The sequence below is a fragment of the Microbacterium sp. STF-2 genome, from assembly GCF_034650155.1.
Taxonomy (GTDB): Bacteria; Actinomycetota; Actinomycetes; order Actinomycetales; family Microbacteriaceae; genus Microbacterium; species Microbacterium maritypicum_A.
The window spans coordinates 511,917-737,643 of record NZ_JARKMW010000001.1 but is presented as its reverse complement, the minus strand read 5'-3'; the positions used below and the strand labels follow the sequence as shown (position 1 = coordinate 737,643).

213 protein-coding genes, 7 tRNA genes and 2 pseudogenes (2 of these 222 only partly in view) are annotated in these 225,727 nt (G+C 67.2%); 132 read left to right on the top strand and 90 right to left on the bottom strand.

The window, feature by feature from the left end; all coding sequences use genetic code 11:
• The 6 genes from MicroSTF_RS03560 to MicroSTF_RS03535 form a co-directional block, all read left to right on the top strand.
• On the top strand, positions 1-1,089 hold the 3' portion of the coding sequence (locus tag MicroSTF_RS03560; protein WP_322953634.1) for a branched-chain amino acid aminotransferase. Its footprint begins 12 nt before the window's first position; only the last 1,089 of its 1,101 coding nucleotides appear in the window; its start codon lies off the left edge, out of view; it ends in the stop codon at positions 1,087-1,089.
• A 119-nt stretch (positions 1,090-1,208) separates the two neighbouring features.
• A complete protein-coding gene (locus MicroSTF_RS03555; protein WP_322953631.1) occupies positions 1,209-1,985 on the top strand; it encodes a fumarylacetoacetate hydrolase family protein in 777 nt (258 codons plus the stop codon).
• A complete protein-coding gene (locus tag MicroSTF_RS03550) occupies positions 1,982-3,241 on the top strand; it encodes an MFS transporter (RefSeq protein WP_322953629.1) in 1,260 nt (419 codons plus the stop codon). The genes MicroSTF_RS03555 and MicroSTF_RS03550 overlap by 4 nt, the downstream gene beginning before the upstream one ends.
• Positions 3,238-4,002, top strand: coding sequence for a class I SAM-dependent methyltransferase (locus MicroSTF_RS03545; protein ID WP_322953627.1), 765 nt, complete (start codon positions 3,238-3,240; stop codon positions 4,000-4,002). Before MicroSTF_RS03550 ends, MicroSTF_RS03545 begins: the two co-directional genes overlap by 4 nt.
• 53 nt (positions 4,003-4,055) lie before the next feature.
• Positions 4,056-5,561, top strand: a complete 1,506-nt coding sequence (gene gltX, locus MicroSTF_RS03540; RefSeq protein WP_029259059.1) for a glutamate--tRNA ligase — start codon at positions 4,056-4,058, stop codon at positions 5,559-5,561.
• Between the two features lie 99 nt (positions 5,562-5,660).
• Positions 5,661-5,732, top strand: a tRNA-Gln gene (locus tag MicroSTF_RS03535).
• Between the two features lie 141 nt (positions 5,733-5,873).
• Here MicroSTF_RS03535 and MicroSTF_RS03530 read toward each other — a convergent pair.
• Positions 5,874-8,960 carry a LamG-like jellyroll fold domain-containing protein gene (locus tag MicroSTF_RS03530; RefSeq protein WP_322953624.1) on the bottom strand — a complete coding sequence of 1,029 codons (3,087 nt, stop codon included), beginning with the start codon at positions 8,958-8,960 and terminating at the stop codon, positions 5,874-5,876.
• Positions 8,961-9,016: 56 nt separating this feature from the next.
• On the bottom strand, positions 9,017-9,778 hold the full coding sequence (locus MicroSTF_RS03525) for an HAD family phosphatase (RefSeq protein WP_322953621.1): 762 nt from the start codon (positions 9,776-9,778) through the stop codon (positions 9,017-9,019).
• A 154-nt stretch (positions 9,779-9,932) separates the two neighbouring features.
• On the opposite strand from MicroSTF_RS03525, the gene MicroSTF_RS03520 reads away from it, so the two are divergent.
• From MicroSTF_RS03520 to MicroSTF_RS03505, 4 genes are all read left to right on the top strand, one after another.
• Positions 9,933-10,688 (top strand): GntR family transcriptional regulator, encoded by a 756-nt coding sequence (locus tag MicroSTF_RS03520; protein ID WP_322953618.1) that lies wholly within the window; start codon positions 9,933-9,935, stop codon positions 10,686-10,688.
• A gap of 68 nt (positions 10,689-10,756) precedes the next feature.
• Positions 10,757-12,220 (top strand): DUF3375 domain-containing protein, encoded by a 1,464-nt coding sequence (locus tag MicroSTF_RS03515; protein ID WP_322953615.1) that lies wholly within the window; start codon positions 10,757-10,759, stop codon positions 12,218-12,220.
• The gene (locus MicroSTF_RS03510) at positions 12,213-12,875 is read left to right on the top strand and encodes a DUF4194 domain-containing protein (RefSeq protein ID WP_021200404.1); all 663 of its coding nucleotides are present in this window, start codon (positions 12,213-12,215) and stop codon (positions 12,873-12,875) included. The genes MicroSTF_RS03515 and MicroSTF_RS03510 overlap by 8 nt, the downstream gene beginning before the upstream one ends.
• Positions 12,872-16,231, top strand: a complete 3,360-nt coding sequence (locus tag MicroSTF_RS03505) for an ATP-binding protein (protein WP_322953612.1) — start codon at positions 12,872-12,874, stop codon at positions 16,229-16,231. The genes MicroSTF_RS03510 and MicroSTF_RS03505 overlap by 4 nt, the downstream gene beginning before the upstream one ends.
• A gap of 33 nt (positions 16,232-16,264) precedes the next feature.
• On the opposite strand, the gene MicroSTF_RS03500 is transcribed toward MicroSTF_RS03505, so the two are convergent.
• On the bottom strand, positions 16,265-17,101 hold the full coding sequence (locus MicroSTF_RS03500; RefSeq protein ID WP_322953610.1) for a hypothetical protein: 837 nt from the start codon (positions 17,099-17,101) through the stop codon (positions 16,265-16,267).
• On the opposite strand from MicroSTF_RS03500, the gene MicroSTF_RS03495 reads away from it, so the two are divergent.
• The 3 genes from MicroSTF_RS03495 to MicroSTF_RS03485 all read left to right on the top strand — a co-directional run bounded on the left by MicroSTF_RS03495 (position 17,100) and on the right by MicroSTF_RS03485 (position 20,077).
• Complete coding sequence (locus tag MicroSTF_RS03495; RefSeq protein WP_322953608.1) at positions 17,100-18,467, top strand: MFS transporter; 1,368 nt, start codon at positions 17,100-17,102, stop codon at positions 18,465-18,467. The genes MicroSTF_RS03500 and MicroSTF_RS03495 overlap by 2 nt on opposite strands.
• 9 nt (positions 18,468-18,476) lie before the next feature.
• On the top strand, positions 18,477-18,977 hold the full coding sequence (locus MicroSTF_RS03490) for a hypothetical protein (protein ID WP_322953606.1): 501 nt from the start codon (positions 18,477-18,479) through the stop codon (positions 18,975-18,977).
• 86 nt (positions 18,978-19,063) lie between these two features.
• Positions 19,064-20,077, top strand: coding sequence for a DNA topoisomerase IB (locus MicroSTF_RS03485; RefSeq protein WP_021200409.1), 1,014 nt, complete (start codon positions 19,064-19,066; stop codon positions 20,075-20,077).
• Here MicroSTF_RS03485 and MicroSTF_RS03480 read toward each other — a convergent pair.
• Positions 20,043-21,050: a hypothetical protein gene (locus tag MicroSTF_RS03480; RefSeq protein WP_322953604.1), complete on the bottom strand. Its 1,008-nt coding sequence runs from the start codon at positions 21,048-21,050 to the stop codon at positions 20,043-20,045. The genes MicroSTF_RS03485 and MicroSTF_RS03480 overlap by 35 nt on opposite strands.
• A gap of 2 nt (positions 21,051-21,052) precedes the next feature.
• Positions 21,053-21,550, bottom strand: a complete 498-nt coding sequence (locus MicroSTF_RS03475; protein WP_322953602.1) for a hypothetical protein — start codon at positions 21,548-21,550, stop codon at positions 21,053-21,055.
• 143 nt (positions 21,551-21,693) lie between these two features.
• Between MicroSTF_RS03475 and MicroSTF_RS03470 the strand changes: the two genes are divergently transcribed.
• Positions 21,694-24,162, top strand: coding sequence for a tetratricopeptide repeat protein (locus MicroSTF_RS03470; RefSeq protein WP_322953600.1), 2,469 nt, complete (start codon positions 21,694-21,696; stop codon positions 24,160-24,162).
• A gap of 51 nt (positions 24,163-24,213) precedes the next feature.
• Positions 24,214-26,697 (top strand): aminopeptidase N, encoded by a 2,484-nt coding sequence (gene pepN / locus MicroSTF_RS03465; RefSeq protein ID WP_322953599.1) that lies wholly within the window; start codon positions 24,214-24,216, stop codon positions 26,695-26,697.
• A 20-nt stretch (positions 26,698-26,717) separates the two neighbouring features.
• On the opposite strand, the gene MicroSTF_RS03460 is transcribed toward pepN (MicroSTF_RS03465), so the two are convergent.
• The 3 genes from MicroSTF_RS03460 to MicroSTF_RS03450 form a co-directional block, all read right to left on the bottom strand.
• Positions 26,718-27,644, bottom strand: a complete 927-nt coding sequence (locus tag MicroSTF_RS03460) for a S1 family peptidase (RefSeq protein WP_208323568.1) — start codon at positions 27,642-27,644, stop codon at positions 26,718-26,720.
• 115 nt (positions 27,645-27,759) lie between these two features.
• Positions 27,760-28,656, bottom strand: a complete 897-nt coding sequence (locus MicroSTF_RS03455; RefSeq protein WP_322953597.1) for an aminoglycoside phosphotransferase family protein — start codon at positions 28,654-28,656, stop codon at positions 27,760-27,762.
• 2 nt (positions 28,657-28,658) lie between these two features.
• Entirely contained in the window at positions 28,659-29,297 is a 639-nt protein-coding gene (locus MicroSTF_RS03450; protein ID WP_322953595.1) for an MBL fold metallo-hydrolase, read from the bottom strand.
• Positions 29,298-29,447: 150 nt separating this feature from the next.
• Here MicroSTF_RS03450 and MicroSTF_RS03445 point away from each other — a divergent pair.
• Positions 29,448-29,520: transfer RNA gene (locus MicroSTF_RS03445), tRNA-Glu, on the top strand.
• Between the two features lie 65 nt (positions 29,521-29,585).
• Here the strand turns inward: MicroSTF_RS03445 and MicroSTF_RS03440 are convergent.
• From MicroSTF_RS03440 to MicroSTF_RS03425, 4 genes are all read right to left on the bottom strand, one after another.
• Complete coding sequence (locus MicroSTF_RS03440; RefSeq protein ID WP_021200417.1) at positions 29,586-30,827, bottom strand: MFS transporter; 1,242 nt, start codon at positions 30,825-30,827, stop codon at positions 29,586-29,588.
• On the bottom strand, positions 30,827-31,375 hold the full coding sequence (locus MicroSTF_RS03435) for a helix-turn-helix domain-containing protein (protein ID WP_322953592.1): 549 nt from the start codon (positions 31,373-31,375) through the stop codon (positions 30,827-30,829). Before MicroSTF_RS03435 ends, MicroSTF_RS03440 begins: the two co-directional genes overlap by 1 nt.
• Positions 31,376-31,492: 117 nt before the next feature.
• The gene (locus MicroSTF_RS03430) at positions 31,493-32,641 is read right to left on the bottom strand and encodes a DUF4349 domain-containing protein (RefSeq protein WP_322953591.1); all 1,149 of its coding nucleotides are present in this window, start codon (positions 32,639-32,641) and stop codon (positions 31,493-31,495) included.
• The gene (locus MicroSTF_RS03425; RefSeq protein ID WP_029265475.1) at positions 32,638-33,198 is read right to left on the bottom strand and encodes an RNA polymerase sigma factor; all 561 of its coding nucleotides are present in this window, start codon (positions 33,196-33,198) and stop codon (positions 32,638-32,640) included. The genes MicroSTF_RS03430 and MicroSTF_RS03425 overlap by 4 nt, the downstream gene beginning before the upstream one ends.
• Positions 33,199-33,487: 289 nt before the next feature.
• On the opposite strand from MicroSTF_RS03425, the gene MicroSTF_RS03420 reads away from it, so the two are divergent.
• Entirely contained in the window at positions 33,488-34,492 is a 1,005-nt protein-coding gene (locus MicroSTF_RS03420; RefSeq protein WP_021200421.1) for a TerC/Alx family metal homeostasis membrane protein, read from the top strand.
• A 39-nt stretch (positions 34,493-34,531) separates the two neighbouring features.
• On the opposite strand, the gene MicroSTF_RS03415 is transcribed toward MicroSTF_RS03420, so the two are convergent.
• Positions 34,532-35,128, bottom strand: a complete 597-nt coding sequence (locus tag MicroSTF_RS03415; protein ID WP_136024828.1) for an LON peptidase substrate-binding domain-containing protein — start codon at positions 35,126-35,128, stop codon at positions 34,532-34,534.
• A 36-nt stretch (positions 35,129-35,164) separates the two neighbouring features.
• On the opposite strand from MicroSTF_RS03415, the gene MicroSTF_RS03410 reads away from it, so the two are divergent.
• On the top strand, positions 35,165-35,662 hold the full coding sequence (locus MicroSTF_RS03410) for a DUF427 domain-containing protein (RefSeq protein WP_322953588.1): 498 nt from the start codon (positions 35,165-35,167) through the stop codon (positions 35,660-35,662).
• A 19-nt stretch (positions 35,663-35,681) separates the two neighbouring features.
• Here MicroSTF_RS03410 and MicroSTF_RS03405 read toward each other — a convergent pair whose 3' ends face one another.
• Positions 35,682-36,995, bottom strand: a complete 1,314-nt coding sequence (locus MicroSTF_RS03405) for an LLM class flavin-dependent oxidoreductase (protein WP_322953587.1) — start codon at positions 36,993-36,995, stop codon at positions 35,682-35,684.
• Positions 36,992-38,287, bottom strand: a complete 1,296-nt coding sequence (locus MicroSTF_RS03400) for an O-acetylhomoserine aminocarboxypropyltransferase/cysteine synthase family protein (protein ID WP_029259082.1) — start codon at positions 38,285-38,287, stop codon at positions 36,992-36,994. The genes MicroSTF_RS03405 and MicroSTF_RS03400 overlap by 4 nt, the downstream gene beginning before the upstream one ends.
• Before the next feature lie 191 nt (positions 38,288-38,478).
• Here MicroSTF_RS03400 and leuC point away from each other — a divergent pair, with 191 nt between their 5' ends.
• The 6 genes from leuC to MicroSTF_RS03370 all read left to right on the top strand — a co-directional run bounded on the left by leuC (position 38,479) and on the right by MicroSTF_RS03370 (position 44,830).
• Positions 38,479-39,924: a 3-isopropylmalate dehydratase large subunit gene (gene leuC / locus MicroSTF_RS03395; protein WP_322953585.1), complete on the top strand. Its 1,446-nt coding sequence runs from the start codon at positions 38,479-38,481 to the stop codon at positions 39,922-39,924.
• 3 nt (positions 39,925-39,927) lie between these two features.
• Positions 39,928-40,524 (top strand): 3-isopropylmalate dehydratase small subunit, encoded by a 597-nt coding sequence (gene leuD / locus MicroSTF_RS03390; RefSeq protein WP_021200427.1) that lies wholly within the window; start codon positions 39,928-39,930, stop codon positions 40,522-40,524.
• 66 nt (positions 40,525-40,590) lie between these two features.
• A complete protein-coding gene (gene murA, locus MicroSTF_RS03385) occupies positions 40,591-41,958 on the top strand; it encodes a UDP-N-acetylglucosamine 1-carboxyvinyltransferase (RefSeq protein WP_021200428.1) in 1,368 nt (455 codons plus the stop codon).
• On the top strand, positions 41,955-42,719 hold the full coding sequence (locus tag MicroSTF_RS03380) for a lysophospholipid acyltransferase family protein (protein WP_322953582.1): 765 nt from the start codon (positions 41,955-41,957) through the stop codon (positions 42,717-42,719). The genes murA and MicroSTF_RS03380 overlap by 4 nt, the downstream gene beginning before the upstream one ends.
• Positions 42,685-43,842 carry an NAD(P)H-dependent glycerol-3-phosphate dehydrogenase gene (locus MicroSTF_RS03375; RefSeq protein WP_373695502.1) on the top strand — a complete coding sequence of 386 codons (1,158 nt, stop codon included), beginning with the start codon at positions 42,685-42,687 and terminating at the stop codon, positions 43,840-43,842. Before MicroSTF_RS03380 ends, MicroSTF_RS03375 begins: the two co-directional genes overlap by 35 nt.
• Positions 43,748-44,830, top strand: coding sequence for a D-alanine--D-alanine ligase family protein (locus MicroSTF_RS03370; protein WP_036271561.1), 1,083 nt, complete (start codon positions 43,748-43,750; stop codon positions 44,828-44,830). Before MicroSTF_RS03375 ends, MicroSTF_RS03370 begins: the two co-directional genes overlap by 95 nt.
• A 22-nt stretch (positions 44,831-44,852) precedes the next feature.
• On the opposite strand, the gene MicroSTF_RS03365 is transcribed toward MicroSTF_RS03370, so the two are convergent.
• Entirely contained in the window at positions 44,853-45,335 is a 483-nt protein-coding gene (locus tag MicroSTF_RS03365; RefSeq protein ID WP_021200432.1) for a DUF3515 domain-containing protein, read from the bottom strand.
• A gap of 23 nt (positions 45,336-45,358) precedes the next feature.
• Here MicroSTF_RS03365 and thiL point away from each other — a divergent pair, with 23 nt between their 5' ends.
• Positions 45,359-46,354: a thiamine-phosphate kinase gene (thiL, locus tag MicroSTF_RS03360; RefSeq protein WP_021200433.1), complete on the top strand. Its 996-nt coding sequence runs from the start codon at positions 45,359-45,361 to the stop codon at positions 46,352-46,354.
• On the opposite strand, the gene rsmD is transcribed toward thiL, so the two are convergent.
• Positions 46,324-46,938, bottom strand: a complete 615-nt coding sequence (rsmD, locus tag MicroSTF_RS03355; RefSeq protein WP_322953577.1) for a 16S rRNA (guanine(966)-N(2))-methyltransferase RsmD — start codon at positions 46,936-46,938, stop codon at positions 46,324-46,326. The genes thiL and rsmD overlap by 31 nt on opposite strands.
• Before the next feature lie 61 nt (positions 46,939-46,999).
• On the opposite strand from rsmD, the gene MicroSTF_RS03350 reads away from it, so the two are divergent.
• The 6 genes from MicroSTF_RS03350 to mutM all read left to right on the top strand — a co-directional run bounded on the left by MicroSTF_RS03350 (position 47,000) and on the right by mutM (position 52,096).
• Positions 47,000-49,174, top strand: a complete 2,175-nt coding sequence (locus MicroSTF_RS03350; RefSeq protein ID WP_322953574.1) for an ATP-dependent DNA helicase RecG — start codon at positions 47,000-47,002, stop codon at positions 49,172-49,174.
• A 30-nt stretch (positions 49,175-49,204) separates the two neighbouring features.
• Positions 49,205-49,702, top strand: coding sequence for a pantetheine-phosphate adenylyltransferase (gene coaD / locus MicroSTF_RS03345; RefSeq protein ID WP_021200436.1), 498 nt, complete (start codon positions 49,205-49,207; stop codon positions 49,700-49,702).
• 71 nt (positions 49,703-49,773) lie between these two features.
• A complete protein-coding gene (locus MicroSTF_RS03340; protein ID WP_021200437.1) occupies positions 49,774-50,322 on the top strand; it encodes a YceD family protein in 549 nt (182 codons plus the stop codon).
• Between the two features lie 2 nt (positions 50,323-50,324).
• A complete protein-coding gene (rpmF, locus tag MicroSTF_RS03335) occupies positions 50,325-50,534 on the top strand; it encodes a 50S ribosomal protein L32 (protein ID WP_017830754.1) in 210 nt (69 codons plus the stop codon).
• A 10-nt stretch (positions 50,535-50,544) separates the two neighbouring features.
• The gene (gene rnc / locus MicroSTF_RS03330) at positions 50,545-51,237 is read left to right on the top strand and encodes a ribonuclease III (RefSeq protein WP_322953566.1); all 693 of its coding nucleotides are present in this window, start codon (positions 50,545-50,547) and stop codon (positions 51,235-51,237) included.
• Positions 51,230-52,096, top strand: a complete 867-nt coding sequence (gene mutM, locus MicroSTF_RS03325) for a bifunctional DNA-formamidopyrimidine glycosylase/DNA-(apurinic or apyrimidinic site) lyase (RefSeq protein ID WP_021200439.1) — start codon at positions 51,230-51,232, stop codon at positions 52,094-52,096. Before rnc ends, mutM begins: the two co-directional genes overlap by 8 nt.
• A gap of 81 nt (positions 52,097-52,177) precedes the next feature.
• Here mutM and MicroSTF_RS03320 read toward each other — a convergent pair whose 3' ends face one another.
• The 4 genes from MicroSTF_RS03320 to MicroSTF_RS03305 all read right to left on the bottom strand — a co-directional run bounded on the left by MicroSTF_RS03320 (position 52,178) and on the right by MicroSTF_RS03305 (position 55,831).
• On the bottom strand, positions 52,178-53,488 hold the full coding sequence (locus MicroSTF_RS03320; RefSeq protein WP_322953564.1) for an FtsX-like permease family protein: 1,311 nt from the start codon (positions 53,486-53,488) through the stop codon (positions 52,178-52,180).
• Between the two features lie 8 nt (positions 53,489-53,496).
• Positions 53,497-54,192: an ABC transporter ATP-binding protein gene (locus tag MicroSTF_RS03315; RefSeq protein WP_029259093.1), complete on the bottom strand. Its 696-nt coding sequence runs from the start codon at positions 54,190-54,192 to the stop codon at positions 53,497-53,499.
• 101 nt (positions 54,193-54,293) lie between these two features.
• Positions 54,294-55,373, bottom strand: a complete 1,080-nt coding sequence (locus MicroSTF_RS03310; RefSeq protein ID WP_322953562.1) for a GNAT family N-acetyltransferase — start codon at positions 55,371-55,373, stop codon at positions 54,294-54,296.
• A 173-nt stretch (positions 55,374-55,546) separates the two neighbouring features.
• Positions 55,547-55,831: a hypothetical protein gene (locus MicroSTF_RS03305; protein ID WP_136024832.1), complete on the bottom strand. Its 285-nt coding sequence runs from the start codon at positions 55,829-55,831 to the stop codon at positions 55,547-55,549.
• A gap of 531 nt (positions 55,832-56,362) precedes the next feature.
• On the opposite strand from MicroSTF_RS03305, the gene smc reads away from it, so the two are divergent.
• The 3 genes from smc to MicroSTF_RS03290 are packed head-to-tail and all read left to right on the top strand — an operon-like array spanning position 56,363 to position 61,377.
• Positions 56,363-59,902 (top strand): chromosome segregation protein SMC, encoded by a 3,540-nt coding sequence (gene smc / locus MicroSTF_RS03300; RefSeq protein WP_136024833.1) that lies wholly within the window; start codon positions 56,363-56,365, stop codon positions 59,900-59,902.
• A gap of 57 nt (positions 59,903-59,959) precedes the next feature.
• A complete protein-coding gene (gene ftsY, locus MicroSTF_RS03295; protein ID WP_029259096.1) occupies positions 59,960-60,832 on the top strand; it encodes a signal recognition particle-docking protein FtsY in 873 nt (290 codons plus the stop codon).
• Between the two features lie 44 nt (positions 60,833-60,876).
• The gene (locus MicroSTF_RS03290) at positions 60,877-61,377 is read left to right on the top strand and encodes a DUF2004 domain-containing protein (protein ID WP_017830742.1); all 501 of its coding nucleotides are present in this window, start codon (positions 60,877-60,879) and stop codon (positions 61,375-61,377) included.
• Between the two features lie 35 nt (positions 61,378-61,412).
• Here the strand turns inward: MicroSTF_RS03290 and lipA are convergent, their stop codons facing one another.
• Both lipA and lipB read right to left on the bottom strand, forming a co-directional pair.
• The gene (gene lipA, locus MicroSTF_RS03285; RefSeq protein ID WP_136024834.1) at positions 61,413-62,402 is read right to left on the bottom strand and encodes a lipoyl synthase; all 990 of its coding nucleotides are present in this window, start codon (positions 62,400-62,402) and stop codon (positions 61,413-61,415) included.
• The gene (gene lipB / locus MicroSTF_RS03280; RefSeq protein WP_322953554.1) at positions 62,399-63,052 is read right to left on the bottom strand and encodes a lipoyl(octanoyl) transferase LipB; all 654 of its coding nucleotides are present in this window, start codon (positions 63,050-63,052) and stop codon (positions 62,399-62,401) included. The genes lipA and lipB overlap by 4 nt, the downstream gene beginning before the upstream one ends.
• Positions 63,053-63,150: 98 nt before the next feature.
• Here lipB and MicroSTF_RS03275 point away from each other — a divergent pair, with 98 nt between their 5' ends.
• Positions 63,151-63,735, top strand: coding sequence for a TetR/AcrR family transcriptional regulator (locus tag MicroSTF_RS03275; protein ID WP_029259099.1), 585 nt, complete (start codon positions 63,151-63,153; stop codon positions 63,733-63,735).
• A gap of 52 nt (positions 63,736-63,787) precedes the next feature.
• Complete coding sequence (gene ffh / locus MicroSTF_RS03270; RefSeq protein ID WP_021200451.1) at positions 63,788-65,347, top strand: signal recognition particle protein; 1,560 nt, start codon at positions 63,788-63,790, stop codon at positions 65,345-65,347.
• 6 nt (positions 65,348-65,353) lie between these two features.
• Here the strand turns inward: ffh and MicroSTF_RS03265 are convergent, their stop codons facing one another.
• Positions 65,354-66,271, bottom strand: a complete 918-nt coding sequence (locus MicroSTF_RS03265) for an EamA family transporter (RefSeq protein ID WP_297554095.1) — start codon at positions 66,269-66,271, stop codon at positions 65,354-65,356.
• A 78-nt stretch (positions 66,272-66,349) separates the two neighbouring features.
• On the opposite strand from MicroSTF_RS03265, the gene MicroSTF_RS03260 reads away from it, so the two are divergent.
• Both MicroSTF_RS03260 and MicroSTF_RS03255 read left to right on the top strand, forming a co-directional pair.
• Positions 66,350-67,231, top strand: a complete 882-nt coding sequence (locus MicroSTF_RS03260; RefSeq protein WP_029259102.1) for a LysR family transcriptional regulator — start codon at positions 66,350-66,352, stop codon at positions 67,229-67,231.
• A 107-nt stretch (positions 67,232-67,338) separates the two neighbouring features.
• Positions 67,339-68,256, top strand: coding sequence for a hypothetical protein (locus MicroSTF_RS03255; protein WP_322953549.1), 918 nt, complete (start codon positions 67,339-67,341; stop codon positions 68,254-68,256).
• 80 nt (positions 68,257-68,336) lie between these two features.
• Here the strand turns inward: MicroSTF_RS03255 and glpK are convergent, their stop codons facing one another.
• The 3 genes from glpK to MicroSTF_RS03240 all read right to left on the bottom strand — a co-directional run bounded on the left by glpK (position 68,337) and on the right by MicroSTF_RS03240 (position 72,432).
• The gene (gene glpK / locus MicroSTF_RS03250) at positions 68,337-69,851 is read right to left on the bottom strand and encodes a glycerol kinase GlpK (RefSeq protein WP_021200455.1); all 1,515 of its coding nucleotides are present in this window, start codon (positions 69,849-69,851) and stop codon (positions 68,337-68,339) included.
• 26 nt (positions 69,852-69,877) lie between these two features.
• Positions 69,878-70,630: an MIP/aquaporin family protein gene (locus tag MicroSTF_RS03245; protein WP_021200456.1), complete on the bottom strand. Its 753-nt coding sequence runs from the start codon at positions 70,628-70,630 to the stop codon at positions 69,878-69,880.
• Positions 70,631-70,722: 92 nt separating this feature from the next.
• On the bottom strand, positions 70,723-72,432 hold the full coding sequence (locus MicroSTF_RS03240) for a glycerol-3-phosphate dehydrogenase/oxidase (RefSeq protein WP_021200457.1): 1,710 nt from the start codon (positions 72,430-72,432) through the stop codon (positions 70,723-70,725).
• A gap of 103 nt (positions 72,433-72,535) precedes the next feature.
• Between MicroSTF_RS03240 and MicroSTF_RS03235 the strand changes: the two genes are divergently transcribed.
• Complete coding sequence (locus MicroSTF_RS03235; protein WP_021200458.1) at positions 72,536-73,507, top strand: sugar-binding transcriptional regulator; 972 nt, start codon at positions 72,536-72,538, stop codon at positions 73,505-73,507.
• An 18-nt stretch (positions 73,508-73,525) separates the two neighbouring features.
• On the opposite strand, the gene MicroSTF_RS03230 is transcribed toward MicroSTF_RS03235, so the two are convergent.
• Complete coding sequence (locus MicroSTF_RS03230; RefSeq protein ID WP_029265454.1) at positions 73,526-74,677, bottom strand: glutamate--cysteine ligase; 1,152 nt, start codon at positions 74,675-74,677, stop codon at positions 73,526-73,528.
• Positions 74,678-74,887: 210 nt separating this feature from the next.
• Here MicroSTF_RS03230 and rpsP point away from each other — a divergent pair, with 210 nt between their 5' ends.
• From rpsP to trmD, 4 genes are read left to right on the top strand one after another with little or no spacing between them, the layout of a single operon-like run.
• Positions 74,888-75,322, top strand: coding sequence for a 30S ribosomal protein S16 (gene rpsP, locus MicroSTF_RS03225; RefSeq protein ID WP_021200460.1), 435 nt, complete (start codon positions 74,888-74,890; stop codon positions 75,320-75,322).
• A 6-nt stretch (positions 75,323-75,328) separates the two neighbouring features.
• A complete protein-coding gene (locus tag MicroSTF_RS03220; protein WP_017830729.1) occupies positions 75,329-75,559 on the top strand; it encodes an RNA-binding protein in 231 nt (76 codons plus the stop codon).
• Positions 75,543-76,160, top strand: coding sequence for a ribosome maturation factor RimM (gene rimM, locus MicroSTF_RS03215; RefSeq protein WP_136024839.1), 618 nt, complete (start codon positions 75,543-75,545; stop codon positions 76,158-76,160). Before MicroSTF_RS03220 ends, rimM begins: the two co-directional genes overlap by 17 nt.
• 19 nt (positions 76,161-76,179) lie before the next feature.
• Positions 76,180-76,899 (top strand): tRNA (guanosine(37)-N1)-methyltransferase TrmD, encoded by a 720-nt coding sequence (gene trmD / locus MicroSTF_RS03210; protein ID WP_322953538.1) that lies wholly within the window; start codon positions 76,180-76,182, stop codon positions 76,897-76,899.
• 47 nt (positions 76,900-76,946) lie between these two features.
• On the opposite strand, the gene MicroSTF_RS03205 is transcribed toward trmD, so the two are convergent.
• Positions 76,947-77,540, bottom strand: a complete 594-nt coding sequence (locus tag MicroSTF_RS03205; RefSeq protein WP_322953536.1) for a histidine phosphatase family protein — start codon at positions 77,538-77,540, stop codon at positions 76,947-76,949.
• A 71-nt stretch (positions 77,541-77,611) separates the two neighbouring features.
• Here MicroSTF_RS03205 and MicroSTF_RS03200 point away from each other — a divergent pair, with 71 nt between their 5' ends.
• The gene (locus tag MicroSTF_RS03200) at positions 77,612-78,349 is read left to right on the top strand and encodes a class I SAM-dependent methyltransferase (RefSeq protein WP_315068041.1); all 738 of its coding nucleotides are present in this window, start codon (positions 77,612-77,614) and stop codon (positions 78,347-78,349) included.
• 18 nt (positions 78,350-78,367) lie between these two features.
• Here the strand turns inward: MicroSTF_RS03200 and map are convergent, their stop codons facing one another.
• On the bottom strand, positions 78,368-79,150 hold the full coding sequence (gene map / locus MicroSTF_RS03195; RefSeq protein ID WP_322956324.1) for a type I methionyl aminopeptidase: 783 nt from the start codon (positions 79,148-79,150) through the stop codon (positions 78,368-78,370).
• A gap of 109 nt (positions 79,151-79,259) precedes the next feature.
• On the opposite strand from map, the gene MicroSTF_RS03190 reads away from it, so the two are divergent.
• From MicroSTF_RS03190 to MicroSTF_RS03155, 8 genes and pseudogenes are all read left to right on the top strand, one after another.
• A complete protein-coding gene (locus MicroSTF_RS03190; RefSeq protein ID WP_031207612.1) occupies positions 79,260-79,748 on the top strand; it encodes a hypothetical protein in 489 nt (162 codons plus the stop codon).
• Positions 79,749-79,917: 169 nt separating this feature from the next.
• Positions 79,918-80,265: a 50S ribosomal protein L19 gene (gene rplS, locus MicroSTF_RS03185; RefSeq protein ID WP_017830722.1), complete on the top strand. Its 348-nt coding sequence runs from the start codon at positions 79,918-79,920 to the stop codon at positions 80,263-80,265.
• 117 nt (positions 80,266-80,382) lie between these two features.
• Positions 80,383-81,108, top strand: a complete 726-nt coding sequence (gene lepB, locus MicroSTF_RS03180) for a signal peptidase I (RefSeq protein WP_021200473.1) — start codon at positions 80,383-80,385, stop codon at positions 81,106-81,108.
• Positions 81,105-81,764 (top strand): ribonuclease HII, encoded by a 660-nt coding sequence (locus MicroSTF_RS03175; RefSeq protein ID WP_322953529.1) that lies wholly within the window; start codon positions 81,105-81,107, stop codon positions 81,762-81,764. Before lepB ends, MicroSTF_RS03175 begins: the two co-directional genes overlap by 4 nt.
• Positions 81,765-81,836: 72 nt before the next feature.
• Positions 81,837-82,163 (top strand): DUF2469 family protein, encoded by a 327-nt coding sequence (locus MicroSTF_RS03170; protein WP_017830719.1) that lies wholly within the window; start codon positions 81,837-81,839, stop codon positions 82,161-82,163.
• Between the two features lie 157 nt (positions 82,164-82,320).
• Positions 82,321-82,683 carry a YraN family protein gene (locus MicroSTF_RS03165; RefSeq protein WP_021200475.1) on the top strand — a complete coding sequence of 121 codons (363 nt, stop codon included), beginning with the start codon at positions 82,321-82,323 and terminating at the stop codon, positions 82,681-82,683.
• A pseudogene (locus MicroSTF_RS03160) lies at positions 82,680-83,354 on the top strand (magnesium chelatase domain-containing protein); the annotation flags it as partial. The gene MicroSTF_RS03165 and the pseudogene MicroSTF_RS03160, both read left to right, overlap by 4 nt.
• Before the next feature lie 520 nt (positions 83,355-83,874).
• A complete protein-coding gene (locus MicroSTF_RS03155) occupies positions 83,875-85,254 on the top strand; it encodes an MFS transporter (RefSeq protein ID WP_254590240.1) in 1,380 nt (459 codons plus the stop codon).
• 84 nt (positions 85,255-85,338) lie between these two features.
• Here the strand turns inward: MicroSTF_RS03155 and MicroSTF_RS03150 are convergent, their stop codons facing one another.
• Together MicroSTF_RS03150 and MicroSTF_RS03145 are read right to left on the bottom strand one after the other, a co-directional pair.
• Complete coding sequence (locus tag MicroSTF_RS03150; protein WP_192477086.1) at positions 85,339-87,171, bottom strand: sigma-54-dependent Fis family transcriptional regulator; 1,833 nt, start codon at positions 87,169-87,171, stop codon at positions 85,339-85,341.
• Positions 87,172-87,184: 13 nt separating this feature from the next.
• The gene (locus MicroSTF_RS03145; RefSeq protein WP_192477088.1) at positions 87,185-88,243 is read right to left on the bottom strand and encodes an alcohol dehydrogenase; all 1,059 of its coding nucleotides are present in this window, start codon (positions 88,241-88,243) and stop codon (positions 87,185-87,187) included.
• A gap of 245 nt (positions 88,244-88,488) precedes the next feature.
• On the opposite strand from MicroSTF_RS03145, the gene MicroSTF_RS03140 reads away from it, so the two are divergent.
• The 3 genes from MicroSTF_RS03140 to MicroSTF_RS03130 all read left to right on the top strand — a co-directional run bounded on the left by MicroSTF_RS03140 (position 88,489) and on the right by MicroSTF_RS03130 (position 92,598).
• Positions 88,489-89,424: an alpha/beta hydrolase gene (locus MicroSTF_RS03140; protein ID WP_192477090.1), complete on the top strand. Its 936-nt coding sequence runs from the start codon at positions 88,489-88,491 to the stop codon at positions 89,422-89,424.
• Between the two features lie 70 nt (positions 89,425-89,494).
• A complete protein-coding gene (locus MicroSTF_RS03135; RefSeq protein ID WP_192477092.1) occupies positions 89,495-91,120 on the top strand; it encodes a flavin-containing monooxygenase in 1,626 nt (541 codons plus the stop codon).
• Between the two features lie 98 nt (positions 91,121-91,218).
• Positions 91,219-92,598, top strand: a complete 1,380-nt coding sequence (locus MicroSTF_RS03130; RefSeq protein ID WP_192477095.1) for an NAD-dependent succinate-semialdehyde dehydrogenase — start codon at positions 91,219-91,221, stop codon at positions 92,596-92,598.
• Positions 92,599-92,651: 53 nt separating this feature from the next.
• On the opposite strand, the gene MicroSTF_RS03125 is transcribed toward MicroSTF_RS03130, so the two are convergent.
• Positions 92,652-93,194, bottom strand: coding sequence for a TetR/AcrR family transcriptional regulator (locus MicroSTF_RS03125; RefSeq protein ID WP_225668760.1), 543 nt, complete (start codon positions 93,192-93,194; stop codon positions 92,652-92,654).
• Positions 93,195-93,398: 204 nt separating this feature from the next.
• Between MicroSTF_RS03125 and MicroSTF_RS03120 the strand changes: the two genes are divergently transcribed.
• Positions 93,399-93,812, top strand: coding sequence for a carboxymuconolactone decarboxylase family protein (locus MicroSTF_RS03120; RefSeq protein WP_192477099.1), 414 nt, complete (start codon positions 93,399-93,401; stop codon positions 93,810-93,812).
• A 61-nt stretch (positions 93,813-93,873) separates the two neighbouring features.
• Positions 93,874-94,710 carry an NAD(P)-dependent oxidoreductase gene (locus MicroSTF_RS03115; protein ID WP_237428431.1) on the top strand — a complete coding sequence of 279 codons (837 nt, stop codon included), beginning with the start codon at positions 93,874-93,876 and terminating at the stop codon, positions 94,708-94,710.
• A 180-nt stretch (positions 94,711-94,890) separates the two neighbouring features.
• Here MicroSTF_RS03115 and MicroSTF_RS03110 read toward each other — a convergent pair whose 3' ends face one another.
• The 5 genes from MicroSTF_RS03110 to MicroSTF_RS03090 all read right to left on the bottom strand — a co-directional run bounded on the left by MicroSTF_RS03110 (position 94,891) and on the right by MicroSTF_RS03090 (position 100,385).
• Entirely contained in the window at positions 94,891-95,772 is an 882-nt protein-coding gene (locus MicroSTF_RS03110) for a 3-hydroxyacyl-CoA dehydrogenase family protein (RefSeq protein WP_192477103.1), read from the bottom strand.
• Positions 95,773-96,579 (bottom strand): enoyl-CoA hydratase/isomerase family protein, encoded by an 807-nt coding sequence (locus MicroSTF_RS03105; protein ID WP_192477105.1) that lies wholly within the window; start codon positions 96,577-96,579, stop codon positions 95,773-95,775. It abuts the gene before it with no gap.
• Complete coding sequence (locus MicroSTF_RS03100; RefSeq protein WP_192477107.1) at positions 96,579-97,802, bottom strand: thiolase family protein; 1,224 nt, start codon at positions 97,800-97,802, stop codon at positions 96,579-96,581. Before MicroSTF_RS03100 ends, MicroSTF_RS03105 begins: the two co-directional genes overlap by 1 nt.
• A gap of 66 nt (positions 97,803-97,868) precedes the next feature.
• Positions 97,869-99,074, bottom strand: a complete 1,206-nt coding sequence (locus MicroSTF_RS03095) for an acyl-CoA dehydrogenase family protein (protein ID WP_192477108.1) — start codon at positions 99,072-99,074, stop codon at positions 97,869-97,871.
• A 66-nt stretch (positions 99,075-99,140) separates the two neighbouring features.
• Positions 99,141-100,385: a CaiB/BaiF CoA transferase family protein gene (locus MicroSTF_RS03090; RefSeq protein WP_192477110.1), complete on the bottom strand. Its 1,245-nt coding sequence runs from the start codon at positions 100,383-100,385 to the stop codon at positions 99,141-99,143.
• A gap of 106 nt (positions 100,386-100,491) precedes the next feature.
• On the opposite strand from MicroSTF_RS03090, the gene MicroSTF_RS03085 reads away from it, so the two are divergent.
• Positions 100,492-101,412 (top strand): LysR substrate-binding domain-containing protein, encoded by a 921-nt coding sequence (locus tag MicroSTF_RS03085; protein WP_192477111.1) that lies wholly within the window; start codon positions 100,492-100,494, stop codon positions 101,410-101,412.
• 91 nt (positions 101,413-101,503) lie between these two features.
• Positions 101,504-101,935, top strand: a complete 432-nt coding sequence (locus MicroSTF_RS03080; RefSeq protein ID WP_192477112.1) for an acyl-CoA thioesterase — start codon at positions 101,504-101,506, stop codon at positions 101,933-101,935.
• Between the two features lie 127 nt (positions 101,936-102,062).
• Here MicroSTF_RS03080 and MicroSTF_RS03075 read toward each other — a convergent pair whose 3' ends face one another.
• Complete coding sequence (locus MicroSTF_RS03075; RefSeq protein ID WP_237428430.1) at positions 102,063-102,500, bottom strand: helicase associated domain-containing protein; 438 nt, start codon at positions 102,498-102,500, stop codon at positions 102,063-102,065.
• A gap of 457 nt (positions 102,501-102,957) precedes the next feature.
• On the opposite strand from MicroSTF_RS03075, the gene MicroSTF_RS03070 reads away from it, so the two are divergent.
• From MicroSTF_RS03070 to MicroSTF_RS03050, 5 genes and pseudogenes are all read left to right on the top strand, one after another.
• Positions 102,958-103,209, top strand: coding sequence for a helix-turn-helix domain-containing protein (locus MicroSTF_RS03070; protein WP_234752110.1), 252 nt, complete (start codon positions 102,958-102,960; stop codon positions 103,207-103,209).
• 237 nt (positions 103,210-103,446) lie between these two features.
• A pseudogene (locus MicroSTF_RS03065) lies at positions 103,447-104,325 on the top strand (ATP-binding protein); the annotation flags it as partial.
• A complete protein-coding gene (dprA, locus tag MicroSTF_RS03060) occupies positions 104,322-105,386 on the top strand; it encodes a DNA-processing protein DprA (protein ID WP_322953501.1) in 1,065 nt (354 codons plus the stop codon). The pseudogene MicroSTF_RS03065 and the gene dprA, both read left to right, overlap by 4 nt.
• A complete protein-coding gene (locus tag MicroSTF_RS03055; RefSeq protein WP_322953499.1) occupies positions 105,347-105,532 on the top strand; it encodes a hypothetical protein in 186 nt (61 codons plus the stop codon). The genes dprA and MicroSTF_RS03055 overlap by 40 nt, the downstream gene beginning before the upstream one ends.
• Positions 105,533-105,579: 47 nt before the next feature.
• Positions 105,580-106,482 (top strand): tyrosine recombinase XerC, encoded by a 903-nt coding sequence (locus MicroSTF_RS03050; RefSeq protein ID WP_322953497.1) that lies wholly within the window; start codon positions 105,580-105,582, stop codon positions 106,480-106,482.
• A 22-nt stretch (positions 106,483-106,504) separates the two neighbouring features.
• On the opposite strand, the gene MicroSTF_RS03045 is transcribed toward MicroSTF_RS03050, so the two are convergent.
• Positions 106,505-107,029, bottom strand: a complete 525-nt coding sequence (locus MicroSTF_RS03045) for a murein hydrolase activator EnvC family protein (protein WP_021200479.1) — start codon at positions 107,027-107,029, stop codon at positions 106,505-106,507.
• A gap of 304 nt (positions 107,030-107,333) precedes the next feature.
• On the opposite strand from MicroSTF_RS03045, the gene rpsB reads away from it, so the two are divergent.
• The 9 genes from rpsB (at position 107,334) to MicroSTF_RS03000 (ending at position 114,071) form a co-directional block, all read left to right on the top strand.
• Positions 107,334-108,284, top strand: coding sequence for a 30S ribosomal protein S2 (gene rpsB / locus MicroSTF_RS03040; RefSeq protein WP_029265446.1), 951 nt, complete (start codon positions 107,334-107,336; stop codon positions 108,282-108,284).
• A gap of 41 nt (positions 108,285-108,325) precedes the next feature.
• Positions 108,326-109,153 (top strand): translation elongation factor Ts, encoded by an 828-nt coding sequence (tsf, locus tag MicroSTF_RS03035; protein WP_029259163.1) that lies wholly within the window; start codon positions 108,326-108,328, stop codon positions 109,151-109,153.
• Positions 109,154-109,245: 92 nt separating this feature from the next.
• A complete protein-coding gene (gene pyrH / locus MicroSTF_RS03030) occupies positions 109,246-109,962 on the top strand; it encodes a UMP kinase (RefSeq protein ID WP_017830711.1) in 717 nt (238 codons plus the stop codon).
• A gap of 68 nt (positions 109,963-110,030) precedes the next feature.
• Complete coding sequence (gene frr / locus MicroSTF_RS03025) at positions 110,031-110,585, top strand: ribosome recycling factor (protein ID WP_021200482.1); 555 nt, start codon at positions 110,031-110,033, stop codon at positions 110,583-110,585.
• A 5-nt stretch (positions 110,586-110,590) separates the two neighbouring features.
• On the top strand, positions 110,591-111,736 hold the full coding sequence (locus MicroSTF_RS03020) for a phosphatidate cytidylyltransferase (protein WP_029259164.1): 1,146 nt from the start codon (positions 110,591-110,593) through the stop codon (positions 111,734-111,736).
• On the top strand, positions 111,736-112,314 hold the full coding sequence (locus tag MicroSTF_RS03015) for a DivIVA domain-containing protein (protein ID WP_021200484.1): 579 nt from the start codon (positions 111,736-111,738) through the stop codon (positions 112,312-112,314). Before MicroSTF_RS03020 ends, MicroSTF_RS03015 begins: the two co-directional genes overlap by 1 nt.
• A gap of 66 nt (positions 112,315-112,380) precedes the next feature.
• Positions 112,381-113,055 (top strand): transglycosylase SLT domain-containing protein, encoded by a 675-nt coding sequence (locus MicroSTF_RS03010; RefSeq protein ID WP_021200485.1) that lies wholly within the window; start codon positions 112,381-112,383, stop codon positions 113,053-113,055.
• Positions 113,056-113,064: 9 nt separating this feature from the next.
• Positions 113,065-113,352 carry a hypothetical protein gene (locus MicroSTF_RS03005; protein ID WP_084487375.1) on the top strand — a complete coding sequence of 96 codons (288 nt, stop codon included), beginning with the start codon at positions 113,065-113,067 and terminating at the stop codon, positions 113,350-113,352.
• Positions 113,349-114,071 (top strand): alpha/beta hydrolase, encoded by a 723-nt coding sequence (locus MicroSTF_RS03000; RefSeq protein WP_029259167.1) that lies wholly within the window; start codon positions 113,349-113,351, stop codon positions 114,069-114,071. Before MicroSTF_RS03005 ends, MicroSTF_RS03000 begins: the two co-directional genes overlap by 4 nt.
• A gap of 12 nt (positions 114,072-114,083) precedes the next feature.
• On the opposite strand, the gene MicroSTF_RS02995 is transcribed toward MicroSTF_RS03000, so the two are convergent.
• A complete protein-coding gene (locus tag MicroSTF_RS02995; RefSeq protein WP_021200487.1) occupies positions 114,084-115,145 on the bottom strand; it encodes an AI-2E family transporter in 1,062 nt (353 codons plus the stop codon).
• A 181-nt stretch (positions 115,146-115,326) separates the two neighbouring features.
• On the opposite strand from MicroSTF_RS02995, the gene MicroSTF_RS02990 reads away from it, so the two are divergent.
• Together MicroSTF_RS02990 and MicroSTF_RS02985 are read left to right on the top strand one after the other, a co-directional pair.
• Positions 115,327-117,273: a hypothetical protein gene (locus tag MicroSTF_RS02990; protein ID WP_051671023.1), complete on the top strand. Its 1,947-nt coding sequence runs from the start codon at positions 115,327-115,329 to the stop codon at positions 117,271-117,273.
• Positions 117,270-118,193 carry a tetratricopeptide repeat protein gene (locus tag MicroSTF_RS02985; protein WP_297554056.1) on the top strand — a complete coding sequence of 308 codons (924 nt, stop codon included), beginning with the start codon at positions 117,270-117,272 and terminating at the stop codon, positions 118,191-118,193. Before MicroSTF_RS02990 ends, MicroSTF_RS02985 begins: the two co-directional genes overlap by 4 nt.
• Positions 118,194-118,221: 28 nt before the next feature.
• On the opposite strand, the gene glgB is transcribed toward MicroSTF_RS02985, so the two are convergent.
• Genes glgB through glgX form a run of 3 tightly spaced genes read right to left on the bottom strand, consistent with a single transcriptional unit; the run spans position 118,222 to position 124,633 of the window.
• On the bottom strand, positions 118,222-120,426 hold the full coding sequence (gene glgB / locus MicroSTF_RS02980) for a 1,4-alpha-glucan branching protein GlgB (protein WP_322953475.1): 2,205 nt from the start codon (positions 120,424-120,426) through the stop codon (positions 118,222-118,224).
• Positions 120,423-122,564 (bottom strand): alpha-1,4-glucan--maltose-1-phosphate maltosyltransferase, encoded by a 2,142-nt coding sequence (locus MicroSTF_RS02975; RefSeq protein ID WP_401121569.1) that lies wholly within the window; start codon positions 122,562-122,564, stop codon positions 120,423-120,425. The genes glgB and MicroSTF_RS02975 overlap by 4 nt, the downstream gene beginning before the upstream one ends.
• Positions 122,561-124,633, bottom strand: coding sequence for a glycogen debranching protein GlgX (gene glgX / locus MicroSTF_RS02970; protein ID WP_322953473.1), 2,073 nt, complete (start codon positions 124,631-124,633; stop codon positions 122,561-122,563). Before glgX ends, MicroSTF_RS02975 begins: the two co-directional genes overlap by 4 nt.
• A 100-nt stretch (positions 124,634-124,733) precedes the next feature.
• Here glgX and MicroSTF_RS02965 point away from each other — a divergent pair, with 100 nt between their 5' ends.
• The 4 genes from MicroSTF_RS02965 to MicroSTF_RS02950 are packed head-to-tail and all read left to right on the top strand — an operon-like array spanning position 124,734 to position 129,852.
• Positions 124,734-125,909: a cysteine desulfurase family protein gene (locus tag MicroSTF_RS02965; RefSeq protein ID WP_322953471.1), complete on the top strand. Its 1,176-nt coding sequence runs from the start codon at positions 124,734-124,736 to the stop codon at positions 125,907-125,909.
• Positions 125,910-125,918: 9 nt separating this feature from the next.
• The gene (mnmA, locus tag MicroSTF_RS02960; RefSeq protein WP_322953469.1) at positions 125,919-127,016 is read left to right on the top strand and encodes a tRNA 2-thiouridine(34) synthase MnmA; all 1,098 of its coding nucleotides are present in this window, start codon (positions 125,919-125,921) and stop codon (positions 127,014-127,016) included.
• 38 nt (positions 127,017-127,054) lie between these two features.
• Positions 127,055-129,388 (top strand): NAD-dependent DNA ligase LigA, encoded by a 2,334-nt coding sequence (ligA, locus tag MicroSTF_RS02955; protein ID WP_322953467.1) that lies wholly within the window; start codon positions 127,055-127,057, stop codon positions 129,386-129,388.
• Complete coding sequence (locus MicroSTF_RS02950; protein WP_322953465.1) at positions 129,385-129,852, top strand: hypothetical protein; 468 nt, start codon at positions 129,385-129,387, stop codon at positions 129,850-129,852. Before ligA ends, MicroSTF_RS02950 begins: the two co-directional genes overlap by 4 nt.
• Positions 129,853-129,875: 23 nt before the next feature.
• Here MicroSTF_RS02950 and MicroSTF_RS02945 read toward each other — a convergent pair whose 3' ends face one another.
• Both MicroSTF_RS02945 and MicroSTF_RS02940 read right to left on the bottom strand, forming a co-directional pair.
• Positions 129,876-131,714: a DEAD/DEAH box helicase gene (locus MicroSTF_RS02945; RefSeq protein ID WP_416338460.1), complete on the bottom strand. Its 1,839-nt coding sequence runs from the start codon at positions 131,712-131,714 to the stop codon at positions 129,876-129,878.
• A gap of 47 nt (positions 131,715-131,761) precedes the next feature.
• Complete coding sequence (locus tag MicroSTF_RS02940; protein WP_322953463.1) at positions 131,762-133,462, bottom strand: long-chain-fatty-acid--CoA ligase; 1,701 nt, start codon at positions 133,460-133,462, stop codon at positions 131,762-131,764.
• A gap of 67 nt (positions 133,463-133,529) precedes the next feature.
• Between MicroSTF_RS02940 and gatC the strand changes: the two genes are divergently transcribed.
• From gatC to MicroSTF_RS02910, 6 genes are read left to right on the top strand one after another with little or no spacing between them, the layout of a single operon-like run.
• Positions 133,530-133,829 (top strand): Asp-tRNA(Asn)/Glu-tRNA(Gln) amidotransferase subunit GatC, encoded by a 300-nt coding sequence (gene gatC, locus MicroSTF_RS02935; protein WP_029265429.1) that lies wholly within the window; start codon positions 133,530-133,532, stop codon positions 133,827-133,829.
• Entirely contained in the window at positions 133,826-135,343 is a 1,518-nt protein-coding gene (gene gatA / locus MicroSTF_RS02930; RefSeq protein ID WP_322953460.1) for an Asp-tRNA(Asn)/Glu-tRNA(Gln) amidotransferase subunit GatA, read from the top strand. The genes gatC and gatA overlap by 4 nt, the downstream gene beginning before the upstream one ends.
• Positions 135,343-136,857 (top strand): Asp-tRNA(Asn)/Glu-tRNA(Gln) amidotransferase subunit GatB, encoded by a 1,515-nt coding sequence (gatB, locus tag MicroSTF_RS02925; protein ID WP_322953458.1) that lies wholly within the window; start codon positions 135,343-135,345, stop codon positions 136,855-136,857. The genes gatA and gatB overlap by 1 nt, the downstream gene beginning before the upstream one ends.
• A 47-nt stretch (positions 136,858-136,904) precedes the next feature.
• On the top strand, positions 136,905-138,161 hold the full coding sequence (gene dinB, locus MicroSTF_RS02920) for a DNA polymerase IV (protein ID WP_322953456.1): 1,257 nt from the start codon (positions 136,905-136,907) through the stop codon (positions 138,159-138,161).
• 37 nt (positions 138,162-138,198) lie between these two features.
• Positions 138,199-138,516, top strand: coding sequence for a hypothetical protein (locus tag MicroSTF_RS02915; protein WP_021200504.1), 318 nt, complete (start codon positions 138,199-138,201; stop codon positions 138,514-138,516).
• The gene (locus tag MicroSTF_RS02910; RefSeq protein ID WP_315067961.1) at positions 138,500-139,081 is read left to right on the top strand and encodes a hypothetical protein; all 582 of its coding nucleotides are present in this window, start codon (positions 138,500-138,502) and stop codon (positions 139,079-139,081) included. The genes MicroSTF_RS02915 and MicroSTF_RS02910 overlap by 17 nt, the downstream gene beginning before the upstream one ends.
• Here the strand turns inward: MicroSTF_RS02910 and MicroSTF_RS02905 are convergent.
• The 6 genes from MicroSTF_RS02905 to orn all read right to left on the bottom strand — a co-directional run bounded on the left by MicroSTF_RS02905 (position 139,078) and on the right by orn (position 141,695).
• Complete coding sequence (locus tag MicroSTF_RS02905) at positions 139,078-139,575, bottom strand: DUF2017 family protein (RefSeq protein ID WP_297554034.1); 498 nt, start codon at positions 139,573-139,575, stop codon at positions 139,078-139,080. The two genes, MicroSTF_RS02910 and MicroSTF_RS02905, sit on opposite strands and share 4 nt — an antisense overlap.
• Positions 139,572-139,868 (bottom strand): ATP-dependent Clp protease adapter ClpS, encoded by a 297-nt coding sequence (gene clpS, locus MicroSTF_RS02900; protein WP_021200507.1) that lies wholly within the window; start codon positions 139,866-139,868, stop codon positions 139,572-139,574. The genes MicroSTF_RS02905 and clpS overlap by 4 nt, the downstream gene beginning before the upstream one ends.
• On the bottom strand, positions 139,865-140,212 hold the full coding sequence (locus tag MicroSTF_RS02895) for a metallopeptidase family protein (RefSeq protein ID WP_029265421.1): 348 nt from the start codon (positions 140,210-140,212) through the stop codon (positions 139,865-139,867). Before MicroSTF_RS02895 ends, clpS begins: the two co-directional genes overlap by 4 nt.
• Positions 140,213-140,239: 27 nt before the next feature.
• Entirely contained in the window at positions 140,240-140,869 is a 630-nt protein-coding gene (locus tag MicroSTF_RS02890) for a LysE family transporter (RefSeq protein ID WP_322953450.1), read from the bottom strand.
• Between the two features lie 87 nt (positions 140,870-140,956).
• Positions 140,957-141,032, bottom strand: a tRNA-His gene (locus tag MicroSTF_RS02885).
• A 36-nt stretch (positions 141,033-141,068) separates the two neighbouring features.
• Positions 141,069-141,695 carry an oligoribonuclease gene (gene orn / locus MicroSTF_RS02880; RefSeq protein ID WP_021200510.1) on the bottom strand — a complete coding sequence of 209 codons (627 nt, stop codon included), beginning with the start codon at positions 141,693-141,695 and terminating at the stop codon, positions 141,069-141,071.
• An 87-nt stretch (positions 141,696-141,782) separates the two neighbouring features.
• Here orn and MicroSTF_RS02875 point away from each other — a divergent pair.
• From MicroSTF_RS02875 to MicroSTF_RS02855, 5 genes are all read left to right on the top strand, one after another.
• Positions 141,783-141,855 (top strand) — tRNA-Arg (locus MicroSTF_RS02875).
• 631 nt (positions 141,856-142,486) lie between these two features.
• Positions 142,487-142,993: a single-stranded DNA-binding protein gene (locus MicroSTF_RS02870; RefSeq protein ID WP_021200512.1), complete on the top strand. Its 507-nt coding sequence runs from the start codon at positions 142,487-142,489 to the stop codon at positions 142,991-142,993.
• An 84-nt stretch (positions 142,994-143,077) separates the two neighbouring features.
• Positions 143,078-143,575, top strand: a complete 498-nt coding sequence (locus tag MicroSTF_RS02865) for a DUF6993 domain-containing protein (protein ID WP_031207630.1) — start codon at positions 143,078-143,080, stop codon at positions 143,573-143,575.
• 63 nt (positions 143,576-143,638) lie between these two features.
• On the top strand, positions 143,639-145,318 hold the full coding sequence (gene ettA, locus MicroSTF_RS02860; RefSeq protein ID WP_017830677.1) for an energy-dependent translational throttle protein EttA: 1,680 nt from the start codon (positions 143,639-143,641) through the stop codon (positions 145,316-145,318).
• A 7-nt stretch (positions 145,319-145,325) separates the two neighbouring features.
• Positions 145,326-145,811: an acyl-CoA thioesterase gene (locus tag MicroSTF_RS02855; RefSeq protein WP_029265414.1), complete on the top strand. Its 486-nt coding sequence runs from the start codon at positions 145,326-145,328 to the stop codon at positions 145,809-145,811.
• 81 nt (positions 145,812-145,892) lie between these two features.
• Here the strand turns inward: MicroSTF_RS02855 and MicroSTF_RS02850 are convergent, their stop codons facing one another.
• Positions 145,893-146,783: an acyl-CoA thioesterase gene (locus MicroSTF_RS02850; protein WP_021200515.1), complete on the bottom strand. Its 891-nt coding sequence runs from the start codon at positions 146,781-146,783 to the stop codon at positions 145,893-145,895.
• Between the two features lie 50 nt (positions 146,784-146,833).
• Between MicroSTF_RS02850 and MicroSTF_RS02845 the strand changes: the two genes are divergently transcribed.
• A complete protein-coding gene (locus MicroSTF_RS02845; RefSeq protein ID WP_029259189.1) occupies positions 146,834-147,499 on the top strand; it encodes a hypothetical protein in 666 nt (221 codons plus the stop codon).
• Here the strand turns inward: MicroSTF_RS02845 and MicroSTF_RS02840 are convergent.
• The 5 genes from MicroSTF_RS02840 to pepN (MicroSTF_RS02820) all read right to left on the bottom strand — a co-directional run bounded on the left by MicroSTF_RS02840 (position 147,478) and on the right by pepN (MicroSTF_RS02820) (position 154,968).
• Positions 147,478-148,950, bottom strand: coding sequence for a serine hydrolase domain-containing protein (locus tag MicroSTF_RS02840; RefSeq protein WP_322953442.1), 1,473 nt, complete (start codon positions 148,948-148,950; stop codon positions 147,478-147,480). The genes MicroSTF_RS02845 and MicroSTF_RS02840 overlap by 22 nt on opposite strands.
• A 133-nt stretch (positions 148,951-149,083) precedes the next feature.
• Positions 149,084-150,748, bottom strand: a complete 1,665-nt coding sequence (locus MicroSTF_RS02835; RefSeq protein WP_029265412.1) for an FAD-binding dehydrogenase — start codon at positions 150,746-150,748, stop codon at positions 149,084-149,086.
• A complete protein-coding gene (locus MicroSTF_RS02830; protein WP_021200519.1) occupies positions 150,745-151,194 on the bottom strand; it encodes a globin in 450 nt (149 codons plus the stop codon). Before MicroSTF_RS02830 ends, MicroSTF_RS02835 begins: the two co-directional genes overlap by 4 nt.
• Positions 151,191-152,261, bottom strand: a complete 1,071-nt coding sequence (locus MicroSTF_RS02825) for a mechanosensitive ion channel family protein (RefSeq protein ID WP_416338484.1) — start codon at positions 152,259-152,261, stop codon at positions 151,191-151,193. The genes MicroSTF_RS02830 and MicroSTF_RS02825 overlap by 4 nt, the downstream gene beginning before the upstream one ends.
• A gap of 154 nt (positions 152,262-152,415) precedes the next feature.
• Positions 152,416-154,968 carry an aminopeptidase N gene (gene pepN, locus MicroSTF_RS02820; RefSeq protein WP_322953439.1) on the bottom strand — a complete coding sequence of 851 codons (2,553 nt, stop codon included), beginning with the start codon at positions 154,966-154,968 and terminating at the stop codon, positions 152,416-152,418.
• Between the two features lie 179 nt (positions 154,969-155,147).
• Here pepN (MicroSTF_RS02820) and MicroSTF_RS02815 point away from each other — a divergent pair, with 179 nt between their 5' ends.
• Genes MicroSTF_RS02815 through MicroSTF_RS02795 form a run of 5 tightly spaced genes read left to right on the top strand, consistent with a single transcriptional unit; the run spans position 155,148 to position 160,033 of the window.
• Positions 155,148-156,332: a ferrochelatase gene (locus tag MicroSTF_RS02815; RefSeq protein WP_021200522.1), complete on the top strand. Its 1,185-nt coding sequence runs from the start codon at positions 155,148-155,150 to the stop codon at positions 156,330-156,332.
• Positions 156,333-156,370: 38 nt separating this feature from the next.
• Positions 156,371-156,856 carry a ribose-5-phosphate isomerase gene (locus MicroSTF_RS02810; RefSeq protein WP_021200523.1) on the top strand — a complete coding sequence of 162 codons (486 nt, stop codon included), beginning with the start codon at positions 156,371-156,373 and terminating at the stop codon, positions 156,854-156,856.
• Between the two features lies 1 nt (position 156,857).
• Entirely contained in the window at positions 156,858-157,856 is a 999-nt protein-coding gene (locus MicroSTF_RS02805) for an Fpg/Nei family DNA glycosylase (RefSeq protein WP_315067933.1), read from the top strand.
• Between the two features lie 39 nt (positions 157,857-157,895).
• On the top strand, positions 157,896-158,540 hold the full coding sequence (locus MicroSTF_RS02800) for an FMN-binding negative transcriptional regulator (protein ID WP_029259196.1): 645 nt from the start codon (positions 157,896-157,898) through the stop codon (positions 158,538-158,540).
• Positions 158,537-160,033 carry an amidohydrolase gene (locus MicroSTF_RS02795; RefSeq protein WP_315067931.1) on the top strand — a complete coding sequence of 499 codons (1,497 nt, stop codon included), beginning with the start codon at positions 158,537-158,539 and terminating at the stop codon, positions 160,031-160,033. The genes MicroSTF_RS02800 and MicroSTF_RS02795 overlap by 4 nt, the downstream gene beginning before the upstream one ends.
• An 80-nt stretch (positions 160,034-160,113) precedes the next feature.
• On the opposite strand, the gene MicroSTF_RS02790 is transcribed toward MicroSTF_RS02795, so the two are convergent.
• A complete protein-coding gene (locus MicroSTF_RS02790; RefSeq protein ID WP_021200527.1) occupies positions 160,114-160,599 on the bottom strand; it encodes a Dps family protein in 486 nt (161 codons plus the stop codon).
• A gap of 130 nt (positions 160,600-160,729) precedes the next feature.
• Between MicroSTF_RS02790 and MicroSTF_RS02785 the strand changes: the two genes are divergently transcribed.
• Positions 160,730-161,266: a gamma carbonic anhydrase family protein gene (locus tag MicroSTF_RS02785; protein WP_029259199.1), complete on the top strand. Its 537-nt coding sequence runs from the start codon at positions 160,730-160,732 to the stop codon at positions 161,264-161,266.
• Between the two features lie 30 nt (positions 161,267-161,296).
• Positions 161,297-161,370, top strand: a tRNA-Ile gene (locus MicroSTF_RS02780).
• 4 nt (positions 161,371-161,374) lie between these two features.
• On the opposite strand, the gene MicroSTF_RS02775 is transcribed toward MicroSTF_RS02780, so the two are convergent.
• Entirely contained in the window at positions 161,375-162,001 is a 627-nt protein-coding gene (locus tag MicroSTF_RS02775; protein WP_029259200.1) for a helix-turn-helix domain-containing protein, read from the bottom strand.
• Positions 162,002-162,107: 106 nt separating this feature from the next.
• Here MicroSTF_RS02775 and MicroSTF_RS02770 point away from each other — a divergent pair, with 106 nt between their 5' ends.
• Positions 162,108-163,352, top strand: a complete 1,245-nt coding sequence (locus MicroSTF_RS02770; RefSeq protein ID WP_315067927.1) for a globin domain-containing protein — start codon at positions 162,108-162,110, stop codon at positions 163,350-163,352.
• A gap of 117 nt (positions 163,353-163,469) precedes the next feature.
• Positions 163,470-163,730, top strand: a complete 261-nt coding sequence (locus tag MicroSTF_RS02765) for a DUF6458 family protein (RefSeq protein ID WP_021200531.1) — start codon at positions 163,470-163,472, stop codon at positions 163,728-163,730.
• A gap of 44 nt (positions 163,731-163,774) precedes the next feature.
• On the opposite strand, the gene MicroSTF_RS02760 is transcribed toward MicroSTF_RS02765, so the two are convergent.
• The 3 genes from MicroSTF_RS02760 to MicroSTF_RS02750 all read right to left on the bottom strand — a co-directional run bounded on the left by MicroSTF_RS02760 (position 163,775) and on the right by MicroSTF_RS02750 (position 166,002).
• A complete protein-coding gene (locus MicroSTF_RS02760) occupies positions 163,775-164,092 on the bottom strand; it encodes a hypothetical protein (RefSeq protein WP_021200532.1) in 318 nt (105 codons plus the stop codon).
• Positions 164,093-164,260: 168 nt separating this feature from the next.
• The gene (locus tag MicroSTF_RS02755; protein ID WP_029259202.1) at positions 164,261-165,175 is read right to left on the bottom strand and encodes a helix-turn-helix transcriptional regulator; all 915 of its coding nucleotides are present in this window, start codon (positions 165,173-165,175) and stop codon (positions 164,261-164,263) included.
• A gap of 101 nt (positions 165,176-165,276) precedes the next feature.
• Positions 165,277-166,002, bottom strand: coding sequence for a 3'-5' exonuclease (locus tag MicroSTF_RS02750; RefSeq protein ID WP_136024872.1), 726 nt, complete (start codon positions 166,000-166,002; stop codon positions 165,277-165,279).
• A 66-nt stretch (positions 166,003-166,068) separates the two neighbouring features.
• On the opposite strand from MicroSTF_RS02750, the gene MicroSTF_RS02745 reads away from it, so the two are divergent.
• Positions 166,069-166,968 (top strand): alpha/beta hydrolase, encoded by a 900-nt coding sequence (locus tag MicroSTF_RS02745; RefSeq protein ID WP_315067919.1) that lies wholly within the window; start codon positions 166,069-166,071, stop codon positions 166,966-166,968.
• Here the strand turns inward: MicroSTF_RS02745 and MicroSTF_RS02740 are convergent.
• Positions 166,940-167,413: an Lrp/AsnC family transcriptional regulator gene (locus MicroSTF_RS02740; RefSeq protein ID WP_021200536.1), complete on the bottom strand. Its 474-nt coding sequence runs from the start codon at positions 167,411-167,413 to the stop codon at positions 166,940-166,942. The genes MicroSTF_RS02745 and MicroSTF_RS02740 overlap by 29 nt on opposite strands.
• 171 nt (positions 167,414-167,584) lie before the next feature.
• Here MicroSTF_RS02740 and pdhA point away from each other — a divergent pair, with 171 nt between their 5' ends.
• Genes pdhA through MicroSTF_RS02725 form a run of 3 tightly spaced genes read left to right on the top strand, consistent with a single transcriptional unit; the run spans position 167,585 to position 171,065 of the window.
• Positions 167,585-168,706 (top strand): pyruvate dehydrogenase (acetyl-transferring) E1 component subunit alpha, encoded by a 1,122-nt coding sequence (pdhA, locus tag MicroSTF_RS02735; RefSeq protein ID WP_029265400.1) that lies wholly within the window; start codon positions 167,585-167,587, stop codon positions 168,704-168,706.
• Entirely contained in the window at positions 168,703-169,713 is a 1,011-nt protein-coding gene (locus tag MicroSTF_RS02730; RefSeq protein WP_021200538.1) for an alpha-ketoacid dehydrogenase subunit beta, read from the top strand. The genes pdhA and MicroSTF_RS02730 overlap by 4 nt, the downstream gene beginning before the upstream one ends.
• Entirely contained in the window at positions 169,710-171,065 is a 1,356-nt protein-coding gene (locus MicroSTF_RS02725; RefSeq protein WP_029265399.1) for a dihydrolipoamide acetyltransferase family protein, read from the top strand. The genes MicroSTF_RS02730 and MicroSTF_RS02725 overlap by 4 nt, the downstream gene beginning before the upstream one ends.
• Here the strand turns inward: MicroSTF_RS02725 and MicroSTF_RS02720 are convergent.
• The gene (locus MicroSTF_RS02720) at positions 171,058-171,666 is read right to left on the bottom strand and encodes a TetR/AcrR family transcriptional regulator (RefSeq protein WP_029265398.1); all 609 of its coding nucleotides are present in this window, start codon (positions 171,664-171,666) and stop codon (positions 171,058-171,060) included. The two genes, MicroSTF_RS02725 and MicroSTF_RS02720, sit on opposite strands and share 8 nt — an antisense overlap.
• A 110-nt stretch (positions 171,667-171,776) precedes the next feature.
• Here MicroSTF_RS02720 and MicroSTF_RS02715 point away from each other — a divergent pair, with 110 nt between their 5' ends.
• The 5 genes from MicroSTF_RS02715 to MicroSTF_RS02695 are packed head-to-tail and all read left to right on the top strand — an operon-like array spanning position 171,777 to position 177,725.
• A complete protein-coding gene (locus MicroSTF_RS02715; RefSeq protein WP_051667856.1) occupies positions 171,777-173,330 on the top strand; it encodes a carboxyl transferase domain-containing protein in 1,554 nt (517 codons plus the stop codon).
• 11 nt (positions 173,331-173,341) lie between these two features.
• The gene (locus MicroSTF_RS02710; RefSeq protein WP_322953421.1) at positions 173,342-175,273 is read left to right on the top strand and encodes an acetyl/propionyl/methylcrotonyl-CoA carboxylase subunit alpha; all 1,932 of its coding nucleotides are present in this window, start codon (positions 173,342-173,344) and stop codon (positions 175,271-175,273) included.
• 2 nt (positions 175,274-175,275) lie between these two features.
• Positions 175,276-176,424 carry an acyl-CoA dehydrogenase family protein gene (locus MicroSTF_RS02705; RefSeq protein WP_029259209.1) on the top strand — a complete coding sequence of 383 codons (1,149 nt, stop codon included), beginning with the start codon at positions 175,276-175,278 and terminating at the stop codon, positions 176,422-176,424.
• Positions 176,425-176,433: 9 nt separating this feature from the next.
• Entirely contained in the window at positions 176,434-176,922 is a 489-nt protein-coding gene (locus tag MicroSTF_RS02700) for a MaoC family dehydratase (RefSeq protein ID WP_029259210.1), read from the top strand.
• A complete protein-coding gene (locus MicroSTF_RS02695) occupies positions 176,919-177,725 on the top strand; it encodes an HpcH/HpaI aldolase/citrate lyase family protein (protein ID WP_029259211.1) in 807 nt (268 codons plus the stop codon). Before MicroSTF_RS02700 ends, MicroSTF_RS02695 begins: the two co-directional genes overlap by 4 nt.
• A 96-nt stretch (positions 177,726-177,821) precedes the next feature.
• On the opposite strand, the gene MicroSTF_RS02690 is transcribed toward MicroSTF_RS02695, so the two are convergent.
• Together MicroSTF_RS02690 and MicroSTF_RS02685 are read right to left on the bottom strand one after the other, a co-directional pair.
• Positions 177,822-178,409, bottom strand: a complete 588-nt coding sequence (locus MicroSTF_RS02690) for a histidine phosphatase family protein (protein WP_021200546.1) — start codon at positions 178,407-178,409, stop codon at positions 177,822-177,824.
• Positions 178,406-179,245 carry a Sir2 family NAD-dependent protein deacetylase gene (locus MicroSTF_RS02685; protein ID WP_021200547.1) on the bottom strand — a complete coding sequence of 280 codons (840 nt, stop codon included), beginning with the start codon at positions 179,243-179,245 and terminating at the stop codon, positions 178,406-178,408. Before MicroSTF_RS02685 ends, MicroSTF_RS02690 begins: the two co-directional genes overlap by 4 nt.
• Before the next feature lie 115 nt (positions 179,246-179,360).
• Here MicroSTF_RS02685 and MicroSTF_RS02680 point away from each other — a divergent pair, with 115 nt between their 5' ends.
• On the top strand, positions 179,361-180,161 hold the full coding sequence (locus MicroSTF_RS02680; protein ID WP_029259212.1) for a TrmH family RNA methyltransferase: 801 nt from the start codon (positions 179,361-179,363) through the stop codon (positions 180,159-180,161).
• A 4-nt stretch (positions 180,162-180,165) separates the two neighbouring features.
• On the opposite strand, the gene MicroSTF_RS02675 is transcribed toward MicroSTF_RS02680, so the two are convergent.
• Positions 180,166-181,008 carry an SGNH/GDSL hydrolase family protein gene (locus tag MicroSTF_RS02675; RefSeq protein ID WP_021200549.1) on the bottom strand — a complete coding sequence of 281 codons (843 nt, stop codon included), beginning with the start codon at positions 181,006-181,008 and terminating at the stop codon, positions 180,166-180,168.
• Between the two features lie 147 nt (positions 181,009-181,155).
• Here MicroSTF_RS02675 and MicroSTF_RS02670 point away from each other — a divergent pair, with 147 nt between their 5' ends.
• Together MicroSTF_RS02670 and MicroSTF_RS02665 are read left to right on the top strand one after the other, a co-directional pair.
• Complete coding sequence (locus MicroSTF_RS02670) at positions 181,156-182,898, top strand: DEAD/DEAH box helicase (RefSeq protein ID WP_021200550.1); 1,743 nt, start codon at positions 181,156-181,158, stop codon at positions 182,896-182,898.
• A 145-nt stretch (positions 182,899-183,043) separates the two neighbouring features.
• Entirely contained in the window at positions 183,044-184,141 is a 1,098-nt protein-coding gene (locus MicroSTF_RS02665) for a VIT1/CCC1 transporter family protein (protein ID WP_021200551.1), read from the top strand.
• A 267-nt stretch (positions 184,142-184,408) separates the two neighbouring features.
• Here MicroSTF_RS02665 and MicroSTF_RS02660 read toward each other — a convergent pair.
• Positions 184,409-184,491 (bottom strand) — tRNA-Leu (locus MicroSTF_RS02660).
• Between the two features lie 111 nt (positions 184,492-184,602).
• Here MicroSTF_RS02660 and MicroSTF_RS02655 point away from each other — a divergent pair.
• Together MicroSTF_RS02655 and MicroSTF_RS02650 are read left to right on the top strand one after the other, a co-directional pair.
• On the top strand, positions 184,603-185,898 hold the full coding sequence (locus MicroSTF_RS02655; RefSeq protein WP_029259215.1) for a M20/M25/M40 family metallo-hydrolase: 1,296 nt from the start codon (positions 184,603-184,605) through the stop codon (positions 185,896-185,898).
• Between the two features lie 40 nt (positions 185,899-185,938).
• The gene (locus MicroSTF_RS02650; protein ID WP_021200554.1) at positions 185,939-186,763 is read left to right on the top strand and encodes an undecaprenyl-diphosphate phosphatase; all 825 of its coding nucleotides are present in this window, start codon (positions 185,939-185,941) and stop codon (positions 186,761-186,763) included.
• Between the two features lie 7 nt (positions 186,764-186,770).
• Here MicroSTF_RS02650 and MicroSTF_RS02645 read toward each other — a convergent pair whose 3' ends face one another.
• Complete coding sequence (locus MicroSTF_RS02645; protein ID WP_029259216.1) at positions 186,771-187,619, bottom strand: PAC2 family protein; 849 nt, start codon at positions 187,617-187,619, stop codon at positions 186,771-186,773.
• 81 nt (positions 187,620-187,700) lie between these two features.
• On the opposite strand from MicroSTF_RS02645, the gene MicroSTF_RS02640 reads away from it, so the two are divergent.
• Genes MicroSTF_RS02640 through lnt form a run of 9 tightly spaced genes read left to right on the top strand, consistent with a single transcriptional unit; the run spans position 187,701 to position 197,405 of the window.
• Complete coding sequence (locus MicroSTF_RS02640) at positions 187,701-188,393, top strand: HAD family hydrolase (RefSeq protein WP_029259217.1); 693 nt, start codon at positions 187,701-187,703, stop codon at positions 188,391-188,393.
• Positions 188,390-189,409, top strand: coding sequence for a tRNA (adenine-N1)-methyltransferase (locus MicroSTF_RS02635; protein ID WP_029259218.1), 1,020 nt, complete (start codon positions 188,390-188,392; stop codon positions 189,407-189,409). The genes MicroSTF_RS02640 and MicroSTF_RS02635 overlap by 4 nt, the downstream gene beginning before the upstream one ends.
• A gap of 10 nt (positions 189,410-189,419) precedes the next feature.
• Positions 189,420-190,331: a hypothetical protein gene (locus tag MicroSTF_RS02630; RefSeq protein ID WP_136024885.1), complete on the top strand. Its 912-nt coding sequence runs from the start codon at positions 189,420-189,422 to the stop codon at positions 190,329-190,331.
• Positions 190,331-191,323 (top strand): helix-turn-helix transcriptional regulator, encoded by a 993-nt coding sequence (locus MicroSTF_RS02625; protein ID WP_021200559.1) that lies wholly within the window; start codon positions 190,331-190,333, stop codon positions 191,321-191,323. The genes MicroSTF_RS02630 and MicroSTF_RS02625 overlap by 1 nt, the downstream gene beginning before the upstream one ends.
• Positions 191,320-192,303, top strand: coding sequence for a helix-turn-helix transcriptional regulator (locus MicroSTF_RS02620; protein WP_029259221.1), 984 nt, complete (start codon positions 191,320-191,322; stop codon positions 192,301-192,303). The genes MicroSTF_RS02625 and MicroSTF_RS02620 overlap by 4 nt, the downstream gene beginning before the upstream one ends.
• 44 nt (positions 192,304-192,347) lie before the next feature.
• On the top strand, positions 192,348-192,584 hold the full coding sequence (tatA, locus tag MicroSTF_RS02615; protein WP_021200561.1) for a Sec-independent protein translocase subunit TatA: 237 nt from the start codon (positions 192,348-192,350) through the stop codon (positions 192,582-192,584).
• Positions 192,585-192,641: 57 nt separating this feature from the next.
• Positions 192,642-193,400 (top strand): twin-arginine translocase subunit TatC, encoded by a 759-nt coding sequence (tatC, locus tag MicroSTF_RS02610; protein ID WP_029259222.1) that lies wholly within the window; start codon positions 192,642-192,644, stop codon positions 193,398-193,400.
• A complete protein-coding gene (locus MicroSTF_RS02605; protein WP_322953398.1) occupies positions 193,397-195,871 on the top strand; it encodes a DEAD/DEAH box helicase in 2,475 nt (824 codons plus the stop codon). The genes tatC and MicroSTF_RS02605 overlap by 4 nt, the downstream gene beginning before the upstream one ends.
• A gap of 1 nt (position 195,872) precedes the next feature.
• Positions 195,873-197,405: an apolipoprotein N-acyltransferase gene (gene lnt, locus MicroSTF_RS02600; RefSeq protein ID WP_416338459.1), complete on the top strand. Its 1,533-nt coding sequence runs from the start codon at positions 195,873-195,875 to the stop codon at positions 197,403-197,405.
• Here the strand turns inward: lnt and MicroSTF_RS02595 are convergent.
• The 4 genes from MicroSTF_RS02595 to MicroSTF_RS02580 all read right to left on the bottom strand — a co-directional run bounded on the left by MicroSTF_RS02595 (position 197,402) and on the right by MicroSTF_RS02580 (position 200,094).
• Positions 197,402-197,785: an RNA polymerase-binding protein RbpA gene (locus tag MicroSTF_RS02595; protein WP_021200565.1), complete on the bottom strand. Its 384-nt coding sequence runs from the start codon at positions 197,783-197,785 to the stop codon at positions 197,402-197,404. The genes lnt and MicroSTF_RS02595 overlap by 4 nt on opposite strands.
• A gap of 124 nt (positions 197,786-197,909) precedes the next feature.
• The gene (locus MicroSTF_RS02590) at positions 197,910-198,686 is read right to left on the bottom strand and encodes a glycerophosphodiester phosphodiesterase family protein (protein WP_029259225.1); all 777 of its coding nucleotides are present in this window, start codon (positions 198,684-198,686) and stop codon (positions 197,910-197,912) included.
• Positions 198,683-199,612 carry an SPFH domain-containing protein gene (locus MicroSTF_RS02585; RefSeq protein ID WP_021200567.1) on the bottom strand — a complete coding sequence of 310 codons (930 nt, stop codon included), beginning with the start codon at positions 199,610-199,612 and terminating at the stop codon, positions 198,683-198,685. The genes MicroSTF_RS02590 and MicroSTF_RS02585 overlap by 4 nt, the downstream gene beginning before the upstream one ends.
• A gap of 8 nt (positions 199,613-199,620) precedes the next feature.
• Positions 199,621-200,094, bottom strand: a complete 474-nt coding sequence (locus MicroSTF_RS02580; protein WP_021200568.1) for an NfeD family protein — start codon at positions 200,092-200,094, stop codon at positions 199,621-199,623.
• 122 nt (positions 200,095-200,216) lie between these two features.
• Here MicroSTF_RS02580 and MicroSTF_RS02575 point away from each other — a divergent pair, with 122 nt between their 5' ends.
• Complete coding sequence (locus MicroSTF_RS02575) at positions 200,217-200,981, top strand: SDR family oxidoreductase (protein ID WP_021200569.1); 765 nt, start codon at positions 200,217-200,219, stop codon at positions 200,979-200,981.
• 70 nt (positions 200,982-201,051) lie between these two features.
• On the opposite strand, the gene MicroSTF_RS02570 is transcribed toward MicroSTF_RS02575, so the two are convergent.
• Complete coding sequence (locus MicroSTF_RS02570) at positions 201,052-201,648, bottom strand: HdeD family acid-resistance protein (protein ID WP_021200570.1); 597 nt, start codon at positions 201,646-201,648, stop codon at positions 201,052-201,054.
• 182 nt (positions 201,649-201,830) lie between these two features.
• On the opposite strand from MicroSTF_RS02570, the gene MicroSTF_RS02565 reads away from it, so the two are divergent.
• Genes MicroSTF_RS02565 through MicroSTF_RS02555 form a run of 3 tightly spaced genes read left to right on the top strand, consistent with a single transcriptional unit; the run spans position 201,831 to position 205,033 of the window.
• Positions 201,831-202,229 (top strand): helix-turn-helix transcriptional regulator, encoded by a 399-nt coding sequence (locus tag MicroSTF_RS02565; RefSeq protein ID WP_231479834.1) that lies wholly within the window; start codon positions 201,831-201,833, stop codon positions 202,227-202,229.
• Positions 202,230-202,234: 5 nt separating this feature from the next.
• Positions 202,235-202,645: a VOC family protein gene (locus tag MicroSTF_RS02560; RefSeq protein ID WP_029259226.1), complete on the top strand. Its 411-nt coding sequence runs from the start codon at positions 202,235-202,237 to the stop codon at positions 202,643-202,645.
• A gap of 30 nt (positions 202,646-202,675) precedes the next feature.
• Positions 202,676-205,033, top strand: coding sequence for an excinuclease ABC subunit UvrA (locus tag MicroSTF_RS02555; protein ID WP_322953386.1), 2,358 nt, complete (start codon positions 202,676-202,678; stop codon positions 205,031-205,033).
• Between the two features lie 38 nt (positions 205,034-205,071).
• On the opposite strand, the gene MicroSTF_RS02550 is transcribed toward MicroSTF_RS02555, so the two are convergent.
• Positions 205,072-205,941 carry a class I SAM-dependent methyltransferase gene (locus tag MicroSTF_RS02550; protein ID WP_322953384.1) on the bottom strand — a complete coding sequence of 290 codons (870 nt, stop codon included), beginning with the start codon at positions 205,939-205,941 and terminating at the stop codon, positions 205,072-205,074.
• Between the two features lie 221 nt (positions 205,942-206,162).
• Here MicroSTF_RS02550 and MicroSTF_RS02545 point away from each other — a divergent pair, with 221 nt between their 5' ends.
• On the top strand, positions 206,163-206,564 hold the full coding sequence (locus MicroSTF_RS02545) for an HIT family protein (RefSeq protein ID WP_322953382.1): 402 nt from the start codon (positions 206,163-206,165) through the stop codon (positions 206,562-206,564).
• Positions 206,565-206,608: 44 nt separating this feature from the next.
• Entirely contained in the window at positions 206,609-207,142 is a 534-nt protein-coding gene (locus MicroSTF_RS02540; RefSeq protein ID WP_322953378.1) for an AAA family ATPase, read from the top strand.
• Here the strand turns inward: MicroSTF_RS02540 and MicroSTF_RS02535 are convergent.
• Positions 207,139-208,197 carry a GNAT family N-acetyltransferase gene (locus tag MicroSTF_RS02535; RefSeq protein WP_322953376.1) on the bottom strand — a complete coding sequence of 353 codons (1,059 nt, stop codon included), beginning with the start codon at positions 208,195-208,197 and terminating at the stop codon, positions 207,139-207,141. The two genes, MicroSTF_RS02540 and MicroSTF_RS02535, sit on opposite strands and share 4 nt — an antisense overlap.
• Positions 208,198-208,244: 47 nt before the next feature.
• A complete protein-coding gene (locus tag MicroSTF_RS02530; RefSeq protein WP_322953373.1) occupies positions 208,245-208,613 on the bottom strand; it encodes a VOC family protein in 369 nt (122 codons plus the stop codon).
• A gap of 89 nt (positions 208,614-208,702) precedes the next feature.
• On the opposite strand from MicroSTF_RS02530, the gene MicroSTF_RS02525 reads away from it, so the two are divergent.
• The gene (locus MicroSTF_RS02525; RefSeq protein WP_322953371.1) at positions 208,703-210,028 is read left to right on the top strand and encodes an MFS transporter; all 1,326 of its coding nucleotides are present in this window, start codon (positions 208,703-208,705) and stop codon (positions 210,026-210,028) included.
• Between the two features lie 7 nt (positions 210,029-210,035).
• Here the strand turns inward: MicroSTF_RS02525 and MicroSTF_RS02520 are convergent, their stop codons facing one another.
• From MicroSTF_RS02520 to polA, 7 genes are all read right to left on the bottom strand, one after another.
• The gene (locus MicroSTF_RS02520) at positions 210,036-210,848 is read right to left on the bottom strand and encodes an arginase family protein (protein ID WP_322953369.1); all 813 of its coding nucleotides are present in this window, start codon (positions 210,846-210,848) and stop codon (positions 210,036-210,038) included.
• Between the two features lie 79 nt (positions 210,849-210,927).
• Positions 210,928-211,674 (bottom strand): formylglycine-generating enzyme family protein, encoded by a 747-nt coding sequence (locus tag MicroSTF_RS02515; RefSeq protein WP_322953368.1) that lies wholly within the window; start codon positions 211,672-211,674, stop codon positions 210,928-210,930.
• Between the two features lie 31 nt (positions 211,675-211,705).
• Positions 211,706-212,461, bottom strand: a complete 756-nt coding sequence (locus MicroSTF_RS02510) for an SGNH/GDSL hydrolase family protein (RefSeq protein ID WP_322953366.1) — start codon at positions 212,459-212,461, stop codon at positions 211,706-211,708.
• 34 nt (positions 212,462-212,495) lie between these two features.
• Positions 212,496-213,848, bottom strand: coding sequence for an MFS transporter (locus MicroSTF_RS02505; RefSeq protein ID WP_322953364.1), 1,353 nt, complete (start codon positions 213,846-213,848; stop codon positions 212,496-212,498).
• Between the two features lie 47 nt (positions 213,849-213,895).
• A complete protein-coding gene (locus MicroSTF_RS02500; RefSeq protein ID WP_322953362.1) occupies positions 213,896-214,930 on the bottom strand; it encodes an LLM class flavin-dependent oxidoreductase in 1,035 nt (344 codons plus the stop codon).
• Positions 214,931-214,984: 54 nt separating this feature from the next.
• Positions 214,985-216,661 carry a DUF885 domain-containing protein gene (locus MicroSTF_RS02495; protein WP_322953360.1) on the bottom strand — a complete coding sequence of 559 codons (1,677 nt, stop codon included), beginning with the start codon at positions 216,659-216,661 and terminating at the stop codon, positions 214,985-214,987.
• A 41-nt stretch (positions 216,662-216,702) separates the two neighbouring features.
• Positions 216,703-219,336, bottom strand: a complete 2,634-nt coding sequence (gene polA / locus MicroSTF_RS02490; RefSeq protein ID WP_322953358.1) for a DNA polymerase I — start codon at positions 219,334-219,336, stop codon at positions 216,703-216,705.
• A gap of 45 nt (positions 219,337-219,381) precedes the next feature.
• On the opposite strand from polA, the gene MicroSTF_RS02485 reads away from it, so the two are divergent.
• Positions 219,382-219,810, top strand: a complete 429-nt coding sequence (locus MicroSTF_RS02485) for a hotdog fold thioesterase (RefSeq protein WP_021200587.1) — start codon at positions 219,382-219,384, stop codon at positions 219,808-219,810.
• Here the strand turns inward: MicroSTF_RS02485 and MicroSTF_RS02480 are convergent.
• The gene (locus MicroSTF_RS02480) at positions 219,785-220,360 is read right to left on the bottom strand and encodes a GNAT family N-acetyltransferase (RefSeq protein WP_322953354.1); all 576 of its coding nucleotides are present in this window, start codon (positions 220,358-220,360) and stop codon (positions 219,785-219,787) included. The genes MicroSTF_RS02485 and MicroSTF_RS02480 overlap by 26 nt on opposite strands.
• 2 nt (positions 220,361-220,362) lie before the next feature.
• The gene (locus MicroSTF_RS02475; protein WP_017830602.1) at positions 220,363-220,983 is read right to left on the bottom strand and encodes an ANTAR domain-containing response regulator; all 621 of its coding nucleotides are present in this window, start codon (positions 220,981-220,983) and stop codon (positions 220,363-220,365) included.
• 101 nt (positions 220,984-221,084) lie between these two features.
• Here MicroSTF_RS02475 and MicroSTF_RS02470 point away from each other — a divergent pair.
• Positions 221,085-221,167, top strand: a tRNA-Leu gene (locus MicroSTF_RS02470).
• Between the two features lie 48 nt (positions 221,168-221,215).
• Here MicroSTF_RS02470 and MicroSTF_RS02465 read toward each other — a convergent pair.
• The 3 genes from MicroSTF_RS02465 to MicroSTF_RS02455 all read right to left on the bottom strand — a co-directional run.
• The gene (locus MicroSTF_RS02465; protein ID WP_322953348.1) at positions 221,216-222,274 is read right to left on the bottom strand and encodes a zinc-dependent alcohol dehydrogenase; all 1,059 of its coding nucleotides are present in this window, start codon (positions 222,272-222,274) and stop codon (positions 221,216-221,218) included.
• An 89-nt stretch (positions 222,275-222,363) separates the two neighbouring features.
• The gene (locus MicroSTF_RS02460; RefSeq protein WP_322953346.1) at positions 222,364-223,203 is read right to left on the bottom strand and encodes a universal stress protein; all 840 of its coding nucleotides are present in this window, start codon (positions 223,201-223,203) and stop codon (positions 222,364-222,366) included.
• 13 nt (positions 223,204-223,216) lie between these two features.
• A protein-coding gene (locus MicroSTF_RS02455) for an MBL fold metallo-hydrolase RNA specificity domain-containing protein (protein WP_322953344.1) crosses the window boundary here: on the bottom strand, positions 223,217-225,727 show its 3' portion. The gene runs 459 nt beyond the window's last position; only the last 2,511 of its 2,970 coding nucleotides appear in the window; the start codon falls outside the window, past its right edge; the stop codon is at positions 223,217-223,219.

The window sequence follows — 225,727 nt, the reverse complement described above, 5'->3', positions numbered from 1 at the left end:
GATGCCGAGGCGACCGTGGCTCCCCTGGAGTTCGCCGTCACGAAGAACCTGACCGCTGCGTCTCCCGCACGGCTCGCCGAGGTGCTGGAGAATCCGGGCTTCGGTGTGGTCTTCACCGATCATATGGTCGACATCTGCTGGTCCGCCAAGGGTGGCTGGCACCGTCCTCGCGTGCAGCCGTACGGTCCGATCCCGCTCGACCCCGCGGCGTCGGTGCTGCACTACGCGCAGGAGATCTTCGAGGGCATCAAGGCCTACCGCCATGCGGACGGCTCGATCCACACGTTCCGACCCGACCGTAATGCTGCGCGTCTGCAGGCCAGCGCTCGTCGTCTCGCTCTGCCGGAGCTGCCGACCGAGTACTTCATCCAGTCGCTGCGCGAGCTCATCGCCGTGGATGGCCGCTGGGTTCCGGACGGCGCCGACCAGAGCCTGTACCTGCGCCCGTTCATGTTCGCGAAGGAGGCGTTCCTCGGCGTGCGCGCCGCGCAGAAGGTCGCCTACTACGTGATCGCGAGCCCCGCAGGCGCCTACTTCTCCGGCGGGGTGAAGCCGGTGCGCATCTGGCTCTCCGAGGAGTACGCCCGCGCCGGCAAGGGCGGAACCGGCAAGGCCAAGACCGGAGGCAACTATGCCTCGAGCCTGCTCGCACAGAGCGAGGCGAGCGCGAAGGGGTGCGACCAGGTCGTGTTCCTCAACGAGAAGCGCGATGTCGAGGAGCTCGGCGGCATGAACGTCGTCTTCGTCTTCAAGGACGGACGTGTGGTCACCCCCGAGTCGGACAGCATCCTCGAGGGCATCACGCGTGACTCGCTCCTGCAGCTGGCGGAAGACCGCGGCTACACGGTCGAGAAGCGCCCGATCTCGATCGACGAGTGGCGCGAAGGCGTGGTCTCCGGCGACATCGTCGAGGTGTTCGCGTGCGGCACCGCCGCGGTCGTCACCCCGATCGGCGCACTCGTCGGAGACGGGTTCGACGAACCGCAGCCGCTGGGCGAGCTCGCACTCTCGCTGCGTGAGGAGCTCACGGACATCCAGTACGGCCGCCGCGAGGACAAGCACGGCTGGCTTCTGCGCCTCGACGCCTGACCGCGCGGACGATACCCGCGCCCACCACCGAGACCCACGCCTGCCGCCTGCGCACGTGTGGGTATCGGTGTCTGCGGTGCGTCTCGGCGGGGTGGAACGCCCTCGCTAGGCTGGATCCCATGAAGATCGCCCGGTTCAGCCACGACGAAGCCATCATGTACGGGATCATCGACGAGCGTGAGCTCGTCGTGCTCGCCGGAGACCCGATGTTCACCGGGTACGAGACCACCGGCGCCCGTGTGCCGCTCGCGGACGCCGCGCTGCTCGCTCCGGTGATCCCGCGGTCGAAGGTCGTCTGCGTGGGCAAGAACTATCACGACCACGCGGCCGAGATGGGGGGAGAGGCTCCCGAGGAACCGCTGCTGTTCCTCAAACCGAACACCGCGGTGATCGGACCTGGTGACGCGATCGTGCGTCCGCCCCTCTCCGATCGCACCGAGTACGAGGGTGAGCTCGTCGTGGTCATCGGCAAGATCGCCAAGAACGTGAAGGCCGAGAACGCGCTCGACTACGTGCTGGGCTACACGATCGGCAACGACGTGACCGCGCGCGATCTGCAGCGCAAGGACGGACAGTGGGCGCGCGCGAAGGGCTTCGACACGTTCTGCCCGCTCGGACCCGTGATCGAGACCGACTTCGATCCCGCGACCGCCACGATCGAGACGCGGGTGAACGGCGAGGTGCGCCAGCACGCTCCGCTCACCGACATGATCCACTCGGTACCGGCGATCATCGAGTACGCCTCGGCCGTGTTCACCCTGCTCCCGGGTGATGTCATCATGACGGGCACGCCGGCGGGCGTCGGAACCTTCGGCGCAGGAGACGTCGTCGAGGTCGAGATCACGGGGCTGGGCATCCTGCGCAATACCGCGCGTGACGCCGCACCCACGTCATGACCGATGCGGCCCTGACGGCGGCGCAGCAGACGGCGGTCCAGCGACGCACCGTGCTGGTGCTGTCGCTCGGGCAGGTGCTCGGCGGCATCGCCTTCGGCGCCACGGTGTCGCTCGGAGCGCTCCTGGCGGCGGACATCTCGGGGAACGACGCGCTCTCCGGTCTGGCGACCGCCTCGGTCACGCTCGGAGCGGCGGCGTGCGCGATCCCGCTGGCCCGCCTCGCCGCTCGTGTCGGCCGGCGTCGTGCGCTCACGCTCGGCAACCTGTTCGCACTGGTCGGCATCGCGGTCGTCATCCTCGCCGCCTCCCTGCGCCTCTTCCCGCTGCTGCTCGCCGGCATCCTCATGATCGGCGCGGGCAACGCGGGAAACCTGCAGTCTCGCTTTGCCGCGACGGATCTCGCCGCCCCGCAGCACCGTGGCCGGGATCTGTCGATCGTCGTCTGGTCGACGACGATCGGCGGGGTTGCCGGGCCCCTTCTGCTGGGGCCGGGAGAGATCGTCGGGCAGGCGGTCGGGATGCCTCCGCAGACGGGTTCTTATCTGTTCTCGTTCGTTGCGCAGTGCGCGGCACTCCTGCTCTACATCGTCGCGCTGCGCCCTGATCCGCTTCTCGCGGCGCAGCGGCTCGCCACGGCGTCGGCGGCTGCCGCCGGAGCGGTGGCAGTGGACCGGCCACGGGTGGCACGCTATGCGATCTTCGCGATCGCGGGGTCTCACGTGGTGATGGCGTCGGTCATGGCCATGACCCCGGTGCACCTGTCGCACATGGCGCACGGCGCCGGAGGCATGGCGGCGACCCCGGCGGATGTCTCGGCTCTGGTGGGGATCACGATCGCCCTGCACGTGGGCGGGATGTACGCCCTGTCGCCGGTCTTCGGTGTGCTCGCCGACAGGTGGGGCCGACTCAAGGTCGTGCTGCTCGGCCAGGTGCTGCTCGCCGGTGCTCTGGCGTTCGCCGTGTTCAGGGGTACCGAGGCGTGGGGTGTCATGGTCGCGCTCATCCTGCTGGGGCTGGGGTGGAGCGCGGCGACGGTCGCCGGGGCGGCGCTGCTCACCGAGGCCTCCGCGCCCGAGCTCCGCACGCGCAGACAGGGTCGCAGCGATTCGCTCATGAGCCTCTCGGCTGCGGCCGGCTCGGTGCTGGCCGGAGTAGTGCTGTCGAACTTCCAGTACTCCGGACTCGGGATCGCAGCCTTCATCCTGGTCGTCGCGATCGTGGCGCTGTCTCCGCTGGCTCGCGCGGGAGCACGGTGAAGGACTGGTCCGGGGTCGGCGAAGCGTACTCCGCCTCCTACTCGGCGCTGTGCGCCGGGACCTTCGTCGCGATGCGGGAGGCTCTGGGCGAGCCGCACGGCCGCAGCCTGGTCGACGTGGGCGCCGGAGACGGCACCCTGGCTGCGATGTGGACCGCCGAGGGATGGACGGTGACCGCGTGCGAGCCGGAGTCGACCATGCGCGCGGTCTCGCGTCGCCGGCATCCTCGGATCGACACCATCGACGGCACCTTGCCGGCGCTTCCGTTCGCAGACGGCGCGTTCGACGTCGCCATCGCGAACTTCGTGTTGAATCACGTCCCGTCACCGCGTTCGGCCGCCGCAGAGCTGCGACGGGTCAGCCGGGGTGCGGTCGTGGCGACGACCTGGACGCTCTCTCCCTCGTGGTTCTGGGCCGAGATCACCGAGCGTGCCGGTATCGCGCCCTTCGCGGGGCCGAGGCTCCCGGATGACGAGGACTTCGAGCGCACGGCCGACGGGTTCGGGCGGATGCTGCAGGAGGCAGGTCTGCAACGCGTAGAGGTCACCGAGCTCGACTGGACCTGGAGCGCGGATCCGCGAGCCCTCTGGCGGTCTGTCGAAGGGGGAGTGGCCGGTGCCGGTGCGCTCTACGCCGGTCTCGACCAGGTCGACCGGCAGCGGTTTCGGACCGCTTTCGACTATGTGGTCGAAGAGCGGAGTGCGAACGGTTTCCTGCCGCTGGCGCATCGTGCCGCGGTCGCCGTGAGCGCCGCTCGCTGAGCGCTTCGATCCTCCAGCGGTGCGGTCACCCGTCCCCGTAGAATCGAAGAGCTATGGCTACCCCTCACCCCCTCACCACGACTGTCAGTGGTGCCGACGTCCGCGTCCGCTTCTGCCCCTCACCGACCGGTCTGCCGCACGTCGGCATGGTCCGCACGGCTCTCTACAACTGGGCCTACGCCCGACACAACGGCGGGAAGATGGTGTTCCGCATCGAGGACACCGACGCCGCCCGTGACAGCGAGGAGAGCTTCCGCCAACTGGTCGACGCGCTCACCTGGCTCAAGATCGACTGGGACGAGGGCGTCGAGGTCGGCGGACCGCATGCGCCCTACCGGCAGTCGGAGCGTCACGACATCTATCGCGAGGTGATCGACAAGCTCATCGCGACGGGCGCCCTCTACGAGAGCTACTCGACGGCCGAGGAGATCGACGCGCGCAACGAGGCCGCAGGCCGCGCCAAGCAGCTCGGCTACGACAACTTCGACCGCGACCTTACCGACGAGCAGAAGGCGGCCTTCCGCGCCGAGGGTCGACAGCCCGCTCTGCGCCTGCGCGTGCCGGACGAGGACGTCACGTACGTCGACCTGATCCGTGGCGAGGTCACCTTCCCCGCCGGTTCATTCCCCGACTTCGTGGTCGTGCGTCCGAACGGCGTGCCCCTGTACACGTTCGTGAACCCGGTCGACGACGCACTGATGGGCATCACGCACGTCCTGCGCGGTGAGGATCTGATGCCGTCGACCGCGCGCCAGCTCTCGCTGTACGCGGCTCTCATCGATGCGGGCGTCACGACGTTCGTGCCGCGATTCGCCCACATGCCGCTGGTGCTGGGGGAGACGGGCAACAAGAAGCTCTCCAAGCGCGACCCGCAGGCCGATCTGTTCCTGCACCGCGACCGCGGCTTCATCCCTGAGGGACTGCTGAACTATCTCGCGCTCCTCGGCTGGTCGATCGGCCCCGACCGCGACGTGTTCTCGCTCGACGAGTTCACCGCGGCATTCGACATCGTCAACGTCAACCCGAACCCGGCCCGCTTCGACCAGAAGAAGGCCGAATCGATCAACGGCGACCACATCCGGATGCTGGGGGAGAAGGACTTCGCCGAGCGGACGATCCCGTACCTCGCCGCGGCCGGGCTCTTCGATGAGCCCACACATGAGCAGTTGGTGACGGCGTTCCGCGTGGCGCCTCTCGTGCAGGAGCGCGTGCAGCTGTTGGGCGAGGTCCCCGGGATGGTGGGCTTCCTCTTCACCGACGAGGTCTCATACGCCGAGGACGCGCTCAAGGGACTGCCGGCGAATGCTGCCGAGGTGCTCGATGCCTGCGTCGTCGCTCTCGAGCCGCTGGAGGAGTTCACGCCCGAGAAGATCCAGGAGGCTCTGGCCGCGGAGCTGGTGGAGAAGCTCGAGCTCAAGCCGCGCATCGCCTACGGCCCTCCGCGTGTGGCGATCACCGGCCGCCGGATCTCGCCGCCGCTGTTCGAGTCGATGGAGCTGCTGGGTAAGGACGAGTCGCTGCGTCGTCTGCGTTCCCTGTCGGCGTTCCTCGCGAACTGAGTCGCGACGCGCCCGGGCGGCGGCGCACGGCACCGGTTTTGGTGTTCCGCCGCCGCTCGGGTAGGCTTGATTCTCGGTGCGAGGCTCCGGTTTCGCCCTTGGGGTATGGTGTAATTGGCAACACGACGGTTTCTGGTTCCGTTATTCTTGGTTCGAGTCCAGGTACCCCAGCAAGATGAAAACCCCCGCTCAGGCGGGGGTTTCTTCGTTAGGTGATGCGTCGGAGTCGTCCGCCGCGAGAATGACGCGTTCGGCGGCGGCCCCCGGCCATCCGTGTCAGCACGGAAAGCAGGGGGCCTTCGCCATCGGTCGTCAGGCCGCGCGGCGGCGCAGGCGGGCCAGCCACGCGCCAGCCCCCAGCAGGGTGGCAGCCAATCCCGCCCACACCCAGAGGATCGCCACGTCTGCTCCGGTCGTCGCGAGCGGAGCAGCGGAGCCGTCGGTTCCAGGTTTCGCCACGGTGCCGTCTCCGCGTCCCGTGCCGCCGTTCCCGTTGCCGCCCTCGCCGGGGGTGCCGCCCTCGCCGGGCGTGCCGCCCTCGCCGGGGGTGCCGGTGTCGGCCGTGGCGAAGTCGATCGAGGCGAGCACGCGGCTCTCGACGCCTGTCAGCACCAGTTCCGCACCTTCGATGGCGAAGCTGTCGACGCCGCTGACCGTGACCGTTGAACCCGCGATCCCGAAACCGGCAGCCGGCGTGAGCGTCAGGCGCACCTGGCCGCCGCGATCCGCAACGCCCTCTGCGGGCGAAACGGTGCCGCCGCGCACCTCGGTGCGATAGCTGAAGCGCACGGCCTGGGCCTCCACCGCGTCGACGGCGGCCTTCAGCGACTCGAAGCTCGTCCGCAGCTGTGCCTTCGTCGGTGCGACGGCGGCGACTGTGGCGACCGTACCATCGGTCGAGCCATCCCGCGCTCCCGGAGATCCCGCGAGCAGAGCCGCACTGTGGGCTGTCGCCGCGGCGAGAGCATCGCCGAGCGTCTCATCGAAGACGCGTCCGTTCGCCGCCTCGACCTCGTTGACGTTCATCAGCTCGGTCGCGTATTCGACGGCCTGGGCGAGTGCGGCAGTCTCTGTGGTCGAATCATCGGCGGCGAAGAGGGCGGCGACCTCGGTCGTGGACAGAGCCGTGTCCCACATCCGCAGGTCGTCCATGTCGAGACCGATGCCGTAGCTCTTGCTCCCGTCGACGCCCACGAGCATGTTCAGGCCGCTGGTCATGCTCCCGATCCCCGCGATGCTCGTCTCCCTCGCCAGCATGCCGTCCATGTAGGTGCTCGCGATGTTGCGCGTGCGGTCGACGGTCACGGTCATGTGGTGCCAGGAGCCGCGGTACTCGCCGACGTCGCCGGTCGCATAGACGCCGTCGGTGCCGTCGCCGAGCGTGAACTCGAGCTTGCCGGTGTTCGTGCCCTCCGGGGCGAGGTTGATGCCGGAGCGGTACCAGTTCGCCCAGTTCTTGTTGCTGATGATCGCACCGTACCCGTCGACGCCGGTGACCTTGGTCCAGAAGCTGATCGTGAGGTCCTTATCCGTGCCGAGGTCGAATTCGGGGCGGGAGCCGAGATCGACGTAGCTGCCCTCGCCTCCGCCGATCCGCACCGCTGTTCCGGAGGCCCCCGGGCGATCGGTCGCGATGTAGGAGACCGAGCCGATCGGCTTCGCCGTGGGCCCGGATGCCGCATGCGTTCCGGTGTCACCGAGGTCGCCCTCGAAGGCGAGATGCAGGAACTCGCCGTCCGGTGCGGGTGCCGGGGTCTCGGGGAAATCGGGGAAGACGAGCTCGCCGGCCGTGCGCACGAGGCCGGTGAGCGGCTCCGACGCGTTCTGGAAGTCGTCGTACGCGGTGACCGTGACGGTGTAGTTCTTCGCCGGTTTCAGACCGCGGACGTCGAAGCCCATCGTGTTCGGGGTCATGTAGAACCGCGAGTACGCCTTGAACGATCCGGTGACAGACTTTGACGCGTTCTTGCCGAAGTCCGGCACCTGGTTCGCCGTGTACGCGACCGGGTTGCCGGCCTGATCACGGATCTCGACTTCGTAGTAGTTCACGAGCTCGTCGTCCTTGGCCTGGTCGAAGCGCAGCGTGAGGGACTCCTCGGCGACGTCCGTCGCGGTGATTGCCGCGGCATCCCACCAGGGTGCGATCTTGCTGCGCTGTGCGGCCGTGTAGGTGAACCCGCTCTTGCCCTTGGTCGTGTCGACCACCCAGGGCATGCCGACCCAGCGCTGATGGGTGACGTCGAATCGACGGATGACGGTGGAGCCGTCGGCGAGCACGGAGATGAAGTTCGCGTACTTCTGCGACACCCCGGCGGCAGGGTCTCCCTGGTTGCCCCCGAAGTAGCCGCCGCCGAGGAAGTCGCTCGGCACGTCCTGGTAGATGTAGTTCATCGAGGCGTTCTCGTAGACCGTGAAGTCCTTCTGGAAGATGCTCGTCTCCGGATTCGAGGAGAAGTGGGTGTGCGCCGAGCCCAGCATCACCTGCGGATAGGACGCGAGGATCCGCTGCAGGTCGGGACCCGCCATGTCGTAGTCGGCGTGGAAGGGCCCTCCGAGCGACGTGCCCGCGTAGCCGCTGTGGATCGAGACGAAGATCGGCTTCGCGGGGTCGTAGTCGGGCTTCGCGGCGATGTCCTGCAGCGTGGAGGTGAGGAAGGCCTGGTAGCCGGTGCGCTGCCCGCCGTACCCGAATGTGCTGGTGCCGTTGTAGTCGAGGCCGATGAAGTCGATGCCCTCGATCGTCGTGTGGAAGTTGCTCACGTAACCGGTGGCGGCGTTCGGATAGTGCCACGCGGGCGCGTCGGCCGGTGCGTTCTTCCGCGCGGATTCGAAGGTCGTGCCCATCAGATCGGCGATGTCGTGGTTGCCCTGGGTGAGCAGGACCTGCGACTCGGGGAAACTCTCGCGCATGACCCGTTCGACCGCGCGATACCAGCCGGCGACCTTCTCGCTGTCGCCGGCGAGGTGGGCGGAGTACTCCGGGTCGTTCGCACCGACGACATCGCCGTTGTCGACCACGACGCGCGGGTCGAAGCCCTTGGCGTCCGCCCAGGAGCGGAGGGCCTGGAAGTGCGGCTTCGCGCCCTCGTAGGCCACCTGCTCGGATGTCTTGTCCGCCGTGGCGGCGCCCCCGAGCTCGGTATCGGACATCGTGATGAACTCGAGTGTGGCATCGGCGCCGTTGTAGGCGTCGTTCGCGGCGTCGATGCGCTGTTGCGTCATCGGTTCCACGGCAGACGACGAGGTCGGGACGGCCGTCGGCGCGACCGCCGCCGCCGGGAGAACGGGGACCAGGAGCGTGAGGGCCGTCGCGGCCGCGATCATCCCTCCACCGAGTGCGCGGCGTAGGGCCGCCTCCGGACGGGGGCGTGTCGTCTTCGGGCGATCAGGGGTCGGCATGGGGTTCCTCGCAGGTGTCGTCGGGGTTCGGAAGGCGGTCGAGAAGTGTGGGGAAATCAGGGAAGCGCGGGCACGGAGGACATCAGTGAAGCGGCCCAGGGTGCCGTCACGGCGAGGAGGTCGGGGATGCAGGCCGTCGTGCCGCTCGCCTCCCTCCGGTCGGCCCGGACCTGCACGACGCGGCATCCGGCAGCGACGGCAGCACGCACGCCGACCTCGGAGTCCTCGAACACCAGGCACGCGGCCGGATCGACGTCGAGCAGGCGGGTCGCCCGCAGATAGGGTTCTGGGCTCGGCTTCGTGCGTCGCACATCGTCCGCGGTCACGACGACGTCGAATACGCCGAGGCTCACGTTCTCGGCGACCGCATCGACCCATGCCCTGGTCGAGCTGGTCACGAGACCGATTCGGATTCCCTCGCGCCGCAGGTGCGCGAGTGCTTCCTCGGCACCGGCGACCCATTCCAGACGCCCCGCGAAGGAATCGATCGTGACGAGCTCCAGCTCCGCCGCGAGGGCGCTCGCACTCGCACGCGTACTCCCGAGCCCGATCAGAGCGCGGGCGGCATCGATGCCGGACAGCCCTTCGAACCCGGCGAGCTGCGCCGACGACACCGTTGTGCCGAGGTGTGCGAGGTGGGCGCTGATCACGTCGAGCCACGCCCGTTCACTGTCGACGAGTGTGCCGTCGAGGTCGAAGAGCACGGCGGCGGGTCGAGCCGCGGCGGGCCGCGCGGGGGTGGAACGAGGGGAGGCGGAGCGATCAGAGGCGGAGCGATCAGAAGCGGAGCGATCGGAAGCGGGCGTCGACGAGGTCACGGGACGATTACCCCGCTCCGTGGTGTGCACGGGGCGGCGTGCAGATGAACGACGTCTGAACGATAGCCGCCGGCGGGCGCGCAGCGGGGGACAACTGTGAACTGCTGTCCTGATCGCGCGATCGACGGTATCGCGGCTCACCTAGTCTGAGACGGTGTTACCGGCGACCCCGCGCTCCCATCGCGAGATCATGAGCGATCTGATGACCAGGATCATCGATGGGGAGTTCTCTCCGGGCTCCCGTCTTCCGTCGGAGACGAAGTTGAGTCTGCATTACGGCTCGACCCGTGGCACGATCCGACGGGCTCTCGCGGGTCTCGAGGACCGAGGGCTGGTATCCCCTGTTCAAGGCGCGGGCTGGACCGTTCGTTCGGGCCGACAGAGTCAGTCGTTCGAAGAGCTGCGTTCGTTCGCGCAGTGGGCGCGGTCCAAGGGTCTGGCGCCGGGCGGGCGGGTGCGTCGCAAGGAGTTCGGGGAGGCGACCGCGGCGGAGGCGCGTCGCCTGTGGGTGAGCCCGCGGACGCGTGTGCTGCGCGTGACCAGGACGCGTAGCATCGACGGCCGCGACGTGATGCTGGAGCGCACCAGCTACCCGGACTGGATCGCCGATCGGCTGGCCTCGATCGCCGATGACGAGGCCTCCGTCGTCGAGGCGCTCTCGCGTGACTTCGGGATCGTGACCGCGTTCGCCGAGCACGCCATCGATGCCGTCCCCGTGTCCAGCGCCGACGCCGAGCTGCTCGGCGTGCGTCGGGCGAGCGCGCTGCTGCGGGTGCGCCGCGTGAGCTACACCGCGGCAGGCGAGCCGATCGAGTACGGCGAGGACCGCTACCTGCCCGACACCGTCACGTTCCTCGTCACGGCATCGCGGGAGAGCACACCCCTCACGCGCACCGAGTTCTCGCGGTAGCGGATCAGCTCGCGTCGTCACCCCGCGTCGCGTCCGGCGATGTCGAGGGCGCCGAGTAATGTGAATACGTGACAGGAACACGAGCAGAAGCGGCATTCTCGCGCGCTGTCACCGCATTCAGCACGCCGACTCTCGACCTCCTTCACGGACGTTTCGCGCCCTTCGTCGTCGCGTCCCTCTCGCTGCTGTTCACGGCAGACCGGGCGTCCATCCCGATCGCCGACGCCCAGGCCGAGCTCGCCGAGATCCTCGATGAGCTGAGGGGAGCGGGCTACGACGATGACGACCGCCGGGTTCCCGCAGGGACCGGCCGCGACGTCGCGCGGAACTGGGTGCGACTGGGCTGGCTGGTGCAGCAGATCGACGAGGACATCGAGGTGTACCGACTCTCCGCGCACGCCGTCGAGGCGCTGGAGATCGCCGGACGCACGGGCGGGGGGCGCACACGTGTATCCAACTCCCGTGTGCGAACGCTCCTCGACGCCGTGGAGCACCTCTCCGACAGCGCCGAGGCCGATCCCGAGCGTCGCCTGGCTCGTCTTCGGAAGGAGCGGGCGGCACTCGACGCCGAGATAGATCGGATCGAGGAATCGGGCAGGGCGGATCCGCTCGACGATGAAGAGCTGTTCGAAGAAGCGGAGAACGTGCTGCACCTGGCACGGGAGCTCCCCGCCGACTTCACCCGCGTCGCCGAGTCGCTCAAGCTCATGCAGCGCGACGTCGTCGCCCATCTGCGGCGTGACGAGCGCCCGACCGGCGAGGTGCTCCGCGAGTATCTGCGACGCGCGCAGGACGTGATGAACTCGACCCCGGAGGGGCGCGCGTTCTCCGGCGCCCTGCGGCTGATCGGCGATCCGGATCGCATCGACGCGCTCACCGAACAGCTGCACGGCCTGCTCCGGCAGCCGTTCGCCCGCATGCTCGACAGCACGCAGCGTGCCGAACTCGACGCCATCGGACGTCGGGTCGAGCTCGGCGTCGAAGAGGTCCTCGCCGCACAGCGTCGAGCGTCGCACGTCATCACCGGCCAGGTGAAGACCCACGATCCGCTGCGGGACCGTCAGATCGACGATCTGCTGCGCGACGTCATCGCCGCTCTCCACATCTGGGACGGTGCGGGGGCGAGCGACTCGCCGGTGCGCAGTCTCCCGCTCGCAGATCTGGGGCACCTCAGGCAGACGGTGAGCAGCATCCGCCCGCCGGCCGTCCCCGCACCTCTCGCGGACGCCGACGACGTCGAGTTCGCCGACGTCGACTCCCGCGCGTGGGGCGGTCCGCGGTATACGGAGCTCGAGGAGTACGTGTCGGGTCTCGGCCCGGAGTTCGACCTCGCCGCGGCCTTCACCCAGGGAGCCGACGATACCCGTCGTCCTGTCGACCTCGTCGGACTGCTCGAGATCGCGCACCGCAACGGCATGACCGAGGGCGAGGAGGTCTCGGTGGTCGAAGCGCGGCGTCCGGACGGATCGACGCGACGTTTCGCTTTCGGCGCCGTCACGGCGCGCAACCCGAAGGAAGAATCACATGCCTGAAGAGAGCCTCGTGACGGAGACGCCGGTCGAGGATCCGTTCATCGCCCCGGTCCCGATGGAAGACGACATCGAGGAGCACTTCGCGGGTGACCGCGGCACGCTGGACCCCGAGATCCGGCGCCTGCTCGCGCACATCCTCCAGCGCCGTTTCATCGCCGCGGAGCGCAACCGCCGGGAATGGGCCCTGCTGCTCGACCATCAGCACGTGATCGAGTCGCGCCTGAACGACCTCTACCTCCGCCTGGTCGTCGACCACGGCCGCGGGTTCGCATACAAGCAGCAGCTGCGCTCCGACGAGATCGACATGCCGGTGTTGCTGAAGGACGCGCCGTACACACGCGCCGAGACCCTGGTTCTCGTGCATCTGCGCACGGTCTATCAGCGCGAGTCCGCCGCCGGCGAGGCATCCGTGCGCATCGACATCGAGGATCTCGAGCAGACCGTGCTGAGCTACTTCAGTGACGTCGACGGCGGCACAGCCCGGCAGCAGAAGGCGATCCGGAACGCGATGGATCGCCTGGATCGAGAGGGCATCGTGCAGGAGGAGACCAGCGGGCGCTATCGCATCAGCGCGCTCGTCGAGGTCGTCCTGAGCGCCGAGACCCTGAAAGAACTCCGCGACTGGCTGCGGTCGCAGGAAGCGGTGGAACGATGACCATGGTCGACACGCTCTTCGGCCTCATCCCGGCGGGTTCGCGCGGGCAGCAGTGGGTGGCGGAGCAGCTGCAGCTGATCAACTGGGGCGGGTACGACGGCGGACCCCATCGGGTGCGCTTCTCGCCGCACGCGACCCTGCTCTGCGGAGGCTCGGGCTCCGGCAAGTCGACGTTGATGGATGCGTACATCGCCTTGATGATGCCGCACACGACGCCGTTCAACGGAGCGTCGAACGGTGGTGTGACGGGTCGCCCGCGCGGCGAGGAGCAGCGGAACATCCTCTCCTACGGGCGAGGGAAGATCGACGAATCCCGCACCGAGGAGGGCACGAAGCTGCGTGTGCTCCGCGGAGACGGGGAGGACACGTGGAGTGCGATCGCGACGACGTGGATCGACCACGACGGGTCGCGGTTCACGGCCGTGCGTGCGTGGTACATCCCCGCGGATGCGCGCGTCCTCGAGGACACGACGCGGGTCAGGGCCACCGTGAACGGGGCGTTCGATCTGGGACTGCTGGAGCGCGCGGCGACGCAGCGGCTCTCGGATGCGTCGGTGCGGGCGACGGGGCTGGAGACCCTCGCGACGGACCGTGAGTTCTCGGCGCGCCTGCAGGCGGTGCTCGGGATCGGTGCGGCCGGCTCCGGCGCCAAGGCCATCAGTCTTCTGGCGAGGATCCAGGCCGGGCAGCAGATCACGACGGTCGACGATCTGTACAAGAAGCTCGTCCTCGAAGAGCCCGAGACCATGGCCACCGCAGATGCCGTCGTGGCGCATTTCGACGAGCTCGAGAGCACGCGGATGAGGATGCTCACGGCGAAGCAGCAGGTGAACGCGCTCGAGCCGATCCGGAGCATCAAAGACCGCATCGTCTCGGCGTCCGAGCGTGTGCGCGTGATCGACGAGGTCGGCGTGTTCACGGATCCGACCTCTCTGGCCGCCCTCTGGAACGCGCAGCGACGCCTCGATCTCCTGCGCGACGTGGAGGTCGAGCTGGGGGATCGTTCCCGCGCGCTGAGTCTTGCCGTGCGCGAGAAACGTGCTCTCGTCGATGCCGCGGATGTCGAGCGCGAGGGGCTTCTCGACGTGCTGCGCCAGTCCGGCGGCGACCGTCTCGAGACAGCTCAGCGCGAACTCCGCGTCGCCGAGCGCAGAGTGGACGACGTCCGGCGGGAGCGGGCGAAGTTCGACATCATCGTCCGGGAGCTGGGAGCGGAGGTGGAGACCGCCGCGCAGTTCGACGCCTTCGCCGCCGACGCTCGGGGGTCGGCTCCGAAGTCCGAGATCCGTGCTGCCCGTGCCGCTTTCGCCGATGCCGAGAGCACACGCCGGACGACGGAGGCCGAGATCCGCCGCCTGCGCGAGGAGCGTGAGAAGACGAGTCGCGTACGCGGGAGCATCCCCGCGCATCTCGACGAGTCGCGCAGCCTGCTCGCAGAGGCGGTCGGGCTCGACCCGGCCGATCTTCCGTTCGTCGGCGAGCTCATCGAGCTGCGGACCGAGTTCGAGCCGTGGCGGGAGGCATTCAACCTCGCGCTCGGAGGCTTCGCCAGGACGCTTCTGATCGACGTCGAGCACCTCGCTTCGTTCCGCACGGCCATCAACTCCGTGCGCACCCCGGAACGTCTGAACTACGAAGGCGTCCATACCGGCATCCCCGAGGTGCGGAACGCCGACCCGAAGACGCTTCCCGGGCGGCTCGAGTACCTCCCGACGCCCTTCACCGGTTGGCTTCAGCAGCGACTTCAGGATCGCTTCGGATACGTCTGTGTCGACTCGTCGTCGCAGTTGGGCGCACACCAGAAGGCCCTCACGATCAGCGGCCAGGTGTCGCAGGGGAGTCGGGGTGCCCACGGAGGGCAGGGGCGCAGCAACGTCCTGGGCTTCACCAACGACCGTCGCCTGCGCGAGATCGACGAACAGCTGCTGCGGCTGACGGCGCAGCACGAGGAGTGCGCGTCCGCTGCGCACGAGGCCGAGGCCGCCCTCGACCGCATCGAGGCGCGGTCGACATCCTTCGCGAAGATCGAGGACCTCACGTGGGAGCAGATCGATGTGGTCACGGTGGAGGCCGAGCGGGAGCGCTGGCTCGCGGTCGAGGCGGAGGTCACCACGGCCAGCCCCGAGATCGCGCAACTCAAGCGCCAGGCCGAAGAACTGCGGGCGCGGGCGGGGCGGCTCCGCGATGAAGAGGCGCGTCTCGGCAACGAGCTCGCTCAGACCCAGGAGCAGTGGGGTCGGGTCACCGACGACGTCGACAGCTGTCAGTCGGTCATCGACTCTGCCGCGGCATCCGGACTCGTGCTCGGGGACGGGCACGCCTCGTTCCTCGACAGCCGATTCCTGCACGCCGAGACCGGAGGATCCGCGACGGCGGCGCAGCGCCTGACCCATCTGGACACCGCCCTCAGGACGGCAGCGCAGCGCCTTCTCGATGACCGCCGCGAGGCGGCCGAGGCGCACGAGCAGCAGCGCGAGAGCATGCGCCGACTCATGACGGGGTTCCTCGAGCGCTGGGACACCCTCACGATCCTTCCGGATCCCGACGCTTCGGTCGGGGAGTTCGAGAGCATCCTGGAGGCTCTCCAGACCAACGGGCTCCACGAGCTGGAGACCGAGTGGCGCGACAGCCTGCTCAAACTGTCGGGAAACGACCTGACGAGTCTCGACTCGACGCTCAGCCGGTCGCTCCGTGAGATCAAGGACCGGATCGATCCGATCAACCGGATCATGGAGGAGCTGCCGTTCTACGACGACGATCATCGTCTGCAGATCACCCCCCGCGAGAACCAGACGGAGGCTCGCAAGCGTTTCCGCCGTGAGCTCCGTGAGGTGCGCGGACTCATCGATGCGGCGGCGACGGATGCGGAGCGGGAGACCGTGTACCGCAAGATGAGTCGCCTCATCGCGCGCATGCGCCGCACCGCCCCCGACTTCGCGGAGCTCATCGATGTGCGAAACCATGTGCGGGTGAGCGCGGAGCGCGTCACAGCCGCCACGCGAGAGCACGTCGCCCTCTACGATCACATCGGTGAGAAGTCCGGAGGCGAGTCGCAGGAACTCGTCGCGTTCATCGTCGGGGCCGCCCTCCGGTACCAGCTCGGAGACGCGGGCGCCGCTCGACCTCGCTATGCGCCGGTGTTCATGGACGAGGCGCTGATCAAGGCCGACGCCCACTTCACCAAGCGCGCGATCGGTGCGTGGCGCGGGCTCGGCTTCCAGCTCGTCATCGGTGCGCCGAACGACAAGTACAGCGCGATCGAGCCGCATGTGGACGTCGAGTACGACATCCTCAAGGACACGCGCGGTCGGTCCTGGGCCAAGGCGAAGGTGGGTCTGCCGGAAGCGGGGGTCTGACCGTCGGTCGTCGACGGGCGAGCAGCCGTATCGTCAGTCGCACTCCCCGAGGAACCCGAGGTAGCAGACGGCCTCGTGAGTGACTGCTGCTTCGTAGTCGTTGTTCGAGACCTGTCGCGTCGCGACCTCCGGCGTGCGGGTGAGGTGGCCGAAGTCTCCGAGCGAGGCGACGACCGATCCTTCGGAGTCCTCCGCGCGCATGCGATCGATCTCGGCGCGATGCTGTTCGCAGAGCATCGCCGCGGCGGGAACGAGCTCGACGCCGGCGCAGGCTCCCGCATACTGGGCCTCCATCGCGTCGATGCAGTCGGTCCAGTCCTGATCGACGGCGCACGGGCTCACGCCGTCGTCCGCCACCAGGTACAGACCGGTCTCGTACTCCTCGCTGTGGAAGGTCTCGGGCTTCTCGGGCGCATCGACCTTCGTCCAGTGCCGGGCGGTGGTGAACGCCACCACCACGACGATGATCGCGAGCAGCAGCAGGGCACCGACGATGGACAGCGCGACCCAGAGACCGACCCGGCTCTTCTTCTCAGGTCCGCCGGGCACCGGGGCACCGGGAGAAGGGATCGCTGTGGTCGGCGTACCGGCGTACGCCGGCGGAGCGGATGCGAACGCCGCGGTCTGGGCGAAGTCGTGTCCGCCGAGCGGCACCGTCTCGGCGGCCGGGGGCGTCTCGGGTGCGGGGTACGCGGGAGCGGCAGGCTCCGTCTGCGGGTTCATGGACTGCCAGTACGCGTACCAGCTCCGGGCGGCGTGCGGGTCGGCCGCGACCTGCTGGGCTTCGGTGTCCGAGAGCCGGATGCCCAGCCCCTGCCGGGAACCGGCGTCCACCAGTGCGGAACAGAACTCCTCGAGTGACAGCGCCATGTTCGTGATGATGGCAGAAAGCCGCCTCGTCCGACAATCCGCTCGCGAACGCGATGTCTCCGGCATCCGCAAGAATATCGAGGTGATCGGTATGAGGAGCTTCTGGAACGCCCTTCCCACGGAGGGGCGGTGGTTGCTGTCGACGGTCGCGATCCAGACGCTCGGTCGCGGTATGACCCTGCCGTTCACGATCATCTATTTCCATGAGGTGCGCGGCTTCGACCTCGGCATCTCCGGAGCGCTGATGAGTCTCATCGCGATCACCGGGCTGATCGTCACAGGCCCCGGAGGGACGCTCATCGATCGCTTCGGCGCACGGCGGGTGCTGATCGTCGGGCTGCTGTCGATGATCGCGGGATGCGCGCTGCTGGCCTACGCCACCCATCCGGTTGTCGCCGCCGTCGCGGTCATGCTGATCGGGGTGAACTTCGGCGTCTCCTGGCCCGGCTTCAACGCCCTCATCGCCACGGTGGTCGAGGGAGAGGTACGTCAGCAGTACTTCGGTGTGAACTTCGCGCTCGTCAACCTGGGGATCGGCGTCGGAGGCGTGATCGGCGGCTTCTTCGTGGACGTGACCGATCCCGCCACCTTCACGACGATCTTCCTCGTCGACGCCGCGAGCAGCCTCATCCCGCTCGCGCTCCTCCTCGGACCGCTCCGCCGTGTGCGCACGCAGCACGACGCCGAGGCCGACGCCCCTCCGGTGGGCGGGTATCGAGAGATCCTGCGGCGGCCGGCCGTGCTCTGGCTGACTCTTCTGACGTTCCTTTCGGTCTTCATCGGATACGGCCAGATGGAGGCGGGCTTCCCGGCGTTCGCCCGCCAGGTGTCACAGGTGTCGACGCAGGTCGTCGGCATCTCGTTCGCCGTCAACACCGCGGTGATCGTGCTTCTGCAGTTCGCCGTGCTCCGGCTCATCTCCGGCAAGAGGCGCACGCGGGTGATGCAGGTGATGGCCCTCATCTGGGCCCTGTCGTGGGTGGTGCTCGGGGCGACGGGCTTCCTGCCGGACACAGTCGCCGCCGCCATCGGCGTCATCGCCTACATGGGAGTCTTCGCGTTCGGAGAGACGATGCTGCAGCCCACCGTTCCCGCGATCTACAACGATCTCGCGTCCGACCGCACGCGGGGCCGGTACAACGCGATCAATTCCGCGGCGTTCCAGGGCGGTGCGATCACGGGCCCGCTCGTGGCGGGTGTGATGCTCGGTGCGGGACTGGACATGGGGTTCATCGGCGTCATGATCGCGGGAAGCCTGGCGGTCGGTGTGCTGGCGCTCGTGCTGGAGCGGGTGGTACCACCGGCTGCGAACGGCGCACCCGACATCCATCGAACGGTCGACGTCGACGACGCACGGACGCAATAGGCTCCCCTCATGGCTCTGGAGTCCCTCTTCCTCCGTTTGGACCGGATCGCCGGTGGACGAAAGGCCGGCGTCGCGATCAGCGAGGCGGACCGCACGCATCCCAAGACCGTCCGGGCATTCACCTGGATTCTCTGGCTCCTGGTGGTCGAACTCGTCATCGGCGTCGGTGCGGTCATCGTCTCATTGGTGCTGGCGGTCGATGGCGAGTCGGTGTCGTTCGCGGTCTGGATGCGCACCCTCGTCGTGCTCGCGATGACCGCGACGTTGTTCTACTTCGCGTGGCGAGCGCAGCGCGGGTGGCGGTGGGCGTACCAGCGCCTGCGCCTGTTCGCCCAGATCTTCCCCGTGATCACGCTGGTCATGGCGGCGATCCCCGGCCTCTATCCGCTCTGGATGGTGTCGGAGCAGATCGTCTTCAGCCTGATCATGATCGGTATCGCCGACTTCCTGACGAGCGATCACATGCGCAGCACGTTCGCGGCACCGGACGTCGAGCCGACCGCGGAATAGCACGGTAGTCGCCGCGACGCCACTCCCTTCCGCGTATCCCACGGCGCCGCCATCCTCGATCGAAGGCATTCGAGGGAGGCAGCAGCATGGCGAGACTGATCCGTGTGGTTCCGGGGGAGGACCCGGGCTTCCGACGTGTGCGATCCGGATCCGGATTCCGCTACGTCGACCCGGCCGGTGAGACGGCGCCCGAGGCCGATCGGGAGCGGATCCACGACCTCGTGATCCCACCCGCGTGGCATGACGTGTGGATCGCGGCCGACCCGCTCGCGCACATCCAGGCGGTCGGCGTCGATGGCGCGGGACGCAAGCAGTACCTCTACCACCCCCTGTGGCGAGTCACCCGGGATCGCCGGAAGTTCGTGCGGGCGCTGGATCTCGCGGCCGCGCTTCCTCGAGCGAGGGCCCAGGTCACCCGTGCGCTCGCGCAGGAGGGGCAGACGAAGGAGCGCGCCCTCGCCGTCGCCTTCCGGCTTCTCGACGATGCGGCCCTCCGCATCGGGTCGGAACGGTATCTCGTCCGCCACGGGAGCCGCGGTCTCACCACACTGCGGAGGCGGGATGTGCGGGTGGAGGGGAGCGAACTGGCGCTCTCCTTCCCTGCCAAGAGCGGCCGTACGGCGTCGATCGAGATCACCGACGAGACGCTCGCCGAGGCGTTGACCGACTTCGCCGCGGGGAAGTCTGCGGCCTTCCTGCTTGCGTACCGCCGAGGGCGTCGGCGGGTACGCATCACACCCGCCGAGGTCAATGCGTACCTCCGAGATGTCACGGGTGCCGCTTTCACGGCGAAGGACTTCCGCACTCTTCACGGCACGATCATCGCGGCCGACGCCCTCGCTCGGATCGGTGAGCTCGACAGCCGCAACCACCGGAGCCAGGCGGAGCGCCTCGCCGTGCAGGCGGCGGCGACGGCGCTGGGCAACACGACCGCCGTCGCACGCGGAAGCTACATCGATCCACGGGTGTTCAGTCAGTACGCGCGCGGACGGACACTCGATCTCTCGGTGACCCCTGAGACGGCCATCCGGCGTCTTCTCGGCGGACCGCAGATCTCACGTAAGGTCACCCGACGAAGTGCAGCCAGACGACGGCGATGAGCATCGGCACCAGGGGCGTGGCCACTGCCAGGAGAACGGGCCACCATCGCACGCGCGTGTCGACCCCGCGTGCCCGATCGGCGAGAGTGTCGCCGTCGCGGCGGTAGGACGCCGGGTCCAGCGGTTCGGCGGCCTCGTCGTGATAGAGCATGGTGCGGCGTCCGAAGCGGTCGTACAAGGCAGCGATCACGGCGAGGAAGGCGCGCAGCTCTTCATCGTCGGTCAGGTCGACGGCGGGGAAGTACACGTGGAGCGTGCTGTCAATGATCTCCAGATCGAGGTCGGCGCTCTGGTCGAGGAGCACGACCATCAGGTCGGGTGTGAGCACGTAGAGCGCATCCGTCTCGTAGCCCGCCGGCACCGAAACCTCGAAGACGTCGCTGAAGTCGCCCTCGAGTCGAATCCGGGACGCGCCCGTCGGACGTCGGGGGAGCACGCTGAGTGCGCCGCCGCCGCGCCGTGATCGGAGCGTGATACGCGGCGCTTCGGAAGGAAGGGGGATCCGCACCGCCCGCACCGTGTGCATCGTCGCCCCCTCGCGGTCGCCGACGACGAACGTGCGCTCGATGCTGTCGAAGGGGAGGGCCGCGTGTCGCGCGTCCAGATGATCCCGTGCGGTTCGGGCGCCGCGATCGATCTGCTCATCGATGGAGCCACCCCACACGCGGTCGCCGATATCCGTGCGGAACTCCCAGCCGAGTGTCTCTGCGACGGCGGCGAGAGCGGCCCGATGTCGATGATGCCGACGAACGGCGATCGTCGACGAGGCGACGATCGCCGCGCAGAGAAGCATCGCGGCGACCTGCGCGAGCACGAGCGTCGCGCCGGTCAGGCCGAAGCCCACGGGCAGCAGGTAGAACGCGATCACGGCGGCGATGCCGACCGTTGCCAGCGACGACCCGATGAGGGCGAGGCCGCCCGGCACGCGCTCGTCGGCGTGCGGGGCGGACTCGCCTTCCAGGAGCGTCGGCACCGTCAGGGCTTGTACACGATGGCGATGTTCAGCTGATCGCCCTCACGTGCCCACGCGAGCCAACGCGGCTCGACCGTGCCGGTGAGTCGCTGGATCGGGATCACGTAGATCCCCTGGTCCAGCCGGCTCAGAGCGCGGAACTCGGGCTTCTTCGAGATCCAGATGGTGCTGCCCCCGTCCCAGGGCTCGAGGCAGGTGTACACATAGCCGTGTGCGCGCAGGTTGACCTGGTCGGCGAGGGCATCCGCTTGCTGCCGGAGTTCGGAGACGACCTCCGCGGGCACGGTTCCGTCGAGGGTGAAGGCCGCGACGTCGTACACGTTCCCCTCGCCGTAGTCCCGTGTGGTGAGCAGCGTCAGCTCCGTGACGCCCTTGTCGGCGGTGCGGGTCCACAGTGCGTGCGAGTTCTTGGCCCGCTTGTTCATCAGGAACCCGCCGAAGTTCATCTTCTGAAAGGAGAAGTCGTCGAGTTTCGCTGCGATCGCTGCACGTGTCGTCATGGGGTTTGTCTCCTCGTCCGGGAGGTCGCGGTCGGCCTCTCCGTCGAGCGAGCATAGGGGTGATGAGCACAGGGCAGTCCGACTCCGAACGAGCCCGAACGGCAGCCGTCTGTCGCCGCGACGGCGTGCCATAGGCTCGACCCATGCCCGCGCCGCGCACCCTCGACGAGCTCTGTCTGGGGCTCGGACGGATGCGCGCGAACGCGGGATCACCGTCGTATGCCGAGATCGCCCGTCGCATCGGCGGCCTGCGCGACGGCGCAGAGCCGCCCAAGGTGACCGTGTACGACTGCTTCCGCCCGGGGCGGAGGCGACTCGATGAACGCCTGGTCGGCGACATCGTGCTCGCCCTCGGCGGTGACGATGCCGAAGCCGGCATCTGGCGGGAGAACGCGCGTCTCCTCAACGGTGAGAGAGCGGGTGTGCACGTCGAGGTGACGCTCGATGTTCGGGACGCGGCGGGAGCGGACGTCGGACGGGAAGAGCTGCTGGCCTCGGTCCCCGAGGCCGAAATCCTCCTCCTCACCGGTCTGCCGGGAGCGGGGAAGACCACTCTCGCGACGGCGCTGGCCGGTCCGTCACCCGTGCTCACCGTGCATCTGCGCGAATCGGACGTGGATCGTCCCCGAGCCGACCCGATCGATGTCCTCCGGCGGATGCTGGGAGCCCTCGGCGTCCGCTCTCTTCCTTACGAGCTGTTGCGGCTGCGCGAAGGGCTGCAGTCCGCGGCGCGAGGCATGACCGTGATCATCGAGGACGCGGGCGATGCCAGGCGTCTCGCCGCGCTGCTCGTCCCCGGTGTGCGATTCATCGTGACGACGCGAGTCGACCTTGCCGACCTGGAGGAGCGGATCTCGGCGATGGGTGCACGCGTGGCGCGGGTCGTCGTCCCACCGATGACGAGCGCCGAAGCCCTCCGACTCCTCACCCATCTCCTCCGGGGGGATGATGCGTCGTCCGGGGCCGACGCCGATGCCGACGCCGACGTGAACGTCCACGCGGACGCGCTGCGCCGCATCGTCGCCGTCAGCGGGGGTCTCCCTCTCGATCTCGCGATGCTGGCGGGGATCGTGCGGGAGCACGAGGGCTGGTCGTTCCAGGATCTCGCATCGCGGTTCGAGCACGAGCCTCGTGATCTGCGCATCCGCTCCGTCCTGGAGGCGGCGACCCGGTCGCTGTCCCCCTCCGAGGAAGCCCTGCTCGCGGACGCCGCGCTGTTGGACAGGGACATCGACGAAGGAGTGCTCCTGGCCGCGGGCGGGGCGTCGTCCGCCCTCGATCTGCACCGGCTGCACGCCCGCCATCTGGTCGAACTGCGCGACGGCCGAGTGCACATGCACGACACGGTCTTCGCCTTCGCTGCGTCTCGGTCACGATCACTGCGCCCGTCGTCCACCCGCAGAGGGTTCGTGGAGAGGTCCGCGTCTGCGGTGCTCGCGCGGATCCACGAAGATCCAGACTTCGCCGCACGTGCGGTCACGACGGTGCTCGCGGTCGCGGCGGCGGCCCGCGAGCACGGCCTCGACTCCTCGGTGGAGCGGCTGGCGATCGAGGCGCATCCCGCGCTCTCACGCTGGTCGTTCTGGAACGAGTCGCTGCGGCTGCACGACCTCGCGTCGCGAGGAGAGGGGCTCGACCTGGTCCCGGACATCGCCCTCGGCATCGCGCACTGCGCCGAAAAGCTCGGGCGCCTCGACGAAGCGTTGGTGACCCTCAATCGCGTGCGCCGCATCGCCTCGGGTGCGGCGCTGGCGCGCACGTGGAATCAGATCGGCAACGTACAGCGCTGGATGAGTCACCTCGATGAGGCTGTGGAATCGTACGAACGAGCGATCGCGCACGCACGGGACGCGGGGGACCGGATCGTCGAGGGCCGTGCCACCGGGAATCACGCCGACACCCTTCGTATCCTCGCCCGCTATCCGGAGGCGCTGGAGCGCTACGCGAGTGCCCTGTCCATGGCGCAGGCCGAAGGCGATGAGCTCAACATCGCCGTCGTCCGTGGCAACCGCCCGCTCCTGCTCCTCGCCATCGGTCGACTCGATGACGCGGAGGTGGAGCTGCACGGGCTGTTGGACGAGTCGAATGGCGAGCCGCTGCCCTTCGTCCGGCGCACTCTGGCCCTCGTCGCGGAGGCACGAGGCGATGATGTGCGCGCCCGCGAGCTCTGTGCGACTGCGATGCAGACGCTGGCGACCGCGGGCGAGTATGCGACCTCTGCCGACCTCGTGCTCCTGCACGCGCGTATCGACGGACGAGCGGGAGATGTCCGGAAGGCGAAGGCTGCCGCGGAACAGATCCTCCGTGAGGCGGAGCGCGCGGGCTCGCCGTTGATCGCGACAGAGGCTGCGAACTCCCTCGCCGAGATCCTGCTGTCTGCGAACACGGAAGACGCGGCGGATGCGGGCGCGGTCCTGCACGAGGCCGAACGACACGCGCAGGAGGCCCGGAGCATCGCAGAGGCGACCGGTGATCGTGCCGAAGTGGCACGAAGCGATGCGATCCTCTCGTCCATCGCGCGGGTGCGAGAAGACGAGGAGTCTGCCGAGGCACGCGCTCACGCGTCGGCGCAGGTCTACGCCGAGATCGGGCATCGTCTCCAGAACGCCTGATCCGTCGCACGAGGGTCTGTCCGCCTCGCCTCCGGATGCCAGGATGGAAGCATGGACACAGCCAACCTCACCCGCGAGGAGACCGCAGCGCGATCCGCTGCCGTCACCGTGCACCGCATCCGCGTCGAGCTCGATCTGACCGGAGCGCCGGAGCGTGCTCGGACCGGGTTCCCCAGCGTGACGACGCTCGAGTTCGACGCGACCACCGACACGACGTGGCTCGACTTCATCGGCGAGGGCGTTCAGCGGGTCTCCGTGAACGGGGTCGACCAGGAGATCGTCTACGACGGGGCACGCATCTCGCTCTCCGGGCTCGCCGCGTTCAACCTCGTGCGGGTCGAAGCGGTCGGAACGTACAGCCGTTCCGGTGAGGGACTGCATCGCTTCCACGACCCCGTCGACGATGAGACCTATCTGTACACGCAGTACGAGCCGGCGGATTCGCGACGCGTCATGGCATGCTTCGAGCAGCCCGACATGAAGGCCGAGTACACCTTCGTGGTGGACGCGCCGACCGGATGGGAGGTGCTCTCCAACCAGTCTCCGACGCATACCGACCTCGGCGTCGGGGTGCAACGTGTGGAGTTCGCCCCCACGCTGCCGATCTCGAGCTACATCACCGCCGTCGCTGCGGGACCGTACTCCCGCGTGGATGGGGAGTGGCAGCGCGGCGAGCAGAGCGTCACGCTCGGGGTGTTTGTCCGGAGGTCGCTCGCTCCGCACCTCGAGGCCGAGGAGATCCTCGAGGTCACACGCCAGGGTCTCGACTTCTTCACCGACGCCTTCGCCTCCCCGTATCCGTGGGGCAAGTACGACCAGATCTTCGTGCCGGAATACAACCTCGGTGCCATGGAGAACCCCGGTCTGGTCACGTTCACGGAGTCGTACCTCTCCCGCGGCGCGGCGACCGATGCGCAGCGCGCGGCTCGCGCCAACACGATCCTGCACGAGATGGCCCACATGTGGTTCGGCGATCTCGTCACGATGACGTGGTGGGACGATCTGTGGCTCAAGGAGTCTTTCGCCGACTACATGGGAGCGCACGCCTCAGCGGTCGCGACGCGCTATCACGATGCGTGGGTCAAGTTCGCCGCGAGTCGCAAGGCATGGGCGTACCAGCAGGACCAGCTGCCGACGACGCACCCCATCGTGGCGGACATCACCGATCTCGAGGCCGCCAAGCTGAACTTCGACGGGATCACCTACGCCAAGGGCGCCGCCGTGCTCAAGCAGCTCGTCGCATTCGTCGGGGACGAGGCCTTCTTCGAGGGGGCGCGGCGCTACTTCGCCGTCAACGCGTTCGGCAACACCACCCTCGAGGACTTCCTGGTGCAGCTGAGCGCGGTGTCGGGGCGCGATATGAGCGACTGGTCCACGGCATGGCTGCAGACGTCCGGCGTGTCGACGCTCTGGACGGAGACCGACCCAGAGGGACGACAGATCCTCGTGCAGACCGACCCACGGCCGCATCGACTCCGGATCGGACTGTACGAGCGCGCGGACGGTCGTATCGTCCGCCGTGAGCAGCGCGAGCTCGACGTGGTCGGAGAACGCACGGAGCTCGACCTGCCCGAGGCCGATCTCGTTTTGCTCAATGACGATGACCTCACATACGTCAAGGCGCGTCTCGACGAGGGCTCTCTCGTCACCGTCGAGGAATCCCTCTCGGCGATCGACGATCCGCTGGCCCGTGCACTCGTCTGGTCGTCGTTGTGGAATGCGACGCGCGACGGCGAACTCGCCGCGCAGCGCTATCTCGCGATCGTCCGCTCCCATGCGCCTCACGAGTCCAATATCGGGCTGCTGACGGGAGTCCTCGCGAACGCGATCTACACGATCCGCCATTATGTCTCCGCGACCAGCCGCGAAGAGGAGCAGCGGAGGTGGACCGACGGCGTGTGGAGCGCGCTGGTATCCGCCGAGGCCGGCAGTGACGCGCAGCTCTCCTGGGCGCGGGCGTTCGCGACCGCATCCGCTTTCGACGACGAGCATCATGCACAGGTGCGAGCACTGCTCGAGGGTGATGCCCCGGAGGGACTCGTCATCGATCCCGACCTGCGCTGGCAGCTGCTCGGTGCGCTCGTCACCACCGGACATGCCGACCTGGCCGATGTGGCGGTCGAAGAGCAGCGGGATGACACGGGCGACGGTCGAACAGCCGCGCGCCGGGCTCGGGCATCGCGCCCGGATGCGGCGGTACGTCGCGACGCGTGGCAGTCCGCCTGGGAGGATCTCACGCTCAGCAACGATCACCTCGATGCCGAGATCAGCGGCTTCCGGGCCGGCGGGCGGCGCGACCTGATCGCCGGGTTCGACGCGGAGTACTTCGCCAGGATCGTCCAAGCCTGGGACGAGCGCAGCATCGAGATCGCACGACGGCTGGTCATCGGTCTGTTCCCTGCCGGGGACTCCCTGGACGCCGTCGACGCGTGGTTGGCTGCCAACACAGCGGCGCCTGCGGCGTTGCGGCGTCTCGTGGTCGAGCAGCGCGACCACCTCGCGCGGGACCTCCGGGTCAGGGCCGCACAGGACTGAGCCTGCGCGGCCCCGACTGCTCAGCGTCCGAGGGCCTCCTTGAGGGCCTTGCCTTCGCTACTCTCCGCCATCGTGTCCCACAGGTCGGCAGAGCTCAACGAGACGTACACCCCGGGCGCTCCTTGTCCGCCGCATCCGTCCCCGTAGGAGACGACACCGATCTGATAGGCGGTCTCGCGAGCGGGCGGCTGGCGGAAGAGGGGGCCGCCGCTGTCGCCCTGACAGGAGTCCTTGCCGACGACCCCGGCGCACAGGTTGACGTCGGGCCGGAAAGCACCGTAGCTGAGCTCGCACTCGGCAGTCGCGAGCATCGGCACCTGTACCTGACGAAGCCGGTCGGGGAAGTTGGCGAGAGCGGTGTCCGTGTTCCCCCAGCCGATGACGGTCGCACTCTGACCGGGGCGCAGCAGGGCGTCCGTCCCCTTGGTCGGCAGCTTCACCGGGACGATGCCCTGGACGGGCGCGTCCAGCACGAGGAAGGCGACGTCATAGGCACTGTCGCCGGCGAGGTAGCGAGGATGGACGATGGGCTCGGCGCCGGGGGACTCGGACAGCCCGCGTTCCTGTCCCTGCGTACCGTCGGACAGCACCGTACGCCCCACGACCACCGAGACGCCGTCGACGTCGATCGTCGGCAGACCGGTGAGGGAGTCCGTGCCGGTGACGCAGTGCGCTGCGGTCATCACCAGCGTCGGGCCCAGGAGCGAGCCCCCGCAGAAGGATTCGCCGCCGGCCTGGAGAGAAGCCATGAACGGGTAGGCGTCGTTCGGGACCGCCTGGCCCCCGATGATGCGCGACAGCGCGCGCTCGTCCTGGTCCGGTGGGGTCGTGCCGTCATTCGTCGTGGCGCCTGCTGCGGGCCCGATCAGCAGGCTGGCGCAGATGACGGCGGCGCCGGTAATCCCGGCGCCGAGAATCTTCTTCGTTCTGGATCGTACGGTCGTCATGGTGATCTCCGTTCAGATGAGTGATGGGTAACACGCTACTGCGCAGTCAGTACACCATGTCCGAAAACCTGTGGCAAGGATGAGCCCCGAACGTCGGGCGCCCGCCCGCGCGGCATCAGCAGGAGGAGGAAACTCCGGACAGCTCCAGAGCGGTGTCGTGGCCGAGCGCGCGCAGGTCCTCGCGATCGTCGCTCGAATGGCAGAGGATGGTCGCGACGGCTGCTGCCCAGGCGCGAGCGCGCATCCAGGTGGCGTCGTCGTATCTCGATGCCGTCGCGCGCCGGAACACGTGTCGGCCTTCGGTGTCGAAGGCGAGCCACCCCGCGGCGAGATCGTAGGCGGGATCGCCCGAGGTCACATCACCGAAATCGATCAGTGCGGAGAGGCGGTCGCCGTCGACGAGGATGTTGCCGGGGTGCAGATCACCGTGGATCCAGGTGCTCTCGGCTGCTGGTGCGGCGTCCAGGCCCGTCTGCCAGAGGGCGTCGAGAGGCTCCGCGAGCGCTGGGGCGAGGTCGGCGAGGCGCGAGCGGATGCTCTCATCGCGAGCACTCAACGGGACGCCGCGCACGGGGTTCCGGGGCGCATCGACGGGCGCGTCATGGTGCAGGGCGACGAGCACCGCGGCGAGGTCTGCCGCCCAGGAGGTGTTGTCGCGACGGGCGCGACCGAGCGCGTGGCTTCCTGGAAGCCACGGCACGATCGACCACGGCCAGGGGAACATCGGCGTGGGTGCGCCGGCGAACACCGGAAGAGGGGTGCGGACGTTCGTGGGGGCGAGGCGGAGGGCGATCGCAGGAAGGGCGCGCTGTTCGTGCCTGATCAGAGGCGCCGCGCGTTCGCGGCGGGGGATGCGCACCGCGAGGTCGGGCCCGAGGCGCCACGTGACGTTGTCCCATCCCTCAGCGACGCGCGTCAGGGGAAGCGCTGCCCATTGTGGCGCGACACCATGGAGGAGCTCTCGCACCTCACGCTCGGCGAGGGTGAGCTCGGCGGCGGGGGAGTCCGCCATGTTCAGAGATCGAGGGATTCGCCGGGCTCGAGGACGAAGAACTCGCCGCCGCCCTGCTCCGTGGCCCACTGCAGTCGCTGTCGGTGCATATTCCTGCCGATCACGGACAGCGTCATGTCGTGGGTGCCGAACGCGCGGCGCGGGGCGACAGCGAGCACGTAGTCCATCGCGTCACCGATCTTCAGCCAGGGGGCGCCGAGCGGCGCGGCCAAAGTGCCGACGGCGACGCCCTCGGGAACCGCGTAGGAGTCGCCGGGGTAGTAGAGCTCGTCGTTCACGAGGACCCCGACGTTCTCGACCGTCGGGAGAGAGGCGTGGATGACCTCGTGCGTTCCGCCGAAGAATCGCAGAGTGAATCCGCCGATCTCCACGGTGTCTCCGGGGGAGACCACCGTGATGTCGTATCCCTCGGCCGCGCGGGCGACACCCGCGGGCGCGAAGATCGGCGTTCCGGGCGCTGCGCGGAGGAGGTGGTCGAAGTGATCGGTCGTCCAGTGGTCCGGATGCTCATGGGTGATCACGATTCCCACCAGATCGGTGAGGTCGTTCAGGGGTGCCGTGAACGATCCGGGATCGATCAGAAGGGTCTTCTCGTTCGCATCGAGACGGAGGGCGGCATGTTCGAACTTGGTGACGCGCATGGCATGAGTCAACTCCTTCAGGTCGCCCACGGCAAACGGAATCGGTGCGCCACGCCCGGGATTCGTCTCAGGGCGGCGCCGATTTGGCGCAGTGAGAATCGCCGTGGCATACTTGAACGGTTGTCGCGCGACGGAAACGTTTCGCCAGACGGCCCCATCGTATAGCGGCCTAGTACGCTGCCCTCTCACGGCGGTAACGCGGGTTCGAATCCCGCTGGGGTCACACAACAGAGAAAGCCTCCGGTTCGCCGGGGGCTTTCTTGTTTCCGCCGCCCCGTGCCCGTGCGCTCAGACCGCGGGTTTCAACGACATCGCCCGGAAAGTCCGATTGCTCAAGGGCAGGATCATCAGCGCCATCATCGCGCCGCCGAAAATGGTGAACGGCACCCAGAGTGCGGTCGCGGAGGCGAGTGCGCCGAATCCGGCCATCGCGAGCGGCATGAGGCAATCGTCGCCGAGACGGGTGAGGGATCCCATGCGACCGAGATATGCGGTGTCGACGGTCGCCGAGAACGTCGCACTCAGCAGCACCGATGCGTACCCCGCGGTGGCGCCGATGACGAAGGCGGCGGTACCGACGGTCCATGCCGGCCCGAAGCCGAGCGCCACGATTCCGGCGCCCTGCACGACCAGCGCCCAGAAACCTGCCCGTGCTTCGTGCCGCGGGCGCCACTTCGCCACCGACACAGCCCCGAGTGCGGCGCCGAGGCCGAGCAGTGCCTCGAACAGGCCGACAGCCTGGGCGCCCCACCCCTCGTCATGCGCCCTGAGGGCGAGCCCGATCCCGACGGCGGGTCCGACGGCCAGGTTCAGCCCCGAGAGGGCGATCACGAGCGTGCGGGTCGTGGGGTTCGCGGAGAGATGGGCGAACCCGCGCGCGATGCCGCGCAGAGCGGTCTCCTTCTCCGCACGGGCGAGACGGAAGCGGGGGCGCAGCCAGATGGCGATGAAAGCGACCACCAGCGTGAAGGTCAGGGCGTTCACGGATGCGCTTCCGGCGAGACCGGCGTGCGCGACGACGAATCCACCGATCGCCGCGCCGCCCATGGTGCCGAGCCGAGACGCCGTCTGCGCCGCGGCGCCGTAGCTGGGGAGGTCGACGGCTCTGACCAGCTGGCGGGCGATCGTGCCCGCCGACGGCTCGTAGAACGCATCGCAGACGCCGAACGCGATCGCGGCGAAGAGCAGCACGGCGACAGAGGGAGGAGTCGTGAGCACCCAGACCGCGACGGCGACCAGGACGCCGACCCGGAGCACGTTGAACACGAGCATGATGCGACGGGCGTCTGCGCGGTCGGCGATCACGCCTCCGAACAGCAGGATCACCGCCCGGGGCACGGTTCCCGCGGCGACGATCAGTCCTGCGACGGCGGGAGAGGCGACCTGCACGGCCGTCCAGGCGAGGGCGATGGTCCAGAGTGCGTCGCCGGCATCCGAGAGCGCCTTCACGCCGATCCACGCGTGCACCAGGCGATCGCGGCGGAAGGCGGGGGGTGCGACGATCTCGACAGGGTCGCTGACGGTCGACATCACGGCGCCGCCGGGAAGGCGTGCGCGAACACGAAGACGGGAGCGCGGTCCTGGCCATCGTCGAGGTCGATGTCGTCCTGCCACTCCCGGATCGTCGTGAGGATCCGCGCGGAGAGGTCCCGCAGTTCCTCGGGTGACGCCCAGGCTGTGGTCTCGGTGTTCGAGCCGTCGTACCCGGCGAAGGCCGGATCGTGGCGACTGCGATGCCAGCGCTGGAGCCGATCGATCTGCATCCGGATGCCCTGTCGCTGGGCCTCTCTGGCGAGCAGGGCATCGGCGGGCGAATCGGCGTAGTCGTCGGTCGACCAGGTGAGGCCCCGACGCGCGACCTTCCACCAGCTGGTGCGTCTGTCGCCCGCAGGATCCGGGGCGCGTTCCACGACGCCGGCGCGCTCGAGCATGCGCAGGTGATGGCTGATGCTGCCGACCTGGCTGTCGAGTGCGCGGGCGATCGCGGTGACCTGCGCCGTGCCGTACAGGAGCAGGTAGTCGTAGATGCGACGGCGCAGCGGGTGATGCACGGCGGTGATCACGGAGATGTCTTCCACGGGAGACGACGCTAATCGCGGTGCACAAGATGCACAAGTGTTCTTGTATAAGCCGGAAAATCAGGAAAAGGCCGGCTCCCGCCACAGGGAGACGGCCTCTTCCTGACACCGGCCGCGTCAGGCTTCGACGATCGTCTCGTCTGATGTCGTCGCGCCGGCGAGGCGTCGGTTCCGTCGTGCGCGGCGGAGGGACCAGACGACGAGCACGACGGCGCCCGCGATCACGAGCCAGGGGAGGAGGAAGCCCAGGGCGATGACCAGCGCGTTCAGCGACACGACGAGCCCGTTCCATCCCGCCGTCAGCCCGTCGACGAAGCCGGCAGGGTCGGCGGTGGTCGGCGTGCTCGCCTTGGTCAGCTGCACCTGCAGCGATGACGTGGCGACCTGATCGTCGAGGGCGGCGAGCTGCTGCTCATACGATTCGAGCTGTGCCTGGCGGTCTGTCAGCGCCACCTCGGCTTCGATCAGCTCGGCGACGGTTCCCGACTGCGCCATCAGCTGCGTGAGCCGCTCGACCGACGCTCGGGTGGAGTCGACGCGCGCCTGGAGGTCGATCGCGACCGATGTCACGTCCTGCTTCGACGTCGACGACGAGAGCACGTCGCCGGTGTCATCGAGAGCGGCGATCACGTCGGGCAGATCAGCCGACGGCACCCGGATGCTGATCCAGCCGTACGCCGAATCGGCGGGAACGGGGGCCGGCTCGGAGGAGCCGTCGGCGGCGATCGACTTCCCGATCTCCGTGCTCTCGACGTAACCGCCGTGCTCCTCCGCCAGGGCGGCGATCGCCGTCGCGGCATCGGGAATGCTCTTCACCTGGACCGTCGCCTGCGCCGTGGCGATGATCTGGCGTCCGGTGTCGGCCTCCGCGGTGCCGGACTCCACCGTGCCGGGGAGAGTTCCGTCCGTGCCGGAGCTGAGTGCGCCGTCGGGCAGCGATTCGGGTGTGATCCCTGTGATCCGCTCGGGGGAGGAGGGAGCGGAATCGGCGACGGAGCCGCCGGAAGTGCTCATACCGTCGGCCGTGACGGAGGTGCCCCCGCCGACGGCACCGAGGATCGGCGGAGTCACGAGCACACCCACGACGAAAGCCGCAGCGATGCCTGCGCCGGTGAGCCAACGCCGCTGGCGCGTCCGCGATCGCGCTTTCCCGACGTGCGCGGGGGCCCGCTCGGTGGCGATCTCGGCGAAGACCGCGTCTTCGATGCGGGCGATCGTCTCGTCCGAGAGGTCGGGCAGGTCGCCGCTGGTGGTCTTTTCGTTCATGCGTCTCTCGCTTCCGTGACGGCGCCCCGCAACTGCGTGCGCACTCGGGAGAGACGATTCCGAACGACCGCGTGGGTCACCCCGAGCTCTTCGGCAGCCGTCTGATAGGCGTAGCCCTCCGACGCGCACAGGCGGAAGATCTCGCGGTCCAGCTCGCTCAACGTGCCCACCTCCTGCGCGATCCGCGCAGCCAGCTCCGCCGTGATGACCTGTTCCTCGACGCTCACCGTGTCCGGCAACAGGGTCTCATCGACCGCCTCCGCGGTGTGCGCCTGATCCCTCCGACGTTGGCGAACTCGATTCGCTGCCTGGAAGCGACAGATCGTGGCCAACCAGGGCAGGATCGACTCACCTTGGAGCTCCAGACGGGGGAGTTTGCGCCAGGCGACGACGAACGTCTCCTGCGTCACATCCTCCGCGTCGGCCGGCGAGGCGAGGATGCCGTGCGCGATCCAGTACACAGGTCGCACGTGTGTGCGGTACAGCTCGCGGAAGGCGCTCTCGTCGCCCGCCGCGGCCTGCGCCGCCCATCTCTGGTCATCTGTCTGCAGGGGCATCCCGGTTCCGTTCGGTGTCTCTCACAGGGAGAGTGTCGATCGACGCCCCATCGTCTCAGATTCGATGCGGGAGCCGGGGGTCGGGTGGCGCGCGAAGATTCGGGCGTCATCCGACCCCGCTGATGCCGAGGCTCCGGTAGCATTGCCCGGGCGAGAGGGAGTATCCCGAATCCGCGCGTAACGTCATCACGAGCACCGTCATCGCTGCTCCGGGCGCGCGCCGCACGTCAGTGCGGGGGAGAGACTTTCGACTCATTCCCGACCCCTCCGCGAAAGGTGCAGTGCGCCCTTGGACATTCCCGTCTGGTTCGAGATCACCTCGATGATCGTCCTCACGATCATCCTGATCGGCGACCTGCTCCTCATCCGGCTCCGGCCGCACATCCCGTCGACGAAGGAATCCACACTCTGGGTGGTCTTCTACGTGGGCCTCGCGCTGTTGTTCGCCGTGCTCCTCGGAAACGTCGGGGGCTGGCAGAACGCCGGCGACTTCATCACCGGATGGGCGTTGGAGTACAGCCTCTCCATCGACAATCTGTTCGTCTTCGTGTTGATCATGGCCCAGTTCGCCGTTCCGCGACGGCTGCAGCAGCAGGTCTTGATGATCGGCATCATCATCGCGCTCGTCCTGCGGGGGCTCTTCATCCTCGCCGGCGTCGCGATCGTCGAGAACTTCTCGCCGATCTTCTACATCTTCGGCGCCTTCCTCATCTGGACCGCGATCCGCCAGGCCATGCCGGACGGCGACCACGAGGGCGAGGTGCAGCGTGAGAACTTCATCGTGCGGCTGCTGCGTCGCCGGGTGGATATCAGCGAGACCTACGACGGCTCGAAGATCCGCACCACGGTGGACGGCAAGCGCATGTGGACGCCGATGGTCATCGTCTTCATCACCATCGGTGTGACCGACCTGATCTTCGCGATCGACTCCATCCCCGCGATCTTCGAGATCACCACGAACGGCTTCCTCGTCTTCGCCGCCAACATCTTCGCGCTGATGGGGCTCCGCCAGCTCTACTTCCTGCTCGGCGACCTGCTCGACCGGTTGCGCTACCTGCACTACGGCATCGCCGTCATCCTCGGTTTCATCGGCATCAAACTGATCCTGCACGCCCTGCACGTCAACGAACTGCCGTTCATCAACGGCGGCGAGCACGTCGAGTGGGTGCCCGACATCAGCAACATGGTCTCGCTCGGCGTGATCCTGGCCTCGATGACCATCGCGACGGTCGCAAGCCTGATCGCGTCGTCCCGTGAGAAGCGCGTGGCGAGGCGATCCACCACCGTGGAGTGACGCCGGCGGCGGCACGCTCGCCAGCGGACGCCTCTCCTCTCATCCGCGTGACCACAGAAGCTCGGCGTCCAGGGTGAGGTCGATGATCTGACGAAGCAGCCCACCCATCGTGGTGGAGTTCAGCAGTGCATATCTGTCGTACTCGCCCAGGGGAGCGATCGCCGCGAGCTGCCAGGCCGCGGCGACCGGCTCGTCCGAGATCTCGGTGTCGGCGTCCCACTGCGCTCCGGGGGCGCGTGCGAGAGTGCGGCGCACGATCGCCTCGGCTTCAGTGCGGAGCGGAGTGAGCTCGTCGTTCCATTCGAGCGCGGACAGCGACGTCACCTCGGCGCGGGGGAAGGGGTCGTCATCGAGCCACTCCTCGACCGTGAAGCGGTCGGTGCCGACGGCTACGGCGAGCAACGCATCCGCACCGGCGGATACGTTCACCAGCCGGGCCATCGTCCCGATAGGACTGCGCCGATCACCCCCGCCGACCTCGTGACCGCGTTCGATGAGAACGACCCCGAATCGAGGGTCCTCCTCATCCAGGAGCCGGCCGATCATCGTGAGGTAGCGCGGCTCGAACACGCGGAGGGGAAGCGGCGTATGCGGGAAATGCACGGAGCCGAGGGGGAACATCGGGATGACGGTCACGGCACCAGTCAACACCGAGAGACGTAAAGTGAACAGATGCGTCGACCTCGTCCCATCGCCCCGGCCGCCGGACAGGAATCCGTCTGGGACTACCCGAGGCCCCCGCGCGTCGAGCCGGTCACGGAGCGCGTCACGATCCGCCTCGGCGGAGACCTGATCGCCGATACCCGTCGTGCGGTGCGCGTGCTGGAGACGAGCCACCCTCCCGTGTATTACCTTCCGATCGCCGACTTCGTCCGCGGTGCACTGGTCGAGGCCGATGGCGCATCGTTCTGCGAGTTCAAGGGCGCGGCCCGCTACTTCGACGTGCGCAACGGCGGCACCGTGCGCCGGGGCGCCGCCTGGAACTATCCGAATCCGACACCGGGATTCGAGGCGCTGACCGATCGGATCGCCGTGTACGCGGCCTCGATGGACGAGTGCACGGTGGGCGACGAGATCGCGACGCCACAGCCGGGTGGGTTCTACGGCGGCTGGGTCACCTCGTCCGTCGTCGGCCCTTTCAAGGGCGATCCCGGTTCCCTGGGCTGGTGACCGTCGGTCCGACCGCCGATCAGAACGCGCGCAGGTTCGCCTGCAGGCCACCCTCTGCGTATTCGCGTCGGAGGATCCCGCGGCGGCGCAGAACGGGTACGAGCTCATCGAGCGTCCGGTGCAGCGTCACGGGGTGGAAGTCGCCCCACAGCAGCACGCCGTCGTTGCCCCAGTCGCCGAGCTCGTCGATCAGGTCTGCGAACTCCTCGGCGGTGCCGACGAATCCGGTGCGATCCTTGAGGCGACCGGCGCGGGCGAGCGCGCTCAGATGCGCACGCAGCGGGGCGTCCTCCCCGCGGTCGCCGATCAGGCGCTGGATGCTGCCCCGCGAGACATGGGCGCCGAAGATCGAGAGGTCGAGCGGCCGGTCGAGGTCGAGTGACGTCAGGTCGGTCTCGAGATCACTCGACTGCTTGCGGGCGATCTGCACGAGCGCGGCGTCGTCGGGGTGCGTAGAGGCCGCGACGATGCGATCGGCTTCGTCGCTCGACGACGTGATCACGGGCTGGATGGCGAAGAGGATCTTGATGTCGTCCGGACGTCGGCCTCTCGCGACCGCCGCCTCGTGCACCTTGGCGCGGTAGTCGCGCACGGACTTCTCGTGCAGGGGGGCGAGCGCCAGCTGTACGTCGGAGTTCGCACCGGCGAAGCCGAGTCCTCGGCCCGAGCCGCCGGGCGAGACGACCGCGGGTTCCCCCTCGGTGAACGGCACGGCGTTCAGCGGTCCGTCGAACGCGAAGTATTCGCCCCGGTGCGTGACGGCCCGCAACCGCGTGCCATCGGCGAAGACATCGGTCTCGCGGTCGGCGACGAGGGCCCCGTCATCCCAGCTGCGCCAGAGCGAGCGGATGCCGGTGAGCCATTCCTCGGCGCGGTCGTACGCTTCGTCGTGTCCCAGCTGCGTCGCGTCGGAGAAGTGGCGGGCGCTGCCGGTGTCGGTGACGACGTTGAGTCCGAGCCGGTGACCGCTGAGGTGCTGCAAGGTCGCGAACTGCCGCGCCGCCGTGTAGGGGAGGGAGGCGGCGGGATTCACCGTCGGGACCACGCCGAGATGCCTGGTCGCCTGGAAGAGGTACGGCGCGAGGAGGAGCGGATCATGCTTCGGCCCGCCGAAAGCGTGCCGCACCCGCAGGTCGATCGTCGAAGGCGATCCCAGAGATGGTGCGTCCTCGATGATGACCAGATCGAACCCGGCCTGTTCGAGCGTCCGCGCGGCCTCCTGATAGATCTCGGGACGCGTCCAGTCGTAGTCCCAGTCGAGCGACGGATATCCCCAACCCTGCGGGCCGAAGCCACGGGCGAGGAACCAGCCGAAGTGCTGAGGGCGGGTCATGCCACCGTCTCCCGCACACCCTGGAGCACGCGAGACAGGTCGGAGAGAAGATCGTCGACGTCCTCGATGCCGATCGACAGGCGGAGGGTGCCCGGTCCGACGCCGAGGATCTCGCGTTCTTCGTCGGTGCGCTGCGCATGACTCGTTGTCCCCGGATGCAGCACCAGGGAACGGACGTCTCCGATGTGGGTCATGTGGGTGAAGACCTGGACATCCTCGACGAAGCGGCGCGCCGCCGGGAGTCCGCCCCGAAGGGTGAAGGTGAAGATCGAGCCGGAACCGCCGTCGAGGTAGCGCTTCCCGAGCGCGTGGTCGGGGTGGGAGGGGAGTCCGACGTAGTCCACGCTCTCGACGGCCTCGTGCTGCTCCAGCCACCGGGCGATCTGCAGAGCATTGCGGGACTGACGCTCGACCCGGAGTCCGAGCGTCTCCACGCCCTGTCCGATCAGGAAGGCGTTGAGCGGCGAGGGAGAGGCGCCGAAGCGCGGAGCCACCGACTCCCTGGCGTACGCGATGCGGGCACGACCGCCGTGTCGCGCGAAGACACTGGGCGTCTCGCCCCGACCGGGAAGTACGAGGTGGGGGGCGTTGTGGCCCGCCAGCTCGGCGTCGAAGCGTCCGTCGTCGACGAGCACGCCACCGAGCACGGAACCGTGTCCGGCGAGGAACTTCGACGCGGAGTGGACCACGATCGCAGCTCCGTGCTCGAGAGGGCGCAGCAACGCAGGCGTGGCCAGCGTGTTGTCCACGATGAGCGGGATGGCGTGCTCGTCGCCGATGCCGCTGACGGTGCGGATGTCGAGCACGTCGTTGCGCGCGTTGGCGAGCGATTCGGCGAACAGCGCACGGGTGTTCGGGCGTATCGCCGAGCGCCAGGCCTCCGGATCGGCGATGTCGTCGACGAACGTCGTCTCGATGTCGAGCCGCGCCAGGTTGTCGAGGAACAGGCCTCTGGTGCCTTCGTAGATGTGCGTGGACGACACGATGTGATCGCCGGCGCCCGCGACGGTCAGCAGGGCTGTGGCGACCGCCGCCTGGCCGCTGGCGACGAGCACGGCGTCCGCTCCCGATTCGAGGGCGGCCAGTTGCCGTTCCACCGCGCGCACCGTGGGGTTCCCGGTGCGCGTGTATCCGAAGCCTGTCCCTGTGCGGAAATGATCGGCTGCGTGATCGAAGTCGTCGAACTCGAAGCCCGCCGTCAGATAGATCGGCGTCGCGCGCGACGCCGCAGTCTCGCGGGTTCTCGCCGCATGGACCGCGCGTGTGGCGAAGCGGGCGGAGTCGACGGTCATGCGGTGCCTCTCGGTCGGTCGGGGTGCTCAACAGAGTGTCATGACGGGGAGGAGCATGTCCGAGCGGTGGTAATCTGACGTCATGCGGGCCGTCCTCCTTCTTCTTAGGCGCCGCGACGAGACCTCGTTCTGAGCCCCTCCTCGTCGCGGAGTCCATCGTGGGCCGAACCGCCAGCCACAGGAGACACGCAATGACCACCCCCGCAAACGGTGCCGATTCCGCACGCCGCAGAACTCTCGCAGAGAAGGTCTGGGACGACCATCTCGTCGTGAAGGGTGAGAACGACGAGCCGGATCTCATCTACATCGACCTGCATCTGGTGCACGAGGTCACCAGCCCGCAGGCCTTCGACGGACTGCGCAGCGAAGACCGCCCGCTGCGCCGTCTCGATCTCACGATCGCCACCGAGGATCACAACACCCCGACGTGGGAGATCGACAAGCCGATCGCCGATCTCACCAGCCGTACGCAGATCGAGACGCTGCGCCGCAACGCCGCCGAGTTCGGGGTGCGTCTGCACTCGCTGGGCGACGCCGAACAGGGCATCGTGCACGTGGTGGGTCCTCAGCTCGGGCTGACGATGCCCGGCATCACGGTGGTGTGCGGCGATTCGCACACGTCGACCCACGGCGCATTCGGCGCGATGGCGTTCGGCATCGGCACGAGCGAGGTCGAGCATGTCATGGCGACCCAGACGCTCCCGCTCAAGCCGTTCATGACGATGGCGATCAACGTCGAGGGGACGCTCCGCCCCGGTGTCACGGCCAAGGACATCATCCTCGCGGTCATCGCGAAGATCGGCACCGGCGGAGGTCAGGGATACGTGCTCGAGTACCGCGGCAGCGCCATCCGCGCCCTGTCGATGGAGGGCCGGATGACCATCTGCAACATGTCCATCGAGGCCGGGGCCCGCGCCGGCATGGTCGCTCCCGACGAGACGACGTTCGCATACCTCGAAGGCCGCCCGCATGCGCCGAAGGGACAGGACTGGGAAGAGGCCGTCGCGTACTGGCGCACGCTGCCGACCGACGACGGCGCGACGTTCGACGCCGAGGTGTTCATCGATGCCGACCAGCTCGAGCCCTTCGTGACGTGGGGCACGAACCCCGGTCAGGGCAGCTCGCTCTCGGCCTCGGTGCCCGACCCGGCCGAGATCGACGATCCGAACGAGCGCGCCGCCGCCGAGCGTGCGCTGGAGTACATGGATCTGACTCCGGGGACACCGCTCAAGGAGGTGCCGGTCGACGCGGTCTTCATGGGGTCGTGCACCAACAGTCGTATCGAGGACCTGCGTGCGTTCGCCTCGATCATCGAGGGCAAGAAGAAGGCCGACGGGGTGCGGGTCATGGTCGTCCCCGGATCCGCCAGGGTGCGGCTGGAGGCCGAGGCGGAGGGCCTCGACAAGGTCATCAAGGACTTCGGGGCGGAGTGGCGCTTCGCCGGATGCTCGATGTGCCTCGGGATGAACCCCGATCAGCTGGCTCCGGGGGAGCGCTGTGCGTCCACCTCCAACCGGAACTTCGAGGGCCGGCAGGGCAAGGGAGGGCGCACGCACCTCGTCTCGCCGCTCGTCGCCGCAGCCACCGCGATCCGTGGCACCCTGTCCAGCCCGAGCGACCTCACGGAAGGGTTCTGAATCATGGAGAAGTTCACCACTCACACGGGTATCGCGGCGCCCCTGAAGCGCTCGAACGTCGACACCGATCAGATCATCCCCGCCGTCTTCCTCAAGCGGGTCACGAAGACCGGTTTCGAGGACGCTCTGTTCCACGGATGGCGTCAGGATCCCGATTTCGTTCTCAACCAGGCGCCTTTCCAGGGGGCATCGGTGCTTCTCGCCGGACCCGACTTCGGCACCGGATCCAGCCGCGAGCACGCGGTCTGGGCGCTCCGGGACTTCGGCTTCAAAGTCGTGCTCAGCCCGCGCTTCGCCGACATCTTCCGGGGCAATTCGGGCAAGCAGGGTCTGCTCGCCGCGACGATCTCGGAAGAGGATCTCGAGCGGTTCTGGGCTGAGATCGACCGGAATCCCGGGGTCCAGATGACCGTCGACCTCGAGGCGCGCACCGCGTCCATCGGCGACGTCCAGGCCGACATCGGTATCGACGATTACACTAGATGGCGGCTCCTCGAAGGGCTCGATGACATCGGGCTCACGCTGCGCAACGAAGACAAGATCGCGCAGTTCGAGGCCCGTCGCGAGTCGTGGCGGCCCCGAACCCTTCCCGTTCAGTAAGACGGTGGGGGCGGGGGAGCCAGGGGCAACCCGCCCCCGAAATCCGTGAATGAAGTGAGGCTCCGAATGACGACACCTGTGCGCGACGCTCTTCCGGACGGAGTCCCTGCCCTCACCGGAGACGTCCTCGCCATCCGAGGCGGACGTCCGCTTCGCGGCCGTGTCGATGTCAAGGGCGCGAAGAACCTGGCGACGAAGGCCATGGTCGCCTCGCTCCTGGGCGAGACCGTGAGCACTCTGCGCGACGTGCCGGCGATCAGTGACGTCGCCGTCGTGCGGTCGCTGCTCGAGGTGCACGGCGTTCGCGTATCCGAGGGCGATGAGCCCGGTTCGCTCGTGTTCGACCCGAGCGATGTGGAGTCGGCGCACTTCGAGGAGATCGACGCCCACGCGGGAGCCTCGCGTATCCCGATCCTGTTCTGCGGACCGCTGCTGCACCGTCTCGGTCAGGCGTTCATCCCCGACCTCGGTGGATGTCGCATCGGGGATCGTCCCATCGACTTCCATCTGGACGCTCTGCGCAAGTTCGGCGCGATCGTCGAGAAGCTGCCCAGCGGCATCCGCCTCTCGACGGGGGGAAGCCGTCTGCACGGCGCCAACATCCACCTTCCGTACCCGAGCGTCGGTGCCACGGAGCAGGTGCTGCTCACCGCCGTCCGCGCCGAAGGCGTGACGGAGCTGCGCAACGCGGCCATCGAGCCCGAGATCATGGACCTGATCGCCGTGCTGCAGAAGATGGGCGCCATCATCTCGTACGAGCCGAACCGCGTCATCGTGATCGAGGGCGTCGAGAAGCTCCGCGGATACGACCACAGGTCGATCTTCGACCGCAACGAGGCGGCATCGTGGGCATCCGCGGCGCTGGCTACCGACGGCGAGATCTTCGTCGGCGGCGCCAAGCAGCAGGAGATGCTCACGTTCCTCAACGTCTTCCGCAAGGCGGGCGGCTGGTTCGACATCCAGGAAGACGGCATCCTCTTCCGTCGCGACGGCGACATCAAGCCCGTCGTGATCGAGACCGACGTGCACCCCGGCTTCATGACCGACTGGCAGCAGCCGCTCGTCGTCGCTCTCACGCAGGCACACGGCCGCTCCGTCGTGCACGAGACCGTGTACGAGAATCGGATGGGGTTCACCGATGCCCTGGTCAAGATGGGGGCCGACATCGTCGTGCACCCCCGTGGTCTCCAGGACGGCCCGCGCCGCGTTCCGCGGCGGGACCTGGAGCAGGCGGCAGTCATCACCGGCCCGACGCCTCTGCATGGCGCGGACATCGTGGTTCCCGATCTCCGCGGCGGCTACAGCCATGTGATCGCGGCACTGACGGCCACCGGCGAATCGAAGGTGTCGGGTGTCGACATCCTCAGCCGCGGCTACGAGAAGTTCCTCGCCAAGCTCGACGCGCTCGGCGCCGACTTCGACGTCATCCGGTGACCGCGGTGACGTCCCGATCACCGGAGACGAAGCGTCCGAGCATCTTCTGGCCGCTCGCGGCGCTGATCATCCCGCCGGTCTCTCTGATCGCGAAGATCCGTGTCCGCGGGGCCGAGAAGCTGCCCCAGGAGGGGTCGTACGTCCTGGCGCCGAACCACTACTCCGAGTTCGATCCGCTCATCGTCGCCGTCGCCGTGTGGCGCTCCGGTCGCGCGCCGCGGTTCATGGCGAAGGAGAGCCTCTTCTCGGTCCCGGTGCTGGGCTGGTTCCTGCACCGCACCGGGATGATCCCGGTCGCGCGCACCTCGTCCGCTGCCTCCGCACGGCAGACGATGAAGCAGTCGGAGGAGCTCGTCGAGCACGGCCGCGGCGTGATCGTCTACCCTGAGGGCACGCTCACGCGTGATCCCGCCCTGTGGCCTATGCGCGGCAAGTCGGGTGCGGTACGCCTGGCCCTCGCCGATGGCATCCCGCTGATCCCGATGGCCCAGTGGGGCACCCAGGCGATCATGGGGCGCTACCAGAAGGGTCTGAGCCTCTGGCCGCTGCGCAAGCCGGTCCAGGTGCTCATCGGCGATCCGGTCGACGTCTCCGATCTGCGCGAGCGTGCCGGAGAGCCGGCGGCCCTCACCGAGGCCACCAATCGACTCATGAACGCGATCACCGCGCTCCTCGAGGAGCTGCGGGACGAGAAGGCACCGGCGGAGCGGTGGAACCCCGCGAGCCATGGGCAGAAGGAGACCGGGCGCCTTGACTCCTAAGAGAACCGTTGCAGCAGGCCCACGGGCCGCCGTCATCGGCTCGGGCAGCTGGGGGACCACCTTCGGCAAGATCCTCGCCGACGGGGGCGCCCAGGTGACGATGTGGGCGCGTCGTGCCGAACTCGCCCAGGAGATCAACGAGGCCAAGCGCAATTCGCGCTACCTGCCAGGGATCAACCTTCCCCGCACGATGGCGGCGACCCACGAGCTCGCGACCGCGCTGGAGGGGGTGGACCAGGTCTATCTCTCCGTACCGAGTCAGTCGCTGCGCGAGAACCTGAAAGCTCTGCGGCCGCTGATCGCGGACAGCGACGCGAAGATCATCAGCCTCATGAAGGGTGTCGAACGCGGCACCGGATTGCGCATGAGCCAGGTGATCCAGCAGGAGCTGCGGTGTGACCCCGATCGCATCGCGGTGGCTTCGGGGCCGAACCTCGCCCTCGAGATCGCCCGGGAGCAGCCGACCGCCGCCGTCATCTCCTCACGCAGCCAGGAGACGGCGGAGATCGTCGCACGCGCGGCCCGCAACAGCTACTTCCGTACCTTCGTGAACACCGATGTGATCGGTACCGAGTTCGGTGGCGTCCTCAAGAACCTGATCGCCGTGGCCATCGGCATCGTGGACGGTGTCGGCTACGGCGAGAACACCAAGGCGTCGATCATCACCCGTGGACTGGTCGAGATGACCGACTTCGCGGTCGCGAACGGCGCGCACCCGGAGACGCTTCAGGGCCTCGCCGGACTGGGCGACCTCATCGCCACGTGCCAGTCGCCACTGAGCCGCAACAATACCGCCGGGCGACTGCTCGGTCAGGGATACAGCTTCCAGGACGTCGTGAAGCAGATGCAGCAGACAGCCGAGGGACTCGCCTCCGTCGCGCCCATCCTGCAGCTCGCTCGCGAAGCCGAGGTCGACATGCCCATCGTCGAGCAGGTGAAGATGGTGCTCGACGGCAAGATGGATCCGCGAGACATCGCACCCCATCTGACGACGGACGACGACACCCCGCAGGGTGAGAGGACCAACCATGGACAAGCAGACGGTGGTGGTGCTCTTCGGCGGGCGCTCCAGCGAGCATTCGATCAGCTCCGCAACGGCGGGGGGCGTGCTGGGCGCGATTGACCGCGACCGCTACGCCGTGATCCCCGTCGGGATCACCCGTGAAGGAGCGTTCGTCCTCGAGGACGACGATCCGGCGAAGTTCCCGCTCGATGCCGCGCACCTCCCCGAAGTCGTCGACAACGGCACTCGGGTGCTGTGGCCGGAGCCCGGTGGCGACCGCACGTTGCGGGTCGTGCACGCCGATGGCACCGTCGAGGGGCTGGGGGAGATCGACGTCGTCCTGCCCATCCTGCACGGACCCCACGGGGAGGATGGCACGATCCAGGGCTACTTCGACACCCTCGAGGTCCCCTACGCCGGAGGCGGTGTCCTCGATTCCGCTCTGTGCATGGACAAGCACTTCATGAAGATCGCGCTCGAGGCATCCGGCATCGCGGTCGCGCCGTGGGTGACGGTGCGCCGAAAGGACTGGGACCGCAGTGCCGCAGACGTTCGTGCGCGTGCTGCGGAACTCGGCCTCCCGGTGTTCGTGAAGCCCGCCCGCGCGGGCTCGAGCGTCGGAGTGTCCAAGGTCGAGACCGCCGACGAGCTCGACGCGGCTCTGGCGGTGGCTTTCGCCGAAGACGACAAGGTCCTGATCGAAACCGGGGTGAGCGGGCGCGAGATCGAGGTGGCGGTGCTCGAGACCGCTGACGGAGTCAAGGCTTCGCTGCCCGGCGAGATCGTCTTGACGTCGCGGGGCTTCTACGATTTCGAGGGCAAGTACCTGGGCGGTGACGGCGTGGACGTCGTGTGTCCGGCCGAGGTGACGGATGCGGAGTGCGCGGCGATCCAGGAGATCGGCGTCCGCGCGTTCGAGGCTGTCGACGGACGAGGCCTCGCTCGTGTCGACATGTTCCTGACGCCGTCGGGTGAACTCGTGGTCAACGAGCTCAACACGATGCCGGGATTCACCCCGATCTCGATGTTCCCCAAGTGCTGGGTCGCATCGGGCCTGAGCTACGGCGATCTCATCACCGAGCTCATCGAAGCGGGCCTGCGCCGCTGAGATCGGAGTTCCCCGGGGGCGGTCAGCCCGCGGGGAACTCGACGCGGTCCGTGCACTGTCCGGTCGCCGGCTGGAGCCCGGACTGGATGCTCGCCGAGATCTTGTCGACGATCGCCTGGAAGTCGATCTGTTCGCCACGGCGGATCGTCACTTCCACCGCGGGGTCGCGACCGAAGGTGACGAGGCGCTGACGGTCCTCTTCCTGGTCGAGCACGAGCCAGTCGACGCCGCCGAGGGTCGTGCACACCAGGGCCGACGGCGCAGGGGGTTCGACACCGCACCGCAGCACGACTGTGGGGTCGCCCCAGGCACCGGTCGCCTGCGCGTCGGTGAAGACACGATCGAGTCCGCCGACGGACTCCGGCAGCAGCACCGAGACGTTCGCACACGCCGGATTGTTCGCATCGGCTGCGGGCTCGAGGTGCACGGTGGTCGAGCAGCCGGCGAGCACCGCGGTGAGGGTCACTGCCCCGGCGAGGACAGCGAGGCGACGGGAACGGGGCATGCTTCCAGGCTACCTTTGACAGCATGCCCTCCCGACACGAAGCCGACGATCCGCGCCTGGGAGATCTCTCCGAAGGGCGCATCCTGCAGGCGATCCTGACACGGACGCCGACGGGGGCCCACACGCTCATCGGGCCGGGAGACGATGCGGCGGTGATCGCCACGCCGTCGGGTTCCGTGGTCGCGACGACGGACACGCTCGTGCACGGCCCGGACTTCCGGCTCGCATGGTCGAGCGGGTACGACCTCGGCTGGAAGGCCGCAGCGGTGAACCTCGCGGATGTCGCGGCGATGGGGGCGCGCCCGACCGCGCTGCTGGTCGCTCTCGCGGTGCCGCGCGACCTGCGGCTCTCTTTCGTGGAGCGGCTCGCCGACGGCTTTCGCGATGCGTGTGCCGCGCTCGCCCCCGGCTGCGCCGTGGTCGGCGGCGACCTGACGGTGTCGGATGTGCTGACCGTGGCGGTGACGGCGCTGGGCGACCTCGAGGGACGCACTGCCGTGACCAGGAGCGGTGCGCGCCCCGGAGATGTCGTCGCGGTCGCCGGTGAACTCGGTCATGCCGCACGTGGACTCGCGGTGCTGTTCGGTCGATTCCGAGACGGCGACGTGCCGGTGGCTGTCGATGCCGCGAAGCTCGCCGCCGGAGAGCGCGCGGCGGTGACGGCGCAGCTGCGGCCCGCGCCCCCGATCGGCCTCGGCGCAGTCGCCGCGACGGCGGGGGCGACGGCGATGATGGACGTGTCCGACGGACTCGCCCTCGATGCGCGACGGATGGCCGCGGCTTCCGGCGTCACGATCGCGCTGGAACGAGACCTTCTCGGGGACGATCCTGAGCGTGCGATCGCCGGAGGGGAGGATCACGCCCTGCTCGCCGCGTTCCCCGAGGGCGTGCTCCCGCCCGGGTTCCGCGTCATCGGCGCCGTTCGTGCTGCCGGACCGGAAGATCTGCTCTGCGATGACCTTCCGGTCGACCTCAGCGGGTGGGACCCCTATCGGGACTGGGACTCGGTCGCAGGCTGATCGACCGGCTCGTCGTCCTCGCCGGCAGCGGGCTCGGCCCACCAGATGGTGGTGTCGCCGTAGGTCTTCTCGCGGAACTGCGCGAGGTTCGCCGCGCCGAAGTCCGGGGTCGTGGAGCGGCGAGCCCGTTCCACGACGACGACGGCGTCCGACGACAGGAGCGGTGCGAGGGCGACGAGATCGGCGGTCATGGCGACGTCGTCGAGGTCGTACGGCGGATCGGTGAAGACGAGGTCGAAGGGTCCCGTCGCGCGCTGCAGGAACGCATGCACCGTGCTCTCGTGCACACGACCGAGCGGGAGGCTGCCGGCCTTCGCGACCACGCCGGCGTTTCGTCGGACGATGGCGGCGGCCGGGCGCCCGCGCTCCACGAAGTCGGCACTCGCGGCTCCGCGGCTGAGCGACTCCAAGCCCAGGGCTCCCGATCCGGCGTAGAGATCGAGGACCCGCGCCCCGGCGATCGCGCTCAGTGATTCCAGCGCGCCGAACAACGACTCGCGCACCCGATCGCTCGTGGGCCGTGTGCCCGAGCCCGGCACCTCGAGTCGGGCTCCTCTGGCGCTGCCTGCGATGATCCTCGTCACCCGTTCACGATACGACAGGCGGGATGTCTGCCGTGTCCGTCGCGTTCCCTAGACTCGGAACATGTCGCTCACGCTCGATTCCTCGTTGGAGGATGCGCTCGGTGCGGCGTCTGCCAAGACGCTCGGTCGCGCCTTCGGCATGAAGAGCGTCGGTGACCTTATCGCGCACTATCCTCGGCGCTACGCCGATCCGGGCGAGCTGACTCCGATCCGCGACCTCCCCCTCGGCGAGACGGTGACCATCGTCGCGGAGGTGCTGTCGTCCAGCTTCCGTCGCATGCGCAATCGTCCGGGAGCCATGGTCGATGTCGTGATCGGTGACGGCATCGGACGCATGTCGTTGACGTTCTTCGCGAAGAACGTCGGTGCTGCCGAGTGGCGATCGAAGGATCTGGCGGTGGGACGAAGGGGTGTGTTCTCGGGAAAGGTCGGCGAGTTCAACGGTGTGACGCAGTTCGCGCACCCCGAATACGAGCTGTTCGACGACGAGGACTCGGCCCGACGCAGTGCGGATGCGCGGGCCGCCGTCCCGATCCCGATCTACCCGGCTACCTCGGCGATCCAGACCTGGCAGATCGCTCGACTCATCGGACGCGTGCTGGATGATCTCTCCGACGCGCCGGACCCGTTGACGGCGGAGATCCGGGAACGAGAAGAGCTGCTCACCGCCCGCGAGGCCCTGGAGCTTGTGCACCGTCCCCGTACTCGCAACGACATCGATCCCGCCGTGCGAACCCTGCGCATGCACGAGGCGCTCACCTTGCAGACCGCGCTGCTCCAGCAGCGCGATGCGATCCGTGCCCTCTCCGCCACGTCACGGCCTGCGCGTGCCGGCGGACTGCTCGAACGCTTCGACGCGAGCCTCCCGTACACGCTCACGCCCGATCAGGAGACGGTGGGACACCAGATCGCCGAGGATCTCGTGGGTGCCTGGCCGATGAACCGGCTCGTCCAGGGAGAGGTCGGTTCGGGTAAGACCCTCGTGGCTCTCCGCGCGATGCTGCAGGTCGCCGAGAGCGGCGGGCAGGCGGCGCTGATCGCTCCGACAGAGGTGCTGGCGGGTCAGCACCTGCGTTCCATCGCGAAGATGCTGGGTCCCGATCTCGCGCCCCAGCTGATGCCGACGCTGTTGACCGGTCAGATGCCGGCGGCGGAGCGTCGCAAGGCTGCTCTGCGGGTTGCTTCCGGTCAGGCGCTGATCGTCGTCGGAACCCACGCGCTGCTGGGGGAGAAGACCACGTTCGCCGACCTCGGCCTGGTCGTGGTCGACGAGCAGCACCGGTTCGGTGTCGAGCAGCGCGAGGCTCTACGGGCGAAGGGGTCGAGCCCGCATGCCCTCGTGCTGACCGCGACGCCGATTCCGCGGACGGTCGCGATGACGGTCTTCGGCGACCTCGACACCTCGGTCATCCGCACCATGCCGGCCGGGCGCGCGGGTATCGAGTCGTTCGTGGCGCCGCTCGCTGAGCACCCGGGGTGGTTCAACCGTGTCTGGGAGCGCGCTGCGGAGGAGATCGCTCAGGGACGACAGGTCTTCGCCGTCTGTGCAGCGATCGACACCACCAAGAAGACCACGGAGGCGGGGGAGCAGCCGTCGCTCGCTCCAGAAGGGGCCTCCGGGCCGCGGTGGGGCGTCGTACAGCTCGACGAAGCCCTCGCCACCCATCCCACTCTGGGCGGATTGCGCCGCGCCGTTCTGCACGGTCGTATGCCGTCGGACGAGAAGGACGCGGTGATGCAGTCGTTCGCCCGGGGAGACATCGATCTGCTGCTCGCCACCACGGTGATCGAGGTCGGCGTCGACGTGCCCAACGCCTCCACGATGATCGTTCTCGATGCCGATCGTTTCGGCGTCTCGCAGCTGCACCAGCTTCGAGGGCGCGTCGGTCGAGGGGGTGTTCCCGGGCTCTGCCTGCTCGTGACCGAGGCCGAGGCCGGGTCGCTCGCCCGTGACCGCGTCGACGCGGTCGCCGCCACGCTGGACGGGTTCGCCCTGGCGGAGGTCGATCTGGAGCTGCGCGGGGAGGGCGATGTGCTCGGCGCCGCACAGGCGGGTGTGCGCTCTTCTCTGAAACTCCTCCGCGTCGTCAAGGATGCCGGCCTCATCACGCGTGCGCGCGAGGTGGCGGAGGGCATCCTCTCCGTCGATCCGGATCTGGCCGACCACCCGGGCCTGCGCGAGGCGATCGGACGACGTGTGAGCGACGAGGATCGAGCGGCGCTGGCGAAGAACTGAACCGGAACCGGCGTGCCCTAGGCTGGAAACATGAGCAGCCGGATCGCCGTCGTCCCGGGTTCCTTCGATCCGCCGACCCTGGGTCACCTCGATGTGATCCGGCGCGCGGCCGCCCTTTACGACGAACTGCATGTGCTCGTCGTGCACAACCCGGGCAAAGAGGCGATGCTGCCGATCGCGCAGCGGCTCTCCCTGCTGGAGAAGTCGATCGCGGATGACGGCATGCAGGGCAACATCGTGATCGGTTCGTGGAGCATGGGCCTCCTGGTCGACTACGCCCGCGATGTCGATGCCGGGGTGCTGGTGAAGGGTATCCGCTCGCAGATCGATGTCGCGTACGAGTCTCCGATGGCGATCGTCAACAGGCACCTCGCCGGTATCGAGACGGTGTTCCTTCTGCCCGACCCGTCGCACGCGATGGTGTCGAGTTCGCTCGTGCGCCAGGTGGCTTCCCTCGGCGGCGACGTGACCCCGTTCGTTCCCGCAGCTGTGGCAGATTTCCTCGACACCGGTTCCCGCGGTATCTGAGTCCCTTCCCTGAGCGCGCGGTCAGGGCGACCGCTCGCATCGGCCGGTAGCATGGAACGGTGCGCTCTCGAATGAACGGCCCTTTTGTCCTCCCCGTCCGCGATATCGTCCGGCGCCCGGGAGAGATGCGCGAGCACGAGTTCACCGTCGCTCTCTCCGAAGCCTGGGGTGAGGGGATCGTGTCCTACGAGGCGGGATCCGAACTCGATCTCGACGTCCGGCTGGAGTCCGTCCACGAGGGCATCCTCGTGTCGGGAACCGCTGACGCCGAGTACGTCGGTGTGTGCGGAAGATGCCTCATCGACATCACTCGGCCCGTCGAAGTCGAGTTCCAGGAGCTTTTCGCGTATCCTGGTGAGGAAGAAACTGACTTCGAGGTTCAAGACGACCACGTGGATCTTGAAACTCTCGTCAGGGATGCGGCCGTACTGGCACTTCCTTTTCAGCCGGTGTGTCAGCCGGATTGCCCGGGTCTTGACCCGAAAACGGGTGAACGACTGACCGTGAGCACCGGAACGGAGCAGGCCGCTCCCATCGATCCTCGGTGGAGTGCGCTCCAGAACATCACAGACCAAGACGGCACGGAAGAATCTCGTGCCGCCGAGAAAGAAGAGAGCTAGTCATGGCTGGTAACCCCCCGAAGCGCAAGGTATCCCGTTCGAACACCCGCTCGCGCCGCGCGCAGTGGAAGGCGGCGCCTGTCGCGCTCGTCAAGACGATCGAGAACGGCCAGGTCGTCTACAGCCGTCCCCACCAGGCGAAGGTCGTCACCGACTCGCAGGGCACGGAGCTCTTCCTGGAGTACAAGGGCCGCAAGGTCGCTGACGTCTGAGTCGCGTACCGTGACGGAGGTCCCCGGGGGGACGAGGCCTCTCCCAGATAAGCTCCGCGTCGATATCGACGCGGAGCTTCTGGAGTTGGCCCTGACCCACCGCTCCTACGCGTACGAACACGGCGGCATCCCGCACAACGAGCGACTGGAGTTCCTCGGAGACTCTGTCCTCGGGCAGGCGGTGACCGTCATGCTCTTCACCACGCACCCCGACCTCGATGAGGGCGAACTGGCGAAGCGGCGTGCGAGCGTCGTGTCGACGGTCGCTCTCGCCGAGGTCGCTCGAGGGATCGACCTCGGCAGTCATCTGCTGCTCGGTCGCGGCGAAGAGCAGACGGGTGGCCGAGACAAGGACTCGATCCTCGCCGACACGATGGAAGCCGTCATCGGAGCCACCTACCTTTCCGCAGGTCCCGAGGCCGCCACGGAACTCGTGTTGCGTCTGACGAAACCGCTGCTGGCCGACCCGGAACGCTACGGCGCGGCGATGGACCCGAAGACCAGCCTGCAGGAACTCGCGGCCCGCGTCGGTGCGACGCCTCCGCAGTACTCGGTGGAGGCGAGCGGTCCGGATCACGACCGTCGTTTCGTGGCGACCGTCGTCGTCGGCGACGTGAGCATGACCGGTGCCGGCAGCAGCAAGAAGACAGCCGAGATGGCCGCGGCTCTCAGTGCCTGGCGCACCCTCAGCGAGCGTGCCTGAGCTTCCCGAGGTCGAGGTGGTCCGGGCGGGCCTCGCCCCGGCCGCGGTCGGATCTCTGATCACCGCGGTGAGCGTGTTCGACGAGCGAGCGCTCACGCGGCACGTCGCCGGCGCCGCCGATTTCGTCGCTCGTCTCGAGGGACGGACCTTCACCGCAGCCTCTCGCCGGGGGAAGTTCCTCTGGCTTCCGCTCGACGATGAGGATTCCGCGCTCATCGCGCACCTCGGGATGAGCGGACAGATGCTGTTGCGCGCACCGGACGCCGGTGCCGAGCGGCATGAGCGGGTGCGCATCGGCATCGAACATCCCGTCCACGGCGAACTCGCGATCGTTTTCGCCGACCAGCGCACCTTCGGGTCGCTCGCGGTCGATGCCCTGGTGGATGACGACGGTTCGTCGATTCCGACGCAGGTCGCGCACATCGCCCGCGATCCGCTGGATCCGGCTTTCGACGACCGGGCGTTCCGTGCCGCTCTGGCACGGCGGGGGAGCGCGATCAAGCGCGTGCTCCTCGACCAGGGCGTCGTGAGCGGGATCGGCAACATCTATGCCGATGAGTCGCTGTGGGCGGCGCGCATCCACCCGGAGACCCCATCCGACCGACTCTCCACACAGGCGGTGCGCCGACTGCTGAACGAGGTGCGGCTCGTGCTGGCGAAGGCGCTCGCGGAGGGCGGCACCAGCTTCGATGCGCAGTACGTGAATGTGAACGGCCAGGCCGGGTACTTCGCGCACTCGCTCAATGCCTACGGGCAGCAGGGAAAGCCCTGCCCACGATGTGGCACACCGATCATCCGGGAGAGCTTCATGAATCGCGGTTCGCACTTCTGCCCGCGGTGTCAGCGGCTCCCGAAGTAGGTCGCGTGCTCGGGCCGGGAGCCTGAACGCTGTGTGCGTCAGGCTCCCGGCCCGTCGGCCGCCGCGGGCGCGGAGTGGCGGTCACGCCGTCTGGAAGGAACGCTGGAGCAGCGGGCGGGTGGCCCATGTGGTCGCCCACACCACACCGATCCCGACGGTGACCACGAGCGCGATGGTCATCAGAGAGACCGGAGCCGTGATCAGCGCGATGCCGACCAGCGGGAACACCAGGAGCGCAGCCACCAGCGCCGACCCGATCGCCGTCACCAGCAGAGGCGACATGATCGCGCGTCGGCGTGCCCGGTCCACGGTGTCGAGCGGCATTCCGAGGTGGTGCAGGCTGCGGTGCAGCTCGCTCTGGTCGAGAACGTCCGAGGCCTGATTGACGCCGACGGACGCCGCGACCATCAGGAAGGAGCCGATGAGCGTGATGATGAGTCCCGTGCGGATGTCGTCGGCGAGCGCGATGTCGGCAGCGGCGGCGTCGGAATCGCTCATCATGCTCATCAGCGCCACTCCGGTGCCGGCGAAGACGGCCATGAAGCTCGCCATGGCGATTCCACCCACCTGGCGCCAGGCTGCCTTGGGCGAGTCCAGCACGATACGTGCGGCCAGCAGCCGCTCGGGTCGCTCGGCGCGACGCAGCTGACGCGATGCCGCGACCTTGAGCACCCACGGTCCCACGAGATTCAACACACCGAGTGCGGCACCGAACAGTCCCGCGAGGACGACGATCGTCATCACGACTCCACCCACCGAGGGGAACACCTTGATGAGTGCGAACGCGATGGCGATCGCGCCGGCTGCCAGTACTGCTCGAATCCAGTGCACCTTCGGCACATCAGTGCGCGTACGGACGCCCAGCGGCGAGATGACGACACGACGAAGGCCGATGACGGCGCTGGTGGCTGCGAGCGCGAGCACGGCGACCACGACGATGACGGTCTGCATCGGAGGCAGGACCACGGCCGCGAACCCGAGCGGCTCCCCGCGGAACGGGATGAGCCCGATGAGCGGACTGATAGCGACATGCGCGATGACGCCGGCGAGGGCGCCGACCGCCGCGACGAGGACGGACTCCGTGACCGTCGCGATCGTCACCCCGCCAGGTGACACACCGAGCAGACGGAGGGTGGAGAGCCGTTCATCGCGTCGACGCGCGGAGAGACGAGCCGCTGCCCCGCCGAGGGACATCAGCGGCACGACCAGGAGAACGAGAGCGATCGCTGCAAGCGCCTGGTACAAGGGTGCGAACTCATCGGTCCATCCCCAGAAGGACTGTGCGCCCCCGATGACCGTGAGCACCAATGTGGTCACGACCCCGAACGCGACGACGGGCAATGCGAGGACGCTGCCCTGTCCGGGCGCCGGACGCAGGAGGAGCGTCAGCACGTTGCGATTCACGCGGCCACCGCCGAGGAGATGATGCGTCCGTCGCGCACGGCGATCGTACGGGAGCAGCGGGCGGCCACCTCCGGGTCGTGTGTGACCACGACGAGTGTCCGCCCCTGCCCGGTCGTCGACCACAGCAGGGCGTCCATCACCTCGGAGGAGGTGGTCGAATCGAGCGCACCGGTCGGTTCGTCGGCGAAGACGAGCTCTGCGCCGGTGGCCTGTGCTCGGGCGATCGCGACGCGTTGCGCCTGACCGCCGGAGAGCTCGCCGATGCGGCGTTCCTCCATACCGGCGAGTCCGAGGGCCGCGAGCCAGGATGCTGCGTGCTGCACCGCATCCTGACGACGGACGCCGTTGATCATGGATGCGAGAGCCACGTTCTCGACGGCGGTCAGCTCGGGAATGAGAAGCCCCTGCTGGAAGACGAAGCCGAACCTCTCGCGACGCAGACGCGACCGCGTGGACTCGCCGAGTGCGGTGACCTCGATGGGGGCGCCCTCGGCGGGGCGGAACAGTACGCTGCCGGAATCGGGGGCGGTGATCCCGGCCAGCACGTGGAGGAGCGTGGTCTTTCCCGATCCGGAGGCGCCCATGATCGCGACGGCCTCGCCACGATGGATCGCGAGGTCGACGCCGGCGAGAGCGCGGGTCGTCCCGAAGTTCTTGATGAGGGCGTGGGCTTCGATCACGGGGATGTTCATGGTTCCAGCCTCGCCGAGCGTTCATCCGCCGTCGTCGCCCCGGCGGATGACCGCGCGGGCCCGACGTCATCCCGAAGAATGAGATCGGGTCCGCGCGTACCTCAGATCTTCTTCTGCCACGCGCCCGCGTACGACACGGGCACGAAGCCGATCGCCTCGTTGATGCTCAGCATCGGTCGGTTCTCCTCGGCGTTGAAGGTGGAGACGACGGTCGAGAGAGGCATGAGCTCGCGCCATCGGAGCAGGTTCGCGCACTTCACGATCGTGCCGAGGCGGTGCCCTCGGTGCTCCTTGCTGACCAACGTTCCGAACTGATGGGTGACACCGGTGCGATCCGCGGCGATGAGCAACTCGTTGTAGGCGACGAGCTGGCCGCTCGGCACATGTTGCACGGCGGCCACGGACACCGTCTGACCCGCACCGAGAAGTCGCGTTTCGCGGCGGATGACGCGGTCGGCGTCCCAGTGTTCCTCGGCGAAGTCCATGTCGCCGCTCGGGGCATCCGTGGAAAGACGTGCGAGCACGGCGGCGAAGCCGTCCCGCCACTCCGGAGGCGTCGGCATGTTCCACTCGACGATGCGGTAGTCCGGCCCGGCGAACGCGCTCGCGTCCGCCAGAGCATCGCGGAGCGGGCCGACGTCGCTGTGCAGGTCATACTCACTGTTGCGCTCGACCTGTTCCAGCGAGTAACCGTGGTCCTCGGCGAGCTCGGAGAGCGGGGTGGCGGGGATGCGTCCCCATCCCGTTCGAGGCACGAGCATCCGGTCGGCTTCCACGGGACGGTGGAGACTCCAGATCTGCAGGACGGTTCGCCCGTGAGCGCGTGCTTCTTCCTCGGCGCGGTCGAGCAGAGCGGCCTCGACGCCGAGCCCCCAGTGCGCTTGCGGAACCAACAGGTCGATCTCGGCCGCATGAGCTTCGGCCTCCTGAGCGAGTGTGACCGTCACCATGCCGACGATCTCGTCATCGATCCGTGCCACGAACCCACGGTCGAGCGCGTCGCTGTCGTCCTGCCAGTTCGGCAGCATCTGCGCGGCGTCCGGGGCGAGATCGGGGAGTCCCACCTGCTCGTCGCACACGAGTCGGTTGAGGTCTCCGTACGCGCGGAACTCCGCGGCGTCGTCGGCATCCAGGGATACCGGCACGATCAGCGGTGTGATGGTCGGTTCGGTGGTCTTCATGTCAGTTTCTTTCGTGCAGGTGCTCAGGGTGATGATCGAGGCCGGGTGTCTACGGGATTCGACGTTCGCGCCACGAGGAGACGGAACCTCTGTGCGCGCCCGCCCGCGGACAACACGGGCGGGCGCACGCAGAGGGGGACGGTGCTGCGGAGGGCGACCGCCGGATCGCGGCGTCAACGCATTCCGCGCTGCATGTCATACGTCAGCAGTGCGTAAGATTCCGCTGCCGAACGATGACGCTGCTCACCGAGCAGGAACATGTCTGCCGGATCGATGCGCAGGCCGCGACGCGGACGTCGGGGGCGCTGCGCCCTCTGGAAGAGCCAGAGGCCGATCCGGAGCGAGAGACGATCGGCGAGCGACAAGCGGCGCAGTTCGTCGGGGCGGGGGACCTGGAGGACCTCGCGGTCCTCGGTATCGGGCGGGTGGATGTCGCTGCGATGCAACGTGGTGTTCACGATGGTTCCTTCGAAAGGGATGGTGGTGATGGATGCGGAAGCACCGCACGCCGACAGCGGAGCGGTCGGGAACGATGCGGAGGAAGCGTGGGTCGGCGGATGCCACGGAGCGTGGACGCCATACGCGGAGAGGAAGTCGTGATCTGCGGTGCAGATCAGCAGACGGGGCGCGGAAGAGCCGGCCGGAGAGGGCCCACTACGGGCCCGAAATCTCGGGGTGCGGTTCTACGAGAGAGCGCTGATGCGGACGCCGGCGGTTACCGAGAACGCGAAGCGCGGCGCAAAATGCGCGGGCGCGGCGAGGCCAGTGGCCTGTGCGTTGAGCTGAGTCGTAATCATCGGTAACCTCCTTTCGTCTGGCGATCCGGAGGACACGGTAGCGAATCCGCGCGGCGGACGTCAAGCACCTGCGGTTCTCCTCGGCGTGTCGCGCGGTTCCCGAGTTCTCCCACCGTCCGCGCGGGATGAGGCTCCAGGCCCGGAATTCCGGTAGCGTAGCCGCGTGATTCTCCCCGGACGAGCGGTGCCCCCATGCATCTGAAGAGCCTGACGCTCAAAGGGTTCAAGTCGTTCGCGCAGCCGACCAGCTTCGTGTTCGAACCCGGCGTCACCTGCATCGTCGGACCGAACGGCTCGGGCAAGTCGAACGTCGTGGACGCGCTGGCCTGGGTGATGGGTGAGCAGGGTGCGAAGACACTGCGCGGCGGCAAGATGGAAGACGTCATCTTCGCGGGTACCTCGACGCGCGGCCCGCTCGGTCGTGCTGAGGTGCAGCTCACGATCGACAATGCCGACGGCGCCCTGCCGATCGAGTACGCGGAAGTGACGATCAGCCGCACGCTGTTCCGCAACGGCTCCAGCGAGTACGCGATCAACGGCGAGGGATGCCGACTCCTCGACGTGCAGGAGCTGCTGAGCGATTCCGGACTGGGCCGGGAGATGCACGTCATCGTCGGTCAGGGTCGCCTCGACACGGTTCTGCAGGCGTCGCCCGAGGATCGTCGAGGGTTCATCGAGGAAGCCGCGGGAATCCTCAAGCACCGCCGCCGCAAGGAGAAGACCCTCCGCAAACTCGACGCGATGGAGACCAACCTCACTCGGTTGAGCGATCTCGCCGGAGAGATCCGCCGGCAGCTCAAGCCGTTGGGGCGTCAGGCAGAGATCGCCCGCGAGGCGCAGACGATCGCCGCCGTCGTGCGCGACGCGAAAGCCCGTATCTTCGCCGATGACGTGGTCGCACTGCGCGCCGCGCTCGCGGACCACACACGCACCGAACAGGAGCGTCACACCGAGCGTCTGGTGCTCTCGGATCAAGCCGAGACGGTGCGCGCGAACATCGCGCGGCTCGAACAGGATCAGAACTCGGTCGCGGTCGATCAGGCGCGCAGCGTGGCGTTCGGGCTCGAGCAGGTTCAGGAGCGGATGCGCGGGCTCTACACCCTGGCGAATCAGCGTCTCGCTCTCCTCGGCACCGACGATGACGACGCCGCGGTCACTGCCGTCACCGTGACACAGGCCACGATCGACGAGGCGAAGGACGAGATCGACGCGATCTCCGCCGGGCTCGGGGATGCTCAGGACGCCGCGGCGGCTGCCAGCCGTGAGGTGGTGCACGCCCGAGCGGAACTCGACGCGCTCGACGTCGACATCGCCGAGCAGAGCGCCCTGGTCTCCGAGTACGACATGCGCCTCTCCACCTTGCGCGGGACCGCAGATGCCGCATCCTCAGCCCTCGCCGCAGTGCGTGGCGCCGTGCTCCGCCAGGAGAACGCGCTCGAGGCCGCGAACGCACGCAGGCGCGAAGCCGCCGACGCACTCGACGCGATCGACGACGCGGAAGCTCCTGAGGGCACGGCCGTCGAACATGCCGCCGCGTACGACAGTGCGCAACGGGCAGCGACCGCCGCGGAAGCGGAGCGTGAGACCCTGCGCGAACGTCTGCACGCCGCAGAGCGCGAGGTCGATGCGCTCACGGCCAAGGCTTCGGCGCTGAGCAGTGCTCTGGCGTTGTCCGGTGGGGCGGCGGAGATCGTCGAAGCGGGTGGAAAGGGTGTGCGGGGACTCGTCGGAGACGCTGTGCAGGTCCGAGCGGGTTTCGAGGCGGCCATCGCCGCGGTCCTCGGTCCGCTCGCGGAGGGCGTGTTGATCGACTCCGTGGACGACGCCTTCGCGTCGGCGAAGGAAGCGGCGGAGCAACGCAGGGGAGTGGTGGACTTCGTCATCGCGAATGCGGTCCGTGGCGACGTCGTGACTCCGACGATCGCCGGAGTCACGCCCGCCGTCGATACCGTGACAGCGCCCGACGGCATCCTCGGCGTGCTCTCGCATGTCCTGATCGCGGACGACCTGGATTCGGCGCGATCGGCGCGGACAGCGCTCGATGTCGCGGGTGACACGGCGACGACGATCGTCACGGTGGCCGGTGACGTCCTCACCGCGCATACCCTGCGCACCGGTTCCGGCGGAGAGCGATCCCGTCTGGAACTCGCCGCCGAGCGGGATGCCGCTGCCGAACGTCTCGCGGAGATTCAGATCGTGGTCGACTCGCTTCGTGAGGCCCGCCGCGACGCCGAGGACGCCGTCGAGACGACCAGGCGTCACGCGAAGGACGCCCTGCGCGCACTCCGTGAACACGATGCTGCTCTCGCCACGCACGCCGAGCAGCTCAACCGGGTCACGGTGCGCCATGAGTCCGCCGTCGCCGAGTGCGAACGCCTCGAGACCGGGTTGGCACAGGCGCAATCCGCCGTCGCCGAGGCCGAGGCGAAGTCCGAAGCAGCGAGGACGGCGCTGGACGATGCCATCGCGACGCCGAGGCCGGTGCTCGACGCTTCCGCGCGCGACAGCCTGCTCGAGGCGCTCGAGGTCGCTCGCGAGGGCGAGGTGCGGGCGCGGCTCGAGATCGAGACGCTGCGTGAGCGTGTGCGTGCAGCGCAGTCCAGGGTGGTGTCTCTGGAGCGCCAGCGTGAGCATGAACGCGATGCCGCGGCCGAGGCGGCACGGCGAGCAGTCATCCGTCGCGCGCAGCGCGAGGCGGCCTCGGGGGTGGTCGAGGAACTGCCGCGCATCCTCGACTCGCTGGATCGATCGGTGACGGAGGCACGTCTCGCCCTGGGCGAGGCCGAGACCGCGCGCTCGGCGCAAAATCAGGAACTGGTCGGCCTGCGCGCGCAGGAGAGTTCCCTGCGAGAGCGCCTCGCCGGGCTCACCGAGAGCGTGCACGGACTCGAGCTGCAGATCCACGAGAAGAAGCTGCATCTGAACAGCCTGCTCGAGCGCGTCTCCTCCGAGCTCGCTCTCGATGAAGATATTCTCATTGCGGAATATGGCCCTGATCAGCTTGTTCCACGGGATCCCGGTGCTGAACCCGCCGAAGGGGGGCACGACGACACGGCGATACCCTTCGACCGCCGGATTCAACAGCGACGACTCGCGGAGGCGGAGCGCAAGCTCGCACAGCTCGGCCGCGTCAACCCGCTGGCGCTCGAGGAGTTCGCCGCGCTGGAGCAGCGGCACGCCTTCCTCACCGAGCAGCTGGCAGACCTGACCCAGACGCGCCAGGACCTCCTGACGATCATCACCGATCTCGATGACCGGATGCAGACGATCTTCGCGAGTGCTTTCGAGGACACCAAGGAGGCATTCGGTCAGGTGTTCCCTCTGCTGTTCCCCGGTGGAACCGGCAGTATCTCCCTGACGGATCCCGACAACATGCTGACGACAGGCATCGAAGTGTCCGTCCGCCCTGTGGGGAAGAAGATCGAGCGTCTGTCACTGCTCTCGGGCGGCGAACGATCCCTGGCGGCCGTGGCGCTGCTCGTCGCGATCTTCAAGGCGCGCCCGAGTCCGTTCTACATCCTGGACGAGGTCGAGGCGGCGCTCGACGATGCGAACCTGGGGCGATTGCTGACGGTGTTCGAACAACTGAGGGAGAGTTCCCAGCTGCTGGTGATCACGCACCAGAAGCGCACGATGGAGATCGCCGATGCCCTCTACGGCGTCTCGATGCGGCAGGACGGCGTATCCGCTGTCGTGGGTCAGCGTGTCGGCGACCGGGCAGCGGCGGTATAGGGGCGCGCACGGGCTTGCGCGCGGAGCATCCACCCGCGCAACCCGTAGGCTGGAGTGATGGCGGAGAAGTCCTGGTCTCTTGGTCGCGCACTGCGCGGCATGTTCGTCAAGCCCACCATCGATGAGACGACCTGGGAGGACCTGGAGACCGCTCTCCTGACGGCCGACTTCGGCCCGGACATCAGCGAGCGCGTCGTGGATGAGCTGCGTGCGAAGGTCGACCGGTACCGCACCACCGACCCCAAGGATCTCCAGCGGATGCTGCGGGAGACGTTGGAGGAGCACTTCGCGAAGTTCGACACGACGCTGAAGCTCACCGAGCGTCCAGCTGTCGTCCTCGTCGTGGGCGTCAACGGCGTCGGGAAGACGACGACCATCGGCAAGTTCACGAAGTTCCTCCGTGGCTATCAGCGCAGTGTCGTGGTCGGCGCGGCCGACACCTTCCGCGCGGCCGCGGTCGACCAGCTCGCCACCTGGGCGCAGCGCGGTGGAGCCGCGATCGTGCGGCCTCAGCAGGAAGGTCAGGATCCGGCATCCGTCGCGTTCCAGACGGTCGAGTATGCCAAGCGCGAGGGCATCGAGATCGCCATCATCGACACGGCCGGGCGTCTGCACACCAAGGGCGGCCTCATGGACGAGCTCTCGAAGGTCCGGCGCGTGATCGAGAAGCAGGCGCCGATCAGCGAGGTGCTGCTCGTGCTGGACGCCACCACGGGCCAGAACGGTGTCATGCAGGCCGAGGCCTTCCTCGAGCACGCCGGCGTCACCGGACTCGTCCTCACCAAGCTCGACGGGTCGGCCAAGGGCGGGTTCGTGCTGGCGGTGCAGGAGCGCACCGGTATCCCGGTGAAGCTGCTCGGACAGGGCGAGGGGATCGACGATCTGACCGGTTTCACCCCCCATGTGTTCGTCCAGTCGTTGGTCGGTTGATGACGGGACTACCGCAGTGAGCACGAGGCTGGTTTCATAGCGTTATGGCGATCGAACACGACTACTTCGGACTCCTGTCCTCAGGCCCGGACGGCTCGATCTTCTGGTCGGAGACCGTGGAGCTCGGCGACCAGAGTGTCACCGTCGATCTGACCGCTCCGGATCAGGACGACGTTTCCGCGGATGCGCTCGACATCGCCGCCTCGCTCATCGCAGGCCTCGAGAGCGTCGACGACACCGCCCGGCGTGGCATGCTCGCCGAAGTCGATGACCGCACGAGCGAGGTGACCGAGTACATCCTCCAGCAGCAGGAGACGTACGGCGACGATCTGCCGGATGTCCTCGTCGATGTCTCGGGCGACGCCGCCGTCGACATCATCCGATCGCTCCGGTTGATGAGCATGACGATCCTCGCCGATGAGCACGGAGGCTCCGAACCGTTCGCGGTGCTCGAGTATGCGCTCGACGACAGCTCGACGGACGACGTGCTGCTCGTGAATCTCGGCTCGGACGGCAGCGTTCAGTCCGTCATGAGCGCGGACTGATCCGCCGCCCGAACGGGGGCCGGGCAGCACTCAGGTCAGACGGCCTGCGCGAAACCGAGATCTGCGCTCTCGGCGATATGCGCGAGGTGTGCGGGGATCTCGCGTCCCTTCGACGTCATGGACTGCGCCCAGAGTCGACCGGCCCGATACGACGACCGCACGAGGGGACCCGCCAGAACACCGAGGAATCCGATGCGCTCGGCTTCCTCCTTGAACTCGACGAACTCGGCCGGCTTCACCCAGCGTGAGACCGGGTGGTGGCGGGGTGTCGGTCGCAGGTACTGCGTGATCGTGATGATGTCGCAGCCGGCGTCGTGCAGATCGTTGAGCGCCTGCACGACCTCTTCGGGTTCCTCACCCATCCCGAGGATGAGGTTGGACTTCGTGATCAGTCCGGCGTCCCGGGCCTGGGTCAGGACGTCGAGCGATCGCTCGTAGCGGAACGCCGGCCGGATACGCTTGAAGATGCGGGGCACCGTCTCGACATTGTGCGCGAACACCTCGGGGCGCGCGTCGAAGATCTGCCCCAGGAAGTCCGGGTCGGCGTTGTGCTCGTTGGCGAGCAGCTCCACACCGGTGTTCGGGTTCAGCTCATGGATCTTGCGCACCGTCTCGGCGTTGAGCCAGGCGCCGGTGTCCGGGAGGTCGTCGCGGGCCACGCTCGTGACGGTGGCGTACCGAAGGTTCATCCGGACGACGCTCTCCGCCACCCGGCGAGGCTCGTCGGTGTCGTAGTCGGCGGGCTTGCCCGTGTCGATCTGGCAGAAGTCGCAGCGGCGGGTGCACTGGGAGCCACCGATGAGGAAGGTCGCCTCTCGGTCTTCCCAGCACTCGTAGATGTTCGGGCAGCCCGCCTCCTGGCAGACCGTGTGCAGGTCCTCGCTCTTCACGAGCGAATGCAGCGCCGTGTACTCCGGGCCCATCTTCGCCTTCGTCTTGATCCACTCCGGCTTGCGCTCGATCGGTGTCTCGGCATTGCGGATCTCGAGGCGGAGGAGCTTGCGACCCTCGGGTGCGGCGGTCATGCGAAGGCTCCTGTCAGTTCGGTGGTCGTGTACTCGGCGAGGAAGGCGCGGGTGACGGCGTCGACGAGGTCGAGGGGCGGGACGGCGGACCCCACGACCTCGCTCACCGTAGTGACGCCGGCATCGGTGATGCCGCACGGGATGATGCCGCGGAAGCCGGCCAGCGAGTTGTCGCAGTTGACGGCGAAGCCGTGCATCGTGACCCCCTGCTGCACGCGCACTCCGATCGCCGCCACCTTGTCCTCCGAGAGTGGCCGGCGTACCCAGACCCCGCTGCGGCCCTCGACCTGATAGCCGTCGACGCCGAAGGGGCGCAGCACGTCGATCAGGAGGCGCTCGAGACGGCGCACGTGCGCGACGACATCGATCGGCTCGCGGAGTCGCACGATCGGATAGCCCACGAGCTGCCCCGGCCCGTGCCAGGTGATCTTCCCGCCCCGATCGACGTCGATCACGGGGGTGCCGTCCTGCGGCCGCTCCTGGGACTCCGTGCGCTTGCCCGCGGTGTAGACGGCCTCGTGCTCGAGGAGGATCAGCGTGTCGGGACGGGTGCCGTCGACGACATCGGCGTGGACGCGACGCTGAAGTTCCCACCCGTCGATGTACGGCACGAACGTCGGAGCGAACCCGGGCGTGAGGATCTCGAGCATCACAGAACCGCCTTCATTGCGTAAATGGACTGAGGACAACAATACCCCTCGGCGAGCGGGGCGGCGCTCTCGACCCGCCCCCGCGATAACGTGAGGACATGAGTTCCACTGGCAGAGCCGGGCGACCCAAGGCGTCGTCGCGGGAGACCCTCGCAGAAGCAGCATGCGAGCTCTTCCTGGAGCGCGGGTACGACGCGACATCTGTGGCGGACATCACGCAGCGCGCGGGCGTCAGCCGGTCCAGCTTCTTCAACTACTTCGCGTCCAAGAGCGACGTGCTGTGGTCGGGCGTCGACGAACGGATCGGACAGGCCATCGCCTCGCTGGAACAGCTCGGCAGGGCGGCGACGGGCGACGCGGTTCACGACATACTGCTGTCGATCGTGCACGATTTCGCACCGGACCCCCTGGCCTTGGCGCTGCGCAATGCCGCAGCGATGGGGGTGGAAGGCGAGCTCATCCGTGACACCGGGCTCCGCCTCGCCCGTCTGTCCGCGGCGGTGTCACGCGCGGCGTCCGCCTCGGGAGTCGACGTCATCCGTGCCGACATCCTCGGGGCGGCACACGCGGCCGCCGTGCTCTCCTCGCTGCGCGTGTGGGCGGAACAGGGAGCCGGACGGGGGACGCCGGAGACGGTCCTGAGGGAAGCCCTGGGAACGATCCACGACCTTCCCTGGTCCTGACTCCCGCGCGGGGCTGAGCGACCGGCCTCGGCTCGCGTAGAATCGGAGCACCATGGCTACATTTGGCACGCTCTCCGATCGGCTCACCGAGACCTTCCGCAATCTGCGCACGAAGGGAAAGCTGACCGCGGCCGACGTCGACGGCACCGTCCGCGAGATCCGACGCGCCCTGCTCGATGCCGACGTCGCGCTCGTCGTCGTCAAGGAGTTCACCGCGAAGGTCCGCGAACGCGCACTCGGCGATGAGGTCAACAAGGCGCTGAACCCCGCGCAGCAGGTCGTCCAGATCGTCAATGAAGAGCTCGTGCAGATCCTCGGCGGAGAGCAGCGCCGTCTGCAGTTCGCGAAGACGGCACCGACGGTGATCATGCTCGCCGGCCTGCAGGGCTCCGGTAAGACCACCTTCGCCGGCAAGCTCGCGAAGCAGCTCGAGGGCGAAGGGCACACGCCTCTGCTCGTCGCCGCCGACCTTCAGCGTCCGAACGCGGTCAACCAGCTTCAGGTCGTCGCGGAGCAGGCCGGTGCGTCGATCTACGCCCCCGAGCCCGGCAACGGCGTCGGAGATCCCGTGAAGGTCTCTCGAGACGGTGTCGACTACGCACGTCGTCAGCAGCACGATGTCGTGATCATCGACACCGCCGGCCGCCTCGGCGTGGACGCCGAGCTCATGAAGCAGGCGGCGGACATCCGCAAGGCTGTCAACCCCGACGAGGTCCTGTTCGTCATCGATGCGATGATCGGTCAGGACGCCGTGAACACCGCCAAGGCGTTCCAGGACGGCGTCGACTTCACCGGAGTCGTGCTCTCCAAGCTCGACGGCGACGCCCGCGGTGGCGCCGCGCTCTCGGTGGCCTCCGTGACCGGCCGGCCGATCATCTTCGCCTCGACCGGTGAGCGACTCGAGGACCTCGAGCCCTTCCACCCCGACCGCATGGCGAGCCGCATCCTCGACCTCGGCGACATCCTCACCCTCATCGAGCAGGCCCAGCAGGCCTTCGATGAGGAAGAGGCCATGAAGATGGCCGAGAAGCTCGCGACCGAGGCCTTCACCCTCGAGGACTTCCTCGACCAGCTTCAGCAGATGAAGAAGATGGGCTCGATGAAGAAGATGCTCGGGATGCTCCCGGGCATGGGCCAGATGAAGCAGCAGCTCGACGACTTCGATGAGCGGGAGATCGACCGCACGGAGGCCATCATCCGCTCGATGACGCCGGGGGAGCGCCGCAACCCCAAGGTACTGAACGGATCGCGCCGTCTGCGCATCGCCAAGGGTTCCGGCATGACCGTCACCGACGTGAACCAGCTCGTGCAGCGCTTCGAGCAGGCCGCGAAGATGATGAAGACGGTGGCGCGCGGCGGCACCCCGAACATCCCCGGTATGGGGCCGGTGCCCGGGATGGGGCGTCCCGGCGCTTCTTCCAAGCGCGGCAAAAAGGGCAAGTCCTCCGGTGGATCGCGTTCAGGCAACCCGGCCAAGCGCGCGGCCGAGAACGCGGGGATCGCATCGTCCGCGACGCCGACCGGCTCCGGATTCGGTTTGGGCGGCGGAGCGGCTCAAGCTCCGAGCGAAGCCGACCTCGCCGAGATCCAGAAGCTCTTCGGCAAGGGCTGACTCCCCTCAGCGCGGCGCCGTGAGAGCATCCGCGGCCGTTGCATGCGGGGCGGGCGCGGCAGTGAGCCGATTGGGCCGCGAGGCCAGCTGCCCCAGCACGAGTGCGCCCAGAGTCAGGACGAGGCCGATGGCCTGGAGGGGGCTGAATCGCTCCCCGGCGACCACGACGCCGAGCGTCGTCGCGACGATGGGGGAGAGCAGCGCGAGGAGCCCCGGCGCGATGACCGGGAGCTGCTGGACGCCGCGGAACCAGAGCGTGTAGGCGACGATCCCGCCCGCCGTCCCGAGCCAGAGATATCCGAGCACGGCGCTCCCGTCGATGGTCTGGGGCACGCCTTCGACGATCAGTGTCAACGGCAGCAGCAGAACCCCTCCCGCGCTGAGCTGCCACCCGGCGTAGGCGACGGGCCCGACGCCAACCGGCCGGCCCCATCGCTTCGTCAGGATCATCCCCGCTCCCGTGGCGGTGACGCCTCCGACAGCGGCGAGGATCCCCCAGAGATCCAGCTCGGCGGCGGGACCCAGGACCACCAGGGCCACTCCGCCAGCGCCGACGACGGCAGCGGCGGCGGCGAGCGGCCGGATCCGTTCCTGCAGCACGAGTGCTCCGAGGACGAGGACGATAAGCGGCTGCGCACCCGCGACCGCGGCTGAGACGCCGCCAGGGAGCCGCTCCGCGGCCAGGAACAGCAGCGGGAAGAAGGCGCCGATGTTGAGCGCTCCCAGGATGAACGACTTTCCCCACCACCCGCCGCGGGGGAGACACCTGCTGATGAGGACTGCCAGGAGCCCCGCGGGGAGGGAGCGGAGGAGCCCGGCGAACAGCGGGTGCCCGGGCGGGAGCAGTTCTGTCGTGACGAGGTAGGTCGTGCCCCATGCGATGGGGGCGAGGGCGGTCAGTAGCACCAGGGGCAGGCGGTTCATGCTTCCAGCCTGCGAGGAACACAGTGATGATTCCAACGCATGGTTGTCACCGCATACATGAACCGAGATCATGGAAGCATGGAACTTCAACAGCTCCGCTATGTCGTCGAAGTCGCCGAGACGCTGAGCTTCACCCGTGCCGCCGAACGGTGTTTCGTCACCCAATCGGCGTTGAGCCACCAGATCGCGTCACTCGAGCGTGAACTCGGCCGCCGACTGTTCGCACGGTCGAGTCGCCATGTGCGCCTGACAGAGTCAGGTCAGGCGTTCGTCGCACACGCGCGGCGCGCGCTTCGGTCAGCAGACCAGGCGAAGGAGGACGCCGCCGCCGTCGACGGCGTCGTGGAAGGCACGCTGCGAATCGGCGTCATCCCGACGGTGACCGCCATCGACCTCCCCGCGGTGCTCGTCGCCTACCGTGGGGCCTACCCGCTCGTCAGGGTGGAACTGCAGGTCGGGAACAGCGATGTCCTCGCCCGCAGGCTCCGAAACGACGAGCTCGACATCGCGCTGCTCGGACTGCGAGAGGGTGTCGATCCAGAGGGGGTGGAGTCGCGTGTCCTCTCTCGCGATCCCCTCGTCGCCGTCTTCCCTCGCGGGCACGAACTCGCGGATGCGGAGAGCATCGCGCTCGACGATGTCGCGGGGATGACGTTCGCGGACTTCCCGACGGCGACCTCCGGTCGTGCGCAGAGCGACGGGGCGTTCGCCGCTGCGGGCCTGACGCGTGACGTCGCCTTCGAAGCCGACTCCGCGACCCTCATCCTGGGACTCGTGGAGGCAGGGCTGGCAGTGACCCTGCTGGCGCCGGGGACCGTCGATCGCTCCGGTTTCGATGTCGTCACGGTGGAGGTGCGCGGTGGCCCTGTGCGTCTCGAATACCTCGCCTGGGACGCTGCCGCGCCACGGAACGTCGCACGCGCGTTCATCGCCGTGACCGAAGTCGCGCACTCGGCGTGACCACCTCCCGGCGGAATCGACCGTCGGCCAGCCTGCGTTAGTCTGAGTCCGTTTGAGTCCGCGCCGAAGAAGTCCTTCGGCCGGTGATCGCCGGGGGAGAGTACCGCATGGGGTTCCTGAATTTCGGTAAGAAGTCGAACGCAGCACAGCCTGATGCGGATCTCGAAGACCTCACGGTCCCGCAGGCCACCCTGCTGCGCACTCTGTTCGCGGAGAAGTGGCCTACGACAGCAGGGGCGATCACCGTGCACGGCGACTACGCCGAGGGGGACTCCGACGCGCAGTACGGGCTGTACAACCTCGCGCGCGCCGTGAAGCTCGAACCGGAGTCGAACTGGCCGGAGGCTGTCGAGCGTCACATCTCCGGTCTGCTGAGCCGTCAGGCCGCCCCTCGCGACGAAGATCTCTCCGATGATCAGGTCCTGTCCCTCGTGAAAGCACGTCTCATCCCGTCGTCGTATCTCCCGGAGAGCCACCGTGCGGCGTACACGTACCGGCGCACGATCGTGAGCGGCCTCGAAGCGATCCTCATGCTCGATCACCCCGAGACCACGACCGCCGTCCCTGACGCGATCGTCGGCCGGTTCGATGCCGGACAGCTGTGGGCCACGGCCCTCGCGGCAGTTTCGGCGGAGCCGATCGAAGAGGTGCACACCGTCGACGTCGGCAACGGCGCGTTCCAGGCGATCGTGTCGGACTCCATGTTCACCGCGAGCCGGGTGCTCGACTTCCCGACCCTCCTGGCCGCAGCCGGTATCTCATCGGCTCCGCACGGCGTCCTGTTCGCCGTGCCCTCACGTCATCATGTCGCGTTCCATGTGATCACCGGACCGGAGGCGATCTATGTCGTGCAGGACATGCACGGATTCGCTCAGCAGATGTTCGGACAGGGCGTCGGCGAGATCGCGACGGATGTCTTCTACTGGAGCGACTCCGGCTACGAGCAGGTGACGTCGAGCGACGAGAGCGGACGCGTCTCGGTCGACGGTACCGGCGCCTTCTTCGCGTCGATCAACGGGTTCTGACGGTTCAGCGGGCCGCTGCCGCGGAGACGACGAAGCGGGTCCGGAGTTGGACTCCGGACCCGCTTCGCTGTCACGTCAGATCACTTCACGTCGTCGTCGACCCAGTCCATCGACTTGGTGATCGCCTTGCGCCACAGGCGCAGCTGGCGGTCGCGCTCGGCCTCCTCCATGGACGGCTCCCAGCGCTTGTCCTCCTGCCAGTTGGCAGAGAGGTCGTCGAGACCGTTCCAGAATCCGACCGCGAGTCCGGCCGCGTAGGCCGCACCGAGCGCCGTGGTCTCCGCGACCACCGGGCGAACGACCGGCACGCCGAGGACGTCTGCCTGGAACTGCATGAGCGCATCATTCGCCACCATGCCGCCGTCGACCTTGAGCTCGGTGAGATCCACGCCGGCGTCCGCGTTCACGGCATCCAGCACGTCACGCGTCTGGAAGGCGACCGCTTCGAGAGCTGCGCGAGCGATGTGGTTCTTGTTCGCGTACCGGGTGAGTCCGACGATCGCGCCTCGGGCGTCGGGACGCCAGTACGGAGCGAACAGACCGGAGAACGCCGGCACGATGTAGACCCCGCCGTTGTCCTCGACCTTGTCGGCCAACTCCTCGACCTCGGGTGCCGAGGAGATGATGCCGAGCTGGTCGCGCAGCCACTGGATCAGCGATCCGGTGACGGCGATCGAGCCCTCGAGGGCGTAATGCGTGGGCTGGTCGCCCAGCTTGTAGCCGACGGTGGTGAGCAGCCCGTTCTTCGAGTGGACGATCTCCTCGCCCGTGTTGAAGATCAGGAAGCAGCCCGTTCCGTAGGTGTTCTTGCTCTCGCCCTTCTGGAACGCCGCCTGACCGAACGTCGCCGCCTGCTGGTCGCCCAGGATGCCGGCGATCGGGGTCTCGCGAAGCAGCGAGGAGTCCTCCGCCGCGCCGTAGACCTCCGAGGACGAGCGGATCTCCGGCATCATCGACCGCGGCACACCGAAGGCCTCGAGGATGTCGTCGCGCCATTCGAGCGTCTCGAGGTCCATGAACATCGTGCGCGAGGCGTTGGTCACGTCGGTGACGTGCACTCCACCGTCGACGCCACCGGTGAGGTTCCAGAGAACCCAGCTGTCGGTCGTGCCGAAGATCAGGTCGCCGGCTTCCGCCTTCTCACGGGCACCATCGACGTTCTCCAGGATCCAGGCGATCTTGGTACCCGAGAAGTACGTGGCCAGGGGCAGGCCGACGATCGGCTTGAACCGCTCGACGCCGCCGTCAGCAGCCAGTCGGTCCACGATCGCCTGGGTGCGCGTGTCCTGCCACACGATCGCGTTGTAGGCGGGCTTTCCCGTGGTCTTGTCCCAGACCACCGCGGTTTCGCGCTGGTTGGTGATGCCCACTGCAGCGATGTCATGGCGGGTGAGGTCGGCGCGGCTCAGCGCCAGGCCGATGACCTCCTGGACGTTGCGCCAGATCTCGGAAGCGTCGTGCTCGACCCAGCCGGCCTTCGGCAGGATCTGCTCGTGCTCCTTCTGGCCCGTCGCGATGATGCTGCCCTTCTTGTCGAAGATGATCGCGCGGCTCGAAGTGGTTCCCTGGTCGATGGCGAGGATGTAGTCAGCCATTGTGTTCTCCTTTGAATTCAGGTCGTTCAGGCGAGGTGCAGCAGGACGGGCGCTGCAGCGGCGGCGATCGCACCACCGATGAGCGGACCGACCACCGGGACCCACGAGTAGGACCAGTCGCTGGAGCCCTTGCCCTTGATCGGGAGGATCGCGTGAGCGATACGCGGGCCGAGGTCACGCGCCGGGTTGATCGCGTAGCCGGTCGGGCCACCGAGGGAGGCGCCGATCGCGACCACGAGGAGTGCCACGGGGAGCGCGGTGAGCGGTCCGAGGCCGCCGGGGGTGCCGACCTCGATGTCGCCGTAGTCGGCGAACGCGAAGATCACGAACACGAGCACGAAGGTACCGATGATCTCGGTGACGAGGTTCCAGCCGTACGAGCGGATCGCGGGGCCGGTCGAGAACACGCCGAGCTTGTTGGCCGGGTCGGGCTCCTCATCGAAGTGCTGCTTGTATGCGAGCCACGTGACGATGGCACCGAGGATCGCTCCGACGAGTTCAGCGGCCGTGGCCGTCAGGAACATCACGAAGCTGATCTTGCCCGCGAGCAGCAGGCCGATGCCGACGGCCGGGTTGAGGATCGCACCGGAGTAGGCGGAGACGAGCACACCGGCGAAGACCGCGAGGCCCCATCCCCAGTTGACCATCAGGAAGCCGCCGCCGAAGCCCTTGTTCTTCGCGAGGGCCACGTTGGCGACGACACCACATCCGAGCAGCACGAGCATCGCTGTGCCGACCAGCTCGGAGAGGAAGTAGAGACCGAGATTCACATCAGCCATGTCTTCTTTGACCTTTCTTGTGTGTCGGGGCCCCTCTGCCCCGACACGTTATGGGAGTTGCGCCGCGAGGAGGGCGGCAGTCCGAGACCCCGTCAGCCGCGGGTGCGGGACGGGATATCGAGTCCGTGTCGTTCGTTCAGCAGCTGGCGCGTCTGCTCGAGCTCGGCGTCGTGACGCGAGCGATCCCAGCCGAGCATCGGCGCGAGCGCGTCGGCGATCTCGTCGAGGACCTCGGCATCGGCGCCACCGGTGAACGCGATGCTGGTGCGACGCAGGACGACATCCTCGAGGCGCGCCACCATCTCGTTCTGCACCATCCACTCGAGTTCGCGCGTGGAGAGGGCGCCGCCGGCAAGCGGAGCGTCCGTTCCCTGCTCGACGTACTCCCAGACCTGGGCGGCCCGGGTGCCGTAGCGGGCGAGCAGCTGATCGGCGCGGGCACCGGCGCCGGGAAGGTTCTCCTGGATCCAGATGCGCTTGGCCTTCTCGGTGCGCGGGAACTCCCGGCCGCCGCCGATCGCGCGTCCCGCGGTGGAGACGGTCCTGGTGCGGTCGATGAGGCCGAGCACGACGTCAGAGAGCGATTCGCCGAGCGCGCGGAACGTCGTCCACTTTCCGCCGACGAGGCTCACGAGGGGGACTGCGCCCTTCTCGTCGACTTCGATGCGATAGTCGCGGGAGACGAATCCGGGAGCGGTGTCCTCATGGCGCGGCAGCGGACGGATACCAGAGAACTTGTACACGATCTGGTCGCGTGCCACGGGGATCGTCGGGAAGACGTGGTGGATCAGGTCGAAGAAGTAGTCGACCTCCTCCTCGGTGCACACCGGCACCTCGCGCGGGTCGGCGTCGATGTCGGTGGTGCCGACCAGGACGCGTCCCTTGAGCGGGTAGATGAGCACGATGCGGCCGTCGGAGTGCTCGAAGAAGATCTCCCGCCCCCGCGTCGCCTCGAGCAGCTCTGGGTGATCCAGCACGATGTGCGAGCCCTTGGTGCCGCCCATGAAGCGGGTGTCCGTGCCCAGCGCGTCATTGGTGAGGTCGGTCCAGGGGCCGGAGGCATTGACGACCACGTCAGCCTGCACCGTGAACTCCGTGCCGCTCTCGCGGTCGCGGAGGACGACCTTGTCGCCGTCGCGGGCGATGGCCTCGACGTAGTTGAGAGCGTGCGCTCCCGGGTGCGCCGTGCGTCCGTCCTGCAGCACGTCGAGCGCGAGGCGCTCCGGGTCGTGCATCGAGGCGTCGTAGTACGTGGCGGTGTACTTGATCTTCGGGTCGAGCGAGGGAAGCTCGGCGAGAGACTTCTTGCGGCCGAGGAACCGATGGCGAGGCACCATCCCTCCGTCACGGGAGAAGGTGTCGTAGATCGTGAGGCCGACCTTGATCAGGAACGCGCCCCGTTCCTGGGGCTTTCCGCTCTTGTGCGTGAGGAAGCGCAGGGGAGCGGAGAGGATGCCCGAGAATGTCGAGTAGATCGGGATGGTCGTCTGGAGCGGCTTGACGTAGTGCGGGGCGATCTTGAGCAGGCCGTTGCGCTCCTCGACGGACTCGCGCACGAGCCGGAACTCACCGTTCTCGAGGTAGCGGATCCCGCCGTGGATCATGTGGCTCGATGCGGAGGATGCGCCGGAGGCGAAGTCCCCTCGCTCGACGAGCACGACATCGACGCCCTGCAGAGCCAGGTCGCGGAACGTGGAGATGCCGTTGATCCCCCCGCCGATGACGAGGACGCTGGTGCGTCCGGATTCACGGACGGCGCGAATCTCCGCGCGCTCCGCCGACGAGTGTGTCGAATCGATCATCGTCGACCCTCTCTTCCTTACTTGCCAACCAGCATCGACCTGTGTGACATCCCGCGCAAGCCCACTGCACATATGTGCAAGGATCGAGGGCGAGGAGGTCATCATGGCCGGTGCAAGCGCGGAATCCCGCGACAGCAAGCTGATCGCGGCGCTCACCGCCGCGCAGCTCTACTACATGCAGGACAAGACGATGGAAGTCATCGCGAAAGAGCTCGGCACCTCCCGGTCCTCGGTCTCGCGGCTGCTGAGCTTCGCGCGGGAGAGCGGCCTGGTCGACATCCGGATCAACTCCCCGCTCGAACGCCTCGGCATGCTCGAGCATCGGATTCGCGACAGGCATCGAGTGGCGGCGCACGTCGTGCCGATGCCGGAGATCCTCAGCGAGGTCGAACGTCTCGAGCGCGTTGCGCTCACCGCCGGACGGCTGCTGTCGCAGTTCGTCGACTCGAACATGGTGATCGGCGTCGCATGGGGCTCGACCATCAGTGCGGTGAGTCGCGGGCTCACGCAGAAGGAGACGCACAACACGACCTTCGTGCAGCTCAACGGGGCCGGGAACACGCAGACGACCGGCGTGGAGTACTCCAGTGACATCCTGCAACGGTTCGGCAGCGCCTTCGGCGCACAGGTCCAGCAGTTCCCCGTTCCCGCGTTCTTCGATGACCCCGCCACCCGCGAGGCCATGTGGCGTGAGCGCAGCACTCGTCGTGTGCTCGATCTGCAGGCGAAGATGGACGTCGCCGTGTTCAGCCTCGGCTCGCCGGCCGCCGAGGTTCCGAGTCGGGTCTACGTCGGGGGCTATCTCGGACGCGATGACTATCGCAGCCTTCGGGAGGACCATGCCATCGGCGACGTCGCGACGGTTTTCTTCCGGTCCGACGGGTCCTGGCGCGACATCCGTGTGAATGCCAGAGCCACAGGTCCCGGCCTCGACCGTCTGCGTCGCGTCCCGCGTCGCGTGTGTGTCGTCTCGGGAATCCCGAAGCTGGTGAGTCTCCGCGCGGCCCTGGCCGCTGGCCTGATCACGGATGTCGTCCTGGACGAAGGGCTCGCGAGGCGCCTCGTCGAGGACTGAGCTCGCTGCCCTCGACCGCTAGGGCTCGTCGGTGGAGGACTCCGGCCCGGAGCGGAACTCGCGGATCAGGTGGTGCACCACCGCTGAGAGGTCGCCCCCCGCGGCATCCGCCACCGCGAGTTGTCGCGCGTAGCTCGCGCCTCCCTCCAGGATCGTGGCGATGCCGCCGAACTCGCGACCGCAGCCGAGCTCGACGGCTGTCGGGGTGAGGGCTTCGAGCGTCTCCGTCAGATGCTCGCGCACCGGGCGCTGCGTGCCGTCGGCGTCGACGATCACGCGGGCCTCCAGCCCGTAGCGCGCGGCGCGCCACTTGTTCTCGCGGTGGAACCAGGCGGGAAGCTCCGGAAGTGCCTTCCCCTCGTCGAGCTGTCGTGAGAAGTCCTCGACGAGCACCTGGACGAGCGCCGCGACCGATGCCAGTTCCGGCAGGGTGGAGAGCCCGTCGCACGCGCGGACCTCGATGGTGCCCCAGCGTGGAGCGGGACGGATGTCCCAGCGCACCTCGGTCGCGTCGGCCATGACACCCGTGCGCACCATGTCATCGAGGTAGGACTCGTACTGCGACCAGTCGTGCAGCGGCCACGGCAGGCCGGCGGTGGGAAGCTGCTGGAACACGAGTGCGCGGTTGGAGGCATATCCGGTGCGTTCTCCCGCCCAGAACGGGCTCGACGCCGCCAGCGACTGCAGGTGCGGGAGGAACCCGGCGAGAGCGTTGATGATGGGGAAGACCTTGCGCTGGTCCTCGACGCCGATGTGCACGTGGATTCCCCAGATCATCATGTTGCGTCCCCACCACTGGGTGCGCTCGATCAGGGTGTGGTAGCGCGACTTGTCCGTCACCTGTTGGTCGTACCACTGCGCGAAGGGGTGGCTTCCGGCCGAGAGCAGCTCGACACCCGCCGGATCGGTCGCGGCCCGCACCGCGGTGATGGCGTTCGCGATGTCGTCGACCGCATGAGCCACGGAATCGCCGATACCGCTCGTGACCTCGATCGTGTTGGTGAGCAGTTCGCCGGTGACCGTATGACGCTCGTCGGCGCTCTCGGCCTCGAGCGCGGCGAGAAGTTCGGGGGCGCGACCGACGAGGTCACCGCTCGCGGGGTCCGCGAGCATGATCTCCCATTCGAGGCCGACGGTGGACCGGGCGGATGAGGCGAACTCGAGCTTCACCCGCACAGTCTGGCACGCGAGGCATGCGACACGGCAACGGCGGTTTCCCCACGTTTCGCGCCTGGCGCGCGCATCTGGCAGAATAGAGGGCTGGACCACCTGCTCGACCCTCTATCCAGCAGGTGTCCACACTCATTTGAGCTTCCGCCGGGTGTGCACCCCACTCTCCAGGCGACCGGTTCGTTTCCTTCCACACAATTCAGGAGAATCGTGGCTGTCAAGATTCGTCTCAAGCGCCTGGGCAAGATCCGTGCGCCGTACTACCGCATCGTCGTCGCCGACTCGAAGACCAAGCGCGATGGTCGCGTGATCGAGGAGATCGGCAAGTACCACCCCACCGAGGAGCCCTCGTTCATCGAGGTCGACTCCGAGCGGGCGCAGTACTGGCTCTCCGTCGGCGCGCAGCCGACCGAGCAGGTCGCCGCCATCCTCAAGATCACGGGCGACTGGGGCAAGTTCAAGGGCGACAAGGACGCGAAGTCCACGCTCAAGGTCGCCGAGCCGAAGGTCCCCTTCGAGATCGACGCGTCCAAGAAGTCCGTCGTCAAGCCCAAGGTCGAGAAGAAGGCCGAGGCTCCCGCTGAGGAGGCTCCCGCCGCGGCCGACGCGGAGGCCGCTGAGGCTCCCGCAGCAGACGCAGAGTAATCCGTCGTGCTCGCCGCCGCGCTCGAACACATCGTCAAGGGGATCGTCGATCACCCGGAGGATGTTCGCATCAACGAATCCACGTCGCCGCGAGGCGACCTCCTCGAGGTGCGCGTGCACCCCGATGACCGTGGACGCGTGATCGGGCGCGGCGGCCGCACTGCGAAGGCCCTTCGCACCCTCGTCAGCGCACTCGCTGACGGGCGTCGGGTCCGCGTCGATGTCGCGGACGACTGACGTGGTGCCGAAGGACCGCAATCAGGGCAAGAACCAGTTGCGTGTCGGACGCCTCGTCAAGGCGCACGGACTCAAGGGTGGGCTCAAGCTCGAGCTGTACACGGACAACCCCGAGGGTCGTTTCACCCCCGGTGCCGGATTCACCTTGCAGGTGCCCGAGGCATCTCCGTGGCACGGCAAGCAGATCACGGTGCGCGAGTACCGTGTGATGAACGGCAATCCCGTCGTCTTCTTCGAAGACGTCGACGACCGTGACGCCGCCGACAGCCTCGTCAGGGCGATCCTGTGGATCGACCAGGACGCTGACGAGGTCGAGGACGACGCATGGTTCGACCATCAGCTCGTCGGACTCGATGTCGTCCGAGACGACACGGTCATCGGGCGGGTCATACGGGTTGAGCACTTCCCGGCACAGGATCTCCTCATCGTCAAGGCCGGCGAAGACGAGGTCATGGTTCCGTTCGTCGCCGCCATCGTCCCGACCGTCGATGTGCAGGAGGGCCGCGTCATCGTGACGCCGCCGCCGGGACTCTTCGAAGAGGTCGCAGAGACCGCGGACGCCGAGCCGCAGGTCGCCCCGGACGCCGACGCGTCCGAGTGACCGCTGATACGGTTCCTCCGTGCGCATCGACGTCCTCTCCATCTTCCCGTCCTACTTCGACGGCCTGACGCTGTCCCTGCTCGGCAAGGCGCAGAGCACGGGTCTCATCGACCTGCGTGTGCGAGACCTGCGCGACTGGACCTCGGATCGTCACCGGACGGTGGACGACACTCCGTACGGCGGCGGCGCTGGCATGGTCATGAAGCCGGAGCCCTGGGGGCTCGCGCTCGACGAGATCGCCGGTTCCTCCGACACCGAGGACGGGCAGCGACCGACCATCATCTTCCCGTCGCCGGCGGGGGAGGTCTTCACCCAGAAGACCGCACGTGAGTTGGCGACCCGTGAGCATCTCGTCTTCGGCTGCGGTCGTTACGAGGGCATCGACGAGCGCGTGTTCGAGTTCGCCGCCGATCTCGGCGAGGTCCGATTGATCAGCCTCGGCGACTACGTCCTCAATGGGGGCGAGGTCGCGACCATGGCGATGATCGAGGCGATCGGCCGACTCATCCCCGGTGTCGTCGGCAACCCCGAGAGCCTCGTCGAGGAGTCGCACGAGGACGGACTGCTGGAGTATCCGTCCTACACGAAGCCCGCGTCATGGCGTGAGCGTGACGTGCCGGACGTTCTGCTCAGCGGCAATCATGCCGCGATCGCCGCCTGGCGTCGCGAGCAGCAGTTCGTGCGGACCCGAACCCGTCGACCCGACCTGCTTGCGGAGGGCGAAGCCGCGTCATCGTGATCGACGGGCAGATCTGAATCCCGTCGGGCCCGGCGTCAACGTCCGCCTCAGAGAATCCGCTCGGAGCGGCGTTCGATATCGAAGACCACACCGTGCGGATGCCGTAGACCGAGCGCACTCGATGCGTCCAGCCCTCGCAACTCCGCGCGCAGCATGCGTCCGATCATCTCGTGGCTCACGAGCAGGGGGACGCCCTCGGCCGCCCACCCGCAGTTGCTGAGCGCCTTCCGCGCCCGAGACCTGGCCTGCGCGTAGCTCTCCCCGCCCGGGAATGCCCAGCCATAGCGGTTGGCGGCGCGTTCCTCTCTGGCGGTCGGGTAGACCTCGTCGATCTCTTCCCATGTCATCCCGGCGAGCTCACCGTGGTGGAGCTCTGCGAGCTCCGGCACCTCGATCAGTTCCGCTCCGATCCGATCGGCGATGATGATCGCCGTCCGCATCGCTCTGCCGAGAGGGCTGGTGCACACGGTGAGCACGTGAGCGCCCACGAGTCTGTCCGCGATCGCGTGGGCGTGGGCGACACCGGCCTCTGTCAGTGGAGAGTCGAGCTGGCCTTGGAGTCGGTGCTCGACGTTCCACACGGTCTGCCCGTGCCGAGCGAGGAGCACACGCTCCGGCACATGACGGTCCTGCGGAATCATGGATTCAGAATGGCATACGCCGCAGTTCCCGGACCCGCGGGTTGTGAGATGAGCCTTGGTAGCGTCGAGTCATGCCTGAACATGCGCTCGCAAGGTCGTTCGAGATCATCGGTGACGACTACGACAGATACCGCCCCGGATTCCCGGAGGCAGCGGCGGCCATGATCGTTCCGACAACCGTCGACGTCGGGCTGGACCTGGGTGCCGGGACCGGCAAGTTCACCGAACTGCTCGTCGATCGTGCGCGGCGCACGGTGGCCGTGGAGCCGTCGGAGCGCATGCTGCAGGTGCTGCGAGTCAAACTCCCCGACGTGGAAGCTCAGATCGGAGCAGCGGAGCGGATTCCGCTCGGGGATGCGTCAGTGGACGTCGTCACGGTTGCCCAGGCCTTCCACTGGTTCGATCGTGACGCGGCCTGCGACGAGATCGCTCGCGTGCTGGTCCCCCGAGGGGCGCTCGGGCTGCTCTGGAATCGCTCCGATCCGACGTGCACCTGGGACCGGGCTTGTCACCGCATCGCTCATCCGGCGGTGTCCGAGGCCGACGCGACGACCGACGGTGCGGCTGAGGAGCTTCCCCATTTCGAACTCGTCCGCCGGGAGGAGATCCATTGGGCCGAGCGCATCTCGCGCGACCACTATCTTCGTCGATGGGCGACGGTGAGCAGCCTGCTCGTCGCCGAGGAGTCGACGCGTGCGCGGATGCTGGGGGAGATCGGGGCGGTGCTCGACAGTTCAGCGGACACGCGTGGAAGAGAGATGCTCGACCTTCCGCAGGTCACGGACGTCTACGTCTACCGCCGCGCCTGAGAGACCGGCCGCACTCGATCAGTCGACGCCGAGGAACGACCGGTCCGTGAGGATGAGGGGTCCGTCCTCGGTGATGGCGATCGTGTGCTCCGAGTGTGCGCCGCGGGAGCCGTCGACGCTGCGCAGAGTCCATCCATCCGGGTCCGTGACCAGTTCGTCGGTCGTCGCAAGGAACCAGGGCTCCAGTGCGAGTACCAGGCCCGCACGCAGGGGGAAGCCCCGTCCGGCGCGGCCGTCGTTCGGGACATGCGGATCCCCGTGCATCGTGCGCCCCACGCCGTGTCCGCCGAAGTCGGTGTTGATCGAGTAGCCGTCTCCGTGGGCAACGGCAGCGACAGCTGAGGAGATGTCGCCGATGCGGTTACCGACCGTCGCGGCGTCGATCGCTGCCACCAAGGCGCGCTCGGTGGTGTCGATGAGTCGGAGGTCTTCTTCGCGCGCGGTCCCGACGACGAACGAGACTGCGGAGTCCGCGACCCATCCGTTGACGGAGACGGCGAAGTCGAGGGTGACGAGGTCACCGTCGCGCAACGTGTAGTCGTGGGGGAGCCCGTGCAGGACGGCGTCGTTGACCGAGGTGCAGATGACCTTGCCGAACGGGCTCGCACCGAACGAGGGGTGGTAGTCGATGTAGCAGGACTCGGCTCCGGCTTTGCGGATCAGGTCGTGTGCGCGTCGATCGATCGAGAGGAGATTGGTCCCGACCTTCGTCTCGTCGCGCAGCGTCGCCAGGGTCTCAGCCACGAAGCGCCCTGCGGCGCGCATCTCATCGATCTCGGCGGGGGTGCGCAGTTCGATCATCGGGTGTCCTCTCGTCATCTCCATTCTCCCTGATCCCGCACCGGCGGATCCCCGACCGCTCTCAGCGAACACCGGGACACGCGGGGACGCAGCGACGTACGATCTGAGCATGTGGTTGCGACAGGCCTTCTTCCGCTGGCTCCTTCCGGCGGCGTTCCTGCTGCCGCTCTGGCTGCTGATCGGGTGGGGAGTCTTCCAAGGCGGCTGGTCGATCCTCTGGGTGCTGCTCATTGCGATGCCGTCCGTCTTCCTGGGCCAGCTCCTGCTGACGCTGCTCACGCGTTCACGGCCGTCCGTCCGCATCGAGCGTGCCGTCTCCTGGTGGGACGTGGCGGGGTTCACCGTGTGGAACGGGCTCACGATCGCCGTCGGATTCTTCATCGACGGGGCGTTCCCCTGGTTGCTCACCGGTGCGATCGTGGCGGGGATCGCCCTGATCTGGTTGCAGCTGTGGCAGCTGTGGAACGAGGCGAAGGGGAGCGGTACCCGACTGCGCGAGACCATCACGTGGTCCACGATCCCGACGGTCGATGAGCCGGCGCCCCCGACGCGCGCGCACGAGATCATCGTGGTGCGGGAGACCGATTCCCGCGACTGACGTCGTCGTTTTGGCCGGGCGCCGTATCCGTGGCAGAATGAATGTTTGTGCTGTGACCGGCTCTGCCACAGGGGAGCCCGCGGACGCGTCTGCTCCGTACAGCTCACTCTTTTTCTTGTTCCTTTGAATACATGCATGCGACCTGTGGCGGGTGCAGAGAGAGACGATCATGCAGATCCTCGACGCCGTCGACGCGGCTTCCCTCCGTTCGGACATCCCGGACTTCTTCCCCGGTGACACCGTCAAGGTGCACGTGAACATCACCGAGGGCAGCCGCTCTCGTATCCAGGTCTTCCAGGGCGTCGTCATCGGCCGCCAGGGCGACAGCGTGCGCGAGACCTTCACGGTCCGCAAGATCAGCTTCCAGGTCGGCGTCGAGCGTACCTTCCCGGTGCACTCCCCGGTGATCGACCACATCGAGGTCGTCACCCGCGGTGACGTGCGTCGCGCGAAGCTCTACTACCTCCGCCAGCTGCGCGGCAAGAAGGCGAAGATCAAGGAGAAGCGCGACCGCTGAGTCGCAGCATCTCCACAGCACCCCGGGACACGATGTCCCGGGGTGCTTTGTTCTCCCACCGGTGTGCGAACCTAGATACCGTCGCCGCACGACGGTGCATGATCGTGAAGGAACCTGATGACCGAATCCCCGTCCGCGCCCACGTCCAGACGTCGTCGCGGGTTCCTCGTATTCCTTCGCGACGTCCTCGTGATCGTCGTGATCGCCGCGCTGGTCTCGTTCGTGGTGAAGACCTTCGTCGTGCGTTCGTTCTACATCCCCTCCGCATCGATGGAACGTACCCTGTTGATCAACGACCGCATCCTGGTCGATGAGCTCACGCCGCGATGGACCGACTACGAGCGAGGTGACGTGGTCGTCTTCAAGGATCCGGGCGGGTGGCTCGACGGTCAGCCGCAGACCCCCGCACAGCCGCCGCTGGTCGAGGCCGTCGACTGGGTGCTGAACTTCGTGGGCATCTCCGCGACGGACTCGCAGGACCACCTCGTCAAGCGCGTGATCGGTCTGCCGGGCGATCATGTGGTGTGCTGCAACGCGCTCGGCCAGATCACGATCAACGGCGCGCCCATCGACGAGCTCAGCTACCTCAATCTGCCTCCCGGGGACACGGCCGCGTCCAACGAGCCCTTCGATGTCGTGGTCCCGGAGGATTCCGTCTGGCTGCTCGGAGACAACCGCGATCGCTCGCGTGACGCCCGTGCGCACCAGGATCTCCCCAGTGGCGGATTCGTGCCGATGGAGAACATCGTGGGAAAGGCGTTCCTCACGACGTGGCCGTTGAACAGGCTGGGACCGATCGACGGGCACCACGAGATCTTCAACGGCGTCCCGGATCCGGAATGACCGTCGTCGCACCGAAACTCACTCTCGAGAGGCGCCTCCTCGGTGAGTGCGAGGTGATCATCTCGCTCGACGAGGTCGGCCGAGGGGCACTCGCGGGTCCTGTCGCCGTGGGCGCGGCCGCGATGAATGCCGCAGGCGCGCGTCGGCGCGTGCCGGAAGGCCTCCGCGACTCCAAGCTCGTGACGGAGAAGCGCAGACCTGAAGTCGCAGCACGCGCCGCCGCATGGGTGCAGGCGTCGGCCGTCGGGTGGGCGAGTGCGGAGGAGGTCGACGAGGTCGGCATCATGCGGGCGCTCGGTCTTGCCGCGTCGCGTGCGGTGCAGGCCGTCGCGGATCAGGGGGTCGCGCTCGACGACGCTCTCGTCCTGCTCGACGGCAACCATGACTATGTTTCGAGGGCGCATCCGGTGCCGCTCCACGTGCGCCCGGTGATCAAAGCCGACCGGGACTGCGCATCCGTCTCCGCGGCGTCCGTGATCGCGAAGGTCGCGCGGGACCAGCACATGGCGGAGCTCCACGAGACGTATCCCGCGTATCAGTGGAACCGCAACAAGGGCTATGCCAGCCCCGAACATCGCGACGCGATCCGCGCCATCGGGCTCTCCCGCTACCACCGCGCGTCGTGGGCGATCGCCGACGTTCCCACCCTTTTCTGAGCCGACCGCGGCGCGCACGGCCGACCGCTGGATGACGCGCCCCGGTGTCCGCGACTCTAGGATGGACACATCATGGATGAGGAAGCCTTCGACGACTACGACCGCGAGCTCGAGCTGGCACTGTTCCGGGAGTACCGGGATGTGGTGTCGCAGTTCCAGTACGTCGTCGAGACCGAGCGGCGGTTCTACCTGGCGAACGAGGTCAACGTCGTCCGTCGTGACACCGAGCATGATTTCTATTTCGAGATCTCGATGACCGACGTCTGGGTGTGGGACATCTACCGAGCCGACCGCTTCGTGAAGGCCGTGCGCGTGCTGACGTTCAAGGACGTCAACGTCGAGGAACTGCAGCGCCGGGAGTTCGAGCTCCCCCAGGAGCTCTCGCTCGACGGCGAGTGACGGCGCCTCTCGACGAAGCATCTCGGGGAGCTCTCTCGGCGCGTTGCGGATCTCGGTGTTCCTGCACCCCGCGCTGCGAGTTCGAGTTCTCCCCGACCACCGGGGTTGTGCGCCGGCGCCGGCCACGTGCGATCCGCATGCGCGTGAAGCTGGCCGTATGGCAGCGAAGGACGAGCTCGGAAGAGCAGGGGAAGAGCGGGCCGCTCAGCATCTGAGGCGTCGCGGGTACACCGTGCTCGCCAGGAACTGGCGGTGCGCGCAGGGAGAGATCGATATCGTCGCGGTGCGCGACCACCACCTCGCGGTGGTTGAGGTCAAGACGAGACGGACCGCCGTTTACGGGCACCCGTTCGAGGCCATCGACGCTCGCAAGCGACGTCGGCTCTGGCAGCTCGCTCAGGCATGGGCGACGGAGAATCCGGAGGAGGCGCGAGGGCGCGTCCTCCGGCTCGAAGCGATCGGCATCATCGGGTCCGATCCGGCCTCCGGCTCGCTCGAGCACCTCGTGGACATCGCGTGACGACCTCGCGCACCTGGGCGGTCGCGCTCACCGGCGTCGATGGGCATCTCGTCGAGGTCGAAGCCGACATGTCGAACCAGACACCGGAGTTCCGGATCATCGGGCTCCCCGACAAGTCCCTCGGCGAAGCCGTCCAGCGCGTGCACAACGCCTGCAAGAACGCCGGGCTGGATCTTCCACGGCGACGGCTCACGGTGAATCTGTCGCCGGCGAGCCTCCCCAAGCACGGCGCCGGGTTCGACCTGGGGATTGCCATGGCCTGCCTCGCTGCAGGCGGTGTCATCTTACCGCGGTCGATCTCGGCGACGGTCCACATCGGCGAGCTGGGTCTGGACGGCAGGATCCGGCCGGTGCTCGGGGTTCTGCCGGCGGTGTTCGCAGCGGCACGCGCCGGATTCGAATCGGTGATCGTGCCACGGGGAAACGAAGCCGAGGCACGTCTGGTACCGGGTGTCGATGTGCGCGCAGCCGCTTCACTCGCAGAGGTCGCGGTCTGGCACGGTGCCGATGTCGAAGTGCCCGACGTGGAGGCGGTCGTGCTGGCATCGACTCAGAGCGGACCACGTGACACGCTCGACCTCGCCGATGTCGTCGGTCAGGAGGATGCCGTGGAAGCGTTGGTCGTCGCCGCTGCCGGCGGTCATCATCTGCTGTTGAGCGGACCTCCGGGGGTATGACCTTAAACATGTATATGAGAAGGGGCCAGCACGCCAAGCCATCTCACGGCCGTCTCTGGTCTTCAGATGGTCCTGAACTCCATCAGCCCTCGGCCTCGGCCCGTTCTTCCGCACGCCTGCATCGACCCGAATGCCTCTAGGACGACGGGGCCTCCAAGAGGAGAAGGTTTTCGCCCCGACGCGTCAGGTTGTGGTGTGTGCCCTAGCCGGACTCGCCTAGCGCCTGCGTCGCTGTGATGTTAGACGGGAAGGGCGTCCCTGCCGACATCTCTGAACAGTAGCTGGGATTCATGCGTCACTTCACGACTGGGGCCCGGTTGATAGCGGCGGAGGCTGTTTCACAGTTGGAACACTGTGGGCTGCGACACACTCTTTACCGTGGATACAGATGCCGTGGCGGCTGTCACATTTGGGGGCGCCGCGGCATGACTACCCGCGCTTCTTAGAGCGGGTGCAAGGACATTCCCACCTATCTGTTCCGCTGGCCAATGAGCCTGTTTCAAGGGAGAAACACATGACAAGCACCAAAGCATCGCCGCCGGCGATGACGCCCCGCCGGGCGGCGACAGCCGCCCTCCTCGGTAGTGCACTGGAGTACTACGACTTTTTTGTTTACGGCGCGGCAGCGGCCCTCGTTTTCAATGTGCTGTTCTTTCCTTCCGGAGATCCCGCTGTTGCCTTGATCGGATCGTTCGCGACTTTCGCGGTGGGTTATGTGGCACGGCCCGTCGGCGCAATGGTGATGGGGCACTTCGGCGATCGTCTTGGCCGCAAGAAGGTCATGCTCGCCACGGTGGTCATGATGGGTGCCGCCTCGTTCTCCATCGGATGTCTTCCGACATTTGACCAGGTGGGACTGCTGGCCCCGGCACTGTTGGTGGTCTTGCGAGTGGTCCAGGGTTTCTCCGCGGGGGCTGAATCCGCAGGCGCCTCGACGTTGACAGTTGAACATTCCCCCGTTGGACGCCGGGGCTTCTTCACCAGCTTCGTTATGGTTGGCTACGCGGTCGGCTGCTCGTTGGCGACCATTGTTTTCCTTCCCGTGGCGCTCCTGCCCGCCGAACACCTCTATGGCTGGGGCTGGCGGGTTCCCTTCTGGCTCAGCGCGGTCGTTGTCGTGATTACTTACTACGTGCGGAGCCATCTGGAGGAAACGCCCGTGTTCGCTGAAGCGAAGGAAGAACGCGCAGTCCGGAAGCTGCCGCTGAGCGATGTTTTCAAGTACCACTGGCGCAGTGTGATTTGTGTTGCCGGGGCATCGCTGATGGCAGCGATGCAGACTTTGTTCGCTGTTTTCAGCTTGTCCTACGGAACCTCGGTCGGGGTGGACCGGAGTGCGATGCTCGCGGTCATCTCGGGCGCCATAGCGCTGTCCGTCTTCACTCTTCCGGCAGCGGGCTACCTCTCTGATGTCATCGGCAGGAAGCGGACGATGCTGATTTCCTCTGTAGGGTGTGCGGTCACGATCTTCGGTTACCTTTGGGCGATATCGACGACGGACGTCCTGCTGATCGGGGTCTCCGCGTTCATCAACATGACGTTGTTCTTCAGCTGCTACAACGGGGTGTGGACGTCGTTCTTTGCCGAGCAGTTCCCGGCACCTGTGCGCTTCACAGGCATGGCTGTCAGCAATCAGCTGGGCAATCTCCTGGCCGGCTTCGCGCCGATGGTCGCGGCGATGATTCTCGTGCCGGGCCCGTCCGGCTGGCTGCCGGTAGCAATCTTTGGTGCGGTAGCCGCCGGCATCGCGGCCGTCGCAGTCCTCGGGATGCGCGAGACTTCCAAAACCCCCACAGAGCTGCTCGGTGGGCCGCGGGCTCAACCCACAAATCCCAAACGTTCCCTGGACGAGCCTGCCGGGACCAAGAGGACCGTTCAGGCGGTAACGGACTAGACCCAGTAGACCCTAAAAGGATGGGCCCCCGACGGTTTTTCGTCGGGGGCCCATTTATTTTGGCCTGTGTTGCTCGTTCCCGGGCTAGGGTCCCGGAAGGATCATTCGTTCGTCGTCGTCAATTTTCAGGGCACGCATTTTCCGGTACATGGTGGTGCGCCCGATACCCAGAATTTCCGCGGCACGGGACTTGTTGCCGTTGGCTTCCGCCAGGGCGGCGACGATGGTATCGCGCTCGGATTGCTCGTAGCGGCTGAGCGAGGAGAGGGTTGTCTGCCGCATGGGGGCTGGCAGGTCTTTTGTTTGGATCAGGCCGGTGCCGGCCGAACGTCGCAAGTGGGCAAGGAGCCGTGCCATCTCGGCGACGTTACCGGGCCAGCGCCAGGCCAGCAGGCATTGGAGGGCTGCGGGGGAGAACCGTGGCGCCGGCGCCCCGGGAAAGAGTTCGGCCGAAACCTCACGCACGATGTCCAGCAACTCACCGCGCAGTTCCACAAGGGAAGGCAGTCGTACCAGCCCTTGAAGGTCCTCGGCTTCGTGATTGGGGTTGAATGGGCCGCTGGTCCGTTCGGTAAGGATGACACGTGCCCCGGGGTGGACGCCGGGGCGGTGGGCCGCCGCAAACTCGGTGAGTCGGTCCACCAGATCGTGGCCGATGCCTGGTCCGGCGGTAACGAGGATTCCGCAGCCCTCGGCTAATGCCGCTTCCATGAGGGCCCAGGCCGTTGGGTCCTCGGTGAGCATTTCTGCGGTGAATGTCTTGGGCTCTCGCCCAGTGTGCTGGCGCAGCCATTTTGAGGACTGGTGATGCTTCCCGGTACCAGGGCCCCCGGTGACGCGGATCAGGCCATCGGCCGTGGCGGCAGCGGTGAGTTCGCGTTGGAGCACGCCGTAAGAAGTCGTCGTCCGGGCTTGGCGGGAGGATAGGCCGTCCAGCACTTCGCGGAGCGCGGGCGCAGACCTTTGCTCTGGGTGTTTGCCGACGGAAACCCCGCCCTCGGCGGGCGCACTGGCTGGCTCCGTAAATTCCAGCGCGAAGATCGCGTCCTGGCCAGCGCGGCCGAGACGGCGCACCATGGCTTCGGTTCCGAGCACCGGAAGTTCGAGTTGCAGCTTGTCCTGGTCCCAATGGTGCATGCGCAGCATCTCCCACAGGTAGGCGTGGGACTCGGCGTCAAAATGGGCGAGTGCGGGAAGGTCTGTCATCACGGTTTCTGAGTTCATGACCAGGACCGGATGCTTGGAGGACCGGAACTGGCGGTACGTTCGGGCCAGCTCGAGGTTCCGGGAATCGGCCATCAGCTCAAGCGCCTCGGCGATCTGATGACCGGCCTGCCGGGCCATGGAAACCATCAAGGGGCTTGAGGCGTCAACGTGGGAGGCGATGGACAGCGATCCCACGATCCGGCCCGTGATGGGGTGCTTGATGGGCGCTCCCGCGCAGGCCAGTCGGGCCAGGGCATCGTTAAAGTGTTCGTGGCCGCGGACGAAAACCACTCCGCGCCCCTCAATGGGGGTGCCGAGCCCGTTGGTGCCCAGAGCCTGTTCGGAAAAGACGAACCCCTCCGCGGCGTTGGCGTTGTCCAGTGTGCGCGTGTCCTGGGCATCGACAATGCGCCGGGAGACGATCCGGCCCTCCTCATCGGCGAGGAAAAGGGCCATCCGGGTGTCGGTGAGATTGTTTTGCCACTGGTCCAAAATTCTTCCGGCAGCGCGCAGGATTGCACTGTCCGGATCGACTTCGCCAAGGATGTGGGGGCCGGTTGCAGGGTTGACGTGGTTCGAGACGGATCGCCGCCAGCTTTGTTCGATTTCTTCAGCTACCAGCGACGCGGGGATGGAAGCCCTGACGAGGCCTTCCGTGATCAGCCGCTCGCGGGCGCTCCGGAGCGCGTCTTCGCGGCGTGATTTGTCCATCACTTACTCATTCTCAAGCAGTCAAAACGATGCGTCCAGCAATCCCGCCGGCGGTCAGGTCGTCCAGGGCCCGGGACACTTCGGCCGCAGACAGGGTCCTTTCGGACACCGGGATGGTGGGAAGTTCCCCTGCTTTGGCAATCCGGACCAGATCCTGCAGTTGTGAAAGTGTCCCGACAAAGCTGCCTTCGATGCGGATCATGCGCAGCGCCAGCATGGCAGTCGGAAGGGTGACTTCACCGCCGAAGAGTCCTACCTGGACCATTGTCCCCGCTTTGGCGAGGGCGTCGAACGCGGCCGTAGCGGTGGCACCGTTGTTGACGAAGTCGACGACGGCGCTGGCCGGCCCGCCTGCCGCGCGTTGAATGTCGGCTGCCCCGCTGCCGGCTCCGGAAAGGACCGTGCTGGTGGCGCCCATGTCCCGGGCCAGGGCCAGGTTCCGTTCCGCGACATCGACCGCGCAGATGTTCCGGTGGCCCCGGGCACGGAGGATCGCTATGGCGGTCAGGCCCAGCCCTCCTGCCCCGAAGATGACCACAGGCTCGTCCGGCTCAAGCGGAAGAACCTTGTCCACGGCACTGTGGGCGGTGAGGCCGGAACACGCCAAGGTCGCTGCCCAACTCGGGTCAAGGCCCTCAATGTCCACGAGGTACTTCTCGTCGGGCACGATGATGTACTCGGCGTAGCCGCCGTGGCGTGCGACCCCAAGGTTCTGTCCGGCGGCGCAGCGGTTATCGTGGCCTTCCCGGCATTGGCGGCATGTGCCGCAGCCGATCCACGGGTAGATCAGTCGCACGTCTCCGGCGCTGACGGATGCAACGTCAGCACCTACCTGTTCGACAACGCCGACTACTTCGTGGCCCAGTACCATCGGGTACTGGATGCCGCGGTCTTTCATGCTCATGTGTCCGCGGCTGCCCAGGTCGTAGCCGCCTTCGCGGAGGTGGGTGTCGGTGTGGCAGACGCCAGCCCGCATGACCTTCAGAAGTACCTGCCGCCCCTCGGGGCGTGGCGTCGAGAACTCCAGGTCATGGATGGTGGCATCGTCCGGGAGGACGGCGAATGCATGCATTGCGGAACACCTCTTCATTGTGGCAATCGGTATCCATCCATCATGACCAACTATTGCTGCAGCTTCCAATACCAATCCGGGACCCCTTTAGTGGGCGATCCGGTATCAATGCATCCGCTGGAGTGTTTCACATTGGAACACGTGTGGCATGGAACACAGACCTACCTTTGATTCAGAGGCCGCGGCACCCACCACAACAAAGGAGGGCCGCAGGCACCCACAAACCACGTCAAAGGAGACCTACCATGACCACCAACCTTGTTGAACAGTCCGGCACCGCTTCCGCCGAAGCCGGGAGCCAGGACGTACTGCGGAACCTCTACGCTGATTGGGCAGAGATCATGGCGACCACGCCGGACCTGACCATGCGCCTGTTCCGTTCCATTTTTGACGAGTGGCACCAGCCAACGGTCGAGCCCGAGGGCGTCATGTACCGTGAGGACACCGTTGGCGGGGTTCCGGGCATCTGGTGCCTGCCCGAGGGGGCGGACCAGAGCAAGGTGCTCCTGTACACCCATGGCGGTGGATTCGCCGTAGGTTCGGCCTCCAGCCACCGCAAACTGGCAGCCCACGTCGCCAAAGCACTTGGATCCGTCAGCTTCGTGCTGGATTACCGGCGCGCCCCCGAATTCCAGCACCCGGCACAGATCGAAGACGGCGTGGCCGCCTTCGATGCCCTCGTCGCCTCCGGCATCGCCCCTGAGGACATCACCACCATCGGTGATTCCGCCGGCGGCAACCTCGCCATCGCCATTGCCCTCGCGCTCAAGGAACAGGGCAAGCGCACCCCCGGCCGAGTCATCGCCTTCTCACCGTGGCTGGACATGGAAAACAAGGGCGAAACCCTCGTCACCAACAACGACACGGACGCCCTGATCACCCCCGAGCTGCTCGAAGGCATGATCGCCGGCGTCCTCGGCGGCACCATCGATCCCAGGACACCCCTGGCCAACCCGCTGCACGCCGACTTCAACGACTTCCCGCGTCTGTACATCACCGCCGGCAGCGTCGAGTCGCTCCTGGACAACGCCACGCGTCTGGAGCAACGCGCCAAAGCCGCCGGCGTGGACGTCACCTTGTCCATCGGCGAGGGCCAGCAGCATGTCTACCCGTTCCTGGCCGGGCGGTCCGCCCTCGTGGCACAGGAGTTCGACAAGCTCGCGGCCTGGTACCGGAAATAACCCGGCCACCTTACGAAGCCACACCATCCACTATTTCGTCCCCTGCATCAGAACGACAAAGGAGTTCGCCATGACTGCACAGAACACTTTCCAGACCGTTGACGCCGTCGTCATCGGCGCCGGCTTCGGCGGCATCTACGCCGTCCACAAGCTTCACAACGAGCAGGGTCTGACCGTTGTCGGCTTCGACAAGGCCGACGGTCCCGGCGGCACCTGGTACTGGAACCGCTACCCGGGCGCTCTCTCTGACACCGAGAGCCACGTCTACCGCTTCTCCTTCGATAAGGGCCTCCTGCAGGACGGCACCTGGAAGCACACCTACATCACCCAGCCCGAGATCCTCGAGTACCTTGAGGACGTCGTTGACCGCTTTGACCTGCGGCGCCACTTCCGCTTTGGTACCGAGGTCAAGTCCGCCACCTACCTCGAAGACGAGGGCCTGTGGGAAGTGACCACCGGCGGCGGCGCGGTGTACCGGGCTAAGTACGTCATCAACGCCGTGGGGCTGCTGTCAGCCATCAACTTCCCGAACCTGCCCGGGATCGACACCTTTGAGGGCGAGACCATCCACACCGCCGCCTGGCCGCAGGGCAAGTCCCTCGCCGGTCGCCGCGTGGGTGTGATCGGCACCGGTTCCACCGGCCAGCAGGTCATCACGGCGCTGGCACCGGAAGTTGAACACCTGACCGTCTTCGTCAGGACCCCGCAGTACTCCGTCCCGGTGGGCAAGCGCCCCGTGACCACCCAGCAGATTGACGAGATCAAGGCCGACTACGACAACATCTGGGCACAGGTCAAGCGTTCCGGCGTAGCCTTCGGCTTCGAGGAAAGCACCGTGCCGGCCATGAGCGTCACCGAAGAAGAACGCCGCCAGGTCTACGAGAAGGCCTGGGAATACGGCGGCGGCTTCCGCTTCATGTTCGAAACCTTCAGCGACATCGCCACCGACGAGGAGGCCAACGAGACTGCGGCATCCTTCATCCGGAACAAGATCGTCGAGACCATCAAGGATCCGGAGACGGCACGGAAACTGACGCCGACGGGCTTGTTCGCCCGTCGCCCGCTCTGCGACGACGGCTACTTCCAGGTGTTCAACCGGCCCAACGTCGAGGCTGTCGCTATCAAGGAAAACCCCATTCGGGAAGTCACGGCCAAGGGTGTGGTGACGGAGGACGGCGTGCTGCACGAGCTGGACGTCATCGTCTTCGCGACCGGTTTCGACGCCGTGGACGGCAATTACCGCCGCATGGAGATCAGCGGGCGCGACGGCGTGAACATCAACGACCACTGGGACGGGCAGCCCACCAGCTACCTGGGCGTTTCCACAGCGAAGTTCCCCAACTGGTTCATGGTGCTGGGACCCAACGGCCCGTTCACGAACCTGCCGCCGAGCATCGAGACGCAGGTCGAATGGATCAGCGACACGGTGGCCTACGCGGAGGAAAACGGAATCCGGGCGATCGAGCCGACCCCGGAGGCCGAAGCCGAGTGGACCGAGACGTGCACACAGATCGCGAACATGACGGTGTTCACCAAGGTCGATTCATGGATCTTCGGCGCGAACGTTCCGGGCAAGAAGCCCAGCGTGCTGTTCTATCTGGGCGGCCTGGGCAACTACCGCGGCGTCCTGGACGATGTCACCGCCAACGGATACCGCGGCTTTGAGCTGAAGTCGGAAGCCGCCGTCGCTGCCTGACCCGGCAGCCCTCACCGCTGCCGGCCGGCGCCATCGACCTGATGGTGCCGGCCGCCGGCCTTGATTATTACGTCATTCACCACAGAGGAGAACCACCCATGGGTGTGTACACCACGATCGACCCGGCCACCGGGGACGCAACCGCACAATACCCGGAGATCTCCGACGCCGAGCTGGACACTCTCATCAAAAACAGTGCCGCGGCCTACCGTTCCTGGCGCACCACAACCCTGGAACAGCGCCGTGCCGTCCTGACCCGCACCGCCGAGATCCACCGCGAGCAGGCAGAAGAACTGGCCAAGCTCCTCACCCTGGAAATGGGCAAACCAATCGCGCAGGCCAGGGGAGAGGTGGAACTGGTCGCGTCGATCTACCAGCACTACGCCGACAACCTGGAGGAGTACCTGGCCGATGAATCCCTCACCTTCAGGGGCTCCGGCACGGCTGTCGTCCGCACCGAACCGATAGGACCACTCGTCGGGGTCATGCCATGGAACTACCCTTACTACCAGGTCGCCCGGTTCGCCGCCCCGAACATCGCCTTGGGCAACACCATCATCCTCAAGCACGCCCGTAACTGCCCCCAGTCCGCCCTTGCCATCGAAAGAGTGCTCACTGAGGCCGGATTGCCGGCGGGTGTATACGCCAACGCGTTCATCTCTTCGGCCCAGGTCGCTGCCGCCGTCGCTGACCGGCGCGTGCAGGGAGTGTCCCTGACCGGATCCGAAAAGGCCGGAGCTGCCGTCGGCGAGGTCGCCGGCCGGAATCTGAAAAAGTGCGTCCTGGAACTGGGCGGGTCAGACCCGTTCATCGTCCTCGATGATGCCGACATCGACGCCGCAGCGGCCGCCGCCGTTATCGGCCGGCTCTCCAACGGCGGCCAGGCCTGCACGGCGTCGAAGCGGTTCATCGTCGCGGACAGCGTGTACGAGGAATTCCTTCAAAAGTTCCTCGACGCGATGGCCTCCTGGCAGACCGGGGATCCCACCGACTCCGGGACCAAGCTCGGACCACTGGCCTCGGCCGCGGGCGTCGAGGAACTGGACGAGCTTGTGCAGGACGCAGTCTCCCACGGCGCGAAACTCCTGCTCGGTGGGGAACGCCCCGACGGTCCCGGCGCCTATTACCCTGCCACGGTCCTTGCAGGCGTCACACCTGCAATGCGTGCCTTCACCGAGGAACTGTTCGGCCCCGTAGCCGTCGTCTACCGCGTCGGCTCCCTGCAGGAAGCGATCGATTTGGCCAACAACTCACCGTTCGGACTGTCCTCCAGCGTGTTCACATCTGATGCCAGGAACGCGGAGCGGCTGGCCGAGGAGCTTGAGGTCGGCATGGTCTGGATCAACAGCACCAGCAAGAGCTCGCCCGACCTGCCGTTCGGCGGCGTCAAGGGCTCGGGCTTCGGGCGGGAACTGGCCGGGTACGGCTTCAACGAATTCGCCAACAAGAAGCTGGTCCGGAATCCGGGAGCTCGCTGAGTTATGGAAGCGTCATGCTGCGGGCTTATCTGCCTGCAGCATGACGCACCCAGTTAAGCAGGGTGAGGTTCCTTTGCGAAAGCGGGGAAGAGGGCAGCGACAAGCCGTCTGCCAAACCCTTCATCCAGGGGAGAACCGCTGAGGAACAAGCGGTAGTAGATCGGGCCGAGCAAGAGGTCGGTGACCAGCTCGGGGTCAAGTCCCTCCCTCAGCTCTCCTCTTGCAATGCCCCGTTCGACGAGTGCCGTGACCTCCTGGACGCGTTGGCTCACCACCCTCTCCCGGTAGGTTCGGGCAAGCTCTGCATCGGCGGCAACTTCTGAAACCAGGCCCTGCATGATCCGCCCCAGGAGCGTGTTGGACATGAGGTCCACGGTCCGGTCGACCAGCCGCGTCAGTTCAGTCAGTGTGTCAAGAGCATACGGCTGCGTGCTAACGTCGCCGACCATGTCCAGCAGCACAGCAAGGGCCAGATCATTCCGTGACCGGTGGCGGCGGTAGATGGTGGTCTTCGCGACCCCGGACCGTTCAGCCACTCCTTCAATGGTCAGGCTGCCGAAGCCGGATTCCGCCAATAGCTCCCGGGCAGCGTCCATAACCGCCCGTTCCGTCCTGGCGCGCCGCTTCTGATGCCCCGACACTACGCCCCCAGCTGATGCCCCCTGGCCACCGCCTAAAGAATTCATTGGGATACCGCCCTTCCGTCGCCGCGCCATCAAGTGCTAATATTGCTACGCAACGTAGCGTTTTATTTCTATTGTAAGGCTACCACCCCCGGACCAGCCTAGAAGGGCAGCATCATGGCCACAGATCGATACCAGCGCGGGCTTGACCGCATGATGGAACTCGTCTCCACGGAACACTCCAACACGTTCGACCACGCCAAGCTGGTCGAGTCATACCAGGCTCTGGACTCGGAACTGGGGGACTACATCGTGTCCTTTGCCTTCGGTGACATCTACTCCCGCGACAGCCTGACCCAGCAGGAACAGACGATGGTGACCATTTCCACGCTGGCCGCACTGGGCACGGAGGTCCAGCTGAAGCTTCATATCAACGTTGGCTTCAACGTGGGCCTGACGAAGGAGAAGATCGTCGGCGCCCTGATCCAGTGCATCCCCTACATCGGTTTCCCCCGCGTCCTCAATGGCCTGACCCTCGTCAAAGACGTCATGGCAGAACGCGGCAGGACCTCCGAAGCCGGTACCGACTGAGGCCTGACCTCGGGCTCTCCTGCGTCCCGACGCCCCACTACTACGACGAAAAGATCACATCATGAGCAAGAAAATCGGTTTCGTAGGACTCGGAACCATGGGACTTCCCATGGCAGTCAACCTGAATAGGGCCGGCTTCGAGGTGATCGGGTACGACGCCTTCGAGGGATCCCGCCAGAAGGCTATTGCGGCGGGAATCACCATGGCCGAAACCTTGAAGGACGTCGCCGAACAGGCCGACGACGCGATCGTGTCCATGGTCCGTGACTACGCCCAGAACGTCGACGTCATCCTGGGCCAAGACGGGCTCCTGTCCGCCAATCCCAAAAACCTGACCATCATCGTCATGAGCACCCTGGACCCGGACACCATGAACGAACTGGGCCAGCAGGTCGAGGAACACGGCGAGGTCAGGCTCATCGCCGCCGCCGTCAGCGGGGGTTCGACCGGGGCCGAGGCCGGCACCCTGTCGATCATGGCATCCGGTGCCGAAGACGTGGTGACCGCCGCCTCGCCGTACTTCGACGCTGTCGGATCCAACACCTTCTACTACGGCAGCAAGCCCGGCAACAGCCAGGCAGCGAAGCTGGTCAACAACCTCGTCCTCGGCATCAACATGAACGCCGTCGCCGAAGGGCTCAAGTTTGGCGCGCAGTACAACCTGCCCGAAGCCGAACTGCTCAACCTCTTCAAGGTCAGCACTGGCGACAGCTGGGTTGCCCGGAACTGGGACGCAGTCTCGGAGTGGACCGCTGACACCGCCCTCGCAGTGCTGCTCAAGGACCTCAAGGCCGCACACCTGAAGGGCCTCGAGCACCACGTGGCCATGCCCTTCAACGCCCTGTCCTCCACCCAACTGTTCGACTCCATGGGACAGAACAACCTGCAGACCAAATAGCCGAACCTGGAGCGGACAGCACGGCGGAAGCGCGGTCCACCACGCAGTAGTGGTGGGCCGCGCTTGGGTGGAGTAACCGCAGAACCGCACCTGGCGTCCTTGAAGCCGGCCGACGGCAGGGTCATCGACAGGGGCTGCACGGCGGCTGGCGAAAGCGTGGCGTGGGGGCAGCCTGCTGATTCAGCTCCAGTCGAAGAAGCCCTTGCCGGTTTTCCGGCCGAGTTCGCCGCGGGCGACCTTTTCACGCAGTATCTGTGGGGGAGCGAACCGCTCACCGAGGGTTTCATGGAGGTATTCGGCGATGCCGAGGCGCACGTCCAGGCCAACGATGTCTGTGGTGCGCAGCGGCCCCGTGGGGTGTTTGTAGCCGAGGACCATGGCGTTATCGATGTCCTTAGCTGAGGCAACGCCTTCCTCGACCATGCGCATCGCTTCCAGGGCAATCGCTACACCGAGCCGGGATGACGCGAAGCCAGGGGCGTCGTTGACCACGACGGCGGTCTTGCCCAGCCCCTGGACCCAGCTCCGTGTCTGCTCGACGAGATCGGGCCGGGTCTGCTTGCCAATGACCACCTCAATGAGGGTGGAAGCCGGGACGGGGTTGAAGAAGTGCAGCCCCAGGAAGTCCTGCGGCCGTTCCAGCTCCTCCGCCAGGCCGGACACCGACAGCGAGGATGTGTTCGAGGCCAGCACCGCGCCAGGGGTGAGTTGTTCTTCGACCCTGCGGAGCGCTGCCACCTTCAGTGTCCAGTCCTCGGGTACGGCTTCCACGACCAGCTCGCGGTCACCGAAGTCCGCGTAGTCCACAGAAGTCTTCAGGCGGGAGACCATCTCATCGAGGTTGCCACTGTGGGGGTCACGCTCGATGGATTTCGCTGCTGAGGATGCGACCCGCTCACGGCCTGCTTGCGCGGAGGCTTCATCACGTTCGATGACCACCACGTCTGCCCCCTTGATGAGGAAGGCGTGGGCGATGCCCGCTCCCATGCGACCGCCGCCAAGGACGCCAACGCGCGCAGGGAGCTCGCCGGTTCGACCGGATGGCTCTGATGGATTATTCATTTACTTCTTCTTCCTGTCGAGGAACGCCTGCATGCGGTCGAACTTTGCCTGGGACTCGAAAAGCATGCCCTGGGCCAGGGTGTCGATGACGGGATGGACCTCCCGTGGGGCGTGGAACACGGCCTTGGTGAGGCGTACTGCCAGCGGATCCTGCACCGCAATGGCGTCCGCCAGGGCGTGCGCCGAGTCCATCAGTGTGCCCGGCTCCACGAGTTCGGTGATCAGCCCGACCGCGAGGCACTCCTGAGCCGTGAGGACTTTGCCGGCGAGCAGGATCTGCTTGGCTACCGGCTCCCCGACGAGCTCCTTCAACCGCCAGGTAGCACCGGCCGCGGCCAGGATGCCCAGGTTCGCCTCGGGGTTACCCATCCGCAGGGCAGGAGTGCCGATCCGGAAGTCGGCCGAGTACGCCAGTTCCGCGCCTCCGCCGAGCGCGTATCCGTCCAGCGCGGCGATGACCGGCATGGGCAGCTTGGCGATCCGGTCGAAGATCCCGGAATTGATTCCGGCCAGCGCGTCATCACGGCGCCGCTCACGCAGCTGTGCGATGTCAGCCCCGGATGCGAAGACGGCTTTGGTCCCCGTGTCAGGGTTGCCGGGCGTGCCCGAGAGGATCAGGATTTTCGGTGTGCGTTCCAGGTGCGCGCACACTGCGTGCAGCTCATCCACCATGGCCTGGTCGATGGCATTCTTCACCCCGGGGCGGTGCAGCCGAACCGCTAAACGGTCCCCGCGCTCCTCAAACAACAGCGTCTCGAAACGTGAGCCGTCCAGCCTTGTCCCGGCGTCGTTCACTACGGCTGTCATCAGATGCCTTCCAGGAGCAGGGCCGTGCCCTGTCCGACACCCACGCACATCGTGGCCAGGCCCAGCTTTCGGCCATCCGTGGCCTCGCGCTCGAGGCGCCCGAGCAGCGTGATGACCAGCCGGGACCCGGAGGAACCCAGCGGATGCCCGAGCGCGATGGCGCCGCCGTCGTTGTTCACCGTGTCGGGTTCGAGCTTCAGCTCGCGCATGCAGGCCAGGGCCTGCGAGGCGAAAGCCTCATTAAGTTCTACGGCAGCCAGATCGGCTACCGCGACGCCGGTCCGGTCCAGGACTTTGCGGGTGGCCGGGACCGGGCCCATGCCCATGATTTCCTGGGCGACACCCGCGGACGCGCCATCGAGGATGCGTGCCCGTGGAGTGAGGCCATACTTTTGCACGGCTGCCTCGGACGCGACGATGATCGCCGAGGCGCCGTCGTTGAGCGTCGATGCGTTCCCGGCGGTGACGACGCTGCCGCCCTTCACTACCGGGCGGAGGCCGGCGAGGACGTCCACTGAGGTTCCGGGGCGAGGACCTTCGTCGGTGTCCACGTTGGTTTCGGCGCCCTTGCGGCCCCTGACCGTGACTGGGACAATCTCGTCGGCGAAGCGCCCGGATTCGATGGCTGCGAGGGCGCGCTCGTGGGAGCGGACGGCGAACTCGTCGCAGTCAGCACGGGAGATGTTGTATTCCCGGGCCACTTCCTCTGCTGTTTCGGGCATCGAATAGGTTGCCTTGCCATCACGTGAGAGTTCCCCGGACAGGAAGGCAGGGTTGGGGAAGCGCCAGCCGATGGAGGTGTCAACGACGGCGCCGGGTTTGGCGAAGGCTTTGTCCGGTTTCTCCATGACCCACGGAGCGCGGGACATGGATTCGACACCACCGGCAACCACGATGTCCGCGGCACCGGCCTTGACCATGTGGGAGGCCATGATGATGGCGCTCAGCCCGGAGGCGCAGAGCCGGTTGACGGTAACACCGGGGACCGTGTCGGGGAAGCCGGCGAGCAGCCAGGCCATGCGGGCAACGTTCCGGTTTTCCTCGCCGGCGCCGTTGGCGTTGCCGAGGATCACCTCGTCCACGACGGCCGGGTCAAGGCCTGCGCGTTCGACGGCGGCCCGAACAGCGATGGCAGCCAGATCGTCCGGGCGGACGGAGCTCAGGGCGCCGCCGTAACGACCGACAGGGGTGCGTGCCCCGCCGATGAGGAATGCTTCAGTCATGGAAAAGCTCCTTCAGTGAATCTTGGTAAGGGTGAAGATGAGTCAAGGCAGGGCCATGTCCTCGGGTCAGCGGAAGGCTGAGATTCCCGTGATGTCGCGGCCTACCAGCAGTGCCTGGATGGAGTCCGTGCCCTCGTAGGTGGACACGACCTCCATGTCGGTCAGGTGGCGGGCGACATGGTTTTCGAGCAGGAGGCCGTTGCCGGCGAGCAATTCCCGTGCCTCGTTGCAGATCCACTTGCCTTTTTGCGCGGTGGCCATTTTGACCATGGACGCCATGGCGTTGGTCAGGGTGCCCTTCTCGGCCAGTTCAGCCATGCGGTTGACCATCAGTTGCATCGCGGTCAGCTCGCTGAGCATGTTGGCGAGCCGGTGCTGGACCAGCTGGTAGCTGGCGATCGGGTTGCCGAACTGGACCCGCTTGGCGGCATAGTCGGCCGCGATCTCGAAGCACGCCATTGCGTGGCCGACGGCCTCCCATGCAGCGCCGCCGCGGGTTGCCTGCAGGACGCGGGAGACATCGGCGAAGGACCTGCAGTTCTCCAGGCGGTTGGTCTCAGGGATCCGCATGCCCTCGATGACGATGTCGGCCTGCAGGATGGCGCGTTTGCCGATCTTGCCGGTGATGACGGTGGGGTTGTAGCCGGCCGGGTGGTTGCCGTCAGCGTCCTTTTCGACGACGAAGGCGTTGACCTTGCCGTCTTCGGTGTTGCGGGCGAAGAGGACCACGACGTCGGCCGCGTGGCCGTTGCCGATCCAGCGTTTGTGGCCGTCGATGATCCAGGTGCCTCCCTCTCGGCGGGCGCTCGTTTCCAGCGCCACCGTGTCGGACCCATGGTTGGGCTCGGTGAGGGCGAAGGCACCCGTTTTCTCCAGCCGGGCCATGGCAGGCAGCCAGCGCTGCCGCTGCTCCTCGTTGCCCAGCATGTACAGGGCGCCCATGCAGAGATTGGAGTGGACCCCCAGGAACGTGTTGATGCTTCCGTCAGCCCGCGCCATCTCGCGCGCGACCATTCCCGCGCCCTTGCGGCTCATCCCCGGGCATCCATATCCCTGAATGTAGGTCCCGATGATGCCGAGATCCGCGAGGCCGGGCAGCAGTTCGTCCGGGAACTCCGCACGTTCCCAGTAGTCGTTGATGATGGGAAGGACCCGCTCTTCGGCGAACTGGCGGACTTTGTCGCGGATGGCCAGCTCTTCTGGGCCCAACTCGTCGTCGAGGTTGAAGTAGTCGGAGTTTACGGTGCTGCGGGCAGTTGCAGTGGTTGTCATGAGAGGTCCTTTATGGTTCCGCGGACGGGGTGCTGGTTGCTTGTGGGGTGGCTGCTCGGGAGCGGGCTAAGCCTGCGGCGTCGACTGCAGCCACTGGAGAATGTCCCCCCGGTCTGCGTCGATGCCGGGCGGCACCAGGTCATAGCTGGCGGGTGTCGCTGAGAAGGTGATCGGGTTACGGACGCCGGGGATGGTTTCTTCACCGGTTCCCACGTTCACTACCGGTTCCAGTCCCAGGCGCTGGGCAAAATCAATCCCACCGCGGACATCGTTGATCGGAGCACATGGAAGCCGTGCCTCGGTGAAGATGTCGAACCACTCCGATGCGGTCCTGACGGCCAGCAGTTCCTGCAGGATGGGGCGCAGCGCCGACCGGTTGAGGCTGCGGTCCGGGGGTGTGGAGAACCGGGGATCGTCGGCGAGCTCGGGGGCGGCAATGACGTTGCAGAGCGTCCGGAACTGCCGGTCGTTGCCGATAGCCAGGACGATTTCCCCGTCCGCGGTGGGGAGCGGTTCATAGGGGTAGATGCTAGGGTGCTCGTTACCCATGCGGGTGGGCACGTTTCCGCTGAGCAGGTATCCGCCTGTCTGGTTAACCATGCCGGACAGGGCCGAGGACATAAGGTTCACCTCGATGCGTTGTCCGCGGCCGCTCTGGCTCCTTTCATGCAGCGCTGACAGGACGCCAATGGCGGCATGGAGTCCTGTGATGACATCAAAGACCGCAACACCGGAACGGTACGCGGGGAACTCCGGGTCCCCGGTGAGGCTCATGAGCCCGGACATGGCCTGGACGAGCAGGTCGTAACCCGGCAGGGCCGCTCCGCCAGCGGAGCCGAACCCGGTGATGGACGCGTAGACCACAGCGGGGTTGCGTTCGGTGATGGACGCGTAGTCCAGGCCGAAACGGTCCAGCCCGCCAGGTTTGAAGTTCTCGATGACGACGTCGGCGCCCGCAGCAATGTTCCGTGCCGTGTCTATGTCATCCGGATCGCCGAAGTCCAGTGCGATGGATCTCTTGTTCCTGTTGATTGAGAGGTAGTACGTGGATTGGCCATCGAAGACCGGGGGCTTCCAGGCCCGTGTTTCATCGCCGGACCGGCTTTCCACTTTGATGACCGTGGCACCCATGTCCGCCAGGAGCATGGTGCAGTACGGTCCGGCGAGGACCCGACTGAAGTCGGCAATGACGATTCCCGCCAAAGGACCGCTGGCGTTGCGACCGAAGGCGTCCCGGCGTGCGTGATCGGGCTGGCGGTCGTGAGCAGCAGCCCCTGGAGCCAGGGGAGCGGCGTTGCTCTGCAGTGTCATGGGTCCTCTTCCATAGGCGGTTCTTTTTCACTATCCCACCGGGCATTACAGCGCGTCCAATACTTATTGGGAGCCCGATTATTGATGCTCCTGCAATAATGGCGGGATGGAGATTCAACAAATACGGGTGTTCCTCGCCGTGGCGGAGGAATTGCATTTCGGCCGGGCTGCAGCCCGGCTCCATATGGCTCAACCACCTGTGAGCCGGATCGTGCGGCAGCTGGAGCGGGATCTCGGGGTCGACCTCTTCATCCGGAGCACACGCAGCGTCCAGCTAACGGCGGCCGGAGTGGCCCTGATGGCATCAGCCCGGGAGATCCTGGCTGCAGCGGAGCGTGCAAGGGCCGGCGCACTTGCCGCTGGCCGCGGCGAGGCGGGAATGGTCAAGCTCGCCTACGCCGGCGCATCAACCCATGTTCTCGTGGGAGTACTGGCACGGGAAGTCCGAAAGGCCCACCCAGGCATAGAAGTTCGCCTCAACAGCCAGGACTTCGCACTCCCAGCCCTCGCCCGGGTCCTCCGCGGTGAAGTTGATATCAGTCTCGGCCGTTGGGACTTTGTGCCCGCGGGCATCAAGTCCCGCATCGTCGTGGAGGAACATCTCGTGATGGCCGTCCCTGCATCACACCGCCTGGCCTCGCAAGGCGAAGTTCGTTTCGCAGAACTAGCTGGCGAACCGTTCGTCGCACTGCCCCCGCATGAAGGTTCTGTCCTGACCGACCGCCTGCGCCGGTTGAGCCTGGGAGCCGGATTCGATCCCGACATAGTGCAAAGTGCACCCGATTCGTGGACCGCAATGGCCCTGGTGGGAGCCGAAGTAGGATGCTCCCTAACGGTTTCCTCCGTCGCGGAAAACGTAACCGACCCGCATGTACGGTTCTTGCGGGTGCTCGACGAGACCCTGCCGGTCTACCTCAGGATGGCGTGGCGCGGGGATTCGGACAACCCGGCGCTCCCACCGGTCCTCACGCTTGCGGAACAGGTTTGGGTCGGTCGTCCCGACAGCCTCGCCGGTGTCGAGTCATAGCCCACCAATCGGTGGACGCTGCTACGACCGCCAGAACTGGTCTCAAAGACATAAAACCAAACCATCTTCACCGCAGAAGTAAGGTCACACCATGGAATCCTCCGATATAACCTTCCGCACTCGAAAATGGGTGCGCCCAGAAGACCTAAACGCCAACGGCACCCTGTTCGGTGGCAGCCTCCTCAAATGGATCGACGAGGAAGCAGCGATCTATGCCATCCTCCAACTGGGCAACGGCAGGGCGGTGACAAAGTACATTTCGGAAATCAACTTCGTCAGCTCCGCAGTCCAAGGGGACCTCATTGAGATGGGTCTGACAGCAACTAAATTTGGCCGAACCTCACTGACCATGCGAGCGGAAGTCCGGAACATGATCACTCGACGAAGCATCCTCACCATCGAGGAGATCGTGTTCGTGAACCTGAACATCGCGGGTAAGCCAGAGCCGCACGGCTACAAAGAAATCACCTACGACAGAGACAGGATACCCACGCACCACCTTACGGAAACGCCACACGGCTAGGAACGGTAACTGTCTCGACCGGTTGGTGCGCGTTGCAGAGGTCTTGGGCCCCCTGAACGTCTGTTCCACTAGATACCTGCACCGGCCGGAGCGAGTGCTCTGAAGGTATAGAGCTGCTTGCTTCCCGCTATCTGCGCCGGCCGCCCCGGTGACCTCTGCCTTCCCGCCACCCTGGCAGGCGCCTGTCCAGCTGCTCCGCCTTGGCCTGGTCGATTCTGCCAGCGCGGTAGTCGATGCGCTGGGCGTGCAGCCACACGCCCAGCGTGCGTTCGTGGGCATCGTCCGTCTTCTGGTGCCGCGGCCACTCACCGCCGGCAGCCCTGATTCTCTGGAGCTCCTCCAACCGATGCTGCCAACGCGCCTCATCCTCGGCCTTGCGGGTTGAAGGCTTGTCCCAGCCGGCGATCACCGCCAGGGCGTCCCTGTAGGTGGGGGAGAGGGTCTTCTCGGCGGACTGCCGGCGGCGGTTTGCCAGCCATGCTGCCAGCGCCCGCTCGCGCGAGGTCTTCCCGTGGCTGACCGGCAACCGGTCATGAGCCTCATGGAAGGCGAGGACATCAGCCAAGTTCCTCAGGCCCGCCTCGGATGTTCTCGGAGCTGCAGGGGCCAGCGCCGCTTTGTGCTCTTCCCGTATGCCCGGCTCTGCCTTTGCAGCAATCTGGAGGTGATACCGAACGGTCGTTTCCGCGGCGCCAGCCAAGGCGGCAATCCTGGACGTCGGGATACCCTGCCGGTACATCTGCACCCATTCGAGGTCAGGTGCGGTGCGCCTTAAGCCAATCATTGCCGTCCGGAATCGCCCTTAGGTGTTCCAAGTATCCCGAGTATTCCCTTCACGACTTCCCCCTGTGTTGAATTTGACGGGTCGCCCCGGCCAGAGAGCCTGCACAGGTGACTTCCGTTCTAAGCCTAGGGGAAAGCAACGCGACCCTAGCGAAACGTCGCGCGCCGGCTGTCTCCTTTCGCCCTTTCACCATTTGTTCCTGCACTCAGCCGGGCCAGCCCAAACTTAGGATGGTCTGGTGACAGACGAACCCACAAAGCGCCGCTTCCTGACAGTCGAGCAGGCGGCCGAAGAGCTCAACGTGAAGTCGAGCCTCATCCGGGGCCTGATCAGCAGTGGAGAGCTGCGCGCAATTCAGGTCGGCGGGAGGGGCCTGTGGCGCATCGGCCTCCAGGATCTGGAAGACTACATCGCCGAAGCGTACCGGCGCACAGCCTCACACATTGCCGCTGGCGATCTCCCGGACGACGGGGAACAGGACAGCCAGTAGCCGTTTACTGGTGCAGCCTGATGATCAGGGTAGCGACCTGGGGTTCGTTCAGGTCCGGGCTGGTTACGTTCAGGAGGTAGGCGTACTCGCCGTCGGTTCCTTCCGAGTCGCAGACAGTCGTGGGGCCGATGGCGTTCGACCGCCGCTGGCAGATCTGGCTCTTCTTCATCTCAAAGCCAACCTTGGAGACAACCGCCGCGACTTCTGCGGCGCTAGCAGGGCGCGCACACATGGTCTTTACGCTTTCCTGCACCTCCAGGCGCGGGTAAGACGATGCTCGCGCGCAGGCTTCCGGGCATCATGCCGTCCCTCACGGAGCAGGAGGCACTAGAGGTCGCGTCGGTGCGATCACTCAGCGGAGAGCCCGTCGCAGCGCTCGATGTGCTCCCGCCGATCGAGGCGCCGCATCACAGCGCGTCTGTCGCATCGCTGGTCGGAGGGGGCTCGCGCACGGCGCGACCGGGAGCGATCGCACGTGCCCACCGCGGTGTGCTGTTCCTGGACGAGGCTGCCGAGTTCTCCCGGGTCGCACTCGATGCGCTCCGACAGCCGCTCGAATCCGGGGCGATCGAGGTGCATCGGGCGGGATTCACCGCCACGTTTCCCGCGAGATTCCAGCTGCTGCTCGCGATGAATCCCTGTCCGTGCGGGAACCACGGTGTCCGCGGCGCGGAGTGCGTCTGCCCACCCATGTCGATCAGGCGATACTCCACGCGCTTGTCCGGACCGCTTCGCGACCGTCTCGACATCGATCTGCAGGTGAGTCGTGTCGCGGCATCGCGAGCGATGGGCGATCATTCTCCATCGATGACGACGGCGCAGGCTCGAGAACGCGTCGCTGCGGCCCGAGAGCGAGCTGCCCGTCGGTGGATGAGTATGCGGTGGCGACGCAATGCAGAAGCGCCGGGGACCAGTCTGCGTCAGGGGGAACTCCGACTGGCTCCTGCGGTGCGCGCTCCACTCGATCGAGCCCTCGAGCGCGGCGCCCTCACGCTCCGTGGATACGATCGCGTTCTGCGTGTGGCTTGGACGATGGCAGATCTGGCGGAGCTCGATCGTCCCGGGATCGACGAGGTCGGACGGGCGCTGCATCTCCGAAGGGGGCTCCCGCGATGATGGATGTCCTCCTCGCTGATTCCGAGATCCTCGCCCTCGCCCGCACCCTCCATCCCGGTGATGAGCTGGCCGATTGCGTCGCGCGTGTCGCCTGGTCTGTGATCGCCGAGCCCGGCGATGCGGTGGCCGGATCGTTGATCGAATCGCTCGGTGCAGCGGATGCGCTTTCTCTCGCTGTGGGAGATTCGTCGTCGCTTCTCCCTCCGGGCGGTGCCAGCGCTACGGCGACGCGCGCACTGGTCGACGGTCGAGCCCGCTGGCGCCCACGCGCCGATCCTCGGGCGGTCATGGCCGCGCTGCGCGGAGGTGTCGCCGTGCGAACGCAGCTCGTGATCCCGGGAGATGCCGCATGGCCCCGCGGTCTCACGGATCTCGGCCCCCACGCCCCGAGCGTGCTGTGGGTGCGCGGCCGCGTGGAGTTGCTCAGCCGCGAGCCCCGAGTCTCGATCGTCGGGGCTCGAGCCTGCAGCGGGTACGGCGAGCACGTGGCGACCGAACTGGCGGGTGACCTCGCGGCCACCGGCGCCGTGATCGTCTCCGGTGGTGCGTACGGGATCGATGGGGCCGCGCATCGTGCCGCACTCGGCGTTCAGGGCGCCACGATCGCGATCCTCGCCGGCGGCGTGGACCGCGCATATCCTGCCGGCCATCAGAGTCTCCTGCGTCAGATCGCGGAACGAGGGGCTCTCGTGAGTGAGCCGCCGTGTGGGACGGCGCCCACCAAGTGGCGATTCCTCGCTCGAAACCGTTTGATCGCGGCGCTCGGCCATGCGACGGTCGTCGTCGAGGCGGGGTGGAGAAGTGGATCGCTGAACACCGCGGGCCACGCGGCCTCGCTCGGTCGCCCACTCGGCGCCGTGCCCGGTGCAGTGACGTCTGCGTCGTCGGCGGGGTGTCATCGTCTGCTCCGCGAGTACGACGCACACTGTGTGACCTCCGCGCAGGAGGTGAGGGAGTTGTACGGCGCGATCGACGAAAGAGTCGAGGAAGACGGTCAGAGCGGGACTCGAGCCACAGCCGCGTGCTCGATGCGTTGGGTACCCGGACGCGTCTGTCCATAGAAGAGGTGGCGCGTCGCTCCGGCCTGTCTCCTGATCGGGTTCGGGCCGTACTCGGGCTCCTTCATCTCGAGGGCGACGTCGCGCACGACGACGGAGGGTGGCATCGTCAGCGCCCGGCGAGAGCATCGACTTCCCGTGCACGATGAACGGCGAGGCTGCCGCGGACAGAGCATGCGCGGGGCAAGCTGGACTCATGGATCTCGCTGCCGCGACGGAGGCGTTCGCCGAACACCTGGAGAAGGTGCGCCGGCTGTCCGCCGCGACCGTCAAGGCCTATCGCTCAGACCTGCGAGACCTCGACGCCGCGGCGGGTGGTGTTCCCCTCGAGTCGGTCGACCTCGAGGTGCTTCGGGACTGGCTGTGGCGCGCCACTCAGCGTGGCGACGCCAGATCGACCCTCGCGCGCCGCGCCGCCACGGCCCGCTCATTCTTCAATTGGGCTCAGGAGCAGGCGCTCATCACGCATGATCCGAGCCTGCGCCTGGTCGCCCCGAAGAGGGGGAGGACGTTGCCGACGGTCGCCTCGCGGGACGCGATGTCGACACTTCTGGATTCTCACCGCGACGCCGCCGAAGAGGGCGACCCGATCGCGTTGAGAGACCACGCCATCCTCGAGCTGCTGTACGGCTCCGGTATCCGTGTCTCCGAGCTCTGCGGACTGGACATCGACGATCTCGATCTCGACCGCGGTACGGCGCGAGTGCTCGGCAAGGGCGCGAAGGAACGCATCGTGCCCTACGGCACTCCGGCGCGCGACGCATTGTCGGCGTACCTGAGGCGCGGTAGGCCGGTACTCGTCGCGCGCGCCCGAACCTTCACCCCTGCCGTGATCCTGGGCAGCCGCGGTGGCAGGGTAGGGCCGCGGACCGTGTACGAACTCGTCGCGCGGGTTCTCGCGCCGATCGTGGGTGCCGAGACGATCGGTCCTCACGCTCTGCGGCACACCGCGGCAACTCATCTGCTCGACGGGGGAGCCGATCTGAGGGCGGTCCAGGAGATCCTCGGACACGCCAGCCTCGGTACGACGCAGATATACACCCACGTCTCCACCGAGCGTCTGACGGCGACCTATCGACTGGCCCATCCGCGCGCATGATCTCTCGCTAAGCCCCCGTCGCTCAGCGTGCTTCGCAGCAGGGGAGCAGGACGGCTCTCGGAACGTCGTCGAAGAGCAGCAGGGGATTGATGTAGTCGCCGTCCAGCCGCACGCCGAGGTGGAGGGAACCCGCGGCGGTGTGCCCGCCGATATCCAAAACTCCGAGCGCCTGCCCGGCCGTGACGACATCACCCGCGACGAGCGTCGACCGAACGGGTTCGAGAGTCGTCACGAGGCCGCCGGTGTGCTCGATGGTGAGGAGCGGCCGATCCACCACGGTGCCGCGGAAGGCGACCACACCGTCCGCGGGGGCGGACACCTCTGCGCCGACCACGGCGGCCAGATCGACGCCGCGATGGCCGGCACCGTACTCGTGCGCGGGCGCGCGAAACGGAGCCGCGACAGCGCGAGGCCCGGCCACCGGCCAGCTCCAGCGAGGCCATTCGGTTGTCGAGGGAGCTTCCGCCGCCGCCACGGGAGCCGGCGCGGTGAGAGCGAGCAGCAGAGCGACAACGAGAAGGGAAAGGGCTCGGGGGACTGTGCGCATGGTGCGAGTCTGGTCGGATGCACTCCGTCGCGGGCACCGGAATGGTCGGCCGCCGCGGGACACCGGAACAAGACCGGCGTGCGGCGTGACGTGCAGGGTGAGTGCCCGCGCGATCCTGTATGCTGGGGGAGCACCTCGAAATCGAGGTGACTACGCGTGCCCAAAGCGATTCACTTCGCGGCATCCACTCCCACAGGTCCTTCTCCTCGATAAGGCGGGCGTGGGCCGGGCACCAGGAAGTCCGATCATCCGATCGGCTTGCAACCTCAACGGCGCAGAACCGCGCCAGAACCAGGAGACGACCATGGCTGTGGTCACCATCCGCCAGCTGCTCGACAGCGGCGTGCACTTCGGACACCAGACCCGTCGGTGGAACCCGAAGGTCAAGCGCTTCATCCTCACCGAGCGCAGCGGTATCCACATCATCGACCTGCAGCAGTCGCTGGGTTACATCGACAAGGCCTACGACTTCGTCAAGGAGACCGTCGCCCACGGTGGCACGATCCTCTTCGTCGGCACCAAGAAGCAGGCGCAGGAGATCCTCGCCGAGCAGGCGACCCGTGTGGGTCAGCCCTTCGTCAACCAGCGCTGGCTCGGTGGACTCCTCACCAACTTCCAGACGATCTCCAAGCGTCTCGCTCGTATGAAGGAGCTCGAGGAGCTCGACTACGAGGTCCCCGCGAACAGCGGCTTCACCAAGAAGGAGCTCCTGCTCAAGAAGCGCGAGCTCGACAAGCTGCACAAGTCGCTGGGCGGTATCCGCAACCTCACCAAGACGCCCTCGGCCATCTGGGTCGTCGACGCCAAGCGTGAGCACCTCGCGATCGATGAGGCCAAGAAGCTCGGCATCCCCGTGATCGGCATCCTCGACACGAACGCCGACCCGGATGACTTCCAGTACCCGATCCCCGGCAACGACGACGCGATCCGCTCCGTCTCGCTGCTGACGCGCATCATCGCCGACGCCGCTGCCGAGGGCCTGCAGCAGAAGCACAACCCGGAGACCGGCGACGCCGAGCCGCTGGCCGACTGGGAGAAGGAGCTCCTCGAGACTCCCGCACAGGAGGTTCAGGAGTCCGCTGACGCCGCCGAGGTCGTCACGGCAGACGACGCCGCTGCCGTCGTCGAGACGCCCGCCGCCGACGAGACCGCTGCCGACGAGGCCGGTGCTGAGGCGCACGACGAGGCGATCGCCGCCGCTTCCGGTGAGGAGACCGCTGAGGTCGCCGCCGCCGAGGCTGCTGACGCCAAGTAATCCCTCGTACACACACCTAACGAAGCAAGGAGCCACCACACATGGCCAACTTCACCATCGCTGACCTCAAGGCGCTGCGTGAGCAGCTCGGCACCGGAATGGTCGACACCAAGAAGGCGCTCGAGGAGGCTGACGGAGACGTCGCGAAGGCCACCGAGATCCTGCGTCTCAAGGGGGCGAAGGGCAACGCGAAGCGCGCTGACCGTTCCACGAGCGAGGGACTGATCGTCGCTCGCGAGCAGGACGGCGCCGTGACGCTCATCGAGCTCGCCTGCGAGACCGACTTCGTCGCGAAGAACGAGCGCTTCATCGCGCTGGCCGACAAGGTCGCCGACGCTGCAGCAGCGGTCAAGGCCGACTCGGTCGACGCCGCCCTCGCCGCCTCTGCCGGCGACAAGAGCGTCGAGCAGGTCATCTCCGAAGAAGCCGCGATCATCGGCGAGAAGGTCGAGCTGCGCCGCGTGCGCACGATCACCGGCGACAAGGTCGAGGTCTACCTGCACCGCACGAGCAAGGACCTTCCGCCGCAGATCGGCGTCGTCGTCGCCTACTCGGGTGACGATGCCGAGACCGCGCGCAGCATTGCGCAGCACATCTCGTTCGCCAACCCGTCCTACCTGTCGCGTGAAGACGTGCCGGCTGACGCGGTCGAGAAGGAGCGCGAGATCGTCACTGAGATCTCCCGCAACGAGGGCAAGCCGGAAGCGGCTCTCCCGAAGATCGTCGAAGGCCGCGTCTCTGCGTTCATCAAGCAGGTCGCCCTGCTCGAGCAGGACTATGCCAAGGACAACAAGCTGTCGGTCGCCCAGGTGGCGAAGGACGCCGGTATCACCGTGACGGACTTCGCGCGCTTCAAGGTCGGCGCGTAGCACCGTCGAAGGGGTTCGGATCGCCAAGATCCGAACCCCTTCTTCATGCCCACGAGGCACTATCTTGAATCGGGACGAGAGGACACCCACCCATGACTGAACGCACCGGACGCCGACGCGTCCTTCTCAAGCTCTCCGGAGAGGCATTCGGAGCGGGACAGCTGGGTGTCAGCCCCGACGTGGTCTCGCAGATCGCCCGTGACATCGCCGCTGCGGTGGACCGTGTCGAGGTCGCGATCGTCGTCGGCGGGGGCAACTTCTTCCGCGGCGCAGAACTGAGCCAGCGAGGCATGGACCGCGGTCGCGCCGACTACATGGGCATGCTCGGCACGGTCATGAACGCGCTCGCCCTGCAGGACTTCCTCGAGCAGGCCGGGGCCGCCACCCGCGTGCAGTCCGCCATCTCGATGACCCAGGTCGCCGAGCCGTACATTCCGCGCCGGGCTGAGCGTCATCTCGAGAAGGGGCGGGTCGTCATCTTCGGTGCCGGGGCCGGCCTCCCGTACTTCTCCACTGACACCGTCGCGGCACAGCGTGCGCTCGAGATCGGCGCGGACGAGGTCCTCGTCGCCAAGAACGGCGTCGACGCCATCTACACCGCCGACCCCAACAAGCATGCCGACGCGGAGCGCATCGAGCGCGTCACCTATCGAGATGCGCTCCAGCGTGGTCTCAAGGTCGTCGACTCGACCGCCTTCAGCCTGTGCATGGACAACAGTATGGACATGCGCGTGTTCGGCATGGAGCCCGCCGGGAACGTGACCCGTGCGCTCCTCGGCGAGCCGATCGGAACCCTCGTCACCGCCTGAGTGTGTGACACGGCGGAGACGACTTCGCCCGATAGAATTTGCAGAACACCCCGACGATAGGAGTCACCGTGATCGCGGACGTCCTCGCTGAAACCACCACTCGCATGAACCGGGCGGTCGAAGCTGCCAAGGAGGACTTCTCCACGGTGCGCACCGGTCGTGCGAACCCGCAGATGTTCCAGAAGGTCCTCGTGGACTACTACGGCACTCCCACGCCGATCGCCCAGCTCGCCTCCCTGGCGAACCAGGAAGCTCGCACGCTCATCATCACGCCGTACGACAAGTCGGCGCTGAAGGCGATCGAACAGGCGATCCGTGACATGCCCAACCTCGGAGCCAACCCGACGAACGACGGCAACCTCGTTCGCGTGACGATGCCGGAGCTCACGGCCGAGCGCCGCAAGGAGTACGTCAAGCTCGTCAAGACCAAGGCCGAGGACGCGAAGGTCCACGTCCGTGGTATCCGTCGCAAGGCCAAGGACGAGCTCGATGCCCTCAAGAGCGAGCTCGGTGAGGACGAGATCGCGCGCGGAGAGAAGGAGCTCGACGTCCTGACACGTCAGCACGTCGAGCTCATCGATGACGCGCTGAAGCGCAAAGAGGCAGAACTCCTCGAGGTGTAGTCGGGATGTCTGACGAAACGCGAGATGCCGACGACGATGGGCCGTTCACGCGTCACGGCGGGAACGGGAAGACCCCATCCGACGGCGTCCCGCTCGTTGACGCCGCGTTCCCGTCTTTCGACGCGGCTGCCGTCCCTCCGCGCCCACCGCTTCCCGCAGCTTCGGAGCGCATGCCCTCGGGCGGCGTCGGTCCCCTGGACACGGCGGATCACAACGCTATCCGGGAACAGTGGCGCGCAGCACGGGATGAACTCGGCAGCCATGTCTCCCATGCACGCGACCAGCTCGACCAGGCGAACGAACGTATCAAGGAGCGCACGGGCCGCGATCTCGTCCTCGCCATTCTGATCGGTCTCGCCTTCGGCGCTGCGCTCCTGGGATCGTTGCTCTTCCTCAAGGTGCTCTTCGTCCCGTTCGCTCTCGCGGCCGCCTTGCTCGGTGTCTACGAGCTCTCCCGAGCGCTGCGGAGCTCGGGTCGCCGCGTCGACGTGGTCCCTCAGCTGATCGCCGCCGCGTTCCTCGTGCTCTCTGCGTACTTCGCCGAGCCCTGGTTGTGCTGGGTGATGCTCTTCGTGTCCGTCGCGTTCGTCATCGTGTGGCGGCTCATCGCGCAGATGGTGGAGAAGGACGGCCGCACCTACGGGGACGTCCTCGCCGACGCCGTGACGAGCGGGTTCGTGCAGGTCTACGTCCCCTTCCTCGCGGGGATCGCGCTCATCCTCCTCAAGCAGGAGGGCGGTCAATGGTGGGTCCTCAGCTTCATCGCGATCGCCGTAGCGGCCGACACGGGCGCGTACGCCGCCGGTCTCGCCTTCGGCCGTCACCCGATGGCTCCGAAGATCAGCCCGAAGAAGACCTGGGAGGGCTTCGGCGGCGCCGTCATCGCCTCGCTCGCTGCGGGGGTGCTGCTCGCGATCTTCCTCCTGGAGCTGCCGTGGTGGTGCGGCGTGATCTTCGGCGCGTCGATCCTGCTCTCCGCGACGCTGGGGGACCTCGGTGAATCGATGCTCAAGCGCGACCTCGGCATCAAGGACATGAGTTCCTGGCTCCCCGGTCACGGAGGGCTGCTCGATCGACTCGACAGCATTCTGCCCTCGACGATCCCTGCGCTCTGTCTCTACTTCCTCTTCTCTCCTTGGGTGGTTCTGTGATGAACGAAGATCAGCTCGACGAACAGGCGGAATCGACGCCGCCGGCATTCGCACTCACCTCCGGTCGGGTGCGTGGCTATCACCGGGCAGCCGTCGACACGTTCCTCGCATCTGCCCGCCGCGCGTTCGAGGCGGGCGGCGATGAACTCAGCGCGGACGATGTGCGGACGGCCTCCTTCCCGCTGGTGAAGAACGGATACGTCGTCGCGGATGTCGACGCGGCGCTCGGCCGTGTCGAAGACGCCTTCGCCGCTCGAGAACGCGAACGCGCGGTGCGATCCGCGGGAGCAGGTGCCTGGGTGGAGCAGGCCAGAGCAGACGCGCAGGTGATCCTGGATCACCTGGCGCGACCACGGCGCCACCGCTTCGCCCGTACCGGAGTGCTCACCTTCGGGTACCGTCTCGATGAGGTCGATCATGTGTCGACGCGTATCGTGCGGTATCTCCGCGACGGCGAAGCGCTGACTGCCGAGCAGTTGCGCTCGGCGGCGTTCCGGATGCAGCGTGGGGGATACCGCGAGGAGCAGGTGGATGCCCTTCTGGACGCCACGATCGACGTGATTCTCGCCGTTCGCTGAGGTTCCTGATGGTCGATCCAGGCACTCTTGCGTAGACTGTCCCTCATCGTGAACTCCCGAAACGACATGAATCTCGAAAGAAACGACCTCTCGCCGGTGCCCGCGGTGAAGGCTCGTTCGGCGCGCACGGGCACACGACGCTGGTCTCGCAGCCGTGGTGTCGTCGGGGTCTTCAGTTCCCTCGCCGTCGTGGGTTTCGCCGGTGCATTGGTCGCACCGACCGGGGTGGCATTGGCCGCACCCGCCCCTGAGGAGTCGCCGGACTCCGCCTATTCGCTTGCGCTCGCGGACACTCAGAACCTCACCGTCACCGTCGAAGGTGCCGAGATCGCACCCGTCGTGCGCGGAGGGTTCGAGGTCTATGTGAAGCCGAAGCCGGCTCCGGTCCCGACCGTGGCTGCGGCACCCCGTGGGGGATCCTCCGGAAAGCCTTCCGGAGGTAGCCTTCCTCCGTACACGGGAGGCGGTGCTCCTGCAGAGTGGATGGCGGCAGCCGGCATCGCGCAGAGCGACTGGCAGTACGTCGACTACGTTGTGTCCCGCGAGAGCGGTTGGAACCCGAACGCCACGAACAAGTCCTCCGGTGCCTGCGGTCTGGTGCAGGCGCTGCCATGCAGCAAGGTGCCCGGCAACGGCTACAACCCGGTCGACAACCTTCGCTGGGCGACCGGATACGCCACCGGCCGCTACGGCAGCTGGGCCGGTGCGTACAACTTCTGGGTCAACAACCACTGGTGGTGAGCAGGCAGTATGCCCCGCTCTCGCAGACGTCCTTCGGAGCGCCCTGACCCCGAGGACTCCTTCGATCGCCTCCTCGCGGGCTGGAAGCGTACCGAGACCCGCCGCGGCGGTGAGTGGACCGTGCAACCGGTTTCCGGGGCGCAGGCGCAGAAGGACTATCTCTGCCCGGGCTGCGGTCGATCGATCGTCGCCGGAACCGCCCATCTCGTCGCCTGGCGCGCGGACGGCGTGCTCGGCGACGCGGCTGACCTCGCCGCACGGCGACACTGGCACACACACTGTTGGAGGCTTGCATGAGCATCGAGATCCGAGGACCACTGGAGCTTCCGGCGCGACGCGAAGACATCGAGCTGAAGACCGCCGACGGTCTCACGTTGGTCGGAGAGCTCGCCGTGCCGGAGACCACGACTCCTGTCGCGACTCTCGTGACGCTTCATCCCCTGCCTACGGCCGGCGGGTTCATGGATTCGCACATCATCCGCAAAGCGGCTGCACGTCTGCCCGCTCTGGCGGATCTGGCCGTGCTGCGATTCAACACGAGGGGGACCGCATCACCTCGTGGGACCAGTGACGGATCCTTCGATGGCGGGGCGTCCGAACAGTTCGACGTCGCCGCGGCGATGGACTTCGTGCGTGAACGCGCTCTGCCTCGCCCCTGGCTGCTGGGATGGTCCTTCGGCACGGAACTCGCGTTGAAGTACGGTCGGGAGCACGACATCGAGGGGATCATCCTCCTTTCGCCGCCTTTGCACCGCGCGACACCGGAAGAGGTCGCCGCGTGGGCGACGGTCGACCGCCCCGTGGTCGTCCTGGTACCGGAGCTGGATGACTACCTGCGCCCCGCCGAGGCCCGCGAGAGGTTCGCTGCGATCCCGCACGCACAACTGATCGCGGTGGACGGGGGGAAGCACCTCTGGGTGGGCGAGACCCAGACGCGACGCGTGCTGACGGAGATCGTGGCCGCGGTAAATCCTGCGGCACTGCCTCTCGCGACGCACTGGCCGACCGACGACTGACGCGCAGCGGGTTCAGAGCTCGTTCATCCGCGGGATGAGCACCTGCCGGTAGATGATCAGGATGCTCGCGGCGACCGGGATGGCGATCAGCGCGCCCAGCAGACCGAGAAGGCTTCCTCCGGCGAGTGCCGCGACCACGACGACCGCCCCCGGTACCGAGACCGCACGACTCATGATGCGCGGCGAGATGATGTAGGCCTCGATCTGCATGTAGATCAGGTAGTAGATCGCAGCGGCGATCGCGGTCGCCGGAGAGCCCAGGCCGGGGATGAGACACACCAGCACGATGATCGTGGAGCCGGTCAGGGTGCCGACGAGCGGGATCAGGGAGAAGAAGAACGCGATCACCGCGAGGACGGCGGGGAACGGTGCTTGGATGATCGACAGGAAGATCGCGCTGAGCACGCCGTTGATGACACCCTGCGTCACCTGCCCCATGACGTAATAGCCGACCGAATCCGTGATTTGTTCGGACAGGTCGATGAACCTGTCACGTTTCGACGCCGGAGCCAGCTGGTAGACCGCCCGCTTGAGGGACGGCGTGGAAGCCGTGAGATAGATCGTCAGGATGAGGACGATGAACGCACCGAACAGGCCGCTGAGCACGGCGCCACTCGCCACGAGGAACCCTTGGCCGATGGAGCCGCCGATCTCGGTCAGGTTCGTGGTGAGCCAGTCCTCGACGTAGGTGAAGACATCATCGACCCTCAGGTTGGGGAACGCGTCCGTCATCCACTGCTTGAGGTCGTCGATCGCGGTACCGCGTTGCACGATCGCCGTGATCTGGGCGATCAGCTGGGAGATCTGGTCGACCAGCACGGGAAGGACGATGAGCACGATGCCGACGAAGATGCCGAGCACCGCGAGGATCGTGACGATGACAGCGAGCCATCGGGGGAGACGCCGGCGCTCCAGGAAGGAGACGAGCGGATCGAGTCCGAGACTGAGGAAGAGAGCCGTGCCGAGATAGAGCAGAACCGTGGAGAGGTTCTGCACGCTGTTGATCAGCAGGATGCCCAATCCCACGCCGAGCGTCGCCACCAGGGCGGTGCGGAAGGGATTGTGGATCTTCATTCGGAGGCTCCTCGAGGACGGATGCAGCAAGGCTATCCAGAGCGTCCGGCTCGGCACCGACGACGTGCCGGTCCGGCCCGCACTGAACCTGCTCGTGGGCAACACACAGCTGATTTCGCTAGTCTGAAATGTCGAGTGTTGCGTCGCTGGCAAGTGCCGGCGATGCGTGAGGAGACTATTCGTGCGTTTCGTATGGGCCGTGGTGGCCTTCGTGCTGGCTGCCGTGCTGATCGGCGCGGGGATTGCTCAGCGCACCATCTTCATGGGGCCGGACACTCAGCAGACCCAGGTCGAGATCGATGAACCGGCACCCTTCGTCCTCATCGACGGCGACGTGCTTCGGGCGAATCCAGGCGCGCAGACGCTGATCGTCCGGGGAGAGGGCGAGATCTTCGGCAGCTATGGTCGCACCGCCGACATGGAGGCCTGGCTCGCCGACTCCGACTACAACCAGGTCACGCTGAAGAAGAACGGCGATCTGGCGGTCGAGCACGTCACGGCGCCCTCCGCTGACGGCGAGACCGATGCTCCGAGCGACGGCGCTGAGGGCGACTCCGCCGACGCGGAGTCCGCGGGGCGTGATCCGCGGGGATCCGATCTCTGGCTCGACTCGTTCGTCAAGGACAACCGTCTCACGGCCGAGAACATGCAGTTGCCCGAGGGCACGAGCATGCTCGTCGCCTACGACGGCACAGCCGATGCGCCGGATGACATCGTGGTCTCCTGGCCGCTGGACAACTCGACGCCGTGGGCGGGACCTCTCATGGTCGCCGGGGGAATCGTGCTGCTGCTCGGCCTCATCCTCTACGTGCTCGCGATCCGCCATCAGCGCCGCGGCCGCGGCCCCCGGCGCAAGGGCCCGGGTCCGCTCCCGGCGACCGAACCGATCGACGTCGCGGTTCTTCCGCCGTCTGAGCGCGCGGCGATCGAGGAGTCCGGCGCTCCGCGCAGCGAACCCTCCGCAGGAACGGCGGCGCCGGCCGACGGAGACGTCGAGGAGGCGGAGATCGTGGACGAGAGCAAGGACCCCGACGCGAAGACCTCCATGCGCGCAGCCACGCGGCCTCGCCGGCGTCGCATGCTCGCGCTTCCGGCTCTCGGGCTCACGGCGCTTCTTGCCGCCGGGTGCTCGTCGGACTCGTGGCCGCAGCTGGGCGACGCCTCGCCGAGCCCGTCTCCGAGTCCGACGGTGATCGCGCCGGAGAACCAGAAGCCCCCTGCGGTGACCGAAGCGCAGGCCAAGCGCATATTGAAGACGCTCGCCGGCACGGTGAGCGAAGCCGACGCAGCACTCGACCTCGACCTGCTCGCTACCCGCTTCGAGGGGCCCGCTCTCGCAGCGCGGACCACTGAGTATGCTCTGCGCTCGAAGCTCCCGGACACCGTTCCGCCCGCGGCGATCCCGACCGATCAGGTCGAGGTCGTGCTGCCGGAAGCGACCGATCAGTGGCCGCGCACAGTACTGATGCTGTCGAAGACCGGGGATGACACGGTGCCGCCGGTGGTCCTCACGATGACGCAGGCCGACCCCTGGTCGAACTACAAGGTCTCGAACATCGCCGAGATGTCTGCTGACGCCGTCTTTCCCGAGGTCGCCGCATCCTGGCTCGGGACATCGCTCGTTCCCTCCGATTCCGCGTTCCTGACGATCCCGCCTGCGAACCTCGCCTCGACCTTCGCCGATGTGGTGGACCAGGGGGAGCAGAGCGAGTTCTACGACATGTTCGACGATCTGGCGTTGACCTACGCCAAGTCGATCACCGACAGCCGTCAGGCCGTGATCCAGGCTCTCGCCGACAAGGGCGCCGCCGACACGTCGAAGGCCGCCTTCGACATGGCTCCGACGACGGATGCCCCCATCTCGATGACGACTTTGGACAGCGGCGCGATCGTCGCCGTCACCCTCACCGATACCGAGACGGTGACGCCGACGGGAGACGACGTCTCCATCCGTTTCGGCGACAATGCACAAGCCAAGGCCCTCACCGACGCGACCGAGTCCGCGAAGGGCGTCGAGACGACCTACGAGTTCCAGCTGTTCTTCTCGGTCCCGGCAAAGGGCTCGACGGAGCAGATCCGGCTCCTGGCAGCCCACCAGGACCTCCTGTCCGTGAAGGTGATCAAATGAGTGAGATCTCTCCTGCCGCCCTGCGCGGTGCCGTCGACCTGTCGAGTCTCCGCAACCGGCCCGCATCTCCCGCAGAGGGCGCCCCCGCCCAGGGACTGCCCGATGTCGTCGTGGATGCGACCGACGAGACGTTCGGGCAGATCCTCGAGCTCTCGCGCACCGTTCCCGTCGTCGTCGACCTCTGGGCGGAGTGGTGCGGCCCCTGCAAGCAGCTGAGCCCGATCATCGAGAAGGTGACGCGCGAGCTCGGCGGACGCGTGCTGCTCGCCAAGGTCGATGTGGATGCGAATCCGCAGCTCGCGCAGAGCTTCCGTGCCCAGTCCATCCCGATGGTGGTGGCCCTGATCGCCGGTCAGCCGGTGCCGATGTTCACCGGGGCCGTGCCGGAGCAGCAGGTTCGCGACGTCTTCGCGCAGCTGCTGCAGGTGGCGGCGCAGAACGGTGTCACCGGATCGCTCTCGGTCGGCGAGGAGGGCGCGGACCCGGAACCTCCCGTGGAGCCGGAGCTCCCCCCGCTGCACGCTGAGGCGTTCGCGGCGATCGAGGTCGGCGACTACGCGGCCGCGATCACGGCGTACGAGAAGGCGCTCGCGGAGAACCCGCGGGACGCGGACGCGCTCGCTGGTCTCGGCCAGGTGCGGCTGCTCGACCGCGTTCAGGGCCTCGATCTGCAGGCGGCACGGGCCGCAGCGGCCGACGGCCCGCTCGACGTCCAGGCGCAGTTCGATGTGGCCGACCTCGACCTCGCCGGCGGGCATGTCGATGACGCCTTCGGTCGCCTGCTCGATCTGTTCGCGCAGCTCCCGTCCGACCAGCGCACGCCCGTTCGTGAGCGCCTGGTCGAGCTCTTCGGGCTCATCGGTGCGGAGGATCCGCGGGTCGTGTCGGCGCGCAACCGGCTTTCGTCGCTGCTGTTCTAGGGAGGTACGCGCCGAGTCGCCGGCGCGCTCAGCCGTGGTTGACCGTTGGCACGTGAGGGTCGGACTGGTAGCGCAGCCACAGCGTCGAGAGCGCGGGCAACGTCAGGGTCGCGAGCGGTGCTCCTGTTTCTGAGGGTTTCGCATAGACCAACCCGAGGTTGCCCGATCCTCGACCCCCGTAGTCCGCCGCGTCCGTGTTGAGCACTTCCTGCCACACTCCTTCTCGAGGAAGGGTGAGCTGATACCCGGTGCGTTCCACCCCGGCGAAGTTGCTCACGACGACCAGGCGTCCGCCGTGCGCGTCACGCCGCTCGAACGCGATCACCGTAGATTCCCAACTCGGTGCACCGAGGCGGCTGAACGACGAACCGTCGTTGTCGCGTTCCCAGAGAGGGGCCTGCGCCCGGTAGGTACGGTTCATCTCGCCGATGAAGTCCTGCAGCTGGGCATGTGAGGGCTGCTCGAGGAGCCACCAATCCAGCTCGCGCCCTTCCGACCACTCCGCCAGCTGGCCGAACTCCTGCCCCATGAACAGCAGCTTCTTGCCGGGGTGCCCCCACATGTAGGCGAGGTACGCACGCACGTTCGCCAGCTTGTGCCAATGGTCTCCCGGCATCTTTGCGACCAGGCTGCCCTTGCCGTGGACGACTTCGTCGTGGCTGATGGGAAGCAGATAGTTCTCACCGAAGGCGTAGACGAAGGAGAAGGTCATCTCGCCCTCGTGATGCCCGCGGTACATCGGGTCGCGGGAGATGTACTGCAGGGAGTCGTTCATCCAGCCCATGTTCCACTTGAACCCGAAACCCAGGCCTGCGTGGTCGGTGGGAGCGGTGACGCCGGGGAAGCTGGTGGACTCCTCCGCGATCATCAGGATCCCCGGGTGCAGCCGGTAGGCGGTGGCATTCACCTCCTGCAGGAAACGGATCGCCTCGAGGTTCTCGCGCCCGCCATGGATGTTCGGCTCCCATTCGCCCGGTTGACGGGAGTAGTCGAGGTAGAGCATCGAGGCGACGGCGTCGACACGGAGCCCATCGACATGGAACTCCTGGAGCCAGTACAGGGCGTTGGCGACCAGGAATCCGCGGACCTCCGGGCGGCCGTAATCGAAGATGAGTGTTCCCCAGTCCTGATGCTCTCCGCGTCGTGGGTCCGGGTGCTCGTAGAGAGGCTGACCGTCGAAGCGTGCGAGTGCGAAGGCATCCTTGGGGAAGTGGCCCGGAACCCAGTCCATGATCACGCCGATGCCGGCCTGGTGGAGACGGTCGATGAGATAGCGCAGGTCGTCGGGCGTGCCGAACCTGCTCGTGGGGGCGTAGTATCCGCTGACCTGATAGCCCCACGATCCACCGAACGGATGCTCGGCCAGCGGCATGAACTCGACGTGGGAGAAGCCCGATTCCGTCACATGCTGGATCAGCGGGTCGGCGATCTCGCGGTATCCGAGGCCCGCCCGCCATGAGCCGACGTGGACCTCGTAGATCGACAACGGCTGCGCCACGGCGTGGGTGGCCGCCCGGCGCGTCATCCACGCGCCATCCGACCAGCTGTGCGTCGATGCCGTCACGATCGATGCCGTGTCGGGCGGAACCTCGGCAGCGAGCGCCATCGGGTCGGCCTTGAGGATCCACGCCCCCTCGCGGGTGCGGATCTGGTACTTGTATCTGGTGCCGATCGGAAGCCCCGGAACGAAGAGCTCCCAGACGCCGCTGACGCCCATCGAGCGCATGGCGTGGGCTTCGCCGTTCCAGTCGTTGTGATCGCCGACCACCCGCACGGCAGTGGCGTTGGGCGCCCAGACCGCGAACGAGACGCCGATCTCTCCGTCGAACGTGCGCACATGAGCACCCAACGCCTCCCAGAGGCGTTCGTGACGCCCCTCGGCGATCAGGTGCAGGTCGAGGTCGCCGAGCGTCGGCGGATGCCGATACGGGTCTCCCGACACTGTCTCATCGTGATCTGCGTACCTCGTGGCGATGCGATAAGGGACCGGGGGACCGCTGTGCTGGCCCTCCCAGATGCCGTGGGCGACGTGGGCGAGCTCCCGTCTGCTGCCGTCGTCGAAGACGGCTGCGACTGCTTCTGCGAGCGGGCGTCTGGCACGGATCACGGTGACGGTGCGGTCGGCCGCATCCTTGTGGGCATGCGCTCCGAGAACGGAGTGAGGATCGTGGTACGTGGCTGATGAGACCGCCTCCCATTCGGTGGATGCGGCGACGTCTTCCGTGTAGCTCATGATCGCTCCCTCACCTTCAGGATGTGCACCGGCTCGGCGAAGGCGTCGAGTCGCACGTAGTTGTGATCGGTCCAGGTCCAGACGGCTCCCGTGAGGAGGTCCTCCACCTCGAAGGCCTCGCCCGGGAGGATGCCCCACTGGGTCGTGTCGAGGTGCACGGTGGTCTCCCGCACCGAGTGCGGGTCGACGTTGGCGACGACGATGACGGTGTCTCCGCGACCGGTGCCGGTGAACGGCGCCGCCAGATGCTTGCTGTAGACGAGCACCGCGTCGTCGTCGCTCCAGTGCGCGCGGAAGTTGCGGAGCTGCTGCAACGCGGGATGAGCGCCCCGGATCTCGTTGAGTCGGCGCAGCAGGGGGGCGAGCGATTCGCCGCGAGCCTCGGCGCCGACCCAGTCTCGGAACTTGTACTCGTACTTCTCGTTGTCGATGTTCTCTTCGGACCCGGGACGGGCGACGTTCTCGAAGAGTTCGTAGCCCGCGTAAACGCCCCATACGGGACCTGCCGTCGCGGCGATGCAGGCGCGGATCCTGTAGGCCGCCCTGCCACCGAACTGCAGGTACTCGGTGAGGATGTCGTGGGTGTTCACGAAGAGGTTGGGCCTCATGTAGTCGGAGGTCTCGTGGGATACCGAGCCGAGGAACTCCTCGAGCTCGGCCTTCGTGTTGCGCCAGGTGAAGTAGCTGTAGCTCTGCTGGAAACCGACCGCGGCGAGCGCGCGCATGACGGCCGGTCGGGTGAACGCCTCTGCGAGGAAGATCACGTCGGGGTCGACGGCGTTCACCTCTGCGATGAGCCATTCCCAGAACTGGAGCGGTTTCGTGTGCGGGTTGTCGACGCGGAAGATCTTCACGCCCTGCGCCACCCAGTGCTGCACGACCCGCAGCATCTCGGCGTAGATGCCGTCCGGATCGTTGTCGAAGTTCAGAGGGTAGATGTCCTGGTACTTCTTCGGCGGGTTCTCGGCGTAGGCGATCGTGCCGTCCGGGAGGGTCGTGAACCATTCCGGATGCTCGCGCACCCATGGATGGTCGGGCGAGGCCTGGAGTGCGAGGTCGAGCGCGACCTCGAGCCCTTCCCTCCGTGCCGCGCGCACGAACGCCCGGAAATCCTGCGGGGTGCCAAGTTCGGGATGGATCGCATCGTGCCCGCCTTCCGCGGCCCCGATCGCGTACGGCGAACCCGGGTCTCCGGCCTCGGCGGTGAGGGTGTTGTTGCGTCCCTTGCGATTGGTGGAACCGATCGGATGGATCGGCACCAGATACACCACGTCGAAACCCATCGCCGCGACGTCGGGCAGACGCCGCGTCGCGGTGCGGAACGTGCCGCTCTTGACGGTGCCGTCCTTCAGACGCCGCGCGCCTTCGGAGCGGGGGAAGAACTCGTACCAGGCGCCGACACCTGCCGCGCGCCGGTCGGCATGCAGCGTGTGTGTCGGCGTCGCGGAGCGCAGAGTCGTCACGGGACGGTCGCGGAAGATCTGAACCAATCCCGCATCCGTCGCCAGCGCCATGGTCGTCGCGGCATCGCCGTCCTGCAGGGATACCGCGTCTGCGCCGAGCCGTTTCCGCTGCGGTGCCGGGCGGTCCTTCTCCGCGGCGGCCCGCGCCAGCAGATCTGCCCCCAGCGCTGCCATCACCGGGACGTCGACCCCGGCGGCGACCTTGAGCTCCGCGGCGTGCGCCCAGGTCGCGAAGTCATCGGAGAAGGCCTCGAACCGGAAGAGCCATTCGCCCTGTTCGTCGAGCGCGATCGGCGTCGACCAGGTGTCGGTGCCGTCGTCGCGGGGAGAGAGGCGATGCAGGGTCTCTTCTCCGGAAGGGGACGTGAGCCGGACGTGCACGCCGATGACGTCGTGGCCCTCGCGGAACGCGACCACGCTGAAGGGCACCACTTCGCCGACGAAGGCCTTCGGCCTGAAGCCACCGGGTACCGATGGCGACGGGTCGAGCAGCGGGATGCGGGTCGTCCGAAGTGCACCGGGAGAATCCGCAACGCCCAGGGCGCGCGCCGGGATCTGAGCGGGGCTCCGAAGAGCCGAGGACCGAGTACCAGCACGTGCAGCCACCTCCCGAATGTACCGCGCGGACGTGGCCACGGGTAGCGCGCCGGAGGGTGCGTCGTCGGCCGGCTTCATTCGATGCGGAACAGCCTCATCGACGTGCCCGAGACCGGCAGCACATCGCCAGGCGCGAAGACCTCTTCGTCATCGGAAGGGCGCTCCTGAGCACTCGACCACAGCGAGACGAAGCGGGTCGCGTCTTCGATCTCGACGGGCAGGCGTACATCGATGGGCGACTCGGTACCGTGCACGATCAGCAGGATGCGGTTGTAGGCCTCGGTGTCGGGAGTGGAGGCGGCGACATACTGCAGCGTCCGGTTCCCTGGGTCGGCCCATTGGTCCTGCTCCATCGTCTCCCCGTTCTGGTCGTACCAGTCCATCACCGAGGCGTTGGGGATGTGCTCGCCGAGTCGCGCGTAGCGGCTCGGTCGCAAGGCGGGGTTCTCCTGGCGCAGCCGGATGAGCCGGGAGACGTGGGCGCGCAGATCGTCCTGCCAGGGCTCGAACTCCCAACCGAGCCAGGTCAGGACGGAGTCCTGGGCATAGGCGTTGTTGTTGCCTCGCTGGGTGCGACCGACCTCGTCGCCGGCGGTGAGCATGGGAATGCCCGCGGACAGCAGGAGCGTTCCGAGCAGGTTGCGCATGGCTTTGCGCCGCGAGGCGAGGATGGTCGGGTCGTCTGTCGGACCCTCGACTCCGTGGTTGAACGCGCGGTTCATGTCCGCACCGTCGCGATTCTGTTCGCCGTTGGCCTCATTGTGCTTGACGTCGTAGGAGACGAGGTCGTGCAGGGTGAAGCCGTCGTGCGCCGTGACGAAGTTCACGCTGGCGAGCGGACCGAGGTCCTCGCTGAAGGTGTTCGACGATCCGGCGAGACGGGTCGCGAATCCACCGATGCCCACCGGGGCAGATGCTCGCCGGGCGTAGTCGATGTCGCTCAGCCAGAAGTTGCGCACCCGATCGCGATAGCGGTCGTTCCACTCATGCCAGCCGGCCGGGAAGTTGCCCGTCTGCCAGCCGCCGAGACCGACGTCCCATGGCTCGGCGATGAGCTTGGTGTCGGCGAGGATCGGATCGTCCGCGATGGCGGTGAGAAGCGGATGCTCCGGGGTGTATGTGTGGGCGGCGTCGCGGGCGATGGCCGTGGCGAGGTCGAAGCGGAAGCCGTCGATCTGCATCTCCTGCGCCCAGTAGCGCAGGGAGTCCAGAACGAGTCGGGCACCGGCATCGGTTGCCGTGTTCAGGGTGTTGCCGCACCCGGTGGTGTCGACGTAGACGCCGGACTCATCCTGTCGGTAGTAGTTGGCGTTGTCGATGCCGCGCAGGCTCGAGCGCGGACCGCCGATGCCCTCTTCGGACGTGTGGTTGTACACGACGTCGAGGATGACCTCGAGTCCGGCCTCGTGCAGCAGCCGCACCATGCCCTTGAACTCGGCCAGCACTGCCTCCGGCCCCTCCTTGCGGGCCTCCTCGGTGGCGTAGGCGGTGTGCGGGGTGAAGAAGTTCAGCGTGTTGTAGCCCCAGTAGTTGGTGAGACCGCGCTCGAGGAGGCGAGGTTCCGGCACGAAGGCATGAACCGGGAGCAGCTCGATCGAGGTGATCCCCAGGGAGTGGAAGTAGGCGATCATCGCGGGGTGGGCGAGCCCGGCGTAGGTGCCGTGCAGTGCGGGAGGAACATCGGGATGACGCTTGGTGAGGCCCTTGAGATGCCCCTCGTAGATGACCGTGCGGTCCAACGGCACCCGAGGCTTCTGCGACTCGCCCCAATCGAAGCCGTCGACGATCACCACGGAGCGCCATTCCTCGTACCCGTCTCCCTGCGCGAGGCCGCGGGCGTAGGGGTCGAGGAGCAGCGTCTCCGGGTTGAACGTGTTCCCGGGGCCGTGCGGACCCCCGACACGGATGGCATACCGCACACCGGGTTGGAGCAGTTCGGTGGTGACCTCCCAGACGCCCCCGGCGAGTCGCTCGAGCGGCACTTCGTCCGTCGCCCAGTCGAGGTCGGTGGCGTCGAAGACGACCAACTCGATGGAGGAGGCGTTCTGCGACCAGACGCGCAGGGTACCGACGCCGTCGTGCAGACGAACGCCGAGGTTGTCGAGGGCAGGTCCGCCGGGCACGGTGAGGTCTCGGGACTCGGGCATGAGTACACACTAGGCGCGATGTGTTGCCGTCTCATGTCAGCGCGCACCCGGTACCTGGAGGCAGCACCCTTCCGCCCTCGTTTCGGGAGAGAATCGAAGGATGCGGCACTATCTGGACCACGCGGCGACCACGCCACTGCGCCCCGAAGCACGGGAGGCCTGGCTCGCCGCTTCCCAGATGGTCGGCAATGCGTCGTCGACGCACGGGGCGGGTCAGGATGCGCGTCGGCTGCTCGAGGAGTCGCGCGAACGGGTCGCCGCGGTGCTGGAGGCCGACCCGATCGAGATCGTGTTCACCTCCGGGGGCACGGAGTCCATCAACCTCGCTCTTCAGGGGTTGTGGCACGGCCGCGCGGGCGGAACGTCGGCGATCGTGATGCCCGACGCCGAGCATCACGCGACCATGGACACGGTCGCCGCGCTCGTGGATGAAGGGGCAGCACTGCGACGAGTGCCCGTCGCGCCCGACGCGCGGATCGATCCCGAGCAGTTCGCCGCCGAGCTTCCCGGTGCCGCTCTGGCGACGGCCCTCGCGGCGAACAACGAGGCCGGAACCATCAACGACACCCGCTCCCTCGCAGCCGCGGCGGCGGGAGCGGGTGTTCCCCTGCACATCGACGCCGTCGCGGCTCTCGGGCACGTGCGCCTGTCGTTCCGCACCCTGCGAGGTGATGCCGACGGTGGGGTCGGTCTGGTCGCCATGAGCTTCGCCGGCCACAAGATCGGCGCGCCGGTCGGCGTGGGAGTCCTCGTCACGGCACGCACGGCCCGCCTCACCGCGTTGCTGCGTGGGGGAGCTCAGCAGCGCGGGTTGCGCGCGGGCACGCAAGACGTCCCCGGAGCTGCCGCTTTCGCGACGGCGCTGGAGCTCGCAGAGCGCGAACGATCGGACGAGACCGCACGACTCAGCGCGCTGCGTGACCGCCTCGTGTCCGGCATCAGGGCGGCCGTGCCGAGAGCAGAACTGCTGGGGGATCCGACCGTGCGCCTCCCGGGGAACGCGCACGTGCTGTTCCCCGGCGCGGTGGGGGAGAGCCTGCTTTTCCTCCTGGATGTCGCCGGCGTCGCCGCCTCGACGGGATCCGCCTGCCAGGCGGGCGTCGCCGAGCCGTCGCACGTCGTGATGGCGATGGGGCGCAGCGAACGGGATGCGCGCAGCGTGCTGCGGTTCTCGCTCGGTCGGACCTCGACCGATACCGACGTCGATGCGGTGCTCGCCACGATCGCTGACGCCTATGCCCGCGCATCCGGCGCCGGCACAGCCGCGCGCTCGTAGACTGGTCTCATGCGGATCCTTGCGGCTATGAGCGGTGGAGTCGACTCCGCCGTCGCGGCCGCCAGGGCCGTGGAGGCGGGGCACGACGTGGTCGGCGTGCATCTGGCACTGTCCCGTGCCGGCGGCACCCTGCGCACCGGCAGCCGCGGCTGCTGCACGATCGAGGATGCCCTCGACGCCCGTCGCGCCGCCGACGTGCTCGGCATCCCGTTCTACGTCTGGGACTTCTCGGAGCGGTTCCGCGACGACGTGATCGCAGATTTCATCTCCGAGTACCAGGCCGGTCGCACCCCCAATCCCTGCATGCGATGCAACGAGAAGATCAAGTTCGCCGCACTGCTGGAGCGAGCGATCGAGCTCGGGTTCGACGCCGTGTGCACGGGGCACTACGCGACGTTGATCGACGGCGACGGGGGTCTCGAGCTGCACCGCGCCTCCGACAACGCCAAAGACCAGTCGTACGTCCTGGGCGTCCTCAACGCCGAGCAGCTCGCGCACACTTACTTCCCGCTCGGCACCACGCCCTCGAAGGCGATCGTGCGCGCCGAAGCCGAGGCACGCGGTCTGAGCGTCGCGCAGAAACCGGACAGCCACGACATCTGCTTCATCCCCGATGGTGACACCCGCGGTTGGCTCGCCGAGAAGGTCGGCACGGCGACCGGCGAGATCGTCGACCGCAGCGGAGAGGTCGTCGGATCCCACGAGGGTGCTCACGCCTTCACCGTCGGGCAGCGCCGCGGTCTCAAGCTCGGTGTGCCCGCCGCCGACGGCAAGCCCAGGTTCGTTCTCGAAGTGCGCCCGGTCTCCAACACCGTCGTCGTCGGCCCGAAGGAGGCCCTCGCCATCGCCGAGATCGCGGGGGAGCGGTTCAGCTGGGCCGGCGCTGCACCGACCGAATCGTCCTTCTCCTGCCATGTGCAGATCCGTGCGCATTCCGAGCCCGTGGCCGCACACGCCGAGGTCTCCGACGGGGGTGTACGCGTCATACCGGAAGTTCCCCTCGACGGCGTCGCACCGGGGCAGACCGCTGTGCTCTATGTCGGAACGCGCGTGCTCGGACAGTTCACGATCGATACGACGGTCTCGGCGGTTCCCGTCGGCGCGTAGACGTTTCCGGTGTCGGTACCCGCTCGTAGACTGGCGGAGTGCCGGAGAACATCTCGCTGGAAGACGCCCGAACCGAAGCTGAAGAGCTGACCACTCGCATCCTCGACGCCAAAGAGGCCTACTACGGCCGCGACACCTCGGTCGTCGACGACTTCACCTATGACGGATGGATGCACCGGCTCGAAGAGCTCGAGCGTCTGCACCCCGAGCTCCAGGGACAGGACTCGCCCACCCAGATGGTCGGCGCGGCCGAGGCGACGGGTCTTGCGACCATCGAGCACGCCGAGCGGATGCTCAGCCTCGACAACGTCTTCTCGGTCGACGAGCTGAAGGAGTGGGCAGCGAAGACGAAGGCCGCAGCGGGCCGCGAGGTCGCCTGGCTCACCGAGCTCAAGATCGACGGACTGGCGATCAACCTCCGCTACGAGAACGGTGTGCTGACCTCCGCAGCCACCAGAGGCGACGGACGCGTCGGAGAGATCGTCACCGAGAACGCTCTGCGTCTCCCCGAGATCCCGTATCGGCTCAGCGGCGACGGGCATCCCCCGATCGTTGAGGTGCGCGGCGAGGTCTTCATCCCCGTGGCGGCGTTCGAACGACTCAATGCGGCGCAGGCGGCCTTCCGCGACCGGGCCTACGCCGACGCGCTCGAGCGGTGGGAATCGCGCGGCGGGGTGAAGAAGCCCTTCGACGAGGAGAAGGCGCGCACCGCGGCCGCCCGGCGATTCCCGGCCTTCGCGAACCCCCGCAATGCGGCGAGCGGTGGACTCCGCCAGCAGATCGACAAGAAGAACGGCCTCGAGCTCGAAGCAGGACTGTTGCGGATCGAGTCGCTCGCGCTGTACGTGCACGGGGTCGGCGCATGGTCGAACCCTCCGGTCGCCGCGCAGAGCGAGGTGTACGACCTGCTCGCGGAGTGGGGGCTGCCCACGAGCCCGCACACGAAGGTCTGCCGCACGATCGACGAGGTCGTCACGTTCGTCGAGTACTTCGGCGAGCATCGGCATGATGTCGAGCATGAGCTCGACGGCATCGTGGTCAAGGTCGACGAGCTCGAGCTGCACGACGAGCTCGGCGCGACGAGCCGGGCCCCGCGCTGGGCGATCGCCTACAAGTACCCGCCGGAAGAGGTCCAGACGAAGCTGCTCGACGTCGTCGTGTCGGTCGGTCGCACCGGTCGCGCGACTCCGTTCGCCGTCATGGCCCCCGCACATGTCGCCGGATCGGTGGTCCGCCAGGCGACGCTGCACAACAAGGACGTCGTGAAGGCGAAAGGCGTGCTGATCGGTGACACGGTCGTGCTGCGCAAAGCCGGCGACGTGATCCCCGAGGTCCTCGGGCCGGTCGTCGAGAAGCGCGACGGCACCGAGCGCGAGTTCGTGATGCCCGTCGAGTGCCCGGAGTGCGGCACCCCCCTGCGAGCCATGAAGGAAGGCGATATCGATCTGCGCTGTCCGAACGCACGCTCGTGCCCGGCGCAGGTGCGCGGACGCGTGGAGCACATCGGTTCGCGAGGCGCCCTCGACGTCGAGGCACTGGGCGAGGTCACCGCTGCGGCCCTGACGCAGCCGACGTCTCCTGCAGTGCCACCGCTCGAGACCGAGGCGGGCCTGTTCGCGCTCAGCCTCGAACAGCTGGTCCCCATCGAGCTGTTCGTTCGCGACGCCGAGACGGGTCTCCCCAAGGAAGACGAGGACGGGGTCGTCAAAACTCGCGCTCCTTTCCGACGCAATCCCACCGCAGCCGAGAAGAAGTCCGGTCTCGACGGACCCCAGCCCTCCGCACAGGCGCTCACCCTGCTCGCAGAACTGGAGAAGGCCAAGACGAAGGACCTGTGGCGGCTGCTCGTCTCACTGAACATCCGCCATGTCGGCCCTGTCGCCGCGAGGGCGCTCGCTCAGTGGTTCGGGTCGCTCGACGCGATCCGCGCGGCGTCACGCGACGAGCTCGCCGCGGTCGAGGGCGTCGGTGGCATCATCGCCGATTCGCTTCTCGCCTGGTTCGAGGTGGACTGGCACCAGGAGATCGTTCAGCAGTGGGAGGACGCGGGCGTGCAGTGGGCGACGCCTGGGCACCCCGGCCCCGGCGCGGCTGTGGCCGCGGGCGGAGTCCTGGAGGGGCTGACCGTCGTCGCCACCGGATCCCTCGACGGTTACACACGAGACGGCGCGCAGGAGGCCATCATCAACGCGGGCGGCAAGGCCGCGTCGAGCGTGTCGAAGAAGACCGACTTCGTCGCCGCCGGCCCCGGCGCGGGTTCCAAGCTGGCGAAGGCGGAGGACCTCGGCCTTCGAATCCTCGACGCGGCGCAGTTCCATATCCTGGTGACCCAGGGGCCGGATGCCCTCCCTCCCACGGGCGAAGGGGCGTGAAGCGCTTCGGGCCCCTGATCGTCGTCCCGGAGGCTCTCGCCGTCGGAGATCCCGGTCGCCATCATCTGCGGTTGACCCCTGATGCCGTGATCATTCGCGAGGGCGTCGATAATCGCGGGATCGTGAGCTGGAGCGACCTCGACACGATCGTCATGGACGTCCCCACGACGAGGTTCCGTCTTCCCGGGCTCGTCAGCACGATTCTGCTCGGCGCTTTGACCGCCGCCATGCTGACCGATCCCGGAGTCGATCCCGACGACGGTTCCGTGACTCTGACGGTCGACGGAGAATCTCGAGTCCTGCCCCTGAGCAGACACCACGTCGGCGGATACTGGGAGCCCGCAGTCATGGGCGCGCATCGGCTGATGGCCCATCTCATCGCGCACCCCGAGCAGCGTGCGCTGCTCACACATCCGGAGCCGCTGATCGATGTCGCCGCGCGACTCGCGCGCGGAACGGGATAGTCCGTTCCGCGCGCGAGTGGTGGTCAGCTCTTGTGACGCGGCTTGCGGTACGGCTTCTCGTCACGCGTGTCGCGCGTCGGCCGATCATCGCGGTCCCGACGCTCGAAACGGTCACCCCGACCGCCGGCCTCCCGAGGGCCACCGGTGCGGCGTGCGCCCCCGGGACCGCGGTCGGGCTTGATCTCGATCAGGCGTCCCGAGATGCGCGTGTCGCGCAGCTTCTCGAGGACAGACGGATCCAGGTTCGATGGCAGCTCGACCGTCGAGAAGTCCGGACGGATGTTGATCGCACCGAAGTCATCGCGTCCCAGACCGCCCTCGTTGGCGAGGGCCCCGACGATCTGGCGGGGTTCGACACGATGACGTCGTCCGACCTCGATGCGGTAGGCGGTGTAGTCGCCACGCCCGCGTCGTTCCGTGCGCGGCTCACGAGCATCGCGTCCCGTGCGCTCGCGCGGGGGACGGTTGTCTGCTTCGACCGCCTTGGTGAGCGGATCGTTGGCGGGGTCGAGCAGCAGCGGCTTGTCACCCTGCGCCACGACAGCCAGAGCGGCGGCCACGTCACCCTCAGGGACATCATGGTGACGCACGTAGTGCGCCACGATGTCGCGGAACGCCTCGATGCGCCCGGTCTCCGACAGCGCCGTGGTGATCGCGTCGTCGAAGCGGTTCAGACGCGTGGTGTTCACATCTTCCGTGCTCGGGAGCTGCATCTGGGCCGGCTGCTGACGCGTCGCCTTCTCGATGTGCTTCAGGAGGTAGCGCTCGCGCGGGGTGATGAAGCTGATCGCGTCGCCCGATCGTCCGGCGCGGCCCGTGCGACCGATGCGGTGCACATAGGACTCGGTGTCGGTGGGGATGTCGAAGTTGACGACGTGACTGATGCGCTCGACGTCGAGTCCTCGCGCGGCCACATCGGTCGCGACCAGGATGTCGAGCTTGCCGTCCTTGAGCTGGTTCACGCTGCGTTCACGCTGCACCTGAGGCACGTCGCCGTTGATGGCTGCGGCCGAGTAGCCACGGGCGCGCAGCTTCTCCGCCAGGGTCTCGGTCTCGTTCTTCGTACGGACGAAGACGATCATTCCGTCGAAGTTTTCGACCTCGAGGATCCGGGTGAGCGCATCGACCTTCTGCGCGTACGACACGACGAGGTAGCGCTGCGTGATGTTGGTGCCGGTCGCGGTCTTCGACTTGATGCTGATCTCTTCGGGGTCTCGCAGGTACTTCTGGGCGAGACGGCGGATCTGCGGCGGCATCGTCGCGGAGAACAGCGCGACCTGCTTCTCATCGGGTGTCTGCGCGAGGATCTGCTCCACGTCTTCGGCGAAGCCCATCTTCAGCATCTCGTCGGCCTCGTCGAGCACGAGGTACTGCAGCTGAGACAGGTCGAGCGTGCCCTTGGCGAGGTGGTCCATGATGCGGCCCGGCGTGCCGACGATCACGTGGACGCCGCGGCGCAGGGCCGACAGCTGCACGCCGTAGCCCTGCCCGCCGTAGACGGGGAGCACGTGCACGCCCTTCATCTTGGAGGCGTACGACTCGAACGCCTCGCAGACCTGGAGCGCGAGCTCACGGGTGGGTGCGAGCACGAGGGCCTGCGGGGTCTTCTGGGAGACATCGAGGCGTTCGAGCACGGGGAGGGCGAAGGCCGCGGTCTTCCCGGTACCGGTCTGCGCCATGCCGACGACATCGCGCCCAGCCAGGAGCGTCGGGATGGTGGCCGCCTGGATGGGCGACGGCGTCTCATAGCCGAGGTCTTTGATGGCTTTGAGGACGGGCCCGGTGATGCCGAGCTCCTCGAATCCAGGGGTCGCGGGAGATTCGTCGGGGGCGTCGGTCAGCACTGCATCTTCAGGGGTCACTTCCCAAGGGTAGCGCGCTGCGGCGTCCGCCGCCTGTGAGGGCGTCCTCAGGCGCCGGTGTTCAGCGCCACGAGCTTCTCCTTGACCTGGCGCCGGAGCACCTTACCGATCAGCGACTTCGGGAGTTCGTCCACCACGAAGATGCGGCGGGGGACCTTGTAGGGGGTGAGGATGCTGCGCGCGAACTCGCGAACGGCCTCGACGTCCACGTCGGTTCCCTGATCGATGACGATCGCGGCGACGACCTCTTCACCGGAGTGCTCGCTCGGCAGACCGATGACCGCGGCATCCGCGACCTGCGGGTGCTGGCGCAGGGCGTTCTCCACTTCGGTGGGTGCGACGTTGAAGCCGCCCGTGATGATGAGCTCCTTGATGCGATCGACGATGCGAACGAAGCCGGCCTCGTCGATCGTGACGATGTCGCCGGTACGGTACCAGCCGTCGACGAAGACCGCCTCCGTCTCCTCCGGCTTGCCGTAGTACCCCGAGAACACCTGCGGCCCGCGCACGACGAGCTCCCCGGCAGAGCCCGACGGCATATCCTCACCGGGGTTCTCCGGATCCACCACGCGGCATTCGGTTCCGGGCAGGGGAAGCCCGACGGTTCCGGGAACGCGGTTGTCCGCCACCGGGTTCGCCATCAGGACAGGGGAGCACTCGCTCAGCCCGTAGCCTTCGACGAGATATCCGTGGGTGGCCTCCTCGAAGGGGACGACCAGTTCATGTGGCAGCGCCATCGCGCCGGAGATCGCGACCTCGATGCCCTCGAGCGACACGCCCTTCGCCTTGGCCGCGGCGAGAAGGCGGTCGGCTATGGGCGGTACCAGCGGCAGGAACGTGGCGGGGTGCTTCTTGACGACGTCGAGCACGAGGTCCGGATCGAACTTGGGGAAGAGCACGAGTCGAGCCCCCATCGACATCGCGAACGTCAGACAGAGCGTGAGTCCGTAAGCGTGGAACATGGGAAGGACCGCGTACACGACGCAACCGTTGCCGCGTCGGATCGACGGCACCCAGGCCTGCGACTGGGCGGCGTTCGCCAGCAGGTTGCGGTGTGTGAGCGCCGCCCCCTTCGGCGTTCCGGTCGTTCCGGAGGTGTATTGGATGATCGCCAGATCGTCGGTTCCCGGCTTCGGGTGCGTCTCCGGCAGAGGGTCGGAAGCGACCAGCGAGTCCCAGACGACCGTGCCGCGCACCTTGGCCGTGAGGGCCGCGCGGGAGTCGCGAGCCTTCGCGACGGGGAGACGTAGGGCGAAGCGCGTGAGGAACGGCATGGCGCGCGTCACGTCGACGGAGATGAGGTTCGTCACGGCGAGGTCCGCCGGGAACTCCTGCACCGTGGAGACGACCTTGTTCCACACGATCGCGTGTTTCGCTCCATGGTCCTCGAACTGCTTGCGCAGCTCACGAGGCGTGTAGAGCGGGTTGTGCTCGACGACGACGGCGCCGAGTCGCAGCACCGCGTAGAAGGCCACGATGTGCTGCGGGCAGTTCGGCAGCACGATGGCCACAGGGTCGCCGGCGCGGACGCCGAGATCCCGCAGCCCCGTCGCCGCGCGGTCGATCGCTGATTGCAGCTGTGCGTATGTCGTCTCACGCCCGAAGAATTGCAGCGCGGGGGCATCGGGGTAGTCCCGTGCCGACGCGGCGACGATGTCGACGAGTGATCCGTCGACCGGGGCGAGGTCTTCCGGGACGCCTGCGGCGTAGCTGGCGACCCACGGGCGAGGAGGCTGGAACGTGCTCACCCGCCCAGCATATGTCGAGCTGCTCGTCGGGCATGGGACCGGGGAGCGCGCCAACTAGACTGGGGGAGTGTCTGAAATCACCCCTGAACTCGTGCGCCACCTCGGTGTGCTTGCACGCATCCAGCTGAACGACGACGAGGTGTCGCGGCTCACGGGCCAGCTCGACGCGATCGTCGACAACATCGCGAAGGTGTCGGAGGTCGCGACCGCTGACGTCGTGGCGACGAGCCACCCGATTCCGTTGAGCAACGTCTTCCGACCCGACGTGGTCGGCGAGACACTCACGCACGAGCAGGTGCTTCAGAACGCCCCGGATGCCGCCGACGGCCGCTTCCGCGTGACCGCGATCCTGGGAGAAGAGCAGTGAGCGACATCATCCGACTCGATGCGGCGGATCTGGCAGCGAAGCTGGCCTCTCGCGAGGTCTCCAGCGTCGAGGCGACCCAGGCGCACCTCGATCGCATCGCCGCCGTGGACGGCGACGTCCACGCCTTCCTCCACATCAACGATGGAGCGCTCGAGGCCGCAGCGGCCATCGACGCCCGTCGCGCTGCCGGCGAGGCCCTCGGACCGCTCGCCGGCGTTCCTCTCGCGATCAAGGACGTCCTCGTCACGACCGACCAGCCGACCACCAGCGGCTCGCGCATCCTCGAGGGCTATCGCTCTCCCTACGACGCCACGGTCGTCGCGCGTTCACGCGCCGTGGGACTCGTCCCGCTCGGCAAGACCAACATGGACGAGTTCGCCATGGGGTCCTCCACCGAGCACTCCGCATACGGCCCCACGCACAACCCCTGGGACCTCGACCGCATCCCCGGCGGTTCCGGTGGCGGTTCGGCTGCCGCTGTCGCCGCATTCGAGGCACCGCTCGCTCTCGGCTCCGACACGGGCGGCTCGATCCGTCAGCCCGCGCACGTGACCGGCACGGTCGGCGTCAAGCCGACGTATGGCGGTGTGAGCCGCTACGGCGCGATCGCCCTGGCCTCCAGCCTCGACCAGGTCGGCCCCGTCTCGCGGACGGTCCTCGACTCGGGGCTGCTGCATGACGCGATCGGCGGCCACGACCCGAAGGACTCGACGTCGTTGCGCGACGCGTGGCCCTCGTTCGCCGAGGCGGCTCGCGAGGGTGCGCGCGGAGACGTGCTCAAGGGTCTCAAGGTCGGCGTGATCCGCGAACTGCCGGACAGCGGCTTCCAGCCCGGCGTCGCCGCATCCTTCCGCAATGCTCTCGCGCTCATGGAGGCTCAGGGCGCGGAGATCGTCGAGATCGGTGCTCCCCATTTCGAGTACGGCGTGGCTGCGTACTACCTGATCCTCCCCGCGGAGGCATCGAGCAACCTCGCGAAGTTCGACTCGGTGCGCTTCGGTCTGCGGGTGACGCCCGACGGAAACCCGACGGTCGAGGACGTCATGTCCGCAACCCGTGACGCCGGCTTCGGTGACGAGGTCAAGCGACGCATCATCCTCGGCACGTACGCACTGTCGGCCGGTTACTACGACGCCTACTATGGCAGCGCGCAGAAGGTCCGCACACTCATCCAGCAGGACTTCGCCAACGCCTTCGCCGAGGTCGACGTCATCGCGACGCCGTCGGCGCCCACCACCGCCTTCAAGCTCGGCGAGAAGATCGACGACCCGCTGCAGATGTATCTCAACGACATCACCACGATTCCGGTGAACCTCGCCGGCGTTCCCGGCATCTCCGTCCCCAGCGGTCTGGCCGATGACGACGGACTCCCCGTCGGCATCCAGTTCATCGCCCCGGCACGGGAGGATGCACGTCTCTACAAGGTCGGCGCCGCGCTCGAGACGCTGCTCGTCGACTCCTGGGGTGCGCCGCTGCTCACCCGCGCACCGCAGCTCGCAGGAGGGAAGCGCTGATGGCCGCCGCCAAGCTCATGGACTTCGACAAGGCGCTCGAGCTGTTCGAGCCGGTCCTCGGATTCGAGGTGCACGTCGAGCTCAACACCAACACGAAGATGTTCTCCGATGCGCCGAACCCGGCCAACGAGGCCTTCCACGCCGCGGAGCCGAACACGCTGATCGCGCCCGTCGACCTCGGTCTGCCGGGGTCGCTTCCGGTCGTGAACGAGACCGCCATCCGTTCGTCGATCAGCCTGGGTCTCGCTCTCGGATGCTCGATCGCGGAATCAAGCCGGTTCGCGCGGAAGAACTATTTCTACCCGGATCTCGGCAAGAACTACCAGATCTCGCAGTACGACGAGCCGATCGCCTATGACGGTTCGGTCGAGGTCGAGCTCGAGGACGGGACACTCATCACGATCCCGATCGAGCGCGCTCACATGGAGGAGGACGCCGGAAAGCTCACCCACATGGGTGGGGCGACCGGACGCATCCAGGGTGCCGAGTACTCGCTCGTCGACTACAACCGTGCGGGCGTGCCGCTGGTGGAGATCGTGACGAACATCATCTACGGCACCGAGCACCGCGCACCGGAGGTCGCCAAGGCCTACGTGCAGGCGATCCGTGACATCGTCCGTGGTCTCGGAATCTCCGAGGCCCGGTTGGAACGCGGAAACCTGCGCTGCGACGCCAACGTCTCTCTGCGTCCGCGTGGCACCGACAAGCTCGGCACGCGCACCGAGACGAAGAACGTCAACTCCATGCGTTCGGTCGAGCGGGCCGTGAAGTACGAGATCCAGCGCCAGGCGCAGATCCTCGCCGATGGCGGCACGATCACGCAGGAGACGCGGCACTGGCACGAGGACACCGGTACGACATCGCCGGGTCGTCCGAAGTCGGACGCCGACGACTACCGCTACTTCCCGGAGCCCGACCTGCTGCCCGTGGAGCCGGCCGCCGAGCTGATCGAGGAGCTGCTCGCGGCTCTTCCCGAGCAGCCTGTCGCCCGCCGTCGTCGCCTGATGACGGAGTGGGGCTTCACCGACCTGGAGTTCCAGGACGTGCGCAACGGAGGCCTGCTCGAAGTGGTCGAGGCGACCATCGCCGCCGGTGCGGCACCTGCGACCGCCCGCAAGTGGTGGACGGGAGAGATCTCCCGTCTCGCGAACGCGCAGGAGAAGGAAGCCACCGAGCTGATCAGCCCGGAGAACGTCGCCGCACTGCAGCAGCTGGTCGACGCGGGCACGCTCACCGACAAGCTCGCCCGCCAGGTGCTCGAAGGCGTCATCGCGGGGGAAGGCACTCCGCAGGAGGTCGTCAACGCCCGTGGCCTCGCCGTGGTGTCGGACGACGGCGCGCTGATCGCTGCGATCGACGATGCTCTCGCGGCCCAGCCGGATGTGATGGCGAAGATCAAGGACGGCAAGGTCCAGGCCGCCGGCGCTGTCATCGGCGCCGTCATGAAGGCCATGAAGGGCCAGGCGGACGCGGCACGCGTGCGTGAACTCATCCTCGAGCGCGCTGCCCAGTAGCGCGTGGCCCCGGGCCTCCTGTCGGAGGCCCGGGGGAGAATGGTCGTATGGGACACGGTGACGGCACGGGACGGATCGTCTCCGCCTCCGACGCCGACGACACCGGGACGCGCATCCTCCACGTCGACATGGACGCGTTCTACGCGGCTGTCGAGGTCCTCGACGATCCCGCGCTCCGGGGGCTTCCGCTGATCATCGGCGCACCGGACGGCCGCTCGGTCGTCTCGAGTGCCTCTTACGAGGCCCGCCGATACGGCGTACGCGCAGCGATGCCGGTATCGCAGGCGCTGCGCCTGTGTCCCTCCGCGCGCATCGTGCCGCCGCACTTCCATCGCTATCAGGAGGTCTCCCGGCAGGTGATGGCGATCTTCGAATCGTTCACCCCGCTCGTCGAGCCGTTGTCGGTCGACGAGGCGTTCCTCGATGTGCAGGGCGTGCGACGGCTCTGGGGCAGCCCTGCGCACATCGCAGAGCTCATCCGGGGGCGTGTCCTCGATGAGGTCGGCATCACCTGCAGTGTCGGAGTCGCGGCCACCAAGCACGTCGCCAAGATGGCATCGACGATCTCCAAGCCCAACGGCATGCTCGTCGTCGCCGCGAAGGACACGCTCGAGTTCCTCGCGCCACGTCCCGTTCGCGCGATGTGGGGCGTCGGGCCGAAGGCTGCCGAGGCGCTGGAGGCACGCGGTATCCGTACCGTGAGAGATGTGCGCGAGGCTCCGCGCGAGATGATCGAGCGTGCGGTCGGCCCCGCCCTGGGCGCGCGCCTCGCTCAGCTCGCGATGGGTGAGGATGCGCGCGCCGTCGACACGGTGCGCGTGGAGAAGAGCATCGGTCATGAGGAGACCTTCGATACGGACATCCTCGATCGTCCGTTCCTCCGCGCGGAGCTCCTGCGGCTCGCTGACCGTGTCGCCGCACGTCTCCGCCGCGCCGAGTGGGAGACGTCGACCGTCGCCATCAAGATCCGTTTCGACGACTTCCGCACCCTGAGTCGCTCTCAGACGCTGAGCGAGCCCACCGCGGTCGGGCAGCGCATCGGCGAGGCTGCGCAGGCTCTGTTCGAGCAGATCGACCGACGCGATCCCGTCCGTCTGGTCGGCGTCAGAGCCGAGAACCTGCGTCCGGCCGGCGGCGGCGGTCTCGGGCTGTGGGACGACGACGAGGACTGGCGCAGAGTCGAGGGGGCAGTCGACGAGGCCATGGCCAGGTTCGGCACAGCGACGATCAGCCGCGCGCGACACATCGGCCGCGGGGACGGTCGCGGTGCCCCCCAGCATCCGAAGGCCCACGGCCTGGATTGATCGCACGCGCGCGCGGTTCCTCGACTAGCGTGGGGGTATGCCGAACATTGCACTGGAACTCGGAAAGCAAGCTGCGTCCTTCGGCGTGAAGAGCGCGTACGGGGAGCCGCAGGATGTCGACGGTGTGAGCATCACTCCGGTGGCGTTCACCTACTCGGGCTTCGGCGGAGGCAGCGGAGACGGTGGCGAGGGTGGTGGCGGTGGCGGTGTCTCCGTCCCGGTCGGGGTCTACGTGCGTCGCGAGGAAGGTCTGCGCTTCGAGCCGAACATCGTCACGTTGCTCGTCGTCGCCGTGCCGTTCGTCTGGGTCGCCGGACGGGCGCTCACTCGCATCATCCGTGCCCTCAAGAAGTGACGATCCGGTCGCTGCCGCGCTGGAGCAGGCCGCGACGCTGATCGAGCGGGATGTCCGTGCCGTCGCCGCCGCGAACCCCGTCGTGCTCATCGATGGCGGCAGCGGTGCGGGAAAGTCGTCCCTCGCCTCCCTGTTGGTGCGTCGCTGGCCCGTGGTCGGTCACGTACAGCTCATCGCGTTGGATTCCATCTACCCGGGCTGGGACGGACTCGATGAAGGCGCTGAGCGCGCCCTCGACTGGATCCTCCGTCCGCACGGCCGCGGGTATCTCGGCACCTGGCGGCGATGGGACTGGGAGGACCGCACCGAGGCGGAGAGCCACGCCGTCGACCCGGCCCTCGGAGTCATCATCGAGGGCAGCGGGATCCTCCGCCCCTCGTCCGCCGCTCTCGCCGATGTCAGGGTATGGGTGGAGTCGGCGGAGGCATCGAGGAAGGCGCGTGCCCTGGCACGCGATGGGGACGCCTATCGGCCGCACTGGGACCGATGGGCGGCACAGGAACGCCGACACATCGAGCGGGACGACCCTCGATCCCTCGCTACGAGAATCGTCGAGGTTCCTTAGACCTTCCGGCCCTCATCCGCTTCGTCTGCAGCCTGGATGAGAAGCTCCAAACGGTATCCGAGCCAGTCATACACATCGTGACGCCCATCCGTGGCGGTCTGTTCGTCGGTCGTGATCCCGAGCCGCGTGGCTATGACGAGGCGAATAGCCGTGAGCGTTCGGAGCCAGGCGTCGACGTCCTCCACGGGCACGGTCATCTCCCGCGTCCGCAGCGCTTCTGCCTCGGCGAGGTCGTCACCGGTGACGTCTCCGAGAGACCCACGTGTCCGGCGCGCATCGGCGAGCCGTCGATCGAGGAGATCATCCCTCGTGCTTTCGGCGAACTCGGCGGCGGAGTCCGCATCGTCGGGGTACGGAGTCGGCGTCAATCGGTCGATGGCGGGGTCCCCGACCTCCCGCGAAGTCGCGAGGAGCTCGATGAAATCGTCCACGAGCTTCGCGAGGTGGAGCTCCTCGATCCCGGTGATCGTGACGATGACGGCGTCCCTGGTCACTGTGAGGCCTTCCTGACCGTGGCCCACAGGCCGTAGTCATGCATGGCCTGCGCGTGGACCTCCATGGTCTCGCGCGGCCCCGTCGCCACGATGGCGTGTCCGTCGTGGTGCACGGCGAGCATCAGCGTCGTCGCGTGGTCGAGCGAGTATCCGAAATACGTGCGGAAGACGCGGACCACGTAGCTCATCAGATTGACGGGGTCGTTCCAGACGACCACCTGCCACGGCTCCAGGGGAGCGGCGCTCAGATCGGTCGCCTCATCGAGATCGGGAACTGCGGCGGGGATCGTCATGCCCAACCCATCTCATGCAGCTGCTCGTCGTCGATGCCATAGAAATGCGCGATCTCATGCACCAAGGTGGTGTGGATCTCGTCGCGGAGCTCTTGCTCGTTCTCGCATTGGGCCAGGTGCGGCTCGCGATAGACCACGATGCGATCGGGCAACTCGCCCATCCCGTACTGGGTCCGATCGGTCAGCGCCAGCCCGTCGTAGAGGCCGAGCAGATCGAGGCTGCCGTCCTCCGGCCGATCCTCCACCACGAACACGACGTTCTCCAACCCTTCGACCATGTCGTCGGGCAACTGGTCGAGCTCATCGATCACGAGCTCTTCGAAGGCGGCGGCATCCATGTCCATCCCCCTCAGCCTAGGGCCCGAGGGAGGTCAGTGCAGGAGAACGAGGATCGCGGCCACCGCGATGAACAGGGCGCCGAACACGGTGTTGAGGATGCGCTGTCCACGTGCGGTTCGCGTGAGTCGACGGAACGGACGTGCGGCTGCAGCGAAGAATCCCCACATCACGATCACGTCGACGACGATCACGGTGACGATGAGCGTGAGGTATTGGGGCAGCGGAGGCTCGTCCAACCTGACGAACTGCGGAATGAACGCGAGGAAGAACACGATCGCCTTCGGGTTCAGGAGATTGACCCAGAAACCGCGGCGGATCATCGACCAGTGGCTCTCGCGGCTGTCTACCGGCAGGGGATCGTCGTCGACCACGACCGCGGGCTTCGCGAGGATGAGACGCATCCCGAGGAACACCAGGTAGGCGGCCCCGGCATAGCGGATGCCGTTGAACAGCACTTCCGAACGTGACACCAGGAGTCCGACACCGGCAGCCACGATCGCGACGTGGACGATCAACGCGATCTGCTGGCCGATGATGCCCCAGATCGAGCGCCGCCAGCCCTGGTTCATCGCATTCGACATCGTGTTGATCGCCCCGGCCCCAGGCGTGAAGCTGATCACGACGGACGCGGTCAGCAACGAGAACCAGACCGCGAGTGACACGTCGTCAGTCTAGGGCGTCGGGGGAGGGGTACCAGCCGCGCGTAGACGCGAAGAAGGCCCGAATCTCGCGATTCGGGCCTTCTTCAGTGGGGTGAGTAACGGGACTCGAACCCGCGACATCCGGCACCACAAGCCAGCGCTCTACCAGCTGAGCTATACCCACCATGTGCCTGCCGGAGCAGGCAACCATACGAGTCTATTACATGTTCGGAGTGAACTCGGACACCGTGCGTGCAGCGATCTCGCGAGCTTCGTCGCTGGACGGTCCCGGCTCATCGACGAACACCGCCTCGCGGTAGTAACGGAGCTCTCGGATCGACTCCAGGATGTCGGCGAGGGCGCGGTGCCCTCCGTCCTTGGGCGGAGCCTGGAAGAAGACCCGCGGGTACCAGCGTCGCGACAGTTCCTTGATGCTGGAGACGTCGACATTGCGGTAATGCAGCCACTGATCCACCTGCGGCATGTATTTGGCCAGGAACATGCGGTCCGTCCCGATCGTGTTGCCGGCCAATGGAGCCTTGCGCTCGAGGGGCACGAAGCGCTTGATGTACGCCAGCGTCTGGGACTCCGCCTCCTCCAGCGACACGCCACCGGGGATCTCCTCGATCAGGCCCGATGTCTCATGCATCTTCGTGACGAAATCGTTCATGTGCGCGAGCGCGGCTTCGGTGGGGCGTATCACCACCTGGAATCCGGGGTCGATCGGGTTGAGCTCGAAGTCGGTGATGACGACGGCGATCTCGACGAGTTCGTCGACCGCGAGATCGAGTCCCGTCATCTCGCAGTCGATCCATACGAGACGATCATTCTCCGACGCAGATACCATCTCGCCATACTATCGACGCCCCCGACATCACCGGCCGGAGTGTGACTCGTCAATCGTCTGCGCGACCGCGATACTCTAGAGTCGTGCGCCTCCGTAGCTCAGGGGATAGAGCAGGAGCCTTCTAATCTCTTGGTCGCAGGTTCGAATCCTGCCGGGGGCACTTCACGGTGTCGGCGTTCGAGAATGTTCGCTCCGATGGATGTTCGATCCAATGGGTGATCGATCCGACGGATGATCAATCCGACGAGAGACGATCTCATGGGCAGAGAGCGACCTCTCCCGGATCGACGCCATGCGTCGCGGGCGGCGACCACCGTCAGGAATAGCGAAGCACCGCGACGGCGTCATCGACACGCCAGAACTCGCCGACCACTCGGAACACGCCGGTTGCGAGGTGTAGCCTCTCCGCCCTGTACCGGAGACCGAGCGGGTCCGCGACGATGCGCAGATGTCCGAGAACATGGTCTCTCTGGTCCTGGACCCTCCAGAGATGATCGGCCGCCCGGACGAGATGCTCTCGCGGGGACGAGAGTCGAGGCGTGGCGAAGGGGACTTCGGGAAGAGAGGTGATCATGCTGTCGGACATCGGTGCTCCTTTCGTGATTCGAAGATATGACCGACCACCGACATTCCCTCGAGCGCAGTCCTCTCGTCCTCATCGGGGGTTTCTCTCCACAGAGGGCAATTGCCTCGGTCTCTCCACCGACTTCGCGTTTCGGGCTCCCCGCCTCCGTCGTGGCCGCGCACGCTGGAAAGACCGGAAGGGATCCGGAGACGAGAGGACGAGCAACATGATCGACACGCTGACCATCGTGGGAAGAGTCGCCACCGACCCGACACAGGTGCAGACCGCAGGAGGTGTGGCGGTCACCAACTTCCGTCTCGCCAGCACCCACCGACGTTTCGACCCCGCCGCCCAGGCTTGGACGGACTCGGGGACCAACTGGTACTCGGTGGCGGCGTTCCGGCAGCTCGGCGAGAACGCCAAGGCGTCCCTGCGGACGGGTGACGCGGTGATCGTGACAGGTCGGCTGAAGATCCGGAATTGGGAGAGCAACGGCAAACATGGCACAAGTGTCGATGTCGAAGCGGAGGCGATCGGACACGATCTGCGGTGGGGGACCACGGCGTATCGACCGCAGCCGCGGCCGCAGACCGGGATCGCGGAGGCAAGCTCCGACGCGCCGGGCGCTCACTCTGCAGAGGAAGGAGACCTCTCACCCGCCGCAGAGTCCGAGTCTGCGGCATTCGATCTCCCATGGGCGGATCCGGCGTCGAGGATAGCGGCGAGCGACTGACGCGCACCGGATTCCGAGAGCGTCGGGTGCCGACTGTCGGCCGGTTCACGCGGAGGCGGGAGGAAGGCGACGTAGACTCGGCACGTGCTTCGTCGATCGGTCTCCTCACCGGCGCGTGCAGCCGGCGTCCTGGCGGTCACGGCCGTCTCTGCTCTTCTGCTGTCGGGCTGCGCTCCGGAACCTGCACCGACGGCGTCTCCGTCGAGTTCGGCAACTCCCGATGTGGACTCGACGGCGCCGTCTGCTCCCGTGCTCGTTCCCGACGGCAGCGCAGAGGACAACCTGCCGGTGTTCACCGCGACCGCGGAGGGCATCTGGGCGACAGATCAGCGCGGTTCCGGCCGTGCCTACATCGACGCGCTGATCGGCGCAGGGTTCGATCGCGGGTCGATGCAGGTGACCCAGGATCAGACCACCGTCGGCAACCCGGCGGAGAGTCTGCAGTTCTCGGTTCGGTGGGGTCAAGACGAGTGCTTGGTCGGCCAGGTCGGCCCGTCCACCGGGCAGGTCGTCACCGCGGTCCTCCCGCAACTCGCCGAAGGGCGATGCCTGGTCGGCACCACACGTCCGATCGACTGGTGACACGCCAGGGGGCCGGTAGGCTGGAGTGTCGATCTTCGACGCCAACAGAAGGAGCGGTTTTCGGTGGCTGAGTACATCTACTCGATGGTTCGTGCGCGCAAGGCAGTGGGCGAGAAGCTCATCCTCGACGACGTGACCATGGCGTTCCTCCCCGGGGCCAAGATCGGCATGGTCGGTCCCAACGGCGCGGGCAAGTCGACGATCCTCAAGATCATGGCGGGTCTCGACACTCCGTCGAACGGTGAGGCGAAGCTCTCCCCGGGGTTCACTGTCGGCATCCTGATGCAGGAGCCGGAGCTCGACGAGACGAAGACCGTGCTCGAGAACATCCAGGACGGTATCGCGATCAAGGCGAAGCTCGACCGTTTCAACGAGATCTCGGCGCTGATGGCCGATCCCGATGCCGACTTCGACGCGCTCCTCGCCGAGATGGGTTCGCTCCAGGAAGAGATCGACGCGGCCGACGGCTGGGACCTCGACTCGCAGCTCGACCAGGCCATGGATGCGCTCCGCACCCCGCCGGGAGACGCCGCGATCGCGCCTCTCTCCGGTGGCGAGAAGCGTCGAGTGGCGCTGGCGAAGCTGCTCCTGCAGAAGCCCGATCTCCTGCTTCTCGACGAGCCGACCAACCACCTCGACGCCGAGAGCGTGCTGTGGCTCGAGCAGCACCTGCAGGCGTACAAGGGTGCCGTCATCGCGATCACCCACGACCGGTACTTCCTCGACCACGTGGCCGAGTGGATCGCCGAGGTCGACCGCGGTCGCCTGATCGGCTACGAGGGCAACTACTCGACGTACCTGGAGAAGAAGGGCGAGCGCCTCGAGATCCAGGGCAAGAAGGACGCCAAGCTCGCCAAGCGCCTCAAGGAGGAGCTGGAGTGGGTGCGCTCCAGCGCGAAGGGTCGCCAGACGAAGTCGAAGGCACGTCTCGCCCGCTACGAGGAGATGGCATCCGAGGCCGAGCGCACCAGGAAGCTGGATTTCGAGGAGATCCAGATTCCCGCCGGTCCTCGACTCGGAAGCGTCGTCATCGAGGCCAAGAACCTGAAGAAGGGCTTCGACGGGCGCTCGCTCATCGACGGCCTGAGCTTCAGCCTGCCGCCGAACGGCATCGTCGGCGTCATCGGTCCGAACGGCGTGGGAAAGACGACGTTGTTCAAGACCATCGTGGGCCTCGAGCCTCTGGACGGCGGAGATCTGAAGATCGGTGAGACGGTCAAGATCAGCTACGTCGACCAGTCACGCTCCAACATCGACCCGAACAAGACGCTGTGGGAAGTCGTCTCCGACGGCCTCGACTACATCACCGTCGGCAAGACCGAGATCCCGTCCAGGGCGTACGTCTCGAAGTTCGGCTTCAAGGGGCCGGACCAGCAGAAGAAGGCCGGGGTGCTCTCCGGTGGAGAACGCAACCGCCTGAACCTCGCACTGACGCTCAAGGAGGGCGGTAACCTGCTGCTCCTCGATGAGCCGACGAACGACCTGGATGTCGAAACCCTCAGCTCGCTCGAGAACGCTCTGCTCGAGTTCCCCGGATGCGCCGTGGTCATCACCCACGACCGGTGGTTCCTCGACCGCATCGCCACGCACATCCTCGCCTACGAGGGCACCGACGAGAAGCCGGACCAGTGGTACTGGTTCGAGGGCAACTTCGAGGCGTATGAGGAGAACAAGATCGAACGCCTCGGAGCCGATGCGGCCAAGCCGCACCGTTCGACGCACCGCAAGCTGACGCGCGACTGAGCACCTCGTGACTGCGACGCCGGGGCCCCGTCTGCACATCCCGATCCAGCTCCGCTGGGGCGATCTGGATGCGTTCAACCACGTCAACAACACCTCGATGCTGAAGCTGCTCGAGGAAGCTCGTGTGCGAGCGTTCTGGCGTGCAGGCCCCGGCGAAGAGGCACCATCCACCGCGGTACTCGACTCGGGTATCGATGAGGGGATCCTCACCCTCATCGCGCGACAGGAGATCGAGTACCTCGCGCCGGTGCCCTATCAGCGGCGACCGCTCGAAGTGCAGATGTGGTTCGGCAAGCTCGGCGGCTCCAGCGTCGAGGTCTGCTACGAGGTGCACAACGATCCCACGGCGGCGCCGCGTCAGATCTACGCCCGCTCCACGGCGATCATCGTGCTCGTCGATGCGAAGACCGGACGTCCCACCCGTCTCACCCAGGAGATGCGCGAGGCGTGGGATCCGTACGTCGGCGAATCGATCGAGTACAGCCACCGCTGACCGCCACAGGTACCGACGGCGTGCACCAGAGCACGGCCACCCGGGCAGACCCGCAGCACGACGAGCGTCTGAGCGGATAAGTCAGTCCTGGCCGTCGGGAACCCTGATCATGATCTCCTGGGCGACACTCGCCACCAGGGTGCCGTCGCGTGTGAAGATCCGTCCGGTGGCGAGTCCGCGGCCTCCGCGGGCGTTGGGTGACTCCTGCACGTAGAGCAGCCACTCATCCACGCGAGCAGGGCGGTGCCACCACATCGCGTGATCGAGACTCGCGACCTTGAGACCGGGGAGCGCCCAATAGACCCCGTGCGCGCGAAGAATCGACTCCTGGATCGTCATGTCGCTGAGGTAGGCGAGCGCTGCGCGGTGCAGACGCTGGTCGTCCGGAAGCGGCGCGCGAAGGCGCATCCACACGGCCTGCTGCGGTGTGCGGGCATCGTCGCTCGGCAGATACATCGGCGAGTCGACATGGCGGACATCAGCCGCTCGGTCGCTCAGCATCCGCGCCGTGCCGCCGGGGAGTCCCTGTACACGGTCCTCGTCCGGCTGGAGGGCCTCAGGCTCGGGGATGCCCTCGGGCATCGACGACGCATGCTCGACGCCGGGATCCGCATCCTGGAACGAGGCGATCATCGAGAAGATGGGTACGCCGTTCTGGTACGCCTGGGCACGGCGTGTCGAGAATGAGCGCCCGTCATGAATACGATCGACCGAGATCGTGATGCCCTGACTCGCATCGCCGGGGCGCAGGAAGTATCCATGCATCGAGTGCACCGCCCGATCTTCGGGAAGAGTGCGTTCCGCAGCGAGGAGCGCCTGGGCGAGAACCTGTCCACCGTAGATCCGCCCGCTGGGCATCGGGTGCGACGAACCGGTGAAGATGTCCTCGGTGGTCCGTGCCTGGGTCGAATCGAGATCGAGGACCTCGAGCAGTCGCTCGACGGTCTGGATGGCGTGTTCTTCCGCGCTCATGGATTCCTCTCCGCGCCCCGGGACGCCGCTCCGTTGGTAGTTTAGAACGCGTGCCGCATCACCTTCTCCTCGCCGACGCCGACACGGCGAAAGACGTTCTGACATTCGTGGGGCGAGCCGCCAGAATCAGCGACGAGGGCGTACGACTGCAGGCGACGGGGGGAGTCCTCGCGCTCACGACGGCGGCCCTGGCACCACACGGTCTGTTCGATCAGACGCCGACGATCCTCGCGATGCGCATCGTCCATGCCGACCCCGAACTCGAGTGCGATGTCGTCGTCGACCAACTCACGCAGACCGACGGCCCCGATCGCCTGACCCTCCCGGATACGGGCCTCTCTCCGGCCTGGGCCGGCATCGCTCCGCCTCGCGGTCCATGGGAACGGTCAGCCGTCCTCGACGCCTCGACGCTGGCCCGACGAGCACAGTGGGGCATTTCCGCCGTCGCCCGAGGCGCGACGCCGGGCGCCGGAGAAGAAGCCGTGCGGGCGCTGCGTGCCGCGATCTGGGGTGAGCCGGACGAGGAGCTCGAGGGTCTGCCGAGAGGGGTCGCCTTCGCCGCGGACGCGATGGGTTTCATCTCCGGCGAGGAGCAGGTATCGGTGACTCGATCCGGGCGATGGACGCGACTCGCCTTCCGGCGCGGGCATGTGCTCTCTCGGGGACCGGTCGCCTCTGGCCTCACGAGCGTGCGTCAGACCGGCGTGCTCGACTGACGCGAAGCGCGCAGGCGCCCCCGGGACGCGACCGGAACGACTAGGAGCGCGACGATCCTGCTCACCAGAGCACTGATTCCCCCCAGCACGAGCACGATCCCGAGAACATCGAGGAGCGGGAACAGCCAGAGGTCGAATACCCAGTACTGCCATTCGACCGATCCTCCGAGCAATGCCGGTGCGAGCGGGACGAACAGGCCCGCCACGATGACGAGCGTCAGCGGGACCAGACGAAGCCAGACGCGTGGTCTTCGCGCTGCGCGTCTCCGCGCCGCCCACCGCGGAGCACGAAGTGCGGTCACCAGGAAAAGGATCAGAGCGAGCACGGCGAGAGCCGACAGGATCCCGTTGACGATGTTCAGCGGATTCTCATACGGCTTCGCCGCCACCTCGTCGGCACCGACGATCAGGTTCTGCACCAGCTCGCCGGGAGAGCCGACGCCGTTCGTCAGCACCACTGCCGCTCGGCCCGTCTCGGGAACGAATGCCATCGAACCGGTGAACGTGGCCAATGTGCCGCCGTGGGAGACGAAGCCGGGGGCGTCACCTCCGCCCGGAGCGGCGCGTTGCCAGCCGAGGGCGTAGGACTCCGCGCCCGGCTGAGAGACATGGAGTTCTTCGAGAAGTATGCGATCCAGGACGCCCGCTCCGACCTCGCCCTGCTGGAACCGAAGCCACCGCACCATGTCGGCGAGCGTCGACACCACACCTCCGTTCCCCCCGCAGCGTCCGGGCATCTCCGGCATGACGTAGGCGAGTCCGAGCACGACGGAGAAGCCGGGGGCAAGTCGTTCGACCGCCTGATCGCAGGCATCGACGCTCCGTGTGTCGAGCATGCCGAGCGGGACGAAGAGGCGCTGCCGGAAGAAGTCGTCCAGCGACTGGCCGGAGACGACTTCGACGACGCGCGCCGCGATCGAGTAGTTGGTGTTGTGATACTCGAATCGGGCGCCGGGCTCGGCCACCAGCCGCCGATCGCGGAGCTCGGCCACGACCGCCTCGGTCGTCCGTGGGGAGGGGAGCGCGAACTCGGGGTTGGTTCGCAGCGAGAGTCCGGAGGTGTGCGACAGCAGCTGCCGTATCGTGACCTCCTCATAGCGCTCGTCGGCCATGGTGAACTCCGGCAGTGTGTCGACTACCCGGTCGTCGAGCGCGATCTTCCTTTCCTGAACGAGCAGCATGACCGCCGTGGCCGTCATCGACTTGCTCATCGAAGCGATCCGAAACAGCGTGTGCGGGGTGATCGTGCGCCCGTCCCCATCCCGACCGCGCACGATCAGCTCGACGCCTCCGTCGGAGACCACCGCCGCAGCTATGCCCGGTGTCGCGAACGCATCCACGTAGGCCTGCACGGTGGCGTCGGAGGAGAGTGGGGCGGAAGTCGCGGCGGCGGGAACCGCGGTGCCCGGGATCAGAACGGACAGGAGACCGAGAACGGGGAGGAGGCGCACGAGCCCACAGTAGGGACGAACATCGAGCGATTCGAGTGACGCACACACTTCTTCGGGGTAGCCCGAACAGGCAGGAGGGATCCCCGGAACGGCATCATCCGGAAAGCTGGAACCGGCGCTCTCGGAACGTGCCTCAGCCCGCGAGTGCCGCTGCCCGCCCCGCCGTCCGTCCCGAGAACAGGCAACCGCCGAGGAACGTGCCTTCGAGGGCCCGGTAGCCGTGCACGCCCCCGCCACCGAAGCCGCTCGCCTCGCCTGCCGCATAGAGCCCCGGGATCGGCTCTCCGGCCGGGTTCAGAGCGCGGCCCTCGAGGTCGGTGTTGATTCCGCCCAGAGACTTCCGCGTGAGCACGTGCAGCTTCACGGCGACGAGCGGTCCGGCCGCAGGATCCTGGAGACGATGCGGTGCGGCGGTACGGATCAGTCTGTCGCCCCGGTAGCTGCGCATCGATCGGAGCATCCCGATCTGCGCGTCCTTCGTGAAATCGTTCTGCATCTCGCGGTCGCGGGCGAGCACCTCGCGCCGGACGTTGTCGATGTCGAGGAGCTCCCCGCCCGGATGCCGCTGCATCTGTTCGAGCAGCGTTTCCAGGTCGTTCTCCACGATGAAGTCCTCGCCCTCGTCGAGAAACGACTGCACAGGCCCGGTCGGTCCCTTGGCCAGGCGCGATCTCACCAGGAGACCGACGTCCTTGCCGGTGAGATCGGGATTCTGCTCGCTGCCGGAAAGTGCGAATTCCTTCTCGACGATCTGGCGTGACGTGACGAACCAGGAATGGTCGTGACCGGTCGTGCGCAGGTGCTCCAGCGTTCCGAGGGTGTCGAATCCGGGAAACAGGGGGACAGGGAGTCGTTTACCCGTCGCGTCGAGCCAGAGCGAGGAGGGGCCGGGGAGGATACGGATGCCGTGTGACGGCCACACCGGGTCCCAGTTCGTGATGCCTTCGACGTAGTGCCACATCCGGTCGCCGTTGATCAGCCGGGCGCCGGCAGCTTCGCTCACACCGTGCATCGATCCGTCGACGTATGCCGGTACCCCGGTGAGCATGTGCTCCGGCGCGGTACCGAGGCGCGCCGGCCAGGCTGCGCGGACGAGGTCGTGGTTTCCTCCGATGCCGCCCGACGAGACGATGGTCGATCTCGCCGTGATCTCGAAGTCGCCGATGACGTCGCGGGAGGACGGCACACCGCGGCTGGATCCGCTCGTCGCGAGGACGTCGCCTCGCGCTCCGGTGACGGTCCCGTCCGCGGCGAGCAGTTCCGTCACGCGGTGGCGGGGGAGGACCGTGAGCCGTCCCTCCCGCTCGCCCTGTTCGACAGCCGCCGCGAAAGGGGCCACGATCCCCGGACCGGTACCCCAGGTGATGTGGAAGCGCGGGACGGAGTTGCCGGGACCGGTGGCGCCGTACCCGCCGCGCTCCGCCCAACCCACGACGGGGAAGAAGCCGACACCGCGTTCTCTCAGCCATGCGCGCTTCTCGCCGGCGGCGAACTGCAGGTAGGCCTCGGCCCAGCGACGAGGCCATTCGTCCTCCGGCCGATCGAAGTCGGCGTTTCCGAACCAGTCCTGAGTGGCGAGTTCCAGGGAGTCCTTGATGCCGAAGCGCCGCTGCTCGGGGGAGTCGATGAAGAAGAGACCGCCGAAGGACCACCACGCCTGTCCACCGAGGTTTGTGCGTGGCTCCTGGTCGACGATGATCACGCGCCGACCGGCGTCGAGCGCTTCTGCGGCGGCCACCAGACCGGCCAACCCCCATCCGATCACCAGGACGTCTGTGGACAGGGGCGTTGTCGTCATGAGTTCTCCGTTGATTCCTGACGTGAGCGGGTCTCGAGCGTGGGACGGCCGCCGGGACCGGCGCCGATGCCGGAAGGCTCGAGTGTGTTCACCATGGCATAGGCGGCGCGCTCCAGGTAGTCCCACAGCGTCGTTTCGTGCAGAGGAGACAACTGCGCTTCGTCGACGGCCGTTCTCATATGACGAAGCCAACGATCGCGGGCATCGGCATCGATGTGGAAGGGCATGTGTCGCATGCGCAGCCGAGGGTGCCCTCGCGTCTCGCCATAGGTCGTCGGCCCTCCCCAGTACTGCTCGAGGAACATCCGGAGCCGATCCTCCGCCGGTCCGAGATCCTCCTCGGGGTACATCGGCTTCATCACCGGGTCGAGCGCGACCTCGCGGTAGAACACCGAGACGATCTTCCGAAAGGTCTCATGCCCGCCGATCTCGTCGTAGAACGTCACTTCTGAGGGCTCCCGTCATCATTCGGCTTCTTGCGGCGCCAGATCCCACGATCGGGGATGATCGGCACGCCCGTGACCGCGTTCGGACGGGTCCTGGGTGGGTTCGCTCCTCGTACCCGACGTGCGCCGTCGAGCCCCGTCGGCACGACGTCGACCATGCGGGGCACGCCGATCTCCTTCTCGAGCAGGGCGGCGCGCAGGCGACGACGCAGCTCCTGGGCCACGTCGTCCTTCGCATTCGCACGGGCCTTGATGACGATGCGGACGACGAGCGCATCGCCGTCGATGGATTCGAGTCCCCACAGCTCCGGCTTCTCGATGATGCGGGTGCGCCACTTCGGGTCTTTCGACAGGCCCTGCGCGGTCTCGAGCATGATGTGCTCGACCTGGTCGAGGTCCGAGTCGGCCGGCACCCCGATGTCGATGATGGAGCGTGCCCATCCCTGTGACATGTTGCCGATACGGGTGACCTCGCCGTTGCGCACGTACCAGAGGGTTCCGTTGACGTCGCGCACCTGCGTGATGCGCACGCTGACGTACTCGACCACACCGCTCGCGAGACCGAGGTCGACCACATCGCCGATACCGATCTGGTCCTCCGCGACGATGAACATCCCGTTGAGCACGTCCTTGACGATGTTCTGGGCGCCGAAACCGAGGCCGGCACCGACCGCTGCGGTGAGGAGGGTCAGCGAGCCGAGGAGCGTCGGGTTGAGGGCGTTCACGATGAGGACGATCGCGATCACGACGAGCATCACATTGACGATGTTCTGCAGGATCGTCCCGAGGGTGCGGGTGCGCTGTACCAGGCGCATGTCAGCGAGCGGGGAGCGCTCGAGCGCCTGCGTGTCGTCGACAGACGCCTTGTTCTTGGCGCTGTCGACGATGCGGTGCACGACGCGCCGGATGACCAGGCGGAGGATGAGCCCGATCACTATGCAGCTGGCGATGATGAGCGCCACAGTCAGGGCACTCATGCCGATGCTTCCGAGCCAGCCGAGCAGCGCCGTCACCCAGTCGGGAAGCGGCACGGGGTCGGGGGGAGTGTCTGTCGTGGAGGGGATCATCATCACCACCGATCCTAGCGATCGGGCCTCTGCACTGGCTGGGTGGTGGATGCCGCACGCGAAAACGGAGACCATCTGCCTCAGCCGGGGCGTGTCGTGGTGTGGACACTCCCAGGGCGAGACAGATGGTCTCCGTTTCGGATGTACTCCGGTATCAGTCCTCGGCGTCGCGCGCCTGCGCAGCGAGCGCCCGTTCGACATCGGCCAGATTCTCGAGCACGAGTCGGCGCAGTGCCGGTGCAGCGTCCTGGTGGGCGGCCAGCCAGCCGCGGGTCGCGTCGCGGAGGGCGATGTCGGCCAGGGCCGTCGGGAAGAGCCCGACGATCAGGTACTGCGCGATCTGATAGGTGCGCGACTCCCAGACGGGGAGCAGCATGTCGAAGTACGCGGGGACGAACTCGCTCAGCGCCGCTGCTCCGGACGGGTGCGTGAAGCCGAGTGCCGCCGAGCGGACGATCGTGTTCGGGGCGTCATCGCGCTCGATGAGCGACGCCCATGCGGCCTTCTTCGACGCCGAGTCCGGGAGAGAGGCGCGGGCCTGTGCCGCGAACTCCCCGCCCTTGGCGGTGTTGTCCGCGGCGAGAGCGGCATCGATGGTCGCGGCATCCGTCGCGCCGATCGTGGCGAGGCCCACGAGGAGCTGCCAGTTCAGGTCGGCATCGATCTCGAGCCCGGGCAGGGTGTCCTCGCCGGAGCGCAGACGCCCGACGATGCCGGCATGCTCCGGGGTGACCAGCGCGTTGGCGAAGGCGGTGACGAACTGCAGCTGGCTGTCGCTGCCCGGCTCGGCGGACTCCGCGAGACTCCACAGGCCGTCGGCGATCTTCAGCCGCGCCGCCTCGCGGTCGGCCGGCGTGACGTACAGCGTCGCCGCAGTGCGCAGCTGGGCGAGCGTGGTGCGCACCGTCGTCGACTCGGTCTCGCGACCGATGTTGCCCAGCACGAGGTCGAGGTACTCCGAGGCGCCGGTCTCGGCGTCGCGGGTCTGATCCCACGCGGCACCCCAGACGAGCGAGCGGGCGAGCGGGTCGTGGATGTCGGCGAGGTGCGCGATTGCGGTGGCGAGCGACTTCTCGTCGAGGCGGATCTTCGCGTAGGCGAGATCGTTGTCGTTGAGCAGCACGAGGTCGGGCCGGGCGAGACCCTGCAGCTCGGGCACCTCGGTGCGGTCGCCGTCGACGTCGACCTCGAGGTAGTGCGTGCGCGTGAGCGAACCGTCGGTCAGCGTGTAGAAGCCGATTCCGAGCCGGTGCGGACGAATCGTCGGGTAGTCCGCCGGCGCGGTCTGCGTGATCGCGAAGCGCGAGATCTTTCCATCGTGGTCCTCTGCGATGACCGGCTCGAGCGTGTTCACGCCGGCGGTCTCCAGCCACTTCTTCGACCAGGAACTGAGGTCGCGGCCGCTGGTGGCTTCCAGCTCCGAGAGCAGGTCGCTCAGCTCGGTGTTGCCCCAGGAGTGCTTCTGGAAGTACTGCGACACGCCCGCGAAGAACGCCTCGATGCCGACCCAGGCGGCGAGCTGCTTCAGGACGGAACCGCCCTTGGCGTATGTGATGCCGTCGAAGTTCACCTGCACGTCTTCGAGGTCGTTGATCTCGGCGACGATCGGGTGAGTGGACGGGAGCTGGTCCTGGCGGTAGGCCCAGGTCTTCTCCATGGCGTTGAACGTGGTCCACGCCTCGGTCCACTCGGTGGCCTCGGCGGTGGCGATGGTCGACGCCCACTCGGCGAACGACTCGTTCAGCCAGAGGTCGTTCCACCACTTCATGGTGACGAGGTCACCGAACCACATGTGGGCGAGCTCGTGCAGGATCGTGACGACGCGGCGCTCCTTGACAGCATCCGTCACCTTGCTGCGGAAGACGTAGGTCTCGGTGAAGGTGACCGCTCCCGCGTTCTCCATGGCGCCGGCGTTGAACTCCGGCACGAAGAGCTGGTCGTACTTGGCGAACGGGTACGGCACGCCGAACTTCGACTCGAAGTAGGCGAAGCCCTCGCGCGTCTTGTCGAAGATGTAGTCGGCGTCGAGGTGCTGCCACAGGCTCTTGCGGCCGTACACGCCCAGCGGGATGACACGGCCGGAGGCGCTCGTCAGCTCCGAGAAGGTCGATTCATACGGTCCGGCGACGAGTGCGGTGATGTACGACGAGATGCGCGGGGTCGGCTCGAAGCCCCAGGTGGCGGTGACGTCGTCGTCGTGCACGATGGGCTCGGGCGTGGGGGAGTTGGAGACGACCTTCCACGCGGCCGGTGCCGTCACGGTGAACTGGAACGTCGCCTTGAGGTCGGGCTGCTCGAAGACCGCGAACACGCGGCGCGAGTCGGGCACCTCGAACTGGGAGTAGAGGTAGACCTCGCCGTCGACGGGGTCGACGAAGCGGTGCAGTCCTTCTCCCGTGTTGGTGTATTCGCAGTCGGCGTCCATGACGAGGACATTCTCGGCCTGCAGCCCCGTGAGCGCGATGCGCGAGTCGGCGAAGACCTCATTCGGGTCCAACTGCTCGCCGTTGAGCGAGATCTCGCGCACCTCGCGGGCGATGAGGTCGATGAAGGTGAAGCCCTCCGGTGTCGCGGTGAAGCGCACCACGCTGCGGGAGCCGAACACTTCGGCGCCCTTGGTCAGATCGAGGGCGACTTCATAGGACTGAGTGTCGACGACGTCGCGGCGCTCCTGCGCTTCGATGCGGGTGAGGTTCTCTCCAGGCACAGCTGTACTCCCAGGGGTGAGGGGATGTCACCGGGGCTGGGCGCAGTTGGCGCCGACGGCAACCCTGACAGCCTACGCCAGTGCGACGGATGCCCTCTCGCAGCGGCGCAGGAACGGAAACGGATAGAAACGGTGAATGCGCGCACTCCCGCACTCCGCCGAGGTGGGAGGATGGAGGGGTGACTGCGATCGAGCCGAATGTCGTTCCCTTTGCTTCGCCTGCTGCCTCCGGCGGTGCGCCCTTCGTGACCACGCCGGTCGCCTACGACGCGATCCTTCTCGCCGGATTCGGCGGGCCGGAGGGTCAGGAAGACGTGATCCCGTTCCTCCGGAATGTGACGCGCGGGCGCGGCATCCCCGACGAACGACTCGAAGAGGTTGCACACCACTATCGTCACTTCGGCGGAGTGAGCCCGATCAACGGGCAGAACCGTGTGCTCAAGCAGGCGCTCGAGAACGCCCTGGTCGAGCGAGGCATCACGCTCCCTGTCTACTGGGGGAACCGCAACTGGGCCCCGTACCTGGAAGAGGTCGTCACCGAGGCGTCGGGCAACGGTCACAACACCCTCCTGGCTTTCGCCACCAGTGCATACAGCTCGTTCTCCAGTTGCCGTCAGTATCGCGAGGACTTCGCCCGCATCCTCGAGGAGACGGGCCTGGGCGAGACCGTGACGATCGACAAGATCCGTCCCTTCTACGATCACCCGGGGTTCGTCGAAGCGTTCGAGACCGGCGTGCGGGAGGCTGTCGAAGGCTTCCTCGCCGAGGGTGTCGCCGCAGCCGACATCCAGATCCTCTTCTCGACGCACAGCATCCCGACGGCCGATGCCGAGCGCTCCGGTGCACGGGACATCGACTGGGGCGAAGGCGGTGCGTACGCCGCACAGCATCTCGCCGTCGCCGCCTGGGTGATGGACCGCGTGCGGCAGACCGTTCCGGCATCCGCCGATGTGTCCTGGGAACTCGTCTACCAGTCCCGCTCCGGCCCCGCCTCGCAGCCGTGGCTCGAGCCCGATGTGTGCGACGTGATCGGCGAGCTGCCCGAGCGCGGTCGCAAGGCCGTCGCCGTCGTACCAGTGGGCTTCATGAGCGATCACATGGAGGTCCTGTGGGATCTCGACACCGAGGCGGCGGAGGCGGCGGAGGAAGCAGGTCTCTCCTTCACGCGCACTCCCACCCCGGGCGTGTCGCCCGCGTTCGTGACGGGCATCGTCGATCTGATCGAGGAACGTCTCCAGGGCCGTCCCAACGAGGAGCGCGCGCATGTCACCTCTCTTCCTGGCGGTTTCGACGTGTGCCGTCCCGGGTGCTGCGAGAACATCCGCGCGGGCTTCAAGCCGGCCGCGGCTGGTGTCGCCCCGTGACCTCTCGGTGATGCACGCGCACTTCTAGGATGGGAGTCATGCGCATCCACATCGCCACCGACCACGCGGGCCTCGACTTCTCCACCCAGCTGCAGGGACATCTGCGCGCAGCCGGACACGAGGTCGTCGATCACGGTCCGATCGAGTACGACGCGGTCGACGACTACCCCGCGTTCTGCATTCGCGCGGCTCAGGCGGTCATCGCCGATCAGCGGGCGGGCGTCGAAGCTCTGGGTGTGGTCTTCGGAGGTTCCGGAAACGGCGAGCAGATCGCTGCGAACAAGGTGGAAGGCGTCCGTGCCGCACTCGTGTGGAACCTCTCGACAGCAGAACTGGCCCGCGAGCACAACGACGCCAACGTGATCTCCATCGGCGCACGACAGCACACCTACGACGAGGTCACCTCGTTCATCGACCGTTTCATCGAGACGCCGTTCTCCGGAGACGAGCGCCACGTGCGGCGCATCGGCCAGATCGCGGACTTCGAACGCGACGGCTCCCTGCTCCCGGACCCGCGGGCCTGAGATGCCCGAGGGTCATTCCGTCCACCGGATCGCTCGTCAGTTCGACCGCAACTTCGTCGGCAAGACGCTGAGCGCCTCCAGCCCGCAGGGCCGGTTCGCCGAAGGTGCCGCGGTCCTCGACGGGCGCGCGGCGGTGAGCGTGCAGGCCGTCGGCAAGCAGATGTTCCTCGAGACGGAAGGCGATCTGTGGCTCCGCGTGCACCTCGGTCTGTACGGGGCGTGGGATTTCGCGGGCGAGATCCTCGTCGACCCGACCATCGCCTCGGCGAACGGGCGGATGGGCCAGACCAACCAGCGGGGTACCGTCCTCGACGAGCCGATCCTCGATGATGCGGGGGAGAACTCGCTGGCGTCGATCGGAGCCCCTCGACGCACCCGGGTGCATGTGCGCATGTCGGAGCAGACGAAGGGCCTCGCCGACGAGGGGATGGAGTGGCCTCCTCCTGTCGTGGGGCAGGTGCGCCTTCGCCTGATGACCGACATCACCGCAGCCGACCTCCGAGGACCGACCGCCTGTGTGCTGCAGACGCCCGAAGAGATGCTCGCCACCGTCGCCAAGCTGGGGCCCGATCCGCTCGTCGGCGATCCGGTCGAGAACGAAGAACGGTTCGTCCGGGCGGTCGGGAAGAAGCCGACGGTCATCGCACTCCTGCTCATGGACCAGTCGGTCGTGAGCGGCATCGGGAACGTGTACCGGGCCGAGATGCTGTTCCGGCAGCGGCTGAATCCGCACACACCTGGTCGGGATGTGCCCGAAGACGTCGTGCGTGCGCTCTGGAACGATTGGGTGCGGCTGCTCGCCGTCGGTGTGGAGACCGGGCAGATGATGACGATGGACGGTCTCACCGGTGCGGACTATCGAGCGGCGATGGCAAACCGCGACGACCGCCACTGGGTGTATCACCGCGCGGGGCTTCCGTGCCGCATCTGCGGGACGGAGATCGCCCTCGAGGAGATCGGCGCGCGCAAGCTCTACTGGTGCCCCCGTTGTCAGGCCTGACCACGCACCTGCCACCGCCATCCGTTCTAGGCTGATCGAATGCGACAGAATCCCAGCTTCACGCTGGCCGACGTGACCGAGATCCGCCGAGTGATCGAGGCGAATCCGTGGGCGACGATCATGAGCGCGGGCGATGACGGACTCGTCGCCTCTCACTACGCCGTTCTCCTCGACGAATCGCGCGACGACCTGACCGTCGTCGGGCACGTCGGCCGTCCGGACGATCTCATCCACGGCATGGGCCGGCGAGAGATGCTCGCGGTGTTCCAGGGCCCACACGGTTACGTGTCTCCGGGCTGGTACGGCGATGTCGCCGCCGTGCCGACGTGGAACTACACCGCCGTGCATCTGGCCGGCGTGCCCGAGATCCTCACGGACGAAGAGAACCTCGTCGTCCTCGACCGGCTGGTGGAGCGATTCGAATCGCGGATGCCCGAACCGAGGCGTATGTGGGAGCGTCCGAATGACCCGGGATACATCGAGCGGCTCGCTTCGGGGACTGTCGGCTTCCGGTTGACGCCGACCCGCGTCGTCGCCAAGAGGAAACTCAGTCAGAACAAGCCGCCGGAGACGATCGAGACGGTGATCGCCGCGCTGTCGACCGACGGACCGTATTCCAACCCGGCTCTCGCCGCGGAGATGCGGCGCGCACAGGACGCGCGCCGAGGAGGACGACAGCAGTGACAGAACGCGGAGCGGCGATCGACACCATCACGGCCGTGCGGATCGCGGGCCCCGGGCGTGAGTTCCTGATGGATGACGAGCCCGTGGACATCTTCATCGCCGACGGGCGCATCGTCGACATCGCGCCGACCGGTGCATTGCCGGCGCGGGGCGAGGTCATCCGCGGTGATGGCGCCTGGGCCGTTCCGGGGCTCTGGGACAACCACGTGCACACGGTGCAATGGGCTCTGGCATCGGAACGGGCGCCGCTCGGTCACGTGGGATCCGCCGCCGCTGCCGCCGCGGCGATGAGCGGTGTGGCCCCGTTGCCGGATGGACGTCGTGTCGGCACCGGTTTCCGTGACGCCCTGTGGTCGGATCGGCCGTCACTCGACCTCCTGGACGCGGCGACCGGGGACATCCCGACCTACCTCATCAATGCCGACGTCCACAGCGTCTGGCTCAACCGCGCGGCACTCGCTCGTGAGGGGTTCCGGAGCGATGACGGTGTGCTCCGCGAGACCGACGCCTTCGAGATCTCGCGGCGCCTCAACGCGGTTGACGCCGCCCATGGCGACCGCGCCATGATGCGCGCTGGAGAGCAGGCCGCCGCGCGCGGCATCACCGGCCTGGTCGACTTCGACATGGCGTGGAGTGCGGAAGCCTGGCCCCGACGGGTCCAGGCCGGCTTCGCCTGGCACCGTGTCGAGTTCGCGGTCTACCCCTTCGACCTCGACCGTGCGATCGGCGCCGGGTTGCGCACGGGAGAACTCCGCGAGGAGCACGACGTTCCGACACCGGGTAGAGGCCTGGTCCACGTCGGGCCGCTGAAGATCATCACCGACGGTTCGCTGGGCACGCGAACCGCCGCCTGCTCGCACTCCTATCCCGGTGACCCCGACAACTTCGGGATGCTCACCGTGCCTTCCGATGAACTCGTCGCGCTCCTGACCCGGGCGACAGGCGCTGGTCTGGGCGTGGCCGTGCATGCGATCGGCGACCGGGCGATCACCTCGGCGCTCGACGCCTTCACCACCACGGGCGCCGTCGGGTCGATCGAGCATGTGCAACTCGTCCGACACAGCGATCTCGCGCGGTTCGCGCGCCTCGGGGTGGTCGCCAGCGTCCAGCCGCAGCACGCCGTGGATGACCGTGATCTGGTGGATCGCCACTGGGCGGAGCAGACCGCGATCGGCTATCCGCTGGCATCGCTGCGCGACGCCGGCGTGCACCTGCGTTTCGGATCCGATGCACCCGTCGCCGAGCTCGACCCCTGGCACGCCATCGCGGCTGCGGTATCGCGCACCGACGACGCGCGGGAACCCTGGCATCCGGAAGAACGGATCACAATCGACCAGGCGCTCGAGGCGAGCGTGCGTTCGTCGGTGCGTCCGGGCGAGCCCGCCGACATCGCCCTCTGCGCTGCAGATCCTCGCACGGCGACAGGGGCGGACCTGCGATCCATGCCCATTCGCTCCACGATTCTGGCCGGATACGTCACCCACATCGGCTGATCTTCCGCACGCACGAAGCGCGCACGAAGAAGGGGCGATCCTCGGAGAACCGAGGATCGCCCCTTGCTGTGCCGATCAGATCAGGCGGCGATGTGCGAGACCAGGAACCAGCGGTCCTTCTCGAGGCCGCGCTGGATCTCGATCGCGACATCCTGGCTGGTGAGGTCGACCTCGTCGAGGCCGTCGACGGCGGCCTTGACATCGACGAGGATCGCGTCGATGTCAGAGATGACGGCGCGGATCAGTTCGTCCGACTGGGCGAAGCCGGCCGCGACGGAGGTGGTTCCCGCCTTGTCGGCGACTGCGTTGACGCGAGCGTCGATCGGCAGACCGAGCGCGACGATCCGCTCTGCGGCGGTGTCTGCGAAGTCACCGGCGTGAGCGACGATCGTGTCGAGCAACTCGTGGACGCCGATGAAGTTGGCGCCGCGGACATGCCAGTGTGCCTGCTTGCCGTTGATCGTCAGCGCCTGGAGGCCGAGCACGACAGGGGAGAGGAACTGGGCCGCCCCTGCAGCCACGGTCGGGTCGATGGCGGTGGTGGAAACGGTCTGTGCCTTGCTCATCTTGTGCTCCTCTGGAACGGGTTCTCGTATCTGATGAAGACAACGCTACTCAGCCTCATACATTCCGCAAGCAAGCTGAGGCTCGGCTCACTTCCGCGTGATTCCGGGGAAGTGAGGGTAGTCTCGCCTCATGAGCATCGCGTCCGGAGCCTCTGTCCTCGCCCTGCCGAACAGCACACCGTCGATCGACGCGACGGCTTTCGTCGCAGACGGGGCGCGCATCATCGGTGAAGTCTCCCTCGCCGCCGGTTCCAGCGTCTGGTACAACGCCGTGCTTCGTGGCGACTCGGCCGGGATCGTCATCGGTCCCGGCTCGAACGTGCAGGACAACGTCTCGGTGCATGTGGATGCCGGACACCCGGTCGTGATCGGTGCCAAGGTATCGGTCGGACACAATGCGGTCGTCCATGGCTGCACGATCGGCGACGGCACGCTGGTCGGCATGGGATCGGTGATCCTCAGCGGTGCGGTGATCGGTGAAGGCTGCCTCGTCGCCGGAGGCGCCGTCGTACTCGGCGGGACGGAGATCCCCGCCGGTTCCCTCGTCGCCGGTGTTCCCGCGAAGGTGCGTCGGGCACTCAGCGAAGAGGAGCGTGCGGGACTCATCGCCAACGCCGACATCTATCTGGGGCACTCGCAGACGCACTCGTCGGCTACCTCGGCCTGACGGCCCCGGCCGCTAGGCTGGGAGGAGTACGGGGCGGTGGCCAAGCTGGTTAAGGCAGTGGGCTCATAACCCAACGATCGCGGGTTCAAGTCCCGCCCGCCCTACTCCTCAGCCACGACCGCTCCCGGGTTCCCTCCGCCCGAGCAACAGCCGGCATTGCCGCGGCGAGACGAACGGATCCAACCGCTGCATCTCGAGCGGCCCGTCGCTGAGCTGGAGCACATCGCGGACGAGCTGGGCGTGAACGTCGCAGACGAGCGCCTGATCCTCCGCCAACAGCCCCTGATAGCGGCACGGAGCCAAGTCGAAGCGCAGCGCCGCTTCATCGACGACGGGGTCCAGACCGGCGTCGTCGAGGTGTTCGTAGAGGACGTCGACCTGACGCAGGGCGTCCTCCTCGAGCGCAGTCGGGGCATCGTCCGTCACGGCTCGGAGCATCCGCCCCCGCTCGCTCGCCCCGTCGACGCGCGCGCGCGTGACGGTGTTCGATGTCACGTCGCGCACAGGATGGAAGACGACGGACGGACGCCCTCGACCGCCGGACCTTCGTGTCTCACTGCGGATCAGCCCCTCGTCCTCCAACACCCGCAGATGATCCCGGACGGTGTTCAGCGGGATGCCGCTCTCCTCGGCGAGCGCGCCGGCGCGCCGGCCGGGCGCCTGTTGTATGGCGTGCAGCAGCTGGAGTCGACGCGGCTGAGTGAGTCCTCGGAAGTCATGGGCGCGACGGGGCATGTGGCGAGGATAGGCGGGCGCGAACAGTCCTGGACTCCTTTCCACCGGAAATAACCCGGTGAAAGACCCGGCGCGTACCCTCGCCGCGGGAAAGGGTGGGAGAACCATGACGATGAAGAGAAGGGAAGTCATGAAACTCTCAACGGAGTCCGAGGCGGTCGTGCGTGCGACCGCGGGAGTCGTCGCGCAGCATGCGGACGAGATCACGACGCTGTTCTACCGCGAGATGTTCGCCGCACATCCGGAACTGCTCCGTGTGTTCAATCGTGCAAACCAGGCGATAGGCGAGCAGCCCAAGGCGCTGGCCGCATCGGTGGTTGCGTTCGCCGTCCACCTCATCGACCCCGAGGCCCCCGATTTCACGCCCGTCATGCGCCGGATCGCTCACAAGCACGTCTCCCTGGGCATACAGGCACGCCAGTACACGATCGTCGGGCACCATCTCCTCGACGCTGTCCAGACGGTCCTGGGCGATGCCGTCACCCCCGAGGTCAGAGCCGCCTGGGACGAGGTCTACTGGCTCTTCGGCTGCTCGCTCATCGCGGAGGAGGCGAAGCTCTATGCGCAGGGCGGAACCGATCCCGAGCAGCCGTGGCGCACACACCGTGTCGTGGAGCGCGTGGTGGAGTCCGACGACGTCATCTCCCTGCTCCTCGCTCCCGTGGAGGGGGCAGTGGCCTCGCACCGTACCGGCCAGTACGTCGCCATCGCCGTCGACCTGCCGGATGGCTCCCGACAGCCGCGCCAATACACGATCTCCTCCGGGCCGCGAGGCGATTCGCTGCGGGTGACGGTGAAGCGGGTACGCGGTGAGGGCGGCCTGCCCGACGGCCTGGTGTCGACCTGGCTGCATGAGCACGCGCATCCCGGAACAGTGCTCGACGTATCGCAGCCGGCAGGCGATGTCGTGCTCGACGACGACGAGCACCCGCTGATCCTGGTGTCGGCGGGTATCGGCATCACTCCGATCGCTGCGATCGTCGAGGACCTGTCACGACGTTCTCCCGGCCGCACTGTGCGGCTCTTCCATGCGGACCGCGCCCACGACACGCACGCGCTGTATCCCTCACTTCGTCGTCAGGTGCTCGCGATGGACGACGCCAGGGCACAGAACTGGTACGCGAAGGACGCAGACGGGGCCCCGACCCTGCATCCCGCTCTTCCGGGCAGGATGGATCTCACCGATGTGGAGCTGCCGGACGACGCGGTCGTGTTCATGTGCGGACCGCTCGAGTTCATGCGGAACGCGAGAGCGACCCTTCTGCGCCGAGGAGTGCCCGCTGAGCGGATCGCCTACGAGGTCTTCGGCCCCGATCTCTGGCTGCAGCAGCCCGCGACCGACGCCGCCTGAGGTCTCCGCACACAGGGGGGAGGGGAACGGGCGCGCGGATGTCAAGCCCCTCCTCGGCGGTGCCGCACCACGCCATGCTTTCGATGTGCGGCACCGCGCCGCAGAACGGGAGGCACCATGAGCATCGGCAGCGGAATCGCGCTCTTCGTGATCGGGGCGATCCTCGTCTTCGCGATCAACGTCGACGTTCCCTGGGTCGACCTCGACATGGTCGGCTACATCCTGATGGGGGCCGGCGTCGTCGTCTTCCTCATCGGCATCGTGCTGCTCGCACGTCGGCGTCGCACCGAGACGGTGTCGCGCACCTTCGTCGATCCCGCCACCGGAGAGCCGACGACGCGTCGCTCCGTGAGCACCAGCGGCGACGAAGCGGTGTGAGCCCAGCCGCTGACGGCGTCCAGCTCGGAGGGTGTCGGGCGCCGTCAGTCGGCGGTGACGCTCTCGAGATGTTCCTCGACGAGCGTGATGCCACCGCTCGAACTCGCGGAATGAGCCAGCTCTTCGATCCACCTTCTGCTCAGCTCCGGCGTCTGTGCGTCCTGGAAGACGAAGCGGAGCGGGATCGAGGGATGCAGCCACAGGGTGGAACGTCCGGGCGCATCGCCGTCCGGGTGCCGCCACGAGAGGGTGAAGCTCTCGTTACGACGGAGCTTGGTGGCGATGACCACTTTGAGATGCGCGAGCGCGCGGTCATCGATGTGGATGGGAGTCTTCGCGTCGCCGTAGTAGAGGCTTCCCATCAGCCTGGGGACGATTCGTGGGGGTGGCGCGCGTGGACCATGGTTCTCCTCGGGGGCGTGCTCGCAGGACCGAGGTCCGGGACACTCGAACTCTAACCGCAGATCGCTCCGACGCCCCGCGCTCGCCCCCGACCCGCCGAGCGACGCGAAGAGAATATTCGTTCCCTGTCAGGTCGATGGCAGTGCGGGTGCCATCCCGTACGCCTCGCGGTAGGCCGAAGCGAACCGCGAGGAGTTGCTGAAGCCCCAGCGTCGAGCGACCTCGCCGACCGAGCGACCCCGACCGTTGCGGAGATCACGATGGGCGCCGTCGAGGCGCGCCCGACGCAGAGCATCCGCAGGCGTGATGTCGAGCGCCCGCCGGAACGCGTATTGCAGACCACGAGTGGAGATGTAGGACGCGGCCGCGACGTCGTCGATGGTGATCGCCAGATGCGCGTTCGCATCGATGTAGGCGAGCGCTCGGCGAACGGCCGCCGGTGCACCGGCGCGCTGCGCCGGGCGCCGCAGCGATTCGGAGAATGTGGTCGGGAACGCCGAAAGCGTGATCATCAGGGCATGGCGTTCGAGCTCGGCGACGAGCAGATCGTCTGCGATCCCGTCCCGCAGGGACTGGTCGAGGTAGGCGAACATCCGCTCCCACCGTTGGGAATCCATGACGGAGTGCGGCGCGAGTCCGGTCGTGCGAAGCTCTCGCCGATCATCCCCCGTGATCTGCCGCGCTCTGCTCTGCGCGGCCTGTTGGTCGAAGACGATGGCGCGAACGCGAGCCGACCGGTCCCATCTGGCCTCGACCTCAGTGCCGTCCGACATCCAGACGGCATCGGCGTCCAAGGAAGCGCGCCCCGACCAGACGCGCGCGTCCGGGGCGTCCACACGGCACACGAGCAACTGATCCTGCGGCTCGGCCCGCGAATGCACCTGAGCGGAAAGGCGATAGTCGACGAACGACGCGGTCTCGAGTTCCTCGGATCGCCAGTCGAATCGAAAGCTCCGCGGATCAGCATTCTGCAGAGAGGCCGAGGGAACGAACTGCTGCCACGTGGACTCGACCCGTTCGAGATCGACGGACGTGAACTGCATGGGCTGCTCCTCGTGCTTCGCGCCCTGATCCCACTCGAGGGCGCACCATCTGGAGCGTATCCCACGACACCTGATTCCGAGCCGAGGAGCAGCGACGCACGTCACTCCACGATGGGGCCGGCGTGCCGCACCGGCCAGCGTCCATCGAGCATGTCATCGGGTTCCAGACGTCCGATGCTCACGAAGTACTCGGTGAGGTTGGCTGCCTGCGAGCGGGCCCAGCCGATCTGGTGCGTGTGGAGCTGTACCGGATTCTCGGGGAGACGGAACTGACGGGCGAGCGCCTGCGCCACGCGCCCGGCGGCGATCGCATCCGCAGACGCTTCGTGGGCGCCCTCCAACGGGACGGCGTAGTGCGCCGCGACCACCTCGAGCGTGCGTCGACCGCGCCGGTAGCGGTCATACGCCTTGTCGATGACGAGCGGATCGATCACCGGTGCGGGGTCGGTGAGCGGGTCGACCCCGTGCCGAGCGGCTTCGCAGGCGAGCAGCGAGAAGTCGAACGACGCGTTGTATGCGACAACCGGCACACCCTGACGGAACAGGGACCGCAGGGCAGCAGTCACTTCGGCGACCACCTCAGGGACGGGCCGCCCGTGGGCTCGCGCGTGCGCCGTCGTGATCCCGTGCACCGCGGTTGCGCCGTCGGGGATCGGCACACCGGGGTCCGCAAGCCACGAACGGGCCGCGACCTGTCTGCCATCGGCGTCGAGGATACCGACGTAGGCGGTCACCACGCGGTCCGACTCGACGTCGACTCCGGTCGTTTCCAGATCGAACACCCCGACACGGGTGAGCCAGGCAGGAAGCGGGGGACCGGCTGGCATGGCTTCACGCTATGGTCGGCCGCGGACATTCAGGAGAAGGCGCACGGCGACTCGTAGACTCTGAGGATGACCGTGCCTTCCCCGTATGCGGACCGTCTTCGTCGTCTGCCCGTGCAACGCCACGAGGTCGAGGTGCGCGGGGCGACCACGGCGTACTGGGCGTATGGACCCGAAGACGCCGGGACGACCGTCGTCGCGGTGCACGGCTTCCGGGGCGAGCACCATGGCCTCGAACCGGTGCTCGCATACCTCCCCGAGGTGCGGGTGATCGCGCCCGACCTTCCGGGCTTCGGCGAGTCGGCCCCGCTGCCGGGGCGCCGTCACGATCTCGACGAGTACGCCGGATGGCTCACCGACTTCGCCGCCGAGGTCGCACCCGGTGCGGTCATCCTCGGCCACTCCTTCGGGTCGATCGTGACGGCCGCGGCGGTGGCCCGCGGATTGCAGACTCCGCGCCTGATCCTCATCAACCCCATCGGTGCCCCCGCGCTCGAGGGACCCAAGGGGCTCATGACGCGCCTGGCCGTGTTCTACTACGCCCTCGGCGCCCGGCTCCCGGAGAATCTCGGAACCGCGCTGCTGCGCAATCGGATCATCGTGCGGGTCATGAGCATCACGATGGCCAAGACGAAGGACCCCGAGCTCCGGCGGTTCATCCACGACCAGCATGACACCTACTTCTCCCGGTTCTCCGATCGTGATGTGCTCCACGATGCCTTCGTCGCGAGCGTCTCGCACGACGTCCGCGAGTTCGCGCCCGACATCGACGTTCCGACGCTCCTGGTGGCGGCCGAACGCGACGACATCACGCCGATCGAAGCGGAGCGGAAGCTGGCGACGCTCTTCCCGGACGCCGGGTTGGTCGAGATCGCCCACGTCGGGCATCTGATCCACTACGAGACGCCGGCGGAGGCCGCAGGGGCGATCCGGCGCTTCCTCAGGATTCCCGTCGTGCGAGGCCGATGAGGCCGGCCACACGGAACGGGATCACCTCGCCCATGGCGAGTGAGGTCTCGGTGCGTTCCACTCCCTCGATCGACAGGATGCGCGCGTCGGTGTCGAAGAGGTGACGCGCGTCGCGACAGGCCACGCGTGCGAGCAGATCGATCGATCCGCTGAGCCCATGCGCCTGCACGACTTCGGGAATCCGGGCGAGTTCGTTGATGATGCGAGGAAGCTCTGTCTGGCGGACGCCGATGCTCACGAACGCCTGCAACGGGAATCCGAGCACGTCAGGCGAGAACGACCTCTCGTAGGACAGGAAGATCCCGCTCTGCTCGAGACGTGCCATCCGCGCCTGGATCGTGTTGCGGGACAGGCCCAGGCTCTCCGCGAGCGCGACGATCGTGGTCCTCGGGTCGTCAGCGAGTGCGGCGAGAAGCTCGAGATCGATGCGGTCCAGTCCTGGCATAGTGCCAAACCTTAGCAGGAGCCTTCCGTGCCAAATTGAGCAACATGCTCAAGCCCTTTCAGAATGCTTGAGCGAGGTGTTGAGCAGACGTACTCTCAGACCATGCCGGTGATGACGCTGGCATCAGTGCGCGGAGCCTCACGAGGGCCGCCGAGGACGAGGAGGACGACGATGTCACCGCAGATCACCCCCATCGCAGACACCGCCCAGGATCTGGAGCTCTCGGAGCGCATCCTGAATCCGGACGGCAGTCGCATCGCGAACCCTCGGCTGGATCCTTTCGTCGCCGACGTCGACAGTGCGCAACTGCGTTCACTGCTGCGGGACATGGTCATCCTCCGGCGGATCGACGCCGAAGGCGTCGCCCTGCAGCGCCAGGGACAGCTCGGCCTCTGGGCACCCTGCCAGGGGCAGGAGGCGACCCAGATCGGCACGGCACGCGCCATCGCGCCGGAGGACTACGTGTTCCCGAGCTACCGGGAAACCGGGGTAATCTACGCGCGCGGCGCCCAGCCGGGCGACTATGTGCGCATGTGGCGCGGCGAGGAGGGCGCCGCGTACGATCCGGCCGCACTCGGGGTCGCGCCCTTGCAGATCATCATCGGTGCCCAGACACTGCACGCCGTCGGCTATGCCTTGGGCATCCAGCACGATGGCGCCAAGGAAGTCGCGGTCACGTACTTCGGCGACGGTGCCACCAGTCAGGGCGATGTCAACGAGGCGATGATCTTCGCCGCCTCGTACCAGGCCCCCGTGGTCTTCGTCTGCCAGAACAACCACTGGGCGATCTCGGAGCCCGTCTCCGTGCAGTCGCAGTATCCGATCGCCGGGCGGGCTCCGGGGTTCGGTATCCCCAGCGTCCGCGTCGACGGCAACGATGTGCTCGCCTGCATGGCTGCCATGCGCTGGGCCCTCGATCATGCACGTGCCGGCAAGGGGCCCGCCTATATCGAGGCGGTCACGTATCGAATGGGGCCGCACACCACGGCCGATGACCCGACGCGCTACCGTGACCAGGACGAACTCGAATCCTGGCGCCGACGCGATCCGATCGCACGGCTGGAAGCCCATCTGCGCGCCACGGGAGATCTGACCGACGAGCACCTCGCCGAGACCCAGGCGGCAGCAGACGCGGTGGCGAAGGAGATGCGCGCCGCATGCCTCGGCATGGTCACGCGCCCGCCCCTCGCGGTCTTCGACGGCGTCTACGCCGAACCGCACACCGGGCTCGAGCGTCAGCGTGGTGAGTACGCCGCGTACCTCGCCTCCTTCGAGGGCGAGGCCGGCGCATGACCGAACTGACCCTCGGAAAGGCGCTCGGCGCGGGACTGCGTCAGGCGATGCGCGACGACGACAAGGTGGTGCTGCTCGGAGAGGACATCGGGAAACTCGGTGGCGTCTTCCGCATCACCGACGGGCTGCTCGACGAGTTCGGCGCAGCGCGGGTGATCGACACTCCGCTCGCGGAGTCGGGCATCGTCGGAACAGCCGTGGGCCTGGCGTTCCGCGGTTATCGGCCGGTGGTCGAGATCCAGTTCGACGGCTTCGTGTACCCCGCGTTCGACCAGATCGTCGCTCAGGTCGCGAAGCTGCACTACCGCACCCAGGGCCGGGTGAAGATGCCGATCACCATCCGCATCCCGTGGGCAGGAGGCATCGGCGCCGCCGAGCATCACTCGGAGTCCCCGGAGGCCTACTTCGTGCACACGGCCGGTCTGCGCGTGATCGCGGTCTCGAACCCGGAGGACGCGTACCGCAGCCTGCGACAGGCGATCGCCTCCGACGATCCGGTGATCTTCTTCGAGCCGAAACGCCTGTACCACCACAAGGGCGATGTCGATCTGGAGGCGCCGCTCGCGGACGCAGCGCCCATGGGACTCGCGCGCGTCGTGCGCACCGGGAACGACGCGACCCTGATCACCTACGGGGCGATGGTCTCCACGGCGCTTCAGGCGGCCGACGCGGCAGCGGACGAGGGCGTCTCTCTCGAGGTCATCGACCTCCGCTCGCTCTCACCGGTGGACTACGACTCGGTCGCCGCCTCGGTGCGCAAGACGGGACGCGTGGTCGTCGCCCACGAGGCCTCTCGCGAGGCCGGCGTCGCAGCCGAGGTGATCGCGAGCATCACGGAGCGCTGCTTCGAGTACCTCGAGTCGGCGCCGTTGCGCGTCACCGGACACGACGTCCCCTACCCGCCCGCAAAGCTCGAGAAGTATCACCTTCCCGATCTCGATCGGCTGCTCGATGCCGTCGACCGGGTGCTGGACCGACCGAACAGTCTGACGGGAGCAGGGGCATGATCGCGGAGTTCCGTCTTCCGGACCTCGGAGAGGGACTGACCGAAGCCGAGGTGGTGACCTGGCTCGTCGCCCCCGGCGACGCGGTCTCGCTCAACCAGACTCTCGCGGAGGTGGAGACGGCGAAAGCGGTCGTCGAGCTGCCCTCGCCCTATGAGGGCACGGTATCGGCCCTGCACGCCGAGGCCGGCCAGACGGTCGCCGTCGGTGCTCCGCTGATCGCCTTCGATGTGGTGGGGGAGGACGAGGATGGGCCCGCACCCGCGTCGGATTCCGAGGAGAAGGCGCAGCCGAACCTCGTCGGCTACGGTGCCGCCCCCACGACCGCCGGCCGCCCTGCGCGACGGGCTCGGCGCATCGGAGCCACCCCGGCACCGGTCGACACGGCCGTTCTCGAGGCCGCACCGCATGACGCCAGCCCCTCGGCAGCCGTGGATGCGGTCATCGAACGGCCGCGCTCCACCCCGCCCGTGCGCGCTCATGCCAAGCGTCTCGGCATCGATCTCGTGCTGGTCGCCGCCGACGTGGGGGACCGAGTCATCACCCGCCGCGACGTCGACGAATACGCAGAGCGGATCGCCCACCGCACGCCGCGTGCCGACGACCTGTCGTCGACGCCCACCCCGTCGAACGCGTCAGTGCTCACAGACGCGGAGCGAGAGACCCGCATCCCCATCCGCGGCGTGCGCAAGCACACGGCGGCGGCGATGGTGCAGAGCGCGTTCACGGCCCCCCATGTCACGGTCTTCCACACGGTCGACGTGACCGCGACGATGGACCTGTTGTCGAGTCTTCGCGACGATCGCTCCCTCAGCGCACACCGGATCGGCCCGCTCGCGGTGGTCGCGAAGGCCGTCTGTCTCGCTCTGAGCCGCACGCCCGGGCTCAACTCGCGTTGGGACGAGGCCGCCGGGGAGATCGTCCAGCACAACTACGTCGACCTGGGGATCGCCGCCGCGACGGATCGGGGCCTCATCGTCCCGATGATCCGTGATGCGGAGCAGTTGACCCTCGTCGGTCTCGCGGATGCCGTGAAGTCGCTGGCCGAGGTGGCCCGTGCGGGGAAGACCTCGCCGGCGGAACTCGCAGGCGGCACGTTCTCGATCTCGAACATCGGAGTCTTCGGCGTCGATGCCGGCACGCCCATCCTGCCCCCGGGGCAATCCGGGATCCTGGCCGTCGGAGCAGTGCGTCGTCAGCCGTGGGAGCACCACGGCGAGATCGCCCTGCGGCAGATGATGACCCTCAGCCTCTCGTTCGATCACCGTCTGGTCGACGGAGCCGAGGGGGCGAGCTTCCTCAAGGATGTCGCCGACATCCTCGAAGAGCCCGGACGGGCGATGCTGCTCAGGTAGTCGCGCGCAGAGCCGCGTCCGCCATCGCGATCAGTACGGTCGCGGTGGCGGAATGCCGCCTGGCGGCGGCACGGGTGCTGTGCGGAGTCGAGTTGATGAGCCCGAAGCATGCCTGCACGCGCAACCGCAGCTCATCCTGATCCGCGCCGCCGCCCGGCGTCGCATGCAACGGCGACAAGGCTGCCATCCACAACTCGATGTACGCGCGCTGGAGGCGGCGGACCTCGGCCCGGTCCGTCTCGGAGAGGAACGCGACATCACGGTCCTGCACCTGGATGACCTCGGCATTGCCCAGCGCGAACTCGACATGGAAGCCGATCAGCGCACGCATCCGCTCGTCGGGGGTCGGAGTTTCCTCGGAGACCTGCCGTCCACCGCGGATCAGATCCTGACTCACCTTGACGAGTACGGCCCCGAGCAGTGCCTGCTTGCCGGCGAAGTGACGGTAGACGGCCGGTCCGGATACGCCGACGGCAGCCCCGATGTCCTCCAGGCTCACGCCGCTGTATCCACGCGCGGCGAAGAGACGCGCGGCAGCGTGCAGGATCGCATCCGACCGTTCAGCCTTGGCGCGGTCTCGGGCGGTGACCGGGCTTGTCATCTCAGTTAATCCTCGCTAACCTGAATCAACGGGTTAGTGAACACTAACCGAAAGTGCATGCACCGCGCCAGGGCCCGCCCTCGCGGACGTGGGTCGAGGAGGACATCACGATGCCGGCAACCCAGGAGTCTCTCGCGCAAGAGCTGCGAGACCGCCTCGCGACCGCGGCCCGCGGCGGACCGGAGGCGTCCCGCGAACGCCACGTCGCGCGCGGCAAGCTTCTCCCGCGGGACCGCGTCGCTCGGGTGCTCGATGAAGGCAGCCCGTTCCTGGAAGTCGCCCCCCTCGCGGCCGACGGCCTGTACGGGGGAGAGGCGCCCGGTGCCGGGGTGATCGCCGGGATCGGACTCGTCCACGGTCGCCACGTCATGGTGGTCTGCAACGACGCGACGGTGAAGGGCGGCACGTACTACCCCCTCACGGTCAAGAAGCATCTGCGTGCGCAGGAGATCGCCCTCGAGAATCGCCTGCCTTGTCTGTACCTGGTCGACTCGGGAGGCGCCTTCCTCCCGAAGCAGGACGAGGTCTTCCCGGATCGGGAGCATTTCGGCCGGATCTTCTTCAACCAGGCGCGTATGTCCGCCGAAGGGATCCCTCAGCTCGCCGCAGTTCTCGGTTCCTGCACGGCGGGTGGCGCCTATGTCCCCGCCATGAGCGACGAGACCGTGATCGTCCGCGGCCAGGGAACGATCTTCCTCGGGGGGCCGCCCCTGGTGAAGGCCGCGATCGGCGAGATCGTGACCGCAGAGGAACTGGGCGGGGGAGAACTGCACGCACGACGCAGCGGTGTGGTCGACCATCTCGCGGAAGACGACGAGCACGCCCTCGAGATCCTGCGCGATATCGTCGCCACGCTCCCCGCACCCGCAGCTCCGGCCTGGGACGTGGCGCCCAGCCGACCGCCGTCCGAGTCCTCCAGCCTCTACGACGCGGTTCCCGTCGACGTGAATGCCGCGTACGACGTGCACGAGGTCATCTCACGCCTCGTCGACGGCGACACGTTCCTCGAGTTCAAGCCCGAGTACGGCACGACCCTGGTCACCGGTTTCGCCCGACTCCACGGTCATCCCATCGGCATCGTCGCGAACAACGGCGTGCTGTTCAGCGAGTCCGCGCTCAAGGGCGCCCACTTCATCGAGCTGTGCGACCAGCGCGGGATCCCGCTGTTGTTCCTGCAGAACATCACCGGGTTCATGGTCGGCTCCGACGCCGAGGCCGGAGGCATCGCGAAGGACGGCGCGAAGATGGTCACTGCGGTCGCAAGCACACGGGTGCCGAAGCTCACGGTCATCATCGGAGGTTCTTTCGGGGCCGGCAACTACTCCATGTGCGGCCGTGCCTACTCGCCCCGCTTCCTGTGGACGTGGCCTGCGAGCCGCATCTCCGTGATGGGCGGCGCGCAGGCGGCGTCGGTGCTCGCCACCGTCAAGGAGGATCAGCTGACCGCGCGCGGCGATGCCTGGAGCGGCGAGGACCGTGCGGCGTTCGAGGCTCCGATCCGTGAGCAGTACGAGCACCAGGGCGAGCCCTATTACGCCACAGCCCGACTCTGGGACGACGGGATCGTCGACCCTGCACAGACCCGCGACCTCCTGGGGCTCTCCCTCGACGTCATCTCCCGCAGCCCGCTGCCCGAACCGCGCTTCGGCGTCTTCCGGATGTGAGTGTCTTGTCCATGACCACGACGTCGTCGTCGAACACCGTCTCCTTCCACACCGTTCTCGTCGCCAACCGCGGGGAGATCGCCCGACGGGTGATCCGCACCCTGCGCACGCTCGGCATCCGCAGCGTCGCCGTCTACAGCGACGCCGACGTCGCGGCACCCCACGTGCGAGAGGCCGATGTCGCCGTGAGAATCGGCCCGGCACCGGCTGCGGAGTCGTACCTCGACATCGATGCCGTCATCGCGGCGGCTCGGCGCAGCGGCGCGCAAGCCATCCACCCCGGCTACGGATTCCTCTCCGAGAGCGTCGGACTCGCCGAGGCCTGCGCCGAGAGCGGCATCGTCTTCATCGGCCCGTCGGTGGAGGCCCTGCAGATCATGGGCGACAAGGCACGCGCTCGCGAGCACGTCCTGCGTTTCGGCGTTCCGGTCGTCCCCGGTTTCGACGCCAAAGGCCTGTCCGACGTCGAGATCGCCGAAGAGGCGGAGAACGTCGGATACCCACTGCTGGTCAAGCCCAGCGCCGGCGGAGGCGGCAAGGGCATGGAGGTCGTCGCCGACTCGACGGGGCTGCGCTCTGCGCTCGCCTCGGCCCGGCGCGTGGCGGCCGCGGCGTTCGGCGATGATGCGCTCATCCTCGAACGCCTGATCAGACGTCCGCGGCACATCGAGGTGCAGGTCTTCGGAGACGCGCACGGCACGGTCATCGCGCTCGGGGAACGGGAGTGCACCCTGCAGCGACGGCACCAGAAGGTCGTCGAGGAGGCGCCGTCGGCAGGCATCCCCCCGCACACCCGGGAGCGACTGCTCTCAGCCGCCGTGCTGGCGGCTGAGAGCGTCGAATACATCGGGGCCGGCACGGTCGAGTTCCTCATCGACGCCGATGCGCCGGACGAGGTGTTCTTCATCGAGATGAACACCCGCCTCCAGGTGGAACATCCGGTCACCGAGGAGGTCACCGGACTCGATCTCGTCGCCCTTCAACTCCGCGCGGCCGATGGGCTTCCGCTGGATGTCTCGCCGCGTCTGCGCGGTCACGCTGTGGAGGCGCGCGTGTATGCGGAATCGCCCGAGCGCGGCTTCCTCCCCTCCACCGGGAACGTGCTGTTGTTCGAACCGCCCGTCGGTGTGCGCGTCGACGCGGCGATCGAGACCGGAAGCGAGGTGACCGGGTTCTACGATCCGATGATCGCGAAGGTGATCGCCTTCGCGGACGACCGTGCCACGGCACTCGCGAGGCTCGACGAGGCGCTCGCACGCACGGTCGTGCTGGGCGTCGAGACCAACATCGCGTTCCTGCGAACTCTCTGCCGGGACGCGCGCGTGATCGCGGGGGATCTCGACACGGGACTCATCGAGACCCTGCTTCCCCTCGACGCGCAGACACCGTCGACCGCGCAGCTCGCTGCCGCGAAGGATGCCATCTCGGAGCTCCGCGCGCCGGTGCGGACCAGCCCTCTGTGGCGAGAGCTGCAGGGATGGCGCCTGGGAGCGGAGAACACGGTGGTCGCCCCGTTCGTGGCGCTCACGGATGACGATGAAGAGGTCGAGCTCCACGAGGCCCCGTCCCCACGATCTCGAGTCTCCGTGCGTGCCGCTGTCGACGGCGACGGCGCGGTCTGGGTGGCCGAGGACGGACACACGGTCCGCCTGCGTCCCCTCGACAGAAGGCAGCGGATGCGGCGTCGGCTGTCGGCGCGCGAGGCGGGATCCGGGGCGACGGAACCGGAGGGACGGGCCCCGATGCCGGGCAGCGTCGTGGCGGTTCACGCCGCGGACGGGGAGAGGGTCTCCGCCGGCGACCCGCTCGTCTCGATCGAGGCGATGAAGATGGAGCACCCGGTGCTCGCACCGCACGACGGTGTGGTGCACCTGCTGGTCGCGGTGGGCGATCAGGTGCGGCGCGACCAACCGGTCGCCCGTGTGATGACGGAGGAGAGCTGAGCATGGAAGATCTGACCGCGGAGGAGCGCGAGCTCGCCGCCATGGTGCGGGAGTTCGCAGACACGGTCGTCGCGCCGCAGGCCTATGAGGCCGACCGCACCCATACGCTCTCGATGGACGTCGTGGCGCAGATGGGCGATCTCGGCCTGTTCGGCCTGCCGTTTCCCGAGGAGTACGGGGGACAGGGCGGCGACTACATGGCGCTCGGCATCGCGATCGAGGCGCTCGGCCGCGTGGATCAGTCCATCGCGATCACGCTCGAAGCAGGGGTCAGCCTCGGCGCCATGCCGATCTTCCGCTTCGGCACCGAGGAGCAGCGCCAGGAACTGCTGCCCGATCTGCTCGCCGGACGGGCGCTGGCGGGCTTCGGCCTCACCGAGCCGGAGGCGGGCAGCGACGCCGGCGCGACCAGGACCACGGCCCGACTCGACGGCGACGAGTGGGTCATCGACGGCTCCAAGCAGTTCATCACCAACTCCGGTACCCCGATCACGCGCTTCGTCACGGTCACCGCGGTGACCGGGAACGAGGACGGTCGCAAGGAGATCTCGACGATCATCGTGCCCAACGGCACCCCGGGATTCACGGTCGAGGCCCCCTACGACAAGGTGGGCTGGAACGCCTCCGACACGCATCCGCTGACTTTCGACGGGGCGCGGGTGCCCGCCTCGAACCTGCTCGGCCCACGGGGGAGCGGCTTCCGCAGCTTCCTGAGCATCCTCGACGAAGGCCGCATCGCCATCGCAGCTCTCTCGACGGGGGCGGCGGAGGGCTGCCTGGAGGCGGCGGTGGACTACGCGAAGAGCCGCACGATCTTCGGTGCCGCATTGAGCACGCGCCAGAATGCCCAGTTCACGCTGGCGCGGATGCGGGCCCGGGTTCACACCGCTCGACTCGCCTGGCATCATGCCGCGCGGTTGCGGGATGCCGGCAAGCCGTTCGCCGAAGCAGCGGCCATCGCGAAGCTCGTCGGCGGAGAGGCCGCGATGGACAACGCCAGGGATGCGACGCAGATCTTCGGGGGAAACGGGTTCATGAACGAGTTCCCCGTCGGCCGTCATTACCGTGACTCCAAGATCCTCGAGATCGGCGAGGGCACCACCGAGGTGCAGCTCCTCGTCATCGCGCGCGGACTCGGACTCGCCGGGTAGCGTGGCGGTATGACCACGCACGACATCCTGCAGCGGGGGCTGTACTACGAGGAGTTCGCGGTCGACGGCCGCTACCTGCATCGCCCTGGGCGCACGGCGACCGAGGCCGACAACGTTCTCTTCACGACCCTCACGATGAATACGCAGGCGCTGCATCTCGACGCGGCCTTCGCCGAGGCCCAGGATCCGTTCCATGCGCGGCTGATGAACTCGATGTGGACGCTGTCGACGATGGTGGGATCATCGGTCGCGCAGCTGACCCAGGGAACTCTCGTCGCGCAGCTCGGTTTCGGCGACGTGGCTTTCCCGCATCCGCTGTTCGCCGGCGACACGCTCTACACCGAGAGCGTCGTCGTGGAGAAACGGCTCTCCTCGTCCCGACCGGGGCAGGGAATCGTGAAGATCGCGCACACCGGACGCAATCAGGACGGAACGGTGGTCGCCACTGCCGTGCGCTCGGTGTTGGTGCACTGCCTTCCGGAAGGTCCCGCCGCATGAGCTTCGACCTCGGCCCTGCTCTGCTGTTCTGCCCCGCCGATCGACCCGAGCGTTTCCAGAAGGCCGCCGAGCGCGCCGATGCGATCATCCTCGACCTCGAGGATGCGGTGCTCCCGGATGCGAAGGACGCCGCGCGCAGGAATGTCATCGAAGCCGACCTCGACCCCGGCCGCGTCATCGTGCGCGTGAATGCCGCGGACAGCGACGCCTTCACCGCCGACCTCGCGATGCTGGCGAAGACGGACTTCCGCACCGTGATGGTGGCGAAGACGGAGAGCGCGGAGAGCCTCTCAGCGTTCGACGACCGTTACTCGCTGATCGCTCTGTGCGAGACCGCCCGTGGCGTGCACGCCGCAGACCGCATCGCCGCGCACCCACGGGTCACAGCGATGATGTGGGGGGCCGAGGATCTCGTGGCCTCCCTCGGTGGCACGTCGTCCCGGAATGCCGATGGGGGCTATCGCGACATCGCCCGCTATGCCCGCGCGCGCATCCTCCTCGAGGCTGGGGCCCGGGGCAAAGCCGCCATCGATGCCGTGCACATCGCTCTCGACGACGCCGAGGGCCTCGATCGCGAGGCGCGCGATGCCGCCGCGTCGGGCTTTCGCGCGACGGCGTGCATCCATCCCAACCAGGTGGCGGCGATCCGGGCCGCCTACCGACCCGACGAGACGACCGTGGCATGGGCGCGTGCGGTCCTCCTCGCCGCAGCGGCAGAGCGCGGTGTATTCCGGTTCGAGGGACGGATGATCGACGAACCAGTGCTCCGGCACGCGCGCTCCGTCGTCTCTCGTGCCGGCTGATCGCCGCCTCGGCTGATCAGGGCAGCAGCTGATCAGGGCAGCAGCTGATCAGGGCAGCAGCTGATCAGGGCAGCAGCTGATCAGAGCAGCAGCTGATCAGAGGACCGGAGATTCCTCGAGCAGCCGAAGGTATCCGGGAGCTGCCACGAACCGATGCGCCGAGCCGTTCTGAAGGACCTGGCCGTCCCGGGGGAGGGTTCCGCCGGAGACGTGGTCGATCACGGCCCGGATCACTCCGCCATGGGCGACCACGATGACCGACTCCGCGCGAGGAGCGGACCGCCGGCGTGCGTCTCGGGCGATCTCGTGCAGCGCCGCGATGGCCCGTTCGCCGACCTCGTGCAGGGACTCGGCCCCGGGAACCTCCGCATGCCAATCCCCGTAGGTCCTGATGTAGTCCGGCACGAGCATGCCTTCGCCCTCGCCGAACTCGCGCTCACGGATGTCGGGGACGACTCCGGTGATCTCCAGCCCCAGCCGATCCGCGATGATCTCCGCCGTCTCCCTCGCTCGCAGCAGGGGGCTGGTGTAGACGGCATGATGCGTACCGGCAGCGAGCCTCTCCGCCGCCCACCGCGCGTCGTCGCGCCCCGTCTCGTTCAGCGGGATGTCGGTGGAGCCTTGGATGCGCTTGGCGAGGTTCCAGTCGGTCTGACCGTGGCGGACGAGGGTGAGGTGGGTCACGAGAGGAGTTCCTGGAGTGCGGGGAGCACGTCGCTGGTGCCGGCGGCGATGGTGAGGTGCGCCCAGGCATCCGCGCGCGTCGGCTCACGGTTAACGATGATCAAGGGGATGTTGCGGCGACGGGCGCGCTCGACGAGACGCACGCCGGAGTTGACGACCAGCGAGGAACCCGCGACGATCAGTGCGGTGCTCGAGCGCAGCAGCGACTCGGCGGCACGGAAGCGGTCCTGGGGAACGTATTCGCCGAAGAAGACCACATCCGGCTTGAGCGTCCCTGCGCACACCGTGCACACCGGGACGATGAACCCCTCCGTGCTCTCAGGCAGGACGTCGCCGTCGGGAGCGAGCGCGATGTTCTCCGGCACCGTGATCCAGGGGTTGAGCTCCTCGATCTGCACGGCGACATCGCGGCGGTCGAACACCTGACCGCACTTGAGGCACAGCACGCGGCGCATCGTCCCGTGCACCTCGATCACGTGCGAGCTCCCGGCTCGCAGATGCAGACCGTCGACGTTCTGCGTGATGACTCCGGATACCGTGCCCCCGGTTTCGAGTTGCGCCAGCGCGATATGTCCCGGGTTCGGCTCAGCTCGGGCGAACGCGCGCCAACCGAGATGGCTCCCGACCCAGTACCGACGCCGCGCGGCCTCATCGCCCAAGAATGTCTGGATCGTCATCGGATCGCTGCGGGTTCTGGCGCCTTCACCGCGATAGGCGGGGATACCGGAATCGGTCGAGATACCGGCGCCGGTGAGAAGTGCGATGCGCTTCTCGCGCAGCAACTCGGCGGCGTGGGCGATGGTGGCCGACAGCTCGGCGGGATTCGACACGCTCACGGGACCTCCTCGAGCGAGTCTACGGTGCGGGGACGGACACGGCGCCCGCCGACGGGGCGTCAGCGCGAGAGACGCCGTGCGAGGCCTGCCCACGGACGATGGCAGAGTGGACATCGTGGAACTACTGCCTGTGACCGATGCCGACGACCCGCGTCTCGACGACTACCGCGGACTCACCGACACCGCGCTTCGTGCCCTGTCTGAGCCGTCGGGTGGTCTCTACATCGCGGAATCGACGAAGGTGATCGCCCGCGCGGTGGCGGCTGGACATCGTCCGCGTTCCGTGCTGGTCCAGGAGCGCCGGGTGGAGGACATCCGGAGGATCGTCGGCGATCTCGATGTGCCCGTGTACGTGGTACCGGATGAGATCGCCGAGACGGTGACCGGCTTCGCGGTGCACAGGGGGACGATCGCGTCGATGCACCGCCCCGAGCTGCCGTCGGTTCACGACGTGATCCAGGGCGCGACCCTCGTGCTCATCCTCGAGAACATCGGCGACCACACCAACGTCGGAGCGGCCTTCCGTGCGGCTGCCGGGCTGGGGGCCGACGCGGTGCTGGTGTCGCCAGGGGGCGCCGACCCGCTGTACCGTCGCAGTGTCCGCGTGAGCATGGGGACCGTGTTCCAGGTGCCGTGGACGCGTATCCCCGACTGGGATTCCGCCATCGCAGACCTTCACGCCGCGGGCTTCGACATCGCGGCCCTCGCGCTGCGTGACGACGCGGTGACGCTCGACACCTACGCCGCCGATCGTCCGGAACGCGTCGCACTCGTCATGGGCTCGGAGGGCGACGGCCTCTCGCGCGAGGCGATGGAGGGTGCAGACACCATCGTCACCATCCCGATGTCCGGCGGGGTCGACTCGCTCAACGTCGCATCCGCCGCCGCGGTCGCGCTCTGGTCGATGAAAGCCTGACCTCTCAGTCCCTCTCCGGAGGGGTCTGCTCGAATCGGAACACCGGCGAGGGCTCCGGACGCTTCGCCGCGAGGTTGTCTCCGGATGACTGGTGCCGCAACCTCCGGAGCACCCACGGCACCAGGTGCTCGCGTGCCCAGCCGAGGTCCTCGGCGCGCGCCTCTCGCCACGTCCGCAGCGGGAACGGCTCGGGCTGCATGGCCTCGAGGTCGTTCGGCACGTTCAGCGCGCGCAGCGCCATCCGTGCCACCTCGTGGTGACCGAGGGCGTTGTAGTGCAGGCGGTCGTCGTCGAAGAACCGCATGTCCTGCACGACCTTGAGCGCCCACTGATCGGCGACGATGCAGTCATGACGCTCGGCGATCGCACGGACGTTCTCGTTGTAGATCGCGACCTTGCCGCGGAACGCCCGGAACACCGGCGTGAAGGCGGTGTCGATCCCGGTGAAGAGGAGCACGGCCGCTCCCGTCGAGGCCAGTCGGGCCACGGCGTCTTCGAGCTGACTCGCGATGGCGTCCGGATCGGTCCCGGGGCGGATCACGTCGTTGCCGCCCGCACAGATCGACACCAGATCGGGGTGGAGCGCCACGGCCGGCTCGATCTGGTCGGCGACGATCTGTGCGATGAGTTTGCCGCGGACGGCGAGGTTGGCGTAGGCGAAGTCGTCCACCTGCGAGGCGAGCACCTCCGCGACGCGGTCGGCCCAGCCGCGGTGGCTGCCGGGATGTGCGGGATCCGGGTCGCCGATGCCCTCCGTGAACGAATCGCCGATCGCGACGAAACGCCGCCACGGATGTGCGGTCTCGTTCGGAACGTAGGGGGTTCGAGTCGAATCCTGGTCGGTCATCCCGCTCTCCTTCACGAACATTCTGCCCGGCGGAGGTGACCGCTGCGCAGTGACAGAGCCTACTGCAGGCGCACGTCCGGGGCAGGGGCACGCGCGGGAACGGCGGCGAGTGATCCCGTGTCCCCGGCAGCGATTATCGTGGAGTCGATGCTCTCTCCGTCCTTTCCACAGCGTGCCCCTTGGGGCACCGCGAACAAGCTGCGCGCGTGGCAGCAGGAGGCCCTCGAACAGTACTTCGCCGCGGATCAGCGCGACTTCCTCGTGGCCGCCACCCCCGGTGCAGGGAAGACCACGTTCGCTCTCACCCTGGCGGTCGAACTCATGCGCATGGGCGAGGTCAACCGCATCATCGTGGTGGCTCCGACCGAGCATCTCAAGACGCAGTGGGCCGATGCCGCCGCGCGCGTGCACATCCGCCTCGACCCCCGCTTCCGCAACAGCGACTGGGCACCCGCCCGCCACTATCACGGCGCCGTCGTGACGTACGCGCAGGTCGCGGCGAAGTCCTCCGTGCACCGGCATCTCACGGAAGACGCGAAGACGCTGGTGATCCTCGACGAGGTCCACCACGGCGGTGATGCGCTGAGCTGGGGCGACGCCATCCGCGATGCGTACGGTCCCGCCAAGCGGCGTCTCCTGCTCTCCGGAACCCCGTTCCGCAGCGACACGGCACCGATCCCGTTCGTCGAATACCACCCCGACGAATCCGGCGCGCGCATCTCTCGCACCGACTACAACTACGGCTACGGTCGTGCGCTGGCCGACGGCGTCGTCCGACCTGTCCTGTTCCACATGTATGCGGGCAAGATGCGGTGGCGCACGACGACGGGCGACGAACTCGAGACGCACCTGGGCCAGGACAACACGAAAGACGTGACTTCGCAGGCCTGGCGCACCGCGCTCGACCCCGAGGGCGACTGGATGCCGGCCGTGCTGTCGGCCGCAGACCGCCGCCTCACCGAGATCCGCCACCACGTCCCCGACGCCGGCGGTCTGGTGCTGGCGACCGATCAGACCGTCGCCCGGGCATACGCCAAGATCCTGCACAGCATCACGGGCCAGCAGGCCACGGTCGTGCTCTCCGACGACGCGACCGCCTCGGAACGCATCGAGAAGTTCAGCGCGAATGACTCCCGGTGGATGGTGGCCGTGCGCATGGTGTCGGAGGGTGTCGACGTGCCGCGCCTCGCGGTGGGCGTGTACGCGACCTCCTCGTCGACTCCGCTGTTCTTCGCCCAAGCCATCGGTCGTTTCGTGCGGGCCCGACGCCGCGGTGAGGCCGCCAGCGTGTTCCTTCCGCAGGTCCCCGTGCTCATGGGGCTCGCGAACGAGATGGACAAGCAGCGTGACCACGCACTCGACCGGCAGTCGAAGGAGGACGACGGGCTGGAAGACTCCCTGCTCGAGAGCGCGAATCGCGAGGAGGAGACCTCGGACGCGCTGACGCAGGAGTTCAGCTATCAGGCGCTCTCGTCCGTCGCGCACTTCGATCGCGTGGTGTTCGAAGGTCAGGAGTTCGGACAGCTCGCAGAACCCGGCACACCGGAAGAGGAGGAGTTCATCGGATTCCCCGGTCTCCTCGAACCGGAACACGTCCACGAACTGCTCATGCAGCGTCAGTCCCGTCAATCGCGTCTGCGTGAAGCGCGAGAAGCCTCGACCGCACCAACCGAGACGACGACGCTGCCCCCGCCCCTGCATCGCACGCTCAAAGAGCAGCGACAGCTTCTGAACAGTCTCGTCGGACTCTACGCCCGGCAGAAGGGCGAGCCCCACGGCGCGGTGCATGCCGAGCTCCGACGGATCTGCGGAGGTCCGGCCGTCGCCCAGGCGACGGTGACCCAGCTGCAGTCGCGCATCGAGGTTCTCCGCAAACGCGTGCGTTCCTGAGGACCACAGGACCGCATGACGTCCGGCCGGTGCTTCGGATCCCCGAAATGCTGTCAATCCGCGCCTGAGCAGGGTTCCTGCGCGCCTTCAGAGCTAGCGTTGAACGGTTGCCCGCGCACCGGGCACCGTCTTTTCTGGAGGATCCATGACAGCCCCCGCCGCAGTCGAACCGACGCCAGCCGACCGCCGACGCTGGGCGCGCTATCTCGTCGAGGAGCGTGCCGAAGGCGCCGTTTATCAGAAGCTCGCTGCACGACGAGAGGGGGAGGAGCGCGACATCCTGCTGAGTCTCGCTGACGCCGAACGCCGCCATGAGCAGCATTGGCTCGATCTTCTCGGCAGCGAGCCGAAGCGACTTCCCCGCGCCGGAGTGCGTTCGCGACTCCTCGGCTGGATGGCCGGTCGTTTCGGGTCCATCTTCGTCCTGGCTCTCGCCCAGAGCGCGGAGGCGCGTTCCCCCTACGATGCGGAGCAGTACGCCACCCCCGCGATGCGGGCCGACGAGAAGGTTCACTACGAGGTCGTGCGCGGGCTCGCGGCACGCGGCCGCAGGCGCCTCTCCGGATCCTTCCGTGCAGCCGTCTTCGGAGCGAACGACGGCCTCGTGAGCAACCTGGCGCTCGTCCTCGGCATCGGCGCGACAGGGGTGAGCTCCGGTTTCGTGCTCTTCAGCGGCATCGCTGGTCTCCTGGCCGGAGCGCTGTCCATGGGGGCGGGGGAGTTCGTCTCCGTACGATCCCAGCGCGAGCTGCTCGCAGCCACCGAGGCGAACGAAGACGCCCACGCGTCGGCCGGCGATCTCGACATCGACGAGAACGAGCTCGCGCTCGTCTACCGCGCACGGGGCATGGAGCAGGAGGAATCGCTGGCGCGCGCCCGGCGCATCGTGAGCGCAGCCCAGGCCGGGGCGCGCCGGGCCGCGACCGGTCCGGTCGACATCCAGGGCGGCGACGCACACGAGATCGTCGGCAGCGATTGGACGGCCGCGATCTCGAGCTTCCTCCTCTTCGCCTCCGGGGCGATCATCCCGGTGCTGCCCTGGATATTCGGCCTGGAGGGAACGACGGCCGTCGTCGTCGCACTCGTGCTCGTCGGCATCGCGCTCCTGAGCACCGGCGCGATGGTGGGCGTGCTCTCGGGCGGCCCGCCCCTGCGCCGCGCCCTGCGCCAACTCGCCATCGGCTTCGGCGCAGCCGCCATCACCTACCTGCTGGGCCTTCTCTTCGGAGTCAGCGCGGCGTGACCGGCAGCGACTCCTGTTCCTGCGATCGCGTGATCGCCGGAACAGGATAGCGGCCATCGACGACGACGGAGGCGGGCTTTGTACATCCGCATCACCGGACGGAGTTCTCCCGATGGAGCGGAGCCCGGTAGCTCCGGATCAAGGCGCGGCGTGTATCTCCGCTCTCCGGTGAGCTGTTCCCCGCGTCGTCGACGCACACGACGTCGGTCGTCCACACGACAACAAAGAAGGCCCCGGATCCAGGGATCCGGGGCCTTCTTCTTCCTGTGCGCGGAGGGGGACTTGAACCCCCACGCCCTTACGGGCACTACGACCTCAACGTAGCGCGTCTACCATTCCGCCACCCGCGCAGGTGTTGGATGATCGTTGCCGACCGAAGAATGACATTACCACGTCCCCAGCGGCCTCTCGAACCGAGGCGCACGCCCGGGCGTGGCGCGCGCTTTCGATAGCCTGGACCCATGACCGATCCGTCTCTTCCGGAGGTCGTCCGCATCGCGAGCGACCTGATCCGCTTCGACACCTCCAACTTCGGCGGGGGCAACGCGAAGGGCGAGCGCGAGGCCGCGCAGTATGTCGGTGCCTACCTGGAGGGGCTCGGGCTCGCGGTCGAGTACTACGAGCCGATCCCGCGCCGCACGAACGTGATGGCGAGGGTGCCGGGGCGTGACAGGGACAAGCCCGCGCTCGTCGTGCACGGCCATCTCGACGTCGTTCCCGCCATGGCGGAGGACTGGAGCGTCGACCCGTTCGCCGGCCTCGTGCGGGACGGAATGCTGTGGGGCCGTGGAGCCGTCGACATGAAGAACATGAATGCCATGATCCTCACGTCGGTGGCCGAGATCCTGCGCGCAGGCGAGCAACCGGAACGCGATCTCGTGCTGGCCTTCTTCGCCGACGAGGAGAACGGCGGTGTCGAGGGGTCAGCGCTCGTCGTGCAGAACCGCCCGGAGTGGTTCGAGGGCGCGACGGCCGCCATCAGCGAGGTCGGCGGCTACTCGATCACCGTCGATGACCGACGGGCCTATCTGCTGCAGGTGGGGGAGAAGGCCCTGATCTGGATACGGCTCGTCGCGAAGGGCCGCGCGGGCCACGGAAGCCGCCTGCACGACGACAACGCCGTCACGAAGCTCGCTGAAGCGGTCGCGGCGATCGGGCGCACCCGGTGGCCGATCCGTCTGACGTCGACGACCAGGGCCCTGCTGGAGGGCCTGAGCGACCTGACCGGGCGCAGCGTCGACGACCCCGATGCCCTCGCCGCAGCCGCGGGACCGGCCGAGGCCTTCCTGCGGTCCTCGTTCCGCACGACGACGAACCCGACAGCGCTGGCAGCGGGCTACAAGCACAATGTGATCCCGGAGCGCGCCGAGGCGCTGATCGACGTACGGGTGATCCCCGGGACCGAGGACGACGTCCTCGCCGAGCTGCAGCAGATCGTCGGAGACGAGATCGTCATCGAGACGGTCGTCCGCGACATCGGGATGGAGACGCCGTTCGAGGGCGAGCTCGTGGAGGCGATGGTCGCCAGCATCGGCCGCCACGACCCGGGGGTTCCGGTCATCCCGTATCTGCTCGGTGCCGGCACGGACAACAAGGCACTGGCATACCTGGGCATCACCGGCTACGGCTTCGCGCCGCTCAGGCTGCCTGCCGACCTCGACTTCACAGGCATGTTCCACGGAGTCGATGAGCGAGTACCCGTAGAATCGCTTGTCTTCGGCCAGCAGGTTCTGACCGATCTGCTGCGCACGTACTGAGCGCCGCGCGCTCCGTGCCTCCCTGAACTGAAAGCTCTCCATGCACCTGCTCGAAGCACTGATCCTCGGCATCGTCCAGGGACTCACCGAGTTCCTTCCGATCTCCTCCAGCGCTCACCTGCGCATCCTCGGAACGTTCCTCCCCTCGGGTGAGGACCCGGGGGCCGCGTTCACCGCGATCACACAGATCGGCACCGAGGCCGCCGTCGTGGTGTTCTTCTGGCGCGACATCGTGCGCATCGTCACGCAGTGGTTCCGGTCTCTCGTCGGCAAGGCGCCGCGCAACGATCCGGACGCCAGGATGGGCTGGTTGATCATCATCGGCAGCATCCCGATCGTGGTCCTCGGGCTCCTTTTCCAGGATCAGATCGAGACCGTGCTCCGATCGATGTGGATCGTCGCCGTCATGCTGATCGTGTTCGGCATCCTGCTCGGCGTCGCCGACTACGTGGGAGCGAAGCGCCGAAAGCTCGATGACCTCACCTACCCGCACGGCATCGCCTTCGGTTTCGCGCAGGCGCTGGCGTTGATCCCCGGGGTCTCCCGCTCGGGCGGCACGATCACGATGGGCCTGTTCCTCGGATACGAGCGTGCGGCTGCAGCGCGCTACGCCTTCCTGCTGGCGATCCCCGCCGTCTTCGGCAGCGGCTTCTACCAGGTGTTCAAGAGCTGGGACGAGCCGTCGTTCTTCTCGTTCGGCGACACCCTCGCCGCGACGGGAATCGCCTTCGTGGTGGCACTGGGCGTGATCGCGTTCTTCATGAACTGGATCTCGAAGCGCAGCTTCCTGCCGTTCGTCATCTACCGCATCCTGCTCGGCACCGTCCTGCTGGTCCTTCTCGGCACCGGCGTGATCGCCGCCTGACCCGCGCTCAGCGCTTGCGGTCGCCCGGACCGTCGTCGCGGCGGCGCAGGTAGCGCTCGAATGCCTGGGCGATCGCATCGCCCGACGCCTCGGGGGAGTCCCACGTGTCACGGGTGCGCTCGAGCTGGCGGATGTACTCCGCCATGTCCTCGTCCTCCGATGCGGCGGCATCGATCGACGCCTCCCAGGCGGCGGCCTCCGTGCGCAACGCCGTGCGATCCACATCCACTCCGGTGAGCTCCTCGAGACGGTCGAGGAGGGCGAGCGTGACCTTCGGCGACGGTGTCGCCGAAGCGACGTAGTGCGGCACGCTCGCCCACAGGCTCGCGGTGGGGATGCCGGCGTTCTCCGCGAAGTGCTCGAAGACGGTGAGGATCCCCACGGGGCCCTCGTACAGCGAGCGTTCCAGACCATGTGCCTCGCGCACCTGCTCGTTCTGGCTGGAGGCGAAGATCGAGATCGGCCGTGTGTGCGGAACGTCGGACAGCATGGCGCCGAGGGTGACGAGACCGGTGATGTCGTCGCGCAGAGCGATGTCGATGAACTCGGAGGCGAACGCCTGCCAGGTGCGCGCCGGCTCGGCTCCGGTGAGAAGCCAGAACTCCGGGCCCGGGCCGGGGTTCCGAGGACGCCACAGACCTGCTTCCGGCCAGGTGAGCTGACGACGGCCTTCCGCATCCATCCGCGTCGACGGACGCGTGTACTGGTAGTCGAAGTACAGCTCGGGGTCGACGGAATGCACGAGATCGTATTCCGACGGGGAGCGCAGCGCCTCGATGGCGCTGCTCGCCGCTTCACCCGCGTCATTCCAGCCGTCGAAGGCGGCGATGACGATGCGCGGACCGAGAACATCCATCGAGGGCTCCCTTCGAGATCGCGGTCGTGATCCTTCCAGGCTAGTCCGCGAAGGCGGGGAGCGGGCGGCACCACGGCTAGCATGGGTTCAGTGAGCAGAAAGCCCAGCGCGGTCCTATGGGACATGGACGGAACACTCGTCGACACCGAACCGTATTGGATGGCGGCCGAGACAGCACTGGTCGAGTCCTTCGGCGGATCCTGGACCCACGAAGACGCTCTGCAGCTCGTCGGCAGCGGATTGATCGACAGCGCGGTGATCCTTCAGAATGCCGGAGTCGCCATGGAAGCCGAGGCGATCGTCTCCCACCTGACCGACGTCGTGCAGGAATCGCTCCGCACGCAGGGCGTCCCGTTCCGTCCCGGCGCGCGCGAACTGCTCCGGGATCTCCGGGCGGCGGGCATCCCGACCGGGCTCGTGACGATGTCGCTGCGTCGGATGGCTCTGAACGTCGTGGATCTGATCGATTTCGAGGCCTTCGACATCGTCGTCGCGGGGGATGACGTCGACAACCCCAAGCCGCACCCCGAGCCGTATCTACAGGCCGCAGCCCTCCTCGATGTCGACATCGCCGAGGTGATCGTCATCGAGGACTCGCCCACCGGTGTCCGTGCCGGCCTCGCCTCCGGAGCGCTGACGCTCGCCGTTCCGCACATCGTCCCGCTGGATCACCTCGGGGCGCACGAGCTGTGGCCGACGCTCGCCGGCCGGGGAGCCGCCGACCTCACCGATCTCTATGACAGCAGCACCGCCTCGACAGGAGCGACCCGATGACCGACTCCCGAGCTCCGCGGCCCAGCGGGCCGTTCCGCGCCGGCGATCGCGTGCAGCTGACCGGTCCGAAAGGCCGTCTGCACACCGTGACGCTCCGCGAGGACGGCGAGCTCCACACGCACCAGGGCGTGCTCCGTCATCGCGACCTGATCGGGCTGCCCGACGGCTCCGTCGTCGCCAACAGCTCGGGACACGACTACCTGGCGTTGCGTCCGCTGCTGCGCGACTTCGCGATGTCGATGCCGCGCGGCGCCGCGATCGTGTACCCCAAAGACGCGGCGCAGATCGTGATGCAGGCGGACATCTTCCCTGGCTCGGTGGTCGTGGAGGCCGGGGTCGGTTCCGGCGCGCTCTCGCTCTCGCTCCTGCGTGCGGTGGGTCCGGCGGGGAGGCTCATCTCGTTCGAGCGCCGTGAAGATTTCGCCGATGTGGCGCGCGGCAACGTCGAGACGTTCTTCGGCGAGCACCCGGACACCTGGCGGGTCGTCGTCGGCGATCTCGTCGAGGCGTTGCCGACGGAGACCGCTCCGGCCTCCGTCGACCGCGTCGTGCTCGACATGCTGGCGCCGTGGGAGTGCATGGATGCCGTCGCTGAGGCCCTCACCCCTGGCGGGGTCGTGCTCTGCTACGTGGCGACCGCGACACAGCTCTCCCGGGTGGCCGAGTACATCCGTGGCACGGGGCTCTTCACCGATCCCGATGCCTCCGAAACGATGGTCCGCGGCTGGCACGTCGAGGGTCTCGCCGTGCGGCCGGATCACCGGATGGTCGCGCACACGGGATTCCTCCTCACCGCACGTCGACTCGCACCGGGCGCCATCGCGCCCTCGGTGAAGCGGCGGGCGTCCAAGAGCAGCTACGGCGACGAAGACGTGGAGGCGTGGACCCCCGGCGCCGTCGGCGACCGCGAGATCAGCGACAAGAACCTGCGCAAGCGCGCGCGGGAGGCGGAGAAGGCCGCCGAGGGGGCGCGCCTGGCCGCCGCATCGCGCGATTCCGGGCACGCGACGGAATAGACTGGAGCGCGTGCGTAAAACGTCCGCCGTTCTGGCCTCTCTCAGCCTTGCCGTCCTCGCCCTCACAGGGTGCACCGCGACCGCATCCGACGGTGTCGCCGCTTGCGATCGCGGGGGCAACGACAAGATCCTGAACGTCGCCGACGTGAGTGGTGACCTCGGCTCGGTCCCGGACGTCACCGTCTTCGGGCCGGTGAAGAGCGACAAGACCTCGTTCGCCGACGTCACCGTCGGCGACGGGCTCGCGCTGGGCTCGGACTTCCAGCCGGTGGTGCTGGACATCGCCTTCTACGGCGGCGACAGCGGCAAGAAGCTCTATCAGTCCGAGTTCAACGGCGACCAGAGCCGCGTCCACAGCATCGACTACTGGGCGCAGCGTTCCGCGGGGCTCTCGGACGTGCTCGAATGCGCGACCGAGGGCAGCCGCGTCCTCGCCGTCCTGACCCCCGAGGACTTCGGCGAGCAGAACGTCCAGGCGTTCGGCCTCGACAAGGGCGAGAACATCGTGGCCGTGATCGATGTGCTCGACGTCATGCCGTCGAAGGCCACGGGAGCGCTCCAGTTCAACGACGCACGCGGCATGCCGACGGTGGTGCGCGCTCCTGACGGAACTCCCGGCATCATCATCCCCGACGTTCCGGCGCCCACCGAGATCACCACCCAGACGCTCATCAAGGGGGACGGCCCGAAGGTGAAGAAGGGCGACATCGTCGTCTCGAACGTCATGGGTGTCGGCTGGGACGACAAGAAGGTCACGACGAGTTCCTGGGGCAAGGATGCCAGCGTCAGCGTTGCTGCAGAGCAACTCGTCGGCGCCACTGTCGGCTCTCAGCTCCTCGTCGTGTTCCCCGCGGCCGAGAACACTCCCGCGACCGCCATCGTCGTCGACATCCTGGGCGCAGTGACGGCGCCTGCGCCGTGATGGCCGCCCGGATCCCCGCGGAGGAGCGCCTGACGAATCTCGTCGTGGCGTTGATGGCCACGGAGATCGGGTTGACCAAGCAGCAGATCCTCGACAACGTCTCCGGCTATCGGCAACGCGCCGAAGCGGGCACCCGCTCGGACGCCCTGGAGAAGATGTTCGAGCGCGACAAGGACGAGCTGCGCTCGCTCGGCGTGCCCATCGAGACCATCGGGGACGCCGCGGACCCGAACGATCTCCGCGAAGCGCGGTACCGCATTCCGCAGGCGGAATACGATCTCCCCAGCGACATCGAGTTCTCGCCCGCCGAGCTGGCGGTGCTGCAACTCGCCGGCAGCGTGTGGAGTGCGGAGTCGGTCTCGGGCGACGCGCAGTCCGGCGTCCGCAAGATCCGAGCCCTCGGCATCGACGGCGATGAACCGATCATCGGGTTCGCGCCGCGCATCACCGCGCGAGACGCCGCCTTCTCACCGCTGCAGGATGCGATCGAGCGGTGCAAGGTGGTGACGTTCGAGTATCTGAAGCCCGGCGAGGACACGCCTCGTCGTCGGCGTATCCGCCCCTTGGCGCTGGTCGACTACGAGGCACGCTGGCATGTCTTCGGCATCGACGTCGACGTCGACGAAGATCGCACGTTCCTCCTCAGCCGGGTCGTCGGCGACGTGCGCGTGAGCACGCAGAGCTTCGACCCCGCGCTGCGCGACGGGGCGGGGGATCGCGCCCTCGCCGGGTTGGAACGCGTCGCATCCGAGAACTCCGCGCTCCTGGAGGTCACGCCAGGAACGGAGGCCGCACTGCGCCTGGGACGACGGGCCACATCCGCCGCACAGGGGATCAACGTCCCCTTCGTCGACCTGCACATCCTCGCGGATGAACTCGCCTCGTACGGTCCGGAAGTCAGAGTGGTCGAACCCGCCCTGCTCCGGGAAGCGGTGATCTCGCGCCTTCGTGCCGTCGTGCGAGCCCACACCGACGTCGAGGAGGCGAAATGAGCGCGAAGGCGAAGCCCCTGCTCGCGGCTGATCGCGTGCGGGTCTATTTGACCCTCGTCCCCTACCTCCTCGAGCACGGCCAGGTCTCTCTCCAGGAGGCGGCGTCAGAGTTCGGCGTGACTCCGCAGGAGATGCGGAGCATGGTCGAGAAGCTCACCGTCATCGGTCTGCCCGGGGAATCGGGCTACTGGCAGCAACCTCAGGAGATGTTCGACATCAACTGGGACCTACTCGATCTGGACGACGTCATCGAGATCACCAACGACGTCGCTCTGCGTCGCGTCCCACGGTTCACCGCGCGTGAGGCTGCCGCGCTCCTGGCGGGTCTGCAGATGGTGGCTGCAGTGCCCGCCGTCTCCGATTCGGGCCTCGTCGCCGGCCTGATCTCCAAACTCTCTCGAGGCGCCGCGGATGCGCCCGCCGATGTGGTCGTCGCTCCGAGCGCCGTCGACGAGGTTCGCGAGGCGGTCGCCCGCGGGCTTCATGAGGGGGTCGCGATCTCCTTCACCTATCAGGCTCCCGACGCAGCCCCGACGACGCGCACGGTCGACCCGATGCAGATCCTCATCACCAACGGACAGTGGTACCTGCAGGGGTGGTGTCACCTCCGACAGGCGATGCGCACCTTCCATCTCGATCGGGTGAGCGCCCCGACGCTGACCGACATCCCGATCACCCATGCGGGCGATCAGGTTCCCGAGGCATTCGCAGGACTCGACGATGAGCGCGAGGTCACGGTTCGTGTCGCCGAGCGGTTGGCTCCGCTCCTGAACGGATTCCTTCCCCCCGGTGAGACCGAGGTGATCGGCGGGGCCGTGACAGCGCGCCTCCATCTCGCCGACCCACGGGGCATCAAGCGGCTGGCTGCGCGCTTCGGCGGAGCGATGGAAGTCCTGGAACCCGGTGTCGCCCGCGCAGCGGCGAGGGACTGGGCTGCCTCGGGACTCGCCCTGTATCGCCAACCCGAAGCAAAGGTTTGATCTGTAGACTGGAGCGAACGCTCACCGACGACGGGAATCCTGACATGTTCGCTGGAATGCAAGGCTGGCACCTGCTTATCGTGCTCGCCGTGATCCTCCTCCTGTTCGGTGCTGCCAAGTTGCCGGCTCTCGCGAAGAGCATGGGACAGTCCGCGCGCGTGTTCAAGGGCGAGATGAAGGCGATGAAGGACGACGACGCCGCTCGCACCGATTCCGCAGCCGCCGAGCCGACCACGGTGAAGGACTCGGGCATCGACCCTGAGACCCCGCCCCGCGCCTGACCGGCCGTGGCAGCCATCGAACCGACCGTGATGCCGAAGGCGGATCGGGATCGACGGATGTCGCTGGGCGCGCATCTCGTCGAACTGCGCAAGCGCCTGATGTTCGCTGCGCTTGCGCTGCTCGTCGGCATGGTCGTCGCGTTCCTCATCGCCGACCCGATCATCAACTTCATCACCGAGCCGGTACGGATCATCGCCGAGAAGCGCGGAGACGACTTCAGCGCACTCAATTTCGGCACGGTCACGGCCGCGTTCGACATGCGCATGCGCATCGCCTTCTCCATCGGCATCTTCCTGTCGGCTCCGGTATGGCTGTGGCAGATCTGGGCGTTCATCATGCCCGGTCTCACCCGCAAGGAGGTCAGGTACACGATCGGTTTCGTCGTGGCCGCCGTTCCGCTGTTCTTCGCCGGCTGCTACCTCGGCGTCATGATCATGCCCCACATCATCGAACTGATGTGGAGCTTCACGCCCGCCGGGGCGACGAACCTCTACTCCGCCCAGGAGTACTACGACTTCATCTTCAAACTGATGATCGTGATCGGCATCTCGTTCGTATTGCCCGTGTTCCTGGTGGCACTCAACCTCGCAGGCGTCATGTCCGGACGGGCGATCCTCAAGGGATGGCGTGTCGCGATCATCATCGCCACGGTGTTCGCCGCGCTCGCGACGCCGGCGGCTGACGTCGTCAGCATGCTGATGCTCGCGGGCATCCTGATCGTCCTCTTCTTCGCCGCCGCAGGTCTCTCACTGATCTTCGACCGACGAAAGCGCAAACGCGACGAGGCATCAGGGCTTCTGCCGGATCCGGCATGAGTTCGCCTTCCGAGAGGTACGCCCGCGCGCAGGAAGCAGTGGAGCACCCGCAGTCGACGGCGTTCGCCGCACTGCAGAAGTTCCAGCTCGATCCCTTCCAGGTCGCCGGCTGTCACGCGCTCGAGAGCGGCCGGAGCGTGTTGGTCGCGGCGCCGACGGGCGCCGGGAAGACAATCGTCGGCGAATTCGCTATCCACCTCGCGATGCAGACCCCGAGTGACAAGGCGTTCTACACGACACCGATGAAGGCCCTCTCGAACCAGAAGTTCCGAGAACTGGTCGACGTCTATGGTGCCGACGACGTGGGACTCCTTACGGGCGACACGAACATCAACGGCAACGCACGGATCGTCGTGATGACGACCGAGGTCCTTCGCAACATGATCTACGCCGATTCCTCGGCCCTCCGCGACCTCCGCTACGTCATCATGGACGAAGTCCACTACCTCGCCGATCGGTTCCGGGGCGCGGTGTGGGAGGAGGTCATCATCCACCTCCCCGCCCGTGTCCGCCTCGTGTCGTTGAGTGCCACGGTGTCGAACGCGGAGGAGTTCGGCGACTGGCTCGACACCGTGCGCGGCGACACCGAGGTGATCGTCTCCGAGGTCCGTCCCGTGCCGCTCGAGCAGCACGTGCTCGTCCGCGACGACCTCCTGCCGCTGTTCGACGACCGCGCTGGTCTCGCCACGGCGCAGGTGAACCAGGAGTTGATGCGGATCCGCTCGTCGACGGGCACGACCTACGAGAACAACCGCCAGGCGCAGTCCTATCGCAGCGACCGTCATGCCGGCCGTCAGGCGAAGCGGCCTCCGCGGGGAGGGCGTCGTCCGGTGCGTGCCGCCAATGCCCGCCGGATCGAGCGGATGGACCGCCCCGACGTCGTGCGGCTTCTGGAGCGGGCGAATCTGCTGCCGGCGATCTTCTTCATCTTCAGCCGCGTGGGGTGTGATGCCGCGGTGCAACAGGTGCGCCGCTCGGGGATCCGGCTCACCTCGAATGAGGAACGTGCCGAGATCCGGGCCATCGTCGAAGAGCGCACGCGCACGCTCCAGGAGGAGGACCTCGGCGTCCTCGGCTACTGGGAATGGCTCGACAATCTGGAGCGCGGAGTGGCGTCGCATCACGCGGGGCTGCTGCCCGCCTTCAAAGAGGTCGTCGAAGAGCTCTATCAGCGCAAGCTGGTCAAGGTCGTCTTCGCCACCGAGACGCTCGCGCTCGGGATCAACATGCCGGCACGCACCGTTGTGCTCGAGAAGATGGAGAAGTTCAACGGCGAGGCCCGGGTGGCCATCACCTCGGGGGAGTACACCCAGCTCACCGGGCGCGCAGGACGCAGAGGGATCGATGTCGAGGGTCACGCCGTCGTGCAGTGGACCGAGGGCATGGATCCACAGGCGGTCGCTGCACTCGCCTCCCGCCGCACCTACCCGTTGAACTCCAGCTTCCGGCCGACGTACAACATGGCCGTCAACCTGATCGACCTGTTCGGCAAGCCCAGGTCCCGAGAGATCCTGGAATCGTCGTTCGCCCAGTTCCAGGCCGACCGTGCCGTCGTCGGGCTGGCGCGGCAGGTGCGTGAAGCCGAGGAATCGCTGGCCGGCTATCAGAGCGCGATGGCCTGCGAACACGGCGACTTCCCCGAGTACGCGGCGATCCGACGCGAGCTGAGCGACCTCGAGAAGAAGAACCGTCAGGACTCGAACGCCCCGCGCGCGTCGCGCGACAAGCGCATGAAGCGCATCCAGACCCTGCGGACGCAGATGCAGCGTCACCCGTGCCATCGCTGTCCCGACCGCGAAGCGCACGCACGCTGGGCGGAGCGCTACTGGAAGCTGAAGCGTCAGACGGATCGCATCCGTCGTCAGATCGAGACACGCACCGGGACCGTCGCGCGGGTCTTCGACCGCGTCGTCGAGGTCCTGGAGACGCTCGACTATCTACGTGACGAGGACGGAGAGACCACGCTGACCGAGGCCGGACGGACCATGCGTCGCATCTACGGCGAACGTGACCTGCTCGTCGCGGAGTCCTTGCGTCAAGGCCTCTGGGCCGGCCTCGATGCTCCGTCCCTTGCAGCCATGGCGTGCTGTCTGGTGTACGAACCCCGCCGCGACGAGGCGAACACGGGGGAGAGGGGTCTACCGCGAGGGCCCTTCCGCGCGGCGTATGAGAAGACGACCACGCTCTGGGCCGAGCTGGACGACCTCGAGCAGGACCATCACCTCCCCGGAAGCGAGCCCCTGGCCGCAGGCCTGGCCGGCGCGATGCACTCCTGGGCGCGGGGCGGGATGCTCGACCGGGTGCTGGTCGATGCGGATATGGCGGCCGGGGACTTCGTGCGCTGGGCCAAGCAGACGATCGATCTGCTTGACCAGCTGTCGATCGTGGCCGAGGATGCGGCTCTCGCGCGTACGGCTCGTGCCGCGCTCGACGGGGTGCGTCGCGGCATCGTCGCCTACTCGTCGATGTGAGATGGACGGAATGACCGAGAAACCAGCGCCGCAGCGCGCCCTCCTGCCGCTCTGGGCCGCTGTGCTCGCTGCCGCACTCGCCGCCCTGATGATGGACCTGGCCTATCCTGAGGCCGCGATCTGGATTCTCGCCTTCCCCGCGACCGCGCTTCTGCTCGTCGCGCTGATCGGGCGCCGGTTCGGTGGGGCTCTGCTCGTCGGTCTCGTCTACGGCATCCTGTTCTTCGGGCTTCTCGTCTCCTGGACGTCGCGATACCTGGGGCCTGTTCCCTGGGCCGCCCTCAGCGTGGTGGAAGGCGTGCTGACCGCCGTCGCCCTGGTTCCGATCGCCCTCGCGTACCGTTGGATGCCGAAGGCCTTCCCCGGGACCGCAGCACGTCTCCTGGGACTTCCCACGGTCATCGCCGCCCTCTGGGTCGGTCGGGAGCTCTTCATCGGCTCCTGGCCCTACGGGGGCTTCCCCTGGGCACGGATCGGCATGAGTCAGGCGGAGAGCCCTCTGGCATCCGTCACATCATGGGTCGGTGTCAGCGGTCTCAGTTTCCTGATGGTGCTCGTCGTCGCGATGCTGATCGAAGTCTTCCGACTGCGTGCATGGCGTGGTCCGCTCCTTCTGATCGCGCCCGCCGCCGTCCTCGCGGTGCTGCTGTTCACCCCGCTCTTCCCGACGTCCCCGAGCGGTTCCCTGCGCATCGCGGCGGTGCAGGGGAACGGTCCCACCGGGTACTTCGATGACCGCGAAGCGTTCGCCGTCATCCAGGCGCAGACCGAAGCCACAGCGCCTCTCTACGGCGAGGACGTGGATCTCCTCGTCTGGCCCGAAGGCTCACTGGACGGCGACCCCTTCCAGATCGACGCCCTCGCTCGACGGATGACGCTCGTCGCCAATCGGATCGACGCCCCGTTGCTGGCGAATGCGGCCACCGGGCGCGACGACCGCTTCTTCAACACCTCCATGCTCTGGAACGCCGATGGCACCGCGACGCAGCTGCACGACAAGCGTCACCCTGTCCCTTTCGGGGAGTATGTACCCGACCGCGCCTTCTTCAACGCGCTCGCGCCCGATCTGATCGGGCTCATCCAGAGGGAGTACACGCCGGGGTCGAACCCCCCGATCATGGATGTGGGCGACGTGCGCGTCGGTCTCGCCATCTGTTTCGACGTGATCTACGACGACGTGATCTGGCAGGGACTGAACTCCGGTGCCGAGGTGCTGGTGTTCCAGACCAACAACGCCGACTTCCGCGGTACGGACGAGAACCTCCAGCAGCTCGCCTTCGCGCGGATGCGGGCGATCGAGACGGGCCGCAGCGTGGTGAACGTCTCCACGGTCGGCACCAGCCAGGTCATCCGCGCGGACGGCTCGACGGTCACCAGCCTGGACGCAGATGAGGCCGGAGCGATGCTCGAAGATGTCGAGCTCCGGTCCGGCCTCACGGCGGGTGTCGTACTGGGCCCCTGGGTGCAGGCCATCCTGCTGTGGGGCGGGCTCGGCGCGCTCCTCGTCGGGTGGTGGCGCGCCAGGAGGCGCTAGGCGCCGATCTTCTCGCGGGTCGGGTCTTCGCCGGCGCCGCGCCGGGCGCGGATGAAGGCGAGGCGCTCTTCGAGGAGCTCTTCGAGCTCGGCGCGGGTACGGCGCTCCAGGAGCATGTCCCAATGGGTGCGGGCGGCCTTCTCATCGCTGGCCTCGAGCGTGACGGCCTGACCGTCGACGTTCAAGCGCGCCTCGGCGCCGCACGCGCGGCACTCCCAGGTCTGGGGCGGCTCTGCATCCGCCGCGAACATCAGGTTCGTGACGTGGCCGCAAGTGTCACAGGTGTAGGTGGTCTCACGGCGCTCCATGAAAACGACGCCCTCTTCGCTCTGTAGGCTCTGGGCGCCGAGTCGGATGCCGCGCAGGCTGCGATCTGCCATTGTGTGGTCCTCTCGTCGCTGTCAGGTATAACGCTCCAGCCTGTGCGCTTCATCCACGCGCCCGCCTTCTCGGCGGAACTCACAGGTTAATCCCAGCGCCGGAGGTTATGGGGCGAGTCGGGAGTCAGTGGGGAGAGAGCGTCTTGAGAGCGAGATCCGCGCGATCGGAGACGATGCCGTCAGCTCCGAGGCCGACGAGTCGCCGCATGTGCTCGGGGTCGTTGACGGTCCACACATGGACCTCGACGCCGTGCCGGTGCGCCGCACGCAGGAGCGCGGGGGTCAGGACCTTCAGCGCGCCGTAGCGCTCGGGAATCTGCAACGCGTCGATCTCGCGGAGCAGACGGGCGGGGGAGAGGTGGAGTGCCGAGGCTCCCCGCAGGGAGGCGATCGTCCGGCTCCCTCCCGACGTCGCGGGACGGAGAGCGGCGCCGGCTCGCAGCACCGAGGCGAGGGCGGCACGGCGGTTCGCGTCGGAGAAGCTGGTCAGGAGGACGCGGTGGGTGTGATCGACCAGGATCGGGCCGAGGGGCTCGACGGCTGCGGCCGTCTTCACATCGATGTTGAAACGCACGTCCGGGAACGAAGCCAGCGCCTCCGACACCGTCAGGAGTCCGCCGTGGTCGGAGAAGAGCGTCCGCAGTTCGCGTGTGCGCACATCCTGGACCCTTCGGCTGTCGCCGATCAGGCGGGTCAGGGTCGTGTCGTGGAACAGCACCACATCGCCGTCTGCGGTGACCTGGCAGTCGGTCTCGATGTAGTCGACACCCGCCGCGTGCGCGGCGGCGAAAGCCGCGGCAGAGTTCTCCCAGACGCCGGAGTCCTCGCCTGCCGCGGTGATCAGACCGCGGTGGGCGAGGACTCGGGGATGCCGCGTCTTCGAGAAGTACGGGTGCGTCACGCGCCCGGAAGCGTGTTCGTCGGACCCTGGCCCGGCTTCGGGGTGAACGCACTGCCGATGCCTTTGAGCGCCTCGGTGAGTTCGCTCGGGATGATCCACAGCTTGTTGGACTGCCCCTCGCTGATCTTCGGCAGCATCTGCAGGTACTGGTAGGCGAGCAGCTTGTCATCCGGCTCGCCCTGGTGGATGGCGCTGAAGACGTTCTGAATCGCCTCGGCCTCACCCTGTGCGCGAAGCACAGCTGCCTGCTTGTCGCCCTCTGCCCGGAGGATCTCGGCCTGACGGGCACCCTCGGCCTCGAGGATCGCCGACTGCTTGGTTCCCTCGGCCGTGAGGATCGCGGCGCGTCGGTCACGCTCGGCGCGCATCTGCTTCTCCATGGAGTCCTGGATCGAGATGGGCGGGTCGATCGCCTTCAGCTCGACGCGGCCGACGCGGATTCCCCATTTGCCGGTGGCCTCGTCGAGCACGACGCGCAGCTGCCCGTTGATGTTGTCGCGGCTCGTGAGTGCCTCTTCGAGGTTGAGGCCACCGACGACGTTGCGAAGAGTGGTGGTGGTCAGCTGTTCGACCGCACCGAGGTAGTTCGCGATCTCGTAGGTGGCTGCGCGCGCGTCGGTGACCTGGAAGTAGACGACCGTGTCGATCGACACGACGAGGTTGTCCTCGGTGATGACCGGCTGCGGCGGGAAGGAGACGACCTGCTCGCGCATGTCGATCAGGGGGCGCAGGCGATCGATGAACGGGACGAGGACGTTCAGACCGGGGGTCAGCGTCTTGTGATAGCGCCCGAGGCGCTCGACGACCCCTGCCGTCGCCTGGGGGATGATGCGGATCGCACGGGCGACGGTGACCACCACGAAGATGATCACCGCGATCACGAGGATCCACAGGATCGCTGTGGGGATGAACGATGCGTCGTTCACGGGTTCTCCTAGTCGTTGACGGGACGGACGATGGCGGTCGCACCGTTGATCGCGGTCACGGCGATCGGAGCGCCCTGCGGGATCGGCACGGGCGTGGCGGTGCGAGCGGTCCAGGTGTCGCCGTTGGCGAGCTTGACCTGGCCGGAGATCTGAGTGATGTCGTGCAGCGCGATACCGCGCAGGTCGACGAGGGCGTCGACATTCGACTTGGTCGGATCTTCTCCGCGGCGCAGTCGCTTGAGGAGCGGGGGACGCAGGAAGAGGATGAACAGCGCGGCGGCGGCCGCGGCGATGATGACCTGCAGCCAGACCGGAACACCGATCAGGTCCGTGACCAGCCCCACGACGCTGCCGAAGCTCAGCATCAGGAAGGTGAAGTCCAGCGACAGCATCTCGATGACGAGGAAGACGGCGATCAGGACCAGCCAGCCGATCCATGCCCATTGGTCGATGAACGTGACGAATGTCGTGAAGTTGTCCATGCGGCCTCCTTTGTGGTCAACGTATCACGCGGGCACCGACGGATCAGGGTGCCACAGCGCGCGCTTGATAGTGTGAGAGGGCCGTGCGATCACGGCTTTTTCACGCATCATGAGGAGTCACCGTGACCGACGTTCTTCCCGCAGGATCCCTTGACGGCAAGGTCGCTCTTGTCACCGGTTCATCGCGGGGCATCGGCGCCGACACCGTGCGCTACCTCGCCGAGGCAGGCGCCGACGTCGTCATCAACTTCCGCAACAAGGCACCGCGTGCAGAGAAGCTCGCCGCCCAGCTCCGCGAGCTCGGCCGTCGCGCTCTCGTCGTCGGCGCGGACCTGACCGACCAGGCATCCGTCGCCGAGATGTTCGAGGCGATCCGCGCCGAATACGGGCGGCTCGACGTCCTCGTGCTCAACGCCTCCGGCGGCATGGAATCCGGCATGGCCGAGGACTACGCCCTCGCGCTGAACCGTGACGCCCAGCTCAACGTCCTGAACGCGGCGACGCCCCTGCTCGGAGACGGCGCGCGCGTCGTGTTCGTCACCAGCCACCAGGCGCACTTCATCCGGACCACGCCGACCATGCCGGAGTACGAACCGGTGGCACTCTCGAAGCGGGCGGGGGAGGACGCGCTCCGCGAGCTCATCCCCGGACTGACCGAGAAGGGGATCGGGTTCACCGTCGTCTCGGGCGACATGATCGAAGGAACGATCACGGCGACTCTGCTCGAGCGCGCGAACCCGGGCGCCATCGCCGAGCGCCGGGAATCGGCCGGCAAGCTCTACAACGTCTCGGAGTTCGCAGCCGAGGTCGCCAAGGCCGTCATCGACCCGGTACCGGCGGACAACACGCGCCTCGTCGGTGACGTGAGCGCCTTCGCCGCCGAGTAGCCAGGGCGCACAGATCGGCCCCGTCCTGCACGCTGCGGGACGGGGCCGTTCTGTTTTCAGACCGAGAGGATCAGCTCGTCGCTCCACCCTGCACGGCGGAGACGTATTCCTTCTCGTCTCGACCGAGCGTGATGGCGCGCACGATCTGGATGATTCCGAGCACGACCAGCGAGATGCCCAGCAGCAGCCAGAACGCGAAGCCGGCGATGAGCGGCGAGAACAACACGATGATTCCCGCGACGATGCTCAGGATCGCGTAGAGGACGGTCCAGACGCGCGAGCCGTCGCTGCCCAGCAGTGTGAGCGCGACGATCCCATCGACGATCCAGCTGACGCCGATGAAGATCACGACCACGAAGGCGAGCGTGGCGGCGGCGGCATTCAGGTTGAAGTACGCGATGACACCGGCAGCGATGTAGAGCAGGCCGAGGACGATGTGACCGACGCGCGCCCACCCGCCCTTCGCGCTCGAGAAGATGCCGAGTCCGACGTAGACGAGACCGGCGATGATGAGGTAGGTGGCGAAGATCGCCGTCACGATGACCGCGGACTTCACCGGCCAGACGAGGAGGACGATTCCGGCGAGCAGCGCCAGCACACCGGCGACGGCCAGCGTGACGCGGATCGACTTGAACAACGACTTGGCCTCCGTGAGTGGTTCAGACATGGTGGGGACCCCTTTCTGAGAAGATCCTGTGAGGATGCACCCTCAGGGTAGCGCTCCGCCGGGCCGGAGCGGGGGAGAAGCCGTCTTCCGCGTTTCGTTCCGTCATGCCGCGACTTCCGGGGACATGGCAAGATCAAGTCGTGACCGACGTCGACGAAGTTCGCCTCCGCGAACTCACCGTGATGAGGAGAGTCCGAGACCGCATCGACCGGGAGTACGCGCGACCACTCGATGTGGAGGCGCTCGCGCGCGGGGTGCACATGTCCGCAGGACACCTGAGCCGGAAATTCCGTGAGGCCTATGGCGAATCCCCGTACTCCTACCTGATGACCCGACGGATCGAGCGGGCGATGGCGCTCCTGCGGCGCGGAGACCTGACGGTGACGGAAGTGTGCTTCGAGGTGGGATGCTCCTCACTCGGCACGTTCAGCACGAGATTCTCCGAGCTGGTCGGTGTCGCACCCAGCGTGTACCGTGAACGCGCTGCCAGCGTCGAGGGAATCCCCTCGTTCCAGGCCAAGCACGTGACCAGACCGATCAGGAATCGAGAAGCGCCGCGCACCGATGCGCACCTAACGTGAACACCATGAACATCAGCATCCACTACGCATTCCTCCCGCACACCGATGCCGAAGCGGCCCTCGCGTTCTATCGCGACGCCCTCGGCTTCGAGGTGCGCAACGATGTCGGGTACGACGGCCTGCGGTGGCTCACCGTCGGGCCCGAGGGTCAGCCGCAGACATCGATCGTGCTGCACCCGCCGGCAACCGATCCGGGCATCACGGACGCCGAGCGTCAGACGATTCTCGAGCTGATCGCCAAGGGCAGCTACGCGGCCCTCACGCTGGCCAGCGATGACGTCGACGCCCTCTTCGAGCGTCTCGTCGAACGTGGAGCCGATGTCGTGCAGGAGCCCATCGATCAGCCCTACGGTGTGCGCGACTGCGCGTTCCGCGATCCTGCAGGCAACCTGCTGCGTATCAACCAGGCCGCCTGACCTTCTCCACCGATCCCACGAAAGACGCCGATGACCACGGACGAGCACCCCGCAGACACCCACGACCTGATCCGCGTACAGGGTGCGCGCGAGAACAATCTCAAGGACGTCAGCGTCGATATCCCGAAGCGCCGTCTGACCGTGTTCACCGGCGTGTCTGGTTCGGGGAAGAGCTCGCTCGTCTTCGACACGATCGCGGCGGAGTCGCGGCGCATGATCGACGAGACCTACAGCGCCTTCGTCCAGGGGTTCATGCCGTCGGTGCCCCGTCCAGATGTCGACATCCTCGAGGGTCTGACCACGGCGATCATCGTCGACCAGGAGCGTCTGGGAGCGAACCCCCGATCGACCGTCGGCACCGTCACCGACGCCAACGCGATGCTCCGCATCCTGTTCAGCAAGCTGGGGCAGCCCTATATCGGCGGACCGACCGCCTTCTCGTTCAACATCCCGACGCAGAAGGCCAGCGGTGTCATGACAGGCCCGGGTGGAGAGAAGAAGATCGTGAAGGATGCGATCTACCTCGGCGGCATGTGTCCGCGATGCGAGGGCAGGGGAGCGGTGTCCGACCTCGATCTCGCCCAGATCGTCGACGAGTCGAAGTCTTTCGACGACGGTGCCATCATGGTGCCCGGCTACACGGCCGACGGATGGATGGTGAAGGGGTTCTCCCAGTCGGGCTTCTATCCCGCGGATAAGCCGATCTCCCAGTTCACCGACAAGCAGCGGCACCTCTTCCTCTACGGCGAGGTCACGAAGGTGAAGATCTCCGGGATCAACATGACGTACGAGGGTCTCATCCCGAAGATCACGAAGTCGATGCTTTCGAAGGACCTCGACGCGCTGCAGCCGCACATCCGGGCCTTCGTGGAGCGCGTGGCCACGTTCGCCGTCTGCCCGGAGTGCGATGGGACGCGGCTCACCGAGGGGGCGCGGTCGTCGAAGATCGAGGGTGTGAGCATCGCCGATGCGTGCCGCATGCAGGTGACAGACCTGGCCGATTGGGTCCGGGGACTCGATCTCCCCGGAGCCGGCCCGCTGCTGCAGGCGCTCAGCGCCAATCTCGACGCCTTCGTGACGCTCGGCCTCGGATACCTCAGTCTGGAGCGTCCGTCGGGCACGTTGTCCGGGGGAGAGGCGCAGCGCATCAAGATGCTGCGGCACCTCGGGTCATCGCTCACCGACATCACCTACGTGTTCGACGAGCCGACGATCGGTCTGCACCCGCACGACATCCAGCGCATGAACGGCCTGCTGCTGAAGCTGCGGGACAAAGGCAACACCGTGCTGGTCGTCGAGCACAAGCCAGAGACCATCGCGATCGGCGACCACGTCGTCGATCTGGGGCCTGGTGCGGGCAGCGCCGGTGGGGAGATCTGCTTCGAGGGCACGGTCGAGGGGCTGAAGGCCAGCGGCACCAAGACCGGTGACCACCTCGAGGATCGGGCCCAGCTCAAGGAGGCAGTGCGCTCCGGAACCGGATCGATCGAAGTGCGCGGGGCCACCGCGAACAACCTCCAGGACGTCGATGTCGACATCCCGACGGGGGTCCTCACCGTCGTGACGGGCGTGGCGGGCTCGGGCAAGAGCTCGCTCATCCACGGGTCGGTGTCCAAGCGCGACGGAGTCGTGGCGATCGACCAGGCCGCGATCAAGGGCTCTCGGCGAAGCAACCCGGCGACGTACACGGGACTCCTCGAGCCGATCCGCAAGGCTTTCGCGAAGGCGAACGGCGTGAAGCCGGCTCTGTTCAGCGCGAACTCCGAAGGCGCCTGCCCCTCGTGCAAGGGCGCGGGTGTGATCATCACGGAGCTCGGCTTCATGGACACGATCGAGACTCCCTGCGAGGACTGCGGAGGCAAGCGCTTCCAGGCCGGGGTACTGGAGTACAAGCTCGCAGGCAAGGACATCACCGAGGTGCTCGATCTGCCGGTCTCCGAGGCTCGGGTGTTCTTCAGCGACGGGGAGGCCAAGCTGCCGGCCGCCACGGCGATCCTCGGGCGGATGGAAGACGTGGGTCTCGGCTACCTGTCACTCGGGCAGCCGCTGTCGACGCTGTCCGGTGGCGAACGCCAACGCATCAAGCTCGCGATCCAGATGGGGGAGAAGGGCGACGTCTACGTGCTCGACGAGCCCACGACCGGCCTTCACCTCGCCGATGTGGACAAGATCCTGGGACTGCTGGATCGACTCGTGGATGCCGGCAAGACCGTGATCGTGATCGAGCACCATCAGGCAGTCATGGCGCACGCGGACTGGATCATCGACATCGGGCCGGGAGCCGGACACGACGGTGGCAGGATCGTCTTCGAGGGAACGCCGAGCGATTTGGTATCCCAAAAATCGACGCTCACGGGGGAGCACCTCGCGCAGTACGTCGGGGCGTGAGAACGTCGGAGTGCGTGCCCACGCTCGCACTCCGACCATCACGCGTCTCCGGCGGCTCCGCCTTCGTCGACGCGCGCGATGATCGTGTACGTGCAGGGGATCAGATCCCGCTCGGCTTCGGGCCAGGCGTAGCCGCCGGACACCTCGACCGTGCGATCGCTGAATCGCCACGGCAGCGTACGACCTTCATCGAAGTGGACGAGCCTGAGCCCTGCACGCAGCAGCGCACCGAGGATCTCGGACAACGGGTGCGGCCACTCGTAAGTGCGGGCGTGGTCGATACGACCGTCGCCGGCATATGTGCTGTCGTCGTCCCATTGCTGCGCGCGACCGGTCGCGAAGTAGGAATAGCGCGTGGTCAAGGTGTCCGCGTCCTCATCCAGCGCGTACAGGGCGGGATGACCGTCGCGGATGAAGAACATCCCGCCCGGACGCAGCAGCTGCACGATCTGCGCCGCCCACCGATCCAGGTCGTCGAGCCAGCTGATCGTCCCGATACTCGTGTACACGACATCGAAGTCACCGGTGACTGCAGCCCGTGCATCGAGCACATCGGTCTGCACCCACGTCGCATCGATACCCAGACGCACGGCGAGATCGCTCGCCGCACGCAGCGCAGACGGCGAGAAATCGACGCCGGTCACCGTCGCACCGGCGCGAGCCAGGGAGACCGTGTCGGTGCCGATGTGGCATTGCAGGTGACAGAGATCGAGGCCGGACAGACCGTCCGCAGGAAGGAACGACGTCATCGTCGCGAGGTCGTCGCGAACGACGTCGCTGAGATGCGCGGGATCGTCGAACGCAGCGAGCCCATAGGCTTCCGTGTGCACCGGGACGCGATCCTCCCAGTTCTCCTGATTCGCGCGTCGCGCAGATTCCCAGTCGATGTCGACGTTGCTTCCGTTCACGAGGCGAGCCTATCGATCACCGCTCTCGGATCGTGAAAGATAGCCGATAATGCACATTATGTCAGCTCAGAAGATCGTCAGCGCCACCGGTGACAGATGCAGCTCCCGGGACCAGCACTCCCCCGTGCGATGATCGGTGCGTGCATCCAGCCACCCACGAGCCGCCCGGATATGCGTGTCCGTTCTGCAAATTCCAACAGGGTCTGTACGACGAACTCAGCATGCCGTCCGACGTGGTCGCCGTCACCGACCGTGCATTCGCTCGGATCGCGCCGAAGTGGTGGCCGGGGAACCCCGGAGCGGTCCTCGTCATCCCGCGGACGCACGTGGAGAACATCTACGACCTGTCACCGGAGGACGGCTTCGCGGTGTGGGATCTGACGCAGCGGGTGGCGATCGGGATCCGGTCATCCTACGGATGCGAGGGGACCTCCATCCGGCAGCACAATGAGCCCGCAGGAGACCAGGACGTCTGGCACCTGCATGTGCATGTGTTCCCCCGCTTTCCGGACGATCGGCTGTACCAACGACACGGAGACGCGGAGTGGGTGGATCCCGGCCGTCGCGAGACATTCGCGTCGAAACTCAGGGCCGCGCTGGGAATGCCGTTCGCGCTCGATTGATCGCCCGACTCGACCCGCCTGGCGGGCGCTGCAAGGATGGTTCGATGACTCTCACGGGCAATGGCTCCACGCGTCTCGTCATTCTGCGCGGCGATGCCGCATCGGGGAAGACGACGACGGCGAGGGCACTGCGACCGGCACTAGGTCAACGGGTCGCCGTCATTTCTCAAGACCACTTCCGCCGTGAGCTGCTGCACGACCCCAACCGGTTGAGACGCTCTCGAGCGGCGAGCATCCTGATCGTCGGCGCCGCCCGGCAGGCGCTGGACCTCGGTTACGACGTCATCCTCGACGGGATCTTCAATCTGCGCGACTACGCCGAAGCCTTCGAGAGCTTGTACCTCGACCATCGCGGAACGACAGGAATCTATCAGTTCGACGTCGGCCTCGAAGAGAAGATTCGGCGCCATACCGGAAGACCTCTCGCGAACGCTTTCGGGGAGGACGAGATCCGCCGATGGCACGACGGGTGGCAACCACTCCCCTGGTTCGATGAGCGACGGGTCGGCCCGGAGACGACCACCGATCAACTCGTGACGATGATCCTCGAAGATCTCGGCCACCGCATCGTCGACTAAGCCGGTTCCTCAGCCGCCGGATCAGCAATCGGCGACGGTGACCGGAGTCGGCTGTACACGAGCATGTCCCGGCGCTCATCGCCGATCTTCTGCCAGGAATGAAGCAACCCTTCGCGCGCATAGCCCGCCTTCTCAGCAGTCCGGAGTGAGGGCCCGTTCGTCGGGTCGATGTGCAGCTGCAGACGATGCAGATCGGCGAGGTGCCACGCCCATTCCGTGAGGGTTTGCAGCGCGCTGTAGGCGTATCCCTCGCCACGTCGCGTGGGTCGGATCCAGTAGCCGACGGTCGCTCGACCCTGGTCCCGGTCACGAAGCCACAGCCCGATCTGCCCCACGCATTCATCGTTCGCCTCGATCGCGAACGAGTAGCCGATACCCTTCGCTGCCCGCTCGTGCTGCCGGACCAGCCACGCGCCGGCGAGCCCGGGATCAGCGACGATGGGAACGGTGGTGACGTCGGTGATCGAACGATCGAAGGACGCCTCCAACACGGCATCGATGTCAGATTCCTCGAAAGGTCGGAGAACGATCTCGGGGCCCTGTACCCGCGGAACGCTGAGTCCTGAGGTACCCGCGATCGCTCCGCTGTGCCGATCGACGAGATCACGGCGGTAGGTGATCATGGGCTCGCCGCCGAGCGGGTGCGGGACAGGCTCCGAGACCGCCGCGAACCCCTCCGATTCGTAGAGCTGGATGGCGGCGTTCCCTCGCCGCACCGCGAGTTCGAGGCTGAAGAAGCCGGCACCCGTCGAATACTGAATCGCATCGCGCAGCAGGGCACGACCATGTCCCTGCCCGGCGGATGACGGCATCACGGCGATCCGCTCCAACACGGCCGTCGTCTCGTCGTGTGTCTTCGGCGTGGTGAGAGCGAAACCCGCCAGAGGCTCCCCCGTGAGCGCGAACCGGAGGACATGGCCATCGAACAGCTTTCGCATGCGATCGGCGATCGAGCGGGAGTCGACATCCCCGTCACGGTGCCGGAGCGCGTGAAACCAGACGTCCACGCATCTCTCGATGTCCTCGGGGATGTCGCCCGCCACGATGTCCGTCATACCGGCAATCGTCGCACGCGCGACACCGGCGAAGCCACGGCTGACTCCTACTGCGTCGACCAGACTCCGAGCTCCGTGCCCGTCGGGTCGGCGAAGTGCAGGCGTCGCCCGCCGGGGAACGCGTACGGCTCTTGGAGGATCGTTCCGCCGGCCTTCTCGATAGCCGCCTTCGTGGCGTCGAGGTCTTCCGAATAGAGCAGTACGAGCGGACCTCCGACAGGACGCGGCTCGTCGGCCAGCATCAGACCACCGGCTTCGTTGCCGTCGCCGCGCGGCGAGACGATACCGGCGTATCCCGGTCCGTAGTCGTTGAAGCTCCAGCCGAAGGCGTCACCGAAAAAACTCTTCGACGCCTCCATATCGGTGACGACGAGCTCGATGTAGTCGAGTGAGTGGTGCAAAGGGGAACTGGTCATGGCGCCACCGTAGCGACCCCGACCGACATCGAGCGGAAGTCGCCGAATGCGCGTCCGCGGAGGAGTAGCCGGAGGAGTAGCGTTGAGGCGTGCCGCAGGTCTCCCCCTCCCCCGTCTCGACACCGGGGTGGAGAGCCTGGGTGATCTGGTCGGTCGGAGTCGCCGCTTACGTGTTGGCCATCACAAACCGCACATCGCTCGGCGCTGTCGGCGTCGAAGCGGCCGACCGCTTCCAGGCGGATGCATCGACGCTCGCTCTTTTCGCCGTGGTCCAACTCGCCGTGTACGGCGGAATGCAGATCCCGATCGGAGTGCTCCTCGATCGCTTCGGCTCGCGCCCGATCATGACCGTCGGCATGCTGCTGATGGCCGCGGGCCAGCTGACCATGGCCCTCTCCCCCAGCATCGGCATCGCGATCTTCGCGCGTGTCCTGCTCGGTGCCGGTGATGCCGCGATCTTCCCAGCGGTGCTACGACTCGTCGCGACCTGGTTTCCCGCCCAACGCGGACCGCTCATGGTCCAGTTCACCGGCATCATCGGGCAAGCCGGCCAGCTGATCGCCCTGGTCCCGCTGGCCGCACTCCTGCACGCCACCAGCTGGACCATCACCTTCGGCAGCATCGCAGGCCTCGGTGTGCTGTTCACCATCCTCGTGGCGCTGGTGATTCGCAACCATCCCGCAGAGCGCGGCGCCGACGTCACGGTGAACACCGATACCGGTGTCGTCCGCGTCGTCACCTCCGCCATAGATACCGGTGTCGGCATACGTGCCGCCTGGGCACACCCGGGCACGCGGCTGGCCTTCTGGTCGCACTTCACGACCCCGTTCGCGGGTACCGCGTTCGTGCTGCTCTGGGGAATGCCCTTCCTCACCGCGGCGGAAGGGCTCGATACGGCCCACGCCGCGGGAATCATCTCCGTATATGTCGTGGCCGGCATGCTTCTGGGACCCCTCATCGGCGACCTCTCCCGGCGGCTTCCGAATCACCGGTCGCTCGCGCTGGTGCTCCCCGCCGTCGGGGTGCAGATGGCAGCGTGGGTCGCTGTCATCGCTGTGCCCGACACCGCGCCCAGCTGGCTCCTCTATGTGCTGGCGATCGCCCTCGCGACCGGAGGGCCCGCCTCCATGATCGCGTTCGACCATGCGCGGACGCACAACCCCACCCACCGTCTGAGCACCGCCACCGGTGTGACGAACGCGGGAGGGTTCATCGCCGCGCTCATCGCCATCTTCCTCATCGGCCTCGCACTCGACCTGCAGGGCGCCGGCACTCCCGAGACATACTCGCTCGAGGCCTTCCGGATCGCGTTCCTGATGCCGATCCCCCTCTGGATCATCGGCACGGTGTTCATCCTCATCGAACGCAAGCGGACGCGCATCCGGATGGGCCTCGATCCGGAACGTCGGCGCTGAGCGCACCCTATCGGAGCAGGTGCTGCAGCGTCTCCACGATGAGCTCGACGCTGACGCGCTCCGGCACCTCATCGTCGCCGGCTTCGAACTCCGCGAGTTCGATCCCCCGGACCGAGTCGGACGGCAGCGCCGCGAAAATCGCCGCCACGTGGTGAGGCAGCAACCCGCCTCCGACCCGGTAGGCGGCGGGGATGTACCCGGGTTCGAGCACGTCCCAATCGACGTGGATCCACACGGGACGTCCGGCGACGAGTTCGAGGATGCGCTCCGGCGTGCTCTCGGAAGGAGCGAGAACGGTGACCCCCGCTTCTGCGAGCAACTCACCCTCAGCGACGTCGATGTCGCGACCGCCGACCACGATCACCTGCGTCGGATCGATGCCGTCGCCGTGCCCACTGTCCCAGAGTCCGCACGCCGCGGCCAGGACCATACCGCCGAGATAGCCCGAATCCGTCGTATCCGGAGTGTTGAAATCGCCGTGTGCGTCGATCCAGAGCACGACGGCGTCGGGATGGTGCTCGGCAGCAGCGGGAAGAGTGCCGAGGCTCGCCGCGCAGGTGTTCGTGATCAGGAGGGGTGTCGCGCCCGTAGAGATGGCGTCGTGCACCGCTGCGCGCAATCCGCTCAGAGTCGCCTCCGCTTCGGGAAGCGCGACGGACCAGTCATCGACCAGGCCCGGTGTCGGGGTGCCGACGACGTGCGGTTCGATCTCCAGCAATGCCGAGACCGCGTCACCCACGCGTCGTGCCCCCACGAGCGCTCCGTCGGTGCGATCGGCCACTCGGCCTTGGGAGACGATAAGCGCGTAGGAAGGTGCCATGTCTCCAGCTTTCCATCCGCGGGATGACAGGACAAAACGTGGAGTGATGCGGACACGGCGGCCGCGCGGTACCGGCGTCTCAGCTCCGACGAGGCGTCCATCCGGAAGGCAACGGTCCATTCCGGACAGCACGTTCGCGGTCCGCGCGCGCGGACCAGCCCTGTGCACCGTCGACCGTGTCGAACGCACCCCGCGCCAGTCGGAACCCGACATCGTCATGGTGCATGCGAGGTGCTCCCCCGCGACGCACCGATGCGCGCACGCTCCACGCGTCGTCGGCGAACCCGCCGCCGCGGAAGACGCGGTAGTCGTCATAACGGGCGGGATCCAACAGGTCCCAGCACCACTCCCAGACGTTGCCGAGCGTGTCGAAGAGACCGTTGAGGTTCGGCAGCTTGCCGCCGATGTCCTGCGGAGAGGACACCCCGTCCGCACTCGTCCATGCCGCATCGGCAAGAGGCGCATAGTGCGGACCTGTCGACCCGGCGCGGCAGGCGAACTCCCACTCCGCTTCGGTGGGGAGCCGGTACCCGTCGGCGGTCGTGTCCCAGGTCACCTCCTCGCCATCGAACAGATAGACCCGATCCAGGCCCTCCCATTCGGATGCGGCGTTGCAGAAGTGGATCGCGCGCAACCAACTGAGGTCGGCGGCGGGGCGACGCGGGTGGCGCACCGGGATGCCCAGCACCTCGGTGAGCTGCTCCTCCGTCACCGGATACACACCGATCCGGAACGGCTCGAGTGTCACATCACGCCGCTCGTCACGACGCGCATCGTGCAGCGTCAGGACACCGGCGGGTATACGCGCCAATTCGAAGTCGCTCACCGATCCCCCGCAACCGAGGAACCGCTTCGCATCACGAGGGCACTCGTTCGACCCAGGACGGGTACTTCGCCGTACGGCCATCGCCCGACGAGGTGCGCGTCACGCGTCGGCGGACCCAGGGACCGACGAACTCCCGGTAGTAGGCGAGCCCCGATGGCCCGGTACCCCGTCGATCATTCGGGGCCCACCATGTCGCCGGGGGCTCGAAGCCGAGCGCGTGCAGCACGCGGGCAGCTACACGGTGGTGACCCGCCGCGTTCATGTGCAGACGGTCATCCGCCCAGTACGCACCGCGGGAGAGCTCACGATCCGGCCAATTGAGTGCTCGGACCACGTCGGGGCGCTCCTCGATCCGCCGGAGCACCGCGTCGGAGAGCAGATCGCCGCGCCGCTGGACGAGGGAGCCCATCGGGAGCTGCCCGCTGGGATTGGCACCCGAGAGCAGGATCATGGTGACGCCCTCCTCATCGCACCGCCGCAGCACGCGACTGAAGGCATCGGCGATGTGCTCGACATCGGTGCGCGGGCGCAGCATATCGTTGCCACCGCCGTTGAAGGAGAGATGCGTCGGGCGCAGAGCGAGCGCGGGTTCGAGCTGCTGCTCGACGATCGGCCAGGCGAGCTTGCCCCTGATCGCGAGGTTCGCGTACTGGATGGAGTGGCCCGCCGCGTCCGCCCAGCCTTGGGCCGCGAGATCGGCCCAGCCGCGCTCCCGCCCATCCGGAAGAACGTCACCGACCCCCTCGGTGAACGAGTCGCCGATCGCCACGAACCGCACATCTGCCATCGTCCCAGCCTATTGCGGCTCACGACGCGCGGCGTCAACGGTCGTCGAGAGCCTGACCACCCCGATCGACGAGCCCCCATGCTGCGGCGGCCGCACCGAGGAAGCACACGCCGAACACGGCGAACAGCAGCGGAGCCCCACCGGCGATCAGAAGGACCGGTACGGAAAGCGGCGCCACGATCGATGCGATGCGGCCGACCCCGGCGGCCCAGCCCGCGCCCGTTCCCCGCAACGACGTCGGATAGATCTCGGGCGTGACGGCGTACAGCGCGCCCCAGGCACCGAGGTTGAAGAAAGACAGAGCCATGCCCGCAGCGATGATCGCCCCCTCGGTCGTGGCCGTGCCGAAGATCACAGCCGAGACGGCCGACCCCAGAAGGAACACCGACAGGGTCAGCCGTCGCCCCCAGACCTCGATCAGCCACGCGGCGACCGCGTATCCCGGAAGCTGCGCGAGCGTGATGATCAGTGTGAATCCGAACGAGCGGACGAGATCGAACCCGGCGTCCACGAGGATGCTCGGAATCCAGATGAACGCGCCGTAGTAGGCGAAGTTCACGCCCAGCCACACCACCCAGAGGCAGAGGGTGCGCAGGCGGAACTCGGGGTTCCAGAGCGTGGCGAGGCGGGCCCGAGCCGTGACCGCGATCGCGCGGGACGCCGGCTCCTTCCGAATGGCCGGGGCCGTCCCCACACCGGCATCAGCCTCGAAGGCCGAGACGATGCGATCAGCTTCCGCGATGCGTCCACGCGAGGCGAGCCATCGCGGAGACTCGGGCATCCGCCACCGCACGAACAGGGCATACACGGCAGGAATCGCGCCGAGCGCGAAGGCCCAGCGCCAACCGTCGTCGGACGCCGGGATGACCAGGAACCCGATGACGGCGGCTGCCGTCCATCCGAGCGCCCAGAAGGCCTCCAACACGACGATCAGACGACCGCGGATTCGAGCAGGAGCGAACTCGCTCACGTACGTCGACGCGACCGGGAGCTCGGCACCGAGACCGAGCCCGACGAGGAATCGCAGCACGAGGAGTACCGCGATTCCGCCGACGAGCGCGCTGGCCCCGGTCGCGATGCCGTACACGAGCAGGGTGAGTGCGAACACCTGGCGGCGACCGAAGCGATCGGCCAGCAGACCGCCGAGCGTCGCGCCGATGGCCATCCCGATGAAACCGACCGAGGCGATCCACCCCGCCTCGCCCTTGGTCAGTCCCCACTGCTGCGTGAGGGCCGCGAGGATGAAGGAGATCAGACCGACATCCATCGCGTCCAGGGCCCATCCCAGCCCCGATCCGGTGAGCAGCCGGAGGTGTCGACGCGTGAACGGCAGGACGTCCAGGCGCTCGGCCAGTGAGGAGCGGCTCGGCAGGGCGGTGTTGGCCATGTTCCTCATCGTAGAGCTGAGCGCCGGACAGGCCGCGCGAGATGTCGTCAGTCGTGCGCGGCGAGGATCTTGCGCACCCGCGGGATGACCTCGGTGCCGTACAGCTCGATACTGCGCATCATCGACTCGTGCGACAGCGTACCTGTCGCGTACTTCAGGTCGAACCGTCCGAGACCCAAGGTCGTGATCGTGTCGGCGATCTTCGCGGCGACTCGATCCGGTGAGCCCGCATAGATCGCCCCTTCCGGACCGACATCGTTCTGGAAACGCGCGCGGCTGTATGCCGGCCAGCCGCGCTCGCGGCCGATGGTGTTGTTCATCGCCTCGAAGCCGGAGTACGCCGCGTCCCAGGCCTCCGCGTCGGTCTCGGCGATGTGGCCCGGCGAATGAACGGAAACGGGGTGCGAGGTCGTGCCGAACGACGCCACGGAGCGGTGGTAGAGGTCGACGAACGGCTTGAACCGATGGGCCGGTCCCCCGATGATCGCCAGCATGAGCCCGAGCCCGTGACGAGCGACCCGCACGACAGACTCCGGGCTTCCACCGACACCGACCCAGGTGCGAAGACCCTTCTCGGTCTTGGGGAACACGTTCGCGTTGTCGAGCGACGCCCGCATCGTGCCCGACCACGTCACGGGCTCTTCCTTGAGCAGCTCGACGAACAGCTCCAGCTTCTGCTCGAACAGTGCGTCGTAGTCGCGGAGGTCGTAGCCGAACAGTGGGAAGGACTCGATGAAGGATCCGCGCCCGAGAACGACCTCGGCGCGACCGTTCGAAAGCGCGTCCAGCGTCGAGAAGCGTTCGAACACACGTACCGGATCGTCGGAGGACAACACGGTCACCGCGGTGCCCAGTCGGATGTGTTCCGTGCGAGCCGCGATCGCGGCCAGCACCATCTCCGGCGCGGACACAGCGAACTCGGCGCGGTGGTGTTCCCCCACCCCGAAGAAGTCCACGCCCACCGTGTCGGCGAGCTCTGCCTGCTCCACGATGTTGCGGATGGTCTGCGCTCCGGTGAGGAGCTCTCCGTCTGCGTCCCTCGTGATGTCCCCGAAGGTGTCCAGCCCGAATTCGATGCCCATGTCATCCCTCTCTATTCAGGTGAATGAACACGCGGCGATCGAATCGCATTCCCGTCAGCGGGGAAGCAGCGCGCTGCGCAGCGTGTCGAGGCCGACCCCACCCATGTCGAGCGCACGCTTGTGGAAGCCCTTGAAGGAGAAGGCGTCGCCCTCCGCCGCACGGACGCCGTCACGCACCTGCTCCCAGATGCGCTGACCGACCTTGTACGACGGAGCCTGCCCCGGCCAGCCGAGGTAGCGGTTCACCTCGAACTGCACGAACTGATCCGACATGTTCACGTTCTGGCGCATGAAGTCGAGCGCATACTCCGCATCCCACACTCCCGCGCCATCGAGACGTGGCTTGCCCAGGTGTACGCCGATGTCGAGCACCACACGGGCCGCCCGCATACGCTGCCCGTCGAGCATGCCGAGTCGATCGGCGGGATCGTCGAGGTAGCCGAGCTGCTCCATCAGACGCTCGGCGTACAGGGCCCACCCCTCGGCGTGGCCCGAGGTGCCGGCCAACAGCCGGCGCCAGGAGTTGAGCTCGGCCCGGTTGTACACGGCCTGGGCGATCTGCAGGTGGTGGCCCGGCACGCCCTCATGAAAGACGGTGGTGAGCTCTCGCCAGGTGTCGAACTCCGTGACGCCCTCGGGAACGGACCACCACATACGACCGGGACGCGAGAAGTCGTCGGTCGGGCCCGTGTAGTAGATGCCACCTTCCTGGGTGGGCGCGATCATGCACTCGAGCGTGCGGATCGCCTCGGGGATGTCGAAGTGGGAGGCTCCGAGTTCGGCGACCGCGCGATCGCTCGTCTCCTGCATCCACTTCTGGAGAGCGTCGGTGCCCACGAGCTTGCGGGCAGGGTCGGCTTCGAGGTGGGCCACGGCCTCTTCGACGGAGGCCCCCGGCAGGATCTCATTCGCGATCGCGGTCTGCTCCGCCACCATGCGCGCGAGCTCTTCGCGGCCCCACTCGTAAGTTTCGTCGAGGTCGATCGTCGCCCCGAGGAAGCGACGGGAGTTGAGCGCGTACAGGTCGCGTCCGACGGCGTCGACCTCTCCGGCGGCGGGGGCGAGTTCCTCCGCGAGGAAGCGGCGCAGCTCGTCGTACGCGACGCGTGCGGCGGCGGAGTTGTCGGCGAGAGTACGCGCGAGCGAGGCGGGCAGCTGGCCTTCTTCGGGGTCGGCCTCCGCGACGAACGCGGCGAAGAATCCGTCATCCGCGGTGTAACGGTCGATCTGCGTCGCGACCTCGATCACTTGACGACGTGCCGGCGTCACCCCCTCGGCGATACCGGTGCGCAGCGTCTCGACGTAGCCACGGAGGGCGTCGGGAACAGCGGCGAGCCTCGTCGCGATCACGTCCCAGTTCTCGACGGTCGCGGTCGGCATCAGATCGAAGGCCGCGCGCACATCCTGCGCCGCCGAGGCGATGACGTTGAGATCGCGCAGATGCCACTTCGCGTCGTGCAACTCGAGATCGAGACGCAGCTCCGCGCCCAGGTCGGTCTTGGTCACCTCGTCGATCGCGTCGACGGGCTCGAGGGCGGAGAGCCTGTCGAGCGTCGCGCGGGTCGCAGCGGCGATCTCTTCATGCCCCGCGGGACTCAGGTCACCGAAGCGATCGTTCACCTCGTCGCGGCCGATGTAGGTCCCGAGAGTGGGCGCCAGTACCGCGATCGTGTCGACCCATTCATCGGCGACGGCGTCGATGGCGGAGGGAGTGCGGGGAGCTGAAGTCATAGTTGTCAGCCTAATCCCCGACCCCCTCTCGCCGCCGGGTCTCAGTGCGCCGCTTCGTTCCAGTCGCGGCCGCGTCCGACCTGCACGTCGAGCGGCACCGAGAGCTCGGCCGCATCCCCCATCCGGGCGCGCACGATCCGCTCCGTGGCATCCCACTCCCCCGGAGCGACCTCGACCACGAGTTCGTCGTGGATCTGCAGCAGCACGCGAGAGGAGAGCTGCTCGGACCGGAGATCGTCGTGGATGTGCAGGAGCGCGATCTTCATGATGTCGGCCGCACTGCCCTGGATCGGAGCGTTGAGCGCCGCACGCTCGGCGTTCTCGCGCAGCACCCGGTTCGGACTCGCCAGGTCAGGGAACGGACGACGGCGGCCGAAGATCGTCTCGGTGTAGCCGACCTCCTTCGCCTTCATCACCGAGGCCCGCAGATAGTCGCGCACGGCGCCGAAACGTGCGAAGTACTCGACCATGAGCTGCTTGGCCTCGGACTGCTCGATACGCAGCTGCTTGGAGAGCCCGAAGGCGGAGAGGCCGTAGACGAGACCGTACGACATGGCCTTCACCTTGGTGCGCATGGCCGCAGTGACGTCGCTCGGCTCGACGCCGAACACCCGCGCGCCGACGAAGCGGTGAAGGTCTTCTCCGCTGTTGAACGCTTCGATCAATCCTTCATCACCGGACAGGTGCGCCATGATGCGCATCTCGATCTGCGAGTAGTCAGCCGTGAGCAGAGACTCGTACCCCTCGCCGACTTCGAAAGCACTGCGGATGCGGCGAGATTCCTCGGTGCGCACCGGGATGTTCTGCAGGTTCGGATCGGTGCTGGAGAGACGACCGGTCTGGCTTCCGGTCTGCACATAGGTCGTGTGCACACGGTGGTCGTCGCCGATGGCCGTGTCGAGCGACTCGATGATCTGGCGCAGCTTTGTGGCTTCGCGATGCTGCAGCAGAAGGCTCAGGAAGGGATGGGGATTGCTCTCCTGCAGGTCGGCCAGCACCGCGGCATCCGTCGAGTAGCCGGTCTTGGTCTTGCGGGTCTTGGGGAGCTGGAGGTCTTCGAACAGGACCTCTTGGAGCTGCTTGGGCGAGCCGAGGTTGAACTCCCGTCCCACGACGGAGAACGCCTCCTGCGCGAGCCCTTCGGCTCGGGTGGCGAGCTCACCGGAGAACGTCGACAGCACGTCGTGAGAAACCGCCACGCCCGCGACCTCCATATCGGCGAGGGTGAGCAGTGTCGGGAGCTCGATGTCGACCAGGACCGCGGCGACCGGCTCGGGGATGTCTTCGCGAAGCGCATCGGCGACGCGAAGCGCGAACCATGCCTCCTGCGACGGGGTGGCCCCCTCCGTCTCGGGGACGAGCTGCGTCGGATCGGCCTCGGGAAGCTTCTCGCCGAGGTAGCGTTCGACCAGATCGGAGAGCGTCTTGTCGGGGAAGCTGGGGCGCAGCAGCCAGCCAGCCAGGCTCGTGTCGTAGGCGAGCCCGCCGAGGCGGACGCCCTGGCGGATCAGCGCCTTCACCTGCGGCTTCGCGTCGTGGAGCACCTTCGGCGCGTCGGACTCGATCCATCCGCGCAACGCTTCGGCGGCGGCGTCTGCCCAGTCGGTCTCGCGGAGCTCGGTCAGCGTGGCGGCACCGATGCGCACGGGGACCCCGCCTTGGGTCGTGATGCGCAGAGAGACGTCGCCTTCCTGGGCCGCGGCCCACGTGGCGAGATCGGTCGGCGTCACCTCAGCGGGGACGGGAAGGACGACGACGGATGCGGGGTCGTCGGCGACCTCGCCTGCGCCCACGGCCTCGAACACGCGAGGCAACAGGGTGCGGAACTCGAGGCGCGCGAAGATGTCACGCACAGCCTGCGGATCGATCGGTGCCACCGCGAGATCGGCGGGGCCGACCGGAAGCTCGACGTCGGTGAGCAGGCGGTTGAGCTTGCGGTTGCGACGGACGTCCTCGATGTGGTCGCGGAGGTTGCCGCCGACCACGCCCTTGATCTCATCGGCACGGGCGATCAGCTCATCGAGCGAGCCGAACTGCGTGAGCCACTTGACCGCGGTCTTCTCGCCGACCTTCGGCACGCCGGGGAGGTTGTCGCTCGTCTCCCCGACGAGTGCCGCGATGTCGGGGTACTGCTCTGGTCGCACCCCGTAGCGCTCCTGAACGGTGGACGGGTCGTAGCGCTTGAGCTGGGAGACACCCTGCACCGACGGGTACAGCAGCGTGACATCGTCGTTGACGAGCTGGATGGTGTCGCGGTCGCCGGAGACGACGAGCACTTCGAAGCCCTGCTCCGCGCCCTGCGACGCGAGGGTCGCGAGGATGTCATCGGCCTCGATCCCCTCTTTCGTCAGGACCGGGATGGACATGGCGGCGAGGCAATCCTGAAGGAGAGGGATCTGACCCTTGAACTCCTGTGGCGACTCCGACCGCGTCGCCTTGTATTCCGGGTACTCATCCGTGCGGAACGAATGACGCGAGGTGTCGAAGGCGATCGCCAGATGCGTCGGCTGCTCGGCCTTGATGAGGTTCACCAGCATCGACAGGAAGCCGTAGATGCCGTTGGTGTGCTGATTGTCCTTGGTCGTGAAGTTGTCGACCGGGAGGGCGAAGAAGGCACGATAGGCGAGCGAGTGGCCGTCGACGACCATGAGGGTAGGCTTTGCGGAGTCCGTCACCCTGTCAGCCTAACGAGGACGACAGACACCCGCTGAGGAGGATGCATGAGCGACGTCGCGATGAGCGAGGGACTCGACTGGGCCACGGCCCGTGGAATGGGTGCTCTGGCCGAGAAGATGGGCATGGAGTTCGTCGAGTTCAGCGTCGAGCGCTGCGTCGCGACCATGCCCGTCGAAGGCAACACCCAGCCGGTGGGACTCATGCACGGCGGCGCCTACGTGGTGCTCGGGGAGTCCCTCGGATCGATGGCGGCGAACCTGCACGCCGGTGCCGGCCGACTCGCCGTCGGTGTCGACATCAACGCGACGCACACGCGGTCGGCGACCTCGGGTGTCGTCACGGGAGTGTGCACGCCCGTGCACCTGGGCAGGAGCATCACCGTTCACGAGATCGTGGTCACGGACGATCAGGGGCGTCGCTGCTCGACGATCCGCATCACCAACATGATCAAGGACCTTCCCGCCGAGCGCTGAGCGGTTCCTCCAGCAGTCGCTGGAACAGCATGTGGTCCTGCCACTCCCCCGCGATGCGGAGGTATCTCGGCGCCATGCCGATGCGCTCGAAGCCGTTTCCGAGCAGCACCCGTTGTGACCCGAGGTTGTGCAGCAGCGTCGCCGCCTGCAGCCGATGGAGGCGCAGTTCTGCGCGCGAGTACTCGATGATCTGCGCGACCCCGCGGCTCGCGAGCCCACGGTGCAGCCTCGACCTGTCGACCCAGTATCCGAGGTCGGCGCTCCAGAACGCGCCACGGACGATGTTGTTGATGTTCATTCGTCCGCGGATCTCTCCGTCACCGGATTCGATGACGAAGCGGATGCTGCGGCCACTGGCCGCATCATCCACGCATTGCTGCACATGCTGCTCTTGCGAGTCGACGGAGAAGAACGCCTCGCTGCGGGTGGGTTCCCACGGTGCGAGATGCTCGCGGTTCGCGAGATAAGCGCGTGAGAGCGCAGCGCCATCGCCCCGCCGTACGGGCCGCAGGATGTGCTCGGTATCGAGCCGGAGGATCCCGGCGTCCACCGCTACTTCTTGGGAGCGAGCTGTTCGATGATCGCCTTGGCGACGTCCTGCATCGTCAGACGGCGGTCCATGGACGCCTTCTGGATCCATCGGAACGCCTCGGGCTCGCTCAGGCCCATCTTCTCGTTGAGGAGGCCCTTTGCACGGTCGACGAGCTTGCGGGTCTCGAAGCGCTCCACCATGTCGGCGACCTCGGCCTCGAGCGTGATGATCTGCTCGTGGCGGGCCAGCGCGATCTCGATCGCGGGCAGGAGGTCGTTCGGGGTGAACGGCTTCACGACGTACGCGAGAGCACCCGCCTCGCTGGCGCGCTCGACGAGCTCCTTCTGGCTGAATGCCGTGAGGAGGACGACGGGGGCGATGTTGCCCTTGTGCAGCTTCTCGGCGGCACTGATGCCGTCGAGCTGAGGCATCTTGACGTCCATGATGACCAGGTCGGGACGCAGCTCGGTCGCCAGAGCGACAGCGGTCTCTCCGTCACCGGCCTCACCGACCACATCGAAGCCGTTGTCGCGGAGGATCTCGACGATGTCGAGACGGATCAGCGACTCATCTTCGGCGACGACGACGCGTCGGGGTGCGGATGACGTGGGCTGCTCAGCCTGCTCTTCTTGCTCTGTCACACAACCATCCTAGTGGAGTGCCCCTGTCCACAGGCCGTAACCACCCTGCGCGGAGGATCACTCCCCCTCCCCTGCGCTAAAGTCGTAGACGCGACACACGAGCCGGCGTGGCGGAATGGCAGACGCGGAGCACTCAAAATGCTTTGTCCGAAAGGGCGTGTGGGTTCGAGTCCCACCGCCGGCACCCTTGCAGGTTGACCCCCGAAGCGGGTGATCCTCTTCAACGCGCACGTCACAGGGAGGCGGCGGTGCCGTCGTGCGTCGACACGACATCGGCGGTGTGATACCGGAACACGAGGCGGGCCGGCACGGTCCCCGCCAGCACCTCGTCGACCGATGCGTTGACCTGGTCCAGCTCGCGGGGCTCGGTGACGACCCGTGTTCGTCCGGCGGCATGAAGGTCGAAGACCTCTGCCAGATCCTGCCTGGTCCCGACGATGGAGCCGATGATGCTGATCCCCTTGAGCACGGTGTCGAAGATCGGCACCGTGAGCTCCCCACCGGCGGGAAGGGACACCAGCACGAGCCTGCCGCCGCGGTTCAGAGAGCGGAAGGCCTGGTCGAAGACCGCGGGGGCGACCGCGAGGACGACGACGACGTCCGCGTCACCGAGATCTCGGATCGCAGCGACCGGATCGGCGTCGGCGGCGTTCACCACGTGGTCGGCACCCAGCTCGGATGCCAGATCGAGCTTCTCGTCGGTGATGTCCACCGCGATGACCTTGGCGCCCACCAGGCGCGCATACTGCACCGCAAGGTGACCGAGCCCCCCGACACCGAAGATCGCGACCGTCTCGCCCGGCGTGACATGCGCGTTCTTGATCGCCGCGTAGGTCGTGACTCCGGCGCAGGTAAGCGGCGCGGCATCGATCGCGGTGATGCCGTCCGGAACAGGAACGGCGAAGCGGGCGTCTGCCAGCATGTACTCGGCGTAGCCGCCGTCGACGGCGTAGCCGTTGTTGTACTGGCTCTCGCAGAGGTTCTCTCGACCATCGACGCAGTACCGGCATTCGCCGCATGCGTGGCCGAGCCAGGGCATCGCGACTCTCTGTCCGACCGTGCGGCTGGTCACGCCGTCACCGAGCTGTTCGACGATGCCCACGCCTTCGTGCCCCGGGATGAGCGGGAGCGGAGGTTTGACCGGCCAATCTCCGCGCATGGCGTGGATGTCGGTGTGGCACAGTCCGCATGTCTCCACCCGGACAAGGACCTGGCCCGGACCCGGCTGCGGGATGGGACGCTGTTCCACCTGCGCCGGTGCACCGAACTCTGTGACGACTGCTGCTCGCATCATTCCTCCTGGACGGGACTCGTGGATGCCTCGATTCTGACGCCGCAGGACCTTCTTCCCCGGGTCGAAGGTCCCACCGTGGCGGGCGCTCACCGGACGAGCACGGTGACAGTGGAGGGACTCGAGAGGACCTCTTGGCTGGTCGAACCGAGGAGGAATCGGGCGATCGCGCCACGGCCGTGAGAACCGATGACCGTGAGACGCGCGTCCCGCGCGAGGCGGTTGATGACGGTGGCGGCATAACCGCGCTCGACGACTCGATGCACCTCGAGCTGCGGGTACAGGCGAGAGATCCCCGCCAGAGAATCCGTCAGTGCCTCCTCCGTCACCTTCTGCATGCCGGAGAGATAGTCCGCAGGATAGGCCGACATGTTGAGCGGCAGCGGGACCGTGACCCAGGTGTTGACGACGGTGAGCGGATCGCCGGCACGCGCGGCTTCGGCCGCGGCGAAGTCGATGAGCTTCCCGGACACCGGGGATCCGTCGACGCCCACGATCACGCCGCGTCGACCGGCGAGGTCGATGTCGGGAACGACGACCACCGGGCAGTGGGCGCCTGCGGCCACACGGAGGCCGCGGCGGATGCTCCGCGCACCTGCATGATCCCCCCGGAAGTCGCTTCCGATCACGAGGAGATCCCACACCATCGATGCGCTGATCAGTTCGTCCACCGGGTTTCCTCGCGCGACCAGGGTGTCCACCTTCACCCCGTGCGCCCTGACATGCTCCGCTTCGCGTTCGAGCAGCGTCTGCGTCAGGCTGATGGCCTCGGCGACGACCGCCCCTTCGCCGACCGTGCCGATCGCGCCGCCCACGACCGAGAGGAGCTCGACCCTGCTGAGCCGTTCATTCGCGCGGTGCGCCGCCCACTCGACGGCCCGTCGGGAAGCAGGGGTGTCGACGACTCCGACCAGGATGCTCTCTTGCATGAGTGGTTTCCTTTCAGGGGGCGAAACGTGCGCGGGGTCGGGGCTCGGGACCGATCGGTACTTTTTCTCCGTGGTCGGGAACGCGTGCCGGCCATCCCAGCTCGTGTTCGATCCGGAATCGCAGCGTGTCGGCGGCGGCGGGTTCACCGTGCGTGACGTAGACGGCACGGGGAGCGTGCGATACGCCCCGCATCCAACGGAGCAGCCCATCGGCATCAGCATGCGCTGACATCGAGTCGATCGCGACGACCTCGGCTTCCACGGCGATCTCTCTGCCGAACACGCGCAGGGAGCGCGCGCCGGACAGGAGACGAGCTCCGCGTGTGCCGCCGGCCTGGTATCCGGTGAGGACGATCGCATTGCGCGCGTCGGGCGCGTAGGCCTGAAGGTGGTGCAGGATGCGTCCTCCTGCAAGCATTCCGCTCGCGGAGATGATGATCATCGGCCCTCCGCGCAGATTGAGCAGTTTCGAGTCGTCGACGCTGTGGATCGGCGTCGCGAGTGCATACAGCCGATCGACCTCTTCCCGGGACAGCCGATGCTCCTCCGGGTGGCGTCGGTACACTTCGGCGACGCTGATCGCCATCGGGCTGTTGACGTAGATCGGCACATCGGGGATCTCACCGCGGTCCCGCAGGCGGGACAGATGCAACAGCACCGTCTCGGTGCGGCCGACGGCGAAGGCGGGGATGAGCACCACTCCGTTGCGACGCACCGTACGCCGCACGATGTCCCCCAACGATGATTCCGGGTCGACAGTGCTGTGTGCGCGATCTCCATACGTGGATTCGGTCACGAGGACGTCGGCGCCCTCGAAAGGGTGCGGCGGCCGCATGAGGGGATCATCGGTTCGTCCGAGGTCACCGGTGAAGCACAGCCGACGACCGTCGACGTCGAGGTATGCGCTCATGGCGCCCAGGATGTGACCGGCCGGATGAAGCACGACGCCGATCGCGCCGGATACGGATGTCTCCTCCCCTTCGGGCACGATGACGAATCGTTCCACGGCGCGCTCCGCATCCCGCGTCGTGTAGAGAGGCCTGGGGTGCTCATGCCGAGACCACTTGTGCTTCGCCGCATGCCGTGCCTCCTCCTCGAGCAGATGCGCACTGTCCATGAGCATGATCCGGCAGAGGGACGCCGTGCCTGCACTCGCGTAGATGCGACCCCCGAACCCGTCTCGGACGAGTCCCGGCAAGTACCCGGAGTGATCCAGATGCGCGTGGGTGAGGACCACCGCGTCGACGGACTCCGGAGGAACCGGAAACGGTGCACGATTGCGCTCGCGGAGCACCTTGAATCCCTGGAACAGTCCGCAATCCACGAGGATCTGCGAGGAAGGGTCACTGACGAGATAACGCCAGACGTGTGAGCTGAGCAGGTAGTTCAGCGAGGAGATCGGTCGGCGCCAGGGAATGCCCTTCGCGGTCTTCAGCCACTTGGCGTGCTGATTGAACATCGAGTCGACGATGTGCACGAACGCCTCGTAGGAGTTGAGGACTCCATGACGCCCCGTCAACAGGTAGCCCTCGAGCCACCCCTGACATTGATGCTCGCTGAGCATCTCGACGACGCGGCCGGCCCTGGCCAGGTGGTTGTCGTCATCGATCGGCCACAGCGCGGCGTTCCACTGCTTGTCCGTGACCTCGAAGACGGCGTCGAGACGGTTGGAGGCGATCTCATCGGGGCCGAAGATCCGGAAGTCCTTCGGGTTGGCCGCGATCACATCGCGCAGCCAGGTGCCGAGAACGCGAGTGGCCTCACTCACGGACCCTCCCGGGGCCGGGACATCGACGGCGTAGTCGCGGAAGTCAGGGAGAACCAGGTCCCTCCGCAGGAGGCCGCCGTTCGCGACAGGGTTGGCACTCATCCGCGCATCCCCCTCCGGCGCGAGAGCGGCGATGGACGCCCTGATCGAACCGGCGTCGTCGAACAGCTCCTCCGGCCGGTAGGAGCGCATCCAGTGCTCGAGCAGCTCGGTGTGCGCGAGCGTGTCGCGGGCGTTCCGAAGAGGAACCTGGTGCGAACGCCAACTGTCCTCCGCCGGATGTCCGTCTATCTCCTTCGGGCAGGTCCACCCCTTGGGGGTGCGCAGCACGATCATCGGCCAGGCGGGACGGGCGTCGAGCGCACCCGACGCCGCATCCGCCTTGATCTGCGCGATGTGGTTGAGCACCTGATCCAGGGTGTGCGCGAATCGTCTGTGCACGTCGACGGGATCCTCACCGTCGAAGCCTCCGGAGACGAGGTACGGTGTGTGCCCGTACCCGCGCATCAGCTGCAGCAGCTCCTCCTCGGGGATGCGGGCGAGCACGGTCGGATTGGCGATCTTGTAGCCGTTCAGGTGGAGGATCGGCAGCACCACCCCGTCGTGCTGGGGATCGAGGAACTTGTTCGAGTGCCATCCGGTCGCCAGGGGCCCGGTCTCGGCTTCGCCGTCGCCGACGACCGCAGCGACCAGCAGGTTCGGATTGTCGAATGCGGCCCCGTATGCGTGGGACAGCGAGTAGCCGAGCTCGCCACC

Excerpts from the sequence above, each read along its gene's own strand:
- MicroSTF_RS03255 (WP_322953549.1), top strand. The coding sequence starts at position 67,339 with ATGGGGTTCCTGAATTTCGGTAAGAAGTCGAACGCAGCACAGCCTGAT.
- rimM (WP_136024839.1), top strand. The coding sequence starts at position 75,543 with ATGTCGCGGACGACTGACGTGGTGCCGAAGGACCGCAATCAGGGCAAG.
- MicroSTF_RS03045 (WP_021200479.1), bottom strand. The coding sequence starts at position 107,029 with ATGCGCACAGTCCCCCGAGCCCTTTCCCTTCTCGTTGTCGCTCTGCTG.
- MicroSTF_RS03500 (WP_322953610.1), bottom strand. The coding sequence starts at position 17,101 with ATGGCGCTGTCACTCGAGGAGTTCTGTTCCGCACTGGTGGACGCCGGT.
- MicroSTF_RS03235 (WP_021200458.1), top strand. The coding sequence starts at position 72,536 with ATGGCCGGTGCAAGCGCGGAATCCCGCGACAGCAAGCTGATCGCGGCG.
- MicroSTF_RS03140 (WP_192477090.1), top strand. The coding sequence starts at position 88,489 with ATGACCACCAACCTTGTTGAACAGTCCGGCACCGCTTCCGCCGAAGCC.
- MicroSTF_RS02965 (WP_322953471.1), top strand. The coding sequence starts at position 124,734 with ATGCGGCACTATCTGGACCACGCGGCGACCACGCCACTGCGCCCCGAA.
- dprA (WP_322953501.1), top strand. The coding sequence starts at position 104,322 with ATGATGGATGTCCTCCTCGCTGATTCCGAGATCCTCGCCCTCGCCCGC.
- MicroSTF_RS03190 (WP_031207612.1), top strand. The coding sequence starts at position 79,260 with ATGTGGTTGCGACAGGCCTTCTTCCGCTGGCTCCTTCCGGCGGCGTTC.
- MicroSTF_RS03175 (WP_322953529.1), top strand. The coding sequence starts at position 81,105 with ATGACCGTCGTCGCACCGAAACTCACTCTCGAGAGGCGCCTCCTCGGT.
- MicroSTF_RS03110 (WP_192477103.1), bottom strand. The coding sequence starts at position 95,772 with ATGAATAATCCATCAGAGCCATCCGGTCGAACCGGCGAGCTCCCTGCG.
- MicroSTF_RS02500 (WP_322953362.1), bottom strand. The coding sequence starts at position 214,930 with ATGGGCATCGAATTCGGGCTGGACACCTTCGGGGACATCACGAGGGAC.
- MicroSTF_RS03245 (WP_021200456.1), bottom strand. The coding sequence starts at position 70,630 with ATGGCTGATGTGAATCTCGGTCTCTACTTCCTCTCCGAGCTGGTCGGC.
- MicroSTF_RS02790 (WP_021200527.1), bottom strand. The coding sequence starts at position 160,599 with ATGAGCAAGGCACAGACCGTTTCCACCACCGCCATCGACCCGACCGTG.
- MicroSTF_RS02975 (WP_401121569.1), bottom strand. The coding sequence starts at position 122,564 with ATGAAGCCGGCCGACGACGCACCCTCCGGCGCGCTACCCGTGGCCACG.
- MicroSTF_RS03485 (WP_021200409.1), top strand. The coding sequence starts at position 19,064 with ATGGCGAGACTGATCCGTGTGGTTCCGGGGGAGGACCCGGGCTTCCGA.
- MicroSTF_RS02555 (WP_322953386.1), top strand. The coding sequence starts at position 202,676 with ATGACCACGGACGAGCACCCCGCAGACACCCACGACCTGATCCGCGTA.
- MicroSTF_RS03310 (WP_322953562.1), bottom strand. The coding sequence starts at position 55,373 with ATGAAGACCACCGAACCGACCATCACACCGCTGATCGTGCCGGTATCC.
- MicroSTF_RS02595 (WP_021200565.1), bottom strand. The coding sequence starts at position 197,785 with ATGGCAGATCGCAGCCTGCGCGGCATCCGACTCGGCGCCCAGAGCCTA.
- MicroSTF_RS02535 (WP_322953376.1), bottom strand. The coding sequence starts at position 208,197 with ATGACGGACATCGTGGCGGGCGACATCCCCGAGGACATCGAGAGATGC.
- MicroSTF_RS02785 (WP_029259199.1), top strand. The coding sequence starts at position 160,730 with ATGAGCATCGCGTCCGGAGCCTCTGTCCTCGCCCTGCCGAACAGCACA.
- MicroSTF_RS03100 (WP_192477107.1), bottom strand. The coding sequence starts at position 97,802 with ATGACTGAAGCATTCCTCATCGGCGGGGCACGCACCCCTGTCGGTCGT.
- clpS (WP_021200507.1), bottom strand. The coding sequence starts at position 139,868 with ATGACGATCCCCGCCGCAGTTCCCGATCTCGATGAGGCGACCGATCTG.
- MicroSTF_RS02625 (WP_021200559.1), top strand. The coding sequence starts at position 190,331 with ATGGCCGCCCGGATCCCCGCGGAGGAGCGCCTGACGAATCTCGTCGTG.
- rpsB (WP_029265446.1), top strand. The coding sequence starts at position 107,334 with ATGGCTGTGGTCACCATCCGCCAGCTGCTCGACAGCGGCGTGCACTTC.
- MicroSTF_RS02850 (WP_021200515.1), bottom strand. The coding sequence starts at position 146,783 with ATGAGCGCGGAAGAACACGCCATCCAGACCGTCGAGCGACTGCTCGAG.
- gltX (WP_029259059.1), top strand. The coding sequence starts at position 4,056 with ATGGCTACCCCTCACCCCCTCACCACGACTGTCAGTGGTGCCGACGTC.
- mnmA (WP_322953469.1), top strand. The coding sequence starts at position 125,919 with ATGCGGATCCTTGCGGCTATGAGCGGTGGAGTCGACTCCGCCGTCGCG.
- ffh (WP_021200451.1), top strand. The coding sequence starts at position 63,788 with ATGGCTACATTTGGCACGCTCTCCGATCGGCTCACCGAGACCTTCCGC.
- MicroSTF_RS02665 (WP_021200551.1), top strand. The coding sequence starts at position 183,044 with ATGACAGCCCCCGCCGCAGTCGAACCGACGCCAGCCGACCGCCGACGC.
- MicroSTF_RS02645 (WP_029259216.1), bottom strand. The coding sequence starts at position 187,619 with ATGGATGTTCTCGGTCCGCGCATCGTCATCGCCGCCTTCGACGGCTGG.
- MicroSTF_RS02465 (WP_322953348.1), bottom strand. The coding sequence starts at position 222,274 with ATGCGAGCAGCAGTCGTCACAGAGTTCGGTGCACCGGCGCAGGTGGAA.
- MicroSTF_RS03510 (WP_021200404.1), top strand. The coding sequence starts at position 12,213 with ATGCCTGAAGAGAGCCTCGTGACGGAGACGCCGGTCGAGGATCCGTTC.
- MicroSTF_RS03425 (WP_029265475.1), bottom strand. The coding sequence starts at position 33,198 with ATGCCCCTGCAGACAGATGACCAGAGATGGGCGGCGCAGGCCGCGGCG.
- MicroSTF_RS02715 (WP_051667856.1), top strand. The coding sequence starts at position 171,777 with ATGCCGGCAACCCAGGAGTCTCTCGCGCAAGAGCTGCGAGACCGCCTC.
- MicroSTF_RS02605 (WP_322953398.1), top strand. The coding sequence starts at position 193,397 with ATGAGTTCGCCTTCCGAGAGGTACGCCCGCGCGCAGGAAGCAGTGGAG.
- MicroSTF_RS03470 (WP_322953600.1), top strand. The coding sequence starts at position 21,694 with ATGCCCGCGCCGCGCACCCTCGACGAGCTCTGTCTGGGGCTCGGACGG.
- MicroSTF_RS03240 (WP_021200457.1), bottom strand. The coding sequence starts at position 72,432 with ATGATCGATTCGACACACTCGTCGGCGGAGCGCGCGGAGATTCGCGCC.
- MicroSTF_RS03155 (WP_254590240.1), top strand. The coding sequence starts at position 83,875 with ATGACAAGCACCAAAGCATCGCCGCCGGCGATGACGCCCCGCCGGGCG.
- MicroSTF_RS02695 (WP_029259211.1), top strand. The coding sequence starts at position 176,919 with ATGAGCTTCGACCTCGGCCCTGCTCTGCTGTTCTGCCCCGCCGATCGA.
- pyrH (WP_017830711.1), top strand. The coding sequence starts at position 109,246 with ATGACTGAACGCACCGGACGCCGACGCGTCCTTCTCAAGCTCTCCGGA.
- MicroSTF_RS03095 (WP_192477108.1), bottom strand. The coding sequence starts at position 99,074 with ATGACAACCACTGCAACTGCCCGCAGCACCGTAAACTCCGACTACTTC.
- MicroSTF_RS03495 (WP_322953608.1), top strand. The coding sequence starts at position 17,100 with ATGTTCGTGATGATGGCAGAAAGCCGCCTCGTCCGACAATCCGCTCGC.
- MicroSTF_RS02635 (WP_029259218.1), top strand. The coding sequence starts at position 188,390 with ATGACCGACTCCCGAGCTCCGCGGCCCAGCGGGCCGTTCCGCGCCGGC.
- tsf (WP_029259163.1), top strand. The coding sequence starts at position 108,326 with ATGGCCAACTTCACCATCGCTGACCTCAAGGCGCTGCGTGAGCAGCTC.
- MicroSTF_RS03000 (WP_029259167.1), top strand. The coding sequence starts at position 113,349 with ATGAGCATCGAGATCCGAGGACCACTGGAGCTTCCGGCGCGACGCGAA.
- MicroSTF_RS02770 (WP_315067927.1), top strand. The coding sequence starts at position 162,108 with ATGACGATGAAGAGAAGGGAAGTCATGAAACTCTCAACGGAGTCCGAG.
- MicroSTF_RS02730 (WP_021200538.1), top strand. The coding sequence starts at position 168,703 with ATGACCGAACTGACCCTCGGAAAGGCGCTCGGCGCGGGACTGCGTCAG.
- MicroSTF_RS03135 (WP_192477092.1), top strand. The coding sequence starts at position 89,495 with ATGACTGCACAGAACACTTTCCAGACCGTTGACGCCGTCGTCATCGGC.
- MicroSTF_RS02710 (WP_322953421.1), top strand. The coding sequence starts at position 173,342 with ATGACCACGACGTCGTCGTCGAACACCGTCTCCTTCCACACCGTTCTC.
- MicroSTF_RS02650 (WP_021200554.1), top strand. The coding sequence starts at position 185,939 with ATGCACCTGCTCGAAGCACTGATCCTCGGCATCGTCCAGGGACTCACC.
- MicroSTF_RS02985 (WP_297554056.1), top strand. The coding sequence starts at position 117,270 with ATGAGTGAGATCTCTCCTGCCGCCCTGCGCGGTGCCGTCGACCTGTCG.
- MicroSTF_RS03260 (WP_029259102.1), top strand. The coding sequence starts at position 66,350 with ATGGAACTTCAACAGCTCCGCTATGTCGTCGAAGTCGCCGAGACGCTG.
- orn (WP_021200510.1), bottom strand. The coding sequence starts at position 141,695 with ATGGTATCTGCGTCGGAGAATGATCGTCTCGTATGGATCGACTGCGAG.
- MicroSTF_RS03125 (WP_225668760.1), bottom strand. The coding sequence starts at position 93,194 with ATGGACGCTGCCCGGGAGCTATTGGCGGAATCCGGCTTCGGCAGCCTG.
- MicroSTF_RS03165 (WP_021200475.1), top strand. The coding sequence starts at position 82,321 with ATGGCAGCGAAGGACGAGCTCGGAAGAGCAGGGGAAGAGCGGGCCGCT.
- MicroSTF_RS02505 (WP_322953364.1), bottom strand. The coding sequence starts at position 213,848 with ATGGCCAACACCGCCCTGCCGAGCCGCTCCTCACTGGCCGAGCGCCTG.
- MicroSTF_RS03090 (WP_192477110.1), bottom strand. The coding sequence starts at position 100,385 with ATGACACTGCAGAGCAACGCCGCTCCCCTGGCTCCAGGGGCTGCTGCT.
- MicroSTF_RS03005 (WP_084487375.1), top strand. The coding sequence starts at position 113,065 with ATGCCCCGCTCTCGCAGACGTCCTTCGGAGCGCCCTGACCCCGAGGAC.
- leuD (WP_021200427.1), top strand. The coding sequence starts at position 39,928 with ATGGAGAAGTTCACCACTCACACGGGTATCGCGGCGCCCCTGAAGCGC.
- MicroSTF_RS03450 (WP_322953595.1), bottom strand. The coding sequence starts at position 29,297 with ATGCGCGTCACCAAGTTCGAACATGCCGCCCTCCGTCTCGATGCGAAC.
- MicroSTF_RS02540 (WP_322953378.1), top strand. The coding sequence starts at position 206,609 with ATGACTCTCACGGGCAATGGCTCCACGCGTCTCGTCATTCTGCGCGGC.
- MicroSTF_RS02700 (WP_029259210.1), top strand. The coding sequence starts at position 176,434 with ATGACCACGCACGACATCCTGCAGCGGGGGCTGTACTACGAGGAGTTC.
- glgX (WP_322953473.1), bottom strand. The coding sequence starts at position 124,633 with ATGCCCGAGTCCCGAGACCTCACCGTGCCCGGCGGACCTGCCCTCGAC.
- MicroSTF_RS02995 (WP_021200487.1), bottom strand. The coding sequence starts at position 115,145 with ATGAAGATCCACAATCCCTTCCGCACCGCCCTGGTGGCGACGCTCGGC.
- MicroSTF_RS03275 (WP_029259099.1), top strand. The coding sequence starts at position 63,151 with ATGAGTTCCACTGGCAGAGCCGGGCGACCCAAGGCGTCGTCGCGGGAG.
- pepN (WP_322953599.1), top strand. The coding sequence starts at position 24,214 with ATGGACACAGCCAACCTCACCCGCGAGGAGACCGCAGCGCGATCCGCT.
- ftsY (WP_029259096.1), top strand. The coding sequence starts at position 59,960 with ATGGCGGAGAAGTCCTGGTCTCTTGGTCGCGCACTGCGCGGCATGTTC.
- MicroSTF_RS03370 (WP_036271561.1), top strand. The coding sequence starts at position 43,748 with ATGGACAAGCAGACGGTGGTGGTGCTCTTCGGCGGGCGCTCCAGCGAG.
- MicroSTF_RS03105 (WP_192477105.1), bottom strand. The coding sequence starts at position 96,579 with ATGACAGCCGTAGTGAACGACGCCGGGACAAGGCTGGACGGCTCACGT.
- lepB (WP_021200473.1), top strand. The coding sequence starts at position 80,383 with ATGACCGAATCCCCGTCCGCGCCCACGTCCAGACGTCGTCGCGGGTTC.
- MicroSTF_RS03400 (WP_029259082.1), bottom strand. The coding sequence starts at position 38,287 with ATGACCGTCGACTCCGCCCGCTTCGCCACACGCGCGGTCCATGCGGCG.
- lnt (WP_416338459.1), top strand. The coding sequence starts at position 195,873 with ATGGACGGAATGACCGAGAAACCAGCGCCGCAGCGCGCCCTCCTGCCG.
- MicroSTF_RS02570 (WP_021200570.1), bottom strand. The coding sequence starts at position 201,648 with ATGTCTGAACCACTCACGGAGGCCAAGTCGTTGTTCAAGTCGATCCGC.
- MicroSTF_RS03350 (WP_322953574.1), top strand. The coding sequence starts at position 47,000 with ATGTCGCTCACGCTCGATTCCTCGTTGGAGGATGCGCTCGGTGCGGCG.
- MicroSTF_RS03455 (WP_322953597.1), bottom strand. The coding sequence starts at position 28,656 with ATGGCGGACTCCCCCGCCGCCGAGCTCACCCTCGCCGAGCGTGAGGTG.
- MicroSTF_RS02530 (WP_322953373.1), bottom strand. The coding sequence starts at position 208,613 with ATGACCAGTTCCCCTTTGCACCACTCACTCGACTACATCGAGCTCGTC.
- murA (WP_021200428.1), top strand. The coding sequence starts at position 40,591 with ATGACGACACCTGTGCGCGACGCTCTTCCGGACGGAGTCCCTGCCCTC.
- MicroSTF_RS02705 (WP_029259209.1), top strand. The coding sequence starts at position 175,276 with ATGGAAGATCTGACCGCGGAGGAGCGCGAGCTCGCCGCCATGGTGCGG.
- pdhA (WP_029265400.1), top strand. The coding sequence starts at position 167,585 with ATGTCACCGCAGATCACCCCCATCGCAGACACCGCCCAGGATCTGGAG.
- MicroSTF_RS03555 (WP_322953631.1), top strand. The coding sequence starts at position 1,209 with ATGAAGATCGCCCGGTTCAGCCACGACGAAGCCATCATGTACGGGATC.
- glgB (WP_322953475.1), bottom strand. The coding sequence starts at position 120,426 with ATGAGCTACACGGAAGACGTCGCCGCATCCACCGAATGGGAGGCGGTC.
- MicroSTF_RS02560 (WP_029259226.1), top strand. The coding sequence starts at position 202,235 with ATGAACATCAGCATCCACTACGCATTCCTCCCGCACACCGATGCCGAA.
- glpK (WP_021200455.1), bottom strand. The coding sequence starts at position 69,851 with ATGGCTGACTACATCCTCGCCATCGACCAGGGAACCACTTCGAGCCGC.
- MicroSTF_RS03315 (WP_029259093.1), bottom strand. The coding sequence starts at position 54,192 with ATGAACATCCCCGTGATCGAAGCCCACGCCCTCATCAAGAACTTCGGG.
- MicroSTF_RS03150 (WP_192477086.1), bottom strand. The coding sequence starts at position 87,171 with ATGGACAAATCACGCCGCGAAGACGCGCTCCGGAGCGCCCGCGAGCGG.
- MicroSTF_RS02740 (WP_021200536.1), bottom strand. The coding sequence starts at position 167,413 with ATGCCAGGACTGGACCGCATCGATCTCGAGCTTCTCGCCGCACTCGCT.
- MicroSTF_RS02655 (WP_029259215.1), top strand. The coding sequence starts at position 184,603 with ATGACCGATCCGTCTCTTCCGGAGGTCGTCCGCATCGCGAGCGACCTG.
- MicroSTF_RS03550 (WP_322953629.1), top strand. The coding sequence starts at position 1,982 with ATGACCGATGCGGCCCTGACGGCGGCGCAGCAGACGGCGGTCCAGCGA.
- MicroSTF_RS03085 (WP_192477111.1), top strand. The coding sequence starts at position 100,492 with ATGGAGATTCAACAAATACGGGTGTTCCTCGCCGTGGCGGAGGAATTG.
- smc (WP_136024833.1), top strand. The coding sequence starts at position 56,363 with ATGCATCTGAAGAGCCTGACGCTCAAAGGGTTCAAGTCGTTCGCGCAG.
- MicroSTF_RS02545 (WP_322953382.1), top strand. The coding sequence starts at position 206,163 with ATGCCGTCCGACGTGGTCGCCGTCACCGACCGTGCATTCGCTCGGATC.
- lipA (WP_136024834.1), bottom strand. The coding sequence starts at position 62,402 with ATGACCGCCGCACCCGAGGGTCGCAAGCTCCTCCGCCTCGAGATCCGC.
- MicroSTF_RS03530 (WP_322953624.1), bottom strand. The coding sequence starts at position 8,960 with ATGCCGACCCCTGATCGCCCGAAGACGACACGCCCCCGTCCGGAGGCG.
- MicroSTF_RS02915 (WP_021200504.1), top strand. The coding sequence starts at position 138,199 with ATGCCGAACATTGCACTGGAACTCGGAAAGCAAGCTGCGTCCTTCGGC.
- MicroSTF_RS02775 (WP_029259200.1), bottom strand. The coding sequence starts at position 162,001 with ATGCCCCGTCGCGCCCATGACTTCCGAGGACTCACTCAGCCGCGTCGA.
- MicroSTF_RS02495 (WP_322953360.1), bottom strand. The coding sequence starts at position 216,661 with ATGACTTCAGCTCCCCGCACTCCCTCCGCCATCGACGCCGTCGCCGAT.
- MicroSTF_RS02760 (WP_021200532.1), bottom strand. The coding sequence starts at position 164,092 with ATGGGAAGCCTCTACTACGGCGACGCGAAGACTCCCATCCACATCGAT.
- MicroSTF_RS03080 (WP_192477112.1), top strand. The coding sequence starts at position 101,504 with ATGGAATCCTCCGATATAACCTTCCGCACTCGAAAATGGGTGCGCCCA.
- MicroSTF_RS03430 (WP_322953591.1), bottom strand. The coding sequence starts at position 32,641 with ATGAACGAAAAGACCACCAGCGGCGACCTGCCCGACCTCTCGGACGAG.
- rplS (WP_017830722.1), top strand. The coding sequence starts at position 79,918 with ATGCAGATCCTCGACGCCGTCGACGCGGCTTCCCTCCGTTCGGACATC.
- MicroSTF_RS02725 (WP_029265399.1), top strand. The coding sequence starts at position 169,710 with ATGATCGCGGAGTTCCGTCTTCCGGACCTCGGAGAGGGACTGACCGAA.
- MicroSTF_RS02565 (WP_231479834.1), top strand. The coding sequence starts at position 201,831 with ATGAGGAGAGTCCGAGACCGCATCGACCGGGAGTACGCGCGACCACTC.
- map (WP_322956324.1), bottom strand. The coding sequence starts at position 79,150 with ATGATCGAACTGCGCACCCCCGCCGAGATCGATGAGATGCGCGCCGCA.
- MicroSTF_RS03405 (WP_322953587.1), bottom strand. The coding sequence starts at position 36,995 with ATGACCCGCCCTCAGCACTTCGGCTGGTTCCTCGCCCGTGGCTTCGGC.
- MicroSTF_RS02870 (WP_021200512.1), top strand. The coding sequence starts at position 142,487 with ATGATCGACACGCTGACCATCGTGGGAAGAGTCGCCACCGACCCGACA.
- MicroSTF_RS02745 (WP_315067919.1), top strand. The coding sequence starts at position 166,069 with ATGACCGTGCCTTCCCCGTATGCGGACCGTCTTCGTCGTCTGCCCGTG.
- MicroSTF_RS02520 (WP_322953369.1), bottom strand. The coding sequence starts at position 210,848 with ATGGCACCTTCCTACGCGCTTATCGTCTCCCAAGGCCGAGTGGCCGAT.
- MicroSTF_RS03265 (WP_297554095.1), bottom strand. The coding sequence starts at position 66,271 with ATGAACCGCCTGCCCCTGGTGCTACTGACCGCCCTCGCCCCCATCGCA.
- MicroSTF_RS03015 (WP_021200484.1), top strand. The coding sequence starts at position 111,736 with ATGAACGAAGATCAGCTCGACGAACAGGCGGAATCGACGCCGCCGGCA.
- MicroSTF_RS02765 (WP_021200531.1), top strand. The coding sequence starts at position 163,470 with ATGAGCATCGGCAGCGGAATCGCGCTCTTCGTGATCGGGGCGATCCTC.
- leuC (WP_322953585.1), top strand. The coding sequence starts at position 38,479 with ATGACCACCCCCGCAAACGGTGCCGATTCCGCACGCCGCAGAACTCTC.
- MicroSTF_RS02805 (WP_315067933.1), top strand. The coding sequence starts at position 156,858 with ATGCCCGAGGGTCATTCCGTCCACCGGATCGCTCGTCAGTTCGACCGC.
- MicroSTF_RS03505 (WP_322953612.1), top strand. The coding sequence starts at position 12,872 with ATGACCATGGTCGACACGCTCTTCGGCCTCATCCCGGCGGGTTCGCGC.
- coaD (WP_021200436.1), top strand. The coding sequence starts at position 49,205 with ATGAGCAGCCGGATCGCCGTCGTCCCGGGTTCCTTCGATCCGCCGACC.
- MicroSTF_RS03410 (WP_322953588.1), top strand. The coding sequence starts at position 35,165 with ATGCGTCGACCTCGTCCCATCGCCCCGGCCGCCGGACAGGAATCCGTC.
- MicroSTF_RS02580 (WP_021200568.1), bottom strand. The coding sequence starts at position 200,094 with ATGGACAACTTCACGACATTCGTCACGTTCATCGACCAATGGGCATGG.
- MicroSTF_RS02620 (WP_029259221.1), top strand. The coding sequence starts at position 191,320 with ATGAGCGCGAAGGCGAAGCCCCTGCTCGCGGCTGATCGCGTGCGGGTC.
- MicroSTF_RS03120 (WP_192477099.1), top strand. The coding sequence starts at position 93,399 with ATGGCCACAGATCGATACCAGCGCGGGCTTGACCGCATGATGGAACTC.
- MicroSTF_RS02675 (WP_021200549.1), bottom strand. The coding sequence starts at position 181,008 with ATGACCGACCAGGATTCGACTCGAACCCCCTACGTTCCGAACGAGACC.
- MicroSTF_RS03490 (WP_322953606.1), top strand. The coding sequence starts at position 18,477 with ATGGCTCTGGAGTCCCTCTTCCTCCGTTTGGACCGGATCGCCGGTGGA.
- MicroSTF_RS02460 (WP_322953346.1), bottom strand. The coding sequence starts at position 223,203 with ATGCAAGAGAGCATCCTGGTCGGAGTCGTCGACACCCCTGCTTCCCGA.
- dinB (WP_322953456.1), top strand. The coding sequence starts at position 136,905 with ATGGGACACGGTGACGGCACGGGACGGATCGTCTCCGCCTCCGACGCC.
- MicroSTF_RS03010 (WP_021200485.1), top strand. The coding sequence starts at position 112,381 with ATGAATCTCGAAAGAAACGACCTCTCGCCGGTGCCCGCGGTGAAGGCT.
- MicroSTF_RS03115 (WP_237428431.1), top strand. The coding sequence starts at position 93,874 with ATGAGCAAGAAAATCGGTTTCGTAGGACTCGGAACCATGGGACTTCCC.
- MicroSTF_RS03200 (WP_315068041.1), top strand. The coding sequence starts at position 77,612 with ATGCCTGAACATGCGCTCGCAAGGTCGTTCGAGATCATCGGTGACGAC.
- MicroSTF_RS03460 (WP_208323568.1), bottom strand. The coding sequence starts at position 27,644 with ATGACGACCGTACGATCCAGAACGAAGAAGATTCTCGGCGCCGGGATT.
- lipB (WP_322953554.1), bottom strand. The coding sequence starts at position 63,052 with ATGCTCGAGATCCTCACGCCCGGGTTCGCTCCGACGTTCGTGCCGTAC.
- MicroSTF_RS03170 (WP_017830719.1), top strand. The coding sequence starts at position 81,837 with ATGGATGAGGAAGCCTTCGACGACTACGACCGCGAGCTCGAGCTGGCA.
- MicroSTF_RS02810 (WP_021200523.1), top strand. The coding sequence starts at position 156,371 with ATGCGCATCCACATCGCCACCGACCACGCGGGCCTCGACTTCTCCACC.
- MicroSTF_RS02800 (WP_029259196.1), top strand. The coding sequence starts at position 157,896 with ATGCGACAGAATCCCAGCTTCACGCTGGCCGACGTGACCGAGATCCGC.
- MicroSTF_RS02485 (WP_021200587.1), top strand. The coding sequence starts at position 219,382 with ATGAGCGACGTCGCGATGAGCGAGGGACTCGACTGGGCCACGGCCCGT.
- MicroSTF_RS02825 (WP_416338484.1), bottom strand. The coding sequence starts at position 152,261 with ATGATCCCCTCCACGACAGACACTCCCCCCGACCCCGTGCCGCTTCCC.
- MicroSTF_RS03205 (WP_322953536.1), bottom strand. The coding sequence starts at position 77,540 with ATGATTCCGCAGGACCGTCATGTGCCGGAGCGTGTGCTCCTCGCTCGG.
- MicroSTF_RS03020 (WP_029259164.1), top strand. The coding sequence starts at position 110,591 with ATGTCTGACGAAACGCGAGATGCCGACGACGATGGGCCGTTCACGCGT.
- MicroSTF_RS03290 (WP_017830742.1), top strand. The coding sequence starts at position 60,877 with ATGGCGATCGAACACGACTACTTCGGACTCCTGTCCTCAGGCCCGGAC.
- MicroSTF_RS02835 (WP_029265412.1), bottom strand. The coding sequence starts at position 150,748 with ATGACGACAACGCCCCTGTCCACAGACGTCCTGGTGATCGGATGGGGG.
- MicroSTF_RS03050 (WP_322953497.1), top strand. The coding sequence starts at position 105,580 with ATGGATCTCGCTGCCGCGACGGAGGCGTTCGCCGAACACCTGGAGAAG.
- tatA (WP_021200561.1), top strand. The coding sequence starts at position 192,348 with ATGTTCGCTGGAATGCAAGGCTGGCACCTGCTTATCGTGCTCGCCGTG.
- MicroSTF_RS02895 (WP_029265421.1), bottom strand. The coding sequence starts at position 140,212 with ATGGACATGGATGCCGCCGCCTTCGAAGAGCTCGTGATCGATGAGCTC.
- MicroSTF_RS02510 (WP_322953366.1), bottom strand. The coding sequence starts at position 212,461 with ATGGCAGATGTGCGGTTCGTGGCGATCGGCGACTCGTTCACCGAGGGG.
- MicroSTF_RS03475 (WP_322953602.1), bottom strand. The coding sequence starts at position 21,550 with ATGACGACACGTGCAGCGATCGCAGCGAAACTCGACGACTTCTCCTTT.
- gatB (WP_322953458.1), top strand. The coding sequence starts at position 135,343 with ATGGCCGCCGCCAAGCTCATGGACTTCGACAAGGCGCTCGAGCTGTTC.
- rpmF (WP_017830754.1), top strand. The coding sequence starts at position 50,325 with ATGGCTGGTAACCCCCCGAAGCGCAAGGTATCCCGTTCGAACACCCGC.
- MicroSTF_RS02755 (WP_029259202.1), bottom strand. The coding sequence starts at position 165,175 with ATGCAGTTCACGTCCGTCGATCTCGAACGGGTCGAGTCCACGTGGCAG.
- MicroSTF_RS02750 (WP_136024872.1), bottom strand. The coding sequence starts at position 166,002 with ATGCCAGCCGGTCCCCCGCTTCCTGCCTGGCTCACCCGTGTCGGGGTG.
- MicroSTF_RS03340 (WP_021200437.1), top strand. The coding sequence starts at position 49,774 with ATGAACGGCCCTTTTGTCCTCCCCGTCCGCGATATCGTCCGGCGCCCG.
- thiL (WP_021200433.1), top strand. The coding sequence starts at position 45,359 with ATGCCCTCCCGACACGAAGCCGACGATCCGCGCCTGGGAGATCTCTCC.
- MicroSTF_RS03375 (WP_373695502.1), top strand. The coding sequence starts at position 42,685 with ATGGGCAGAAGGAGACCGGGCGCCTTGACTCCTAAGAGAACCGTTGCA.
- MicroSTF_RS03130 (WP_192477095.1), top strand. The coding sequence starts at position 91,219 with ATGGGTGTGTACACCACGATCGACCCGGCCACCGGGGACGCAACCGCA.
- MicroSTF_RS02720 (WP_029265398.1), bottom strand. The coding sequence starts at position 171,666 with ATGACAAGCCCGGTCACCGCCCGAGACCGCGCCAAGGCTGAACGGTCG.
- MicroSTF_RS02640 (WP_029259217.1), top strand. The coding sequence starts at position 187,701 with ATGGGTTCAGTGAGCAGAAAGCCCAGCGCGGTCCTATGGGACATGGAC.
- MicroSTF_RS02670 (WP_021200550.1), top strand. The coding sequence starts at position 181,156 with ATGCTCTCTCCGTCCTTTCCACAGCGTGCCCCTTGGGGCACCGCGAAC.
- MicroSTF_RS03145 (WP_192477088.1), bottom strand. The coding sequence starts at position 88,243 with ATGCATGCATTCGCCGTCCTCCCGGACGATGCCACCATCCATGACCTG.
- MicroSTF_RS03440 (WP_021200417.1), bottom strand. The coding sequence starts at position 30,827 with ATGTCGACCGTCAGCGACCCTGTCGAGATCGTCGCACCCCCCGCCTTC.
- tatC (WP_029259222.1), top strand. The coding sequence starts at position 192,642 with ATGTCGCTGGGCGCGCATCTCGTCGAACTGCGCAAGCGCCTGATGTTC.
- MicroSTF_RS03365 (WP_021200432.1), bottom strand. The coding sequence starts at position 45,335 with ATGCCCCGTTCCCGTCGCCTCGCTGTCCTCGCCGGGGCAGTGACCCTC.